At 36.5% G+C, this 230,686-nt stretch carries 195 protein-coding genes, 5 tRNA genes, 1 other RNA gene and 2 pseudogenes (1 of these 203 running past the window's edge); 100 read left to right on the top strand and 103 right to left on the bottom strand.

The window, feature by feature from the left end:
• The 3 genes in view from prmC to R3E91_05825 are tightly spaced (at most 6 nt apart) and all read right to left on the bottom strand, a layout consistent with a single transcriptional unit that may run on beyond the window.
• Positions 1–754, bottom strand: partial view of a peptide chain release factor N(5)-glutamine methyltransferase gene (gene prmC, locus R3E91_05835; protein ID MEZ5315706.1) — the 5' portion only. Its footprint begins 59 nt before the window's first position; the window shows 754 of its 813 coding nt (coding positions 1–754); the start codon lies at positions 752–754; the stop codon falls past the left edge of the window.
• Positions 751–1,815, bottom strand: coding sequence for a peptide chain release factor 1 (gene prfA, locus R3E91_05830; GenBank protein ID MEZ5315705.1), 1,065 nt, complete (start codon positions 1,813–1,815; stop codon positions 751–753). The genes prmC and prfA overlap by 4 nt, the downstream gene beginning before the upstream one ends.
• 6 nt (positions 1,816–1,821) lie before the next feature.
• Positions 1,822–2,154 carry a type B 50S ribosomal protein L31 gene (locus R3E91_05825; GenBank protein MEZ5315704.1) on the bottom strand — a complete coding sequence of 111 codons (333 nt, stop codon included), beginning with the start codon at positions 2,152–2,154 and terminating at the stop codon, positions 1,822–1,824.
• 90 nt (positions 2,155–2,244) lie between these two features.
• Here R3E91_05825 and R3E91_05820 point away from each other — a divergent pair, with 90 nt between their 5' ends.
• Positions 2,245–3,021 (top strand): hypothetical protein, encoded by a 777-nt coding sequence (locus R3E91_05820; GenBank protein ID MEZ5315703.1) that lies wholly within the window; start codon positions 2,245–2,247, stop codon positions 3,019–3,021.
• 309 nt (positions 3,022–3,330) lie between these two features.
• A complete protein-coding gene (gene lepB, locus R3E91_05815; protein ID MEZ5315702.1) occupies positions 3,331–5,247 on the top strand; it encodes a signal peptidase I in 1,917 nt (638 codons plus the stop codon).
• Between the two features lie 47 nt (positions 5,248–5,294).
• Here the strand turns inward: lepB and ileS are convergent, their stop codons facing one another.
• Positions 5,295–8,396, bottom strand: a complete 3,102-nt coding sequence (gene ileS, locus R3E91_05810; GenBank protein MEZ5315701.1) for an isoleucine--tRNA ligase — start codon at positions 8,394–8,396, stop codon at positions 5,295–5,297.
• Positions 8,397–8,635: 239 nt separating this feature from the next.
• Between ileS and R3E91_05805 the strand changes: the two genes are divergently transcribed.
• The 4 genes from R3E91_05805 to R3E91_05790 all read left to right on the top strand — a co-directional run bounded on the left by R3E91_05805 (position 8,636) and on the right by R3E91_05790 (position 10,904).
• Positions 8,636–8,860 (top strand): FliM/FliN family flagellar motor C-terminal domain-containing protein, encoded by a 225-nt coding sequence (locus R3E91_05805; GenBank protein ID MEZ5315700.1) that lies wholly within the window; start codon positions 8,636–8,638, stop codon positions 8,858–8,860.
• Positions 8,841–9,254, top strand: a complete 414-nt coding sequence (locus R3E91_05800) for a FliM/FliN family flagellar motor switch protein (protein ID MEZ5315699.1) — start codon at positions 8,841–8,843, stop codon at positions 9,252–9,254. The genes R3E91_05805 and R3E91_05800 overlap by 20 nt, the downstream gene beginning before the upstream one ends.
• 31 nt (positions 9,255–9,285) lie before the next feature.
• Positions 9,286–9,740: a transfer-messenger RNA gene (gene ssrA, locus R3E91_05795) on the top strand.
• Positions 9,741–10,196: 456 nt separating this feature from the next.
• Positions 10,197–10,904, top strand: coding sequence for an outer membrane beta-barrel protein (locus R3E91_05790; GenBank protein ID MEZ5315698.1), 708 nt, complete (start codon positions 10,197–10,199; stop codon positions 10,902–10,904).
• A gap of 117 nt (positions 10,905–11,021) precedes the next feature.
• Here R3E91_05790 and cyoE read toward each other — a convergent pair whose 3' ends face one another.
• The 7 genes from cyoE to R3E91_05755 all read right to left on the bottom strand — a co-directional run bounded on the left by cyoE (position 11,022) and on the right by R3E91_05755 (position 18,269).
• Positions 11,022–11,876, bottom strand: coding sequence for a heme o synthase (gene cyoE / locus R3E91_05785; GenBank protein MEZ5315697.1), 855 nt, complete (start codon positions 11,874–11,876; stop codon positions 11,022–11,024).
• Position 11,877: 1 nt separating this feature from the next.
• Positions 11,878–12,210 (bottom strand): cytochrome C oxidase subunit IV family protein, encoded by a 333-nt coding sequence (locus tag R3E91_05780; protein ID MEZ5315696.1) that lies wholly within the window; start codon positions 12,208–12,210, stop codon positions 11,878–11,880.
• Positions 12,211–12,807, bottom strand: coding sequence for a cytochrome c oxidase subunit 3 (locus R3E91_05775; GenBank protein MEZ5315695.1), 597 nt, complete (start codon positions 12,805–12,807; stop codon positions 12,211–12,213).
• Positions 12,804–14,762, bottom strand: a complete 1,959-nt coding sequence (locus R3E91_05770) for a cbb3-type cytochrome c oxidase subunit I (protein MEZ5315694.1) — start codon at positions 14,760–14,762, stop codon at positions 12,804–12,806. The genes R3E91_05775 and R3E91_05770 overlap by 4 nt, the downstream gene beginning before the upstream one ends.
• Positions 14,759–15,631: a ubiquinol oxidase subunit II gene (gene cyoA / locus R3E91_05765; protein ID MEZ5315693.1), complete on the bottom strand. Its 873-nt coding sequence runs from the start codon at positions 15,629–15,631 to the stop codon at positions 14,759–14,761. The genes R3E91_05770 and cyoA overlap by 4 nt, the downstream gene beginning before the upstream one ends.
• 231 nt (positions 15,632–15,862) lie before the next feature.
• Positions 15,863–16,789, bottom strand: coding sequence for a hypothetical protein (locus R3E91_05760; GenBank protein ID MEZ5315692.1), 927 nt, complete (start codon positions 16,787–16,789; stop codon positions 15,863–15,865).
• A 160-nt stretch (positions 16,790–16,949) separates the two neighbouring features.
• Positions 16,950–18,269, bottom strand: a complete 1,320-nt coding sequence (locus R3E91_05755) for a PhoH family protein (protein ID MEZ5315691.1) — start codon at positions 18,267–18,269, stop codon at positions 16,950–16,952.
• A 282-nt stretch (positions 18,270–18,551) separates the two neighbouring features.
• Here R3E91_05755 and R3E91_05750 point away from each other — a divergent pair, with 282 nt between their 5' ends.
• Positions 18,552–19,310 (top strand): hypothetical protein, encoded by a 759-nt coding sequence (locus R3E91_05750; protein MEZ5315690.1) that lies wholly within the window; start codon positions 18,552–18,554, stop codon positions 19,308–19,310.
• A gap of 179 nt (positions 19,311–19,489) precedes the next feature.
• Complete coding sequence (locus R3E91_05745) at positions 19,490–20,704, top strand: hypothetical protein (GenBank protein MEZ5315689.1); 1,215 nt, start codon at positions 19,490–19,492, stop codon at positions 20,702–20,704.
• A gap of 47 nt (positions 20,705–20,751) precedes the next feature.
• Here the strand turns inward: R3E91_05745 and cydB are convergent, their stop codons facing one another.
• Together cydB and R3E91_05735 are read right to left on the bottom strand one after the other, a co-directional pair.
• Positions 20,752–21,792 (bottom strand): cytochrome d ubiquinol oxidase subunit II, encoded by a 1,041-nt coding sequence (gene cydB / locus R3E91_05740; GenBank protein ID MEZ5315688.1) that lies wholly within the window; start codon positions 21,790–21,792, stop codon positions 20,752–20,754.
• Complete coding sequence (locus R3E91_05735; GenBank protein MEZ5315687.1) at positions 21,789–23,150, bottom strand: cytochrome ubiquinol oxidase subunit I; 1,362 nt, start codon at positions 23,148–23,150, stop codon at positions 21,789–21,791. Before R3E91_05735 ends, cydB begins: the two co-directional genes overlap by 4 nt.
• Positions 23,151–23,180: 30 nt before the next feature.
• Between R3E91_05735 and folP the strand changes: the two genes are divergently transcribed.
• The 12 genes from folP (at position 23,181) to R3E91_05675 (ending at position 33,145) form a co-directional block, all read left to right on the top strand.
• A complete protein-coding gene (folP, locus tag R3E91_05730) occupies positions 23,181–23,999 on the top strand; it encodes a dihydropteroate synthase (protein MEZ5315686.1) in 819 nt (272 codons plus the stop codon).
• Between the two features lie 10 nt (positions 24,000–24,009).
• Complete coding sequence (locus R3E91_05725) at positions 24,010–24,780, top strand: diadenylate cyclase (protein ID MEZ5315685.1); 771 nt, start codon at positions 24,010–24,012, stop codon at positions 24,778–24,780.
• Entirely contained in the window at positions 24,777–26,024 is a 1,248-nt protein-coding gene (locus R3E91_05720; GenBank protein MEZ5315684.1) for a hypothetical protein, read from the top strand. The genes R3E91_05725 and R3E91_05720 overlap by 4 nt, the downstream gene beginning before the upstream one ends.
• Entirely contained in the window at positions 26,021–27,097 is a 1,077-nt protein-coding gene (locus R3E91_05715) for a glycosyltransferase family 4 protein (GenBank protein ID MEZ5315683.1), read from the top strand. Before R3E91_05720 ends, R3E91_05715 begins: the two co-directional genes overlap by 4 nt.
• A complete protein-coding gene (locus R3E91_05710; protein MEZ5315682.1) occupies positions 27,091–28,302 on the top strand; it encodes a hypothetical protein in 1,212 nt (403 codons plus the stop codon). The genes R3E91_05715 and R3E91_05710 overlap by 7 nt, the downstream gene beginning before the upstream one ends.
• Positions 28,278–28,967 carry an RsmE family RNA methyltransferase gene (locus R3E91_05705; GenBank protein ID MEZ5315681.1) on the top strand — a complete coding sequence of 230 codons (690 nt, stop codon included), beginning with the start codon at positions 28,278–28,280 and terminating at the stop codon, positions 28,965–28,967. The genes R3E91_05710 and R3E91_05705 overlap by 25 nt, the downstream gene beginning before the upstream one ends.
• A 106-nt stretch (positions 28,968–29,073) precedes the next feature.
• Positions 29,074–29,556 (top strand): hypothetical protein, encoded by a 483-nt coding sequence (locus tag R3E91_05700; protein ID MEZ5315680.1) that lies wholly within the window; start codon positions 29,074–29,076, stop codon positions 29,554–29,556.
• Between the two features lie 523 nt (positions 29,557–30,079).
• Positions 30,080–30,712 carry a hypothetical protein gene (locus tag R3E91_05695; protein MEZ5315679.1) on the top strand — a complete coding sequence of 211 codons (633 nt, stop codon included), beginning with the start codon at positions 30,080–30,082 and terminating at the stop codon, positions 30,710–30,712.
• A 99-nt stretch (positions 30,713–30,811) separates the two neighbouring features.
• Positions 30,812–31,258 (top strand): hypothetical protein, encoded by a 447-nt coding sequence (locus tag R3E91_05690; protein ID MEZ5315678.1) that lies wholly within the window; start codon positions 30,812–30,814, stop codon positions 31,256–31,258.
• Between the two features lie 235 nt (positions 31,259–31,493).
• The gene (locus R3E91_05685; GenBank protein MEZ5315677.1) at positions 31,494–31,967 is read left to right on the top strand and encodes a hypothetical protein; all 474 of its coding nucleotides are present in this window, start codon (positions 31,494–31,496) and stop codon (positions 31,965–31,967) included.
• Between the two features lie 40 nt (positions 31,968–32,007).
• Positions 32,008–32,433, top strand: coding sequence for a hypothetical protein (locus R3E91_05680; protein MEZ5315676.1), 426 nt, complete (start codon positions 32,008–32,010; stop codon positions 32,431–32,433).
• Between the two features lie 268 nt (positions 32,434–32,701).
• On the top strand, positions 32,702–33,145 hold the full coding sequence (locus tag R3E91_05675; protein MEZ5315675.1) for a hypothetical protein: 444 nt from the start codon (positions 32,702–32,704) through the stop codon (positions 33,143–33,145).
• Between the two features lie 157 nt (positions 33,146–33,302).
• On the opposite strand, the gene pyk is transcribed toward R3E91_05675, so the two are convergent.
• Positions 33,303–35,054, bottom strand: coding sequence for a pyruvate kinase (gene pyk / locus R3E91_05670; GenBank protein ID MEZ5315674.1), 1,752 nt, complete (start codon positions 35,052–35,054; stop codon positions 33,303–33,305).
• A gap of 101 nt (positions 35,055–35,155) precedes the next feature.
• On the opposite strand from pyk, the gene uvrA reads away from it, so the two are divergent.
• The 3 genes from uvrA (at position 35,156) to R3E91_05655 (ending at position 46,720) form a co-directional block, all read left to right on the top strand.
• The gene (gene uvrA / locus R3E91_05665; protein ID MEZ5315673.1) at positions 35,156–40,723 is read left to right on the top strand and encodes an excinuclease ABC subunit UvrA; all 5,568 of its coding nucleotides are present in this window, start codon (positions 35,156–35,158) and stop codon (positions 40,721–40,723) included.
• 227 nt (positions 40,724–40,950) lie between these two features.
• Complete coding sequence (pknD, locus tag R3E91_05660) at positions 40,951–43,797, top strand: serine/threonine-protein kinase PknD (GenBank protein MEZ5315672.1); 2,847 nt, start codon at positions 40,951–40,953, stop codon at positions 43,795–43,797.
• 121 nt (positions 43,798–43,918) lie between these two features.
• Positions 43,919–46,720 carry a valine--tRNA ligase gene (locus R3E91_05655; protein ID MEZ5315671.1) on the top strand — a complete coding sequence of 934 codons (2,802 nt, stop codon included), beginning with the start codon at positions 43,919–43,921 and terminating at the stop codon, positions 46,718–46,720.
• Between the two features lie 37 nt (positions 46,721–46,757).
• On the opposite strand, the gene R3E91_05650 is transcribed toward R3E91_05655, so the two are convergent.
• Positions 46,758–48,116, bottom strand: coding sequence for a sodium:alanine symporter family protein (locus R3E91_05650; GenBank protein MEZ5315670.1), 1,359 nt, complete (start codon positions 48,114–48,116; stop codon positions 46,758–46,760).
• A gap of 168 nt (positions 48,117–48,284) precedes the next feature.
• Here R3E91_05650 and R3E91_05645 point away from each other — a divergent pair, with 168 nt between their 5' ends.
• Positions 48,285–49,337 carry a 3-deoxy-7-phosphoheptulonate synthase gene (locus R3E91_05645; protein MEZ5315669.1) on the top strand — a complete coding sequence of 351 codons (1,053 nt, stop codon included), beginning with the start codon at positions 48,285–48,287 and terminating at the stop codon, positions 49,335–49,337.
• Between the two features lie 44 nt (positions 49,338–49,381).
• Here R3E91_05645 and R3E91_05640 read toward each other — a convergent pair whose 3' ends face one another.
• The 8 genes from R3E91_05640 to R3E91_05605 all read right to left on the bottom strand — a co-directional run bounded on the left by R3E91_05640 (position 49,382) and on the right by R3E91_05605 (position 57,315).
• A complete protein-coding gene (locus R3E91_05640) occupies positions 49,382–49,792 on the bottom strand; it encodes a hypothetical protein (protein ID MEZ5315668.1) in 411 nt (136 codons plus the stop codon).
• 4 nt (positions 49,793–49,796) lie between these two features.
• Entirely contained in the window at positions 49,797–50,219 is a 423-nt protein-coding gene (locus tag R3E91_05635; protein ID MEZ5315667.1) for an ATP synthase subunit C, read from the bottom strand.
• A gap of 10 nt (positions 50,220–50,229) precedes the next feature.
• Positions 50,230–52,149, bottom strand: coding sequence for a V-type ATP synthase subunit I (locus R3E91_05630; GenBank protein ID MEZ5315666.1), 1,920 nt, complete (start codon positions 52,147–52,149; stop codon positions 50,230–50,232).
• The gene (locus R3E91_05625) at positions 52,139–52,750 is read right to left on the bottom strand and encodes a V-type ATP synthase subunit D (GenBank protein ID MEZ5315665.1); all 612 of its coding nucleotides are present in this window, start codon (positions 52,748–52,750) and stop codon (positions 52,139–52,141) included. The genes R3E91_05630 and R3E91_05625 overlap by 11 nt, the downstream gene beginning before the upstream one ends.
• A 64-nt stretch (positions 52,751–52,814) precedes the next feature.
• Positions 52,815–54,113 (bottom strand): V-type ATP synthase subunit B, encoded by a 1,299-nt coding sequence (locus tag R3E91_05620; protein ID MEZ5315664.1) that lies wholly within the window; start codon positions 54,111–54,113, stop codon positions 52,815–52,817.
• A complete protein-coding gene (locus tag R3E91_05615) occupies positions 54,110–55,888 on the bottom strand; it encodes a V-type ATP synthase subunit A (GenBank protein MEZ5315663.1) in 1,779 nt (592 codons plus the stop codon). Before R3E91_05615 ends, R3E91_05620 begins: the two co-directional genes overlap by 4 nt.
• Positions 55,885–56,679 carry a DUF2764 family protein gene (locus R3E91_05610; protein ID MEZ5315662.1) on the bottom strand — a complete coding sequence of 265 codons (795 nt, stop codon included), beginning with the start codon at positions 56,677–56,679 and terminating at the stop codon, positions 55,885–55,887. Before R3E91_05610 ends, R3E91_05615 begins: the two co-directional genes overlap by 4 nt.
• 9 nt (positions 56,680–56,688) lie before the next feature.
• Positions 56,689–57,315, bottom strand: a complete 627-nt coding sequence (locus R3E91_05605) for a V-type ATP synthase subunit E (protein MEZ5315661.1) — start codon at positions 57,313–57,315, stop codon at positions 56,689–56,691.
• Between the two features lie 231 nt (positions 57,316–57,546).
• Between R3E91_05605 and R3E91_05600 the strand changes: the two genes are divergently transcribed.
• From R3E91_05600 to R3E91_05585, 4 genes are all read left to right on the top strand, one after another.
• The gene (locus R3E91_05600) at positions 57,547–58,023 is read left to right on the top strand and encodes a hypothetical protein (protein MEZ5315660.1); all 477 of its coding nucleotides are present in this window, start codon (positions 57,547–57,549) and stop codon (positions 58,021–58,023) included.
• A gap of 123 nt (positions 58,024–58,146) precedes the next feature.
• Positions 58,147–58,461, top strand: a complete 315-nt coding sequence (locus R3E91_05595) for a hypothetical protein (protein MEZ5315659.1) — start codon at positions 58,147–58,149, stop codon at positions 58,459–58,461.
• A 29-nt stretch (positions 58,462–58,490) separates the two neighbouring features.
• Complete coding sequence (locus R3E91_05590; GenBank protein ID MEZ5315658.1) at positions 58,491–58,937, top strand: hypothetical protein; 447 nt, start codon at positions 58,491–58,493, stop codon at positions 58,935–58,937.
• Entirely contained in the window at positions 58,906–59,376 is a 471-nt protein-coding gene (locus R3E91_05585) for a hypothetical protein (protein ID MEZ5315657.1), read from the top strand. Before R3E91_05590 ends, R3E91_05585 begins: the two co-directional genes overlap by 32 nt.
• Positions 59,377–59,530: 154 nt before the next feature.
• Here the strand turns inward: R3E91_05585 and R3E91_05580 are convergent, their stop codons facing one another.
• The gene (locus tag R3E91_05580; protein ID MEZ5315656.1) at positions 59,531–59,905 is read right to left on the bottom strand and encodes a hypothetical protein; all 375 of its coding nucleotides are present in this window, start codon (positions 59,903–59,905) and stop codon (positions 59,531–59,533) included.
• 133 nt (positions 59,906–60,038) lie between these two features.
• Between R3E91_05580 and R3E91_05575 the strand changes: the two genes are divergently transcribed.
• Positions 60,039–60,524, top strand: coding sequence for a hypothetical protein (locus R3E91_05575; protein ID MEZ5315655.1), 486 nt, complete (start codon positions 60,039–60,041; stop codon positions 60,522–60,524).
• A 237-nt stretch (positions 60,525–60,761) separates the two neighbouring features.
• Positions 60,762–61,733, top strand: a complete 972-nt coding sequence (tal, locus tag R3E91_05570; GenBank protein MEZ5315654.1) for a transaldolase — start codon at positions 60,762–60,764, stop codon at positions 61,731–61,733.
• 35 nt (positions 61,734–61,768) lie between these two features.
• Here tal and rpoC read toward each other — a convergent pair whose 3' ends face one another.
• The 12 genes from rpoC to infA form a co-directional block, all read right to left on the bottom strand.
• A complete protein-coding gene (gene rpoC, locus R3E91_05565; protein MEZ5315653.1) occupies positions 61,769–65,911 on the bottom strand; it encodes a DNA-directed RNA polymerase subunit beta' in 4,143 nt (1,380 codons plus the stop codon).
• A 46-nt stretch (positions 65,912–65,957) separates the two neighbouring features.
• Entirely contained in the window at positions 65,958–69,722 is a 3,765-nt protein-coding gene (gene rpoB, locus R3E91_05560; GenBank protein ID MEZ5315652.1) for a DNA-directed RNA polymerase subunit beta, read from the bottom strand.
• A 252-nt stretch (positions 69,723–69,974) separates the two neighbouring features.
• On the bottom strand, positions 69,975–70,367 hold the full coding sequence (rplL, locus tag R3E91_05555) for a 50S ribosomal protein L7/L12 (protein MEZ5315651.1): 393 nt from the start codon (positions 70,365–70,367) through the stop codon (positions 69,975–69,977).
• Positions 70,368–70,402: 35 nt separating this feature from the next.
• Positions 70,403–70,915 carry a 50S ribosomal protein L10 gene (rplJ, locus tag R3E91_05550; protein MEZ5315650.1) on the bottom strand — a complete coding sequence of 171 codons (513 nt, stop codon included), beginning with the start codon at positions 70,913–70,915 and terminating at the stop codon, positions 70,403–70,405.
• Positions 70,916–70,925: 10 nt separating this feature from the next.
• Positions 70,926–71,624 (bottom strand): 50S ribosomal protein L1, encoded by a 699-nt coding sequence (gene rplA, locus R3E91_05545; protein MEZ5315649.1) that lies wholly within the window; start codon positions 71,622–71,624, stop codon positions 70,926–70,928.
• 8 nt (positions 71,625–71,632) lie between these two features.
• Entirely contained in the window at positions 71,633–72,067 is a 435-nt protein-coding gene (rplK, locus tag R3E91_05540) for a 50S ribosomal protein L11 (protein MEZ5315648.1), read from the bottom strand.
• A gap of 90 nt (positions 72,068–72,157) precedes the next feature.
• Positions 72,158–72,703 (bottom strand): transcription termination/antitermination protein NusG, encoded by a 546-nt coding sequence (gene nusG, locus R3E91_05535; GenBank protein MEZ5315647.1) that lies wholly within the window; start codon positions 72,701–72,703, stop codon positions 72,158–72,160.
• Positions 72,704–72,709: 6 nt separating this feature from the next.
• Entirely contained in the window at positions 72,710–72,958 is a 249-nt protein-coding gene (gene secE / locus R3E91_05530; protein ID MEZ5315646.1) for a preprotein translocase subunit SecE, read from the bottom strand.
• Positions 72,959–73,053: 95 nt separating this feature from the next.
• Positions 73,054–73,127 (bottom strand) — tRNA-Trp (locus R3E91_05525).
• A gap of 41 nt (positions 73,128–73,168) precedes the next feature.
• Entirely contained in the window at positions 73,169–74,353 is a 1,185-nt protein-coding gene (gene tuf, locus R3E91_05520; GenBank protein ID MEZ5315645.1) for an elongation factor Tu, read from the bottom strand.
• Positions 74,354–74,405: 52 nt separating this feature from the next.
• Positions 74,406–74,477, bottom strand: a tRNA-Thr gene (locus R3E91_05515).
• Positions 74,478–74,527: 50 nt separating this feature from the next.
• Positions 74,528–74,767, bottom strand: a complete 240-nt coding sequence (infA, locus tag R3E91_05510; GenBank protein MEZ5315644.1) for a translation initiation factor IF-1 — start codon at positions 74,765–74,767, stop codon at positions 74,528–74,530.
• Positions 74,768–74,841: 74 nt separating this feature from the next.
• On the opposite strand from infA, the gene R3E91_05505 reads away from it, so the two are divergent.
• On the top strand, positions 74,842–75,543 hold the full coding sequence (locus tag R3E91_05505; GenBank protein ID MEZ5315643.1) for a hypothetical protein: 702 nt from the start codon (positions 74,842–74,844) through the stop codon (positions 75,541–75,543).
• A 1-nt stretch (position 75,544) separates the two neighbouring features.
• A complete protein-coding gene (locus R3E91_05500; protein ID MEZ5315642.1) occupies positions 75,545–75,967 on the top strand; it encodes a SufE family protein in 423 nt (140 codons plus the stop codon).
• A gap of 31 nt (positions 75,968–75,998) precedes the next feature.
• Here R3E91_05500 and R3E91_05495 read toward each other — a convergent pair whose 3' ends face one another.
• The 5 genes from R3E91_05495 to R3E91_05475 form a co-directional block, all read right to left on the bottom strand.
• The gene (locus tag R3E91_05495; protein MEZ5315641.1) at positions 75,999–77,219 is read right to left on the bottom strand and encodes an aromatic amino acid transport family protein; all 1,221 of its coding nucleotides are present in this window, start codon (positions 77,217–77,219) and stop codon (positions 75,999–76,001) included.
• A 96-nt stretch (positions 77,220–77,315) separates the two neighbouring features.
• Positions 77,316–78,494, bottom strand: coding sequence for a Xaa-Pro peptidase family protein (locus R3E91_05490; GenBank protein ID MEZ5315640.1), 1,179 nt, complete (start codon positions 78,492–78,494; stop codon positions 77,316–77,318).
• Between the two features lie 55 nt (positions 78,495–78,549).
• Positions 78,550–80,256 (bottom strand): HEAT repeat domain-containing protein, encoded by a 1,707-nt coding sequence (locus R3E91_05485; GenBank protein ID MEZ5315639.1) that lies wholly within the window; start codon positions 80,254–80,256, stop codon positions 78,550–78,552.
• A 192-nt stretch (positions 80,257–80,448) separates the two neighbouring features.
• Positions 80,449–80,787, bottom strand: coding sequence for a histidine triad nucleotide-binding protein (locus tag R3E91_05480; protein ID MEZ5315638.1), 339 nt, complete (start codon positions 80,785–80,787; stop codon positions 80,449–80,451).
• Positions 80,771–81,664, bottom strand: a complete 894-nt coding sequence (locus R3E91_05475) for an MYG1 family protein (GenBank protein ID MEZ5315637.1) — start codon at positions 81,662–81,664, stop codon at positions 80,771–80,773. Before R3E91_05475 ends, R3E91_05480 begins: the two co-directional genes overlap by 17 nt.
• A gap of 236 nt (positions 81,665–81,900) precedes the next feature.
• Between R3E91_05475 and R3E91_05470 the strand changes: the two genes are divergently transcribed.
• Positions 81,901–84,000, top strand: a complete 2,100-nt coding sequence (locus R3E91_05470; GenBank protein ID MEZ5315636.1) for an LOG family protein — start codon at positions 81,901–81,903, stop codon at positions 83,998–84,000.
• Between the two features lie 43 nt (positions 84,001–84,043).
• On the opposite strand, the gene R3E91_05465 is transcribed toward R3E91_05470, so the two are convergent.
• Positions 84,044–84,979 carry a DUF1207 domain-containing protein gene (locus tag R3E91_05465; protein MEZ5315635.1) on the bottom strand — a complete coding sequence of 312 codons (936 nt, stop codon included), beginning with the start codon at positions 84,977–84,979 and terminating at the stop codon, positions 84,044–84,046.
• Between the two features lie 73 nt (positions 84,980–85,052).
• The gene (locus tag R3E91_05460) at positions 85,053–85,196 is read right to left on the bottom strand and encodes a hypothetical protein (GenBank protein MEZ5315634.1); all 144 of its coding nucleotides are present in this window, start codon (positions 85,194–85,196) and stop codon (positions 85,053–85,055) included.
• 278 nt (positions 85,197–85,474) lie between these two features.
• On the opposite strand from R3E91_05460, the gene R3E91_05455 reads away from it, so the two are divergent.
• Both R3E91_05455 and R3E91_05450 read left to right on the top strand, forming a co-directional pair.
• Positions 85,475–85,548: transfer RNA gene (locus R3E91_05455), tRNA-Ile, on the top strand.
• A gap of 356 nt (positions 85,549–85,904) precedes the next feature.
• Positions 85,905–86,117 carry a hypothetical protein gene (locus tag R3E91_05450; GenBank protein MEZ5315633.1) on the top strand — a complete coding sequence of 71 codons (213 nt, stop codon included), beginning with the start codon at positions 85,905–85,907 and terminating at the stop codon, positions 86,115–86,117.
• Positions 86,118–86,343: 226 nt separating this feature from the next.
• On the opposite strand, the gene R3E91_05445 is transcribed toward R3E91_05450, so the two are convergent.
• The 3 genes from R3E91_05445 to R3E91_05435 form a co-directional block, all read right to left on the bottom strand.
• Positions 86,344–86,679, bottom strand: coding sequence for an ATP-binding cassette domain-containing protein (locus R3E91_05445; GenBank protein ID MEZ5315632.1), 336 nt, complete (start codon positions 86,677–86,679; stop codon positions 86,344–86,346).
• On the bottom strand, positions 86,655–86,870 hold the full coding sequence (locus R3E91_05440) for an ATP-binding cassette domain-containing protein (protein ID MEZ5315631.1): 216 nt from the start codon (positions 86,868–86,870) through the stop codon (positions 86,655–86,657). The genes R3E91_05445 and R3E91_05440 overlap by 25 nt, the downstream gene beginning before the upstream one ends.
• Positions 86,871–87,010: 140 nt before the next feature.
• Entirely contained in the window at positions 87,011–87,175 is a 165-nt protein-coding gene (locus R3E91_05435) for a hypothetical protein (GenBank protein MEZ5315630.1), read from the bottom strand.
• Between R3E91_05435 and R3E91_05430 the strand changes: the two genes are divergently transcribed.
• Positions 87,174–87,566: a hypothetical protein gene (locus R3E91_05430; protein MEZ5315629.1), complete on the top strand. Its 393-nt coding sequence runs from the start codon at positions 87,174–87,176 to the stop codon at positions 87,564–87,566. The genes R3E91_05435 and R3E91_05430 overlap by 2 nt on opposite strands.
• Positions 87,567–87,572: 6 nt before the next feature.
• Here R3E91_05430 and R3E91_05425 read toward each other — a convergent pair whose 3' ends face one another.
• Positions 87,573–88,973: a hypothetical protein gene (locus tag R3E91_05425; protein MEZ5315628.1), complete on the bottom strand. Its 1,401-nt coding sequence runs from the start codon at positions 88,971–88,973 to the stop codon at positions 87,573–87,575.
• 434 nt (positions 88,974–89,407) lie between these two features.
• Between R3E91_05425 and R3E91_05420 the strand changes: the two genes are divergently transcribed.
• The 4 genes from R3E91_05420 to R3E91_05405 all read left to right on the top strand — a co-directional run bounded on the left by R3E91_05420 (position 89,408) and on the right by R3E91_05405 (position 91,873).
• Positions 89,408–89,605, top strand: a complete 198-nt coding sequence (locus R3E91_05420) for a hypothetical protein (GenBank protein MEZ5315627.1) — start codon at positions 89,408–89,410, stop codon at positions 89,603–89,605.
• Between the two features lie 666 nt (positions 89,606–90,271).
• A complete protein-coding gene (locus R3E91_05415) occupies positions 90,272–90,976 on the top strand; it encodes a hypothetical protein (GenBank protein MEZ5315626.1) in 705 nt (234 codons plus the stop codon).
• A gap of 97 nt (positions 90,977–91,073) precedes the next feature.
• Positions 91,074–91,559 (top strand): type II toxin-antitoxin system RelE/ParE family toxin, encoded by a 486-nt coding sequence (locus R3E91_05410; GenBank protein MEZ5315625.1) that lies wholly within the window; start codon positions 91,074–91,076, stop codon positions 91,557–91,559.
• A gap of 2 nt (positions 91,560–91,561) precedes the next feature.
• Positions 91,562–91,873 carry a putative addiction module antidote protein gene (locus tag R3E91_05405; GenBank protein ID MEZ5315624.1) on the top strand — a complete coding sequence of 104 codons (312 nt, stop codon included), beginning with the start codon at positions 91,562–91,564 and terminating at the stop codon, positions 91,871–91,873.
• An 868-nt stretch (positions 91,874–92,741) separates the two neighbouring features.
• Here the strand turns inward: R3E91_05405 and R3E91_05400 are convergent.
• On the bottom strand, positions 92,742–94,076 hold the full coding sequence (locus tag R3E91_05400; GenBank protein MEZ5315623.1) for a hypothetical protein: 1,335 nt from the start codon (positions 94,074–94,076) through the stop codon (positions 92,742–92,744).
• A gap of 383 nt (positions 94,077–94,459) precedes the next feature.
• Between R3E91_05400 and R3E91_05395 the strand changes: the two genes are divergently transcribed.
• The 3 genes from R3E91_05395 (at position 94,460) to R3E91_05385 (ending at position 97,410) form a co-directional block, all read left to right on the top strand.
• Positions 94,460–95,374, top strand: a complete 915-nt coding sequence (locus tag R3E91_05395) for an aminoglycoside phosphotransferase family protein (GenBank protein ID MEZ5315622.1) — start codon at positions 94,460–94,462, stop codon at positions 95,372–95,374.
• A gap of 89 nt (positions 95,375–95,463) precedes the next feature.
• Complete coding sequence (locus R3E91_05390; protein ID MEZ5315621.1) at positions 95,464–95,799, top strand: GNAT family N-acetyltransferase; 336 nt, start codon at positions 95,464–95,466, stop codon at positions 95,797–95,799.
• Between the two features lie 75 nt (positions 95,800–95,874).
• A complete protein-coding gene (locus R3E91_05385) occupies positions 95,875–97,410 on the top strand; it encodes a GNAT family N-acetyltransferase (protein MEZ5315620.1) in 1,536 nt (511 codons plus the stop codon).
• 182 nt (positions 97,411–97,592) lie between these two features.
• On the opposite strand, the gene R3E91_05380 is transcribed toward R3E91_05385, so the two are convergent.
• Positions 97,593–98,489, bottom strand: a complete 897-nt coding sequence (locus tag R3E91_05380) for a hypothetical protein (GenBank protein ID MEZ5315619.1) — start codon at positions 98,487–98,489, stop codon at positions 97,593–97,595.
• A 379-nt stretch (positions 98,490–98,868) separates the two neighbouring features.
• On the opposite strand from R3E91_05380, the gene R3E91_05375 reads away from it, so the two are divergent.
• The 9 genes from R3E91_05375 to R3E91_05335 all read left to right on the top strand — a co-directional run bounded on the left by R3E91_05375 (position 98,869) and on the right by R3E91_05335 (position 110,615).
• Positions 98,869–100,527 (top strand): hypothetical protein, encoded by a 1,659-nt coding sequence (locus tag R3E91_05375; protein ID MEZ5315618.1) that lies wholly within the window; start codon positions 98,869–98,871, stop codon positions 100,525–100,527.
• Positions 100,528–100,847: 320 nt separating this feature from the next.
• The gene (locus R3E91_05370; protein ID MEZ5315617.1) at positions 100,848–101,768 is read left to right on the top strand and encodes an ABC transporter ATP-binding protein; all 921 of its coding nucleotides are present in this window, start codon (positions 100,848–100,850) and stop codon (positions 101,766–101,768) included.
• Positions 101,768–102,553 carry an ABC transporter permease gene (locus tag R3E91_05365; GenBank protein ID MEZ5315616.1) on the top strand — a complete coding sequence of 262 codons (786 nt, stop codon included), beginning with the start codon at positions 101,768–101,770 and terminating at the stop codon, positions 102,551–102,553. The genes R3E91_05370 and R3E91_05365 overlap by 1 nt, the downstream gene beginning before the upstream one ends.
• A gap of 457 nt (positions 102,554–103,010) precedes the next feature.
• Positions 103,011–103,742, top strand: coding sequence for a hypothetical protein (locus R3E91_05360; GenBank protein MEZ5315615.1), 732 nt, complete (start codon positions 103,011–103,013; stop codon positions 103,740–103,742).
• Between the two features lie 122 nt (positions 103,743–103,864).
• On the top strand, positions 103,865–104,389 hold the full coding sequence (locus R3E91_05355) for a hypothetical protein (GenBank protein ID MEZ5315614.1): 525 nt from the start codon (positions 103,865–103,867) through the stop codon (positions 104,387–104,389).
• Between the two features lie 42 nt (positions 104,390–104,431).
• Positions 104,432–104,608: a hypothetical protein gene (locus R3E91_05350; protein MEZ5315613.1), complete on the top strand. Its 177-nt coding sequence runs from the start codon at positions 104,432–104,434 to the stop codon at positions 104,606–104,608.
• A 21-nt stretch (positions 104,609–104,629) separates the two neighbouring features.
• Positions 104,630–105,061, top strand: coding sequence for a DUF1539 domain-containing protein (locus R3E91_05345; protein ID MEZ5315612.1), 432 nt, complete (start codon positions 104,630–104,632; stop codon positions 105,059–105,061).
• 69 nt (positions 105,062–105,130) lie between these two features.
• Positions 105,131–108,925, top strand: coding sequence for a hypothetical protein (locus R3E91_05340; protein ID MEZ5315611.1), 3,795 nt, complete (start codon positions 105,131–105,133; stop codon positions 108,923–108,925).
• Positions 108,926–109,133: 208 nt separating this feature from the next.
• Positions 109,134–110,615, top strand: a complete 1,482-nt coding sequence (locus R3E91_05335; GenBank protein ID MEZ5315610.1) for a hypothetical protein — start codon at positions 109,134–109,136, stop codon at positions 110,613–110,615.
• 52 nt (positions 110,616–110,667) lie between these two features.
• Here the strand turns inward: R3E91_05335 and R3E91_05330 are convergent, their stop codons facing one another.
• Positions 110,668–111,768: a GNAT family N-acetyltransferase gene (locus tag R3E91_05330; protein MEZ5315609.1), complete on the bottom strand. Its 1,101-nt coding sequence runs from the start codon at positions 111,766–111,768 to the stop codon at positions 110,668–110,670.
• A 264-nt stretch (positions 111,769–112,032) separates the two neighbouring features.
• Between R3E91_05330 and R3E91_05325 the strand changes: the two genes are divergently transcribed.
• The 4 genes from R3E91_05325 (at position 112,033) to R3E91_05310 (ending at position 114,458) form a co-directional block, all read left to right on the top strand.
• Positions 112,033–112,545, top strand: a complete 513-nt coding sequence (locus R3E91_05325) for a hypothetical protein (GenBank protein MEZ5315608.1) — start codon at positions 112,033–112,035, stop codon at positions 112,543–112,545.
• A gap of 385 nt (positions 112,546–112,930) precedes the next feature.
• The gene (locus tag R3E91_05320; protein MEZ5315607.1) at positions 112,931–113,497 is read left to right on the top strand and encodes a hypothetical protein; all 567 of its coding nucleotides are present in this window, start codon (positions 112,931–112,933) and stop codon (positions 113,495–113,497) included.
• Positions 113,498–113,596: 99 nt separating this feature from the next.
• Positions 113,597–114,061 (top strand): hypothetical protein, encoded by a 465-nt coding sequence (locus R3E91_05315; GenBank protein ID MEZ5315606.1) that lies wholly within the window; start codon positions 113,597–113,599, stop codon positions 114,059–114,061.
• A 205-nt stretch (positions 114,062–114,266) separates the two neighbouring features.
• Positions 114,267–114,458: a hypothetical protein gene (locus R3E91_05310; protein ID MEZ5315605.1), complete on the top strand. Its 192-nt coding sequence runs from the start codon at positions 114,267–114,269 to the stop codon at positions 114,456–114,458.
• 111 nt (positions 114,459–114,569) lie between these two features.
• Here R3E91_05310 and R3E91_05305 read toward each other — a convergent pair whose 3' ends face one another.
• From R3E91_05305 to R3E91_05290, 4 genes are all read right to left on the bottom strand, one after another.
• Positions 114,570–114,755 carry a hypothetical protein gene (locus R3E91_05305; protein MEZ5315604.1) on the bottom strand — a complete coding sequence of 62 codons (186 nt, stop codon included), beginning with the start codon at positions 114,753–114,755 and terminating at the stop codon, positions 114,570–114,572.
• A 340-nt stretch (positions 114,756–115,095) separates the two neighbouring features.
• The gene (locus tag R3E91_05300; GenBank protein ID MEZ5315603.1) at positions 115,096–116,502 is read right to left on the bottom strand and encodes an efflux transporter outer membrane subunit; all 1,407 of its coding nucleotides are present in this window, start codon (positions 116,500–116,502) and stop codon (positions 115,096–115,098) included.
• The gene (locus R3E91_05295; protein MEZ5315602.1) at positions 116,495–119,599 is read right to left on the bottom strand and encodes an efflux RND transporter permease subunit; all 3,105 of its coding nucleotides are present in this window, start codon (positions 119,597–119,599) and stop codon (positions 116,495–116,497) included. Before R3E91_05295 ends, R3E91_05300 begins: the two co-directional genes overlap by 8 nt.
• Positions 119,600–119,618: 19 nt before the next feature.
• The gene (locus R3E91_05290) at positions 119,619–120,812 is read right to left on the bottom strand and encodes an efflux RND transporter periplasmic adaptor subunit (GenBank protein ID MEZ5315601.1); all 1,194 of its coding nucleotides are present in this window, start codon (positions 120,810–120,812) and stop codon (positions 119,619–119,621) included.
• On the opposite strand from R3E91_05290, the gene R3E91_05285 reads away from it, so the two are divergent.
• Entirely contained in the window at positions 120,802–122,841 is a 2,040-nt protein-coding gene (locus R3E91_05285; GenBank protein MEZ5315600.1) for an adenylate/guanylate cyclase domain-containing protein, read from the top strand. The two genes, R3E91_05290 and R3E91_05285, sit on opposite strands and share 11 nt — an antisense overlap.
• A gap of 225 nt (positions 122,842–123,066) precedes the next feature.
• Entirely contained in the window at positions 123,067–123,339 is a 273-nt protein-coding gene (locus R3E91_05280; protein MEZ5315599.1) for an RNA-binding protein, read from the top strand.
• A gap of 143 nt (positions 123,340–123,482) precedes the next feature.
• Here R3E91_05280 and R3E91_05275 read toward each other — a convergent pair whose 3' ends face one another.
• Positions 123,483–124,244, bottom strand: coding sequence for a DUF6314 family protein (locus tag R3E91_05275; GenBank protein ID MEZ5315598.1), 762 nt, complete (start codon positions 124,242–124,244; stop codon positions 123,483–123,485).
• Between the two features lie 129 nt (positions 124,245–124,373).
• On the opposite strand from R3E91_05275, the gene R3E91_05270 reads away from it, so the two are divergent.
• On the top strand, positions 124,374–124,589 hold the full coding sequence (locus R3E91_05270) for a hypothetical protein (GenBank protein MEZ5315597.1): 216 nt from the start codon (positions 124,374–124,376) through the stop codon (positions 124,587–124,589).
• 136 nt (positions 124,590–124,725) lie between these two features.
• Here R3E91_05270 and R3E91_05265 read toward each other — a convergent pair whose 3' ends face one another.
• The 13 genes from R3E91_05265 to R3E91_05205 form a co-directional block, all read right to left on the bottom strand.
• A complete protein-coding gene (locus R3E91_05265; protein MEZ5315596.1) occupies positions 124,726–125,607 on the bottom strand; it encodes an alpha/beta hydrolase in 882 nt (293 codons plus the stop codon).
• 145 nt (positions 125,608–125,752) lie between these two features.
• Positions 125,753–127,057 carry a putative Na+/H+ antiporter gene (locus tag R3E91_05260; protein ID MEZ5315595.1) on the bottom strand — a complete coding sequence of 435 codons (1,305 nt, stop codon included), beginning with the start codon at positions 127,055–127,057 and terminating at the stop codon, positions 125,753–125,755.
• A gap of 355 nt (positions 127,058–127,412) precedes the next feature.
• On the bottom strand, positions 127,413–129,827 hold the full coding sequence (locus tag R3E91_05255; protein MEZ5315594.1) for a hypothetical protein: 2,415 nt from the start codon (positions 129,825–129,827) through the stop codon (positions 127,413–127,415).
• Between the two features lie 167 nt (positions 129,828–129,994).
• Positions 129,995–130,954: a PfkB family carbohydrate kinase gene (locus tag R3E91_05250; protein ID MEZ5315593.1), complete on the bottom strand. Its 960-nt coding sequence runs from the start codon at positions 130,952–130,954 to the stop codon at positions 129,995–129,997.
• A complete protein-coding gene (gene rfaD / locus R3E91_05245) occupies positions 130,948–131,931 on the bottom strand; it encodes an ADP-glyceromanno-heptose 6-epimerase (GenBank protein ID MEZ5315592.1) in 984 nt (327 codons plus the stop codon). Before rfaD ends, R3E91_05250 begins: the two co-directional genes overlap by 7 nt.
• A complete protein-coding gene (ispE, locus tag R3E91_05240) occupies positions 131,928–132,674 on the bottom strand; it encodes a 4-(cytidine 5'-diphospho)-2-C-methyl-D-erythritol kinase (protein ID MEZ5315591.1) in 747 nt (248 codons plus the stop codon). Before ispE ends, rfaD begins: the two co-directional genes overlap by 4 nt.
• 24 nt (positions 132,675–132,698) lie before the next feature.
• On the bottom strand, positions 132,699–133,190 hold the full coding sequence (gene rplI / locus R3E91_05235; protein ID MEZ5315590.1) for a 50S ribosomal protein L9: 492 nt from the start codon (positions 133,188–133,190) through the stop codon (positions 132,699–132,701).
• Positions 133,187–133,441: a 30S ribosomal protein S18 gene (gene rpsR, locus R3E91_05230; protein MEZ5315589.1), complete on the bottom strand. Its 255-nt coding sequence runs from the start codon at positions 133,439–133,441 to the stop codon at positions 133,187–133,189. Before rpsR ends, rplI begins: the two co-directional genes overlap by 4 nt.
• Before the next feature lie 22 nt (positions 133,442–133,463).
• Positions 133,464–133,799 carry a 30S ribosomal protein S6 gene (rpsF, locus tag R3E91_05225; GenBank protein ID MEZ5315588.1) on the bottom strand — a complete coding sequence of 112 codons (336 nt, stop codon included), beginning with the start codon at positions 133,797–133,799 and terminating at the stop codon, positions 133,464–133,466.
• 69 nt (positions 133,800–133,868) lie between these two features.
• Positions 133,869–134,453: an aminoacyl-tRNA hydrolase gene (pth, locus tag R3E91_05220; GenBank protein ID MEZ5315587.1), complete on the bottom strand. Its 585-nt coding sequence runs from the start codon at positions 134,451–134,453 to the stop codon at positions 133,869–133,871.
• A complete protein-coding gene (locus R3E91_05215; GenBank protein ID MEZ5315586.1) occupies positions 134,450–135,007 on the bottom strand; it encodes a 50S ribosomal protein L25 in 558 nt (185 codons plus the stop codon). The genes pth and R3E91_05215 overlap by 4 nt, the downstream gene beginning before the upstream one ends.
• Before the next feature lie 143 nt (positions 135,008–135,150).
• The gene (locus R3E91_05210) at positions 135,151–136,092 is read right to left on the bottom strand and encodes a ribose-phosphate pyrophosphokinase (protein ID MEZ5315585.1); all 942 of its coding nucleotides are present in this window, start codon (positions 136,090–136,092) and stop codon (positions 135,151–135,153) included.
• A gap of 52 nt (positions 136,093–136,144) precedes the next feature.
• Positions 136,145–136,216 (bottom strand) — tRNA-Gln (locus tag R3E91_05205).
• A 59-nt stretch (positions 136,217–136,275) separates the two neighbouring features.
• On the opposite strand from R3E91_05205, the gene R3E91_05200 reads away from it, so the two are divergent.
• Positions 136,276–137,643: a glycogen synthase gene (locus R3E91_05200; GenBank protein MEZ5315584.1), complete on the top strand. Its 1,368-nt coding sequence runs from the start codon at positions 136,276–136,278 to the stop codon at positions 137,641–137,643.
• 31 nt (positions 137,644–137,674) lie between these two features.
• Here the strand turns inward: R3E91_05200 and pgsA are convergent, their stop codons facing one another.
• Together pgsA and R3E91_05190 are read right to left on the bottom strand one after the other, a co-directional pair.
• Positions 137,675–138,280 carry a CDP-diacylglycerol--glycerol-3-phosphate 3-phosphatidyltransferase gene (gene pgsA / locus R3E91_05195; GenBank protein ID MEZ5315583.1) on the bottom strand — a complete coding sequence of 202 codons (606 nt, stop codon included), beginning with the start codon at positions 138,278–138,280 and terminating at the stop codon, positions 137,675–137,677.
• Positions 138,281–138,386: 106 nt separating this feature from the next.
• Entirely contained in the window at positions 138,387–139,658 is a 1,272-nt protein-coding gene (locus R3E91_05190) for a hypothetical protein (protein ID MEZ5315582.1), read from the bottom strand.
• A 207-nt stretch (positions 139,659–139,865) separates the two neighbouring features.
• Between R3E91_05190 and glyS the strand changes: the two genes are divergently transcribed.
• Entirely contained in the window at positions 139,866–142,952 is a 3,087-nt protein-coding gene (glyS, locus tag R3E91_05185) for a glycine--tRNA ligase subunit beta (protein ID MEZ5315581.1), read from the top strand.
• A 56-nt stretch (positions 142,953–143,008) separates the two neighbouring features.
• Here the strand turns inward: glyS and R3E91_05180 are convergent, their stop codons facing one another.
• The 6 genes from R3E91_05180 to dnaG all read right to left on the bottom strand — a co-directional run bounded on the left by R3E91_05180 (position 143,009) and on the right by dnaG (position 157,623).
• Entirely contained in the window at positions 143,009–145,795 is a 2,787-nt protein-coding gene (locus tag R3E91_05180) for an ankyrin repeat domain-containing protein (GenBank protein MEZ5315580.1), read from the bottom strand.
• A 20-nt stretch (positions 145,796–145,815) separates the two neighbouring features.
• Entirely contained in the window at positions 145,816–146,250 is a 435-nt protein-coding gene (locus tag R3E91_05175) for a hypothetical protein (GenBank protein MEZ5315579.1), read from the bottom strand.
• A 273-nt stretch (positions 146,251–146,523) separates the two neighbouring features.
• Positions 146,524–150,651, bottom strand: a complete 4,128-nt coding sequence (locus R3E91_05170; GenBank protein ID MEZ5315578.1) for an ankyrin repeat domain-containing protein — start codon at positions 150,649–150,651, stop codon at positions 146,524–146,526.
• 156 nt (positions 150,652–150,807) lie between these two features.
• A complete protein-coding gene (locus R3E91_05165) occupies positions 150,808–154,668 on the bottom strand; it encodes an ankyrin repeat domain-containing protein (GenBank protein MEZ5315577.1) in 3,861 nt (1,286 codons plus the stop codon).
• Between the two features lie 30 nt (positions 154,669–154,698).
• On the bottom strand, positions 154,699–155,889 hold the full coding sequence (locus R3E91_05160) for an MFS transporter (protein ID MEZ5315576.1): 1,191 nt from the start codon (positions 155,887–155,889) through the stop codon (positions 154,699–154,701).
• Between the two features lie 18 nt (positions 155,890–155,907).
• Positions 155,908–157,623, bottom strand: a complete 1,716-nt coding sequence (gene dnaG / locus R3E91_05155; protein ID MEZ5315575.1) for a DNA primase — start codon at positions 157,621–157,623, stop codon at positions 155,908–155,910.
• A 49-nt stretch (positions 157,624–157,672) separates the two neighbouring features.
• Between dnaG and mutS the strand changes: the two genes are divergently transcribed.
• Together mutS and uvrC are read left to right on the top strand one after the other, a co-directional pair.
• Positions 157,673–160,054, top strand: a complete 2,382-nt coding sequence (gene mutS, locus R3E91_05150; GenBank protein ID MEZ5315574.1) for a DNA mismatch repair protein MutS — start codon at positions 157,673–157,675, stop codon at positions 160,052–160,054.
• 45 nt (positions 160,055–160,099) lie between these two features.
• The gene (gene uvrC / locus R3E91_05145) at positions 160,100–161,902 is read left to right on the top strand and encodes an excinuclease ABC subunit UvrC (GenBank protein MEZ5315573.1); all 1,803 of its coding nucleotides are present in this window, start codon (positions 160,100–160,102) and stop codon (positions 161,900–161,902) included.
• Here uvrC and R3E91_05140 read toward each other — a convergent pair.
• From R3E91_05140 to R3E91_05125, 4 genes are all read right to left on the bottom strand, one after another.
• On the bottom strand, positions 161,876–162,361 hold the full coding sequence (locus R3E91_05140; protein ID MEZ5315572.1) for a disulfide bond formation protein B: 486 nt from the start codon (positions 162,359–162,361) through the stop codon (positions 161,876–161,878). The genes uvrC and R3E91_05140 overlap by 27 nt on opposite strands.
• A gap of 222 nt (positions 162,362–162,583) precedes the next feature.
• The gene (locus tag R3E91_05135) at positions 162,584–163,894 is read right to left on the bottom strand and encodes an NCS2 family permease (GenBank protein MEZ5315571.1); all 1,311 of its coding nucleotides are present in this window, start codon (positions 163,892–163,894) and stop codon (positions 162,584–162,586) included.
• 51 nt (positions 163,895–163,945) lie between these two features.
• Entirely contained in the window at positions 163,946–164,416 is a 471-nt protein-coding gene (locus R3E91_05130) for a hypothetical protein (protein ID MEZ5315570.1), read from the bottom strand.
• Entirely contained in the window at positions 164,406–164,864 is a 459-nt protein-coding gene (locus R3E91_05125; GenBank protein ID MEZ5315569.1) for an Asp23/Gls24 family envelope stress response protein, read from the bottom strand. Before R3E91_05125 ends, R3E91_05130 begins: the two co-directional genes overlap by 11 nt.
• 53 nt (positions 164,865–164,917) lie before the next feature.
• Here R3E91_05125 and R3E91_05120 point away from each other — a divergent pair, with 53 nt between their 5' ends.
• Positions 164,918–165,322 carry a DUF4339 domain-containing protein gene (locus tag R3E91_05120; GenBank protein MEZ5315568.1) on the top strand — a complete coding sequence of 135 codons (405 nt, stop codon included), beginning with the start codon at positions 164,918–164,920 and terminating at the stop codon, positions 165,320–165,322.
• 63 nt (positions 165,323–165,385) lie between these two features.
• Here the strand turns inward: R3E91_05120 and R3E91_05115 are convergent, their stop codons facing one another.
• The 3 genes from R3E91_05115 to rpmJ all read right to left on the bottom strand — a co-directional run bounded on the left by R3E91_05115 (position 165,386) and on the right by rpmJ (position 166,554).
• Positions 165,386–165,778 (bottom strand): hypothetical protein, encoded by a 393-nt coding sequence (locus R3E91_05115; protein ID MEZ5315567.1) that lies wholly within the window; start codon positions 165,776–165,778, stop codon positions 165,386–165,388.
• 319 nt (positions 165,779–166,097) lie between these two features.
• Positions 166,098–166,403: a 30S ribosomal protein S14 gene (gene rpsN / locus R3E91_05110; protein ID MEZ5315566.1), complete on the bottom strand. Its 306-nt coding sequence runs from the start codon at positions 166,401–166,403 to the stop codon at positions 166,098–166,100.
• 13 nt (positions 166,404–166,416) lie between these two features.
• A complete protein-coding gene (gene rpmJ / locus R3E91_05105; GenBank protein MEZ5315565.1) occupies positions 166,417–166,554 on the bottom strand; it encodes a 50S ribosomal protein L36 in 138 nt (45 codons plus the stop codon).
• A 114-nt stretch (positions 166,555–166,668) separates the two neighbouring features.
• Between rpmJ and rpmH the strand changes: the two genes are divergently transcribed.
• Positions 166,669–166,806 carry a 50S ribosomal protein L34 gene (gene rpmH, locus R3E91_05100; GenBank protein ID MEZ5315564.1) on the top strand — a complete coding sequence of 46 codons (138 nt, stop codon included), beginning with the start codon at positions 166,669–166,671 and terminating at the stop codon, positions 166,804–166,806.
• Entirely contained in the window at positions 166,800–167,162 is a 363-nt protein-coding gene (rnpA, locus tag R3E91_05095) for a ribonuclease P protein component (protein ID MEZ5315563.1), read from the top strand. Before rpmH ends, rnpA begins: the two co-directional genes overlap by 7 nt.
• Before the next feature lie 37 nt (positions 167,163–167,199).
• Here the strand turns inward: rnpA and R3E91_05090 are convergent, their stop codons facing one another.
• Together R3E91_05090 and R3E91_05085 are read right to left on the bottom strand one after the other, a co-directional pair.
• Entirely contained in the window at positions 167,200–168,135 is a 936-nt protein-coding gene (locus R3E91_05090; GenBank protein MEZ5315562.1) for a thioredoxin family protein, read from the bottom strand.
• Between the two features lie 34 nt (positions 168,136–168,169).
• Positions 168,170–168,658: a thioredoxin family protein gene (locus tag R3E91_05085; GenBank protein ID MEZ5315561.1), complete on the bottom strand. Its 489-nt coding sequence runs from the start codon at positions 168,656–168,658 to the stop codon at positions 168,170–168,172.
• Positions 168,659–168,757: 99 nt separating this feature from the next.
• On the opposite strand from R3E91_05085, the gene R3E91_05080 reads away from it, so the two are divergent.
• The 3 genes from R3E91_05080 to priA are packed head-to-tail and all read left to right on the top strand — an operon-like array spanning position 168,758 to position 172,069.
• Positions 168,758–169,225 carry a DUF367 domain-containing protein gene (locus R3E91_05080; protein MEZ5315560.1) on the top strand — a complete coding sequence of 156 codons (468 nt, stop codon included), beginning with the start codon at positions 168,758–168,760 and terminating at the stop codon, positions 169,223–169,225.
• A gap of 28 nt (positions 169,226–169,253) precedes the next feature.
• Entirely contained in the window at positions 169,254–169,883 is a 630-nt protein-coding gene (locus R3E91_05075) for a hypothetical protein (GenBank protein ID MEZ5315559.1), read from the top strand.
• Positions 169,838–172,069, top strand: a complete 2,232-nt coding sequence (priA, locus tag R3E91_05070; GenBank protein MEZ5315558.1) for a primosomal protein N' — start codon at positions 169,838–169,840, stop codon at positions 172,067–172,069. Before R3E91_05075 ends, priA begins: the two co-directional genes overlap by 46 nt.
• 342 nt (positions 172,070–172,411) lie before the next feature.
• On the opposite strand, the gene R3E91_05065 is transcribed toward priA, so the two are convergent.
• On the bottom strand, positions 172,412–177,544 hold the full coding sequence (locus R3E91_05065; protein ID MEZ5315557.1) for an ankyrin repeat domain-containing protein: 5,133 nt from the start codon (positions 177,542–177,544) through the stop codon (positions 172,412–172,414).
• 202 nt (positions 177,545–177,746) lie between these two features.
• Between R3E91_05065 and R3E91_05060 the strand changes: the two genes are divergently transcribed.
• A complete protein-coding gene (locus R3E91_05060) occupies positions 177,747–177,956 on the top strand; it encodes a hypothetical protein (GenBank protein ID MEZ5315556.1) in 210 nt (69 codons plus the stop codon).
• Between the two features lie 25 nt (positions 177,957–177,981).
• On the top strand, positions 177,982–178,164 hold the full coding sequence (locus tag R3E91_05055; GenBank protein MEZ5315555.1) for a hypothetical protein: 183 nt from the start codon (positions 177,982–177,984) through the stop codon (positions 178,162–178,164).
• 560 nt (positions 178,165–178,724) lie between these two features.
• Here the strand turns inward: R3E91_05055 and R3E91_05050 are convergent.
• Positions 178,725–179,090, bottom strand: coding sequence for a hypothetical protein (locus R3E91_05050; protein MEZ5315554.1), 366 nt, complete (start codon positions 179,088–179,090; stop codon positions 178,725–178,727).
• Positions 179,091–179,514: 424 nt separating this feature from the next.
• On the opposite strand from R3E91_05050, the gene lysS reads away from it, so the two are divergent.
• Positions 179,515–181,086 (top strand): lysine--tRNA ligase, encoded by a 1,572-nt coding sequence (lysS, locus tag R3E91_05045; GenBank protein ID MEZ5315553.1) that lies wholly within the window; start codon positions 179,515–179,517, stop codon positions 181,084–181,086.
• 47 nt (positions 181,087–181,133) lie between these two features.
• Here lysS and cysS read toward each other — a convergent pair whose 3' ends face one another.
• From cysS to R3E91_05030, 3 genes are all read right to left on the bottom strand, one after another.
• Positions 181,134–182,573, bottom strand: coding sequence for a cysteine--tRNA ligase (cysS, locus tag R3E91_05040; GenBank protein ID MEZ5315552.1), 1,440 nt, complete (start codon positions 182,571–182,573; stop codon positions 181,134–181,136).
• 108 nt (positions 182,574–182,681) lie between these two features.
• On the bottom strand, positions 182,682–185,357 hold the full coding sequence (locus tag R3E91_05035; GenBank protein MEZ5315551.1) for an AMP-binding protein: 2,676 nt from the start codon (positions 185,355–185,357) through the stop codon (positions 182,682–182,684).
• A 151-nt stretch (positions 185,358–185,508) separates the two neighbouring features.
• On the bottom strand, positions 185,509–186,603 hold the full coding sequence (locus R3E91_05030) for a Glu/Leu/Phe/Val dehydrogenase dimerization domain-containing protein (protein MEZ5315550.1): 1,095 nt from the start codon (positions 186,601–186,603) through the stop codon (positions 185,509–185,511).
• A 123-nt stretch (positions 186,604–186,726) separates the two neighbouring features.
• Between R3E91_05030 and R3E91_05025 the strand changes: the two genes are divergently transcribed.
• Positions 186,727–187,401, top strand: a complete 675-nt coding sequence (locus R3E91_05025) for an inorganic pyrophosphatase (GenBank protein MEZ5315549.1) — start codon at positions 186,727–186,729, stop codon at positions 187,399–187,401.
• A gap of 67 nt (positions 187,402–187,468) precedes the next feature.
• On the opposite strand, the gene R3E91_05020 is transcribed toward R3E91_05025, so the two are convergent.
• The 5 genes from R3E91_05020 to R3E91_05000 form a co-directional block, all read right to left on the bottom strand.
• Positions 187,469–187,891, bottom strand: coding sequence for an NUDIX domain-containing protein (locus tag R3E91_05020; protein ID MEZ5315548.1), 423 nt, complete (start codon positions 187,889–187,891; stop codon positions 187,469–187,471).
• Positions 187,892–187,899: 8 nt separating this feature from the next.
• Entirely contained in the window at positions 187,900–189,153 is a 1,254-nt protein-coding gene (fabF, locus tag R3E91_05015) for a beta-ketoacyl-ACP synthase II (GenBank protein ID MEZ5315547.1), read from the bottom strand.
• A 10-nt stretch (positions 189,154–189,163) separates the two neighbouring features.
• The gene (rsfS, locus tag R3E91_05010; protein ID MEZ5315546.1) at positions 189,164–189,541 is read right to left on the bottom strand and encodes a ribosome silencing factor; all 378 of its coding nucleotides are present in this window, start codon (positions 189,539–189,541) and stop codon (positions 189,164–189,166) included.
• 140 nt (positions 189,542–189,681) lie between these two features.
• Positions 189,682–190,305: an HAD-IB family phosphatase gene (locus tag R3E91_05005; GenBank protein ID MEZ5315545.1), complete on the bottom strand. Its 624-nt coding sequence runs from the start codon at positions 190,303–190,305 to the stop codon at positions 189,682–189,684.
• Positions 190,302–191,906, bottom strand: coding sequence for a hypothetical protein (locus tag R3E91_05000; protein ID MEZ5315544.1), 1,605 nt, complete (start codon positions 191,904–191,906; stop codon positions 190,302–190,304). Before R3E91_05000 ends, R3E91_05005 begins: the two co-directional genes overlap by 4 nt.
• A gap of 110 nt (positions 191,907–192,016) precedes the next feature.
• On the opposite strand from R3E91_05000, the pseudogene mqnC reads away from it, so the two are divergent.
• Positions 192,017–193,042 (top strand): annotated as a pseudogene (gene mqnC, locus R3E91_04995) (cyclic dehypoxanthinyl futalosine synthase).
• A gap of 97 nt (positions 193,043–193,139) precedes the next feature.
• On the opposite strand, the gene R3E91_04990 reads toward mqnC, so the two are convergent.
• Positions 193,140–193,820, bottom strand: a complete 681-nt coding sequence (locus R3E91_04990; protein ID MEZ5315543.1) for a hypothetical protein — start codon at positions 193,818–193,820, stop codon at positions 193,140–193,142.
• Between the two features lie 175 nt (positions 193,821–193,995).
• Between R3E91_04990 and mraY the strand changes: the two genes are divergently transcribed.
• The 11 genes and pseudogenes from mraY to miaA all read left to right on the top strand — a co-directional run bounded on the left by mraY (position 193,996) and on the right by miaA (position 204,443).
• On the top strand, positions 193,996–195,243 hold the full coding sequence (gene mraY / locus R3E91_04985; protein MEZ5315542.1) for a phospho-N-acetylmuramoyl-pentapeptide-transferase: 1,248 nt from the start codon (positions 193,996–193,998) through the stop codon (positions 195,241–195,243).
• A 10-nt stretch (positions 195,244–195,253) separates the two neighbouring features.
• The gene (locus tag R3E91_04980) at positions 195,254–196,441 is read left to right on the top strand and encodes a Mur ligase family protein (GenBank protein MEZ5315541.1); all 1,188 of its coding nucleotides are present in this window, start codon (positions 195,254–195,256) and stop codon (positions 196,439–196,441) included.
• Positions 196,438–197,091: a LysM peptidoglycan-binding domain-containing protein gene (locus tag R3E91_04975; protein MEZ5315540.1), complete on the top strand. Its 654-nt coding sequence runs from the start codon at positions 196,438–196,440 to the stop codon at positions 197,089–197,091. Before R3E91_04980 ends, R3E91_04975 begins: the two co-directional genes overlap by 4 nt.
• Positions 197,088–198,242, top strand: a complete 1,155-nt coding sequence (gene ftsW, locus R3E91_04970) for a putative lipid II flippase FtsW (protein MEZ5315539.1) — start codon at positions 197,088–197,090, stop codon at positions 198,240–198,242. Before R3E91_04975 ends, ftsW begins: the two co-directional genes overlap by 4 nt.
• A complete protein-coding gene (locus R3E91_04965; protein MEZ5315538.1) occupies positions 198,157–199,179 on the top strand; it encodes a UDP-N-acetylglucosamine--N-acetylmuramyl-(pentapeptide) pyrophosphoryl-undecaprenol N-acetylglucosamine transferase in 1,023 nt (340 codons plus the stop codon). Before ftsW ends, R3E91_04965 begins: the two co-directional genes overlap by 86 nt.
• Positions 199,172–201,550, top strand: a complete 2,379-nt coding sequence (gene murC / locus R3E91_04960) for a UDP-N-acetylmuramate--L-alanine ligase (GenBank protein MEZ5315537.1) — start codon at positions 199,172–199,174, stop codon at positions 201,548–201,550. Before R3E91_04965 ends, murC begins: the two co-directional genes overlap by 8 nt.
• A complete protein-coding gene (locus R3E91_04955) occupies positions 201,532–202,323 on the top strand; it encodes a hypothetical protein (GenBank protein ID MEZ5315536.1) in 792 nt (263 codons plus the stop codon). Before murC ends, R3E91_04955 begins: the two co-directional genes overlap by 19 nt.
• A complete protein-coding gene (gene cutA / locus R3E91_04950; protein MEZ5315535.1) occupies positions 202,313–202,642 on the top strand; it encodes a divalent-cation tolerance protein CutA in 330 nt (109 codons plus the stop codon). The genes R3E91_04955 and cutA overlap by 11 nt, the downstream gene beginning before the upstream one ends.
• Positions 202,643–202,688: 46 nt before the next feature.
• Positions 202,689–202,916, top strand: a pseudogene (locus R3E91_04945) (KH domain-containing protein).
• Positions 202,917–203,060: 144 nt separating this feature from the next.
• Positions 203,061–203,393: an STAS domain-containing protein gene (locus R3E91_04940; protein ID MEZ5315534.1), complete on the top strand. Its 333-nt coding sequence runs from the start codon at positions 203,061–203,063 to the stop codon at positions 203,391–203,393.
• Between the two features lie 9 nt (positions 203,394–203,402).
• Entirely contained in the window at positions 203,403–204,443 is a 1,041-nt protein-coding gene (miaA, locus tag R3E91_04935) for a tRNA (adenosine(37)-N6)-dimethylallyltransferase MiaA (GenBank protein ID MEZ5315533.1), read from the top strand.
• A gap of 67 nt (positions 204,444–204,510) precedes the next feature.
• Here the strand turns inward: miaA and murF are convergent, their stop codons facing one another.
• On the bottom strand, positions 204,511–205,863 hold the full coding sequence (gene murF, locus R3E91_04930; GenBank protein ID MEZ5315532.1) for a UDP-N-acetylmuramoyl-tripeptide--D-alanyl-D-alanine ligase: 1,353 nt from the start codon (positions 205,861–205,863) through the stop codon (positions 204,511–204,513).
• Between the two features lie 289 nt (positions 205,864–206,152).
• Between murF and R3E91_04925 the strand changes: the two genes are divergently transcribed.
• From R3E91_04925 to R3E91_04910, 4 genes are all read left to right on the top strand, one after another.
• Positions 206,153–206,224: transfer RNA gene (locus tag R3E91_04925), tRNA-Cys, on the top strand.
• 27 nt (positions 206,225–206,251) lie between these two features.
• Positions 206,252–206,911, top strand: coding sequence for a 16S rRNA (cytidine(1402)-2'-O)-methyltransferase (rsmI, locus tag R3E91_04920; GenBank protein ID MEZ5315531.1), 660 nt, complete (start codon positions 206,252–206,254; stop codon positions 206,909–206,911).
• 54 nt (positions 206,912–206,965) lie between these two features.
• Positions 206,966–208,558: a chaperonin GroEL gene (gene groL, locus R3E91_04915; protein MEZ5315530.1), complete on the top strand. Its 1,593-nt coding sequence runs from the start codon at positions 206,966–206,968 to the stop codon at positions 208,556–208,558.
• Between the two features lie 73 nt (positions 208,559–208,631).
• Complete coding sequence (locus R3E91_04910) at positions 208,632–209,486, top strand: metallophosphoesterase (GenBank protein MEZ5315529.1); 855 nt, start codon at positions 208,632–208,634, stop codon at positions 209,484–209,486.
• Positions 209,487–209,523: 37 nt separating this feature from the next.
• On the opposite strand, the gene R3E91_04905 is transcribed toward R3E91_04910, so the two are convergent.
• Positions 209,524–209,766 (bottom strand): hypothetical protein, encoded by a 243-nt coding sequence (locus R3E91_04905; GenBank protein ID MEZ5315528.1) that lies wholly within the window; start codon positions 209,764–209,766, stop codon positions 209,524–209,526.
• A 208-nt stretch (positions 209,767–209,974) separates the two neighbouring features.
• Here R3E91_04905 and R3E91_04900 point away from each other — a divergent pair, with 208 nt between their 5' ends.
• The 3 genes from R3E91_04900 (at position 209,975) to R3E91_04890 (ending at position 212,326) form a co-directional block, all read left to right on the top strand.
• Positions 209,975–210,430, top strand: a complete 456-nt coding sequence (locus R3E91_04900) for a hypothetical protein (protein ID MEZ5315527.1) — start codon at positions 209,975–209,977, stop codon at positions 210,428–210,430.
• A gap of 323 nt (positions 210,431–210,753) precedes the next feature.
• Complete coding sequence (locus tag R3E91_04895; protein ID MEZ5315526.1) at positions 210,754–211,206, top strand: hypothetical protein; 453 nt, start codon at positions 210,754–210,756, stop codon at positions 211,204–211,206.
• A 637-nt stretch (positions 211,207–211,843) separates the two neighbouring features.
• Positions 211,844–212,326 (top strand): hypothetical protein, encoded by a 483-nt coding sequence (locus tag R3E91_04890; GenBank protein MEZ5315525.1) that lies wholly within the window; start codon positions 211,844–211,846, stop codon positions 212,324–212,326.
• A gap of 221 nt (positions 212,327–212,547) precedes the next feature.
• On the opposite strand, the gene R3E91_04885 is transcribed toward R3E91_04890, so the two are convergent.
• Genes R3E91_04885 through efp form a run of 3 tightly spaced genes read right to left on the bottom strand, consistent with a single transcriptional unit; the run spans position 212,548 to position 214,617 of the window.
• Complete coding sequence (locus R3E91_04885; protein MEZ5315524.1) at positions 212,548–213,210, bottom strand: HAD family phosphatase; 663 nt, start codon at positions 213,208–213,210, stop codon at positions 212,548–212,550.
• Positions 213,207–214,067 (bottom strand): amino acid--tRNA ligase-related protein, encoded by an 861-nt coding sequence (locus R3E91_04880; GenBank protein MEZ5315523.1) that lies wholly within the window; start codon positions 214,065–214,067, stop codon positions 213,207–213,209. The genes R3E91_04885 and R3E91_04880 overlap by 4 nt, the downstream gene beginning before the upstream one ends.
• On the bottom strand, positions 214,045–214,617 hold the full coding sequence (efp, locus tag R3E91_04875; protein ID MEZ5315522.1) for an elongation factor P: 573 nt from the start codon (positions 214,615–214,617) through the stop codon (positions 214,045–214,047). Before efp ends, R3E91_04880 begins: the two co-directional genes overlap by 23 nt.
• A 313-nt stretch (positions 214,618–214,930) precedes the next feature.
• On the opposite strand from efp, the gene R3E91_04870 reads away from it, so the two are divergent.
• Together R3E91_04870 and R3E91_04865 are read left to right on the top strand one after the other, a co-directional pair.
• Complete coding sequence (locus R3E91_04870; protein MEZ5315521.1) at positions 214,931–215,752, top strand: AMP nucleosidase; 822 nt, start codon at positions 214,931–214,933, stop codon at positions 215,750–215,752.
• A gap of 47 nt (positions 215,753–215,799) precedes the next feature.
• Positions 215,800–216,600 carry a hypothetical protein gene (locus tag R3E91_04865; GenBank protein ID MEZ5315520.1) on the top strand — a complete coding sequence of 267 codons (801 nt, stop codon included), beginning with the start codon at positions 215,800–215,802 and terminating at the stop codon, positions 216,598–216,600.
• A gap of 126 nt (positions 216,601–216,726) precedes the next feature.
• Here the strand turns inward: R3E91_04865 and tkt are convergent, their stop codons facing one another.
• Positions 216,727–218,730, bottom strand: a complete 2,004-nt coding sequence (gene tkt, locus R3E91_04860) for a transketolase (protein ID MEZ5315519.1) — start codon at positions 218,728–218,730, stop codon at positions 216,727–216,729.
• Positions 218,731–218,954: 224 nt separating this feature from the next.
• On the opposite strand from tkt, the gene alaS reads away from it, so the two are divergent.
• The 6 genes from alaS (at position 218,955) to R3E91_04830 (ending at position 229,350) form a co-directional block, all read left to right on the top strand.
• A complete protein-coding gene (gene alaS / locus R3E91_04855; GenBank protein MEZ5315518.1) occupies positions 218,955–221,582 on the top strand; it encodes an alanine--tRNA ligase in 2,628 nt (875 codons plus the stop codon).
• Positions 221,558–224,752 carry a transcription-repair coupling factor gene (mfd, locus tag R3E91_04850; protein MEZ5315517.1) on the top strand — a complete coding sequence of 1,065 codons (3,195 nt, stop codon included), beginning with the start codon at positions 221,558–221,560 and terminating at the stop codon, positions 224,750–224,752. The genes alaS and mfd overlap by 25 nt, the downstream gene beginning before the upstream one ends.
• 78 nt (positions 224,753–224,830) lie before the next feature.
• On the top strand, positions 224,831–225,817 hold the full coding sequence (gene hemE, locus R3E91_04845) for a uroporphyrinogen decarboxylase (GenBank protein ID MEZ5315516.1): 987 nt from the start codon (positions 224,831–224,833) through the stop codon (positions 225,815–225,817).
• Complete coding sequence (gene hemN, locus R3E91_04840) at positions 225,795–227,141, top strand: oxygen-independent coproporphyrinogen III oxidase (protein MEZ5315515.1); 1,347 nt, start codon at positions 225,795–225,797, stop codon at positions 227,139–227,141. The genes hemE and hemN overlap by 23 nt, the downstream gene beginning before the upstream one ends.
• Positions 227,138–228,328: a protoporphyrinogen oxidase gene (gene hemG / locus R3E91_04835; protein MEZ5315514.1), complete on the top strand. Its 1,191-nt coding sequence runs from the start codon at positions 227,138–227,140 to the stop codon at positions 228,326–228,328. Before hemN ends, hemG begins: the two co-directional genes overlap by 4 nt.
• Positions 228,310–229,350, top strand: a complete 1,041-nt coding sequence (locus R3E91_04830) for an aminoacetone oxidase family FAD-binding enzyme (GenBank protein MEZ5315513.1) — start codon at positions 228,310–228,312, stop codon at positions 229,348–229,350. The genes hemG and R3E91_04830 overlap by 19 nt, the downstream gene beginning before the upstream one ends.
• Here the strand turns inward: R3E91_04830 and R3E91_04825 are convergent.
• On the bottom strand, positions 229,319–230,677 hold the full coding sequence (locus R3E91_04825) for an MFS transporter (GenBank protein ID MEZ5315512.1): 1,359 nt from the start codon (positions 230,675–230,677) through the stop codon (positions 229,319–229,321). The two genes, R3E91_04830 and R3E91_04825, sit on opposite strands and share 32 nt — an antisense overlap.
• Between the last annotated feature and the right edge of the window lie 9 nt (positions 230,678–230,686).

Below are 230,686 nucleotides of genomic sequence, written 5' to 3'. Positions count from 1 at the left end.
CTTGATTATTAAATAGTTTTTTAACGCTATCTCCTTGACCAGTTCCTATTTCTAACCATGCCATTCCACCTGGCTTAAGGAAATCAAAAAGAGATCTAGAAATCGCTTTATAAAAAGATAATCCTCCAACAAGAGCCATCTTAGGTTCAGTTTTTACCTCTAGTGATAGCTCTTCATATTCATGTTCATCAACATATGGAGGATTACATACAAAAAAATCACACACCTCTCCTCTAAAGGGATCAAATAAGTTTCCCTGTCTAAAGGAGACATCCCCTCCGTTTTGACGTGCAACATCAAGAGCCTTTTCAGATAGATCGGATAAAACAACATTTAAAAGAGGAAACTTCTTTTTTAAAGCGTGGCCAATACAACCCGATCCGCAGCACATATCCCATAAAGTCTTCCCTGTAAGATCGTATTTTTTAAGTTTTTCAATAATTTTATTTACTAAAATTTCCGTTTCCTGACGTGGAATAAGTACATTAGAATTGACTTTAATCGTAATGTCACAAAAAGAGACCTTACCAAGGATATAAGCAGATGGTTCATGATTCCCTCGGCGAATAACAGCACTCAAGATTTTTTTGATTTCAATTTCCCGAATAGGATTTTCAAATTCTAAATAAAGATCAATCAGTGGTAATCCTAAAAGATCTGCCAGAAGATATTCAGCTTCTCGACGAGAATTATCTATTCCTCTATGTCTTAAAAAAAACTCTGCATATTGAATGACCTCAAGAAGCGTCTTCAAGATAAAAGCCTTTGATGATAATAGTACTTGATAAGCGGTATAGTCAGCATATCCAGTTCTCCTTCCATGACTCTATCTAGATTATAGAGTGTAAGATTGATACGATGATCAGTGACACGATTTTGAGGAAAATTATAAGTACGAATTCTCTCAGAACGATCCCCACTTCCTACTTGGGATGCACGCAAAGAACTCTCTTCATCGAGACGTTGTTGTTTTTTTGCATCAGCTAGTTTTGCAATGAGTAAACGAAGAGCTTTGTCTTTATTTTTGTGCTGACTGCGCTCATCTTGGCAATAGGCAACCATCCCTGTTGGAAGATGAGTAATTCGCACAGCAGAATCAGTTGTATTCACATGTTGTCCACCACTCCCAGATGCACGATAAGTATCAATACGAAGATCTTTCTCTTCTATTTTAAACTCTTCTTCTTTCGTTGGTTCTAGCATAACAGCAATAGTAATTGCAGAAGTATGAACACGTCCTTGGGATTCTGTATCAGGAACACGCTGCACTCGATGAGTACCAGCTTCATATTGGAGACATCGTTTTGTTTTAGTACCCGATATCACCATAATATATTCCTTATACCCTCCTAATTCTGATGGAGCACATCCTAAGGATTCATAATGCCATCCTTTATCTTCAGCATACAAGTGATACATTCTCACACAGTTTCCTACAAAAAGCGCTGCCTCATCGCCTCCCGTTCCTGCACGTAACTCTAGTATTATACTACGATCATCGTCAGGATCAGGAGGAACTAAAAGATTTTCAAGCTTAATATTCAGAGAATTGATGCGAATTTCAAATTGCTGAATCTCCTCTTTTAAAAGAGTGCGCATCTCTTCGTCTTGTTCAAGATCATAGAACTCTCTATTTTCCTCTAGAGTTTTCGTTAATGTAGCAATCTCATCAACAGTATTTTTAATATTTAAGAGATAGGAATACTCTTGAGTGAGTTCACGATAAATTTTAGAATTGTTAAAAACTTCAGGATCCGACAGCTTATCTTCTATCTTAGATAAACGTTCTAAACTTTCAGAAATTTTTTTCTCCAAGGAAAACTACTTCTTTTTTTTCTTTTTAACAGGTTTTTTTTCAGAGGCTTTTTTCTTTTTCTCCTCTTGTTCTGCTGCTTGTTTTTGTCCTAACTCTTGTTTTTTTGAATAACGCTTCAAAAACTTATCCACACGCCCTTCTGTATCAATAAATTGTTTGCTACCAGTAAAGAATGGATGAGAAGCAGAAGAAACCGTAATGTGATAAAGCGGATATTCTTTTCCTTCAAAGATCTCTCTTTCTTTAGGTTGAAGAGTAGAACCACAAATGAACTTAGTTCCTGTTGAGGTATCAATAAAAAGGATATCTTGATAATCTGGATGGATGTCTTTTTTCATGCATGAGCTCCAAAAATAGTCATTGAAGGAGCTAAACTTACTCTGTAAATTGAAAAAAGACAAGCGAAATCGTAGATTTGTGAGGGTAAAATGAGAAAATGGTTATTGATTCTTTATTTTTTAGGGGGCAATTTCCTCTCAGGTGAAATTTTTTTAAAAAACAAACTTGTTGAAGCTGATATAGGTAGTTATATAGTCACTGAACAAAATAAAAATTTCACTCTTTTTTACATCCGTGAGAAATTTGATCGAACGATTTTAATTGAAGAAGTTACAATTCCTGCCAGACGTGATATCTATAAATTTAACTGGAAAGTATGGTTTGAAAATGGCGCTCCAGGACATACTTCTTGGACAATTTCTTATGTTAATCTCGATAATGGGCAATTTGAAGGCATTTTTTCTTTTAATCATAATAGCTGGATACAAATTTCGGATTCTAACTCCTTTCTAACTACACTTTTGAATCTACCTTTTAATTTAATTCCTGAGGAAAATCGTCGCCGAATTGGCTCTTCTTCATCTCATAATAAGTCCAATTATAGTTCAATTTGGCATCCCTTTTTAACCATTGAAGGTCAGCGCATTTGTATTCCATTCACTGCTTGGCATGCCTATTGGCCTTCTGACGGTACTCACCTTGCCAATAAATGTATTGAAATTTATTTACCAGAGGATATTGATACAAATACTGTTCCTGATTATCCTACTTATTTCCCCTATTGGATAGGAATCGAGGGAAAGGTTGGTTCTATGAGATTACGTGTAGTTGATTCTGGTAAATCAGCAAAATCCCCTAAAAATATACCTTCTGAAGCTCATATCTTCTCATTTCTCAACATAGAGAAGAACTATTCTCTCTCTTAGAATTTTTCAAAAATCACTTGTGAACAAATTTGTCTACATTCTATTTTTTTTAACTTTTAATATTTTAAACACTTATAATAAGAAAATATAGAAAAAATACTTTTGTTAACAAGATATCAACAGTTTTTCCACATTCTCATTCACAGAAAAAAAAAGAAATTTACATTGATTTTTGATATTGTTTCCAATCGAATGATAGATTAGAATTTATTTTTGTTTGATTTTGTAAAGCGAGCTCGAATCAAGCTATCCTAGTAAAAATTTAGGATATGAAATCACTTCACAGCTCACACTATCAATTATCATTTTATGTTTTTACGAAAATGTCGTCGAATTTTATGTAATGGATTTTGTCTTTTTAAAAAAAAAGGCCATTCTCTTACTACACAGGAATACTCTGCATTTGAAAAGGATCTACGTGCTCTAGATTCGGCTATCTTAAATAAGAAAAGAAAAGAAGCAAATAAACTTGCATTACAAATAACAAAGTTCATTAAAATCCATTTTCCTAAATCTTTATTCGAAAAAATCAAAGAAATCGTAGCTGCTCTTGGCTTTGCAATTATCGTCGCTTTTTTAATTCGTCAATTTTGGTTTGAGTTGTATGAAGTCCCTACTGGATCGATGCGTCCAACTATTGAAGAACTAGATCGGATGATTGTTTCAAAAACTACATTTGGATTGAAAATTCCATTCTTACAACGCTCACTTTTTTACTCTAATGATCTCATCAAAAGAGCTGGAATCATCGTTTTTACTGTTGCTGGTATGAATCTTCCTGATAGCAACATGCGCTATTTTTACCTCTTTCCGGGGAAAAAAAGATATGTGAAGCGCGCTATGAGCAAACCTGGGGATACAGTATATTTTTATGGAGGATATCTTTATGGAATTGATAAAAATGGTGAGCCAATTACTGAATTATCAGATCCTCTATTTTTAAAGAGATATGGCATCGATTTGATCGATCATCTCCCCTATATTACTTTTGATGGAAAAATGTCTGTGAGTCAACCAATTTATCCTAATATCTATGAATCTGTTGAAATTAAACAAATGAATCAATCTATTGGAAAAATGTCACTCAAACCAACAGGGAAAATTGAAGGGTATTTTTATGATGGAAAAAAATGGGTTTTAGATAGACCCGAAGCATTAACTTCTCCTCATGATACACCTGTCAGCTATAGTGAAATGTGGGGCATTCGTAATTATGCCATGGCTCGTCTTTTGACTAAAGAACAAGCAAAAGCATTTTATGAACAATTTTCCCATGATCCGGAAACAATCCTTTATTTAGAGCTTAAGCATACACCTAACTTCGCCTACCCTAAACCTGAAATGAGACAAGATGAATTGGGACGCATCCATCCAATGGTTACTCCTATGACAGCTTTAATTCCTTTATACCAAACTCATCTTGATGCTATTCAAAAAGCTTTGTTCACAGCACGTTTTTATGTTAAAAGCGGTCATGCTTATCGTTACCATGAACAAAAAAACATTCGACAACCTCTTGAATTTGATCCTAAATTTCCGAATGTGCCAGACGGTCTTTACGAATTTTATTATGGATTAGGCTACAAAATTCATAAAGGAGGAATTCGAACAGCTCTTCCTTCTAACCACCCTTTATATAATCAAGATCCTGATACTATACGAAAGCTTTTTAACCTAGGCATTGGATTTAATATGATTTTTGAACCAGTAGCTTCACAACAACCTTATAATCCACAAAGATTTGCTTTTTATCGAGATGGTGATCTCTATTTAATGGGGATGCCCGTCTTTAAAAAACATGATCCTGTCTTGATGCGTTTTGTAACCAGCGAACAAGAAAAAGAAGAAGCCTCACTATGTGAATCTCCTTACATTGCATTCATTGATCGTGGTCCGCCAATAAAAGATGGAGTGATTGACAGAAAATTTATTGAAACATTTGGTTTAAAAATACCTGATCATCATTTACTAGCACTAGGAGATAACTATGCAATGAGCGCAGATAGCCGTGATTTTGGATTTGTTCCTACTGAAAAATTAAGAGGAGCTCCACTATTTACATTTTGGCCACCTGGAAAACGTATTGGTTTACTTCCACAACCTTATTACGATTTATTTACTATCCCCAAAATGGTTATCTTATTTTTTATTATTATTGGTTCTTTCTACTACATCTTTTACATAAGAAAAACAAATAAAAGATCTTTGTTTGATAAAAAAGATTGAATTTTTAATTATTATAAATTATCGATCAAAATATAGAAATCTCATTTTCAAGAGCTTGATGCTCTTTTGATAGAAATTTCAGTAGATTCTCCATTAATGTCCCAATGAGTGCCGTCGAGACAACTATCACAAGTCATTTCAATAGCCAATACTTCACTACAAATATGATTTTTGTGAATAACAAGAGCTTGTTGGATTTTTTCTGAAGACTTCATTCGAACACAAATACGATCGGTTACAGCAAAATTTGCCTCGCGTCGCATTGTATTGATTTTATTAATCAATTCACGAGCGATTCCTTCGAGGATTAATTCTTGGGTAAGCCCAATATCAAGTACTATCGTGACATTCCCCGAATTCATGGCGACCCATCCTTGACGCACCTCTTGAACAATTTCCACATCTTCAGCTGTAATTAAAAAAGATTCATCACCAAATGTAAAGTTGATAGCTTCCCCATTTAAAAGAGCATGGATTTTTTCTTGTTCAAGTTTTTGAATTAAAAGCTGAGCTGCTTTCATATGTTTTCCAATTTTTTTTCCAAGAACACGGAAATTTGGTTTAACAGAAAGTCTGATGAAATCTTGATTTTCCCTATAGAAATAAACTTTTTTTACATTAAGCTCTTCAGTAATCAAATACTCCTCTCTTTGAAGAAATTGCAGTAGTTTCTCTTGATTACATACAACATGAGCAGATAGAAGAGGTTGACGTACTTTCAATTTATGTTCTTTCCTTAAAGAATGTCCTAAACTTACTACTGTCTGAAGAATATCCATTCCGGCTTCTAACTCAGGTTTTCTAGCCTCACAATCATAATTGGGATAGTCACATAAGTGGACTGAATCTGGCATACTATCAGTACGAATATTTCTATATATAGCTTCACTCAAAAAAGGAATAAAAGGTGCTGCAATTTTACATAATTCAACTAAAACACAATACAAAGTATGGAACGCTTGATTTTGATCAGATTTTTTTTCATCAGACCAAAAACGACGGCGACTACGACGAATATACCAATTGGTTAAAAGATGAATAAAATGAACAAAAGGCTCAACAGCTAAACTCAAATCATAAAGATCCATTCCATACTGCACATCAAAAATGAGTTTGTTAAGCTGTGCAATAATCCACTGATCAATGATCATTTCTGGTTTAAAACCACTAATATTAGGAGACCATGCATAAATCTTAGCATAGGTGATAAAAAAAGCATGTGCATGCCACAGAGGAATCAGCACTTGTCTTAAAACAACCTCAACTCCTCTTTCAGAAAAACGTAAATCATCTGCTTTCACTGCAGGACTATTAAGTAAATAGAGACGAACCGCATCAGCTCCATATTTATGAATAACTAAATCGGGTTCAGGATAATTTTTAAGACGTTTAGACATTTTATTGCCATCTTCAGCAAGCAAAATACCATTTGCAATGACATTCTTGTAAGGTGAGGTATCAAAAAGAGCGACTCCGATAACAAGTAGAGTATAAAACCAGGCACGTGTTTGATCCACTCCTTCAGCAATAAAATCTGCAGGAAATGCTGTTTCTGTCTCTCTCTTATTATCAAATGGATAATGATTCTGAGCATAAGGCATTGACCCTGATTCAAACCAACAATCAAATACTTCAAAAATTCGCTTAAAAATTTTACCATTTTTCTCAAAAGTCAATCCATCAATATAGTGACGATGAAGATCATGAACTTTTTCCCCAGTCAATTTTTCAAGTTCAGAAATACTACCAATTACATGAATCTCTCCATCTTCACTTCTCCAAATTGGAATTGGAGTTCCCCAGTAGCGATTGCGACTAATAGCCCAGTCACGTGCTCCTTCAAGCCAATGTTGAAATCTTCCTTCTTGGAGGTGATTTGGTACCCAATGGGTGCTTTTATTTGCAGTAAGTAATTGATTTTTAATTTTCTCAACATTAAGAAACCAAGTAGTAATCGCTTTATAGATAAGCGGAGTATCAGATCGCCAACAAAAAGGATAACGGTGACGAATTGTACCACGATAAAAAAGACGTCCAGATGCTTTCAAAGCATGAATGATTTTATGATCTGCTGCTTTAACAAACAAGCCCTGATAAGGAGGAATTTCATCAGTAAAACAGCCATTATTGTCAACTGGACAAACAAAGGGAATATTTGCTTTCTTACAAGCATAGAAATCAACTTCTCCAAAAGCAGGAGCTGTATGGACAATCCCTGTTCCTTCTTCCATAGAAACAAAATCATCCGCAATCACATGAAATGCTGTTTTTAAATGAGAAAAATAGGGAAAAAGGGGTTGATAACGCTGATTGACTAATTCTTTTCCCTTAAAAGAGGCAATAATTTTGATATTCTTAAACCATCTATCGACAGCTTTTTTAGCAACGATATAGAATTTTTCTTCATGAACGACTTTTACATATTCACTATCTTCAGATACAGTAGCAGCCATGTTTGAGATTAGTGTCCATGGAGTTGTTGTCCATACCAGAAGAGCAGTTTTAGGATCATCAATCAGTGGCAAAGTAACAACAATAGAAGGGTCATCTACTTCTTTATAGTTATCAGTTGCTTCAAAATTTGATATAGGTGTACCAAGCTTAGCTGAAAAAGGCATGACCTTAAAACCTTCATAAATCAAACCTTTTTGGTAAGCTTCTTTAAATACCCACCAAACACTCTCCATGAATGGAGGATCCATTGTCTTCCATGTTTTAGAAAAATCTACCCAACGCCCAAATCGCTCAACTTTTGATTCCCAGTCTGCAGTATAACGTAAAACAATCTTACGACACTCTTCATTGAATCTATTAATTCCAAATTTTTCAATCGAAGGAGCTCCTGATAGACAGAACATTTTTTCAATTTCATTTTCTACAGGCAATCCATGACAATCCCACCCAAAACGACGAGGGACATAATAGCCCTTCATGGTTTTATAACGAGGAATCACATCTTTAATGGTTCCTGCAAGAATATGGCCATAGTGAGGTAACCCTGTAGCAAATGGTGGACCGTCATAAAATGAAAAAAAAGGCCCTTTTTTAGATTTTTCAAGAGACTTTTCAAAGATAGCTCCTTTTTTCCAAAATTCTAGAATACGCTCTTCTCTTGAAGCAAATGTTTCATTTGCGATCTCTTTAAACATAATTACAGATATTGATTGGGGGCTTTAAAACTTTAGAATCATGCTGTTTTTTGATCTTTAAGTCTAGAGACCATTTTTCTAAATAACCATTCTATCCTTTTTAACCTCTTCTTGCTACCTAACTCTATTCCTAGTAAAAAGTAAAGACTCAATTCATACCCATAAAATCTGAGTAAGATATTTATAAAAATTTTTAATCACAATAGACTTTTTAGATCAGCTAAAATATAGTAAATTTTATGAAGATTGAAGAGCTGTTGATCGATCTGCTTGTGATCATTGGAAAATGTGAAATGCCTATTGAAAATTATCTCGCTTTGCGAAAAGGAGATATCTTGCTTATAGATCAAAGAGTTGAAGACTCTCTAATAGTTAAAGTTAGCGATGAGTCTTTCTTTAAAGGGCGACCAGGCTTAAGTGAAACACAAAAAGCGGTAAGAATTAATGAACGAATTCACACCTGATGAGATTGAAGGAATTGTCAAAGCCATCTCTGAAAAACCTCCGAAAGAGGGAGATAAAATTCCCCTACTCTCTCCAGGGAACTACGGTGCTATATCTAAAGTTATCTTTAATCCAATTGATGGAGAAAAGATAGCTCCTCTTTCTTTCTTATCAGACCGGGAAAAGGCGCATTTTGATAAACTCAAGGTTAATATTGAGGTAGTATTTGGTAGAAAAAAAATCTCTCTTAAAGAGCTAGCAGCTATCGAAGAAGGCTCTCTACTTCCTTTGGATGACTTATGCGATGATCTTGTTGAAATTCACATCAATGGGATCCAAATTGGACGAGGAGAAGTCGTAGCTGTAGATGGACAATTTGGAGTAAAAATTGTGAATTTTATTGGACAATTGTAATTTGAAAAGGCAAAATGAAAATGTATCTATAGGGGGTGTAAAGGTTTCGACTTAGAAGCAAAATATTAGATGCATGCGGAGGATATCGGTTGGCCTCCTAAAAAAACCGGTAAAAACGTTAAATGCCAAATCTAAGGCTAATAGCAAAGTTGAGTCTATCAGTAGTCATCCGCTTTTTCTTTGTACAAAAGAAGTGGTGGAATTTGCTGCTGCAGCTTAAATTTGCTTAGTTGTTGTCGAAACTTAACCGTTTAGATAACCCGGTTGTTTGAAGTTAAATCGAGGGTTTCAAAACAACTGTCATATTACTCGATATGAGATTTTTTATCGAAGGCTTCTAGGTAAGAATTCTCGAGATGAAATGAGGCCGATTAGTTCTATGAATGTGTTCAAATTAGGAGCTAATCTATGAATTGAGCACTAAGCATGTAGGATCTAATACGGAGTTTGCTAAGGACGAGAGTTCGATTCTCTCCACCTCCATTTTAAAAGCTGAGATTTATCTCAGCTTTTTTATCTCTTGAATGATCCAATAAAAGGCCAACGATCTTTTCTCTTTTATTTTACACATTGTCATCTCAACATCTTGATGGCGATAAAAATAATTCCCGCTCAAAAAATATCAAATCTAGCTCAGCTGTTATGGATAATAAATTTTATCCATGCGATCACCTTTTTAAATAATATTTCGACCATGTTCTTAAACTTATTTAGTAAATTAATCTCACAGTGTTTATGAGTTAGATCAAAAAATCAGTTTCATTGATCAAAAATATTTAGGCTAAAATTTTCTATAGGATTTAGCAGCAGTGGTTAGAAATACATTTTTCATTTTCTTAAAATATCTTAAATTTCCTATCTTGAAAAATTAAGTGGTTGACAGCGAAATGATTTTTTAGCGATAACGAGTGTAAACCTTTTTAACCTTTTTCTGGAGAACATATGAAAAAACTGATTTTTGGACTTGGAATCATGATTGCTGGGTTAACATGTTCTGTTGCCTCAGCAGATTATTATTATGGAGGTAATGATTGTTGCCCTCCTTCAAACAATTCCTCACCTGGCTCGGATTTTGATGGATTCTACATTGGAGGTAATCTTGGAGTTTTAACCAATACTTCTTTTATAGATGATCTCAATGGAAATGCAACCGGAGGATCTCGTAGTTTTTCTGAAACTGATTTCACAATAGGAGCTCAGTTAGGATACGACTGGAACTATGGATGCGGGCTATTTGGTCTTATTGTAGACTGGGATTGGGTGAATGGTAAAGAACATAGCCGTTATGCGGAAGATACTTTAAATTGGTTCTTAACAATCCGTGGCCGAACAGGAATCACTGTTTGTGATTGCTTATTTTACCTCACAGCTGGTGCAGCTGTTATCGATCTTGATAGTAAAATAACAGACTCAACTGCTTCTTATACATACAATCGTAGCCATTGGGGTTGGGTTGGTGGTATTGGAGCTGAGTATCTTCTTGGCTGCAACTGGTCTATAGGTATTGATTTGTTGTCTATGCAATTCTCCGAAAAAGTTGCTAATATTGAAGGAGCAGCACCATTGGAAATTGGAAATAGCAACTCTATCTATATGGGACGTGTGTTATTGAACTATCGCTTTGGAGATCTTTTTTGCGGATGCTTCTAATATAAAAGCGATCATTACTCATTAATGTAAAAAGGTTAGACCCCGTTTTTCGGGGTCTTTTTTTTTGATAAAATAATTACGCATTTTTAAATACTCAAATCATAAGTTTAGATAGTTTTAAAGATAGAAAAAAGGAACTGTTAGGGAGATTCCTATAATCACAGCTAGTGAACAAAAAAACATTAAGCGTGCCCACTTCTTATCGTTTAATCTATTAAACCCAATCAAAGCAATCAGTAGCCAAATCCCACCTAAAGAAACAACTATCCCAACATAGAATAGACTCACAGATTCAAAAAACAAAAGAAGAAGCGAAATACCTAGAAAACCCATTAGATAAAACAATATCTGTTTTTTAGTTGCTTCCATTCCTTTGATAACCGGTAAAACGGGAATAGAAGCTAAAGCATATTCTTCGAATCGATAGATAGAAATTGCATAAAAGTGAGGCATTTGCCAAAAAGAGATCATCAAAAAGAAAATTGAGATAGTTCCATTAATTTCAGGAATCACAGATAAATACCCTACTATAGGAGGAATACCCCCTGCAATGCTACCAACTAGAGTTGCATGAAAAGTATGATACTTTAAAAAAGTATAGAACATTAAATAGATCACCCAACCAGCCCATGCTAAACATACAGTCAATAAATTTGATCCTATAAGCAAAATACCACTGCCGATTAACCAAAGAAATCCTGCAAATATCAGCGCTTTTTCAACTGAAATATCTCCTTTTACAAGAGGACGATTTTTCGTACGCGCCATTTTAGCATCATGATGGCGATCGAAATAATTGTTAAGTACACAACCAGATCCTACAATTAAATTTAGTCCTGTTAAAACTAAAAAAAATACATTCCAGATGATATCTCCCTGCGCAGCTAACATAAATCCCCCAGCACATGTAATCGCATTCCCCATCACAATCCCTGGCTTGGTGAGTTTGAAATAGGAGATGAAATTGCTCATGCTATACCCTCACTAAATGTGGAACTAAGTGATAACTAAGATTATCCATAATCCATATAGTTCCGGTAAGAATAATTACCATTAAAAAGCACATGAAACAAAACAACATCAAGTTCCAACGAGGCTTTAATTCAATACCCAAATGGAGATAGCATATTAACTGTGAGATTCCTTGTGTAATTGTGAATCCCATTAAAATAGTGATCAATTTCCATCCTAAGATGAGATTTTCCACAACAATAAAGTAAGTAACTAATGTAAAAACAATCGAAAGAATGAATCCCCAAATGACAGGCTTAAAGCTAGTATTCCAATTATGACTAGGTTCAATCATTTATATTACTCCTAGTAAATAAACCACAGTAAAAATAAAGATCCAAATTATTCCTAAAAATTGCCAAAATATCCGTAAACATGTAAGACGTCTAATACTTACATCTGTTAAACCATATTTAATTACAGGTATCATAAAGACAATAAGCCAAAGTAAGGCAAATAGAAGATGTAAATTATATGTCCCAATAATTGTAAAATATATCGATAAAAAGGCACTCTGTTGCCAATTATATCCATGAATTACAAGATAAGAAAGTCCTTGGATTCCCATCCAAAAAAAAATAGTGCCTAATAAAAACACGCTTATAAAAAGAAATACTGTCCATTTTTTATCTCTTCGGTGGGCCATTACACTACCGAAACCCATCAGACAACTACTAATTAAAAAAACGAGTGTCTGCAAAAGAATATCTCGTAAATTGAATAGATCTCGACCTGAAGGCCCCTCAAAAACATTATGATGAAGCACAGCATACGTTGCGAAAAGAGTGGTAAAAAGCATGAAATCTGTCATAAGGTAGATCCAAAAACCAAAAATAGTCCTTGAATAAATTTGATAAGAATCTGCTTTTATCCTCTGATTCGAGGCTTTCATACGTGCCCTCTCCTTTTTTCAATCTTTCTGACTTCTTCAGCTGTCAGGGTATATTCGGTTTCTGATTGATAAAGTCGTCTAATAAGACAAGTAAGAATTCCAATAAAACAAATGCTGGCAAGCCAATAGAGATAAAATACCATTGCAAACCCTAAAAAAAAGCTGAAACACCCGATCAGTAGCCCAATTGAAGAATTTTTAGGCATATGAATATCATGATAGGAAGGAATTCTCTCTATTTTCAATTTTTTAGATTCCATAAACGCATCACGACTATCTACTTTTGGAATAGATGCATAATTATAAAAAGGTGGAGGCGAGCTAGTTGACCATTCGAGATTATACCCATTCCAAGGATCTGTCATATCTTCTCCTTTTTTTCGCTGTTTAATACTGACGTACAACTGAATCAATTGACAGATGAAACCAATAAATATTAATAGAAATCCTAAAAAAGCAATCATAAGTAGTGGTTGCCAATTAGGATTATTATAATGATTTAATCGCCTTGTCATTCCATCTAAACCAAGTAGATAGAGAGGTAAAAATGCAATAATAAATCCAAAAAACCAAAACCAAAATGCCCATTTCCCCCACGTTTCATTTAACCGAAACCCTGAAAACTTTGGAAACCAAAAAGTATAAGCAGAAAAAATCGCAAATAACACACCTCCAATGATGACTGAATGAAAATGGGCCACTAAAAATAAACTATTATGCAACTGAAAATCTACTGCTGGAATAGATAAGATGACACCTGCCATCCCCCCAAATGTAAAAATCACCACAAACCCAATAAACCAGTACATAGGTGTTGTAAACAAAACTCTTCCACGTGCCATTGTAAAAAGCCAATTAAAAATTTTTACTCCTGTTGGCACAGAAATTATTACAGTCATCATTCCAAAAAAAGCATTGACATATGGACCAGCTCCCATAGTGTAGAAATGGTGGAGCCAAACAATAAAAGAAAGAAAGGCAATTGCGATGGTTGCCCATACCATCGATGTATAACCAAAAAGACGTTTTTGTGAAAAAACAGGCACAATTTCAGAAAAAAATCCAAAAGCAGGTAGAATAAGGATGTAAACTTCTGGGTGTCCCCAAGCCCAAAATAAATTGATATACATCATTGGATTTCCCCCATAATCGGAGGTAAAAATATGCGTACCTAAAAGACGATCTGTTAAGAGCATGCCTGTTGTTGCTGTTAAAATAGGAAAAGCAAAAATTACAAGAACCATTGTCACAAGCACAGTCCACACAAAGATAGGCATCCGCATCAATGTCATACCTGGACAGCGCATTTTTAAAATAGTCACTAAAAAATTTACCCCAGAAAGAGTAGTACCTAACCCTGATATCTGAATCATCCATATCCAATAGTCCACTCCAACTCCAGGATTATATTTTAGCCCAGCAAGAGGAGGGTATGCACTCCATCCTGTACCAGCAAAAAAACCTAAGATAAGAGAAACAAGGATATAAAGAGATCCGGCGCTAAAAAGCCAAAAACTTATTGAATTAAGCAAGGGAAACGCCACATCACGTGCTCCAATTTGTAGCGGAATAATTAAGTTAATAATTCCAAAAATCACTCCCATTGCCACAAAAAAAATCATGGTTGCTCCATGAGCAGTAAAAATCTGTTGAAAATGATCAGCCCCCAAATATCCTAATGAATCGCCAAAAGCTATTGCTTGTTGTGCACGCATCATTCCTGCATCAATTAACCCTTTAAAAAGCATCATCGCGGAAACAATGAGATACATAATTCCAATTTTCTTATGATCTACAGTAGTTAACCACTCTCGCCAAAGCCATTTCCATTTTTTGAAATAGGTAATAGCTATAATGACAGTTAGGAGACCTAAAACCATTGAGGCTCCTGCCATATACTCAATCCAATCATGTTTAAATACTTCTGTAGTGAACCTACCTTGCCAAAAATTCATATATCCTCATTGTTTCTTAATGGCTTATATTGATTCAAAATCTTATCAAAAAGATCTTTCTGCTTAAGGTGGTAGGTAGCTATGGGGTGATTCGTAGTGGGTTGAACAAGCTCTTGATACACGGAATAATCCATTGAATCCGAAGACTCTTGGACTGTACTCACCCAATTATCAAAGCTCTCTTTTGATGTTGCATGTGTTTGAAATGTCATTTCAGCAAATCCTTTTCCACTAATATTCGCAGAATATCCTGTAAAATCCCCTTCTTGATTTGCAATTAAATATAGAATCGACCGCATAGCTGGCATCGCATAAATCTGTCCTCCAAGGTCAGGAATCCAAAAAGAATTCATCGGTGCCTCAGCTGAAATTTCAAAACGAATTGGCGTTTCAATTGGAATTTGAAGATAATTTACTGTTGCAATCCCTTCTTCCGGATAGAGAAATACCCACTTCCACTGAAGAGCAACCACCTGAATTGTAAGCTCTTTTTTATCTGTCTCAATTGGACGAAATGGATTAAGCTCAATACTTGTTTTCCAAGTCATCACACTGATAATAATGACAATAATAAAAGGAATACACCACCATATTACCTCTGCCAAGGTACTTTCTGCCCATTTAGGAGTGTATTTAGCTTTTTTATTACTTGCCCGATAAATCCAAGCAAATGCTAAACAAAGAACAATTGTCGGAATGACAATGAGAAGCATAATCAAAGAAGAATCAATTAAAAGATTTCTCTCTTTTATCCCAATTAAACCATCTGGTTTAAGGAGGGTAACGTCATGAATCATGAAATAGAAGATAGTGAAAATAACAATCGCAAGAAAAATTAAAGCAAGAAAAATGATGCGTATTTTTTTCATTATCAAAATGATATAGTTAATTTAATAGAAATTTTTTCAAGTCCATCTAACCTGATTCTTTAAAAATTTCTATTTAAACGAATCTTTGCTTTATTCAAAAAGAAATTATTTTTTATCGATAAAAAAAATATTGGACCAAGACGACTAAATGATTTTTTAAACCAATAGATAAATTTTAAAAATGGATCAAAAGAAGATGAAAAATCATAAGTGAAATCCTTTTCAATCTATTTAAAATTCGTAAGTGAATCCAAATAGCATGGTTTGAAAAGAAAAGTCATTTCTTCCCACTAAGGTGCACCATGACCCAAAAATCATATTCATTTTTTCATTAAAATTATATTCAATTGAAGGAGCCAAACTTAAAGTATAAGAAGAAGGTAGATGAGAAATGGGATCTTCTGGAAAAAAACTATGAAAAGCGGAACTATTTTGTTGTTCAAAAAAGATATCCATTCCACACCCCCATGATGCATTAAATTTATACTCAAAAGCAAGATCTGTAGTCAACTGTGCTCCGGGTTTGACTTCGCCCGGAAAATCAGTATAGACGTTTTTTCCCATGAGATTTGCTTTTGTATAGAGTGCATAATACACATTCAATGTCCATCTTAACGGATGAGATTGAAAATATGTCTGACTTGCAATGAACATCAAAAAAGTTGAAAAAGCACCAATACCTGATCCATCTCCTCCTCCAAACCATTCATCTAAAAAATCATATTTTCCCGAAGGAAATATCTCTCCCACTAAAAATCGAATCGTAGGAGCATAGCGAATTTTTCCTTCTTGTATCAGCTGAAAACCAAAATACGCTCTTATATCCCCAAAACTAAAACTACTTCTTCCCCGATTATGAATCTGATATCCAGGTATATCGAGAGTAAAATCGACATTCTTGATTAATCCATATGTCATCTGTAATTCAAATCCATATTTATTCATATTTACATCTGAAACTAACTGGCTCTGATTGTCATAAAATCCATTTAAATGGGTAAAAGATAAAAATATTTGGTGATCAAACAACCCTGTTTCTGTATTTAAAGCTGATGAAGCAATAACATTTCCTGCAAATACTGAAGCTTCTTGCTTCTCCAAAGCATCTAAAGAAAAAATTGTAGAAAAAAGGATAAAAAAAATACAAAGAGTCTTCATAAAAAAATTAATTAGAGAGATTTTTATCATTAATTAAAATATTAAAAAAACAAATACTATATGATCATAAAAAGATTGTTATTTTTTAACTCTTATTAATCTCAGCTAAATCATCTCTTATAGATCGATCTAAATTGAAGTTAAACCTAAGACATTTGCTTTACATAATCTCTGCTGCTAAAGCAGCCAGTTCAGAACGTTCTGTCTTGTCCATAAAAATATGACCATAGATCTTTTCTTTTTTAAAACACTCTACAAGATAAGTTAATCCATTTGAATGCTTATCTAAATAGGGATTATCAATCTGTGTTGGATCCCCAGTTAATACGACTTTCGTATCTTGACCAGCTCGTGAAATAATAGTTTTTACTTCATGAGGTGTAAGATTTTGTGCCTCATCAATAATCATATAAATCTTTGGTAATGTCCGACCACGGATATAGGTCACTGCCTCCATTTCCAATTTTTTACCTTCCATGACCCAACGTAATGTTTCATTAGGTGCATTATCATGTGACTGGCATAAGTATTCGAGATTATCGTAAATTGGCTGCATCCAGTGAGAAAGTTTTTCATCTTTCATGCCTGGTAAATACCCAATATCTCGACCTAAAGGAATAATCGGACGACTGACTAAAATCCGTTTATATATTCTCTCATCAAATACCTTCCTTAATCCTGCTGCTAAAGCAAGCATCGTCTTACCAGTTCCAGCAGGACCAATCATCGTAATAAGTTTAATCTCATCTCTTAGAAGAAGATCTATTGCACATCTTTGCTTAATATTTAACGGTTGAATCCCCCAAATACTCTCTGGACTCTCAATTAGAGAAACAATTTTTTGCCTATTTAAATCATATTTTCCCACAGCAAAAGAATCCTCAACCGCTGTCATCAGACAATATTCATTTGGGAAAAAAGAGTTTTCAGAAGATGAAGGCACTACCTCTCCATCTTTAAAAAACAGATCAATCTCATGTTTGGGAAGAAGGATTTTCCGATAACCCTTGTAGAGACCTTCATAAGAAAATTTTTGTTTTCCATAGTCTTGGGCTTTAAGACCCATAGCTTCAGCCTTAACTCTCATGGCTAAATCTTTTGTAACTACTACTACTCTTTCTCCACTTTCAAAAAGAAAATAAGCAGTCATCAAAATAGTGTGAGTAGTAGAGCTTAAAGAAATAGAAAAGTGTGAACTATGGGACTTTTTATTCACTTCTAGCTGAATCCGAATGCGAGTGCCGTTGGGCAAGATAATCCCTTGATAAAAATCTCCCTTACCCATCTTTTTAAGAGATTCAAAAGCCTGTAAAATCTCTCTGCTATTTTTAGGAAGTTCGCCACGAAAAGATTTTCTATCTCCAATTTCTTCAAGAACAGCTAAAGGAATCACTACATCGTTATTCCCAAAAGCAGTCAGTGCATCCGGATCGTGCAAGAGGACACTCGTATCAAGAACAAATGTTTGCCTATCAATCAAATTTTACCTCAAATTATTGAAAAAAATGTCATAATCTTATTACAAGAGTTTCAAGAAATTTATCAAAAGATCTCTCGAGAAATTCTCATCGTCTCATTTCTACGATCATCTAAAAATTAAAATATTTCTAATAATTTAAATTATCTAAATTGATATAAATATTCATATGCTTTTTTCAAAAGCATCTTTAAATTTAGCACTCTTTACATAAGACCGCTAAAAATACTTGCTTGAAATCTTTAGCTCGTTTAAACTAAAGTTAAATCAATAATTGAGGGCTCTATGAAAGTAAAAATCAACGAAAAACTCATCTGCATCCCTCCACATATTTCAACGACATGGGAACACGTCAAACTTCTTCAAGCAGAAGAGAATTCTACAACTAAAAAATATAAGTTAATTCTACGTCTTGCTGAGAATAAAATTGTGGAAATTCCAGAAATTGAAGCGGCTCTAATAGATATTGCTTTCTCTTCTCATATGAAATATTTGGAAGGAAAAAGCCGATCAGATAAACCTGAGGGAGGAAACAAGACATTTGGAAGTTTAATCCAACAATTAATGGGTCTATCTCCCGAGCAGCTTTCAAATATTCCTATTCGTTTTGGAATTTCTGGAGGCATTCCTGGAATTGAAAACCTAGAGTCTGCTTTTCAACATAACCAAGAGCAAGCAGATACTCCAGATATGCCATTAGAAGTCTTAGAAAAAGCAGTTGGAATGGCCAAATTGTTTATGGGGGGAGATTTGGAAGCATTTCCAAAACCTGAACCTCATTGTAACTGTACACATTGCCAGCTTGCACGTGCAATTCATCATATTCCTAAAAATGACATGCAAGAAGATAGTCTCGTGACCGAAGAAGATCTCAAGTTTCGTACTTGGAATATTAAAGAAAGTAGTGAAAGTGATAAAATTTATATTGTCACAAATCCTCTTGATTCTAAAGAACACTATACAGTTTATCTAGGGACTCCATTAGGATGTACCTGTGGGCAAGCAAATTGCGAACATATTAAAGCAGTATTATTACACAGTTAAGGATGTGAATGGCTCCAAGTGTTAAAAAGAACATGGAGACTTACTTGTCTTAATCCTATCTAAAATTATCAATCTAATTGATCTTATTTTTATAATTCATCCAATCTCTTTCTTCTTTTTTCCCTTGATATATTAAGATTGAATACGTACAAATTTAGATGAAATAAAATGAGGTGATCATGTTAAAAAAACTCTTTGTTATCTGCTTTTTCGCATCTTTTTCAATCGTTTTGAATGCAAACCAAGAGAAAACAAATTCATTATTTAAATCCTTTACAGGGAAAATAGTTGGTTCAAAAGTGCGTATGCGTACCCAACCCTCTGCAGACGCGCATGTGGTCTGTGAAACACGAAAGGGCCAGCTATTTGCTATCTTAGGTGAAGAAGGTGATTATTACATGATAGAGCCAAAAAAAGAGATGAAAGGATATGTATTTCGTACCTTTGTCTTTGATGGGTATGTAGAGGGTGATCGTGTCAATGTTCGCCTTTATCCAGATATTGATGCGCCTATTGTTGCAAAAATCAATACAGGAGACCGTGTTGAAGGTACTGTCAGTGATGTGAATAATAAATGGTTAGAGATTGATCTCCCTGCTTCAAGCCACTTCTATATTGCTAAAGAGTATATTGAAGATGTAGGTCCCGTCGAATTAATTGCCACTATGGAAAAACGCCACCGTGAAGCAACCCATCTTCTTAGTGCTGCATTTCTTTTTGCTCAAGGACAAATTCAGAAATCTTTTGAACAAATTGATTTCGATACAATTAATATGAATTTTGAAAAACTCACTAACAATTACTCAGATCTTCCTGATATTTTAGAAAGAGTCCAAGAAGCACATTCTGTGATTCAAGATATTTATGCTCATAAAAAAATGGCTTTTCTTGATAACAAAAATCAAAATCATCCTATCCAATTAACTCCTACTCATATTGATCGACTTGCTAAACTAGGGATTGCCATCGACCCTATTTACGAAGAGAACAAGTTTAAGTTTTCAGAAATTGGGGAAACTGCAGCTAATACAATGGGTGTAGCAAGCTTAAGTGATCAAGAAATCACTGATAAGATGCTGGCATGGAAACCTCTTGAAGATTCTTTTTTTCATCTCTGGCTAGCTCGTAATGAAGAGCAAGATATAGAAAGTTTTTATAATCTTGAAGAAGCTAATGCAACTATTCTTGCAGGCATTATTGAGCCGTACGACCGTCCAGTTAAAAATCGTCCTGGTGATTATCTCTTAAGAAATGAAACTCTTCCAATTGCTTTTCTTTATAGCACAAAAATTAACCTCGATCGACTGGTAGGGAAAAGAGTCACTTTGATGGCCTCTCCACGTCCTAACAATAATTTTGCCTTTCCAGCTTATCATGTCCTTTCGATAGAATAAGACGATAAATCAATAGGTCTCCTTCCTTAGGAGATCTATGAGATTGATCAATAGCTCATATGGTCTAACTTAACTTTTCCACGAAAAAGACGGTAGATAAAAAAGCCATAGCCAAAAACTAATGGCAAACCAATGAAGACAATCAATGAAAGAATGCTCAATGTCTTAGTAGAAGAAGCTGCATTAATTAAAGTAATACTGTTTAATTCAGGATTGATACTGGAACGAATTAAGTTAGGAAAAGAACCTAAGGCATAAAGGATTAAAAGCAAAGCAATATTGATGCAAGAACAAATAAATGCCCATCCATAACGATGCTTGTCAAATTCGCGAGGAATATTAGCTACTACGAAAATGTTAGCAAGTGCAATAAAAAAAAGATAAGAGCGCTCACGAATCGTCTCTACCATATGCTCTTGGTAGATTAAGGTGACTACGGTAGTAATCGCATAGGAGATAATGAAAAAAATTAATGTAGGACGAAGCCATCTTATCAATTGACTCTGCAGGCTTTTTTCTGTTTTCATCACAAGGTAAATTGTCCCGTGTAATGTGAAAAGAGAAAGAGTCAGAATCCCTACAAGAATAGGATAAGGACGTAGAAAAGTTAAAATCATCTCCCCAATATATTCATGATCTTCATTTAGTGGAATGCCTTGAATAAGATTACCCAAAGCGACCCCGAGCCCAAATGCGATCACGACACTCGCAAGAAAGAAAAGAACATCCCAAGAGGATCTCCACCATCTTGTCGGAAGCTTACTACGAAATTCAATAGCAACTGCACGAAAAATTAATGCAAATATTAAAAAGTAGATAGGGATATAGAAAGCGGAAAAAAAAGTCGCATAAGCAGAAGGAAATCCTGCAAACATACCTCCAACAACAATCACAAGCCAAACTTCATTTCCATCCCAAACAGGGCCGATTGCATTAAGAAAAATGCGTCTTTCTTCATCTTTTTTGACAAATAGATGTAAAGATCCCACACCTAAATCAAAACCATCAAGCATACCGTAACATGCTACTGATACTACAAAGACAATATACCAAAAAATCATCAAACCATATTCCCATGCCTCGATCATGATTTGCCCTCGTAAAATAAATGATCACATTTTTGAGATTCCACTTCTTCTGGTCCTTGTTGAATTTTACGATTGATTAGATAAATAAATAAAGTGAAGATTAAAGAATAAATAACTACAAATAAAATTAAAGAAAAAATCACCTGTCCTTTTTGGATGTTTTTTGAAACTCCATCCACTGTTTTTAATACATTATATACTACCCATGGTTGTCTTCCAATTTCAGATGAGTACCAGCCTAATTGGTTACCAATTTCAGGAAATAGAATTGAAATAACCAATAATCGGAGGGTATTTTTACTTTCTAAAAGTTTATTTCTTATCCAGGCAACTAATCCACAAAAAGCAGCCATAGCCATCATAATCCACATGAAAATCATTCCATGATATGTTTGAAATACAATGCTTACCGGAGGCCATAAATCTGCAGGAAATTGGTCTAAACCCATCACAGGTTCTTTCAAGTTACGATAAATCAATAAAGACAGCATACCTGGGATTGGAATCCCAATGACTTTTTTTTCTTTTGGTTTGACCATTCCTACTGCCCACATGGTTGTAGGTGCAGTGGTAGTGTAAACTCCCTCAAAAGCTGCAAGTTTAATAGGTTGGTTTTTGACTAATCCTCTTCCAGAAGAATCACCTGAAATTAACTGTAAAATCACACAAATGAATATAAAAACGAGAGAAATTTTAAATGATTTAGTTGCCATATCAAGGTAACGGCGTTTCAGAAGATAATAAGAACTCACACTAATAACAAGAAACCCTCCTGTCAACCAAGCTCCTATTAATACATGACATAATCGATCAATAGATGAGGGATTATTCAATACCTGCCAAAAATTCTCCATCACTGCATGTTGTGCTGATCCCTCACCGATAATTTTATATCCGTTAGGAGTCTGCATCCAAGAATTTGCAATTACAATCCATATAGCACTAAAATGGGCGCCTAAAGTCACCATAATTGTCGAAAAAAAATGGACTTTATGACTCACAAGACGCCAACCAAAAAGAAGCACTGCTAAAAACCCTGATTCTAGAAAAAAGGCAAAAATTCCTTCAGCACCTAAAATACTTCCAAAGACATCACCAACGAAACGAGAAAAGTGCGCCCAATTGGTGCCAAATGCAAACACCTGTACGAGGCCGGTTGCTACTCCAATAGCAAAGACAATTGCAAATATTTTTACCCAAAAACGAGTCATCCTCTCATAGACAGAATTTTTTGTTTTCAGATATGCTCCTTCCATAATGATGAGCATGAATCCCAAACCAATACTGATTGGAGGAAAGAGGTAATGAAAAGACACATTCAACGCAAATTGAATACGAGATAAAAAGGTAATATCCATCTTTTATCCTAAAATAAATTCATTTTTACTATGACGGATCTGATAAAAAAAACTCAACTAATTGGCATTTTGAATTGCACCCCTGATTCTTATTTTGATAAAGGACGTTTTACAACTACAAATGATGCGATTACTTATGGACTAAACCTCTTTAATGAGGGAGCTGATATTGTGGATATTGGTGGTGAATCGACCCAACCTCACTCTCATCCTGTTTCTGTAAAAGAAGAGCTATCTAGAATTATTCCTGTCATTGCAGGAATTCGAGAAAAAACTCATTTACCCATATCTGTGGATACATTCAAACCACCAGTAGCTGAGTTAGCTCTAAAAGCAGGGGCAAATATTCTTAATGATATCACAGGAGGGCAGGATCCTCAAATGGGCATGCTTGCTGCAAAAACAGGAGCTTTGATTATTCTCATGCATATAAAGGGCCCTCCTCATACTCAACCAGTCCCAAACTATCCTAAAGGAGTTTTAGGAGAAATCTGCACGTTTTTTAAAAAACGCATTCGCATGCTGCAACAAGCGGGAGTTAAAGATTCTCAAATCATTCTTGATCCGGGAATTGGAGGAGGTAGCTTTGGTAAAACTCCTGAGCAAAATCTGCTGATTCTTAAAAATCTTAAAACTTTTAAAGCTCTTGGCTATCCTATTCTTATTAGTCTTTCTCGAAAATCCTTTCTCCAAAAAATTCTTAAAAAAGAAGCATCTGAGTTGTTGTCAACAACTCTTGCCCTTAATACAATGGCGGCACTGGAAAGTGTAGATTATATCAGAGTTCATGATGTCTTACCTCATCGCTACATCTTGACTCTTCTTGAATATATGAAAAGTATTAAATGAAATGTTTGTAATGAATTTTATGATCTCTTTTTTAGAGGTTGTCATCATTTGGGTGATCCTTAACTACTTCCTAAAGTTTTTTTGGGGCACACGTGCTATGGATGTTGTTTTTGGTTTCCTTGCTTTTCTTGTCATTTTTTTTCTAGCTAGTTGGTCAGGTTTACCTGTGTTGGAAAAGCTCATGCTAAATGTTATGAATGTAGCTGTACTAGCAGTTTTTATCATTTTTCAACCCGAACTCCGTTTAGCTCTTTCAAAGGTTCGTTTAAAAGGACGTAAATACCGAGAAATTCATGAATTTGATCGTTTTCTTGATAACTTAACAAAGTCAGTCTATCACTTCTCAGATAAACAAATTGGGGCTCTAATCGTTCTTGAAAATCAAGATACCTATGAGGATTACTCTAGCTCTGCTGTTCAAATGAATGCTATCTTTTCTTCAGAATTATTAGAGTCAATTTTTATGACAACTACTCCTCTACATGATGGAGCAGTTGTGATCCGTGGTCTTCAAATTGTGGCAGCTGGTACAATTTTACCACTGGCTCATGAAACAGCACAGCTTACAAAATCAATGGGTACGCGACACCGAGCTGCTTTAGGTGCTAGTCAAAAAACTGATAGTCTGATTGTTGTTGTGTCTGAGCAAACTGGCAAAGTTTCTATAGCTCGTGATAGTATCTTAACTCGTGGAGTGAAAATAGACCGTTTCCGTGGCATTATTCGTAGTGTCTTTAATCCACCCGAAATGACAAAAAAACTTAAGCAGTGGTGGAAATGAAAGAATTATTCAACCGTTTATTCTTGAATTGGCCTCGTAAATTAGTCGCTCTTATTGCGGCTATTGTGATTTGGTTTTTGGTTAATCAAACAATTACAACAACTCGTACAATGGCTGATATTGCTGTGCGTATCATTAATCTGCCTCCTGACAAAGCCATTGTTGGACTTCTGCCAAATGGACTCTTAAACAAACGAATTTCTATTATGGTCACCGGATCTAAACCTACGATTCGTGACCTGTCTTCTTCTGATTTAGAAATTGTCATCAATGCTGATGGTCAAAAAGAGAGTTGGATTGCCAAAATTGATAAGCGTAATTTATTTAGTCTTAATCAGAATATTGATTTGCGTAAATCTATTACTGATGTCTTAGCTAACGATATTTACATCAAAATGAGTCGACTCATTACCGAAGATATTCCGATTACTATTACTAAACCGATTGGAGACCCTCCAAAAGGTTTCCAATTTCTTGATATCTGGCCAAAACAGCTTTTGCAAAAAATCAGTGGACCTGAAGAACAAATACGCGCACTCAAGGAACGGGAACTAGAAGTCACTTTTAATCTCAATAGAATTACCGAATCAGAACTAGAAACTCTTTATAATCGCCAAGGCAAGAAAGAAGAAGTCACCTATAAAATTCCAGATTCTTGGAAGAAAGTGGCCATTCCTTTCAAAGAAAATTCTCTTGAAGCAATGAATAACCCTCGTGCTGATTTACTTCGCATTGATTTTCTTAAACAAGAATTGATTCCAATTGGAAGTGATCTACCTATTATCATTTTTTTTCCTTTAAAATATAGTGGCACGATCAATCCAGAAACCTATTCTTTAGCTACAAATGATATTATTGTGAAAAAAAATGGATTAAAAAGACTCACTATCCCCCTCTATGTTCGTGATGTTAGCCATCTTTTTCTTGATGTAGTGCGTAATAATTGTATCCTGATTGTATTAGCTTCTCCTACGGCTAATATGGAAGAAGATCTTCAGTGGACGGTAGAGTGTGTAAATGAAAAAGTACTTGAAGATACCTTTGTTGAGGCCTCTTTTAAACAAGTAGAGGATGAGGAAGAGAATTTGACAAAATATAGTGAACAAATGATTCGCTACCGTTTTCGTGAATATCTAGACAATTTTGTTTTATATACTGAAGATGGATCTCTTCTCAATCTCCAAGCAAAATTAAATGCAAATACCATTACAATTAAGCAAGTCCATTCACATAAAGGATCATGAAATCGGTTGTTATTCTTAAAAGCCGACTTGAAGCGCGAGGAGGCCTTGAAAAATATACCCGTTATCTTGCTGCAGCCTTTGCAGAAAGAGGGTACACAGTGAAAATTCTTACCACTGGAAATTATCTATCTTGGGGGAAAATAGAAGTGATTTCTCTTGGTAAAACCTCAAAATTCTCTCTTTATCATCTTTGGAAATTTAATGTTCGATGCCAAAAATGGCTTCAAAAATATCCAGCTGATATCGTATTTGGAATGGAACGTAATACGTTTCAAACTCATTATCGAGCAGGAAGTGGAGTACATGCAATTTATTTAAAAAGGCGTATGATGATAGATTCCTGGTTTAAATCTTTTTCATGTTTCTTCAATCCCCTTCACCGCTATCTATTAAAAGTGGAAAAAATGATTTTTAACGATCCAAAATTAAAAATTTTGTTCACCAATTCTAATATGGTAAAAAAAGAAATCTTAGCTACTTATAAGATCCAATCTAAAAAAATCCAGGTGATCCATAATGGTGTAGAATGGGTGGAGAAAGAGCGACCATTCCAAGAAACTTTCTTAAAACCACGTAGAAAAGTTTTTCATTTCCTATTTGTTGGCAATGGCTTCAAACGGAAAGGTCTTGCTTTTTTACTGCGTGGACTTAAAACGATTAAAGACTCCTTTTTTCTTACTGTAGTTGGGAAAGATAAAAATCTCTCTTTCTATCAGAAGCTTGCTAAAAATCTTTGTGTTCGATTTGTTGGTGAACAAAAAGATGTGACTCCATTCTACCAAGAAGCCGATGCTTTAGTCATTCCTTCTATCTACGACCCCTTCTCCAACGTGACCTTAGAAGGTTTAGCAATGGGACTCTTTGTTGTCTCCTCAAAATATAATGGAGGACATGAGATTCTAACTCGGGAGACAGGAGTAGTAATTGAAAATTTAATGAATCCAAAAGCTGCTTTAGAACGTGCTTTTTTGTTTCCAAAAACTTTAGAACGAGCCACACTCATTCGTCAAAGTATTAAAGATTTAGATTTTTCTAACCAGTTAGATAAGCTCGTCTCTTTATCTCTATGTTAAATTATGTTTTTTTTCGGCTTTTTGGCTTTATAATCTCTATGCTTCCTTATTCCGCGATTCATGCTCTCGGGAGATTTTCTGGAAAATGGGCATATTACTTACACCGTCCCTTTAGAAAAAAAGCTCTTGCTAATCTTGCCATGGCTTATGGTAGCACGAAAACAGAGACAGAACGAAAAAATATAGCAATTGCCTCTTTTCAAAATGTAATGATTAGCCTTCTAGAATTTTATCGATTGAAAAGAAGCAAGGGAAGATTGACAGAAATTGTCACTCTTATCAAAAACAAAGAAATTTTTGATCTTTTGTCAAGAAAACAAGGTGTGATCTTTTTCACAGGTCACCAAGCAAACTGGGAAATCCCCTTTTTAGCTATGAATGACTATTTTCCAGGGATTGCTATTGGTAGACCGATTAAAAATCAATATCTATACAAATTCATCCTTTCTGTACGAGAGATGAATGGAGGAAAAATTATCATACCTAAACAGGCAATACGCGCAGGAATACGAGCGCTAAAAGAAGGAAAGTTCCTCGGGATTGTAGGTGACCAAGCATTTCCAAATAGCTCCTATTCTTATCCTCTTTTTGGAAAACGTGCATGGACTGCCTCTACACCTGCCCTTTTAGCTTACCGGACGAATTGTCCAATAGTCATTGGTATTACTAAAAGAGTGGGATCACATTACATAGTTAGTGGTTCTGATCCTATCTGGCCCAATCAAAGTATTCCGATAAAAATGGATGTGGAAAGAATGATGAATGAAGTCATGAGATATTTTGAAAAAAGTCTAAAAGAAACTCCAGAAGAGTGGATGTGGATTCATAATCGATGGAAACAAAAAGGGATTGATCATGTAAAGCGTATCTATCGGTATGAATCTATTCTTGTGATTCTTCCTAAGCATCCTGACCTCACTCTTGTCTCAACATTAAGAAAAATCTACCCTCATAGCTTCCTAACTTTTTATCTTCCGAAAGGTTTTATGATTCCCAATGAAGAGATTCGCTTATATCAAAATGAACAAGATCTTTTGCAAAGGGATTGGCGTTTTCAACTTGTACTTGATTTCTATCACTCATCTAAGGTCCGTAGACACTTTCGTAAACTTGGTGCTTTTCAAACATTAGCTCTGCCTCAAGAAAAAGAAACTGTAATTCATACTTTGGTAAAATTAGAATGCCCCATAACCGCTTTTTTATAGACCAATCTTTTGTAAAAGGAAAATCCCTCTATCTTCATAGCGAGACCCGCCATCTCCAAGTCATGCGTATTAGACTAGGCCAAGAAATTGAGCTGGTGAATGGAAAACATCAACTTGCAAAAGCTCGTCTGATCCATTCCCATATCGCTGAAATTCTTTCCGTAGAAGAAAAAGCTCCTCCCCCTCCTATTATTCTTTGCCAGGGGATTCCACAGGCTAATCGTCTAGATACAATCGTAGAGAAAGGCACAGAAATAGGCATGACAGAACTATGGCTTTTCCCAGGTCAATTAAGCAAAAAAACAACCGTCTCTCTTGATCGTTTAAAAAAAATTACCATCTCAGCTATGAAACAATGTGGTCGTCTTGATCTTCCAAAGATTGAGTTGAAACCTCCTTTGAATGAATGGTGTACAACTCCACTACCTGCTTATTTTGGAGATCTGTCAGAAAACACCCCTTTTGTTCTTTTAGCAAAAGCAAAAAAAAACATCTGTCTATTTATTGGCCCAGAGGCTGGTTTCACTTCAGAAGAAAAAAAATCTCTTCAATCACTTGGTGTGATAGGAGTAAGATTTCATCCATGGATATTGCGTACAGATACGGCTGCTCTTGTTGCCCTCTCCTTAATTACAGCTTCGCATTCAGAAAGAAATCTTGCTTAATATCTCTCATAAAAATTTTCCTCTCTTCTCTATTAAAAAATATTCTTATATTGATTTAAATTTACTGTACTTTAGTATGTTTTTATTTAAATAAGAACAAAAACAAATGAGCCACTCATCTCAAAGCGATCTAAGAGAGCTAGAAGCTATGACCAAAAACTACTTAGAATGCTTACTCGAAATAGATGGTATTCCGAGTAACCAAAGAGCTGAACAACTAGGAAAGATTCGAATGATTGTCAATTCAACATTATTGTTTATTGGCATAGCTGCAGCTTATGGATATTTTGCAGGTCTCCCCTTAGGGATTAGTACAATCGCTCTATCTGGATTGTCTTTTGTATTTACCTTAGCTATGGGTGAATTTAAAAAACGTAAAATTTATCTAATTTTTCAAACATTGCTTATGATAAGCTTCATCGTACTTGGTAGTATGCATATTTCAGGGTTCATCACAGTCACTCAATTAGGAAAATCTCTTATTGGAAGCCCTTTTTTTTGTTTATGCATTTCTGAGATATTTAGAAAATGTTGCAAAGAACATACAAGAGAAAAAATAGATATTAACCAATCATTTAACTCTAATTAAAACGAATTGTTCCACACTGACTCATCATAAGAGAAATAAAAAGCGTATCCTTTTTCTGAAGTTGATATACAAACTTATAAAATGCGATTTTCTTGTAAGACCATCGTCTATCAATCTAACAGCCTAACTCAAATATTTGTTACAATCTAAAAATGTATTCTCTTAGAACGCTATTTAAAAATAAAAGCTATTGAAATGGTCACCTCGATCCTTCGATATACCTACAAACACCATGAACGTATTTTATCTGTCTCATAAAAAGAAAAATAGATAGAATGTATCTCCTCTTAAGCCTAAAACTTAGATAGAATCTGCAAAATAATCTGTAGGTTTGAAATCTGTGATTCCATAACTACAGATTTACCCTTCGAATCATTGGGACACTTGGGAAGAAAAAGACAATTGACAACTATTCTAGTATGAGGAAAAATACACTAGCTTCTTTAAAGAAGATGTTTTGTTTTTTCAGTCAAAAAATGACCCTTGAATTTATCTTAGTAGGAGAAAAAAAATTTCTAACTCAATGGTTTTATATTCCGAAAAAGATGTCGAATCTGCTTTTCTATGTTATTACGCAAAGGAAAATGGACTTAAGTATTCAACAATGAGCGCGGCAAGTCAGAAAATATCAAAAGTGGTTGGATTAGTATTTCTCGCAATTGTAATCTCCGCTGCCTTTGGAAAACTTTCGACATCTACGTTTGGTGCAATTTTAATCGGTGTATCTGTTGCCAATCTCTCTTTTGCTCTTCTTACTAGCGACGGAATCTTCAAAAAAAATAAAATTTTTTTTATCTTTAATCTCTTTTCCATATTCCTTCCGGCCATCCTTGGCATCGTCCAACTCACAGGGGTTTTACCAGTTACTGCAGTAGCCACGCTTTGGTTTCAGATAGCATTACCTATAAATATTCTTTTTATGATTATTATAACCCGCCAAGGCCTCAAATCCCGTAGACATTTTAAAGAAAAAAATTTCGATTCAGCACCTAATAATGACCGAGGCTTTATTTTACCTATGCCTTTCAATATACCAAGTCTACAGGAAAGATTTGTAATGAATAATGATCTCTCAATCGAAGACAAGAAAGAATTGAATCGTATCTTCTTAAAAGCGGGCCTTCGAGTAACACCATTAGAAACAAATCCCCAATAGGTTTTCCCTATAACCCAGATTACATCTGATTAATATTTTTTATTCCTATTAAATCGATAATGATTTAAAATTATTTCCTATTTATAAAGGAGGGTTATCTTGACAATACTCGAAAATACAAATTCTTCACTACCTAATCAAGTAAACAGTAGTTTTAAAACTAAAAACACAAATCGAGATTTTATAAAAAAAATGCAAGTGATTATGCTCTTAGCCTTAGCAGGTATTGGTATTGCTGCGTCTTATGAAGCCTTTTCTAATACTAGTATGGTTTTGGGTGTGAGTATAGCTGGTTTAGCTACCATTTTTGGGGTAAGTCATTTTTTTCAGGGTAAATTGGGTAAACGTAAATTCTCTCTCATAACAATGACCCTATTGTCCCTTGGTTTTATCGCCATAGCTAGTTGTTTTCTTGCAAAAGGAGGGTTATTAACAGCAGTTTCGGCAGGTGATAAGGTGTTGGCATTATCAATATTAACTGGAATAGTGTATGGTTGTTTTCGTTGTTGTAGTTGTCAAAGATTTCGTGAGATGATATGCTCATAGGGAATTTGATCGCGATTTTATCAAAAGAGAGATGTATGAAATGTCTCTTGGTGTTCCCTCTTAAGATTAACTCATAGCACTTCAAATTAAAAACAAACATCGCATAGGTTTTCCCATACTCAGGCTAAATATTTTTATTGTTTTTTTGAAATCCTCTAGAATTTCTTTTCTTATTAATTAGACATTATGTTAAACTTTTTCTAGAATTTTTCGTTTTATAAAGGAGGAAAAGAGGATGTCGATAGGACCCACAACAAATTATCCGATTGATAGAAGATCTACTATAAAAGACACTGTTAGTAAAAACGGAAGTCAAGATTTTATAAAAAGAATCCAATTTATTGTATTGTTAGCCCTAGTAGGCATTGGTATTGCTGCAACTGTTGGAGCCTTTCCTGATACTAGTATCGCTCTGGGTGCAAGCGTAGCTGGTTTAGCTACTATTTTTGGTGCAGGTCATTTTTTTCGGGGTAATTTCGGTAATCGTAAATTCTCTTTCATAACAATGACTCTATTGTCTCTTGGCTCTATTGCCGTAGCTAGTTGTTTTCTTGCCGGAGGGTTATTAACAGCGGTTTCGGCGGGTTATATTGTCTTGGGATTATCAGGAGCAACTGGAATTATTTATCTTATTTCTTGTTGTGTTTCTTCTCAATCGCATCCTAAGAAAGTGATTCACCATGGATCGTCGCCCTCTGGCCCATTCTAAAAAGACATGGATATGGGTTTTTTAATTTTTTGGGAGTAAAATGAGCGTAGGAACAAATGATCAGCCACCTCTGGTAACAACAAATAATTCCTTTTCTTCCTCTCTAAAAAGCCCAGCCATCCAGAAGGATATCAACATAATACGAGGGATTGCAATCTTAGCCTTAGTAGGTATTGGTATTGCTGCAACTGCTGGAGCCTTTTCTAATACTAGTGTTGCTCTAGGTAGTAGTGTATCAGTTTTATCCGGCGCCCTTCTTCTAATTCATTTGTTATCAGACAGTAGTAAAAATGCCTTACATATTATAGTTTTAATTGCCTTTATTGTCTTAGCTAGTTTGTTTCTTTCAGGAGGGTTAGTGACTGCTACTGAATTAGGGATATCTATATTAGTCGGACCAGTTGTAGCGATAGTTCCTATTTGTTGTTGTGGTGGTCTGCAGAGATTACTTGCTAATGCTCTATAAACCATCTTCTTGAACGTCCTATTCTCTGATAAGCTCTGCGCCATCTTATTGCGATTTTACAAAAAGAGGGATTCACGCGAAACCCTTCTCCCCTCTCCCCCTATAACTACCTCATAAATTCTTTATTAATTATCCATAAAGCCTCCCATAGATTTTCTCTATATTTACTCTTAATAGGAATGAATATTGTCTTCTTTAATTATTTTTATATTTATTAATATGATATTATGTTAAAATAATGTATTATTATTTTTCATAAAGTAAAAAAATGGAATTAAGAATAAATCCGGTAGTCAATTTTGCAGAAAGAAATAATTGTTTTTTCCCTTGTCTAAAAGGTCCAAAAACCCAGATCTTTATAAAGGGATTACAAGGAATTGTAGGTCTAGCCTTAGTGGGTATCGCTATTGCTGCAACTACTGGAGCCTTTTCTAATGCTAGTCTTGCTCTAGGTAGCAGTGTGGTAAGTTTATCCGCAATCTTTTGTCTAACTCATTTTTTTCGAGATGATTTACGTGATAATAAGCCCTCTGTCGTGATAATAAGTCTATTGTCAATTGGCTGTATTGCTATAGCTGGTGGTTTCCTTACCGGAGGGTTATTAACAACGGTTTCGGTAGGTCGAAGAATGTTAGCAATCATCTTTATTGGGGTTGGTTATTTTCTCTTTATGAGGAAATGGACTAATGCGATTGAACTCTTTGTTGATTAAAAGAGAAAAACTGGACAAATTTTTCAAAAAAAATACTAAAACCTTTCTGTAAAAAATCAGATTCTTAGATGGAAGAGACAAACGATTGCATTAACCATGCCTTATTTGATAAAAAACTTGATTTCTATCAAGCTTTTTTAAAACTTTAAAATACTACCTAAATTTTTTGATAAACAAGGGATTTAGGTGGATCTAGCACAACCAATTGGTTTTTATTCAGGGAAATTTTTTCTTTTTTATTGTACAAAATGTAGGGAAAATTCAGCTCTTTTGCAATCTTTTTTAGATAATTTTCTCCCTGAAGATCTCCCTTTTCCATGATCACCCCTTTTGCTTTCTTAAGCAAAGGAAGATCCCTTTCACTGCAATGGTGAATAAGAAGGATTTTTTCCTCAATACAACACTCATCTATATCGCTATCAGATAACCCAAAGATCACCCGACCACTGACCTGATGGCCAGCTCCTTCATATCCTTCTAATACTATCTCTCCGATTCTATCTACAATCATCATATTTGTACTTCCTGGCTTTCCAAAAAGCGTTCCAGCACTAATAACAACTAAATCACCATAATCAACTAATCGATGATTAAGAGCGAATAAGCTAATGCGTTTTTTTGCCTCTTCAATATCTTCAATATCGGGAGATAAAATTGGAATAACACCCCATAGTATTGAAAGTTGATGATAGACTTTTAGACTAGGAGTCATAGCAATAATTGGCATTTTTGGACGAAGAGAAGACAGAAGACGCGCTGTAGCGCCACTTTTTGTAAAAGCAAAAATGGCTTTAGCATTCGAACTATATGCTGTATGAATACTTGCTTGAGCTACAGAAGAAGGTACATCAAAAAAGATACGATATGTCCCCTTCTTAAAAAATTCGTAATAACTAAAATCCTCTTCGGTTTCTTGAATAATTGCCTGCATGACTTTAACTGCCTCAATTGGATAGTCTCCAATCGCAGTTTCACCCGATAGCATGACTGCTGAGGTGCTATCATAAATCGCATTTGCTATGTCGGAAACCTCAGCTCGTGTTGGCTGAAAATTTTTGATCATAGATTCAAGCATTTGGGTCGCAGTCACTGAAGGTTTTGCCATAAGATAGCATTTGCCTATCATCATTTTTTGAAGACGAGGCACATGAGTAAGGGAGATTTCAACTCCTAAATCTCCACGTGCTACCATAATTCCATCTGCAACTTCGGCAATACTTTCAAAATTCTCTATTCCTTGACTATTTTCAATTTTTGCAATCACAGAAATTTCAGGCTTACCTGCTTCCTTAAGTAAAGATTTAATTGCACAAACATGTTCAGAAGAACGGATAAAAGAAGCAGCAATCAAATCTATATCTTCAGCGCAACCAAAATGAATATCTTCGATATCTTTTTTTGTCATTAAAGGGAAATCTATCTCAACTCCAGGAATATTGACACCACGAGTTGAGCGAATTTCTCCTCCATGATCGACTTCTACTAATACCTCGTCATCTTGAATTTCAATTACATGAGTAATTAGCGAGCCATCATTTAGAAGAATAAACATCTCTTTTTTCAGTTCTTTGAAGACTGATGGTGGGCTTAGGGTCACATGGTTTTCATCCCCTAAAACTTCCTGTTTTACAAAACGAATACGCGACCCTGCTTTAAGCATAAGAGGTTCTTTTGCAACATGCCCTAAACGAATCTCAGGGCCTTTGGTATCAAGCATAATGGCAAGAGGAATCTTTTTTTTCTCACGAATCTCTTTAAGAAGACGAATCATGCATTGATGTGTCTGATGGTTTCCATGACTCAAGTTAATCCGTGCAACATTCATGCCTGCTTCAACCAGCTCTTCTACTTTATCAAAAGTTGCAACAGCAGGACCAATTGTACAAATAATTTTCGTTCGGTTAACCATGTGTTAGTTTCATACCAATTTTACCCAATATTTTCTAGTTAATCACTCTTTTGATAGAATATCTTTATTTTACATACATTAGAGGCATAAAATCCAATCCAATGAAGCGGGAAGTTATTTTAAAAAATATTAATGTTCATAATTTAAAGGGAATAAATCTTAATTTCAATACTAATGAATTCATTGTCTTTACAGGAGTATCAGGTTCTGGTAAGTCTTCTCTTGCTTTTGATACTCTTTTCGTTGAAGGACAACGTCGTTATGTTGAATCCTTATCTGCTTTTGCGCGTCAATATATTGGACATTTGAGTAAACCTAATTTTGAATCTATCTCTGGTCTTTCTCCTACGATTGCAATTGATCAGAAAACTATTCATAAAAACCCACGTTCTACTATAGGCACAATTACAGAAATCTACGACTATTTGCGTCTTCTATATGCTCGCATTGGCTTAGCTCATTGCCCACTTAGTGGGGAGTTAGTCGCTCCACAAAGCAAAGAAAGAATTATTCACATCCTTCAAGCTCTTCCTAAAAATACAAAACTCATTTTTCTTGCTCCTATTGCTAAAAATAAAAAAGGAGAATTTAAAGAAGAGTTTCAATTTTTCTTGAGCAAAGGATATACACGAGCACGTGTCAATGGAAGATTGGTTGATCTGAGTGAAACTATTCACCTTGATAAACATCATTCTCATGATATTGAAATCGTTATTGACCGTCTTATTGTTTCACCTGATAGCCATTCTCGGATCGCTGCAGGAGTCATTGCTGGTCTAGAATTAGGCAATGGAATCTTATTAACTTATGATATTGAAAAAAAGCAAGAACACCTCTACTCAACACATGCCTACTCTTCTAAATCTGGTTACTATTATTCCTCGCTTGAACCTCATAATTTCTCTTTTAATCACCCTGAAGGCATGTGTCTTCGTTGTAAAGGACTTGGCTTCACTCAAGATTTTGACTTTGAAAAAATTATAGATCAAAAAAAGAGCATTGCTGAAGACTGTTGTTTAATCGCCAGCTCATATAAAACGATCCGATTTAAAAATATTTATGATAATCTAGCTGCGATTTATCAATTTAGCGTCACCACCCCTTGGGAAGATCTTTCTCATCAAGCAAAACAGATTTTTCTTTATGGAACTGAAAAAAAATGGACTCAAATGCACTTTACTCATCCCAATCATGTAAAATCTTGGAGTGAGTATGTCTGTTGGAAAGGGGTGATCCCAGCTATGCATGAACGGTTGCACACAGCAAAAAGCACAAGCTATCAAAAAACAATCTCTCGATTGATGGATAAACAGATTTGTTGTGAATGTAAGGGAGCACGTATTCAACCTTATCCAGCAGCCACTGAAATAGGAGGAGAACGCATTCAGGCGATTTGTTCAAAACAGATTAGAGAGAACCTCTCTTTTTTCTCTAACCTACACCTTAACCCCTATGAATATGCTATTGCTGAAGAGATCATAAAAACGATCATCCGAAGATTACAATTTCTTAAAGATGTAGGTCTAGACTATCTCAGTCTATCGCGCCCTGTTTCTACCCTTTCCGGAGGAGAAGCTCAGCGTGTGCGTCTTGCTTCACAAGTCGGTGGCGGACTAGTAGGAGTGACTTATATTCTTGATGAACCATCAATTGGCCTCCATCCTAGAGACACTCAAAAGTTGATTGCAATCCTAAAACGCTTGCGTGATGCAGGAAACACTGTCATCGTAGTTGAGCATGATGAAGAAACAATACGAGCAGCAGATCGATTAATTGATTTTGGACCAGGACCAGGAATTCTAGGGGGTAATATCCTCTTTAATGGCTCTTTAAAAGAGATATTAGAAAATTCTCATTCATTAACAGGAAAATACTTAAGTGGGAAAGCCAAGATTGATATTCCAGTGATGCGAAAATATCCATGTAAGAAAGCTATTCAAATCATCGAAGCAACTCATAATAACTTAAAAAAAATCACTGTGACTTTCCCTCTTGAATTAATGATTGCAATCACGGGTGTATCGGGTTCTGGTAAATCTTCTCTCATATCCGATACTCTCTTTCCAGCTCTTGCAAATAGACTACACGATACCAAATATTCCGCAGGAAACATAAAAACCATCACAGGATATAATAATATCGATAGAGTAATCGCAATTGATCAAACACCTATTGGACGTACACCTCGTTCAAATCCAGCAACTTATATTAATATTTTTGATGAAATTCGCAAGCTGTTTAGTCAACTGCCTGACAGCATTGCCCGTGGTTATGCTCCAGGACGTTTTAGTTTCAACGTCTCTGAGGGCTCTTGTCTAGAATGTCAAGGGATTGGCATGGTGTGTATCAATATGGATTTTTTAGAAGATCAATGGGTGACGTGTGAGAGTTGTCAATCAAAAAGATTTGATCATGATACCTTATCAATTCAATACAAAGGAAATAGTATCCACGATATCCTTGAAATGACTGTTGGCGAAGCACAAAAATTATTTGCTGACATCCCTGTTCTCAAAAGCAAACTCGACCTGGTCGCACGCGTTGGATTAGATTATATTAAACTTGGACAATCTTCTACAACTCTTTCAGGTGGTGAGGCACAACGGATCAAATTAGCCAAAGAGTTAGCTCGACCTAAAAAAGGCAAAACTTTCTATATTTTAGATGAACCCACAACTGGACTACATTTTCATGATATAAAAGCCTTACTCAATGTATTCCAGGAGCTCATTGCTTCTGGTCATACTATTTTAGTCATTGAGCATAACATGGATGTTGTCAAAACAGCTGATTGGATGATTGAACTAGGTCCTGAAGGTGGCGATCAAGGAGGCAAGGTAATCGCTGAAGGTTCTCCTGAGCAATGTGCTCAAATAGATACGCCTACAGGAAGGGTACTTAAAAACATTCTCTCACAAAAAAAATACTCAGTTAAAAAACAAGATTTAACTCCTTGCAGAGCGACGAATCAAATAATCATAAAAGGAGCAAAACAGAATAATCTAAAAGGAATAGATGTAGAGATTCCACAAAATAAGCTGACTATTTGCACTGGTCCTTCAGGAGCAGGCAAGAGTTCTCTTGTATTCGATACAGTCTATGCTGAAGGACAAAGACGCTACATTGAATCTCTTTCTCCTTATGCACGTCAATTTATTAAGCAGATGGATAAACCAAAAGTTTCCCAAATTGAAGGACTCTCACCTGCCATTGCCATTGAACAAAAAGCTACTCCCGGCACTTCTCGTAGTACAGTAGGAACAAAAACCGAAATTTATGATTATCTACGTCTTTTATTTGCACATTTGGGAGTTCCCTATTGTCCAGACACGGGGGAAATTATTAAAGCCATTACCAAAAATGATGTGGTTAAGGAGATATTAAAATATCCCGAAGGAGAAAAAATCACCCTTTTAGCCCCAATTAATATCGATAAAAACGAAGATTTTGAAAATCTTTTAAACTATTATAGTAAAAAGGGATATGTAAGAATTTATCTTGAAAAGAAAATATACGAACTCGACTCCCCAATCCCTTTTGATAAAAGAAGAAAACAAAACATTGCCTTAGTCATCGATAGAATCACAATCCATCCACAAGCTGAACACCGGCTGCTTCATGCGATTGAAAACGCGGTTGATCTTTCAAAAGATAAGATTCTTGTGATACGAGGAGAAAAAGAAATTTTATTTAATCTATCATTTGCTGTCCAGAGTACTGGAAAATCCTACCCAGAGATTACTCCGCAAACCTTTTCTTTTAACGGACTCAAGGGGATGTGTCCTGATTGTAAAGGTTTAGGATATCAATATGGGGTGAATTTAACTCGACACCCGAAAATTATGAGTCTATCTACTGGTGATTTACTCCGAGTATTTTGGGGTCCCTTTCCTCTATCGAGGCTTCAAAGATTCCTGCAAAAGGAAAGTATTGATTTAGATCTCCCATTACATGACCTAAACCAAAGACAATTGCAGCTCATTTTAAATGGGACACCAGAAAAAAGTTGGATTGCCACTGAACAAAATTTTTCTTTCCGTTGGCGTGGGATTCAACCCACTTTAACAAAACTCGCAAAAAATGGTCATCATCATATTCGTTCTTCTCTTATTTCTTTATTAGATGAAATTGAATGTCTCTCCTGTCTTGGTACTAGACTCAATCCTCTTGCCCGTAATGTGCGTATTTTAGAACAATCCATTTCCTCTATTTGTAATCTTCCCATTACTCAAATCCGGGATTTTATCAAAAAACTGCCTTTTAATCAGAATATGCAAGAAGTGGTTAAGCAGCTAGAAACTCGCTTGAGTTTTCTGATTGAAATTGGATTAGACTATTTGCATCTCAACCGTCGCCTCTCAACATTAAGTAACGGAGAAGTGCAAAGAATCCACCTTGCACGCCAACTTGGCAGTAGTTTAACAGGTGTTCTTTATATTCTCGATGAACCAACAATTGGCCTCCATCCCCACGATAATCATCTACTGAATCAAATGCTTTTAAAATTAAAAACACTTGGGAATACTTTACTGATCGTTGAACACGATCCACAAGTTATTTCAACAGCAGACTATATTCTTGATTTTGGACCTGGGAGTGGGAGTGATGGAGGTCAGATTACTGCTAAAGGGACCTACGAAGAGATTTTAAACAATCCCTCCTCTCTTACAGGATCATATCTATCAGGGAAGAACTGTATCCCTCAGAGAAAAAAAAATCGAAAGGTGATGGATTCATTATTCATCGAAAATGCAACTAAGCACAATCTCAAGAATTTATCATTTAAAATTCCAATTGGACTCATGACTGGATTAACAGGCCCTTCTGGTTCTGGAAAATCTACTCTAATGTACGATATACTCAAGCCATTTGCTGAGACCTTAATTGCAAAAAATGAAGTATTTAATAAGCTTGTGATAATTACTCAAAACCCAATTGGTTATACCATCCGTTCAGATATTGGAACTTACCTAGATCTCTTCCCCCTATTACGTACTTTTTATGCTTCTCTTTCTACTGCTCTTGTTCAAGGACTGACACCCTCACATTTCAGCTATAACCATAGAAAAGGGATGTGTACTGCTTGTTCTGGTATTGGTTATAAAAAACTTGAAATGCTTTTTCTGCCGCCTGTAAAAGTGATCTGTAGAGAATGTCAAGGACTGAGATTAAACCCTCTGAGTCTTAAAGTAAAATATCAAGGGAAAAGCTTTGGAGAATTACTTGATATGACTGTTAAAGAAGCACGTGTCCAATTTGAGATTCTCCCTAAAATTTGCCATATCTTAGATATATTGATTTCAGTTGGACTTGACTATATTCAGCTTGGGCAAAGAATCACCTCCTTATCTGGAGGAGAAGCTCAAAGAATAAAACTAAGTCGTGAACTAGGAAAAAATAAAAAAGGAAATACTCTTTATCTTTTTGATGAACCGACAGCTGGTCTCCACTTTGACGATATCAGAAAACTACTTCCAATCTTTCATCATCTTGTGGATGAAGGCAATACAATAGTGATTATTGAGCATAACATGGAGATCATCAAAAACTGTGATTATCTCATTGATCTTGGGCCCAGTGGAGGAATCAATGGAGGTCAAATTGTTGCAATCGGTACACCTAAGATGATTGCAAAAAACCCCTATTCTTTAACTGGAAAATATCTATAGTTAGCTGATTCAAATATTTTTAAATTAGAGAAATTATCCCAACACATTTTAAAAACTTAGAAAAACAGTTTCAAAATACTCATCAATCTCGAATATTTTTTATTCGAAATAGGCTAGACGATCACACTCAATGAATATTCGAGCATATCCAGTTGTAAAAGTTCAATCAATCCGTTACGTTGGAATTATGAGTGTTTACTTAGCTTTTCTAATTCAAGGAATGTTTAATGCATAAACTTGGCAGATATGAATGTCTTGAAGTAGTTGGAACTGGAGGAATGGGGGAAATTTTACTTGCTTATGATCCTCTATGTGGAAGACACATTGCAATTAAAAGGATTCGTCGTGATTTACAACAACATGCTGTCATAAGAAATAGATTTTTACGAGAAGCTAGAATTACAGCTCAACTGACTCATCCAGGGATTATTTCAATCTATTCAATTCATCAAGATGAAAATGAAATTTACTACACCATGCCCTATGTGAAAAGAGAAACACTAAAGCAAATTTTTAAACATGCTTATCAAAATATGGAGAATCAAAAAGAGGGAATTCATTCCATTCCTGCACTCTTACAAATTTTTAAAAGCATCTGCCAGACAGTTGCTTATGCTCATTCAAAAGGAATTTTACACCGTGATCTTAAACCAGAAAACATCTTGATTGGAAAATTTGGTGAGGTGATTATTCTCGATTGGGGGCTAGCTCAATTCATGAATGAACCCTCTGAGGAAATTGAGGAAAAGATCATTGAATCAAATCCTGGATTGACGAATCCTGGCAAATTAGTTGGAACAGTTGCTTATATGGCACCTGAAAGAGCGCTTGGCTCCCATGCAACAGTACAAACTGATTTGTATGCTCTTGGTGTAATCCTCTATCAAATTCTTACCCTCCAAATCCCTTTCAAACGGGTCTCACTCAAAGAATTTTCTAAAACTCATGTCTACGAAAAATTGATTGATCCAGAAGAGATAGCCCCTTATCGTGAAGTGCCTCCTCATCTTTCACGAATAGTGAAAAAGTGTCTTGAGGCAAACCCAGTCGATCGCTATCAAACAATGGATGAACTCATTTATGATTTAATCAATCATATGGAAGGACGTTCAGATTGGTTTGAGATGGCTCATTTGGATCCTAAGATAAAAAAACATTGGGAATTCCAGGAAAATGTGCTTATTTCAAAATATATCGCTATTACAAGGACAACTGAAACAACTGATTGGGTCAGCATCATGGTCTCAAAAGGGGTATTTGCAGAAACTCTACGCCTTAAAACAAAAATTCAGATTGATGAACATGGAGAAGGAATTGGATTTTTACTGAGTATTCCTGAAGCAGCTGATAGAGAAACTCTTTTTGAAGGATATTGTTTATGGATTGCTTCTGATTTAGATTCTTCATCTCAATCTGGATTACAACTTTTTCGTAATATGGTTGAGGTATTGCATCGACCAGATCTTTGTTTGAAAAGAAATGAGTTATATTCAATTACGATCGAAAAAATTGCTCACAATATCCATTTTTTTATCAATGAAGAATTGAAATTTACTTATTTAAGCTATCTCCCACTTTTTGGCACTCGTGTAGGTCTGATTTCAAGAGATCATAATTTTAAGATGGAATCTCTCGTTGTTTTAAGTGGAAGTCAAAATTTACAAGTCAGTTGTCTTTCGATCCCTGATGCTTTTTTAGCAAGCAAAGATTACAAACGTGCTTTAACTGAGTACCGAAGAATTGGATATTCATTTCCTGGATATGCTGAAGGACGAGAAGCACTTTTTCGAGCTGGAATTACCCTACTTGAACAAGCGCGTGCTATGCGAACTCAAAAAAAAGCAGAAGAAAACTACACTTTAGCTCTTGAAGAATTTGCAAAGCTTCATAAAACTACTGGAGCACCTTTAGAATACCTTGGGAAAGCCCTTGTTTATCAATCTCTTAGAGACTATCCCGAAGAAATTAAATGTCTTGAATTAGGGCTACGTCGTTATAAAAAACATCCTTTAATCAATGCAATTCGTGAACAAATTATCTATCGAATGCATGAAGCATCACAAACAAATCGCCGTTCAGCTTATCAGCTCATCCTCATTGTCTTACGCTTATTACCTAAAGTCGTTCAAAGTGGTGATTCAAATCGTCTTTTTAAACATTTAGTCTCTCACTGGGAACAACTTCCTTTTTTTGAAAGCCCAATTGATCTTAACTTAATGGGAAAAGAAAAAAGCAGTGAAATTCGTTTTGCTATTCCACTGGCATTTTGGTTAGGTGCTCCCTATACCTTATTAGAAATCTATCAAGAATTAATCAAAATCAGACCACTTGACATTATAGCGATTGGAGATCTTCTATATGCTCTTTTTGAACTCGGTTCTTATCGACTCGCTTATCGACTCATTGAAGAGGCAGAAGAATTAAAATCAGGACTCGAAATAGAGGAAGGGACAGAATTTAAACAAATTCTAGATTGGTTAAAACCAATTTGGATATGCCATACAAGGACATTAACAGAAGCTTTTACCATACCCTATGAAGATATTGGAGTGCGTAAGTTTCGTACTATAAGTTACCTACTTCAATATGCCCTCCGGACTGATCAACTAGGAATTGTACATGAAGTTGTGAGTAAAGTCAGACCTCTTCCTCTTGCTTGGGAGGATTCTATTATGCTTGATGCCTATGAGATTTGGGCTTATCTTAAAGAAAAAAATTGGGAAGCAGCAGGAAAACTTTTTGAATCCTATCCACTCGAAATGCTCAACCAAGAAGGAACTTTGCTCTATTCTCTTTACGGATGTTATCTCTATGTTACAGAGGGAGAAGAAATTTCAAAAATTTATTTCTCTGGAGTGATTGATACTCCTTTCCCACGTTCATGGGCATTGCTTGGTCATGAACTAACCAATAAAATTACTGAATCAGTGGCTTGGTATAGCACTTCTTTTCTATGGGAAAGACGTCGACTCTACCAGCATATGACTCTTTATTATCAATGTCGAGAGAACCCAGACTTAGAAGCATATTACCGCCATCTCGAACGTGAAGAATATGTCTATATCCCTGAGTAGATCTACTCCTTTCAAGAGGCTTCTTCATTCTCTCATTTTTTCAAGGATTCGAAAAGTTTAATTTACTTATGAGACTTCCTTTCTTTTCTTTGAATGTCTGATTTAGTATACTTACTTGCTTATGGATAAAGCTTATAATCCAAAAAATGTAGAAGCTAAATGGTCTCGATTTTGGAAAGAAAAAAAATTTTTTCAAGCTGATGCTTCTTCTATTAAACCTCCCTATACTATTGTTATTCCTCCCCCAAATGTCACTGGAATATTGCATATGGGTCATGCTCTTGTAAATACATTGCAAGATGTTTTAATTCGTTGGAAACGTATGAGTGGTTTTGAAGCACTCTGGATACCTGGTACAGACCATGCAGGGATTGCAACACAAACTGTAGTAGAACGCCATCTGATAGCAACAGAAAACAAACGACGAAAAGACTATAGTCGCGAAGAATTTCTCAAAATTATCTGGAAGTGGAAAGAAAAAAGTGAATTGACCATCTTTCAACAACTAGAAAGACTAGGGGCTTCTTGTGACTGGTCTCGTTTAAATTTTACAATGCAAAAAGAATATAATCTTGCTGTAAAAATAATGTTTAAGAAGCTGTTCGATGCAGGGTTAATTTATCGAGGAGATTACCTTGTTAACTGGGATCCTGTGACTCAAACTGCCCTTGCTGATGATGAAGTTGAATATGAAGAGCGAGATTCTTATCTTTGGTATTTCAAATATTATCTATCAGATGGATCTGATTATATCCGTATTGCTACAACCCGTCCTGAAACAATGCTAGGTGACACAGCAGTGGCCGTCTCTCCTCATGATTCCCGTTATAAAAAATTTATTGGGAAAAAAATACGTCTTCCTATTCTCAATCGAGAAATCCCGATTATTGCTGACCATCATGTTGATCCTGAATTTGGCACAGGAGCTGTAAAAATCACTCCTGCCCATGACCCAAACGACTATCGGATAGGAATTGAACATAAACTTGATGTCATTAATATTCTTCATTCCGAAGGATTGATCAATGAAAATGGAGGTCCTTTCTGTGGTATGAGCTTCCAGGAAGGACGTCAAGCAATTGTCAATCAAATGCAAAATCTAGGACTTTTAGAAAAGATTGAACCCTATAAATTACGTGTTGGTCTTTCCTATCGCTCAAAAGCCATCATCGAACCCTATCTTTCTAAACAGTGGTTTGTCAAGATGGAGGCGCTCATCAAACCTCTTCAAGAGGTGATTAAAAATGGAGAAGTCAAAATTCTTCCAAAATCTTGGGAAAGTACTTATTTTCATTGGGTGAACAACTTACGAGATTGGTGTATCAGCCGTCAACTCTGGTGGGGACATCGTATCCCAGTGTGGTACCGCAAAGATCATCCTGAATTGATGGTATGTTATGATGGAGAGAGTTTGCCAGAAGAAGTTATCAAAGATCCCGAACTTTGGGAGCAGGATCCTGATGTTCTTGATACATGGTTTTCATCTGCTTTATGGCCATTAGTCACTCTTGGATGGCCACAACAAACTCCTGATATAAAAAAATTTTATCCTATAAATGTCTTAGTGACAGGACATGATATTCTCTTTTTTTGGGTAGCACGGATGATTATTATGGGCAAAATAGCTTTAGGAAGAGCTCCATTTCCTGAAGTTTTTTTACACGGTTTAATCTATGGAAAATCTTACTGGTCTCAAAATAAGCAAGGAGAAATCTCTTATATCACAGGAAAAGAGAAACGAGATTATGATCTTGGAAAACCAATTCCTCAAAACATCTTCCATAAATGGGAAAAACTCTCGAAGTCAAAAGGTAACGTAATTGATCCAATTGAGATGATTGAGGAATATGGGACAGATGCTGTACGGATGTCCTTATGTGCATCTGCTAATCAATCTCCACAAATTGATCTTGACCGTCGTCGTTTTGAAGAATTTAGAAATTTTGCAAACAAAATTTGGAATGGAGCACGTTTTGTTTTTATGAACCTTGAAGATCTTTCTTCAAAAGAACTCTCTAAAGGGTTAAATCAATCGATGCTTTCTCTTGAAGATCAATGGATTTTATCCGTATTGAATCGAATCAATCGTGAAATCAATCAATATTTAGAGACTTATCAGTTTGACCAAGCTGCTAACTTAGCTTACAATTTTTTCTGGAAAGAATTTTGTTCCTATTATCTTGAGATCATCAAACCGACTTTACTTAATCCTCTAGGGGAAATAGCCACAAGAAAGAATAAACAAAAGCTACTTGTGATTATTCTTTTAAATGCCATCCGTTTACTCCATCCGATGGCTCCCTTCATTACAGAAGAATTATTTCAAAAACTAAAATCCTATTTTCCTGATCTCGATAGAAGCCAATCTGATCCCTATATTAAAACTACAATTGAAGCTCTCCTCTCTCCTGCTTGTGCTATCGCTTCCTATCCACAGGTGATTGTCTATGAAGATATTCGAGCTGATGTGGAAACCTCTTTTTCAACTCTAGAAAAAATTGTCTATACGATTCGTAAAATTCGTGGTGAAATGAATATTCCTCCTCAAATGGCAACTGACGTCTATCTTATTGGATCAGGACTTGAAAAAGAAATACATATTATCTCTTCCTTAGTGAAAATCGATAAATTGGAAATAGCTTCTCAAGCTCCTGATTTAAATTTCCATGCAACAGCGATTGTAGAAAACTACAAAGTCGTGATTCCTCTTCCTCATACACTTGTCAAAAAAGAAAACGAAAGGCTTAAAAAAGAATTAGCAAAAATTGTTGAGAATATTTCCTGTTTAGAAAGACAGCTTTCAAACTCCGATTTTTTACAACACGCAAAACCCGAGCTCATCCAAAAGAAAAAAGAAGCACTTGCACAAAACAATCAAACAAAAAAAGAGCTTGAAGGTAAACTCAATTCATTGCAGCAATAGGTTTACCATAATTTCATAGATCTCAAGCCATTGAATATTAGAACATTTTTTCTTTCTTCACTTGTTTTAAAAAAATTTGAGTCTGTAAAACAACCACATTAGATAGAGCGACAATGCCAATTAAATTGGGTAAAGCCATAAAAGCATTCGCAATATCAGCTATAGACCAAACCACTTCGATGGGAATTCCAACTCCAAGGAAAACAAATATGGAGAAGAGCACACGATAGCTAAAAATCGATCGAATCCCAAAAAGATATTCACAGCACTTCTCTCCATAGTAAGCCCAACCAAAAATTGTTGAATACCCAAAAAGAATACTCCCGATAACCACAATCCATCGCCCAAAAGGAATCGTGCAATCAAAAGCCGCCATGGTAAGAGGAATGCCATTCAGCATAATTCCATCAGAACTTGTCTTCCCTAATACTCCTGTGACTGCGATTGCAAGCCCTGTAAACGTGCACACAATAGTAGAAAGAAAAGCACCTGTCATCGATATTAATGCCTGTCTACCAGGTAGATCTGTTTTTGCAGCTGCAGCTGCAATAGGGGCACTTCCCAAACCTGATTCATTAGAAAATACTCCTCTTGCGACTCCCATTTGAATCGCCATCATTACTGTTGAACCAGCAAATCCTCCAGAAAGAGCTTGACCAGTAAAAGCAGTAGAAAAAATTAATTTCATTGCTCCACCCATATCAGCAAAACGCACCACCAGAATCCAGATGCTACCAAAAATATACAAAAGAGCCATTGTAGGAACAAGTAATGCAGTTAACCTTCCAATGGTACGAATCCCCCCAATTAAGACTAAACCAGTAGCAATAGCAAGAATTGCTCCTGTAATCCAAACATTAATGTCTAAAGTTGTTAAAACTGCTGAAGCAATCGAATGGGACTGTACAAAATTTCCAGTTAACAAAGCAGCAATACTGCCAAAAAAAGCAAAAAAAATAGCTAACCATTTCCACCCAAGACCATCCCTAATATAATACATCGGTCCACCAGCCATTTCACCACGAGCATCGACAATTCTGTATTTAATTGCTAAAATTGCTTCACTGTACTTAGTTGCCATTCCAATTAATGCAGTCATCCAAAGCCAAAAAAGTGAACCTAGCCCACCCATTGCAATAGCTGTAGCTATCCCGGCAATATTTCCAATTCCAATGGTGGCTGCTAAAGCCGTCATTAAAGCCTGAAAATGAGAAATATCCCCTTCTCCTTGATGATCACGATAGGTAAAAACAAGTTTAAGAGCGTAGATAAGATGGCGAAATTGCAATCCACGTAAACGATAGGTTAAGAAAAGACCTGTGGCTAAAAGAATGATAAATAAAGATTGCCATATCCACGAATCAATAGCTTCAAGCCAAAAAATAACCGCTTTCATATTAAAAGGAAGCTTTATATGTGTAGAAAAAATTGATGTCAAATGATTCATCTATATCTTACTAAACTAAGTGGAATAAAGACTATGCTGGAAATACTAAAATATGTATACCTGGAGCCTTATTCATGAAGAAAGAGCAAAAAACATCGATTGTTTTCCTCACAAAATATGACTTTAATTTCCCTCACTGAAGATTTTGATAGCAATGTGCCAACACCCATAGAACTTCAAAAGACAATTCCTCTTAAAGAAAAAAGTGCAGCTTTCATCAAAAAAACACGCCTTTCAATTCGAAATATCTTAAATGGTTTAGACAAAAGAAAAATCCTAATTGTTGGTCCATGTTCTATTCATGATCTTCCATCTGCGCTTGAGTATGCAAGGTATTTTAAAGAGTTAGCTGAAGAAGTCTCAAATGAATTTTTGATGATCATGCGAGCATATTTTGAAAAGCCTCGAACAATTCATGGATGGAAGGGATTGATCTATGACCCGAATTTAGATGGCTCATATAACCTTTCAAAAGGGATTCAATTAACACGTGCTTTTCTTGCAAAATTAGCTGACATGGGTGTGCCCGCAGGTAGTGAGTTTCTAGAAATTACTACAACACAATATTATGTTGATTTGCTTTCATGGGGTTGTATTGGAGCAAGAACAGTCACTTCGCCACCTCATAGACAACTTGCAGCTAGTCTTGAATTACCAATTGGGTTTAAAAATCCTATTGATGGTTGTATCGATCATGCAATTCATGGGATGATTGCTTCAGGAACCCCGCATGTCTTTCTAGGATTATCCTTAAGTGGAAGGATCACACGTATTCAATCAAATGGCAATAAATTATGCCATTTAATCGTCCGAGGAGGATACAATGGCCCCAATTATGCTCGAGAAATTTTGATAAAAGCCTCTGAACAATGCAAAAAGGCAGGGGTTTGTAATAAAATTCTGGTCGACTGCTCTCATGATAATTGTGAAAAGCAAACTTTTAACCAGCTTTTAGTCTTTCAAAAAATCATTAATCAAATTTTACAAGGAAATGAAAACATTATAGGACTCATGGTTGAAAGCTATCTGCACGCGGGTTCTCAACCAATTTCATCCAATTTAGACTATGGGATTTCTATTACCGACCCTTGCCTAGATTGGGAAAATACTCGAAAAATCATTCTTGAAGCATATCATCAAATAAGATCTCATTCGTTTACCTCAGTCTAAAACTAAAGATTTGGGAAAAAATTATCTTTTTAAAAAACAGATCATTAGATCTCAATAATTTCTGTCCAAAGATGATGTTCCCAATCAGCAATTTTCCTATCCTCTTTGTACATTTCAGCTTTATAAGAAATGATTCCTTCATGATCCCAATATGCTTCATTAATCAAACGATAAATTTGATAACCTGATGACTTTGTGAGAGAGTAACTAAAAGTTGTGTATTCTCGTGTTCCATAACGAACATGAAGGAGTAATCTCAGAGGAGGATCTTCTTTTTTTATATTCCATCGAATAACAATTTGCTGGCCAAAAAAACAATGATCATATGGATCTGGAGTCAGAATATGTTGACTCGCTAAATATTCAGGATAAAGAGATTCTGAACGACAATCTAAAGGACAATGGTAGCATCCATAAAGAAATAGAGAGCCCATAAGTCCAATGATCAGGCGCATAGTTCTAAATCAAAAGTAACGCGAATACAAAGGAAAAAAGAGAAAAAGATTCGACAATCCCAATCGCAGCATAACACTTTCCATAAATGGATGGCTGTTTTGCTGAAGCTTGAATCCCAGTTGCACAACATTTTCCTTGCATCACAGATGAGAAGAGCAAAGCAAAACCTACTGAAATTCCAATCGCAATACCTCCTAAGGGAGAAAGAGACTGCTCTTTAATGGCTCCATTCATAAGAAGCATCAGAATAAATCCATAAATTGCTTGCGATGATGGCATCGCAGACATGCCGATCATCTTGCCATGTCCCTCATCAATACGAGCCATTATAGCATGGGAAGCCATTCCAGCAATTCCGCATCCAAATGAACTGCCAATCATTGCGAGTCCAAGGACAAGAGCTGGCCCAACAACATCATAATTCATATTTATTCTCCTAATCTAATTTAATCATTTTTAAAGGACAAAATTCTTTCCCTCCACCATCAAAACTATAGTGATACCATTCAATAAAATTCAGACGTAACCCATGGATCACTCCTCCCATAATTGCTAAAGTAATATTAATCGCATGGCCAGCGATCATAACAAAAATCCCGATATAGATGGGCATAGAGGTTCCAATTTGATTAAAAGTAGCTCCCATAATCATACCTGCAAGTGAAAGCGCATAAATCCGCAGATAAGACATCACGTCTGCGAATACTTCAATGACATGCATAATTTCGCCAAGACCTTGCAATCTTTTTTGAATTAAAGCCAAAATTACAGTGAGACCCAAACCAATAAAAAGAATATATTTTCCAACTTCTCCCCCTACCTCATAGGGAATATGAAAGATATAATGAATCATTGATAAAGCACCTAAAACAATTGGAAAATAAAGATAAGCTCCTATCATAAAAAGAATCCAACCTAAACCCGCCCAATTTCGATCTAAATAACGTACAAATGAGAGGATAATATGAATAGTACCGACAAAAATTGCTAATTCAATTAAAACATTTTTATTAAAAGTATCATAAATTAAATATCTTCCCATCCCTTCTTGATCTCGTTTAACACCAATCAAAAACTGCTCAGGTGTCTTTGCTGTCTTCAAATTAGGGTATTCATCAATAAGATCCATATAAGCTTTTGGATGATGGCTAAGTAGATAATCTGCTTTTTGTTCAACCATCCAATTGATAAGAGAGAGATGGCGTAATTTGTTATCAAACTCAAGTTCAATCCCAAAAAATGAAGTTAACATGACTCCCCAGAGGATACTTCCAATCGATAAACTCATCATTAATAAGGTGATTCGCTTAGTCAAACCTGCGGTTTTTTTCCCAAATTTAAAATAGCAAAAGAGCGACAATCCAAATAAGAGTAGTCCATATCCAGCATCAGCAAGAATCATAGAAAAAAATACCCCAAAAGCAATAAACACCCAAAGCGAGGGGTCTTTATCTGTACTTGAAGGAGTATCATAGATGCTGATTAAATCTTGACCAAGACGCGCAGATCCCTTATTTTCTAAATAGGTAGGGACTTTATCCTCTACTTCAATCTGAATTGGCTCAATATAAATATTAAATTCGTTAGCAAATTTTTTTAAAATTGCAATTTTGTTCTTTGGAATCCATCCTTCAATTGCAAACATCTCTCCCTCTAAAAGAGATTTGAGATCTGCTTTTGCTTCTTCAAGATGATAGTGATTTAAAGCAGTAACGAGTCCTCGTTTCAATACTTTTTTGTTGTGAGCAAGCATGGCTAATTCAGTCTCATACTCATCAATGTATCGCTTCGCTTGAGCAATCTCATCCTTAAGATCCCCAACAGAATGCTCGATAATAATTTCGACAAAACCGTGATAACTCGTAGGTTGTTTATTTATTGCAATGAAATAATCAAGTCCATGAGCATGATCAATAAAAATGACTCTAGAATCTTTAGGAGCCTCTAATGATTGACTTGTTTTAGCGAAAAAAAACTGAAAAATCCATCCAGTTTGTTGTGTAATATCTGCAAGATCAGAGAGTAAAAAATTCCCAAAAATTTCAATCCGACTCATCTCTTTTTCTAAAACACGAACTTTTTCTTGAAGTGCTTCTAACTCACGGTTTCTTTCAATCACATGATGGGCTAAAACAGGAGCTGAGCGATCATCATGAACAGATTCTTGCTTCACAGGCACCATACGATGTAAGATATGAAGCGCATCTATGAAATTCTGAATTTCCGGTGAAGTCTGTAATCGAGATGATTTGTCAGCAATAAAATCCATGATTCCTAATTTTTGAATCTCTTGAAAACACTGGTCTCGCATGCTCATAGGGCCCATCAAAAGATATTTATTAATATCAATGCGCATTTTTCCTCTGCTCTAGCTTAGCTTTAGCCACTTTAGCCTGTCCAATTGCTGTCAGTTCCTGGTCTCCCAAGAAAACCTTGATTCTTTTAATATTTTTTTTAGCTTTAGGAATCAGACTTTTTTCAAAAAGATTGACACGAATAGAAACTTCTTGCAATTCCTTTTCAAGAGCTCTCTTCTTTTCCTCAGCAATCAATACTTTAATTCGCGCAATAACCATCATTCTCAACTCATTAACTACTCCATCTATCCATGCTGGTGTACCAAAAAGAGAATACTCAAATGGCTCAAATTCAATATCTTTGTAAACAGGTATCTCAACTCCGGCTATATTTTCATACACCTTTTCAACTTGTTTCACTTTGCCTGCTAACTTAAAATTCAAGCCCAACCGCTCATTTAACAACCCAGCGGATTGGGTCGCAATTAAACGAGACTCATGAAAATGATTCTGTAATAATAAAATCTCTGTACGCACCTCCTGCACTACTGTCTGTAACATCGCTTTCTTTAGTTGAAGAGTAGGAAGGTACTTTTCGAGCTGAGATAGCTGAATTTGTTCAAGTCGTAACTGATTTTTTGTTAATTTTACTACTGCCATTTAAATACAAATCATTTTTTCGTAAATCCCAAAATATAAGTTAGTTTCATGTTTATGCTAGAGATTAACCTGCCCAATATTTATCGACTAAACTCTGCTTAATGCCAACTTCATGCCTTTGAAAACAATCTGATAAAATTTTCCATCCTAAATCCAACGCTTCTTCAAGAGTAATATTGACTTCAAGATTCATCATTTTCTTTTCAAAATCACTCGCAAAATTCAGCAGCTTTTCATCCCAACGCAAAATTTTAAACCCCATGGCTTGACGTTCTTTTGCTTTTTTAGAATCCGCGTATAAACGAATCAATGCATTAGCAATGTCTCCATGATCTTCTCGAGTTACCTTTCCAATCACTTGCTGTTTCAAACGAGAGAGTGAGCCAAATGGGTCAATATGTCCACCACGGAGATAGAATTGCCCTTCTGTAATATAGCCTGTATTATCAGGAACCGGATGTGTCACATCATCTCCAGGCATAGTAGTCACACTCATCAAGGTAATCGACCCACTATCTGCAATATCTACCGCTTTTTCATAACGAGAAGCAAGATCAGAATAGAGAGAACCAGGATAACCACGATTTGCAGGAATCTGGTCCATCGTAATTGAAATCTCCTTAATTGCATCAGCAAAAGCCGTCATATCTGTCAGCAATACCAACACATCCTTGCCTTGAATGGCGAATTGTTCAGCAGTGGTTAAAGCAATATCAGGAGCAAGTAAGCATTCTACAGGAGGATCAACTGCTCTATGGATAAACATGACCGTTTTCTCCGCTGAACCTGAATTTTCCACATGATCAACAAACATCTGATAATCAGCAAAAGTCAGACCCATGCCTCCAATTACTACAACATCAGCATCGGTTTGATTTGCAATCCGCATCAGTAACTGATTGTAGGGTTCACCTGCGACAGAAAAAATGGGAATTTTTTGTGACTTAACAAGACAATTAAAAACATCAATCATCGGAATATTAGTACGTACCATCTCATGAGGAACGGTACGACACACTGGATTAAAAGAAGACTGGCCAATGGCTATTTTTTTTCCTTGAATTTTAGGACCTTTGTCAATGGGCTGACCAGTACCGTTCAGACGTCGTCCTAAAAGATGATCTCCAAATGTGGCTTCCATGCGTCGCTTACAAAAAACCACTTTATCCCCTGTTGAGATCCCTCGAGTTCCTCCAAATACCTGTAGAGTCACTCGATCTCCTTCAATTTGCAAAACAGAAGCATAGATAGGACTTCTATCTTTTCTTTCAATTTGAGCCAATTCCCCTAAAAAAGCTCCTACTGCTGTTACAGTCACTAAGTTACCACGGATATTATTAATTCTATCATGCACAGTTTTCATATTTTCCTTACTGTTTCAATCAATTCTTGGATTTCAGAAAGGGATTGTTTGTATCGATCTGTTTCAAAAATAATCGAATTCATAGATTTGATTTTACTCTGTAGTTGAAGAAAAAATGTTCGAGCTCTATCCCGACTATTAAACTCAAATGGCATCTCAAAAATATGATTCATTAACTTAAAAAGGGAAATTTGACGATTCAAAGGGCAATAAGCATCTACTCGATCAAAAGCATTTTGTTGTAAATAACAGAAATCATAAAGCTCAGCTTTTAAATGAATTGTCATATCTTCAATTGAAACGCCTTCCTCACCTACAACTTCCATACGTTTTCCAATTTCACTTCCCTCAATTAAAATCTCATCAGCTTGTTTAACCATAGCTCCCCATCCCTCAGTCTCTTCTTCAATTTGTTTTGACACATCATTGACATATTTAGACCAAGAAATCAAACTATCAATGGAAGGATATCGACGTGCATCCGAACGAGCCTTAGACAAACCACAAAACGCCCCAACAACGGCAAGTGTTGATTGAGTCACTGGTTCTTCAAAACTTCCACCTGCAGGGGAAACTGCCCCACAAATTGTTACTGAACCATATTTACCACTCTTTAATGCCACAACACCGCTTCTTTCATAGAAAGCTGAAATCCTAGAAGATAAATAAGCAGGGAAAGCTTCTTCTCCAGGAATTTCCTCTAAACGACCAGACATCTCTCTAAGTGCCTGAGCCCAACGTGAAGTTGAGTCTGTAAGTAAGAGAATATCTAACCCCATTTGTCGATAATATTCAGCAATGGTAATGCCCATATAAATCGAAGATTCACGAGCTGATACAGGCATAGAAGAGGTATTACAAATAATACAAGTCCGATTAATGAGCGGTTGATTTGTGTGTGGATCGGTTAACTTAGGAAACTCTTGTAAAACTTCTACAACTTCTCCAGCACGCTCTCCACATGCACATAAAACTACAATGTCCACAGCTGCATATTTTGAAAGATGATGTTGTAAAACTGTTTTCCCTGCACCAAATGGACCAGGAGTACAAAAAGTGCCTCCTTTCATAATAGGAATTTGCGTATCTATAATCCGCAATCCAGTGTTCATCATTTTTTTAGGTTTGATTTTTTCACCCTCAAAAAGCTCCATCTTGATTGGCCACTTTTGAATCATACTAAAGAGATGTTCTTCCCCTCTCTCTCCTTTTCCACGAGCAACAGTTGTGTCAACAGGGTAACGACCTGGGGCAATCACCCAAGTTAGCGTGACTTTACCAAAAAAAGAAAAAGGAATCATAATATGATGCTCAAAACGCTCTTCCATGGTAATTCCAAGAGTATCTCCACGCTTAAGAACAGCCCCAACTTTTGCAATAGGTTGATATTCCCAGTCTTTTTCACGATCGATTGCAGGAGCATAAAGACCACGTGGAAGAAAATAGCCAGACTTCTCAGCAACCACTTCAAGAGGATTTTGTAAACCATCAAATATTGACTTCAATAAACCAGGTCCTAATTCAGCTTCCAAAAGCTCTCCTGTAAATCTAACTGGAGTGTTTAACTCTATTCCCCATGTATCTTCATAAACCTGAATTTTAACCTCATCACCTAAAATTTCAATAACTTCAGCTTTAAGTTGAGCCTCTCCAACTTCAACAAAAGCTACTTCACCTTGTCGCACATGACCTTTGAATTTTACTTTTAGCAAGTTCCCAAAAGCACGTACAACATGACCAGTCGCTTTTGAAACGATTTTTTCTTCATTGATCATTCTATTTCCCTCTCAATGGTGTCTATTATCTCTATCCCGTTTTGAACATCAAGTTCAAGCCATCTTTCTACTAAAATCAAACGGGCCATGTAGTTTAGAATACGATCCAGATTAAATACTGCTCCTCCCCAGAACTCAATAATCTTATTACATTGATATTCCATCAGCATTTTATGCAAACTTTCAGGAGAGTTCTTATTGTTATCAAAAATGGATTTTAATTCTTTATAATCGAAAGGAGGTTCATATGTTTTTGCATCCTTTTGTGCCAAAATTTCACTAACAATCGGATTTGATATATCCTCATACTGAAGTTCAAATGCTAAATTCCGTCCTAATATTTTAGCTCGAAATCCAACGATTACTAGGCTAAGATCTTTGAGAAAAAGATAGTATTCTTTTAGAAATCCAACTTCGTTTTTTATATTTAATTCAAAAAATTGACTGAGAAGAAAAGAAAAATAGCGAAGCTTCTCCTCATTGGTATGGTATTTAGTTAAATAATCCTGTAAGAAATAAGGAAAATCTTCCTCAAAAGACCATTGCATATTGACTAAAGCCCTTTCTATCTCTTCTTGATTGAGGTTTCCCCTCGGGTCTAAAGTCTCTCCTGCCCAATAAGAACGAAAATTTTCAATATCAATTAATCGAAGAAACCGATGCACTTGCCCTTGATCTTCTTGAGTCAAATTCATTGATAATAGCTCTTTTAAATCAGAAAATCCTAGTTCTGGACGATGACCTATTTCTAAAGGAGGTAAAAGGCTTGCTAAAAAATAATACTCTGTCATTTTATTCCGTTAGGACCCAAAGAGAATGTCGCGGAAATCTTTTCGAATATACCCTCCAATCAATTCTTTTAGAGCTTCATCACTTAAATCAAGTGTCAAATTCCGATCATGAAGCTTAATTTGAACCCCACCAATAAAATCCCCAACTACCACACTATTCTCTCTCAATTTTTCCAAAATACTTCTACCTAAAATCGCATTAATCTTCTCTGCAGGAATTTTTGTGGGTACGATGGCTGAAAAATCGACACTCATTCCTTCTTGCTCAATTGCTTTGATTAAGACATTGATTAATTTGGCCCCCAATTCTGGATCAACTATATTTTTTTGTAGCCAATCATCTAATTCATGATTAAAAAAATTATTAGAAATTTCTTCTCTTAATGTTTCTAAACTTTGCTGATGAGCTTGAAGAAGAGAATGGTGAAAAAGGGCATTTTTTCTTTCAATTTTAGCTTTTGCTTCACTGAGGATCTGTTCAGATTTAATCTCCGCATCCCGAATGATCTGATGAGCTTCTTTTTCTGCAGCTTCTATAATCTGCTGAGCTTCTTTTTTAGCAGGTTCCAAAGTTTCATGCTTAAGAATGTCGCAAATCTTTTTAATTTTGTCTTTGCCAGTTTCTAATCTCTCCATTATCTTAAACCTTTAGTCGATTTATTCGATTTTTCTTTAGAATATCCACTAAATTATTTTTTGAACAAATAGTTTGTTTTTCTGAAAGAAAGAGAAGAGTTTTTACAAAAAATAGGATTATATTCAAGTCTATTCTATGTTTCAAATACTTATGCTCACAAAAAAAATGATGAGGTCGCTCAATTAGATATGAAATATTTATGATTTCGAAATACAATGGAGGATATAAAGATGCGATTTTTTTTCTTTTTAATTTTGTTTTGTTTAAAATGCCTGCTTTTAGCAGAACATCTTTCTATCATTCCACCAAAAGGTTGGGATTGTGTGAGTGATCCTGAACAACTTCCTCAAAAAGTCTCCTTAATCTATATTGGAAAAGGAAAAACCCCATTTACTCCCTCTCTGAACATTGCTTCTGAAGAAACTTCTCTTGAGCTTGAGAAATATTTAGCACTCGCAAAATCCTATCATGAGGCACAAGGAGATAGCCAATGCAAACAATTAGGAACGATTGAGACGAAAGCAGGAAATGCTCAATTACTCCAGATCGACAAAACGACTCAATGGGGTCATATCCGTTTTATTCAAGCAGTCATATTGAAGGATAGTAAAGCTTATGTTGTTACTGCAACATCACTACAAGAAGAATTTGCTTCCCTTTCACCTTGTATCTTTAAATCGATTCAATCTTTTTCTATCACTAAATAATCAAACAACACATTGTTGTGGGTTGCATGCAAATTTCAAAACTGCTATAAGCCGCTACTTAGTTTTGGAGTGATTTCTCATTCCGATGTTTAAGATAAAAAATTTAGAAATGGAGACCGCACTATGAAAACCATGGTCTTGCTCTTGTCTGTGTTTATTATCGGATCTGTAATGCCCGTAAAAGGAGCTGATGCTCCTCATTCTCATGACCAACATTATCCTCATGAACATTCTTCTGAATGTAATAGCTCTTCTTGTTCATCCAATTGCTCCCATCCATCTCGGAAAATTTCATGTGATCCGTGTGCTCCAATTTGTGGAACTAAATGTGGTATCTCTATTTGTGCGATCGGTGTAGCCATAGTAGCGATTGCTGGAGCAGCAGCTATTATTTTAGTCTCTGGAAATGGATCTAGTACCACACATCAACATATCTAAATAAGCCTAATTATGGTTAGATGAAATTCATGCGTATTTTTTTTTCAAAACTAATTATCTTCTTAATGTGTTCTCATTCACTGCTTCATGCCGATAGTAATACCTTTTTAGACTACCAAAACTATAATCACGGATACTGTCCTAGTTGCAACTGCCATCCTTGTAGTTGTGTTGATGAGAGTTGTGTTGATGAGGACCCTCAACCAAAATCTAATCCCGCATGTACTGAAAGTAGTAATACCTTTTTAGACTACCAAAACTATAATCACGGATATTGCCCTAGTTGCAACTGCTATCCTTGTAGTTGTGATGAACACCCTCAACCAAATCCTTGCACCCCACCAGCTACTTCTACCTCTACCCAGTGTGGTTTAAATATTGTCTATGTGGGATTAGGCATTGCAGTCATCGTTACTGCAGCAACCCTCATCATCGGATCAAACAATGGAGTCGTTCATAGCCACACTGCACCATAAGTCGAATTATATATGGTTACTTTTACTCCTTCCAGCCTGTATTGCACATAAAGAATGGTCATATAGTCAGACTTCTTCAACACATCGACAATGGAACTCACATCGTATCCTCCATCGAACCAAAGATCCAATCAATGGCATCAATGTAGAATTATTAAAAGGAGCATTTGGAACAGTAGTATATCTTACTATTTCTGCTCACCCAATTCCCCTCTCTCTAGATGGATCTAACCAAGTTCCTGTTGTATTTTTGATTGAACAAAAGATATTTTCTTACAAAGCCACACGTATGAGAGGAGGACAAAAATTTCTGTTATCTGAAGAAGCCACTGAAAAACTCATCTCTTCGTTAGAAAACCATCAAAATATCCATATTTATCTAGATAGATACCAGACCGATCTTCTATCTTCAAATTTTTTTAAACTCTACAAAAAATGATTCTAATGGAGAGACAGTCAAACTTAATATTATTAAAAATTTTTAATATGATGATTAAAGAAATGGTTCCTATGCAAACCAGAAAGATCTATTGTTCATAATGAACAATAGATCTTTCTTCTTTTTTAATCACAATAGTTCTACAGACTATTTTTTAATTGAATGCATCAGGTACATCTTTAAGAGGCTCAATACGAAAAGCAACAGAGATTTTTTTTCCTTTCACTTCTAAATCAATTACAGAGCTGAGCCTAGTTAAAAGAATGTTAAAAGGGACTTTCACATGATGGGAACCTACATCTATTGCAATCGATGCTTCTCCTAAAATGTCTTGCGATGCATGAATTTGATGACAAAGAGATTCAAATTGGTGGAGGTGTTTAAGTAGAGTGGTATCCTCAAATGCGTATTTTTGACCACATTGATTACAGAGGAGGATTTTAGTAAAATGGTCTTGATCAAGGACAGAAAAAAAAATAGGAGCCTCACATTCTTGGCAATGAATCTGAAGTTTATGTCCTACTTGCATCGTCAATCAAACTCAATTAAAAATCACATTCAATTTATCAAACTCTTTGATAAATTTCAAAGTTAAATTTTTTATTTTCTTTATTAAAAGAATAAAAAAATATATACTTGGTGTTTTATCATATTTTCATACCATGAGAAGATTTATTTTATTCATTCTGTTTGTTTTCATCTCTCATCTTGAAGCAAGCTATACTTTCGATGAAACGTTTTTAATCCCATTTGAAGAAAAAAATATTTGGAAAAAAGTGAAAGAATCTGCAGATGACAATGGATCCTCTATTTCTCATTTTATTGGAGAAGAAGAGAATGGTGCAAATTGGCCAGAACTTTTAACAATTCAATTTAAAGATTCTCATCTCATTGAGGGGTCAACAGCTGAAGAAGCAATGATTAGTGAACAGAAGAAAAGTCCTCTTGTCAAGTGGCAAATCATTAGAAATGACCCAAATGACGTTATCTATGAACGTTTTTTTCCAAAGGGAGAACATGAATTAGTACGGATGATCATGACTAAAAAAGGTCTACATCGAGCTGCCTATTTAAAGCAAAAAGCTTTTAATGAAAATGAAAAAACAGCTCATATTCATTGCTTGATCAAAGGAACTATTCATCATTAGAATTGATATAAACAGAGATTGTTTAACAAATACAAGGTAAAATTAGATAAAATTTTTTATTGCTCATCATGAATAGAAAAATTGAAAATTTCATCTAATTTATATTCAAATCTTTAAAAAGATTTTATTTTTCTATTTAAGAAATTTTAAATAATGATATTTTTTAATGATTTTATTATACAATGTAAGAATATATGTATTTTTATTGCCATAATAAGCCAATAAATAGGGTGTGCTATGCTGTCTAAACTAGATCAATTAAAGCAGATAACGACAGTCGTTTGTGACACAGGTGATATCAAAAGCATTAAAAAATATGCACCAACTGATGCAACGACTAATCCTTCATTAATCTTTCAAGCTGCTTCTGAGGAAGCTTATCAATACTTGATTCATGATGCCATCCATTGGGGAATGAGTAAAAAATGCAATCAAAATGAAAGACTCCATCTTATTATGGATAAGCTCTTTGTTAACTTTGGTCTTGAAATTTTAAAAATTATCCCAGGACGGGTATCCACAGAAGTCGATGCTCGTCTTTCTTTTGATGCACAAAAAAGTATAAAAAAGGCAATCCATTTAATCGAGTTATATGAAGCAGAAGGTATTGATCGTGCACGTATTTTAATCAAACTTGCTTCAACTTGGGAAGGCTTTCAAGCTGCACAAATTCTTGAAAAAGAGGGGATTCATTGTAATATGACTCTCATGTTTAGCCTAGTGCAAGCAGTTGCAGCAGCAGAAGTTGGTGCAACACTCATTTCTCCTTTTGTCGGACGTATTCTCGATTGGTATCAAGCACATCAAGATGTCATAAATTATTTACCAGAAAAAGATCCAGGTGTCCTCTCAGTCACAGAAATTTATAATTATTATAAAAAATTTGGGTATAAAACCCAAATTATGGGAGCTTCATTTCGCAATGTCGATGAGATTTTGGAACTAGCTGGTTGTGACTTATTGACCATTTCACCAAAGCTATTGGACATTTTAAAGAATAGTCAAGGAATGATTAAACCTAAACTTTCTCAAGAGATATCTAAGAAAATGTCTATCCAAGAATTAAAAATTGACGAGTCTGTCTTTCGCTTCGAATTAAATAACAACGCAATGGCAACTGAAAAACTCTCTGAAGGAATTCGGAATTTTGTTAAAGACACTCTTAAGCTTGAAAAACACATTCTCAAACACATGGCTTCGGCTGTATAAAAATACCTTTCCCTAGTAGATTTGATATTACCGAATTAACCAAAATCAAAAGCAAGTTCTTCTTGTTCTTCAGAGTCAAGATATTGTTTCACTCGATAATGATTGTCAAAGCCTGTTCCACCAGGAATCATATGGCCCATAATCACATTTTCCTTAAATCCCATAAGATAATCCGTATTTCCTGCACAAGCCGCGCCTGTTAGAACACGTGTTGTGTCTTGAAATGAAGCTGCGGAAATGAAGGACTGAGTTCCAAGTGAAGCTTTTGTAATTCCAAGCAATAGAGGAGCAGCTTGAGCTGGCTTTCCACCTTCTTCAATCGTACGTCGATTTTCTTCGTAAAACTGCTTCTTATGTACCTCTTCTCCAAAAAGAAGAGTGGTATCACCTGGATCAATGACCCTAACTTTTTGTAACATTTGTCGTACAATGATCTCAATATGTTTATCATTAATATCTACACCTTGAAGTTGATAAACTTCTTGTACTTCGTTAACAAGATATTTTTGTAGTTCACGTACACCACAAATTTCAAGAATTTCGTGTGGAACAACAAGTCCGTCCGTCAATTGTTGTCCTTTTAATACATTATCTCCTCTCTGTACAATTAAATGCTTAGTGAGTGGAATAAGATGCTCTTCTTCCATTCCTGTTGTCTCATCACGTACAATCACAATGCGTCTATTTTTCTGAACACCACGAAAGTCAACTAAACCATCAATTTTTGCAATCTCAGCTGCTTCCTTAGGTTTACGTGCTTCAACTAATTCTGCAACTCGTGGTAACCCACCCGTAATATCTTTCGTCTTAATCGCACCACGTGGAAGACGTGCAAGAAGCATACCAGGTTTAATGTGTTGCTTTTCATCTACAGATAAAACAGCTCCAGCTGGAATAGCATAAGTACCCACTAAATCTTTAAAATCAGGATCATTATAAATTGCAATTTGAGGATGTAGCTCACCTCGATGTTGTTTTACGATTAATTCTATAAGTCCAGTTTGTTTATTAATTTCTTTTTCAGTTGAAATACCTTCCACAAGATCTTCGTATTTAATATATCCGGAACGATCGCAAATAATAGGAATGTTATGAAGCTCAATTTCTACAATTTTTTGTCCAGGATGGACAGATGCTCCATCTTTAACAAGAATTTTAGCTCCAAGCTCAAGCGGAATTATTTGAAGAGATTCTATAGATTTTGTGCTAAGAAGTTTCTTATAGTCTTGGAGTTTACGTCCCTCATCACGCACAACATGTAATGCTCCATTTTTATTTAAAACCAAAGAATTTCCATGCGAATCCTCAACTGTTCTTAAATCCATATAGACAGCAATTCCCTCATTTTCCACAACAATCTCAGGACTAAAAGTAGCTGCAGCAATCCCTCCTAAATGAAATGTTCTCATTGTCAACTGAGTCCCCGGTTCTCCAATGGACTGCGCGGCAATAATTCCAACAGCTTCTCCTAATCCAATCTGACGTCCATTAGCTAAATTCATTCCATAACAATTTGCACAAACTCCTCGTCGACTTTCACATGTTAATGGAGAACGAATTCTTACACTCTCAATTCCTGCATCATCAATCAATTCAGCTTGTTGAGCTGTTAGAATATCGCCAGCTTTTGCAAGCAGTTTACTCTTATCACCAGGTTGATAAATATTATCAGCAATTGTTCGACCGTAAATACGATCTTTAAGTGGTAATAATTCTTCTTGTCCCTGTTTAATTCCTGAAACTTCAATTGCATTCAACGTGCCACAATCAAACTCAGTCACAATGACATCTTGAGCCACATCAACGAGTCGACGAGTCAAATAACCTGAATCTGCTGTTTTCAAAGCAGTATCCGCAAGACCTTTACGCGCGCCATGAGAGGAAATTGAATATTCAATCACTGTTAAACCTTCTCTAAAATTAGAGGTAATTGGAGATTCAATAATCTCTCCTGTTGGCTTAGCCATCAGACCACGTAAACCACCAAGTTGTTTCAACTGAGACTTATTTCCCCTTGCTCCAGAATCAATCATTAAAAAGAGAGGATTATGGCGAGAATCTTCGACTTTACTTACTTCTTCAAACAGAGTTTCAGAAAGATAATCTGAGACTTCAGTCCAAATGCTAATTGTTTTTGACTCTCGCTCACCATCAGTGATAATTCCATCTTCATATTGTTTACGCACAACTTCTACTTTCTGATACGCATCCTTAATGACTTTATGCTTAATTTTAGGAATACGTACGTCAGTAATCCCCATGGAAATCGCTGCTTTTGTAGCCTGAGAGAAACCTAGATCTTTAAGATCATCTAAAAATTTAACTGTTGCTTCTAATCCAACCTTTCTATAACAATCAAGAATCAACTGACTCATGCGTTTGCTTGGCATGTTGTAATTCTGAAATCCAAGTTCTTTTGGTACAATTTTATTAAAAAGTACTCGACCTGGTGTCGTAACAATAATGGATCCTTCAATCCTTACTTGAATTTTTTCATGAATATGTAAACCCCGACCTGTGGTGTCATATCTGTTGCTTTTTTTACCTCTTTCATTAAATAAAGTCATACTATCAGCAGCTGATAGAGCTAATAGCACTTCATTTTGATCCGAAAACACTTTGGTCTTTTTAGGAAAATAAATAGGATCTGCCATTAAATAATAGAGTCCTAAAGTCATATCTTTAGAAGGAATCGCAACAGGCTTACCAGAAGAAGGCAGGAAAATATTATCAGGAGCCATCATTAAAATTTTTGTTTCTAGCTGAGCTTCAATCGATAAGGGAACGTGAACAGCCATTTGATCACCATCAAAGTCCGCATTAAAGGCGGAACAAACGAGAGGGTGTATCCGAATGGCCTTTCCTTCAATAAGCACAGGTTCAAAAGCTTGAATCCCAAGTCTATGAAGAGTAGGAGCTCGGTTCAGCATGACTGGATGGCCTTTTATAATCTCTTCAAGGACATCCCATACTTCAGGTGCTCCCCGTTGGATCATTTTTTTAGCTGAACGAATCGTATAGACATATCCTAATTCTTTTAATCGTTTCACAATAAAAGGTTCAAAAAGCTCAAGAGCCATGTCTTTAGGAATTCCACACTGATTAAACTTCAACTCAGGTCCTACAATAATCACAGAGCGACCTGAATAATCTACTCTTTTACCAAGAAGGTTTTGACGAAAGCGTCCTCCCTTTCCTTTAAGCATTTCAGAGAGGGATTTTAATGGACGATTTCCTGCTCCCATGACTGGATGACCATGACGACCATTATCAAAAAGAGCATCTACTGCCTCTTGTAGCATCCTTTTTTCATTTCGGACAATTACGTCAGGTGTTTTAAGACGTAAAATAGCTTTTAAGCGATTATTGCGATTAATCACTCGACGATAAAGATCATTTAGATCTGAAGTAGCAAAACGTCCCCCGTCAAGAGGAACTAGTGGCCTTAAATCAGGTGGAATGACAGGAATGGATCGCATCACCATCCATTCAGGCTTATTAGAAGAGGTGACAAATCCTTCTACAATCTTAAGGCGCTTAGCCAATTTCATGCGAGCTTGTTGAGATTTTGTTCTTCTGAGTTTTTCTTTGAGATCTATTAATAACCCATCGAGATCTTCATTACGTAATAAATCAGCAACCGCTTCTCCACCCATTTTTGCGTCAAAAGCTCCATGGCCCCACTTCTCAATTGCATCTCGATACTCTGCATCATTTAGTAGTTGTTTACGTTCAAGATCAGTTTGACCAGACTCAATAACCACATACTCTTCGTAATAAATAATCCGTTCAAGATCACTCGAAGACATGCCTAAAACATTACCAATACGCGAAGGCATTGACTTAAAAAACCAGATGTGGACAACAGGAACAGAAAGCTCAATATGTGCCATCCTCTCTCGACGAACTTTTGAAAGAGTCACCTCTACACCACATCGATCACAGACAATTCCTTTGTGTTTGATTTTTTTATACTTACCACAAGCACACTCCCAATCTTTTGTGGGACCAAAAATCTTTTCACAAAAAAGTCCTCCCTTTTCAGGCTTAAATGTACGGTAGTTAATAGTTTCAGGTTTTTTTATCTCTCCAAGGGACCACTTATCTCGAATAACAGCATCCGATGCGATTCCGATTTTTAACTTATCAAAACGATTTTTTTGAGACTCTTCAAACATTCACGGCTCTCCACAATAGATTATTTAGACAGATCACTACTCAAATTTATCCTTCATGAACTGTTAAAGGACGAGCATCTAAAGCCAATCCTTGCATCTCTTTTATTAACACATTAAAGGACTCTGGAGTTCCTGGATAAAGTAAATTTTCTCCTTTTACAATCGATTCATAAATACGAGTCCTTCCTAATACATCATCAGATTTCACAGTCATAATTTCCTGCAACACATTAGCTGCTCCATAAGCTTCTAGAGCCCATACTTCCATTTCTCCAAAACGCTGACCACCCATCTGAGCTTTACCACCTAAAGGCTGTTGAGTGACTAAAGAATAAGGCCCAATTGAACGGGCATGAATTTTATCAGCAACAAGATGGCTTAATTTCAACATGTAAATATAGCCAATGACTACACGACTATCAAAACGTTCTCCTGTTTTTCCATCGTAAAGAAATGATTTTCCATCATCGGGAAGCCCTTGTTCGCGCATCATTTCCCAAATACGATCTTCAGGAAAACCCTCAAAAACAGGACTCTTAACGTAAATCCCCGCCTTTTTAGCCGCAAATCCAAGATGCGTCTCTAGTACTTGTCCCATATTCATACGAGAAGGGACCCCAAGAGGATTTAAAATAATTTCTATTGTATCTCCGGTTGGCAAATAAGGCATATCTCCTTCTGGAACGATCTTTGAGACCACTCCCTTGTTTCCGTGTCGACCTGCCATTTTATCCCCAACCTGAAGCTTTCTTTTTGAAGCTATATAGACTTTGACTTGACGAATCACCCCTGGATCTAAATCAGCATCTCCTTTACGCAATTGCTCTAATTCTGTTTTATGCTGCATCTCAAGTTTCTGTAACTCAGTTTCATAATCACGCAAAATCACTCTTAGTAAGTCATAGATTTCATTACTAGGCATGATCAAATCAATTGGATCTTCTTCTTCCAGTTTTTCAATTAGATCCTGCTTAAACACAATTCCTTTTGGAATAATTTCTTCTGCAGTCCTGCGATGAATAATTGCAGCAGGAGATGGTTCATTTAATAGAAGTGCCCCTAATTTTTCATGCCTTTCTATGACTAAATGCATCATCTTTTGCTTATAGTCTTTTTGGAGATCTTTCAGATGAGTCGCTTCTTCAACAAGCTCATCGTCTGTTTTAGAAAGACGATCGCGACGGCTAAACACCTTTACATCCATTACCACTCCCTCTGTACCCGGAGGAACAGTCAGAGAAGCGTCTTTAACATCCGCAGCTTTCTCACCAAAAATCGCCCGAAGTAACCGCTCCTCAGGAGCAAGTTCTGTTTCAGATTTTGGTGTAATCTTCCCAACAAGGATATCCCCTGGCTTAACTTCAGCCCCAATCCGAATAATCCCATCTTCTCCAAGATGAAGAAGTGCTTCTTCAGATACATTTGGAATATCACGTGTAATTTCTTCCTTACCGAGTTTAGTATCTCGTGCAGTCAGTTCAAACTCTTCAATATAGATTGATGTGTAGGCATCTTGACGTAATAATTTTTCAGAAATAATAATTGCGTCTTCGAAGTTGTATCCAAACCAAGGCATAAATGCTACAAGGACATTCTTGCCTAAAGCCACTTCTCCTTGCTCTGTTGCGGGTCCATCTGCAATGACATCTCCTGCTTGAATTTCATCACCAATTCCGCAAAGAGGTTGTTGATTGACCGAGGTACCAGCATTTGATCTCATAAATTTTTTTAGCTGATAGGCTTTCTTTTCCAAAGGATTAGCTTTTGAGGCAATCACAATTTTCAATCCATCAACATAATCAACCACGCCCTCTTCTTCCGCAATAAGCACAGCACCTGAATCACGTGCTGCACGTGCTTCTAAACCTGTTCCTACAATTGGTGCTTCTGTTTTTAACAGAGGAACCGCTTGACGCTGCATGTTTGACCCCATTAAAGCTCGATTCGCATCATCATGCTCAAGAAAAGGAATTAAGCCTGTGACAATTGAAACGAGTTGTTTCGGAGAAACATCCATATGAGTGACGCGCTCAGTTTCAATTTCTAAAGACTCTCCCCTATAACGAGCCCAACAAATGGATTCTACAAACATGTTGTATTTATCTAAGGGCGCAGAAGCTTGAGCAATGACACATCTTTCTTCTATATCGGCAGTCATATACTCAATTTCATCAGTTACAACTCCATCTTTTACAATACGATAGGGCGTTTCGATAAAACCAAATTCATTAATTTTAGCAAAAGAAGAGAGAGAAGTAATTAAACCAATATTTGGCCCCTCAGGAGTTTCAATCGGACAGATTCTTCCATAGTGGCTTGCATGAACATCGCGAACTTCAAAGCCAGCTCGTTCTCGATTTAATCCTCCCGGCCCTAAAGCAGAAAGTCTTCTTTTATGAGTTAATTCAGCTACTGGATTCGTCTGATCCATAAACTGAGATAGCTGTGAACGACCAAAAAAGTCTTTTAAAACCCCTGCTAATCCTTTTGCTGAAACAATCTTACCTGGGGTTAATGTGTCAGAAGAAAAATCAAATAAATTCATCCGTTCTTTAATGATTTTCTCCATTCTAGCTAAACCCACTCGACACTGATTTTGAATGAGTTCACCGACAGAACGCACACGCCTATTAGCAAGATGATCAATATCATCAAGTTGCATGTTTTCTTCACCATCTCTCAAACGAATCAAATACTTCAATGCACCAACAACATCTTCTTTTCTAAGAGTAATAATTGACAGAGCATCATCATTGATTTCAAAACCTAATTTTCGGTTGAGTTTATAGCGACCAACTCGTCCTAAATTATAACGCTTAGGATCAAAAAATAGACGCATGATCACAGAGCGAGCATTTGAAAGGGTTGCAGGTTCACCAGGGCGGATCTTACGATAAAAATCTTTCAAAGCTGATTCATAAGAATCCGTTGGATCTTTAGCCAGCATCTTAATAATCGGATGATTCTCATCAACATCTTCAGCTAGTTTGAATGTTTTAATACCCGCATCAAAAATGCGTTTAAGCATAGCTGTACTTAATTTCTCACCTGCTTTACCGTAAACAAGACCACTTTCACTATCAATCAGATCATGAGCAAGTATTCGACCAACAAATTTTGCAAAATCATTCTCACTTTTCAAATTCACTTCAACAACGCTAAAAAACTCTTCAATAATATCGGCATCAGTAGAATATCCAAGAGCGCGGATAAAGGTTGTTGCCAGAATTTTACGACGGCGTTTCTTACGATCCACATAGATATGAATAAAGTCATTAATATCAAATGCAGCCTCAAGCCAGCTTCCGCGGTAGGGAATAATTCTAAAAGCGGACAAAATCATCCCTTTTGAATGGCGTTCTTGCTCAAAATTAATACCAGGAGATCGATGAAGTTGAGAGACTACAACACGCTCAGCACCATTAATAATAAAAGTCCCTTTTTCAGTCATCACAGGGACTGTGCCCATATAGACTTCTTCTTCTTTAATTCCTGTTTCGTCAGTCAAACGAAAATGCACTTTTAAGGTCACATTATAGGTAATTCCACGACGAATACACTCTTCAGGTGAGTACTTAGGAACTCCAAGATTATAAGTAAGGTACTCTAAAATTGTTTTTTCATCATAAGATTTAATAGGAAAAATTTCCCTAAAAACCTCTTCTAAACCAATATTTTCTCTATCCTCTGCAAATTTATCAGCTTGTAAAAACTGGTTATACGATTTAAGTTGAATTTCAATTAGATTAGGAAGATCAATAATTTCTTCCTTCTTAACAAAGCTGATCCGATCTGGCCGTCTCTTTAGCATGTGCTTGCTCCCTAGCTTTTTTTGTAGAACTATGTAACATCTCTTCTTAGAATGAAAAAAGGCATTGATAACAGCTTATTATCAATCCCCATACAGAAAAAAAAGATTTTCGAAGAATATTCCTTAAAAAACCTCTAGCCACAAATAAATATAATTAGGAATTAAAATTAAATTTTTAAAAACAAGAAACTCCAATATATAAAGCCTCAAGCTATGAAAACAATTTGTAACTTACAGAGATAAAAATAATGGTCATGAAACCCCTTGCATTATAGCCTTAGCACCAGTAGCTTCGATCTTTTTAAGAATCTCTTCTGCTTCTGCTTTAGGAACTCGTTCTTTCAAAACTTTAGGAGCACTCTCAGCAATTTCTTTTGCTTCCTTTAAACCAAGACCCGTAATTTCTCGAACTACTTTAATGACACTAATTTTTTTATCTGCAGGCACCTCTTTTAAAGTAACTTGAAAATCTGTGGCTTCTTCAACTTTCTCTTCAACAACACTCGCTGGAGCAACAGCAATACTGGTTGGAGCGGCTGCTGTGACATCCCATGATTCTTCTAACATTTTTTTTAACTTAGCAAGATCTTTTACTTTCAAATTACTAAGAGTTTCAACAATCCCTTCTAAATTTTCCGTAGTCACTTTATTTACCTCTAATTAAAAAAATTTAAACGATTTTAGTCTTTCTTTCCTTTCTCTTCTAAACAATAAGGAAGAGCAGTAAGGAGAGCCTGGATTGCTCCTACAGAATGAGACAATGGAGCCTCAAAAAGACCAAGAATTTGTGCACGCATTTCATCCAGACTTGGAAGAGTGGCAATCGTTGTAACTTCTTCAGCAGTACAAAATTCTCCTTCAATATGCCCACCTAAGACTTTGATAGATTGATCATGATCATCCCCATATTTTACAGTGGTTTTAATCAGTTGAGTAAGATCATTTAAGGAAAACACTACTCCAATATGCCCCTCAAGATAAGTAGGATTAATTTCAATTCCTTGGTCAAAAGCTGCTTTAATAAAAACACGTTTAGGAACAACTTCGAATTCCCCTCCTATTTGAGCAATTTGATCACGAAATTGACGAGCTCGTGCTGCTGAAAAATCTTTATAACAAGTAATTACAAACCCATTAGAGTTTTCGATTTTATCTTTAATTGCACCAAGAAGAAATTTTTTCTCTGTTCTCACTTTTACCTTATTATATGTATGGGATCTCACGGAGATCAATTTTTAGACCAGGACCCATAGTTGAAGAAAGAGTACATGAAACAAAATACTGTCCTTTAGCAGAGGCAGGTTTGGCACGGCCAATTGCTGAAAGAAACGCATGAACATTTTCCAAAAGCTTCTCTTTGTTGAAAGAAAGCTTTCCTATTCCATTATTACACAACCCATGACGATCAACTTTAAATTCGATCTTTCCTTGCTTTATTTCATTCACTGCTTGTGCAACGTTAGTTGTTACAGTACCACCTTTCGGCGTTGGCATTAAACCTCTAGGACCTAATACTTTACCTAACTTTCCAACTTCTCGCATCATATCAGGAGTAGCAACTACAACATCAAAATCAGTCCAACCTTCTTTCACTTTTTCAAATAACTCCTCACTACCTGCATACTCAGCGCCAGCATCTAAGGCTTCTTTCTTTTTTTCACCAGCAGCAAATACAAGTACACGAAGTGATTTTCCTGTTCCATTTGGCAAAGAAACCGTCCCTCTAACATTCTGATCAGATTTCTTTGGATCCACACCTAATCTAACAGACAGATCAAGAGTTTGATCAAATTTAACGGGTGGACATTTTTGTAAAATCTCCACGGCTTCATCAAAAGAATGAAGAGCAGATTTATCAATCAATGATGTAATTTTTCGAATGCGTTTGCTTTTATACCCCATCTATTTTCCTAATTCTGAAGGTCTATATCTATTCCCATACTCTTCGCTGTTCCTTCAACCATTCGCATGGCAGAAGCCATAGAACGAACCCCCATGTCCTCATATTTTTTTTCAGCGATTTCTTGCACTTGCTTATTTGTTAACTTCCCTATTTTATCGCGATTTGGAGTGCTAGATCCTTTTTCAACAGAAATCTTTTTTTTAATCATTTCAGCAACAGGAGGCTGTTTTGTCTGAAAAGTAAAACTCTTATCTTGATAGACAATAATTTCAACTGGAAGAATATCGCCAATTTTATCTTGTGTTTTTGCATTAAACTCCTTGCAAAATGCCATAATATTTAGGCCTGCTGCTCCTAATGCTGGCCCAATAGGAGGTGCTGGGTTTGCTTTCCCAGCAGAGATTTGTAGTTTAATGACTTTGATAACTTTTTTAGCCATAATGCTTACTTTATCTTTTTCTAGTGGCGAATCATTATAATTAGACAGGTTTTTTCAAGGTAGTGTTTTTAAAGAGTAAATGGAAATTTTTTCTCATCCATCTGTTTCTGGCCCCACTTCTTCAACTTGCCAAAACTCAAGATCATCTACACGTGTGTCTCGTCCAAAAATAGAAACCATGACACTCAAACGTCCTTTTTCCTGAAAAACTTCGACTACGTTACCAATAAAGTTTACAAAGACTCCATCATTAATCTTCACTCGACTGCCCAACTCAAATTTATGCTTTTGAGTGACTCCTTTCTTCTTCGATTCCAAATCTGCTAAAATTTCTTTCACTTCATTATCTGTCAATGCTGTAGGCTTGTCTCCACCTAAAAAATCAATGACTCCTGTTGTCGCCTTAACATACTGCCAAGACTCATCAGTCAAGACCATTTTGATTAAGACATAGCCAGGCCAAATCCGTTTTTCACTAATTTTATGCTCCCCTTTCTTCACCTCCATCACATTTTCTGTAGGAAGTAAAATTTCTTGAATAAAGTCCAATAAACCAGAAGACTCACGAAATTCTTCAAGAGCTTTTTTTACTTTCTTTTCTTGGGCGGTAAAAACTTGGACAACATACCACTTATGCATGAAAAATTATCCTATAAAAAATTTAAAAATTAAATTCACTCCGCCCAAGAATCCTTGAATTAGCAAATCGACAAAATAGACAAACATCCCGAAAATAAAAGTACTTAATAGAACAATCTTTGTATACTTCTTAAGTTCTTCCTTATCTGTCCAATCAACTTTCTTGAGCTCTTGTTTAACTTCTCCACAAAATGTAACCCATTTTCGGCTTTGCAATTTCTTTGAAACATTTAATTGATTTTTTTTACCATTCATCTTTCATATCGCCCCTGTGCATGGTCATCTGAACTTATAAAAAGGCCCTAAGAAGAATTAAAAAATAACTTGCTACCGATGTTCATTACAACATTCGAGTGCGGAGGGACTCGAACCCCCGACCGGCGGCTTTGGAGACCGCTGCTCTACCAAGCTGAGCTACACACCCATTGTAATGCAAAAAGCTCACAAGATAGGTCTTTTACTCTCCTACTCGATAATTTGAGAAATTGTTCCAGCACCGATTGTACGACCGCCTTCTCGGATAGCAAAACGCATTCCTTCTTCCATTGCAACTACTGAAATGAGTTCAGCTGTAATTTCAATATTATCACCAGGCATAACCATTTCTGTACCAGCAGGAAGCTCTACAGTACCAGTCACATCTGTTGTTCGGAGATAGAACTGGGGACGATATCCTGTAAAAAATGGCTTATGCCGGCCTCCCTCATCTTTAGTTAAAATATAAACAGCACCTTTAAACTTCTTATGTGGTGTTACAGAACCAGGAGCACAAAGTACCATTCCGCGTTCGATATCTTTTTTCTCTACACCTCTGAGTAGCACTCCAACATTTTCTCCAGCGTTGGCTTCTTCAAGAATTTTATTAAACATTTCAAGACCAGTAGCCACTGTATCGCGTGTCTTTCCCAATCCAACAATTTGGATTTTATCGTTAAGTTTAACAGAACCTCTTTCAACTCGACCAGTTGCGACTGTTCCACGTCCGGAAATAGAAAAAACATCTTCAATTGGCATAAGAAAAGGCTTATCTATTTCGCGTGTTGGTGTTAAAATGTGTTCATCAACCGTCTGCATCAAATCTTTAATGCTCTGAACATATTTTGGATCTCCCTCCAAAGCTCTAAGCGCAGAACCTTTGATAATTGGGGTGTCTTTGTAGCCCTTCTCTTCAAGAAGTTCTAAAAGTTCCATCTCAACCAGCTCAATCAACTCTTGATCACTTTCACCCACCATATCACACTTGTTGAGAAAAACCACAATGTATGGCACACCCACTTGGCGAGCTAGAAGAATATGTTCTTTTGTTTGAGGCATTGCACCATCTGTTGCCGCAACCACAAGGATTCCACCATCCATCTGAGCAGCCCCTGTAATCATGTTTTTCACATAATCGGCATGGCCTGGACAATCCACGTGTGCGTAATGGCGTTTTGCTGTTTGGTACTCAACATGGCTCGAATTAATCGTAATTCCACGCTGTTTCTCCTCAGGAGTGTTATCAATTGAAAGATAGTCGCGAAAGGTAGCTCCTCCTTCCTCAGCCAGTACTTTAGTAATAGCTGCTGTAAGAGTCGTTTTACCGTGGTCAACATGGCCAATTGTCCCTATATTGATGTGCGGCTTAGTTCTTTGATATTTTGCCTTAGCCATTTATGAATCCTCTTTTTTAAATAGTTTAAAATAAATCTTTTTAAATTTTCTATGCCCAAAATAGGAATTGAACCTACGACCGCTTGCTTACCATGCAAGTGCTCTACCACTGAGCTATCTGGGCACATGACTGATGTAAAAAGAGCACATCCTACGTGATAAATCTAAAATAAATCAACTTTTATCCCTAATATCACGATGTCGATAGATAATACGCGCTTTAGAAAGATCATAAGGAGACATTTCAACAGTGACTTTATCTCCAGTTAAAACACGAATATTACGCATACGCATCTTTCCACAAAGATGAGCAATGACGATCATTTTGTTCTCCAATATAAGGACACGAAAATGCATATTGGGAAGCAGCTCTTCTACAACCCCCTCAACTTTAATCATATCTTCTTTCGCCATTATCCCTTTATACTAGTTCAATAAGAAAAACAAAGATTAAACAATAAGATTGATATTAAGGTCAACTATTCCTTGTGTCGACAAAAAATTACAGTTTGCTAAAATTTTCTGTTTTTCATAAAATCCTCTCTATGAGTGTGAATTGTATCAAAGAAGCATTCACTGGTTTTGGTGAAAGAGTTTCAAGATCCTCATCTGTTCGAGCGGTTGTAAGGTTTATTAAAAAAAACTGGAAGCAGATTATCGGGTATCTTTTAGCTTGGTCTTTTATCATCATATCAACCGGCGCGCTATATGGCTTTCAAGCTGTTGCAAGACCTCTCACAATTGGTTTTTCTATTGGAATTGGAGTGGGGTGTTGTGGAGCTGTTCTTGCAACTCAAGTCTTTTGTCATGACGACCCTCAAAAAAGCTTAAAATACACCCCATGGAATATTCTAAATAACGGCATTAAAAGACTCGATGAAAATGCTACTCGTCAAGTGCTTCTTACAGTAGCTGTCACCGTGTTTCTCGTAGCTTGTGTCACTTTTCCCTATGTTTTAGGAGGATTGATTGGAGTTTTCATAGGAAATCAGGTCCTGACAAAGATAATATGTAAACAAAATTTAGGTCCTGATCCTAAAGAAAGGATCGATTCAAGAAAAAATATTCAACATCTCTTGAAAATAGGAAACGAGCAAATCAGAAAATTCGATAAACAGCGAGAAAAATTAGAAAACTGTTTAGTACAACTAGAAGCTGCTGATTATGAATTAACAACCCAACCTCAATGACATGACGCTTGATATTCGAAGCATTCAAGATAGTTTCTCCTTATGTACAACTTATGAAGAGACTTACAAAAAAATCATCGAATGGGGACATCGTCTTTCTCCATTTAGATCTGATTGGAAAACAACAGAGTCCCTAGTCAAAGGTTGTCAAAGCATTATGTATCTTCATAGTGAATTCAAAGAAGGAGTGATTTTTTTTACTGCGGCTTCTGATGCACTCATTTCTGCTGGACTTGCAGCTATTTTAATTGAAGCTTATACTAATCATTCTCCAGAGTTTGTCCTTACAACTCCTCCAGATTTTCTAGAAGAGCTAGGAATTCCAGCGTCATTAACTCCGGGACGAGCTAATGGTCTTGCAAGTCTTTATCTTAAAATGAAACAAGAAGCTCTGAAATTCTCCCTTTCTCAAAGGATAGAGTAGAAAAAATCTTTAACTATCTTTATTTAAGATCCTATCCTATTGACACCATCCATCCAATTTTCCCAGCTATTTCAATAAGAAAAACAAAAACAGCATAGGACATCACAAACACAAGCATCGGTTTCCCGAGCGGTAAAGAAAAATCCGAAAGATACCCCTTTCGGTAACGGCCTACCCAAACCATAAGGGCAGGGAAAATTCCATTTAAGATGGCATCTCCTATTCCTCCTGAGGTATCAAGAGCAATCAGGAAGACTCTTTCCATAATCAAAACAAAAAACAACGTAGGGATTACGATTAGTAATCCTAATGCAATACTTCCCCAGCGATTTTCATGAATTTTTAAACCATCAGATAGAAAATCAAACAATCCTAATGCAATCCCAAGAAAAGAGGTGACTAGAGCAAAGAAAGCAAAAAAATCTGTCATCATTCCAATCCATGAACTTCCAAAAGAGACTGCAAGATAATCTGTGACTCCTTGACCAACCATGAGGGCATGAGCCAAGCCATATTCTCCCTCTAGCGGGACCGTTCCTAAAACAAGGGCTTGCCAAATCAGGTAAACAAAAAATGTGATCGTTGTTCCGATAATAATTGACATGCGCAAAGCTTTTCCATCCTGTTTTAGATAGAGCGTCAAACTAGGAACAATCGTTTGAAAACTAAAAACTGTTAAAAGCATAGGAAGAGCGACAAGATGATTTTTCCATAGACTACGTGCTAAATAATGCCACTTGATATAGTCTACTCCTCTTCCAATTAAAAGAATGTAAGCTCCAATCAAACCCAACATCAGTATCGTATTGACTCTTCCAACAATCATATTTCCAAAATAGATCACCGCTCCTAAAACTAGAACAAATGAAACAATAGCCCAAGATGGTGAGATGGCTATTCCAAAAAATCTTTCAGTTGCAGAAGTGATTAACCCACCTCCCCCTGCAGCATAAGCAACAAGAGAAGCATATCCGATAAATAGATAAAGCAGCCAGGCTATCGCTTTACCAACTGGACCTAATAAACGAGAAGCCAACGTAATAATATGAACCCCTTCTTCCATCCAGAGATTCGCCTCAGCAAGCAATAAAGCTGTGGTTGTCATAAAAGCCCAGCTAATAAGCAATAAAAAAAAAGAAGGCAAAAAGCCATAAGGACCTGTCACGATAGGAAGAGCCAACATGCCACCCCCAATGCATGTTCCTGCAACAAGAAGCGAAGCTCCTAAAATACTTCCTTTTTTAGATAACATGACTCTTCCTTAGAAAAAAAAGGTAGTTTTTCATAAAACAAGATAAAAAGTAAATAAAAGCCGATGATGTAATGACTAAAAGAAATAGAAGAGCTTTTATAAAAAACAAATTATATTTTCCTCTTTCCCACCTGTAATACGTATTGAATAATCGCTTGCTATCAATAGATTATATTCGATGCGTACACCAAATGTGCCAGATAAATAAATACCTGGCTCAATGGAAAAGCACATTCCTGGTAAAATTTTCCGATGATCAGCCATTTCTAGGTTATCAAAATTCACTCCGGCTCCATGGACGTGTGTATCAATGTTATGTCCAGTTCTATGGATAAAATACTCTCCGTAACCAGCACGTGTGATATATTGTCGACAAAAATCATCCACTTCACAACCAGATAACCCTCTTTTAATATGATGATCTATATAATCAATCGTCTCTATTAATCCTCCCTTAACTATTTTGAAAACCTCTTCCTGATAAGGAGTTGGTTGTGGAGCGGCTATTCCAACACGAGTGAGGTCAGCATAAATGCTTTCGGGGACATTTTTTTTACACCACATATCAATCAAGATAAAATCCCCTTTACGAATGACATGCGCATGATCTTTCCGTGCTCGATAATGAGGAAGTGCTGAGTGCTCATTGACTGAGCAAGTCGGGCTATCTTCAGTAATGCAGTTGTATGCTGTAAACTCGCTCAAAATAAATTTTTGCACATCGTATTCGGTAATATTCTGCTTTTTCCAAATTGCATTAGCAATCAAATCCCATACCTTAGAAAAAATGGTTTCTAAAACTGTAGCTGCCTCGAAATGAGAGGCTATTTGACTCTCATTGAGAACACTAGTGTGGTGTTGAACTAAGTCAGCAGAGCTTTTGATTTCTATCCCAAAGCTGCGAATCACTTCAATCGTGCCAGCATCTACAACTGAAATATTTGGATTTAGATTGCGTGGAGAATACTCCATGATCACTACCTTAACTCTATTTAAAACCTTTTCTAAAACCTTTTCTAAATCTGTCCAAGACAAGTAAAGATATTTCAATCCTGGAAGCATATTTAAACTCTCTGACTCAATAGTATGAAGGATTTTCTTAGGTTCACCTTGCCTAGGAATCCAGTAAAAAAACCGTCTTGTAATTACAAGATGTGGAGGGATTTCTAAAAGTTTGTGAGCAAAACGATTTGAACCATGATTATCATAGATAAGCCAACCATCTATTTGCTTTTCATCTAACCAATGTTGAATCTGTAAAATTTTTTTTTTCATTAAAACTTACTATTGCAAAAAACGAGGCTTTTTTCAAACTGTGAGCTTTCGCGTTTTAACTATTTAGAGTTTGAATTAATACTGAGGCAGCAATCATTCTTAATACCAATGAAGGTTCTTTCAATCTTTCCACTAAAAATGGAAGAGTTTCTCGACTGCCTATTGGTCCTAATGCCTCAAGAATTTTAATTTTTAGCTGTCGATCTCCTTCAGGATAAGCAGAAATTAAATAGGGAACAGCTGTTGGATCATGTCCCCAAGTGGCAAGAACAAGAGCTGCTTCAACTCTAGTATGAGGATCTTGGCTCTCAAGAATTGCTCGTACATGATCTATGGCTGATTCACTTCCTTCGCTAAGTAACAATTCAGCAGCTAATCCTGTTAGGCCCCATTGTCTATCATGAAGAAATAGTTTAATTGCTTCTTCCACACCTGGATATTCTAGAATAGCTAAGATGTTTAATAATTTTAATCTTACTTTTTGATTCACGATTGCTGGAAAATTTGGAATCACTGGATTATGAGCAAGGTTGCTCTTGGCTAAAGCAGGAAATCCTCCCTCTTCCAGGATCATCCATTTCTCTTTCTGATTCCGCAAAAAATGATCCAGAATCTCGCAAGATTCCTCACAAAACTCTCTCTGATTAATAAGAGCAAGTGCCAAATTTGCCTTTACATAAGGATTTTGCACCGTGTTTAAATAGCGATGTGCTAAGTTTATCCCATACTTACCTGCTGCTAATAAAGCTCCAGCTGCTATTGTCTGAACTTTAGGATTCTTATGAAATAGCCATCGACTCAATGCTTCTTCCCCATCATCAGGATCTGCTAAGACCCAAACCCAAGAAGCTGTAATTCCAACAATCGGATGATCAGCATTTTGAGCTAGTTTTTTTACTTGATCTGTTGGTGAAATTCTTAAAAATCCCAATCCTTTTAGAGCAGCTATTTTCACATCAGGGTGTGGATCACTAAGAAGTTGATGCAAAATCTTGATATTTTTTTTCTCTTCATAATGAGCAATTAATTCACAAGCTAATTCACGCAAAGCAGCTCGTTTGCTCGATGCTAAAAGGTGAATTTCTTCATCTTGAATTGAATCACGAAAATTCACAATGGCTTTAATCAAAATAGATTTCTCTTGAGCACCAATTTTTGGATCTTGCACACGTGTGATAAGTTCAGGCATGACCTCTTCTATATGAAGTTGGGAAAGCGCTTTATATAAAGCAAGCCGGACTTCGTATATAGGCTCATTTTGCAATATTCTGATCATTTCTTCTTTTAAAGGTTGATCCCCGTAGAGAGCAGCCAATTCCAAACAAACCGATCGAATTCTAGAATTTGTATGTCTTAATCCTGTAATTAAAAATGGAATAGCATAGATATCTTGAGTTAAGGCAGCTCCAATCATACTGACCAATTGCGAAATAGACCCTGGTGCTTTGAGCCCTTTTCTTAAAATCACCCACGCCATCTCTTCAAGAGAATCCTGACTCATGGCTTTTTCGGGAAAGCGATCATGAAAATCATGCCAAAAATTCACCATTTCCCCTTCCAAGCCAGCTGCTCCTAAACTTTTGAATAAATACTCATAGGAAGAAGAATCCTCTGGGGATAAAGCGAATAGTTTTTTCGACTCACAAAGCGCAGATGTGGTATCACCTATTATGAGAAGAGACTGAATCCGTTGAACGGATTCTACTGAGGCTAACAAAGAAAAAGGGAGTGTACACATCATCAAAAGATTGAGCCATCTCACCTAAAAACCTATATTTGCTTATTCTATAGCGCTAGTGATAAAAAAATATGTTGATTAGATCAACATGAATTCAAAACAGAGGATCTTTGAACACTCTTATTTTGCCTATCGCGCAACTTCGAGATAGCCGATAGCTTGTTTTAAATCACTGAATACGAGAAGAAAAAGAATTTTAAGAGCTGGAGAAACCTCTTATCCAATGGGACCCAAACGTTTCCCACCTATCAAGTGAAAATGCACGTGGGCTATCTCTTGACCTGCATTCCTACCATTATTTACGACTATTCTGTATCCTTCTTGATCCACCTCAAATGCATTAGCTAACTTCTGTCCAATACGAAAAATCTCTCCTACAAGAGAAAAATCTTCTTCACACATAGAGTTGAGATTAGGAATAGGCTTTTTAGGAATCAGCAAAAAATGAATAGGTGCCTGGGGAAATTTATCTTTAATCACGAGAATTTTTTCATCTTCATACACTTTATCAGTTGGCAATTCGCCACTAATGATTTTCTCAAAAAGCGTCTTCATATTTTATGTTATTGTCCTTAAATACTTGTTTCAATGCCTCGATCGCATCCTCTCGAGTTTCCCAGACAGAAATAAAACGCCCCTTGTGACAAAAAATTGCTCCTTCAATGCCACTCTTTTTCTTTAACTCATTCCCTAATAAACCCGCCCAACTTTTAGGAAGAGGAAGTCTCACTTCCATAGAATGATCATAATCAGGAGGGATTGCTCGTAATTTCCAATTTTTTCCTACTGGCATAATGATAAAAAGTGCAGGATGGTGAGCCCCTCCAATTGCAAAAAAACTCTCCAACCAAGGCAAAGAATGATCGAAAATAAGACATTTTTTTGCCTTATTCATCGCTTCTTTTACATCCTGACGACAAGCGATCCTGTAGTTAAAATGTCCAATTGAAGATTGTAAATAGTCAATTGCAAAATCAAGTGCTTTATGAAAAGCACAATCTAATTCTTCTGGTGAGGCATCGTATGTAGTTGGATTATAATTCGCAATCACAGCAGAAAAAGTACAGACACCCACTTCATGCATCAATTGACCATTATCATGAGCATCAATCCCTAAAATTAGAGATTGATTTAAATGAAAAAACATTTCTTGAGAGATGACTTTCATTTCATGACAATATTTTAAAATCATACCCGCACTGCTTAAATGGCCTGTGAAAGAGGCTTGATGGTGGTCAAAACATTTTAAAGATGGGTCATATATCCCGCCTACATCGCATAAAAAATCACAAGCAGCCAATTTTTCAACATCTCGTGATCGAAGAATTTTATCACGATCACCCATATCAAAAACAATCAGAAGAGCACAGGCTGTGACTTCATCGGCATGAAAAGTTCCATCATGAGTCCCTATCGAACGTGGTGTTTTCAAAAATAACCTAAATTTAAATCCATACATTTTAAGCAAAATAAATTTATGAGCAAGATGAGAATCTCATTCAACAGCTCCAACCAGAATTCTTTTGACTATTTCTCAAATTTATTCATCTTAATTTTCTGTTATATCTTTTAATCATTTAGATGAAAAAATCTTCCCCAAAAATTTTTATACAAAATGCAGTTAATATTAAAAGATAAAAAGGATAAAACTAGGGTATGCTACAACTGATGAGCGATCTGTACCTTAATGATTATGATCTTGTTACTCCAGATGGGTATATTGAAAAAATCCATTACCTTAATGAAAACTCCATCATTGCTGAAGTTTTGATCAAAGATATTGCTCCTAATTTTCTCGGTTTCAAAATTCCACAAGATCAAGTCGTTTTCAATTTTAAAAGTGTTTTAGCACAACTTGGTCTAAATGGACTGGGGAAAAATATCATCCTAGATCAAAAAGGCAGAAAAGCCTCTATAGAAGTCTTGATTTCAACAAGAGGCAAGTTAGCAAAAGAGATGGTAAATTATCTCAATCCAGGAGTTTATATTGGTAAATTATTTGCAGCTGATGAACGACGACGTGTTCGTAACCCTGATTATCTTATCCGTTTATTTAGCCGATCGGATAGGAAAGGATTTCCTCTTCTTTCTCTTGGTGAGACAAAGCCCAATCAACAACTCATCATGGAGAAAATTGATGGGAGAGTGATTGCTTTCATTCCTTTAAAAGAGGGACGGATTGAGTATGAACCTTCTATCCAAGGAGTTCTTCCTACGATTGGAAAAGCATTACACCATCAGATCTCTATGCGTTACCTTCTTAGGTTACACCAAAAATTCGCTCCATATCTTTCTCGCACTGTTTCCTCTCATGAGATTCTCTTAGCTTCTTCTTTACCTCTATGTCTCAGAACTGTCTTTGGTCGAGTCGTCAACACCTCTCTACCAGAAGGGTTTGAACACACAACAGCGAATATTTTGCAGCCTGAGAATGAAGCAGGAGATATCTATGAATTATTTGGCCAAAGCTCGCAAGAAATTGACTACATTCCACTCGAATTTTTCACCCTTGAACCCCATCGTGAGCATGTTTGTTTTCGTGATCAATTAAAAGAATGTTTGGAAAACCCTAAAATTATTTTTGAAATCTTTGAAACAGCTCCTGAACCAAAAGATCATCGTACCGCCATTTTTCTTATTAAAAAGCACCAGATATTAAGGTTAACAAGCAAAGAATGGATCCAACGGAATCCTACTTTACAATCTTTTCCCGGGTTAGCTGACCAAACTCGTCAAGCCATGATGGTCGAACGATATATTAAACAACAACCATGCTATCCCTTCTTAAAGGCGATAGAAAATGGTGTAATCACTAGCCAAGGAGTTTTGTTTACACGTTATTTCCCATCACCCCTTATGAAAAGAATGCTTCTCTCTTTTTATGTACAATCATTACTCATGCGTATCTATTTTCAAAGCCCCTCACGTTCAGAAGGAGAATACTTTTCTCAGGAAGATAGGGCGATGTTAATTGATTTAGTGACTTTTGGCATCCCTATCTATTGGGCTGATAAAGTGAGTCATCAGATTTTAGAGTATGTCCAAAGGCCGGGGAAAAGTTCAGGAATGTTTGTTCCTTTAAAACAAGTAGATACATTTAAAAAGGCAACTTTTTTTGGAATCTATGGATCGAATCTTCTTGGAGGCAATTTTGAACAAGAATTAAAAATCCTCCTAGAAGGAGTCTTAACATTACGCATGGAGATTAATCATCCTCTCCTGAATACAAATACTCCATTAGCCCTTGTAACTGGAGGAGGTCCAGGGGCAATGGAAATGGGTAACCGCATGGCAAAAGAATTGGGCATTCTTTCCTGTGCCAATATTGTCAATTTTCAAGTTGAGGCTGATATCCCCACAAATGAACAGCAACAAAACCGTTATGTCGAAGCTAAAATGACCTATCGTCTTGATCATCTTGTTGAGAGGCAGGCAGAGTTTTATCTCGATTTTCCAATTTTTGTCATGGGAGGAATTGGAACGGATTTTGAGTTTGCTTTAGAAGAATTACGCCATAAAGTAGGGTCTCGTAGATTTGCCCCAATTTTATTATTTGGTACCCCTGATTACTGGAAGAAAAAGATCAGTTATCGATATCAGTGTAATCTCTTGTCGAAAACCATCCAAGGATCAGAATGGGTAAGTAATAGTTTTTTTTGCATTCAAACGGCAAAACAAGGTCTTAAAATTTACCGAGACTATTTCACTCAACAACTCAATATTGGACCTAAAGGACCTACATACCCAGATGGGTTTGTGATCGTATAGCGTCAAAAAATCCGACTCGATTCAAACAACTCTATTCTAAAATTTAAAATCCATAATTTATCTTAAGCGCTAGATAATCAGCCCGTTCTTTTACAAATTGACCCTCTTTAGAGAATCCATTATGATATTCCATCCAAACGCGAAATTTTTGTCCGACTCCTTGAAGTTTGCTCCATTCTACGCCCAGAGCATAGGTCTGATCGATATCATAATCATGTTCTTCCCAAGTACGAAAATTCATTGCTAAAAATGGCTGAATATAGAGACGATTAAAACGATCTTTCCCACTGAAAATACGAATTTCTGCACCTCCTTCAAAATACAGAGGTTCTTCAGGAAATTCCTGATCACGTGAGTAAATATACCCCATCCCTCCATATACACGCACTGCGTACCCAAATTGGTAAGAGGCAAAAAAATCGACTCCCTCATCACTTAGATTACATCGATCAAACCCAGGATTGGAAAGAAGGTACTCATCACCTAAATGTGAAGAGATATGCCACCATCGCAATCGAAATGACCAACGATCAAAGGCATAAGTTGCAAGCAAAGAAGCAAAAAAGTCCGTATTCACCATACAAGCTTCAATATGATCGAGATCAAAAACAGAGAAAATCCCTGCCTGAATTCCTAAATCCATATCGCCATGCCAATAGAGAATGTCTTTTAAACGGATAATAATAAAATCTCCTCCAAAAGAGGCAGCTCCTACATGTTTCCCAATCACATTATCATTCAGACGTAAGGCAGCCGCATTCATCACCTGTCTTGGATCAGCAATCAAAGGATGAAAAAGCACGGTATTCTGTGGTAGCCAAATTGCTTTTACCTGAGGTTCAGGGGGAGGGAGGCATATTGAGGTAAAAACAGCCGAATTGCCAATAGTAGAGGCAGAATCTATATCAATCTGAGAGATAAACGCCTCAAGACAACCATTCACTGGAATCACATCATGAACACAAGGAACATCATGAATAAAACAAAGAATGCTACGTGAAAAAGTTCATTATGAGGTAAATTAAACACATAAATCGTGTGATTGTAGGCAATCACTGCACACGAAACTCATAATAATGCATATCAATCAACGCCTGAATATACCCTGTCATATATTCATCACACATATTTACTATGTGAGATTGTGGAATATTATCAGCTCGAGAGCGGTTTTTGTACAGGCTCTGGCCCTGCATAAAGCCATCCCGCACAAATCAACCCTAAAAAAAAGAAAATGCGCATTTTTTAAAAATAAGCAAACTAACGATTTCAATCTACCAATTATGGAACCATCTTAAAAGAAGAGAGATTTTATATATCTCATCACAAACTTGAGATTGATCTTAATCAATCTCTAAATAGTTAATATTTTGTCCCAACGCATTGATTATGAATTTTGAAGGTAGATTAAGAACTTTTATTGCAATCCCTTCCTTTTAAAGGTATCTTGTATGGAGTTTTTAAGGCAGATTCTGGGGCAATAGCTCAGTCGGTTAGAGCAGCGGACTCATAACCCGTAGGTCGCAGGTTCAAGTCCTGCTTGCCCCATTTTTCATATCCTCTTGTAAATTAGGAAATAGTGCGCGAAATACTGAGCTTTTGAAATTAAAATTCACTACGGAAAAATACCCCGTGGCACACATATGGCACAGCTCGGCCCTTCACAAAAATACTTTACAGCACTCCTCATCAGTGGGATAATGCCATCTGCTCACGTTAACCCTAAAAAACGGAGCATGCGCAGATATGGCAACCATTCAAAAACGTAAAAAGAAAAACGGAACCTACAGCTATCGGGTGATGATCCGACAGAGCAACGGTTTTCCTCCTACCTATAAAACATTCCCGACCCGCCAATAGGCTAAAGACTGGGCGCAGCAAGAAGAAGCAAGGCGATTTTTGCGGTGGAAGTCGACCGGATGCATCCTTCATCTAAAGGAATAATTCCAGCAATGACTTTAAGAAGCGTAGTCTTTCCGCATCCATTCGGACCAGTGACGAGGATTCTGTCTCCTTTACTGATGGTTTTGCAGAAATTGGCAAATAAGACCTTATGGCAGCGAGCTTATGCTGGAGCGATTTCTGATGCTTCTCTCCTTTTTTGTCCTAAGCCATGACATTACGGTCCTTCGCCGGGGGTGGCTTACTTTTTGAAAAAGTGATCGCCTTGATTTTTTGCTTCAAGCTTACTCTTTCTTCTTGCTGGGCTTCAAAGGCTTTATCTGCCTTTCAAGCATTCTTTCTTATTCTGCAAGATAGAAATCATAGTTTCCTCCATAGCTGGAAAGCTTTCCGTTTTTGATTTCAATGAAATGGTTGCAGATGACATTTAAAAATTTGCGATCATGAGAGATAATCACACAGGCTCCTTTCCTCTGTTTTTAAAGTCGTTTCTAGCCACTCGAGCATCTCTCGGTCAAGATGATTAGTAGGCTCATCTAAAAGAAGAAGATCCGGATTTTCGATTAGTGTTTTAGCCAAAGCTGACCGTACGCGCTGGCCGCTACTTAAATCGGACATAGGGAGATTCGGAATTTGCCGATATCCACCTAGGTGTTCGTACCTTTCGTGCAACTTGGCCCACTCTGCCAAACGGTTTGGATCTTCAAGACAAACGGCCATTTCTTTTTCAAGATCTGTAAGGGGACTGCCTTCTATGAATTCTCGCACAGAAAGCATCTGCTGTAATCTCCAGAATCCGGCTGCATTATCCCAGCCAAAAGCTGCAGAAGCGTTGTTTTCCCTACGCCATTTTCCCCAATCAAAGCAAAGAACTCTTCTTCATTAATCGAAAGGGAAATATCCTCAAAAAGAGGAAAAACGCCGAAAGATTTAAAAAGATGAGATATTTGTATGAGAAGCTGAGACATAAGTTTGATCCTTGGGTTATTTTTAGTTAACAGATTGGATGCAAACTTAAATTCTCATTGAAAGAAGCTTCTCAAAAGAGAATTTCCGCCATTCTACCATAAATTTTAGACGATTTCAAGAAATTTGATATTTTTAAGGCTCAATCAGTTGAATAGTAAAATTGTGTGCTGAGAGTAGAAAATGCCTGCTTCTCTCCGCTCTCTGCCATCAGATTTATGTAACATAGGTTCCCAATTGCCTTTTTTGCTAAAAAGCCCGTTTTTACTGCAATTGAAGCAAGAAAAGCAGGAATACCATTTCGCATGCTTTCGCATTTTTGCAAAAAAGAGATTATTGAACGTATCAGCCGAGGGGTCATAGGAATCCAAGCCAACATGGATATTGAATTCCAGTGGGAAGACCTAGCTCGAGTCGCGCTGAGCGTGCCAAGAGGAGTTATCTGTTTAATTTCTGCGCTTTGTTATTATGATCTGACTGATCCGATTATGCGTGAATTTTGGATTGCCGTCCCAGATGCATCTAAGAGTCCTCAAAGACCTAAAACACGCATCATTCGCATGTGCAATATTGAGCTCGGGCAAACGGAGATCCAAATAGGGGATTACTCACTGAAAATATTTGATAGAGAACGGACAGTGGTGGATGCCTTTCGCTACCTAAGTCAAGAGATTGCAATCAAGGCACTCCAAATCTGAATAAACTTATGGCCTATGATAAAAGGATTGAAAAGGGATACCCTCTATACGTCTAAAAAATCTTCTGCTTAAAGAAATTATATCTTTCTGATGCTCAACAAATCTATGTTTGAATTCTAACGAATTACTATTTTTTAGGGCTCGATTTTTAGTAAAAAAACCTGAATCCTTTTCTTTTAATTCCTTAGCTTCATTATAAATAGACCGACATTTTACCGCGGAAATAATTAATAAAACAATTGGAACTAAAGGAGTTAATGATCCTAAAGTCATTTGTACTGCTAGTATCTGATGCTGTGTAAGAACTTGATTCAACAGATTGGGATAGACGATTGTTGAGATCAATAGTGCCAAAGGAATCAGACAACTAAGCGCTGTAAGGGCAATTTTTGTAATAGATACAGATTTCAAAGCTGCATAATAATGTTGTTCAGCCTGTTCAGCAACAATGTTCAAAGCGGCGAGTTCTGCAAATTCCTTAAGATTGAACAAACCGATGCGAACATGTTTCTCTAAGCTGGAGCCTTTAGGGTACAATTCATTCCCCCGCTTTGTCAATAAACCCACAGGCTTAGTATCTAAAATAGTAATTTCATTTTTTTGTGTTAATCGAATATTATCAATGCTAATGTCGGTATACCCAGTTTCCTCAATAAGGGCGATTACATTAGAGGCATAGCACTTTTGAAGTTCCTCATTTTTCAAAGCTTTAACTGTCTCTTCAGAACTTAAAACGTCTAATTTTTTACTCAATACAAAATACTGTTTTGTGACATCTGTTCCTGTTGAATCTATTGTTAAATAAGGGATTGCATATTCTTCCGGCATAACCAGATCGATTCCGCGTCGCTGGGCGGCTTGACGTAACCTGTCTCTCATCTCGAAGCGTAATAGAGAATCATGCTGGGTAGATATTGCGAATTCATTGTGATCATATTGAGGAAACAAGTACATTGCATTTATTAAATCTTCTGGAATTCTCGGTACTCCAGATTTAATGATCCAACCATCTAGTCCTTCATGTTCACAGACGCTGTAGTAAGGAACTGGCTCTCCATGTTCACGGACGCTGTAGTCAGGAACTGTTTTGATCCCTGCTCTTGAGAAGGATTCATCGTCAATAATAACATTTGTTGAATAGGGAAATTTAAAACCATGTTCTTTTAAAACTTTTATTCTTTCCTCAATTTCCTGATTTTCCTGAATTTTCTGAACATAATTGCCAAATGGTTGAGATAAAACTTTTTGCACATCCTCGCTCGAAGTAATTCTTTGAGCTGTTTTAATCACATCTTCATAGCAGCATTTATACTTACCTGCCGTTAGGTTCCCTTCAAGGTCAATGGGACTTACAGTTGTATTACTATAAAAAAAAGACCTAAAATAATCCCAAGTCGCAGGAGACATATATCACCCGCCTAGTTTTTTTTAAAAGTTTTAACAGATTTTAATTAACCCACATTATTTAAATAAATTCTTTATATAATAAGTTATATAATAAGGTATATAATAAGGTAAAGGCATAGACCCTAACAGGGATCATTTTTCCGCAATTGACCAGAAAGATTGAGGAAATTTTGGAACTCATCGGAATAGAATCCAAAACTTCTTGCGAGAGAAAATCGATTCTGGTTAACTCTCTTTTGTTCAGAGTATTACTGCGAATGGGACTCATAACCCGTAGGTCGCAGATTTAAGTCCTGCTTGCCCCACTCTTTTTCTCTCTGAAAGTGAGTGAATTAAAAACAATTCTTAGCAATCCTTAGCCTCTTTGGTACACTCTCTGGACCAATTGAGGACCACTAAACCGCAAAATGCCACAAAGGGAGACAACAAACCACATGACTAACTCTTTGAAAAAACAGACACAAGGAGAAGTTATGAATATCCCACCAGGCATTGATCGCCGCGAACATCCAAATGGTACCGTCACCTATCGCGTTTGTATTCGGATTAAAGGGAAAACCCCTATTTCCAAGACATTTAAGACTCTAACACATGCCAAGCAATATCCCAAATTGAAAGAGGTTTATACCTGAATTTTGTCGAAGCTGAGCAACATTTAGAGACCCTATCGCACCTCTTCAGCCTAGCGGTATGATAGCAATGGATCCATGAAAACCCCTACTTAAAAGTAAGAAAGCCCAAACTACCACCTGGACGTGTTCGATTTTTAAGTAAGGAAGAGCTACTAGCCCTCCTCAATGCATGTCGAACAAGTAAAAATAGAGACCTTTACTTAATCGTGCTGATTGCATTGACCACGGTGCAAGACAGGGTGAGATCCTTAACCTTAAATGATCAGAAGTCGATCTGGAAAAAAAGATGTTTTACTTCCTCGACACGAAAAACGGAGAAAATAAAGGACTTCCCATTGCTGCACAAGTCTTAGAGATTCTCAAAACGCGTAAAATAGAGAGAAATGCTCTTCTTTTTCTCTCTCAAAATGACAAAAATACTCCCCGTTGTTTCCGCTCTACGTGGAAATCAGCCTTGAACGATCTGCTGTCACCGATTTTACCTTCCATGACCTACGCGGCATACCGCAGGTTCATATTTGGCTATGGTTGGATATTCATTGCGGGAAATAGCCGAAGTATTGGGGCATAAAACAATGGAACAAAGCTTTACTCGCATTTACACGTCCATTGGTTGAGGAGCTTGCTAGCATAATCGAACTACTAACTGCATCAGAGAGAGCGATCATGACTGAACCACAGGATGAAATCCTCAAGACATCAATAGAAATCGATTTTCTGACGAAGGCACAAGAGGAGTGGCCTCTTTTAAGCGAGCACTGGTGTAAGATGGAATTACTGACTCCCCTTCAAGCACTTTTGTTGTTTTATGACCTTGAACCTCTCTCTGAGGCTATGTCTCCAGAGTGCATCCAACAATTCTATGACTACGGCGATAGCAAAAATATCGCCATGATCCTCAATGCTTCTATCCACAATGAGATCATAACATTGAAGGATGGCTATCTAAAAACAAAAGATTTTTGCCTCTGTTTGCTCAGAAATGAATTTTCTCTGCCTCAAGTATTCGTCAAATTCATGGAAATTCATATGTCCGACTCTAAAAATCGCTCTAAAATGTATTTGAATAGGCTAAAAGATGTGCAATCTGTTGATTTTAATGCTCTCCCTAAACACGTGCTTTTATCACTGATTCTAAACAGTGTTGCACAAATTCGAAGGAGAAAAGATACGAACAATCATACTAAAACCAAGATCACGGATGTGTTAAACTCGCCTATCCTAAAAAAAATCCAAGAGGATTTTTGCACGGAAAACGATGAAACCCAAGCCAACATACCCTCCGAGAATACATCGAAACTCAGTTTCGCCATCGCCAAATACAAAAAATTAGGGACATCTCTATTTTTTCACACTCCCTACCATCCCTAAATTTTCTGTCGATGCCCCTGTAATACCTTTTCAAGGCATTATTCTTAGGGAGCCCTTATACCTAAAAAATCTTTTGATTTCATTGGAAATGAATAGGTTGTGTTTAACACAATTAGGAGCATCAATTCACAACAACGAGGATCAAAACATCGTGGAAAAACGATTAATACCGATTCCCGAGTGGAATAAATATCATCTTTGGCTTAGCGAAAAGGATTTGACTTATTGTAGCTTATTAGCTACAACCATACTTATGGAAGTCGGCTTTCTTGAACTGGACAACGGCAAATGCCCCTATCTTGAATGGGAACAAAAACTCGACAGCACAATCCGCGGAGCCGTTAGGGTCAAGATCAATCGATTGCGCCTGGGGAATTTTGGTGACTGCAAGACTATCAAAGGAGCGCGAGGGCTATATGAACTTCGCATTCACATGGGAGCTGGATATCGCCTCTATTTTGGCAAAGCCCACGATAAACTGGTGGTCATGCTTTGCAATGGATCAAAAAGATCCCAAGAGCGCGATATTGAGAAAGCAAAAGAATATTGGCAGTTTTACAAGGAACTGCAAAAAAGGAGATAACAATGGGAAGGGTTAGAGACTATAAAGAGCATCTTTTAGAGCAGCTACAAGATCGTGATGAGGCCGCAGCCTATTTAAATGCTGCCCTTCAGGATGAAGATCCTCATGTGTTTCTTCTAGCCTTGCGCGACATTGCCGAAGCTCAGGGTGGTATGAGTTGGTTAGCGGAACAGGCCGATCTTAACCGTGAAAGTTTGTATCGCACCCTCTCACTGCGTGGTAACCCTCGATTTTTTAATTTGCTATCGGTACTGGAAGCTGTCGGTTTGGAACTTTCCATTCATCCAAAACCTCGAAAAAGAAGAACAGCTTGAGCTTCAAAACTTGATAATGCATGGAAGACCATTTAGAATACGACGCCTTAACAATTAGGTGGTAAATGCAATTATCTCACTGATTTTGAGGTGTATGATGAGAGAGCTGCTGATTACCAACAAATTCTCGTGAGCTTATTGACTTATAAACTTGAGTGTGAAGCTTTAGCATTTACTTAATGTAATACTATCTCAGCATAGAGGAATCATAATACAGAGAACCATTGTTGTTACTAGCGCATCGAAAGGAAGTCGCAAATATGGTGCAGTGAAGAAAAGTTTAACCGGTGCCATCCAACCAAACTCTTAACCAAAAGGTTGGAATATGACATCTTTCTATAGACGTAAAAACAAAAACGGCATCACCGCCTTGGCGAGCTGTGACTCACAAAAGACTACCCTACAGTCTACAAAACATTTGAGCGCAAGCAAGAAGCTGAGGACTGGGCCAAAGATACAGAAAGGGAAATCAAAAATGGTCGATTCAACTTCGATCATCACAAAAATCAACATACCTTTGACAAACTCGTCGATCGATACATCCAAGATGGTATTTTAGACCACCATCGCTCAGCTGCTGATACAAAGCGTCATCTCATTTACTGGAAATCGCACCTTGGCGCCTAGTCGTGCATATCAAATACTGCTCTTCTCAGTAAGGAGCGACAGTACCTATCAGAAACCCCAGCCTCCAAAGAATCCAAACGGACAAGTGCAACAACTAAACTAATCACTACATCTCATCCCTTTCCTCTCTTCCTCAGCTATGCTGTCTCTCCTCTCAACTGGCTCAAAGAAAAGCCCACATTGAGCCTAAAGAAACTCAAAGAGAGTTGAGGACGTGATCGTGTCCTATGGGAAGACGAAATCACTCGCTATGCACGGATTGAAAAGGGATACCCTCTATACGTCTAAAAAATCTTCTGCTTAAAGAAATTATATCTTTCTGATGCTCAACAAATCTATGTTTGAATTCTAACGAATTACTATTTTTTAGGGCTCGATTTTTAGTAAAAAAACCTGAATCCTTTTCTTTTAATTCCTTAGCTTCATTATAAATAGACCGACATTTTACCGCGGAAATAATTAATAAAACAATTGGAACTAAAGGAGTTAATGATCCTAAAGTCATTTGTACTGCTAGTATCTGATGCTGTGTAAGAACTTGATTCAACAGATTGGGATAGACGATTGTCGAGATCAATAGCGCCAAAGGAATCAGACAACTAAGCGCTGTAAGGGCAATTTTTGTAATAGATACAGATTTCAAAGCTGCATAATAATGTTGTCTAGCCTGTTCAGCAACAATGTCCAAATTGTTGAATTCTGCAAATTTCTTAAGATTGAACAAACCGATGCGAACATGCTTCTCTAAGCTGCCGCCTTTAGGGTACACATTCCCCCGCTTTGTCAATAAACCCACAGGCTTAGTATCTAAAATAGTAATTTCATTTTTTTGTGTTAATCGAATATTATCAATGCTAATGTCGGTATACCCAGTTTCCTCAATAAGGGCGATTACATTAGAGGCATAGCACTTTTGAAGTTCCTCATTTTTCAAAGCTTTAACTGTCTCTTCAGAACTTAAAACGTCTAATTTTTTACTCAATACAAAATACTGTTTTGTGACATCTGTTCCTGTTGAATCTATTGTTAAATAAGGGATTGCATATTCTTCCGGCATAACCAGATCGATTCCGCGTCGCTGGGCGGCTTGACGTAACCTGTCTCTCATCTCGAAGCGTAATAGAGAATCATGCTGGGTAGATATTGCGAATTCATTGTGATCATTTGCAAGCAACGGTGGTATTAAATCTTCTGAAATTCTCCTTGCTCCAGATTTAATGATCCAACCATCTAGTCCTTCATGTTCACAGACGCTGTAGTAAGGAATTATTTCCAGATCTTCTAAGGAGTTATTAAAAAGAAGTTTTGAAGAGAGCAATTTAAAACCATGTTTTTTTAAAACTTCTCCTCTTTTCTTAATTTCTTCAGGCTCATATGTCAATGTTTCAGATAAAACTTTTTGCACATCCTCGTTGTAACAAGTAATTGTTTGAGCTCTTTGAATCACCCAGTCATCGGGGCATTTATACTTACCTATCGTTAGGTTCCCTTCAAGGTCAATGGGACTTACAGTTGTATTACTATAAAAAAAAGACCTAAAATACTCCCAAGTCGAAGGAGTCGATAAAGGAAACATATATCACCCGCCTAGTTTTTTTTAAAAATTTTAACAGATTTTAATTAACCCACATTATTTAAATAAATTCTTTATATAATAAGGTATATAATAAGGTAGAGGCATAGACCCTAATAGGGATCATCTTTCCCCAATTGACTAGAAAGATTGAGGAAATTTTGGAACTCATAGGAATAGAATCCAAAACTTCTTGCGAGAGAAAATCGATTCTGGTTAACTCTCTTTTGTTCAGAGTATTACTACGAATGGGACTCATAACTCGTAGGTCGCAGGTTTAAGTCCTGCTTTCTTCAATCTTTATTCTTAACGACTTAGCTCCTATTTGCACCTCTTGAAACCTTGACACCCCAGCTTACGGAGAAGTAAAATGATTACCAGTTTTTATGAAAGTAGAAACGATGTCTAAAATGCATGCTGATGAGTTCCATATCGATCAGCCCCTTGTACAACAACTCATCCAGCAACAATTTCCTGCATGGGCAGGCCTAGAGCTTAAAATCGTCTTTTCTACAGGTACGGACCATGCCCTTTACAAGCTTGGCAACGAGATGGTCATACGATTGCCAAAGATTGGTTGGGCTGTAGAAAATGTGGATAAGGAATACTTATGGCTGCCCAAAATAGCTCCTTTTCTACCGACTTCGATTCCTATCCCACTTGCTAGAGGTGAACCTACAAACGATTATCCTTACCCATGGTCGATTTATCGTTGGCTTGAGGGAAGCAATCCAAAAGTTGGTGCTCTTCAAAATCCAACAGTACTGGCACATCAACTGGCTGCGTTTATTCAGGCTATGCACGGCATAGTTCTATCCAATGGTCCCCACTCCAATCGGGGTGTGCCTTTAATAGAAAAAGACCTTAAAACTCAGCAGGCTATAGAAAAATTAGAGGGAATGATTGATGTACCGTTAGTGACGCAGATCTGGGAAAAAGCTTTAAAGGCACCTCAGTGGTTAAAACCTCCAGTCTGGATACATGGCGATCTTTCGCCAGGCAACCTTCTACAAGTTAATGGTGATCTTAGTGCAGTGATCGATTTTGGTAGTCTAGGCATCGGTGATCCTGCTTCTGATCTCATCATCGCATGGAACCTTTTACCCTCCTACACACGAGCGATCTTCCGCTCTGCTCTACAAGTCGATGATGAAATGTGGATAAGAGGACAAGGCTGGGCGCTATCAAATGCTCTGATTGCCCTCCCCTACTACAAAGATACAAACCCGACTCTTGCGAACAATGCTCGCTATGTCATTTCAGAAGTAATTGCAGATACCAAAAGAGGAGGAGTACTCTAAGAAGAGGAGTATTCTTTTTCTCTCCCACCAAAGAAAATCAAAAACACATCGTCTATGAATGGTTAGAACAAAAATATATTCGGGAATAGATTTATGGAAAAGGTCTCAATAATACCTTAAATGGTTTAGAAAACTTTTTTCAGGGAACTTCGGATACCACTTATTGGATCGGCTATGATTACAATACTCCCTTTACCTTTCTCATGACTTCTTTTGATAGTCCCAACACGATCCACACTGGATCTCTTTGCGATCCCAACTACATAGGCAAGGGGCGCGCTGCTACTATGATTCGAGATTTTCTTCTCATTCAATTCTCAAATGTAAAAAAAGTGCTTATAGACCCAGAAGCTACCAATACACGAGCTATCCATGTTTATGAGAAAGTAGGTTTTAAAATTATTGGAGAATTTATTGCTAGCTGATACCCTGTGCCCCACTATCAAATATCGCTCGAAATGAAGGTTCTATTGAACTCTCATTAAACAAATTATTTCAATATGTTAACAAAAAAAATTATGATTTTCGGAATACCTGGTAGCGGCAAGTCCACCTTTGCCCTCCATTTGAGCGAAATACTGCAGCTCCCTCTCCATCATTTGGACCGTTATTTTTTTATCGAAGGATGGAAAGAACGTAAATACGAAGACTTTTTGGAAATTCAAACGAATTTAGTGAAACAAGAATCTTGGATCATCGATGGGAATGCAATCAAGTCTTTAGAATTGCGCTATAGTCAAGCCCACATGGTTTTATATTTTCGATTTAATCGTTTATTGTGTTTGTATCGTATTTTTAAACGATTAGTTTTTAAAGATCATCGCATTTCAGATCGTGCAGAAGGATGCTCTGAATGCATTCGATTTCGTTTAATTCGATACCTATGGGGATTTAACGAGCGCGTAAGGATGACGATCGGTGAACTACAAGAAAAATATCCTCATGTTCAGTTTTACGAATTTCATTATCAAAGAGATCTAAGTGCTTTTTTAGACAAAATGAAGCAAGAGATGTCTGGAAACCACAATGTTCATCCCCTCAAGATAAGGGGGCTTTTTGATAAAAAGCTTGAAAGCACTTCAAGTAAACAAACTAAAAAAATCATTGTGGTACCTTATAACCCTGAGTGGGCTAAAATCTTTGAAAGAGAGGCTGTAAAAATTCATGAGGTTCTAGGATCAAATTGTTTGACCATTCATCATATCGGTTCTACTTCTGTGCTGGGTCTTTCTGCTAAACCAGTCATTGATATGATCGGAGTTGTTGGTAATCCTGAAATGGCAATTCAGCCTCTCGAAAGTCTAGGGTTCACGTATAAGGGAGAGTACAATATCCCGATGCGACTTTATTTTAGTCGTTCTGAAGGCATAGATGTTAACCTTCACATATACAAGGAAGAACATCCTGAAATTGAACTCAACCTTCTTTTCAGAGATTATTTGCAGAACCATCCACAAGTACGTAATGAGTATGCAGAGCTAAAAAGTAAACTTCTGCAAGAAAAATCTTCATATGAAAAAAATCATTCCCCTTTCACCGGATATAATCTAGGAAAAGCTGCTTTCATCAGTAAAATCTTAAAGGCTGCAAATTTTAATCATTTACGCATTATGAAATGTACTCACTATGCTGAGTGGGATACAGCCAAAAGACTCAGGCAACAGTACTTCTTTAATCCTTTATCCATCACCGACCCTTATACTTGGACTTTCGATCATAAAGAGCATGCTCATCTCATTTTTTATAAAGGCGTGGATATAGTCGGATACGCTCACATTCAGTTTTGGCCAGGCCAGAGAGCCGCTTTAAGAATTATTGTGATTGATGAAGCCTACCGACATAATGGCTTAGGTAGTCAATTTTTACATATGTGTGAGCAGTGGCTAAAAATTCAGGGCATCCTGTCTTTGCATAATGAAGTGCAACCAAATTCTATGAAATTCTATCAAAAAAATGGATATACGAAGATGCCATTCAATGATCCGAATGGGACGCCTACCTGTCCTCCAGATGCAGCTATGGGGAAAATATTATGAAAGCCAAAACAATTAATACACATGATCAGATAAAGTCTATTATGTCTCATCCAGAAAGCTAAGGCACTTTTAGATGTAACACTCTTGAAAGTTGCACACTATGGCTTTAAATGCATGCGTAACTTTAAATATGCACAAGAGAAAATTTATTTTTGATTCCCTCTTTCATAACTTACGAATAATCAGCTTTCAATATGACTCGCTAGAAATTCTCCCAAAGAGCTTTTATAATGAGTAACTCTCTTTGCAACTTCTTGTCGAGATAGTGGGGTTACAGGAAAAAACATTCTAAAAAACATTGCTACCCTCCCCCATCTTTCTTCATTGCGACTTCTTACTAATATAAGATGGGCATAAAATAAAGGTTGCGTTTGACCTGCAATCTTTCCTGTTTTGTCAAAGAAATGCATGACGACTTCCTCTTTGAACTCACCCTCTGCCCAAAGAGCGACTTTTTGAGCTAATGCTAACACATGAGTATACTGCTCCTTATCTAATTCAAGGAAATTTTTTGCAGGCTTTGCAGGGTTTGGAACAAGTAAAAAATGCATCTGCTCTCCACCTGTACGCAAAGGAGCATAATTATAAAGAAGAAGTATTTCATTATCCTTATCAGGCATACTATTAGGAAATACCATTTGCTTATCAATGACTTCTTGACTGGTAAGTGCTCCTTGACCATTTTTTTGACCCACTGAACTACTTTCTGTTACATGATTTAAATCCCAAAAACTGCTCTCCCTAGCCAGGAATTCCTCGGACATCCTCTTAACAGGGAAAATAGTGCGAAATAATACTTTTGTTTGTTGCCAAATACTGTAGATTTTTCTAGTTACACAATGATCTAGATAATTCGGTAAATTTGCATAAGCGGTGACTTGCCAAACAGGAGACTCATTTGATCGAAGTTTTGCATATAAATTTTCTTCATTAAGCTCAGAAAGAAGGGATGGGCTTTTTGGTTTAATATCAACAGATCTGATTGAGAGAGGATGTTGTGCGATTTCAATTTTTGTTGAATTGTTTTGATATAAAGGAAGTGTAGAGCAGAAAGGAACTGATGCATTTAAAGTTGTCATGTACATCCACAAAAAAAATTTATGATTAATCGTTTTCGTTTCATGGCTTCAAGGCTATTGATAAAATGTTTTAGAGAAAGGAATATATTTTTTCACTCTCTCTACTCTTGCTCAGTCTCTTTAATAATCTTAAACTACCCGATTTTTATGATTTGCTCAAGAATGGACTAGTCAATTGTGATTTCACTTGATGATCCAGGAGATGCGATTCTCGAAAAATTCTATAAATGAGAAGATCCATCGACATGGCGTGATTATAATGCTCAAACTTCTTCGATATCTGAAATTATCTTGTAATCAATGTAGTAAATCACAAATTCATAGAATATTAAATATATATGTTATATAACTATATCAATATTAAGCATACAGATATTTCATGGCTTCAGCTCTTTTTAACACCCCCCAAAATACAGCTCGCTTCTCTGTGCAATCGATGAGTACACCTGGATATCTTCTGATAGCTTTAGGGGTAATTGCTTTAATAGGAAGTGTAGTCGCTACTTGTTGTTTATATTATCAGCTAGGCTCTCTCTCTCTTTCGATTGCAGGAGCCGGCATGATCATCTGTATGTTAAACTCTATATTGAGTAAATACTTTTGTCTAAAAAAGACTGACTTGTTCAACAATCAATATCAACTAAAAGGCAATAATACACAGAAGAAGCATAAAATCACATTCTTCTTTTATGAGAAAAAAAAGGGGGGGAAATCAATAAAGACAGATAAACAACATCTTCGAAATTCTAATAATCAACCTTCCTCTTCACATGCCGACGAGAAATCTCAAGTTGTAGAGCCCTTCATACAAAATAACGAAGAAAGCTTACAACAACTCCCCCCAATCATTGCTCAACACCAGGATGATCAAGAAGAGAGTATCTCTGCTAAAAAGAACGAGCCATCCCTACAAAATTTAAAAAAATTGCATATAAAATCAAAGAAAGATTTAGAGGGACTCAAAGATGATGAGTTAAATACACTAACTGTAGAAATACTAAATAAAATTGATAATCAAGTAGTATGGGATGTTCTTGGTCAACGCCTTAAAACAATTGAGAATAAGAAATCATCATTCAAATTAGATTTCAAGGAACTTGAAAATCTTAGCTTCTTAATCGTAGATCTAAAATACCTAACAGCTAACGATATTAATACTAATCCTAAAAAATTTCCTCCAATTACATTTTTACTTATTGATATTAATGAGTTGAAAAAAATTCAAATTCAAAAACTGACCGATCAACAATTACAGTTGATTTTCTTGGCGACTGATCAATCTGATACGGATTATTTCATACAACGACTGACACACGATCAAATTACTCAGTGCATTAACAAGATAGAAAATTCATCCTTACTCAAGACATCCTTACTCAAGAATCTTAGTGAAGAGCAAGTCTTGAATTTAGATTTTGCAAAAATAGATAAAGATATTTTTAATCTGCTTTTTAGTTTAGATGAGAGTCAACGATTCAATGCTAACGTCCTTCTTCCTAAATTTAAAGTAGACAAAATCTATGACCTCATCCCCTACTTCTCCAAGGAACACTTCGAATACATCAGTGATGAGCAAGTTAAAAATATAGATTTCTCAAAATTCATACAAATACTAAAAAACGACGGGGATCGGTGCAATCGGCAAGGGATCTCAGAGATGATCCGTATTCTCTTCTCCACTGACACTAAAGATAGTCAAGAATCAAAAGCTATGAGACGGATTCCTAAACTCTCTGTTGAAGACATCTATGACCTCATCCTCTACTTCTCGAAAGAACACTTCAAACACATCAGTGATAATCAAATTAAAAATATATTGTTCTCAACATTCATAAAGATACTAGAAGACGAGTTCGATAAGGAAGAGATCTCAGAGATTATCGATATTCTCTTCCCCACCGAAGGTACTGACTCAGTCAAAGAAAATGTCACGCGTTTGTCGGGACTGCCTAATAATGCAATCTCATTCTTAAAGAAATATTTGAGTAGTAAAGCTAATTCTTTGCTCGAAGATCGTATGCCGCCTGAACAAACATAATCTCTAAAGATATGCAAAAAAACTCCATCTGTATTTCTTCTATTACATCGATTTTCTTTTCGATCTATAGAATTTTGAAAAATAAAAACTGAGTCATCCAAAATTCTGTTATCTTTATCATTTTACTATTGCTCACTTTCTCATAAGCAATATCTCTTAGACTGTCGGCTCAAAAATTCGAATGAATTAGGTGATATCGTTAAGCTAAAAAGATATTCATATCATTGACTTAATTTGAAAAATAGAAATTTGCTACATCGAAAATTGACTTATTACCTCACATGATTTAGATTTTTAGTCTTTCTAGGTTTGAAATAGCGATGTCTTCTATTTTAAAAGTTAGTCACTTAAAGAAAAAATATCAAAAAAATCTCCCTGTCTTTGCTGTCGATGATATTTCCTTTGAATTACGAAAGGGAGAGATTTTAGGGTTACTTGGGCCTAACGGCTCAGGAAAAACGACGACCATTCAAATGCTTTTAGGAACCTTAGCAATCACCTCGGGATCGATTTTTTACTTTGGTAAAGATTTTCTAAAACACCGTTCTGAGATCTTACAACATGTTTCCTTCGCAAGTACTTATACCAGCCTACCGTCTATTCTCACCGTAGAAGAAAATTTAAAATGCTTCGGTCGACTATACAACATAAAAAATATACAAAACAAAATCCATCCCCTGTTAACCCGTTTTGGCCTTATAGAAAAAAGAGACAAAAAAGTCTCTTCTCTTTCTGCAGGACAAGTGACACGATTAATGCTTGTAAAAGCCTTTTTTACAAACCCTCAAATTGCTCTCCTTGATGAACCAACTGCCTCTCTTGATCCTGATATTGCTCACGATGTCTGCTCGTTTCTTTTAGAAAAACGGAAAGAAACGGGTTTATCTATCCTGTTTACTTCTCATAAAATGGCAGAAGTCGCTGAAGTGTGCGATCGTGTGATTGTCCTTAAAAAAGGCAAATTAATCGCGAATGATCTTCCTAAGAATTTAGCAAAAAGTGTCTCTTTCTTTCGTTTACATTTAACGATTACTGATGGAATGCAAAGAACGATGGCATTGGCAAAAGATAAAAAGATGTCTTTTGAAATTATTCATCGGACAATTACTTGTAATCTTGAGGAAAAAGAGATTCCTAGTTTTTTGAATGGACTGATGGAAGCAAAAGTATCTTACACAAACATTCGAATTGAAGAACCCACTCTTCAGGATTATTTTCTCACTATTTTTGGATCACAATAATGAATCTTCAACGCATTCTAGGAATATTCTTTCGCTATACTTATGTCATGCAAAAAGGACTTATGCACCTTTCAGATCTTTTTTACTGGCCACTAGTAGATATTCTCCTTTGGGGTCTAGCTTCTATCTGGATCCAATCTCAAGAGATGCATAGAGAAGACCTACCTCTTATTTTGATGACAGCATTGATCTTCTGGCAAATTAGCTGGAGAGGATCTGTAGATATTTCGATTAGCCTATTAGAGGAGTTATGGCAAAGAAATATGGTAAACTTATTCTCTACTCCTCTTAAATTTTCCGAATGGATAACTGGAATGATTCTTGTCTCTCTTTGCAAGTTAACCTTAACTGTCAGTTTTGGGGCATTGATTGTCTACCTTCTCTACACAATAAACGTATTTACAATTGGTTGGGCATTTCTTCCATTTGCTCTTTCTTTGATACTATTCGGTTGGACTATGGGATTTCTTGCTTCCAGTGCGATTGTCTATTGGGGTCACAGTGTACAAATGTTTGCGTGGATGATTGGAGGGTTGTTTGCTCCGTTTAGTGGCGTATTTTATCCTGTAGCAATTTTACCAAAATGGGCACAAATAATTTCTTATTGTTTACCAACAACTTACATTTTTGAAGGCATGAGATCTATTCTCACGACAGGTGTTTTTCCTTTTCACAACTTTCTTATCAGTATTGGGATGAGTATTCTTTTTCTGATGGGTTCTATTTTTCTATTTAAATTTATGTTTGAAAAAAGTCGTAATAAGGGATTTGGAAACCTGAATTGATGATAAAAAAAGAATTTTAAGAAAAGTCTACTACAACCTTTGTTTAAAGAGTTTACCTTCTCACTTTTTTTCTGATAGACGAGCTGTCTCATTTTTCGATATCAAGAAAGATAGGATAAACGTTTCTGTATTCAGGATACTAATCACTCTTTTCTTGAAACAGTCAATGATCAAACTCACCTCCTAAATCTATGGTGTGTGAATAGAAAATATTTAAACATGAGTAAACATTGCAAAAAAAATCGCTGGATTGTTTCTAGAAAATGGATATCGATAGCAAGAGAAAAAAACTCTATCATGTTTTGAAAGAAGAATCCGATAGAGGAAATTAGATCACCTCTTCAAAAATTATTTTTTTATTTTAAAAACAAATAATTGAATGTATAAATTCTTTCACTTTACAAGTATCTAACTACTATTTAAAATAAGAATTAATTTTGTTAAAATAAAAAAGTATATGCATACAGTTCATCAAATCACTTGTCATTTTCCTTGTTGTCAAAATTCACAAAGTGCTCAGACAAATCTTTCTATTGGACTTAGAGTGACTGCAGTTGCTATTGGAACAATTCTCGCTATCGGGGGCAGTCTAATACTATCCAATGTACCGGGAATAGGCAGTTTTGGACATCCCGTTGGATGGGCAGCAATCTCGACAAGCGTGGTACTAGTTCCAATAGGGATATGCATCAAGTGTGTCAAGAATAAAGTCTTGGAGAATCAATCTATCGTGGATAATCAACCTATTGTTGTTACAAAGAAGCAGATAGAATATACCCCTTCGTGTCTCTTGGAACAAAAGGTGAAATATACTTCTTTTTATCTTTCGGAAGAAGAATTGCAATTCATCACAGAAGCTCTTGTCGAAGCTATTAACGGACAAATACATCATAATTCCTCAGAAGACTCAATGAAGAATCAAAATAGCATTTTCATTCGCTACGATGAAGGTAAGATCGTCGAAACAATAGAAAGTCTTATTAAGAAAGCAACTGTCACTAATCAAAAGAAGAGAGATAAAATAAAAAAAAGATATTCATTATTAGATGATTCAAAGAGATCTCCATTATCCCGCAATCAGTTTTGTATAGGAATTGCAGCAACAAAACTTAAAAAATATAATTTTATCTATAGCTATAAGTTGGATACGGCGAATAAAGGTTATTGGATCCAAACAGAATCTCCATAGAGCAAAAAGCGTATTGAAAAAATAATTACTATATAAACTATGTTATTGATTTTTTATACAACTCTATGGCATTATTAATCTTTAACCTTAAAAATTAATAATTTCTGCTTACTATACTCTATATGGAGTTTACCAATCACATTCAATCTGTCAAATTTGAACAATATGATCATTCTTCAAAAGAAGACCACACTGGTCAGTTAAATATTACCTCCTTTGTTCGAATAAATCAACGGATTCATTCGTCAAAGAAGTGGGCTATTGTCGCTATCGTTGTAGGCACATTTTTTCTAACAGCCATTGGTGGTTTTGGAGTTGTTGGTCTTCTCCAATCTCATGGATTGATTGCACTGCCACACTCTCTTCAGTGGCTTGCATCTGCAATAGGCACGATTAGTCAAACAACTCATTTTTGGGGTTTATGGACAGTTGTGGGTAGTGGCCTATTGATAGGAACTAGCCTAATAACATGCGGTATCCTTCGGATAAAAAAATCCCTGCTCTCTCTAGTTCTAGATGATTTTTCTAAATCAAACGAGATAACAGACCTTATGACTTGGGCTTTACAAGCTCCTTTGCATTGGTGTGTTAGAACATTTTTTTCTATATTTTATGCAATTAACCCATACTCATCGGTTGTGGGGTAGATAATCAAAAAAATCTTTAAATTCATTGCTTTCATTATTTTAATGATTCCTGCCTCCTTAATTTATGGCTTAGGAATAATCACTTCTTACCTATTTAATACTCCTCAAATAGATCCCTCTATGTTACACCTTGGTCCCCCAAATTTTCGCCCTCTCGAAGATGATTTGAATCATGATCTAAACACTCTAAAAAAATGGATTAACGAAGAAGATGGGTAAAAATACAAAAACGAGTTTGCATTGATGATTGATAATATTACAAAGAAACATGAGAGCATTATCGTTTCCTGGGATTTACCAAAAACGTTTTTCGATGATATAACCGTTTATCTTCAAAATCTCATTGCGATCTTAAATAAAAAACCAAATAAGAAACGTTCGGTGCTCATTGCATTGGCAGAAGCGTCTAGTGTCTGTCCTCCTACCTGGTATGAAATCGCGCGCCGAGAAGTTTTATCATTACTCAATATTCATAGTCCAGAAGATCAGTTACTTCAATGGATTCAAGAGATGAAAGAAGAGATTATCTTAAATGTCGTCCAAAATAAGATAAGAAGTGATTGGCATGGGATAAATTTTATCAGAATTGCTGAAAACTTCTATGACAATGAGAAGATCAATCGACATGGAGTGATCATGCTTCTCAAAATTCTCCGCTATGTGAAAACATAACCTCTTGTAATCCATATGATAGGTGAAAAATTCATAGATATTTAAACTGTATAAAAGTAAAATTATTTTATGGCTCTATCTGTTCACAATACTTTCACGAATAAACCTCGCTCATCTGTCAAATCGATGAGCAAACCTGGCTATCTTCTGATAGCCTTAGGGGTGATTGCTTTAATAGGCAGCTTAGTCGCTGCTGGCTGTTTATATGCTCAGCTAGGCTCTCTCTCTTTCTCCATTGGAGGAGCGGGCATGATCATCTGTATCTTAAACTCTGTATTGAGTAAATACTGTTGTCTAAAAAAGACTAACAGGCACTCCTCTTTAAATAAGACAAAAGATGCAAAAAAGCGTATCCGAGATAAGCCTCCCATGCAAAACAATGGAAATATCTCACCACCACTTCCCCCAACCATTCCTCAACACCAGGCTCATCAACAAGAGAATATCTCTGCTAAAAAGAACGAGCCATTTGCACTCGATTTAAAAAAATTGTATCCGACCTCAGAGGAAGAGTTAGAGTCATTCACAGATGATGAGTTAAAAAAAATAGTAGCATCATCATTACTATGGTTGAATAATGAGAAAGTATGGAATATTATTGGTCAACGCCTTAAAACAATTGAGAATAATAAACAACTAGTCGGTTTAGACAACACCCTACTCGTAGATCTAAAATACCTAACAGCTAACGATATTAATACTAATCCTAAAAAATTTCCTCCAATTACATTTTTACTTATTGATATTAATGAGTTGAAAAAAATTCAAATTCAAAAACTGGATGATCAACAATTACAGTTGATTTTCTCGGCGACCGATCAATCTAATACGGATTATTTCATACAACGACTGACACACGATCAAATTACTCAGTGCATTAACAAGACCAAATATACATCCTCCCTCAAGAAACTCTTATTCATGAATCTTAGTGAAGAGCAAGTCTTGAATTTAGATTTTTCAAAAATAGATAAAGATATTTTTAATCTGATTTTTAGTTTAGATGAGAGTCAACGATTCAATGCTAACGTCCTTCTTCCTAAATTTAAAGTAGACAAAATCTATGACCTCATCCCCTACTTCTCCAAGGAACACTTCGAACACATCAGTGATGAGCAAGTTAAAAATATGGATTTCTCACATTTAAGAAAGATTCGTAATAAACAAGATTACAGTGCCCTAGCCGATAATAAAGAGAAAATGAAAGCGATTGTAAATATTCTCTTCTCCACTGAAAATGGTCAAAACTCAAAAGCTGCTAAACGCATTCCTACGCTTTCAACTGAGAATATTGACGCACTCATGCCTTATTCCTCGATAGAACAATGGAAATACATCCATGATGATCAAATTGACAAAATAGATCTCTCAAAATGGATGCGCTCACTACTAATAACAGTACTTAAAGATGAGCAAGAAATAAGAGAGATGGTGAACATTCTCTTCTCCACTGAAAATGGTCAAAACTCAAAAGCTGCGAAATGGATGCCTAAAATCTCGAATGCCATCATCGAGAACCTCATCCCCTACTTCTCCAACGAACACTTCGAATACATCAGTGATGAGCAAGTTAAAAATATGAGTTTCTCAAACATCCTAAAGGGACTAACAAAAGCAAAATATGGTGACAAAGAGAGAAAAGAGATGGTGAATACTCTCTTCTCCACCCAAGGTGACACAGAATCAAGAGCTGCCAAACGCATTCCTCAACTCTCATGTTTCAACATCTATAAACTCATCCCCTACTTCTCTAACGAACACTTCGAACACATCAGTGATGAGCAAGTTGAAAATATGAATTTCCCAGAACTTATAGAACAACTAAAAACAGCAGGATATACAGAAGAACAAATACGACCGATTGTAAATATTCTCTTCTCCACTGCAGGTGGTAACGAATCAAAAGCTGCTAAATATATTTCTGGAGCCTCAAGTCGGCACATCATGGTTTTGTTCTCTTACTTATCTAACGAGCAGCTTGAATGTTGTATTCCTACAATCTTAGACGTTGACAAACTCCTTGAGCTTGTCAACAATTACTTCGATAAAACACACTATCAATACATCAGCAATGCTCAAGCTAATATGGTGCTGAATTTCCAAAAAGTCAAAAAGGAAAAACAAAGGGAAGTGTTTGATGAGCTCTTCTCCACTGTAGGTGGTGACGAATCAAAAGCTGCGAAACGGATGTCTAAAATCGTTCACATCAAGACAGTCCTTCCTTACTGTTCTTATGAACACTTGAAACACATTGCAGATTGGCAAGCTATCGATGTGATTAAGCATCTGGATTTCTCAAAAATGAATCCGGATCAACAGGCATTCTTCGATGATTTCTTCTCCACTGCAGGTGATGACAAATCAAAAGCTGCGGAACGCATTTCTATAATCCTAGACAAAAATAAGATGGACTTATTTCTCCCTTACTTCTCTGAAAAACACTTCGAATACATCAAAGACTACCAACTTCGTTATATAGATTTCTCAAAAATCCAGGAGGGAAAACGAAAGGCAGCCTGCAATACGCTCTGGTCCATTGAAGGTGGCAACGACTCAAAAGCTAAAAAACACTATTTTAATTTTAAAGCTAACGTTATTCAAGAGCTCCTTCCTTATTTCTCTGATGAGCAATCGAAATACCTTATTCCTAGGATTGCAACTGAGGAAATCTCAGAGCTTAGCTCTAACTTCTCTACGGAACATTTTAAATACATGACTAATTATCAAGCGTCTCATATAGATTTCTCAAAAATCCAGAAGGACAAACAAAAAGAATGCTTCAATAACCTTTATCCCATTGTAGAGAATGAAGGATTAAACAAGGATACAAAAATACGTATTGCGCAATTCTCAACTGAGAATATTCACCAAATCGTTCTTTGCTTTTCCAACAAGCACTGGGAATACATCACAGATGAGCAAGCTCAAAATATCGAATTCTCAAAAATCCTAAAGGAACTAAAAATAGCAAACTATACAGAACTACAAAAACAACAGATTTTGAGTATTGTGTTCAGCACTCAAGGTGGTGAACAATCAAAAGCTGCAAAACGGATTCCTCACCTCGGAGCTTGTAACATCGGGAAATTTGTTCGTTACTTTTCTAAAGAACAATGGGAATACTGGATTCCTAAACTCCTCAATAATTTTCAAGATATGATCTACTTTCTCGAATACTTGACAGATGAGCAATGGAAATCCCTCCGGCCTAACATTGAGATGAAAGACATTCCGTCACTTCTTTGTTGGTGCACAGAAAAGCAATGGGAATCCCTAGTTCCTATGCTCAAAGACAAAGTTAAAGAAATCATAAGCGACTTGGGCAAGGATCGATGGAAATCCCTGATTCCTGAAATTCCAGCTAAGCACATCCACATATTCATACCTTACTTCTCCTCTAAAGATTGGGACTCTATCACTAATCAACAAGCTTGCACACAGGGTTTCTTTAAAACAGCCATTGAAATAATAAAAGAAAGCGTCCAAGGATCCGATTCGCCCGAACAGCTTAGTCAGATTAAAAAAATTCTTAATACACTCCTCTCCACTAGGTTTAATACTGCATCAAAAGCTGCGCAACGGATTCCTCAACTCTCAATTGAGGATATTTTCGCATTCACGCCTTACTCTATTAAAGAATACTGGGAATATGTCAGTGATGAACAAGTTTGTACAGAGGGTTTCTTAGCAAACGTCATAGGGATACTAAAAGAGGCAGAATACACAGAGGAGGATATTGAACAACTTGTCAGTATTCTCTTCTCCAATAAGAAGGAAGGGGGCAATACGTCAAAATTTGATAGACGCATTAAGCAATTGAAAAATGAAGATTTAAAGAGATTCAAAAATTTCACAAAACAGTAGAAATACTCTAGAGATATCCCGTAATTGCTATCAGATCTCCTAGAATATTAAATTTACCGAGTAAAAATTTCTCTTTTACAATCATAAAACTTCCAAAAAGAATTTTCTTATATTAAAGTTTTTCATCGATTGTGTGATAAAAGATATAGGTGACAATCCTTAAATCGATTGAATAGACATTAAAAATATATTAAGATAATATAGTTCCATGATTTCACATCTTCATAGCATTTCTTCACAAAATACATTACATCAACCGCTCAAGATGAGCCACCGTGGATATCTTCTGATTGCTTTAGGCATTATTGCTTTAATAGGAAGTTTAGTCGCTGCTGGCTGTTTATATGCTCAGCTAGGCTCTCTCTCTTTCTCCATTGGAGGAGCAGGCATGATCATCTGTATCTTAAACTCTGTATTGAGTAAATATTTTTGTGTAAAAACACATTCAAAAGAAGTAGAAGAAAAATCATCTGAAGATTTAGAACTCCCTTCTATTGCAAAAGAAGTAAAAGAAAAATCATCTGAAGATTTAGAATTTCCTTTTATTAAAGATGTAGCAATAAAGAATGATCTTCTTAATCATGAATTACTCAATACTCCTGTCATCAAGATCATAGATCCATGTGAATCAAATCCATCGTCGATGCGTCTTTCTCGATTAAAGGGAAAAAAAACATTAAAGAATATCGAGATCATAGATCAGGGAAAAAAAACATTAAAGAATGAGGAAATAATAAACATCTTTAAAGATTGCATTAAAGATCTAGACAAAGATTTGCAAATTCAAGCAAGATTGTCCCGCTTGAATTTTCGATGGCGTAATCAAATTATACTCAAGGATTTACTATTCCCATGGTCTAATTCTCGTCTTAGGTTCATGTTAATGATGGACAATGAGTTAAATACACTACCTGTAACTATACTAGATCAATTTGATAATCAATTAGTATGGAGTGCCATTGGTCAACGCATTAAACACCTAATCAGCAAGCAAAAACCAGTCAATCTAAATTTTAATAAAAATGGGATTGTAGATCTCTTACTCATAGATCTACCACACCTCACAGCTGACAATATCCATATTGCTCCCAAAAAATTTCCTCCAATTACATTTTTACTTATTAATATTAATGAGTTGAAAAAAATTCAAACTCAAAAACTGACTTCTGAACAATTAGAGCTTATTTTCTCAACAACTGATCGTTGTAATACAGATTATTTCGTACAAAAACTGACACCCAAGCAAATTAATGCATGCGCTCACCTGATTACAAATACAAAATTATTCGCCAATCTTAGTAAAAATCAGATAGTGGATTTTGATTTCTCAAAAATCAACAAGAGGAAAAAACAGGAAGTCTTCGATATTCTCTTCTCTACTGATCCAGGTGATTTTGTGAAAGCCCAACTACTTGCTCGACTTTCAGTTAAAAAAATCTACACCCTTATCCCTTACTTCTCCAACAAACACTGGGAATATATCAGTGATGCGCAAACTATAGATTTTGATTTCTCAAAAATCAACAAGAGGAAAAAACAAGAAGTCTGCAATATTCTCTTCTCTACTGAGAATGACAATGCTTCAAAAGCAGCTAGGCTCTTGCCAAAATTGAAAAAAAAGCAGATTTCTAATATTACAAATGGTAATTATTTATCCAATGCAGCACGTGGCTATCTTGTAAAAAATTAGCTTTCTCCATGTTTTTTAATGAATCAGTAGCCATATACCGTAGAATTATCTCTTAGGTTGAAGAATTCAAAATAGATGGACTATATACCATCGCAAAATGATTCTTTTGAACATACAAATTCGATTGATTAGATAATTCAAAACCTAGTTTTCTATAGATCTCATATGCCGGCTTATTCTCGTTTAAGACTTCACACCAAATCATTTTGAATTTTTCCTGCAGACATTCTTGTTCTAAATACTTTCTAAATTTTTCAGTCATCCCCAACTTTACAGCATAGGGAAGACGAGCCAAGTCATGAAATTTTAATATATTTGTTTGATCTTTTTGGTATCCAAGGCATCCAAGAATTTTTTTATTTTGAGAACGGGCAACATAGAATTTTCCATTGTTCTGAAGGAATAAATTTTTCAATTGATCACCCTCCCCTCGGGGGTATGTCCATAATTTACCAAACGCATCACGACAAATGTCAATTATTTTCTCTTTATCTTCCAAGGGAGAATCATCGAAATTAAACTCTTCGATAGTAAACTCAGGTAACTCCCCTTTTAACCGCAAGAATTCTATCTCACAATTAATCTCTACTTGATGGTAGGAATCATGGCTCTTTATAGTGACTCCTTGAATCAATTCCAAAAATTCCTTCCACATGTTTATTAAACTCTCATTTGATGTAGCTAAAACTTTTTCTGAAATAGTGGCAAGATGATAGTAAAATCCATAGTGATCCAGAAAATTTGTACATCCTTGATTCAAAAAATTTCTAATCGCAAGTTTATGTATTTTATCTATAGAGACTTGTTGAAAAAACTCATTCAAAAATAAGAGGCATTCTAGTTTTCGAGACAATAATTGTTGTGTCACTAATTGCTTTTTATAAATTATAACAAGATAAGTAAGTGAGATTATACCTAATAAAAGCGAAGAAACAGACATAAAACTTAGCCCAATAAGACTGATAGATGCTAATGGACTAAGGATAGAACAATAATGCACCTGAGAAGTAAAACCACAAACTAGGTAACTAGTTGCTGAGACAGAAAGCGCTAGAATAGTGATTGCAACAATTGAAGTTACCCTTTTCTTAATAGGTGAAGATTGAATAGACAAACGAAAAAAATCAGTTTTTGAATAGGTTACACCATCCATAAGTTATTATGATAAATCTCAAAAGAGAAAAAAGATAGAAGGATTTTTGGGTATGTCGATCCAATAAGTTTTTCTAAATTCATACCAATTTTTCCCATTCTAGAAAAATATAGTTAGATTAAAATTTTTATTTCTAATACATTACATGGGAAAAAGACCAGTCAGCCTAATAAAGATGAAGAAATGGTATCCAGGAAAACTTGTCTACCTAGATTTTTTTTATCATTAATTCAGCTTGGGTGACATTTACCTTAAAGGATATTTATGGAATTTATAAAAAATACAACAAAAAAAATGAAATATCTAATTTCTTTCGGAGTCTTATTATTTACTTGTTATGCGACAGTTGATGGTTATACAAAAGATGGACAGTATCCATATATAGGTCTAATCACAAATAAGATTGATTTGGATGGGATTGAAGTCTCTGATTTTAAATTTCAAGAAAATGAAAAAAAAATCATGCATGTTAATCCAAATGAAGAGTTTACCTGTTCGTTTCATTATGAAATTGATGGGCAATTTTTGGATACATTACATCTACATCACCTAGTGATTGGTTTGTATGATAATGGACCTGAAAATTGTGTTCTGCACTCTTTGGGTATCATGAATTCGATCGGAGATATAGAACTGCAACTAAAAGCTCCAAATAAACGAGGTACTTACGAGGTGCGTTTATCTAGAAGTGAAGGCATTTCTTGTCAAGAAGCAGAAAAAGAATGGTGGAAAGAAAGTTCTAGAAAAACTGTTCTCGGAGTAATTATTGTTTTATAAAAGTTGTCGTGTTTTTTTTCTATCCAGCCATTGGTGAAAAATCGCTTTTATACAACTCATCGGATTTTCGATGTCTCTTTTCAACTCAGATCATCTGTTTTAAAAGATATGTTTCTCCATTTTTTCAAACAAAGATTTTATTTTTCTTGTAATAGCTTTTTACCAATGTACACTTTATTGATGCTCCGTAAAACAAGATATAAATCTTGATGAAATTGGGAGATATATTTTTCTTTACAAACAACTCTTTGAAAGATCCTTTCATCAGGAAAAATTTTCTCAAAAAAAACTACTTGATAAAAAATCAACTAATATAGAAAAATTTTTGCTTACAACTTTAAACCGCTTATTTTAATCAAAATCATTACATAAAACAGGGTTTTTTATGGCCTTTTCGCTATCTGTTGGATATCATACAAAAAATACAGTAAAAGAGCATAATGATATGTACACCCATCGTTCACTCAATCTTGATGATCAGAATTCGATCAATCTCGATTATCAGAATGAAGAAAAAATTTATAAAAAGATAGCTTGTCAAAGAAATTTGGGTAATCTATTAGGCTACCTTCCTGGTTTAGGTATTATAGCCGGAGCAGCTCGTATTCATAAAGGCTATACCAACTTAAAGAATGAACGATCTCCTGCTCATAGATGTCAATGTGGTTATTTACCAATAGTACGTGGGACGACAGAAATCGCTGGAATAGGGATCATCTGGCTGATTCCTGATCTCATAGCTTCTATACGGATGCATGCGAGGAAACCTCAGGTGCATGTGAGTGAGCCTAATGATTTCGATGATAACACATGGAACACTGCCCAATCCAAACCTAAGCGATCAACAACAGTGTTTGAGTGTGAAGGATCTTTGGCCGGAAGTCATTTTACCACAAGTTTAATACTCAACCAACAAAAGGCTAGTGCAATTGAAAGGCTAAATAATTCTTAGTATTTTTCTAAAAAATTTAAATTATAGAATAGTTTTTATTTGTTTTTTTTTATAAAAAGCATTACAATAGTTTTTTAAAAAAGACTATCTACTCATAAAATGCCTATTGCCATTGGATTCCATACAGAATCATCCTTATTCCTTGAATGTCAAAAAAATAGACAAGGCGATGATATTTGTATTTACATTAAGAATTCAGCCAAATGGACAAACTTAAGAAATATCGGAGGGTATTTTCCTGGAGTTGGGATCATTACAGGAGCATTCCGTTTGAGAGATGCCTATGCTACTCGGCAGATTCAAAATTCAAGTGATCCAATCAATCTCAAGGAAGAACGTTTATTAATCTTTCGCGGCGTAGTTGAAATCATGGGAGTGGGGATTCTTTTACTTATTCCAGATCTTATTGCTTCTGTAAAACTCCATTTGATCAAAAAAAAGGGTAAACTAATAAAGACTGAAACTATAACAGATGAAAAGTATTCCTCATACTTCCCTGGTTATGAAATAAAGAAAGTTAAACTAATAGAGACTCAACCTATAACAAATGACAAGTCTTCCTGATCTTTCTTATGAAACTTTTATATAGGAACTTTTAAAAATGTCTCTTATCGTTGGGTATCATGCTAAAACTTCCATAGAAAATACTTATCGAAACTTATTAGAAAAGGTAAAAACCTCGAATTAAGGCAAGCTTTATATCAAAGATCAGACAAACAAATATGCCACTCTCTCAGCAAACTTGAGGAATATCGGAGGATATATCCCAGTGATTAGTGTGATTGCAGGAGCATACCGCATCAAACAGGGATGGCAAATTCTTTCATTAAATCGCAAAATAGGATATTTAGCGGTTATCCGTGGTGTCATTGAAATAGTGGGTTTAGGTATTCTCTTCCTTATTCCCGATCTTATTGCCTCTGTAAAAATCCATCTCATCGATAGAATCAAAAACGATTGACCGGCTCTAGCCTTTATTAGGTAACAAGATGATCTTGGACTTTTTAGTTAATGAGATAAAAAAGCATTTAGGATAGCTACCCTAAATGCTTTTTATTCCAAAAACAATTTTCTAAGAACAATGCTTATCTTTTTTTCCTCCGAGAGAAATCAATAGCAAAATCCCAGAGGCCATCCCCACCAATCCAATGAGAACATTTCCCATCATCGGCATCACCATACTAGTCACTTGGAAAAGGCCACTAAAAAAAAGATAGACAGCCAAAAAAATTAACCCTAAATTCTTAACAATACACATAATCTCATACCTCGCTGTTGTTTATTTTTCCTTAAAATGTAAATTTTTTTCTCTTTTTTAGATAAAAAGCCTTTTTTCTGGAGATTGACTGATTGATCTTTTCTAACTATCTTTCTTATAGCAATACATACCGACTCCTTTTGCTCTCGTCAATATCTTCTTTTAAATATGAAAAAATAATTTTAAATATGAAAAACCATCTAGAGGAATTATCCCTATCTTATATGAGCCTTTTGAACGCCTCTTATTCAGACTAAATCGAAAAAGAGTAAGGAAGAGTAAATTTTTTCAACTATCCTATTATTAAAGAAAGCAGTTTGGGGTGATAGCATTAGCATTTTCACTCTTCTGTGACTAGAGTATTGTCTGCTTGCCATACCCATCCTCCTCCAACAGCTTTATAAATTGCCACGAGAGATAGGAAAATCTCACCTTGAGTTTGAGTTAAATCGATTTGTGCAGAAAAAAGTTCTCTTTCTGCATCCAAAACTGTTAAATAATCCGTTTCTCCATTTTCATAACGCAGCCAAGCTAGTTTTAGATATTCATGCAAAGCTTCGACTTTTTTCTCATCTATATGAACCAGTTCTCTAGATTTTTGATGAGCAATTAAGGCATTACTCACCTCTTGAAAGGCAGTTAGAATGGTTTGTTCATATTGGTAAAGTAATTCTCGATAACTTGCAATCGAGACATTAAGCTGTCCAACTAGGCGCCACCCTCTAAAAATAGACTGAATAAACTCTCCTCCTATTGTCCAAGCACGAGAGCGTTGATCAAAAAAATTATGTAACTTAAAACTCTCTGCTCCCAAAATTCCCAGGATTGATATTTTTGGAAAAAATTCGGCACGTGCTACACCAATGCGTGCATTAGCTGCAATTAAATTTTGCTCTGCAGCTATAATATCAGGCCGTCTTTCCAATAAATCTGAAGGTAGCCCAACTAGAATGCGAGGAGGAAGCACAAATTCACTCACTGCTCGCCCACGCAAAATAGAGGTAGGTGGTTCACCCAAAAGTAGACTGAGTAAATTTTCTTCGGTGAGAATTCTTTCTTCTATCTGCACAATTAGTGATCTTGATTCTTCTAAAATGGTCATCGCTTGTTCGACTTCAATTTTGGAAGTCAATCCTCCTTGAAATCTTTTTCGAGCAATTTCTAGATATTTCTCCCTATCTTTTTCAGTTCGATGGGCAATCAAAAGCTCTTGATCAAACTCACGCAGCCTGATGTAACTATTCGCTACTTCAGATACGAGAGTCAGTATCACAGTTCTACGATTTTCAACTTGGGAGAGCAATTCTCTATAAGCTGATTGAGACATATTTCGCACACGTCCCCAAAAATCCAGCTCATAAACAAGGTTAAAGTCATAACTGTAATTCGGTGTAATAGAATCGATTTTAGAAGGAATAAAGCTAGCTGGGGGAAATTTTTCTTTAAAGGCCGATCCATGGAGATCAATTTTTGGAAACATCTTAGAGCTAAACATCTGACACTTTCCATAAAATTCACACACGCGCCAAATCGCGATTTGCAAATTCTTATTGCTCTTGAGAGCTTGTAAAATTAAACCATCGAGAATAGGATCCCCAAGTTCTTCCCACCAACAAATATTGCAACATGTCGACTCTGGATCATAGTCAAAACGCCAATCTGGAGGGATTTCAATAGAAGGACGATCATAATGAGGAGCTAAATTACACCCTGTGATGAGTAGGCATAAAAGAAGATATCTAATCATTTCCATGATCCTGTTTTCGATCTAGCAGAGAATAAAATAGAGGAATAAAGAAGATTCCAAAACAAGTTGCAAATATCATTCCACCCATCACTCCAGTTCCAACTGATTGACGACTAGCTGCACCTGCTCCTTGACTCATGACTAAAGGTAAAACCCCAAAAATAAAAGTGAGGGAGGTCATAAGTATCGCCCGAAATCTTTGACGTGCTCCTTCTAAAGCTGCTTGTTTTCGTGAGATATTTTTTTCTCTACGTGCTTGTATCGCAAATTCAACGATCAAAATGGCATTTTTTGCCACAAGTGCTACCAACGTCACAAGACCAATCTGAAAATAGATATCATTTTCCATTTTGCGCACTAAGATTGCCAAAAGTGCCCCTACAATGCCAAATGGCACCCCTAAAAGAATCGCAAGAGGTAAAGACCATCTTTCGTATAAAGCCGCTAGAATGAGAAACACTAGGATCAGAGCACCAAATAAGATAAGAGATGTCGAACCTCCTGTCGTTTTTGCTTGATAGACAAATCCACTCCATTCAAAATTCATATGAGAAGGAAGAATCCCCTCTGCAACTTCTTCTAATGCTCGAATACCTGCCTCTGAACTATAGCCTTGAGCTGGCCCTCCAATCATTTTAACAGCAGGAAAATTATTAAATCGACTCACTAAGTTTTGCCCTCTAACATAATGAAAGGTTACAAGAGACTTCAGAGGAATAATGTCCCCTGATAATGACTTCACAAAAATATTGCCTATGTCTTCTAGATTTGAACGATACTTAGGATCAGCTTGAATCATCACTTGAAAGACTTGTCCATATTGGTTGAAATCATTTACATATACTGTTCCTAGTAGAGATTGGAGTGTAGAATAAATAGATTGGATAGGAATCTTCAATGCCTCTGCTTTCACCCTATCTACTTGAGCATAAATTTGGAGATTATCTGTCTTCATCAACATCATGATTTGTCCTATTTCATCTCTTTGCTCAGCTTTCTGAATAAATTCTTTTGCGCTCTCTTCAAGTTCTTCATTGCTCCCTACCCCTTGATTGACAATCCAAAATTCGTACCCACCAACAGTTCCTATACCTGGAATGGAGGGGGGATTTGTGGTCATCACTTCAGCCGTGGGAATTAAACTAAAATCTTCATTGAAAGATTCCAGAATATTCTCCACCTTCATCCCTTTTCCTTGACGCTCTTTCCAGTTTTTGAGATTAATAAAATATGTACCAACTTGTGTTTCTGGAATATTATTTAAAAGACTAAACCCTGATAGTCCGATAAAAGTTTCAACTCCTCTATGTCTTAATACAATCTTCCCTACCCTATCTGTGACTGCTTCAGTTCTTTGTAAACTTGCTCCATCGGGAAGATTCGCAAAAGCAAATACATACCCCTGATCCTCTTCTGGGACAAAAGATATAGGGATCATGAGAAATAGAAAAATGAGGATAGCCACCATAAGAAAAAAAAAGGTTAATCCCCAAATATAATGTTTTAATATCCAACCTGCTCCCTTAACATAAATCTTTGTTAGTCTACTCATAAAATGATAGAAATAATGGCTAAAATGGCTTGCTTCTCTCTTTTTTTTGAAAACATAGACACTCAAAACAGGACTTAAAGTTAGTGCGACAAGGGCGGAAACAATCACTGAGATAGAAATTGTAATCGCAAATTGTTTATATAACTCTCCTGTCACTCCTCCAATAAATGCAACTGGCACAAAAACAGCACATAAAACGAAAAGAATAGCGATAATAGGTCCAGAGACTTCACGCATTGCAATTAATGCTGCATCATGTGCTCCCATGTTTCTTGTTCTGATATTCCTTTCAATGTTTTCTACAACAACAATTGCATCATCTACTACAATGCCAATCGACAATACTAATCCAAACAGTGTGAGTGTATTGAGAGAAAATCCTAGAAGATGCATCCCTACAAATGTGCCAATAATAGAAATGATCATCGCAATCACAGGAACTAATGTAGCTCTTAAGCTTTGAAGAAAAATAAAGACTACACCTATCACAAGAATGGCTGCTTCGAATAGTGTTCTTTGCACTTCTTCAATAGACACTTGAATATAGGTCGTCGTATCATAAGGAATCGAATAGGTTAATCCAGGAGGAAAGCGCTTAGAGAGTTGTTTTATGGTTTTTTTTACACTCGTTGCCACATCGAGAGCATTTGATCCATAATCCTGGTAAATTCCTATAATCGCTGCTGAATGTCCATTAACCTCTCCTTTTACCATATAACTTTGTGATCCAAGCTCAACAGTGGCTATATTCCCAATGGTCACAGTTGATCCATCTCCATTTGCTCTTAAAATAATTTGCTCATACTCTTCAGGAGATTTTAAACGTCCAAGAGAGGTCACAGGAATAGTTAAAGAGGTTTTATCTCTCATAGGAGCCATGCCTAGTTGACCAAGAGGATAGTCTTTGTTTTGCTCTTGCAGGGCTTTAATCACATCATCAGTAGAAATTTTTAGTTGAGCCATCCTGTCAGGCTGGAGCCAGATACGCATTGCATAACTTTCAGCATTCATAACCGCTGCATCGCTCACCCCTTCTAATCTCTTGATGGCCTCTACTAAATGAATCTCAGTGTAATTATTGACAAATAGATCGCTATATCTTCCATCTGGAGATTCGACTGCTAAAATTAAGAGAATCGTAGGAGTTTGTTTTCTTACACTGACTCCTTCTTTTTGGACAAGATCAGGTAAACGAGAGATGGCTAGATCGACTCTATCTTGTACATGACTAAGCGCTTTATCAATATCAGACCCCACCTTAAAAAAAATATTCAATACATATTTTCCTGAAGAAGAGCTTTGAGAATACATATAGAGCATCTCTTCTATTCCATTAATTTGCTTTTCTAAAGGAGCAGCAACTGTTTCAGCAATGACTTCACCCGTTGCTCCTGGATAATTCACTGAAACTTGAACTTGAGGAGAGACAATATTAGGATATTGTTCAATTGGAAGATGAATAAGAGCAAGTAAACCGAATAGGACAATGAAAATTGAAAGGACACAAGCAAAGATAGGATGATCTAAAAAAAATTTGCTTATCATTAAAATTTATTCCAATGTTTCAAAATCCTGACAATGAATCAATAGAAGTAATCTGAACCGTAGAATCTTCCTTCACCTTGTTCACACCATCGACAATGACTAAATCTCCAGGTTCAAGCCCCTCTTCGATCATCCAGTAATTCTTATACCATGGCCCTACCTTAACTTCTCTACGAGATACGGTCTGGTTTTGATTAATGATAAATACAAACATGCCTTTTCTTCCCTGGGAAACAGCCACTTGAGGCACGACCATGACTTGATTCCATTTTGCACCAGATACAATGGCATTTACAAACTGTCCAGGAAGGATTGTTCCATTTGGATTATTAAATTGAGAACGTACAAATAAGGAGCCTGTATGTGGATCAAATGTTGGAGATTCAAAATTCACTCTTCCTTCACTAGAAAAAAATGATCCATCTGATAATTGTAAAGTTACTGTATAGTCTTCTTGTTCTGGAAGAAGTAATAAGTTGGATTGACTTTCTCCTCGCATCTCTAAAAGTTGATTATCAGAAATAGAAAAAATCACCCAAATTGGATCAATGACTGAAACAAGAGTCAGAAAACTCTCTCCTGTAGGAATAATCAAAGCCCCTTCCCTATGATAGGCTTGACCCGTTAATCCTTGAATTGGAGAAGTGATGTAGGTATAGCTTAAGTTCAATTCAGCTTGAGCCACATTGGCTCGAGCTGAGATGACCGAAGCTTCAGCTGCAAGCACCTGTGCTAAAGCATTATCACGATCTCTTTGACTCACTGCATTTTGCTCATAGAGTGGTTCAAGACGTGCAAGGCTTCGCTGTGCACGCCATAAGATTGCCTCCTCCTTAGCTAATTTCCCTTTGGCATCTTCAAGATTTGTTTCAAACTCAATTGGATCAATCCGAAAAAGAAGTTGGTCTTTTGCGACCATCTCCCCTTCTTGATAGTTGATGGTGGCTAGGTAGCCTTCCACTCGGGAACGAATTTCTACAGGATGAGAGCTTTTCGCTACACCGACAAACTGAAAGTCCGCAGGCATGGTTTCTTTTGTAATACGAAATGCCGTGACAACTAGAGGGTTTTCTTGTTTTTTCTCTTTTTCACATGAAGAGATCATCAAGGTAATAAACAAAATTAGATACATGGGATGAATCATATTATTCGAATCGCATTCTTTTTCGAAAAAATCAATAAAAGTTTTATATATTGGAATTATGGATACCATACGAGTAAAATTATTCTTAAGTATCAGTATCATTCTTTTGATCATTGGTATTCTAAGTTATTTCATTCCTAAATCCCTTATTCAAAAAGATATCAGCGCAACCTCATCAGATCTTATGGATCGATTTATCGAAAGTGAAGAGAAAATCCAGCTAGCCTTTGCAACTTTAGTGATGTCACAATTTATCGAACAAACTGCTCAGATGGAGGGATTATCTCGTCTTTTAGGGCAAGAAGCTTCTGTCATTCAACAACAATCAAATTTACGCCAACAAGCTGCTCAAATTTTGCAATATGCCCTTAATCTCGCCTATATTCAAATCTCAAATCATGAAGAGATGGTGATCTTAGCTCCTGAAAATGCTCCTCTCTATGATTATGAATGGGCGGAAATGGAAGATCAAACTCTCCTCATTCGCTCTGATCACCATCTTTATACTGCTCGTCTTGTTGAGCAAAATGAAGCATTTTATTTTCTCTATCCGATTCATGAATTCCTTCCTCTTTCTCAACTTACATTTAGAAAAGCTGGTGATCTCAAACCTAAATTTCAACCTGAGAACTTAGATCAACTCTATGAGGAGATGGTCTCCATCCAAAATCAAATAGTTGATAAAGTAGAAATGATTAAAATCCTGTCAGATAAACCTCAAGAGGCTGTTGGGATTCTCAAAGCTGATGGAAACTTTCAGCAAGGATATCTTTTACTTGAAAAAGATCTGTTTTTATCAAAACCTGAAATCGAAACATTTCCTCTTCCTAAAATCCCCTATTTAATTTTACGCCAAAATGGATCTCTCTTTTATCTCGATCTTATCCGTGATTTGACCATTGACAATGCAAAAATTATATTCGGTTTTTCCCTTTCGACAATTGCAGAACAAGTGACATCGATTCTAAAAAGACCAATCTTAATTTCCTCAAAAAATGGAGAAGGTCTTCTCTTTTTTCCTGATGGTTCCAAAATAATTCTTCAACCAAATACATTTAACCTCAACTTTCTTGAATACAAAGGCATCTTTTATCAAGTGGATCCTCATCAGATTGAAGAGCTCACCATCTCTATTTTAACAAATGTCGATCGCTGGCACGCGATCTCTAGAATGATGAATCGATTATACAAAGGGCTCATCCAAAAAATTTCTGGAGAACTTCTCTTAGTGACTCTCATTGTCTTTTTCCTTGGTCTCTTCTTTCTCATGCGTATTGCAAAAAAAATCACTCAACCTATTTCACAACTTGCCAATGCTGCTAAAAAAATTGGGAATGGATATTACGACAATCTGCAACTCCCTATCGTCAAAAAAAGAAAAGATGAAGTCGCCATTTTGACTCATTCTTTTGTGGAAATGGTAAATGCATTGAGAGAAAGAGAAAAAATTCGCGGTGCATTAAATAAAGTTGTTTCAAAAGAAGTAGCTACTGAAATCCTGAGCAGCAATATAGAACTAGGAGGAGAAGAACGTATTGTCACTCTACTATTTAGTGATATCCGAAATTTTACCCAACTCTCTAACCACTACCAACCTAAATTGCTGATTCAAATGCTTAACGAGTACATGACTCGGATGTGTCAAATTATCGATGAAACTCAAGGCGTTGTCGATAAATTTGTAGGAGATGAGATTATGGCTCTTTATGGAGCTCCTCTTTATATGGAAGATCAAGCTGATCAAGCACTTAAATCAGCTTCTCAAATGATTCAAAGCCTCAAAAATTGGAATACAAATCAAGCGATTAAAGGAAAAGAACTCCTCGAAATTGGAATTGGGATTCATACTGGATCGGTTTGTACTGGAAACATGGGAGGAGAAAATCGACTCAACTATACTGCGATTGGATCTAACGTAAATCTTGCCTCAAGAATGTGCAAAGCTGCTCATCCCATGCAGATTCTTGTCAGTCAAGAAACCATTCAAGCCTTAAAAAACCCTAAAAAATTCACATTTCTGCCCTTGCCTCCAATAAAATTAAAAGGGTTTGACCAGCCGATATGTTTATATGAAATGAAAGAATCTTCATTTTTCTAGAGAGAATTGAGAGGATAAGAAGCAATTTTTCTTGCATAAATGAAGGATTTTATGCAAGAATCCTTTAGAAAACTTGATTTTGTTTTTTTCCCCGAATCTCATGGGATGTGATTTGCTTTTTAGCTTCTTGCTTTTGCAAATTGCTTAAATGTAGATTTGCTATGAAGAAAGGGAAATTGATTCAAAACTTGGATGTGGAAAATACCTTTAACTAGGAAGATCAGAATGAAACTTTATGTAGGAAATTTGCCTTTTTCAGTAGATGAGCAAGGATTAAAAAAACTTTTTTCAAAATATCAATCGATAGTAAGTGTTCAATTAATTTCAGATCGTGAAACAGGCAGATCTAAAGGCTTCGGATTTGTTGAGATTAATAATGATGATGAAGCAACCAATGCGATTCAAGAATTAAATGGAAAGGATGTTGAAGGACGTGGAATTGTTGTCAATGAAGCACGCCCTCGTGAAAATCGTTCTTTCGAAAGACGTCGTCGGTAATTTCTTTATCTCTCCACTCCTTATAAAACAGGAGTGGTTGAATTTTTTCTTCATCGTTTATCTCTAAGTTCTTTTGGTTGTTTTTCTTTTTAAAAAAAACTAAAAGTTTGGATGATTTGTACTTGTAGAAAAAAAGAGAGTTTTTATTGATAAGTATACCGAATCTTATCGTTTTTCTTTGGACCTAGGATTCTCCATATCAGCTCAAGATTTGGAGGCAAAAGGGTCATCTTTCCGAAATAGGTATCTTTGCCACAAACGTGAGTGTGTAAAGATTCCAGCGTATTTTCATTGACTGGAGTGAGATGAAAAAGAAAAACAGGATGTTTTTCTCCAAAACGCAAATGTTCAAGAGTGAGCAATCCTTCAAAACGATTCAGTGTCCATCGAAATACATTGCGAAAATTAAATTCCTGATGATTATTGCTTTGCCATGAACCACGTTCATGAAAAATACAATGGATATCTCCATGATATGAAATCGTGACAAGGCCTTTTCCTACCCCTTTTGATTTGCGTGAATAAAACTGAAAAATGACTTCCCTTGTCATTTGTAACTTCTTCCATACCTCTTCAAGTAATCCCCTATTTGGTTGAGGAATATAGCGCACATAATAGTATTTTTTTTTCTCAGAAGGAGAGAGTTTAATATAGACTTTTTTGAGAAGCGCTTCTAATTCATCAAGAAGAAAATATTCAGGATTAAAACTATAGTAGCGAATCTTCCCATCATAACTGCTTTTAAGAATCCCCTCCCTTTCAAGACGATTTAAACCCTTTTGCAAGGGGGTTAAAGGAGTCTGGAGTATTCGATGTAATTGGCTAGCATAAGCTCGTTCATTGTCTAGCAAAAAAAGCAAAATTCTTTCAATACTCTTACTTCCAAACAATCCTCTTAGCAACATTCACCTCTTTTCTAACTAGTTTTCTACCGATTATCCAATAAAATCACCTAAATGATAGGTAGAATACAACTAAAAAATAGATTACTTGTAGAAAAATCCCCTAAGTTTAAAGGAATTTTCGTGATAAAAATGGCTTTTATGCAAAAAATTTACAAAATCTATCACAGACCTCTCATGACTCTGCTTTCAAAAGCACATTGTATCCACCAGAACCACCATCGGGTTCAGCTTTGCCAGCTTATTTCCTATAAAACAGGGAGATATTCTGAAGATTGTGTTTATTGTGCTCAATCATCTCATTATCAAACTCAGACGCAACCACTTCCTTTAATGGAAAAAAAGTAATGAATCAAGCTGAGGCAGCGATTAAATCTGGTGCCATTCGTATCTGTGTTGGAGCTGGTTGGCAGCAAATTAGAGAGGGAAGAATGTTCAATTCCATCTAAAAGAATGGTAAAACTTCAAATGCAGATTAGTGGCTCTAATTGATGCCTTGTAGAAAAGAAATAATTCCTTTGGAAAGAAGTTCTTGAATGGAATAATTAAAAAACATATGACCCATTTTTGGAATCAAAGCCCATTTCGCATGGGGAAGCTTTTCTTTTAGCGCTTTTCCTCCTCGTTCCACCAAAACAAGATAATCCTCTTCACCATGAATGATCAAAGTTGGAAGGGTAATGGAGGAAAAGATTTCCCTACGCTCTTTTAAAGTTTCAGCAATCTTCTGCATCACTTTCACATGATGATGATTCGCACCCAATGGGTATTTAGAACGAGTAAACATCTCTTCAGTGTAGGCTCGCGCGAGCTCCTCATCAAGAGGTGCAGTCCCATTTAGACGCTCCCAGACAGTCCGAAAACCCTCATAACTCTCTTCAAAATTACTTGTTGGACGATTTCTGATCATAGCAAGACAGGTTGTATGTATGACCTCTTGTTCTTCCCTTGTATGCGGTTTGATAATCGTCTCCGTTTCCCCTACCGGACCTGTGGCGATGACAGTCAGACTTTTCATACGATCAGGATATAAAAAAGCCATGAGCTGACCTATGTACCCTCCCATTGAGTGTCCAATCACATGAGCTGAGGAAATATTGTAATGATTCAGAATCCCAATGGCATCTTCTACAAGATCTCGAAGTTCATAGCCATCTTCACTTGGATCAGAAAGTCCTGTATCACGATGGTCATAGCGAATCAGATAGAATCCCGCTTTAAGAAAAAATTCACAGAAAAAATCGCTCCAAAAATGGGCATGTGACCCCGCACCAGTCATGAGAAGAATAGGACAATCAGAGGGATAACCAACGACTTCAGTCCAAATTTTCTGCTTTCCGACCTCAATAAGGTTTTCTGCTACCATGATCTATTTAGAAGTTAAGGAAACTCATTAATTAAAAAGGGATCAGTTTAAAATCCTCTCGAATATTTGCCAATAATTATTTTAGATCAAAATGAAGAAAAAAAAGACAATGAGAAGGGATGTTTTTTTTAATCCCATTTTTTGATTATTGAAATATCCAAAATAAAAACAAATAAATCAGCGCAGGCATCACTCCTCCAAGAAAAAGAAAGAAAAAAGAAATTTTTCCATTAAATGATCCACGAAGCAATGCATGTCCCACAGGATTGGGAGCATTTGCGATCACAGTAAGGGAACCTGCCGACATAGCTCCTACAATCACTAGATAATGTTTGAGATCATCATATTTAGGAAGTTCAAGAGTGATATAACTAATCACTGCATTATCCATAAAAGCAGAAAGGAGAAAACTCACACCCATTGCCCCAAAATAGTTTAGATTTTGCATAAGAGGGATGATCCACCATGATTGCAACTCACCATGGATGATCAGACTTGCAAAGAAAAATCCCACTAGCACTGCTGATTGAAGATGAAGAGGGGTTTGGTAAAATGTGGTTGCTTTCCAAAAACCTAAAAAAAGAAGAAAAATTCCGAGAAAAATTAGAGTGATTTCCCCAGTAATAACAATCAGAACAAGAAAACAAAGATGGATTAGAGTAATCCATAGAGGGGTAGATCTAGTCTCCTTTTTTTTCAATGGCACAAGGATTTTTGGAAATCTTCTGCTTTTAAACTCATGACGAAAAAAAAGATAATACAAACTTGTCGAGATGAAGATGCCTAACATCCCCTTCCACCCAAATCTTGTAAACATATAACTCCAACTCCAATCCCATTTGTTTGCGACAATAAAAAGGGCACGTGAAGAGAAGCTCGTCAACATTCCACCCACTGAAATATTGGCGAATAACAAACCTAGCGTTGCATAGGAAAAATTTCGACTTGGTCCATAAGGATAAAATTTTTTACTCAAAAGAATCGCTGAAAGAGCCATAGCGGCTGGTTCTTTAATAAGCGCACCGATCAATGGACTTATTGTCAAAATACTCCACCACCATGCAGCTGGTGAATCCTTACCAAGGCGGGCAATTGATTCGAGAATATTTTCTGCAAAAGTAATGATAGGACGGGAGCCAATCACAACTAAGATAACAGTAATATAGATGGCATGAGTATACTGACGAGTATTGAGATAGTGCAATGTCTCATCCCACCCTTTCAACCAAGTAAAAGCGATGAGGAGAGGAAATAGCCATAAGCCGAAGACCACCTCAACTTCACTCAAAAGATAGAGAACTTCAGATAAAAAATGATACAGGTTCCATTTTTGAGGATAAATATCTTTCAGTTTGGCAATCTTTCTGGAATAACTCAATAAGGCAGGGGTCAGAAAAGTGTGAAGAATAGCTAGGAAAAAAATCATCGTAGAGATGATCTGAAAAGTCATTGAGTCTCCTTTTAAATACTTAGTTAAAGAGAATCTTTTTCATAAAAAGAGATCGATCAAACTCTCTTCTTCCCATAATAGATCGTCTATAAATTTTAAATTTTCCTCATTTTTGTCTACCTTACCATGGCTAAATCCTAGAGGGAGACAAAATATTCTTCTATCTGAAAATCATAAGGAAAATAGATTTAAGAGGAGTCTTAAACCCATAATTGATAGATTATGAAAGCCTTATCCTACGTATTTTCGACAAAATTCAATCTTAAGAAAAATCGTCTATGGCATCAAAATAGATTTAAAAAATTTTATATTGAAGGTTGATGTAGAAAACTGAATCGTTTTTTAGAATCTCCAGTTATAGATGGATCCTAATCACTTTACTTTTATGACGTGAATTTCCAAGTTGAGTATAACTTAGGATAGCACCTTCATCGCAGAGAAACTTGAGTATGTTTGACAATTCCGAATCTACCAATATAGTTTGAAGTTCGTGATCTTTCCATGGGCTGTATTCTATATTGAAATGATAAGTACGGTGGTTCTTCTTCATATAAAATGAGGGGAAATCAGGTACAGGTAGTGGTGGAGCATCCCTTGTGATCCATTGATTGATACCCTTTACCATTACCTCAATATACTCGATATAATTGCTTATTCCTGGGTAACTATCACAATGCTTTATGTCAATAGTAATTGCCTCTCTACCTGTGATAATCTTGTATTTCTGATAATGTTCTAACAGTCTCTTATCGTGCTTGCATTCCTCCATTTTTGATCTCTCGGCGTCCAATAGGCTGTTAACCCAACGATAAAGCTCTGGGGATTGTAGCTTCGGGAGTTTTCCTTCTCTTTTTCTCTCTAGATATAGATTTTTAACCATGGTCACTTGATCTATAGAAACACAACATCTCATTATACCCAACACACGATCTGATTTGGTTCCAAATAGCCCTAAATCTAACAATTGAGCTTTTTCCATGTCTGCTGGTTCCAGACACTCGAAATCGAGAAGTGCGATTTTTTTATTCCCATTTACATCGCAATCGTTGTTTAAAATAGGGCTGTTCGAGTAATTAACATCAGTATACACCGGATCCTCAAGATTCAAAACGGTTAACTGATACATTGCAAGATCTAATTCAGAACTAGACCTTGCATAATTGTCTTTTTCATAGGCGGGATGGCTAACATCAAGTTTTTCTTCAGCCAAAACGATCAAATTTTTAATCTCTGGATCACCCTCTATCTCCATCGAGAAATGGGTAAATTTAGGAATCTTTAATAACCCTAATTCACACTTTTCCCGTATCTCTTGAGCACGTTTGATATTTGAGATCCGATGTTGTATGGATCGCTTGTCATTCTCATCAACTAATCTTATTTTAAATAGAATCTTTGGATCCTCCTTAAATGAAAAATATCGACCATCAAGTTGCCCTTGGAAAAATTTAATCTCTTCATGCGTCTCTTGATTTTTAATCTGTGAAAAATATTTTTTAATTTTCGATTTAGCTGCCTCTTCATCAATCTCAAGTGGATGTGCATCATCTTCACGAATGAGATAAGCTGTGGCTGCTGATCGTTCCTTCCATGGCTTTAGTTGTTGTTTCAATATATCTATCTGATTGAATTCCTCGATTTTTGATTCCTCGGCGTCTGATAGGCTGTTAACCCAACCATAAACCTCTGAGGATTGTAGCTCCGGGAGTTTTCCTTCTCTTTCTCTCTCTAGATATAGATTTTTAACCATGGTCATTTGATCTATAGAAACACAACATCCCATTACACCCGGCAAACTATATGTATTGGCTCCAAATAGCCCTAAATCTAATAATTGAGCTTTTCCCATGTCTGCTGGTCCCCAACACTCGAAATCGAGAAGTGCGATTTTTTTATTCCCATTTATATCGCAATCGTTGTTTAAAATAGGACTGTTCCAGTAATTAACATTAGTATACACTGGATTCTCAAGAATCAAAATGGTTAACTGATACATTGCAAGATCTAATTTAGAACCAGACCTTGCATAATTGTCTTTTTCATAGGCGGGATGGCCAATATCAAGTTTTTCTTCAGCCAAAACGATCAAATTCTTAATCTCTGGAAAATCTAAATCATTTATCTCCATCGAGAAATGGGTAAATTTAGGAATCTTTAATAACCCTAATCCACACTTTTGCCGTATCTCTTGAGCATGTTCGATATTTGAGATCCGATGTTGTATGGATCGCTTGTCATTCTCATCAACTAATCTTATTCTAAATAGAGTGTTTGGATCCTGCTTAAATGAAAAATATCGACCATAAGATCGCTCTTTAAAAAATTCAATCTCTTCATGTGTCTCTTGATTTTTAATCTGTAAAAAATATTTTTGAATTTTCGATTTAGCTTCCTCTACATCAATCTCAAGTGGACTTGCATCATCTTCATGAATGAGATCAGCTGTGGCTGCTGATTGTCGTTTCAATACCGCTAGTCGCTCAGCCTCTTTATTATCCTTAGTGATGAACGCATTTGGAGAAGGTTTGACAGATTTAACAGAGCCACCGACGAATACCAATAACCCACCTATAGAAAATGCCGTCCAGCTAATCGAATGAGCCCACTTTGGTATCCCAGAAATTCCATATATTATCACGAGAGTCCCCAGGACCATCAATATGCCAATCACAACTGAAGTAATCCTCAGTCTAATCGAAAGATCAGTCTGTGTGCCCTTTAGAGATGGGCAACATGGAAAGGCACAAGTGATTGAAGAAGTTCTATTCATAGGATAGAAAGATTCTAACATAAAAAAATAAATAAAACTAAATATTAATTTAAATTAATTACCTTTATAGAATTTTTAGAAAAATTTTTAATATAAAACGAGTCCATAGGCATGGTATAGCCTATCTCGATTTCCAAATTCATCAAAAAAAGTCTCTTATTGAAAAATTAACTGCGTGGTTGATAAACTGCTTCTAAACGGGCAGAAAGTTCAGCTAAGGAGACACGCACGGATCCCACCTGTTCAATGGCAATACTTGCTGCCACATTGGCAAGTTCAGCTGCCTCTCCAGGAGGCATATCATTTGCAAGCGCAACTGCAATCATGGCCATCACTGTATCACCTGCTCCTGTGATATCCTTGATATCATGAACATATGTTGGAAAATCTTGACGAATTCCTCGTTCAAAAACAGAAATTCCCTCCTTAGAACGAGTAATCATTAATGTTTTTGGATGAACAATATGAAGAATTTTTGCAGCGATGTCATCTAAATTGGCTTTTCTGCCAAGACCCGCAGCTGCAATTGCTTCTGAAAGATTCGGTTTAATCAATGTCACACCTCTATATCGCCTAAAATCTTCTCCCTTAGGATCAACAATAACGGGGATCTTATATGATTCTGCTAAAGTGATTAACTCACGCAAAAGAGGCACGGTTAAAAAGCCTTTCGCATAATCTGAAATTGCCACTAAATCGATCTCTTGTAAAAGAGCAGGAAGCATTTTGCAGATTCTCTCTTCAAACAGAGGATCAAGAGGAGTCAAAGACTCATAGTCCACTCGTACGATTTGTTGTCCTTCAGCAAGGATACGATTTTTTAAAGGGGTACGAAACTGAGGATCACGGACCAAGCCTCTCACATCTACTCCCTCTGCTACAAAAGATTGGATCACATGGTGACCCTCCTCATCATTCCCTACTCGACCCAGTGCAACAACTTCCATTCCCATGGAAATGAGATTAAGAATCGTATTACCTGCCCCTCCTGGATGAGAACTTTCGTTCATCACACGCAAGATTGGAACTGGGGCTTCAGGAGAAATCCTCTCTACATCACCAACTGTGTAGAGATCTAACATAAAATCTCCTGCAACCAAAATCCGTTTTGCCTCAAAATTTACCAAAATTTCTTCCTTAGTAAGTAATTTTGAACATAGTCTTTTAAAGCTTCTTCTAAACTCAATGCTGACTGAAATAGTCCTGCAGATTTTTTCATCGAAGCACAAGTATAGTTTTGGTATTTATCCACTAAATCTTTTGGCATCGGAATATATTCAATCTCAACTGATTTCCCCAAGGCTTGCATTAATCCCTCTGCTATCGCCTTCCATGTTGCAGCTTCTCCTCTTCCAATATTAAAAATTCCTGTGCAATCATTTGTTAAAAATTGAATTGTCATACGTGCAGCATCTTTCACATAGATAAAATCCCGCATTTGTTCTCCATCTCGATATTTATCTGGCTCAGAAGATTTAAACAGCTGTAACCGCCCTTTCTGATTTAGATCGTGAAACATTTTTAAGATTGCTGAGGACATTCTCCCCTTATGGTATTCATTAGGGCCAAAAACATTAAAGTATTTTAAACCCACCACCTTATCCAATAAGTGATGTTGCTTAAGCCAAAGATCAAATAGGTGTTTAGAAAACCCATACATATTCAATGGTTGATAAGATTCTAATGTTTCATGGCAATCAGAAAAGCCTCTCTTGCCATCCCCATAGGTTGCTGCTGAAGAGGCATAGATAAATCGATGTCCATGGCTAAGCGCATAATCTGCAAGCCGTACTGAATAGCGATAGTTATTTTCTAACAAATAATTCGCATCCATTTCGACAGTGGTGGTGCAAGCTCCAAGATGAATAAAACTCTCAATTGCATTTTCTTTTCCTTTTAACCAATTGAAACAATCCTCCTTATGAATCACATCTACAAATTGCTTGCCAACAAGATTTTTCCATTTTTCTCCGGATCCGAGATTATCGACAATAATGAGATTTTTAATACCCGAGTCATTTAACATACGGATGATAGCTGATCCAATAAAACCCGCTCCACCGGTAATGACAATATATTTATATCCAGAAATTTGATGACTCATATCAAAAGATTTGAACCATTAGGTATTTTATAAAAAAACGCTGTACCAGAACCACTCATCGTACCATTTAATTTTTCTTTAATCAAAGCAAGATTAGGTCTCATTTTAAAAGCAGGTTTTTCCAAATCATTAATATAAAGTGGTTGTTGATTTAAAAATCCTTCAAGGAGTTTTTCAGGATCTTCTTGATGACAATCTGAAAGATCTAAAGCTTGATAAACAGCTGGAGTAGACAAACCTCTTTTTGGGATGTAAACCCTAAACTTTTGGTCGATTCTTGGGATATCACGAACAATTTCCCCACGTCCTGTACAATAGGCAGAGCCTGTTCTGGAAAAAAAAAAAGGCACATCCGAACCAATTTCAAGAGACCATCTCTGAAGCTCTTCATGATTTACATAACCATGAAAAAGTTGATTAAGGCCTTTTAAAGTAGTTGCTGCATTGCTACTTCCTCCACCAAGCCCAGATTGAAGAGGAATGTTTTTTTCTAGTTCGATAGAGACTTTGAACTTAAGTCCAGTTTTAAAACGAAAAAGATTGACAGCCTTCCAAACAAGGTTACTAGGAGACATAATTGTTGGATTATTACAATAAAAATGGTCTTGATTCGACAAAGTAATTGTGATTTTATCAGTCAAATCAATCAGATGAAACAACGAAGCAATATTATGATAACCATCTCGACGCTTCTCAAGGACCCTCAAAAAAAGATTGATCTTTGCAGGGGAAGTAAAGGCCATCCTCAAATGATCTCTCCTAGAACTTTAGGGACTCGGTATTTCCTCTGTTTCCATAGTAGATTGACCTTCTTCTGGCTTCACTTCAAGTATAAAAGAAGCAAACACATCTTCTGGGAGTTTGAGTTTAATTGTGTGTTTTCCTACTTCTTTAATTGGAGAAGATAAAAGAATATGCTTGCGATCGACTAGATAACCTTGAGACTCCATCAAACGCACAATATTAAGAATTGTCACTGAGCCATACATTTTTCCATCAGGATCAACTTTGACCTCCGTCGAAATGATCACCCCATCCAAACGAGCAGCTAATGCTTCTGCCTCTTTTTTTTCAATTCTTGCTTTTTTTTCTCGCTCTTCTTTTAAAAACGCTTGCATTTTCAACGTATGTTTATCTGCGACAACTGCTTTCTTTTGTGGAATAAGAAAATTACGAATAAAACCAGGTTTAGCAGAAACAAGGTCTCCACTTCTTCCTAAACCATCTATATCATCTAATAATAAAAGCTGTTGTTTCATGAGTTACTTCCCCCAACAAAAGGCAAAAATCCAATGTAACGAGCCCGCTTAATTGCTGTATTCAAGAATCGCTGAAACTGTGCAGAGACACCTGTAATACGCCGAGGAAGAATTTTACCACGCTCAGTAATAAAACGCTTAAGTGTATCCACATCTTTGTAATCGACCTCCTTCCAACCTGCTGCTATGAAAGGACATCGCTTTGGAGTTAGACGCTTTCTTCGAGAATCTCCCATCAAATCTGACGACATTTTTGACATCTCCATAATTTCTTTATTCAGGTAATTTCTTAAATTCAATTGATTCTTTAATGGCATCCGTTTTCAAGGTTAAAAATCGTAAAAGATCTTCATTAAGATGGTATTCTCTCCATAATTCAGCTAGTTTGGAAGTAGGAGCAGAAAAGTAAAAAAGAAAATAATATCCCTCTTTTGAACCTCGAATTTCATAAGCAAGCTTTTTACGTCCTTGATCATGGACCTGATGCACTTTGCCTCCACGACTGGTAATTTCTAATGTAATTCTCTCTAACGCTTTGGCACGAGCATCTTCACTTAAAGTCGCATTAAGGACATACATCCCCTCATAAAGCTGAGTTTTTTCTTTCATAAATCTATCCTTTCATCAGAAAATTATAATTGAGCCATTTTTACAAGTTGAGCATTTTTTAAATATCTCTTAAGTTAAGTCATTTCCACTAATAAGCTGCTGAGCTATTTTGATTCCTTGAGTGAGCCAAGAAATTGCTACCATAACTCCCTTGTTAATCATAGCGGGTAAACATGCCTCTTGATCAGCTGTAAAATTTTCCAAAACATAACTCTCCAAACTTTTTTCAGAAGCCCCTCCCACTCCGATACGAAGACGTGCATAATCCGAACTAGACAAAGAAGCCTCAATATTCTTTAAACCGTTATGCCCACCAGAGCTGCCTTTTGCTCTCAAACGCATGACTCCCAATTTGAGATAAATATCATCAACAATCACTAACAGGTTGTGAAGAGGAAGCCGATAATAATCCAGCGTGCTACGTACAGCTCGACCACTTAGATTCATATAAGTTAAGGGCATCAAAACATAGAGCTTTTTATCATTCACTAACCCAATCGCAATTTTACCACTTAACCGTTCAATCGTTTTAAAAGCCAAACCTTGTTTTTCAACTAAGGCCTTCACAACCATAAATCCTAAGTTATGGCGGGTTTTTTCATATCTTGATAGTGGATTCCCTAATCCAACAATAAGAAAACCCTCTTGCATCATTTCTTCGCAACAGTCACTACAACTTCATTTAATTTCGTGATGACCTCTACTCCATTTGGAACTTTTAGTGTATTCAGTTTTAGAGACTGCCCCAAAACCAAATCACGCACATCAAAGTTAAATCTATCGGGAATATGACCTGGCAAACAAGACACCTTCACCTGACGCAATAACTGACGGAGTACTCCTCCAAGTTTTACCCCTGCACATTCAACGGTATTAAGAAACTTTACAGGAATATTTAAAGTGATAGGAATGTCATCATACAGTTCTTGAAAATCTAAATGTATAATTGCATATGAAGTGATGGCATAATGGATATCTTTAATAATTGCTTTAATCTTCTTTCCTTCAATCTCTAAGAAAAAAACTTTTGAAGAAAGTGTGCCTTTTTCGATCTGATTAAGAGATTTTAAAAATGCATTTCCATTCACAACAATAGGTTTCCCCTTTTCTCCTTTAGAATAGAGAATTGCTGGGATATCCCCCTGACGTCGAATTTTTTTTACTTCACTCTTGTTGCCAAGCTTACGACTCACTAAAGTGAGTTCCATCTTTTTCTCCTCATCTTCTTTGCTGAATTAAAAGATTATAAATCAAGTGAGATTTTAGAGCTAGTTACAAAAGTAAATTTTTCACGCTCACTACTATTTCTCTTTTTTTTCTTAAAAAAGATAAAAACGATCAACAAGAGCTTTTATTGAAAAATTGAAGAAATCGATTCCGCAGAGATAATCCGACGAATCGCCTCTCCAAACAGATCTGCAATTGAAACAACGACAATTTTCTCATGCCCCTCTTCTTTTACTGGCGGGACTGAGTTACTCATAAATATTTTTTTAATTGAGCTATTTATCAATTTTGTTTTTGCTTCCTCTACGAGTAAGCCATGTGAAAAGACAGCAAAAATTTCCTGCCCTCCTGCCTCTTTACAAGCACAAGCAGCTTGGATAAGTGTCCCACCTGTTGCACACATGTCATCTGTGAGAAGCACATCTTGTCCTTTTAAATTCCCAATAATCGCAGTAATGGCAACTTCTTTAGAGCTGACTCGCCTTTTGTCAATAACACCAAAATCAGCTTTTAAGTGATTCGCATAAGCTCTAGCAATTTTAATTGCCCCTAAGTCAGGTGCCATGACAATTAAATTATTTTTTTTTTCTTTTAGTATTACATCGGCTAATACTGGACGTGCATAAAGATGATCCACTGGAACATTGAAGAAACCTTGAATTTGTCCTGCATGTAAATCCATAGTCAAGACTCGGGTCGCACCAGCAGTAGCTAATAAATCTGCTACGAGTTTCGCGGTGATTGGCACACGTGGTCGATTTTTTCTATCCTGTCTAGCGTACCCAAAATAAGGGATCACAGCGACAATGCTTTTAGCTGAAGCTCTTTTCAAAGCATCGATCATGATGAGCAATTCCATCAAATAGTAGTTAGGCTTACGTGCGATTGACTGGACAACAAAGACATCTCTTCCTCTAACATTATCTTGAATTTGAACATAGATCTCTCCATCTGGGAAAGGCTCAAAAGAAACTCTTCCCATAGGAATAGAAAGATATTTACAAAGCTCTTCCGAGAATTTTGGATGAGAAGTACCGGAAAAAACACTATACTGTTGCTGAGTCATCAAGAAAAAAAACCAATTGAGAACATCGACCAATTCATAGAGATTCTATGAATTGGGGTGGAAGGATTCGAACCTCCGATACACGGTACCAAAAACCGCTGCCTTACCGCTTGGCTACACCCCAAAGGGATGTAATCTACTCAATCTTTGATTTTCTTTCAATGGTTTAGTAGGGTAGAGATTATGGATATTTTACATGTCACAAGCGAACTAGCCCCTATTGCTAAAGTCGGTGGATTAGGAGATATGTTGCAAGGCTTGTCTAAAGCGATTCTTGCTAAAGGACATCAACTTGAGGTGATTCTTCCTAAATATGACCTTCTCAATTGCGATCAGATTGAAAAATTTGTATTGGATATAACATCCAAAGATATGTCCATATGGAAAGGATTTGTCGAGTCGATTCCTGTGAGATTTATCGAACTAAATACTGTAGATAGTTTCAAAAGAGGCAAAATTTATGGATGTCCTGATGATCAATTTCGATTTATCTCTTTTTGCCATGCAGTTGTAGAATATCTAGCACAATCAGGCAGACAACCCGATATCATTCATTTACATGATTGGCATACAGCAGGAATTGCTGGTTTGATCAAAGAGCGATATCCTCAATTGAAAGGAAAAATTGTATTTACTATCCATAATCTAGCCTATCAAGGCCTTTGTACAGAAGAAGTGTTTGAAAGATTAGGTTGGAAAGATACAAAGATCAAAGAAGGAGCTCTTTATAATCTTATGAAAGGAGGAATCGTTTTTGCTGATTATATTACCACTGTTTCACCGAGATATGCTGATGAAATTTTAACGACTAAATTAGGAGGAAACCTACGCCCAGTCTTAAAAAAAAATCAAAAAAAATTTTGTGGCATACTTAATGGAATTGATAACACTTACTGGAATCCGGAGACAGATCCCTTTCTTCCGGTGAAATTTAGTTTACACCATTTAGAAGGGAAAAAAACAGTGAAAAAAATATTGCGCCAAAGACTCTCTCTCATTGAAGAAAACTGTCCACTTGTGGTGGCTATTACTAGGCTAGTTCCACAAAAAGGACTTGAATTGATTAAAACAGCACTTCTAAGAACACTCGAGTGGGGAGGACAGTTTATTTTAATCGGATCTCCTTTTGATGAAAAAATTAATAAAGATTTTTACCACTTAAAACGCAAACTTGCTGGTTCTCCCCATATCCATTTAGAGCTTAATTATCATGAAGAGCTTTCTCATCTTGTTTATGGAGGAGCAGACCTTTTTCTTGTTCCTTCTATTTTTGAACCCTGTGGTTTAACTCAGTTGATCGCGATGCGCTACGGAACAGTTCCTCTGGTGCGTGAAACAGGAGGATTAGCTGATACAGTGAATCAAACAAATGGCTTTACCTTTAAAAATCCTAAAGCAGAAGCTATCCAAGAAGCACTTGATAAAGCTCTTTCTCTATGGAACAGTAATCAATGGGAAGAACTTATGGCTACAGGAATGCGAGAAAACCATAGTTGGGATCAGCCAGCTGAACGTTATCTTGAGATCTATCAATCCATTCAGTCATCTTGAGTCATGAAAAATCTAGAAAGACTAAGAGGGGCTACTCTTTGTTCCCCTCTTGATCAGTCAAAAGACGGAGGACATACTCCCGATTCACCCAAATGTACTCTATTCCAGATAAAAGAGCATAAAAAGCTGCCACTGATATCGCAATAATTGCTGTATAACGTAAAGAGATTTGAGAAATTTTTCCTAAGGAGTAGGGAATCATCATAAAAACGACAAGAAAAGCACTTCCTGCTTGAATCATTGCTTTAATTTTTCCTGTAGCTCGAGCAGCAAGTGTAAATCCTCTAAATGCGCAGATTGTTCTTAACGTACTAATTACTGAATCACGATATAGAAAGAGAAAAACAATCAGCAAGGGAAGGTTCACTGGAGGTTGAGTAAAAGTTAAAAAGACTGAAATACGGTAAATACTATCTGCCATGGGATCAAGAATTTTTCCAAGATCAGTGACTTGATGCAATTTCCTTGCTAAATATCCATCAAAAGCATCTGAAAGTTCAGAAAAAATCAAAAACGTCAATAAGAAATAGGGAAGAATAATTGGATTAATTGCTAATAATTCATGTTCCAAATAAATAAACATGAAGATAGGTGTAATGAAAATACGAAAAAATGTAAGATAATTAGCAATACTCACGTACTCAGCCTATGGATTTTAGATAGGCTAATTTAGACAACATTTTTAATCAAGAGAGACCATTCTTTTAAAGCAACCCATTAAAGAGGGTGAGTCAATTGTTTGATCAAAGTAGATTGTCTGCTCTTTCATTTTTGGCTTTTTTCCAGAATTCCCATTCTATGTGCATGACACGACTTTGCAACCCGGTGCTAGATTGTATAAATTTGACAGCAATATCTAGACAATTTTTGCAAATCTTCTCTGGGTCGATTTCTGAATCTATTCCATTAGGAAACAGCTGCATGTAAAAACTTCGATACTGATTTTCCAGCTCCTTTCTAGATAAATAATGAGGGCAAGATTTTTTGCTCATAGGATCAAAATCATAAGTTTCATCTTCTTCCATAAAAAAAGAGAGCATTTTCAACTTCAATAAATTCAATAAATCTTTAGATGGAATATTAGAATTATTATTAAAAAATTTATTCAAACAATCTTTTATTTCATTAAGCTCCTTACCAAACCTCTGTTCTGAATTCTCATTTTTATAGCCACGAGGTTTTGAACCTTGATTTCTAAATGCATCAGCATACATGAATGCAACACGTTTGAAAAAAGTCTTGTTAAGAGAAGTGTCTTTCAAATGCTCTTCCGAAAGTTTATCTAAGATGACATTCGCAAAATTAAAATTGGTCATACTCACATCACAAGCAATATATTCTATTGAATAATAAGATTTTAGCTCTTTTAAACTCTTCAGAATCGCATCATCGAATTCAGAAACATGTGGATGTCGTGAATGCAAACGTTCGTAGATGCCATTGACCCGATCCGATGATTCTCCAGGAATATAATCTTGCAAGAATGCGACAATTCTCGAATCTAGAGGAAGGCCATGATTGATTTCATCATTTTCTATGACGATCTCTTCTAAATATAATCCTCGAAAAGTTGAGGATGCATGGACTGTCTCTAAGCGTTGAATCCCATCATCAATCAAATAAGCAATCACAGGAAGCACCAACCCTATCACTCCTGAAATTAGTTCAACAGTCGCACCAAAAACTCGAATAAGTGAAATTTGTAGATTTTTAAAAGCTGTTCCTAGTTCCCATTTGATAAAAAGATCTCGAAACAAACAAATAAATAAACGAAAGAACTCCTTTGCAAAAACAGCGATGCGAAAAACAAGCGCTAGGGCATAGCCAACCATACCCATAAGATAAACGAGTGGAAAATGGAAAATTGCTTTGGAAGTCAAAGTTTTTCTACACCAGTATTCACTTAAAGGGTTAAAAGCTTGACGACCTTGGAGAGGCTCTTCTTGATTTCGATTAGAGAATCCCGAAGAATTATTTTGTTGGATTTGAAATGAACGATTTAAATTGATGATCATTGATATTAAAAAAAAAAAATTAACTTCTTAAGTTTAACAAATACTACCCATGTAAGTAAAGTAGAGAATGTATTGAATATCAACTATTCTATGGATTAGTAAAAAATATTATAGAAAAAATTCACCGTAGATTCATGAATGGAGTGATTTTCTGATTGCTCCTGTCTGATCATTGCCATATAGTTAAATGACTACATACCATATATTATGATGAATTTTCAAGAAATGATTTTAAATCTTACCCGATTTTGGGCGAGTAAAGGGTGTTTGATTCATCAAGGATATGACCTTGAAACTGGAGCTGGCACCTTTAACCCAGCCACTTTTCTCCGCTGTTTGGGACCTGAACCCTATTCTGCAGTCTATATTGAGCCTTCACGTCGCCCAAAAGATGGACGTTATGGAGATAATCCAAATCGCATACAATCTTATCATCAAATGCAAGTCATTATCAAACCAGCACCTTCTGAAATCCAAAATCTCTATCTAGATTCTTTAAGAGCAATCGAATTAGATTTGAGAGAGCATGATATTCGTTTTGTGCAAGATGACTGGGAAAATCCCACGATCGGGGCTTGGGGGTTAGGTTGGGAAGTTTGGGCTGATGGAATGGAAATCACTCAGTTCACCTATTTCCAATCAGTTGGAGGGCTTCCAGTAAAACCAGTCAGTGTTGAGTTAACCTATGGTCTTGAACGGCTAGCTCTTTATATTCAAGGAGTAGATTCGTTTTTTGACTTAAAATGGAATGATGAGATCACTTATGGAGAGATCTTTAGACGGAACGAATGGGAATGGAGTCATTATAATTTTACGAGAGCTGACCCCGCAATGTGGTTACGTCATTTTGAAGATTTTGAGGGTGAAGCAACACGTTTAATCCAACACGATTTGCCCATTCCAGCTTATGATTTTGTAATGAAAGCCTCGCATACCTTTAATATTCTTGATGCACGAGGGGTTATCTCAGTAACTGAACGCACAGGTTACATTGGACGCATTCGTTCGCTAGCTAGAGCGATCGCTGAGCTTTATATAAAAAGTCGTGAAAAACAATCTTTCCCTCTCCTAAAAAAGCAGACAGAAGAGATACGACCCCCTCTTTTTCCTTGTACAAAAAAATATGATCTCAGGATCGAACAAGATTTTCTTTTGGAAATCGGATCTGAAGAACTTCCCGCAGGTTTTGTAGAAATAGGTTTACGTAGTCTTAAAAGTAAGATTGCTGAATTTCTGCAGCAAAATGCTCTTGTGTTTCACACTATTGAAACCTATGGCACCCCTCGTCGTCTTGCAGTTGTAGTGAGAAAATTAATCAGCGAAACTTCTCCTAAACCGATTGTACGCAAAGGTCCTTCTGTAAAATTTGCGTTTGACATTCATGGAAAACCTACACAAATTGGTCAAGGCTTTTTCTCTTCTATCCAAATTTCTGTGACCTCGTTGGAACAAATAAAAAATCGAGAAGTTGCGGAAGTCAGTATTCAATCTATCAAGAATGAAGATTATCTCTTTGTAAACATCCAACCTCCCATCCAATCGACTGCTTTACTTTTAGCTCAAGCTCTGCCTTCTTTGATTTTGAAAACCTCCTTTCCGAAGATGATGCGTTGGGATCAATCCAATATTGAGTACCCTCGACCGATTCGATGGATAGTTGCGTTGTATGGTGAAGAAAAGATTTCTTTTTCTATTGGAGAGATTTCCTCAGGAAAACTCTCTTTCGGGCATCGTCAACTTGATCCTGCTCCCTTTACAATTTCCTTCGCTACTACCTATCTTGAGACCCTCAAATCGCACATGGTTATGGTTTCTATTGAAGAGCGTAAACAATCTATCCTCACGCAGATAAAAAACCTAACATCGGAAGGTAAAATCGTAGCACAAGAGGATTTACTCTCTGAGTTAGTTCATCTTGTAGAATGGCCTTTTGTGATCAAATCAAGTTTTGATCACAAATTTCTACAAGCCCCTAAAGAGGTTCTGATCTGTGAACTTGTTGAACATCAAAAATATTTTCCTATTGAAAGCACCGAAGGAAAACTCACTTCTGAATTTCTTATTGTTTGTGATAATAGACCAACAGATCTTATCCAAAAAGGAAATCAAAGAGCTTTATCACCTCGTCTTGCTGACGGGGTTTTTCTCTATGAAGAAGATCTAAAAACTTCTCTTGATCATTTGAATGATAAACTGAGAAAGATGACATTTCAAAAACAACTTGGAAGCGTCTGGGAAAAGGTAGAACGTCTAAAAAAAATCACTACAATCTTACATAACTCTCTTCCTATTTGTAACATTCGTGATTTACACCGTGCCGCTGAATTGTCTAAATCTGATCTTGCTTCACTCTTAGTTGGAGAATTTCCTAGTTTACAAGGACATATAGGAGCCATTTATGCCCTTAAACAAGGGGAAACTGAAATGGTTGCCTCTGCTATTAAAGAACATTGGATGCCAACTGGAGAGAAAAGCATTCTCCCTAAAACACCCTGTGGCGTTTTGTTAAGTTTAGCTGATAAGATGGATAATCTGATGAGCTGTTTTATTATTGGATTGAAGCCCACATCATCTAGTGATCCCTACGCTCTGCGTCGACAAGGGAGTGGATTGCTGAAAATTATGATTCAACAAAAACTTCATTTTCTTCTAAATCAAATATTTGATGAAATTGTAAAGCTTTTCCCAACTACCCAAGAAAATCTTCTTCAAGAGATAGAAATCTTTCTTATCCACCGCTTTCGTACTATTCTTCACGAAGAAGGATATCCTAACGATGCAATAGAAGCGGTGTTGGCCAAAGGGCTTAATGATTGTTATGATATTTATCGGAAAATCCAAGCCTTGCATGATGTGAGAAAAAGCGAAGGTAGCACGTTTTCTTCAATCCTCAAAACCTATATGCGTGTAAAAAAAATTCTTTTTACCCAAAATCCTCAACTTCTACTACCCTCACAAGCAAGAGATAAATCTCTTACCACTCACTTTCCTAAAGTCAATCCAACGCTATTTGAAGATCCAACAGAAAAAGGTCTCTACCAAGTGACTATAGATATAAAAAAAACATTTGAAAAAGAATTATTCCATCCTAGTAGATCAAAAGACAAAGACTATTCAACTGCTTTCTTACTCTTATCTCATTTTGAAAAACCTGTAGAAAATTTATTTGAAAAAATTAAAATTCTTACAGATTCATCTTCTATTCGTGTCAACCGCTTAGCAATTTTACAAGAGATATGGGACTTATACGAAAGCCTTATAGCATTTGATAAGATCCAAGAGAGTGAAAAATGAGACTCACCTCTCTTATTTAGCTGATATCTAAAATATCTCAAAAAACGTTTCTATCATCAGACTGACTCTTGTGCATCCTCTTCTAAATCAAAAAACCTGTCTCTAGGATCAGACTGACTTGCTAGGAAAAAAGGATATTGAATCAAAGAGCTAAAAAAATTTTTAAAACCATCAGTATAGTTGTTGCTATTTTCAACCACGTCTTTCTTGATTTCAACCCAATGTTCTTCAACTAAAGAATTGAAGAATAGAAAACAGTACATCTCATTTTTTTCCCACAACTTTTGGCATAAAATACCGGGAGGCATCTTAATGCTATGGAAATCATGATAATCTAATAGTATCGTGAAACAAACCAGGAATACCGGCCTGTCTATCAGATCATCTAACATAAACAATAATAACTTATGAATATCAGAATTAGACACATCTAGAGTATCTAATAAATATTTGAATAAATAAGGATTAGGAGTACGGGTCCCTAACTTCAAAAATTGAAGGGTATCTCCTAACTTTGTCTTGGGAAGCAATTTTTTCACTACTTCTGTATACCCTGAGGAGAGCGCTAACTCAATAGGAAGATTCCCCTCTCGAGTCAGTAGATTAGCACTTTGAGGAAATTTTTCTACTAATATCTCGCATTCTTCAGCATAGCCATAGTGAGCCGCGTAATGGATGGGGTATACTCCATTTTCATTCGCAAGATGTTGAGCATCTTGCTTGAGTAACAGATCCAAGATCTTGTTCACTTCCAGTTGATTTTTCTTATCATATTGGCGGCAGAAAACAAAATGTAAGGCAGTATTTCCTTCTACCCCCCGACTATTCACATCTACTTCTTCTTGATTTAGCAAAAGCTCCACGCACAAGGGAAATGGTGCTTGAACTGCAAAATGTATCGCTTGACTCCCATTATTATGAGATGCTTTTGCATTACATCCAACAGCCAAAAGCGATTCAATAATCTCACGGACAGAGAAATCGCATTTATGTTTTGTGATGTATGCCCTTGTAGATTCGTCACTCAGTTGTTTCAGGTATGGATATTCTTTATCTTTTTTAAGAGCCCAGATTATCAACTGGTTTTCTAAGCTTTTAAAGTTAGCTTGTCCTAATCGGCCTACTTGGTCAAATAAAAGTTTAAAAATATTTCTATCTCCTATATAAGCCGCATATAATAAAGGAGATTTTTCATCTTCATATGATCGAATTTCTGTAAAATCTATGATAGGGCTACACCCCATATCCATAATCACTTGGAGTTTTAAAAAAATATTTTTCCTATCAGATACTAGTTTCTCACTACAAAGATATGAAAGAATCAAATTGTTTAATCCAAGATTCACATTGGATGTGGGATTTTTAGCTAGCTTTTGTATTAAGGCATAAGTAGCTGATAAATCAACTTTCCCTAACTCATTCTTTACTAAAACATCCCTTTTATTAAATAACGTCTTGCTAAAACAGTCCTGCAGAATCGTTTGACATTCACGGATTATCTCTTCTGTTTGGTATCCCATGGTTTTGTTTATGCAATACTTGTCTACTTTTGGCTTTCCATCTTTATCTAGAAATTGCTCCGTCACTTTGGAAAATGATTCTCCGAAAAATGAGAGAATTTGAGATCCATTAACAACAGAGCATCTCTCTTTCATAGCTTTAGATACTCCTTGCAACCTTTTAAGAGTTGAATAATCGGAATATTCTAATACCATTTCGATAACTTTTTGCAATTTCTCTTTCTCCTTTTCGGATAAGCTCAAGTTCTTATGAGTGACGAAAGATAATTGTTCGTTAATAAAATCTTTAAATAGATTTGTATATTGATCATCAAAACGAAGTATTTGACTCCTTATTCGATAGAGGGTCTCTGAAGTTAAAGAAGATTTCCGGTCAACCAATAACATAAAAAAGAGGTTTTGATTTTTTCTTTTCACGACCTCTAATAAAAAATCCTCAAAAGCAGGATCCTCAAGATCCTCTTTCTTTAATAAGAGGCGAGTTAAAATAGGTAGCATATTTTCATCAATGCCCCGATTTTCTATCACAAGATTCAACCCGAACCTGGCCAAATGATTTTTTTCTTCATCAATGCCCCGATCTTTTATCAAAAGAGTCAAGAATGGATACCCCAACCTGGGCAAATGAATTTTTTCTCCATAATTTATTAAATATTTAACCAAATACGAGTCGCGTCTACGTACTGCTAAAGTCACAAGTCGCTGATGCAAATCTTGAGGCATTTCTGCGATATTACATAACCGTTCTAACGTTGCTATATCTCCTTCACAAATCGCCAACTCAATAGGAAGCTGACCCTCTTCATTCAGTAAACTGGCACTTTCAGGAAATGTTTTTACTAACTGCTCGCATCCATCGGCATGGAAACGTTGAGCCGCCCAATGGATAGGGTATTCTCCCTTTTCATTCGGAAGATGTTTAGCCTTTTTCTCTAATAATAATGTAAGGATCTCCTTCACTTCTTTTTTATTTTTCATATTGTAGACGTCTTGGAAAACAGAATGTAAGGGAGTATTCCCTTTTTCCCCTGGACTATTGACATCTACTCCTTCTTGATTTAGCAAAAACTGCACACAATCGGGAAATTTTGATTGAATGGCCATATGTATCGGTTGATTTCCATGAGAATCACGTACTGTTGGATCACATCCATCCTCCAAAAGCAATTGGAGAATCTCTAAGACAGCAGCATCAGATTTACGATTAATGAATGAGCTGAGTTGACCTGAATTTTTATCTTTCATAAGAGCTAAAAATATTAGGGAGTTTTGTAGTCTCTTATACCCATCCCGGGCTTTTAACTTTACTTCTTCAAATAGCATACGAAAAACCTTACTCTCCCCTATTTGTTTGCTGTTCCAAGGATCGTATCTTCCTCATCAGGATCCTCCTCAAGCAATAATGGTTGTTGCAGCGATGTATTGTAATTTTTTTGATGCCTTGGGACATTGAGGATGCTATCTTCTATATCTTCCAATTTGACAATTAAAGCTTTCCAATCAATAGGGTAATCAACAACATTAACGGATGGAAAATTTTCAAAAAGATTATTAATTCTTGCAGCTACTCTATCCCTATTGAGGGTCGCCCCATGATAGCGCAGTTTGATCCTATTAACGAGGCAACAGGACTGCTTAACCAATCCCCCCTTTTCCCTAAGCTTGCTTGTGATGAGATAACGGTTAGGATTATTAGTAAACTTTTCAACTTGTCTTTGAAATTTTACCATTTCTGCATAATATTTTTGATCAGCATTAAAGCGACTCACACCTTCCATAAACCCTCTAAAATAAATAATTCCAAAAAATTATAATGGCAAATTTTTAGAAAGGATCTTTACTTTTTCTTTATAATTTATCAAGATAAAAGCACCCAGTAAACAAAATAAAGAACCTATCATCATGACAGTAAAAGAATTAAAAAGATAAAAAAGAAAACTCCCAAAAAAGGGAATAAAAACAACCGTGCAAACCTACAGCAAGAATATTCGTTTCTGTAAAAGGTAAACTTCTTTGCTCAGAAGAAAAAATCGCAGGAGAAAGATGCCAACTTAGTTCACTTGCTGGTGATCGTTCCTGCGTTTAAAAATGATCGGTGTGGGCGGGGAATTCTCTTGAAATTCTTTAATAAATTTTTTACTCAGATCACTAAATTCATTAGAACTTAAAGTAAAACGACAATGATCTAATAAAATAAAAAAAAGTAATCCTTTTTTGTTTTCTTTTGCCTTTAACAAAAGGTTCTGATTTATAGGATATGGATAATTATCTAATATTTTTTTTGCATACACAATGTAGTGGTTATTTCCTATATTCTCTTCTGAATGATCCCAGATCTCTGTAATCATGACTAATATCAACTTATTCGCATCAATAGGGATCTTATGCTCTTTCATTTTTTCTAAAAAATATTCGAAAATGAAGAAAGAGTGATTAAGGATTGCTACCTCTAAATATTTATAATACTGATCCTCTTCTAGTGGATCATCACAAAATTCTTGTACCAGCTCTATATGTCCATAAGCAATGGCCAAATCAATAGGATTTCTTTGATCCACGTGATTTATACTATCAGGAAATTTGTCTAATAATTTTTTAAAATTTCGCCTATCTCCCTTTTTAGCTGCGAAATGGATAGGAAGGTGACCATCTGTATTGGAAAGCTGATCATCAACTTTGTCTAAAAGCAAATCAACTATCTCATCAACCCTCTGCTCTTCATTCTCAATCTCATTAACGCTTGCCAAGGCCATATGTAAGGGGGTATTCTCCTTTATTGCCGAAGCACAATTGGCCTCTGCCATATGCTCTAATAGAAGTTTGACACACGTGACAAACTTTGACTCAGCTGCGCAGTAAAGAGGGCGATTCTGCCCAACATTTGGATCAAAATTCTTCTCCAACAGGAATGTTAACATGTTATAGGCAACTTCCTCTGATTTATTCTCAATTATTTCAACAAGCCATTTCTCTCGACAGACATCAACACGAGCACTTAAAAGTTTGCTATTGTTTGTAACAGCAAGACTCATCAAAGAATAGCCTTTTTCATCAAATCTAAGCCAAGCATTCTGTTCCGATGGTGGTAATGTTTCAAATTTCGCAAATAGCAAGTGCATAATCTCTATATCTCCTAAAATCAATGCATAGGCTAGAGACGACCGATCATCTAAAATACATCCCATGTCAAGAATTACTCGGATTTTTAAAAGCTGGTATTCCCTAAGAATAGAAGTTCGACTGTAACTCAAAATACATTTTTCAAGTACTTTCCTTAATGCTCGATTGGCATTAGGAGTACTCTTAAACTGGGTTTGTAGGTATAATAAATAGTCTGATATACTATCGGATTCATCAGCCACGTTTACGTTTAAAAACCGCGCAAAATTAATATCCTCGAGAATTTCTCTAATAATTATAGGATACTCCTGTAAATTCTTGTTGAAAGTCTGACCTATAGGTTTTGGAATTGGAATAAAATTATCCTTTACTTGCTTTGCTGTTATCATTATTTGGCTTACTAGTTTTTGTACTTTTTTTAGGGTTCTTAGGCTCTGTTTTTCTCCTATTTTCTGATAAACTTGTTTCCTAGAGATGTCTTTAATCTGTTTTTTTCCTATTTTCTGATAAACTCGTTTCTTAGAGATTTCTTTAAATCGATCAGGGTTTTTTTCGAATTGATTAAAGAGCTTTTGTCCTTGAACAGTGAGTTTTTTTAAGGATGCTTTTCCTTCAACAGTGAGTACTTCTATTTTTTCTGGCATTCTAATAATCAAATCTTCTTTCTCTAATTCTTTATAGTGAAATTCATGTCCTAAATGAAACCAAGCAAGATGTTTCCCTATTCGACTTCCAATAGCTTCTTGTATGATAGATCTTTTAGATAAAATGCGCAGATTTCGCATCTTCTTCAATTCTAAATAAGAGAAGATGGTATTCCAAGCTATTACTGGTAATTCTACTTGAGACCTTGACGACCTTAAGGATGAATTTTGCTTTTCAAGTTGGACTACTTCTTCTTCTTTCAGAAGGAAGTGTTTTTCAATATACTTTCTACACAAAGCATCATATTTCTGAAGATTTTGATTTATTCTCTCCTTAGTATTAGCTTTGATCTGTCCCTTAGAATCATATAAATAACTTAACAGATAAAAAGAGACTCTCCAAAAATTCTTCTCAAGCATATCCAGTAAAAGATCCTCTACCTTCTGAAAGATATCCGATTGATCTTCTGGATCCTGACTAGAAAGAGAAAGATCCTCTACCTTCTGAAAGATATCCGATTGATCTTCTGGATCCTGACTAGAAAGAGACTGCTCTAAGCTCCCTAATATCATCATACAAAAGACTATGGCTTGCTCTTCAAGTACTGCTTTCGCTGCGGCTCTGAATTGCTCTTGTTGACTCTCGATTGTTTTCGTCAACAAAGCTGGCAAAGAAGCAAGTATCTTCTTCTGGAACAAAATCTTATCTACCTGTTTTACCTTTGGTGTTTGTAGGAAATATTTGTAGAGAGAGAAACCGTTAGCTTCGATCTCTGATTCAGGCCGAGAAAAGGCAAATGTGATCGCTAAGTGACACCAAGAAAAATAGTTATCATATATCATCTTATCGATATCCAATTTGGATTGTATATTCTCTATCCTTCCTCTTATATCGGACCAGTTATTGCTACTGCTAGATGCACGCAAGTCATCTAGGAATGTAAAAAATGTGCTCACCGCCCTTGTATGCCCGAGAAGCACAGCTAGATCGATAGGATATCGACCAGCATGATTCTTCGCATTTGCATTCCGCGGAAATCTTTCCAATAACATCTTGTATTCATATCCACGTTGAAGCGCTAAATGGAGAGGGTAGTTTCCCTGATCATCGCAATGATTCTCAAGATCATCTCTATTTAACAACATTGTAACAATCTCATTCACCTGTCGTTCATCTTTCTCTGCATAAAAGTTGAAAACATGATGTAGGGGGGTCTTACCCTCTGCTGTAACACCATTAACCTTTACCCCTGGTTGCTCTAATAACAATTTCACGCAAAGGGGAAAATGTAAATGAGCCGCAAAGTGGAGAGGCGTAGCACCAAGGTAGCGAGGCGTATTACTTTTTGCGTTTACATCGAATCCCTTTTCCAAAAGAAACTTTAAAACTTCGAAGACAGCTTCATCCGATTTACGCTGTCTCATCATTGCTACCCTTTGGCTGGACGACCCGAATAAAGAAGATTCAGGAGAATTCTTTAGAAAAACGTAATGTATCAGATCGGAATGGAGATAATTTCTCCTTCCCCAATTATACCATTCTTGCTGCTTATCCGTTGGCCATTTGTCAAATTGTGTGAATAAAATTCTCACAAGCTCTATATCTGCTATAGAAACTGCAGAGAATATGACAGAATCCGATGATGGAGAGAAAATGCATCCCATGTCTACCATAGCTTGTAGATATGAAAGATATTGCTTTCGATCAGACTGAAATTTGTCAAATTTTTTGTATAAGAAGCGCTCAATGGCTTTATTTAATCCAGTATTTAAACCTCCTGTTGCTCCCTCCTTAGCGATCTGCTCTCGTATCAAGGCAAAAGTCTTTTCTGGAATAATTTGATCCTTATCATCCCGTTCTACATGTGACTCATTAATAATTGTATGTAACGCGCGCGGAGCTTTTAAACGAAGTAGATCTTGAATGACCCGAATACGGAGTTGCTCAAGACTACTTAAGTCAATCTTATGAACCTTTATAGAATTTGAATCGCTCTTTTGTGATTGTATACTCTCCTGCACTTCTGCCAAGCTGACATTCTTGTTTGTATTCTTTTTTTGAGGAACAATTTTTTCTCTTATCTTTTCTAATTTTTCACTTAAATGCTCAGAATCTTGGAGATCCATAGATAAAAAACTCGACAAAAAGCTATCAATTCTCTCATCCACCTTCTCTTGATTAAGACTAGCTCCATAATACCAAAGTTTGATATTCTCGATTGGACGCCATGAACGCTTGATGATCCCCCCTCTCTCTCCTAGCTTACTGGTGATGAAATAGCCTCTCTCATTCCGAAAAAATTCATTAACTTGGTTTTTAAGCCTTACTAATTTATGATTGAATGGCTCTGAAGCTATCTCTGAATTACCTCTAAAGAGCTTATAACTGTCACTGGGCGACCCGATATTATCCATAAACTTGATAATTTTATTGATTGATTAATAAAATTATAAACCTTTAAGGGGTTTGTAGTCTATTTTTAATTTTTTTTTTAAAAAAAACTAAAAAAAATAAGCTATTTTAGACAAAAATCTTCATTTTCCTTAAAAAGGGATAGAAATCTTTTGAATTCACTGAATATGTTTTTTAACTTTACAATCATATCTGCTGAAATATGGACTCTTGATCTTCTCCATTATACTCAAGTTATGGGTATTTAAATTAGATTGCAAATAATCTATCAATATAAAACAGAACTCTTCATTTTGCTTTTTGACTGCCTCTAATACGGCCTTCTCGATGGACGCCTCTTTATAAATTTCTAATAACATTTTTGCATAAAGGACTAATCGCACATTTTGTAGTTGTGATGGCCTATTACCTACTACTTGTGGTTGCGATAGCCTATTATCCGCCATATTCTTGTAGCATCCAATCATTACCAATAATAACGCATCCACATCAACCGGATAGTCTTTTCTTTGTTTTAGCAAATATTTGAATAAATCCAGATCACCATTCATAATAGTCGATTTTAAACATACAAAATACTTATCCTTATTCATAAAAGTGACCTGAAAAAGGTTTTTTAACCCTGCTTTATTTCTACAAGAAATAGCTAGCTCAAGAAGCTTACCATCTTTATCGTGAATATCCGCAACCCCACATAATCTTAATAAATCCTCAAGACTAGAACTATATCCACGTTCAATAGCCAAATGTATAGGGAGTTTACCTTCTTCATTTGGATGCTGTTTAACATTAAAATTCATTTTTAAAAACATCTGCAAGATTTCGCTAACTTTTCTTTCATTTTTACTTCGATTCGGTAGGAAAAGGCAATGCATGAGAGTGTTTGTTCCTATCTTCACCGTCTCAATAACAGTCTTGATATCTACCCCTTGTGATTCTAATAGCAGCTTCATGCAGAGGGAAAATTGTGATTGAGCTGTTAAGCAAAACATTAGACCGGCATTACTCAATACTGTTTGATTAGGATTGTTGTTCGAATTCGAAAGCGATTTCAACATCTGCGAGGCAATCTCACCTCCACTCAATACATCTAGAGTAAATCCTTTGCTGAAAAGCAATTTTAATATTTCACAGGCAGATTCATCCGATTTCATGGAAAGACGTCTAGAAATTATTTTATCTAAATCCTGATTTTCGGATGGTAGTGATGTCGCTTTTGTAACGACCAACATGATCAGAGAATAACCGTTTATTTTGAATCCATACCATTGCTCTAAGTTTATCCTAGAGAATAAGATCTTAAATAACTCCACATCCCCTAAATAGGCTGCATATATTAAAGGAGACTCGTGGTGAGGAGTGACAATACATCCCATATCCAAAATCCACTCTACCCATGAAACATATTTCTTTCTTTCATAAACAGTTTGATCCATATCAAAATATCTAGATGGATGAGATGGACACATTTTAAAATATGTTTTTTCATTAAGTAATTGATTTAATACATAGTTAAGATGATCCTCTGTCGGAGACCGTTGTATGTGTCTCTTTATTGATAATTTTGTAGCAAAAAAATCGATCTTACCTAAAGAATCTTTTTTCAGATATAGTGTAAGCAAGTGAGCATGACGCTTTAAAAATTTTTTCATCCAATAGGTATTTTGCGTGAAAACGTCCATAGCGTGCTGGTCACTATATTTTTTAAAAAAATCTTCGCTTATTTTTAATTCTGCATCCGCAAATTGCCTCATTCCTTGAGGATAGGATTTGCATATATTTTTCATTGCTATCGAATTGATAGATTTCAAGTAGTTCTTACGCATTTGTGTAGATAGTATTGGAAATTTCACCACATCTGGTATCTCTAAGTACTCCACAATCTTAGGAAAAATATCTTTGTGATCCACAAACTTAAGACCAGTATCTTTTGACCTGAATAGGACCTTTTCTTCTCTAATTAGAAAAATCGTATCTTTGAAAGTGTTTACGATTAATTTAAAAGATATTACTTTTTTGATAAAATCTTTAAATTCATTACTATAGTTATCTAGATAATTTCCATCTTTGTCTATCTTATCTTTCAAACTCTCTAATGGTAAATTAAAAGATATTCCTTTGTTAATAAAGTCTTTAAATCCAACATCATAAGTAGGGCTCGCATTGATTATCTTTTTCATCTCAATCCAGCTTTCTTCGATCAAAGAAAAGCCCTGATCATCTAAATAAGCTAACAAGAGAAAGAAAAGGGTTTCACGTTTTGTTTTTAATGCTCTTAATAAAAGTCCTTCTAGAGTCCTCTCCTGAAAATTCTCATTTTCTAATAACAGTTTGAGAAAAATAGATGCTGCAGATTCAGTGATGTTGCTACATTCCATGAGAAATTCTATGATGCTATTCATCTTCAAATCTGCTTTCTTATTATTTAATAAAAATTTGAATACATGAAAATGACCATAACGTATGGCGATCTGCAAATACTTAAAATAGATTTCAGAATCTATATCACTTTGATCAAATAATTCTCTGACTACACCCACATTTCCATGCGAAATAGCTAACTCAATAGGTTTTTGATTCTTTATATTCTCAATATTGACACTTTCAATGGATGCTGCTAATAACATCCTCACGCTATCTACGCAGCCTGTTTTTGCTCCCAAATGCAGGGGGGTATTCTTGTCTGCATTTGGTAACTGTTTTGCACCTTTCTCTAGAAGTAGCCCCACCATCTTACTAATTATCTCCGAACTTTCTACCTTATTAGTCTCCATCACGAATACAAGATGCAAGGGGGTATTCTGCGCATTCGTAAGAGAATTGACATTCACTCCTCTATCAAGCAAAAGTTTTAGAGAATCTGGAAAACCTCTTAGGACAACGTCGTGTATCAGTGAATCACCTTTTCTTATGGTGATGTTTGGATCAAATCCCTTCTCTAGAAGCAATTTTAAAACTTCCAAGACGGTCTCCTCCGATTTTTGCTGCTGTTTTTGAAGGAAGTGAAGTTTTACCTCATTTTCTTGATAAAAAAACTTCCATGATTCCCTAGATTGTTTATCAGATTGTGAACTAGATTTTTTATCAGATTGTGAATTGGAACTCAGCTCAACCAAGGGCATGCGCATAAAGAGGTAAGCCAAAAGAGTATTTCCTTTTCTTTTAAAGTCTTGCCATGCCTTTAAATCTATCTTGTCCAATAAGAATCTACACCAATCTATATCCCCTAAATAGACTGCATACAATAAAGGAGAGTAGTCATAAGGAATAGGAATACATCCCATATCCATGATCACCTTTGTCTGTACAAAGAGATCTTTTCTTGTTTTCTCTTCTGTCGTAGGCCGAGCTGATAAAAAAACTAAGTCTGTGAGTGCCCGATTTAATTTCGCATTTAAAAGACTCCTTGGGTTATTCACAATCGTCTTCCTGGTCGAGATAAACGTCTTCTCTAGATCTATTTCATTAGAATTATTTTTTATGACCACATCATCTGATTGAAGATACCCACCTGTTAGAAGATGGTGAGTAAAAATTTGTTGGGATTTAGTAATCATTTCAGGAGAAATATCTCGAACGATCCTTTGATAGCTCTCAATGACTTTTGCCTTTTGCTCACAGTGTAATGCTATAATCCTTTCAGCTTTTTCAATACTATTCCCCCCTTCTGCCTCCTGAATAAAGTAGTTCTGTTTCATCTTTTGGAATTCCTCAGATAAACTCTGCCAATCAATCCTAGAATTGAGAATAGGGAGAGATTCTGATTCAAACGTTTCAAAAAGAGTATCAATCCTCTTAGCAATGTCTGCTATTTTATCACTCGCACGATACTTCTTAAGCTTATCCCCCACTGATCTGATTCCGAAAAATCCCCTCTTAACCACTCCTCCTTTTTCGCCAAGACGATCAGTTAGTACATAACCCGGCTTTTCATTAAACTTTCTAATTTGTTCGTGAAATTTTATGATCCTTTGATACATGGCTTGATCATCATTCAAGACTCGACTCAACCGCTCCATAAACCCTCTAAAATAAATAATTCCAAAAAATTATAATGGCAAACTTTTAGAAAGGATCTTTACTTTTTCTTTATAATTTATCAAGATAAAAGCACCCAGTAAACAAAATAAAGAACCTATCATCATGACAGTAAAAGAATTAAAAAGATAAAAAAGAAAACTCCCCAAAAAGGGAATAAAACAACCGCGCAAACCTACAGCAAGAATATTCGTTTCTGTAAAAGGTAAACTTCTTTGCTCAGAAGAAAAAATCGCAGGAGAAAGATGCCAACTTAGTTCACTCCCTGACTGCATAAAGCCATAACCAATATATGCAATATAACAGAGCCAAAATCTCCACTTTGCTCCAATGAGAATGAGTGGAAAACAAAATGCAAATAGAATCACAAGAAAACTGAATTGAAAGAGAGAAAATCGTTTAAAAAGTCTGACCCAAAAAGGAGAAGAGATCACATACCCTACTCCTTTACAGACTGAAATTGCCATCATCATGGCTGTGTAAGAGAATTTTAGTTCATCAACAAAAAAAATCGGTAAAACTGGCTGAATCACCATTAAACCACTACCTCCAAGCATAAAAGCAAAGAGATAGATACGAAAGTCTCTATGAGATTTGATAATGGTAAAAGCATTTTTCCAAGGAAGGAAAACGGTCTTTTGCATAGGTGATCTTTTAGTGAGACTATTTGGAAGACGCACCATCAGCAGAGTTGAGGTTAATCCAATACAGGCTGTAAGAGGAAATAGAAGACGCCAAAGATTGGCATTATAATCCAGAACCATTCCAATCATAATCGGAAAAATTGTCATCCCTAAATACTCAAAAGTATTCCCAAAAGCAAAAAGACGGTGTTGTTGATCTTTAGGTAAATGATTTTTAAATAACTCTGTCCAAACTGGAACGCTCCCTCGGCTCAGCACCATGTAAAGAAAAAAACATCCAATGATCATCCAAGCCGAGTTCACAGCAAAGAAAAAAAGAAAGGGGGTAAAACGGAGAATATTCGTGAGAATAAAATACTTATTCTTTCCTGAAAAAAAACAACTCCAATGGGAAGCAAAAAGAGCCGTAGTGGGTTTGAGTACTATCAGTAAAGTGACAAGCAAAGGTGAGACATGAAATTCCTTATATAGAAGCACAGAGAGAGTGTTTAGCATCACCCAAAAAGGGACTCCTAGTAGTCTAGACCAAATAAACGCTTGTGAAATCATTCTCGACATGGAATTATTATAAGAGAATTAGATGAATTCTATACAGACTTCCCGCTTCAACCCATCAAATCTTTTTGCTAATTCAAGAATTTCTTCCTCGGAATATTTTCCATTGTGCATCTTTCTTTTAATTTCTTCGCGTGTTTGCATCCAATTTCTATCAAGTATTTTTTGAATGGTTTCTAGAAAATGGACTTCAGCACGCTCTTTATTGACTTTCTTTTTTAAAATCTCATCAATCACTAATGGATCTTCTAGTTGAGTAGCTAAAATAAGGAGATCAACTTTCTCATTCTCAATAATTTTTTCAAAAATAAGACGACAGACCGGAACAAAAAAATACGATGGTTTTAAGTAATGGCGGGCTGTTTGATAAAATTTTTCTCCCATTAATATCAGCCAACGGAGCAAATCCATTTCAAGAATCCGGTCAGGATCGAATGGTTGTAATGGATGGATGCCCTTGTGTTTTATGAAAAAATTCGAAGAAAAATTTTGTTTAATCCCCACCATTTCCTCAGGGAGTTCAAGCATAGAGGCAAGTTTACGCAGAGTTTCATGCACCATGATAGGATCTTCCCAAGTTTCTATTTGTAATTTAAGATTTTTAACAATTTCAGCTTTACCAGATGGAGAATGAAGATCGATCTGTTGGGATAAAAAAGTTAATTGAAAAGAAAGATAATTCTCTGCCTGATCTAAGAGAGGAAAAAGAGGTTCAACTCCAAATGTAGTTAGAAAGGTGTCTGGATCATACCCAGTTGGAAAGTGGACTATCAAGGCTTCAATTCCCCTCTTTTGAAAAAGATCCCCTACTTTTGAAGCAGCTGAGATGCCTGCATGATCAGAGTCAAAGAGAATGTAGGCTTTTCTTATGCCTAATTGTCTTAAAAAATTTAGATGTCCCTCACCAAATGCTGTTCCTAGCGCCGCGACTGTCAGATCTAGTCCAGATTCAATCAATCTAAGGCAATCAATTTGTCCTTCTACAAGAAGCACTCGTCTTTCTTTAGCAATCCTCCGACGTGAGTAATTAAGGCCAAAAAGATGCCGAGACTTCTTGAATAGAGAGGTTTCAGGGGTATTGATATATTTCCCTCCAAAGGTAGTTTCATCAATTTTACGTGCTGAAAAACCAATCACATCTCCAAGATGGTCTCGGATAGGAAAGGTGATTCTTTGACGAAAAAAAAGATGGCCAGATTCTTGCAGTAAACCAGTGTCCATTAGAATTTCTTTTTCTTTAATGACCTGAAATAATAAAGATGAGACAGGAGCATACCCAATTTCAAAAGTTCGAATAAAATCGAGAGTTATCCCCCTAGAAAAGAGATATTGGAGTGCTTTTCTACCTTCTGCAGAAAAAAGCAGGTATTCGTGAAAAAAACGCGATGCCGTGGTTAAACACTCTTTGAGTAGGGTTTTATTGACACCTTTTTCATGCTTTTTATCTTCGCGCTCAAGTGGAAGATGAAAACGTTCACTCAGAGATTCTACTGCTTCTACGAAAGAAAGATTAAGGTAGCTCATTAAAAACTGGACAGCATCTCCATGCACACCACATCCAAAACAATGGTAATAAGACTGCCCTTTCTGTACGACAAAAGAGGGGGTTTTTTCTTGATGAAAGGGACAAAGCGCCTTATAGACACTCCCTATGCGTTTAAATTCAACATGAGGATTGAGCACTTCGATAAGATCGACTTCCTCACGAAGTTTGCTCAGGCTATCTTTAGTAAACATGGCTTAAACTGTACAAGAATCGGGAATTATTGGTAATCTCCAAGACCTTATGACAACACCAATGATGGAGCAGTGGCAAAAGTGTAAAAAGAAGGCGAAAAAAGCCATTCTCTTATTTAGGATGGGAGATTTCTATGAAGCATTTCATGAAGATGCTGAGCTTCTATCTGCAGTACTTGATTTGACTCTTACAAAACGCCAAGGGATTCCAATGGCAGGAGTGCCTTGGCAGACTTGTGAAACTTACATTGATCGTCTTGTTTCACAAGGGTATAAAGTTGCAATCGCTGAGCAAATTGAAGATCCAAAAGCGACAAAAGGACTAGTCAAACGTGAAATTGTCCGTTTTATTACTCCTGGAACCGTGGTTCATTGTTCTAATACAGCCAATAATTTCATCGCTTCCATCACGCAAGTGGGTTCTATTTTCGGACTCGCATTTCTAGATTTAACCACTTCGGCATTTCAAATCATTGAATTTGAAAATACAAGGGAGCTCATTAATGAGCTTTCTAGTCTTAAACCATCTGAAATTCTGACGACTGAAATCTTTAAAAAAAAACATGCGACTTTATTTAGAGAAATCGATCATGCGGTTATTTCGATTGGAATGGCATGGCAATTCGAACATAAATCTGCTTATGCTTATTTGACGGACCATTTTGGTGTCTATCATCTTGATGGATTTGGACTCAAAGGCATGGTAGCAGCAATCAATGCAGCGGGTGGTTTACTGACCTATCTCCATGAAGAACTTTCCCTTCCTATTCATCATATCAGATCTATCAAAACCTTATCAGCTAAAGATTCAATGGCAATTGATCGGATGACTCAAAGAAATTTAGAGCTCACTGAGTCATTGGACGGATCCTCACAGTCTACGCTTATAGGAGTCCTTGACCAAACCTATACACCCATGGGAAAAAGGCTACTTAGAGATTGGATTACTCATCCTCTTTTAGATATTGATACGATCAATTCTCGTTTAGATCGTGTTGAAACGTATTTTCAATCTCCCAATCACATCACTGAGTTACGTCAACATCTCAAAGGTATACGCGATCTTGAACGACTGATTACAAGAATTGTTGCGGGCTATGGAACACCTCGCGATTTACTTGCTTTAAGTCTTTCACTAAAAAATTGTGATCCAATCGATCCACTTTCACCAAACTTACGAGAATTAGTCTCTAAAATTCAAAGAGCTTTGATTAACGAACCTCCAACAAGAATCCATGGAGGAGATATTTTCCGAGATAATTATCACCAAGAGCTTGATGAGCTGCGTGATTTGATCAGAGGAGGGAAGAATTGGCTTGCTTCTTACCAAACAAAAATTAAAGCAGAGACTGGAATTAAAAATCTCAAAGTGAAATTCAATAAAATTTTTGGATATTATATTGAGGTGAGCAAAGGACAAGCTTCGTTAATGCCAAATACTTTTGAAAAACGCCAAACACTTGTCCATGCAGAACGTTTTATTTCTCCAAGTCTTAAAGATCATGAGCACAAAGTTTTGTTAGCAGAAGAACAGATTCATCTTCTTGAAGAAAAACTTTTCAATGGCTTATGTGAAGAGATTGCCGAATTCAAAAATACGATTCTTGAAATGGCTCAAAAAATTGCTCAAATTGATGTCCTAGTCTCGTTTGCGATTGTGGCTCAACGTCATCATTATACGCGTCCGATTGTGGATATGAGTCAACTACTCGAGCTTCAAGAAGGTCGTCATCCAGTTGTTGAGATCAAAGATAGAGAAAAATTTATTCCTAACAAGACAGAATTAAACCATGAAAATCGTATTATGTTGATTACTGGACCTAATATGGCGGGAAAATCTACCTATATTCGACAAGTTGCCTTAATTGTGATCATGGCTCAAATTGGCTCTTTTGTTCCCTGCCTGCATGCGCATATTGGGATTGCTGACAAAATTTTCACTCGTATTGGAGCAAATGACAATCTTTCTAAAGGACAGTCGACATTTATGGTCGAAATGAGTGAAACAGCCAGTATTTTGCATAATCTCTCTTCCCGATCTTTGGTCATCATCGATGAAATTGGACGTGGAACTAGTACCTACGATGGAGTCTCTATTGCTTGGTCAGTTATCGAATATCTACTGAAAAGAGAAGTGAGAGTTCTGTGTGCTACGCATTATTGGGAACTCACTGATTTGGAAAGCGTATTTGAGGGAATCCTCAATTATCATGCCTCAGTAGTTGAAGAAAATGACAAGATTATCTTTACACATAAAATGTCTCGTGGTGGAATGAACAGGAGCTATGGCATCCACGTTGCTCAGCTAGCCGGTCTGCCATTATCAGTCATTCAAAGAGCCCATCAAATTTTAAAAAAATTTGAATCCCATCAAGGACATGAAAAGCAAATAAAAACACAGCCTAAAGAAAACCAGCTCACGTTTTTTTAGTTTTATATTATACCATCCGGTCTAGTGCATCTCATTAGGTAAATAATGATGACTTTTGACATCCAACAGTTAAAACATTTTCCTGAATCCCCTGGTGTCTATTTAATGAAAAGCGTGACGGGCACGATTCTTTATATAGGAAAAGCAAAAAATCTACGTAGCCGCACAATGCAATATTTTACCACAGGTCACGACCGAAGAAAGATGGTTCCTTACCTGATTGCACAAATTGCGACAATTGATATCATTGTGGTTTCCTCTGAAAAAGAGGCCCTCATTCTAGAAAATAACCTCATTAAAAAGCACCTACCCAAATACAATGCCCTCTTAAAAGATGACAAAACCTATTTTAGCTTAATGATTAATCATAAGCATCAATGGCCAATGATCCGTATGATCCGCTTCAAGGGAGAAGCCTCACCGGATCATCTTTATTTTGGCCCTTACACAAATGGACATGCCGCACGTCAAACACTCGAGCTCTTGCGCTCTCTTTTTCCCTTACGTCAATGTTCTGATAAAGAACTAGCAAGCCGTTCTCGTCCTTGTATTCTATATGAGATGAAAAAATGTAGCGCTCCCTGTGTGCAAAAATGCCATCCACAGGATTATCATTTGTTAGTCAAAAAAGTGATCAATTTTTTACAAGGCAAAGAAGCGACCATTCGTAAAAAATTAAAAACCGATATGCAACAAGCGATTAAAAATCTAGAATTTGAAAAAGCTGATCAGATTTATCAAACATTAAAATATATTGAGCAAACTTTAGAAAAACAAGAAGTAGAGAAGATCCAAACCCATGATCTTGATGTCATTGGAATGTTTCGTCAAATCGATCAAGTTGTTGTTGTACAGTTATTTTTTCGTCAAGGCAAGCTCATGGGGTCTCATAATCACCTCTTTATTCATAATGCCCAAGAAGATATAGATTTACTAACCTCTTTTCTTTTACAGCATTATGGAGATCAAAAACGGATTCCTCATGAAATTCTTCTCCCTTTTCCATTGAGCAAAGTGGTAGCCTTGCTAGTTGGGGCTACACTGACCCATCCGAAGCAAGGACGGAAACGCCATTTATTAGACATGGCAGAGAAAAATGCTAAAGCGCAATTTCAATATAAGATGAACTTCCAGGAAGCCCCTCTCCTCGACATTGAAGAAATCTGTGGTTTAACACACTATCCTGATTGGATTGAATGTTTTGACAATTCAAATATGTCTGGAAGTGAGGCTGTAAGTGCTATGGTAGTCTTTAAAGCGGGTAAAAAAGATACTAAAAGCTATCGAAAATATACCATCCAAACTGCGGCTCCTTCTGATGATTATGGAATGCTCAAAGAAGCTCTCATACGTCGTTATCAACGGAGCAAAGAGAAAGATACTCTTCCTGACCTTTTACTTATTGATGGTGGTAAAGGTCACCTTAATCTAGCTATCGAAATTTTAACTTCTCTCAATATTAGCACAATCGATGTCATTAGTATTGCTAAAGACCATGGACGTCATGATCGTGGAATTGCCCATGAACAAATCTTTTTAAAAGGCCAACACTCCCCCCTAATTTTAAAACCAGACTCTCCCACTTTACTCCTACTCCAAAGAATTCGTGATGAAGCACATCGATTTGCGATTCATTTTCAAAGAATAAGAAATAGAAAAAAAAGTTTAGCTAGTGAATTAGATCATCTACCCGGAATTGGACCAATCAAAAAACAAAGATTATTAAATCATTTTGGCAGTTTAAAACGCATCTTAGAAGCTTCTGAAGAGGAGTGGAAATCTATACAGGGAATCACAAAAAAAGATATAGAAACATTACGATTAGCACGTCCCCCATCCACAGACTGAGAATGAAAAAATAATATTCGCTACAGTCACACCAAAAGCTGCAAAAAATGCATAACGACACCAAAGATTCATTCTAGATTTTTTTGATTGATCAAAGCTAATCAAAAGCAGTGCAATATAGATAATCGAGGAAGAGAAGATCAGAAATGACCAAGTATAGAGGTTTAAACCCCAAAATGACTTTCCAAAAACAGGAAACCCAGGACAAATGTGCAAAGCAATCTGTCTTAAAGCCACAGCCCCTCCAAATAGAGCAGAAAGTATAGATAAACCATAATGGAGTTTATGGGGACCTAATCGACAATTCATCAAAGCTCCTATGGCTACTCCGATCATCCCAAGACGTTCTAAAAAACACAAAACACACGGTCTTTCATCTGCAAAAATTTCAATGAGAAATGCTCCTATTAAAATCGCTGTAAGAATATAGACAAGCAGTGCGTTTAAATTACGTTCCATATCATAATTTTATAGGAATGGTATCTGTCACATGAAACCAAAAAATTAAGGCTCCAAGTAATAAAGTGATCACCAATAAAATTCCTCCATATTTTCTTTTTTGAAAAAAAATAAAAAGAATAGAGAAAGATGCAAATACATATAATAATGACATCATAATTTAATTTTAAACTAACTAAGATAAAACAAAAAGTCTTTAATTTTTTCAGTCTCTACAAGGTATTAGATTCCAGAAAAATAGAACCATTTTAGGATAAAAAGAAGAGCCATACCCCATGATAACCAATGGACTTCTCTTAAACGACCTGACAAAAGTTTGAGTAAGCAATAAGAAAGGTAACCTACAGTAATTCCATTTAAAATACTGAAAGTAAGAAAAATAAAAATCGATGTGATTATAGCAGGCAACCATTCAGTTAGATCATCCCATTTTAATTGAGAAAAGGTACGCAGCATCATCCAACCTAGGAGAAGAAGCACAGGGGTAATTGGCACAAAAGTGATCGAGCTGAGTAAGGGAGTAAAAAAGGGAGTGATCAAGAATAAACAAGAGGCTGTCACTGCGGTTAAACCGCTAGATCCTCCGAGACGCATTCCAATCAGGGACTCTGGATAAAAAGTGAGAGAAGAAAGACCCAAGATAGGAGCCAGGATCGTTCCGGTAGTATCTGGAATTAATGCACGAGATAAACGTGGAAATAGACATCCTTCTAAATCTCCTTTTTTTTCTTGTAAAAATCCTCCTTCCTGAGCTAACCCCACCAAAATATTATTGGATTCAAACAAACTCATCAAAAGTAATGAAAGAATAGCATCAAAATGTTTCATTTCAAAAAAAGGCAATATCTCTAATTTGAATAAATTAGGAGTCAGTGAAGAGGGAAGAGAGAGAATCCCTTGATATTCCACCCAACCAAAGACCAAGCTAAAAATCCACATGATTAAGATGCCAAAAAGCCAAGCATAGCGAATATGGCATGCCAACATCATACTGATTATCAAAATACCACAACCAATGATCATATAATCCATGGGTGGACAAGAGGCGAATACAATCAAATGACCAGGATCAGAATGGATTATGCCTGCACTTTTTAATCCTATGAGTCCTAAAAAACACCCTAAACCAGCCGTTACTCCCAAACGTAGAGATCGTGGAATCATACGAATCATAAATTGACGGATATGCAATAGATTGAGGAATAAAAGAATGACCCCAGTCAAAAAAATGCACCCAAGTGCATGCTCCCAACTATACCCCTCTTTTAAGACAAGGGAATAGGTAAAGTAACCACTCATCGCTAAACTAGGTCCAAGAACAAAGGGATAGTTTGCCAATCGTCCCATCATAAAAGAGCCGTAAGCTCCCATAAGAGCAGTCGCAACAAGGGCTCCTCCGAAATCTATTCCCCCTTGGGATAAAATCGTAGGTACAAGAAATACAAGATGAGACAAAATCAAGAAAATTGAAATTCCAGCAAGAATCTCTTCCTTGATTCTAGGATCTTTTCCCCCTTTAAACTGCTTAAACAAGATACATCACTCGAAAAAAACTAGATGATACAGCCTGAAATAGCTGACCATTCATCTGAACATTGCTTCCAGATTTAAATTAAAAATAAAGGCATAATTTAATCCAAAATGTTTCAGGAGTTCAGCTGAAAGCCTTGTTTCTATCTCTTCTAACTGGGGCTCACAGCTCTCTTCGGAAAGATAAGGGATATTAGCTAAAATTTCCATCTTCTGATGTTTATGAAGAATCACATCACAATCTACTTTAGATTTTGGAAATAACTCTTTTAAAACTTCTTTAACAAAATGGACAACCAACCTCTCATCAATAGAAACTCCTCCCATCTTTAATAAAAGATAGCGGCGGCGCATCAAAAAAAGGAAAAGCAAGAGCAAAAGGAAACCTAAAGATAAAAAGAAAACTCCTACACTCTCTAGATCGATCAATATCTCCGGGAAAGCCCAGAGAAGAAACCCAAAGACAATCAGAAAACAACTCAAAAAAAGTGCAGTGAGCGAAATCAGGATGCGCTCAATACGCATCTACTTCCTCTTCTTCAATTTCATGATTCAAAAGAGAAGCAGGATAGCTTTCTTCTTTTTTCTCTTTATTTTCTGGAACTAAACCTTTGATGACCACATGAACTGTTGCCACATGAAGCCCTGTCAAATGGGTGATTTCCTCTACAACTTTTGTTTGGACTTCTTCTGCTTTTTTAGGAATAGAAATCCCATACTTCACTAAAATCTCCACTTTGACTTTCACCTGATGATTTTTACTATCTTGCTCAACAAAAATTCCTTTTAAACGATCTGTATCGGTACGTCCAAGAAGAGTATCAATCAAATTCCCTTCTATCAAACCTACCCCTTGGATTTTACTGAGACATTGCAAAATAATCACTTGAATGACACGTGTTTCAATATCCCGACTAAATACGGTTTTTGGGAGTTCAAATTCTTTCGTATCAACGATAGGAGCCTCTTTCATAGAAACCTCATGATTGAAATATAGAGAGCAATTAGCTAAAATATATTCCACTTATGGGAATAATGCAACTGCTCAATCTAACGCTTTTTTGGTTTTTCTTTGGTTGTACTGCTGCCTACCTTGCAAAAAAACGTGGCCGCCATCCACTGACATGGTTTTGGTTGGGATTAGGGTTTGGGCTTCCAGGAATTTTGATTTTAATGATTTTGCCCCCAAAGATCCAAACCCCACCTCCTACTACAAAGAAACAAGAGAACGAAGTGTGGTTAAAAATGTGGTATTACCTAGATCCTTCTCATCTTCAACAAGGGCCAATGCCCCTATCTAATCTTGCAAAAGATTTACAGGAAAAACGTCTCTTTCACACTTCGTATGTTTGGGGAGAAGGGATGAAAGAATGGAAACAACTGATAGAAATGCCTGATCTCATCTCTGAAATAGAAAAAATCATAACCTAAAGCTACCAAACCTTCTTTAAGAAGGCCTGGTAGCTTTAGGTACCTGGGTTGCAATTTTTAGTATTATTCTTGGCCGCTGGTGTGCTCTATCGACATTTGTTGACCGAGCGTTTGTTGTTCTTGACCATCACTCTTTTTAGCGCAACAATGATACAGTCCTTTAAAAGCAGCTATGAGAATACGACCAAGCGTTATAATAATCCCAAGGGCCGCCAGTAACACCCCTCCTACTATTGTACACTTTACCGCTCCAATTACACGTTGTATTTTTGGGTTATCTTTATGTAGATCTATCGCACCACTCAAGATATTCCCAATGACAGGTATCATGTTAATGGCATTGGAAATATTTATATATTTTCCCTCAATATGCATACTTGTACTTTTATCTTCTAATCTATAATTGTTACGATGAAAACCTACTAATCCGAAAAAGTTTCCTACTGCACTTGACATTTTTCCTCCTACATTACTAGTTATATAAACATACCAAAAATGTTAACAAAAATTTGCATTAAAATGAATACTAAATCTTTTTTTTATTTTAGTTTAGATAAGTTTTTATAAATAAAAACCCTATTAAAGAATCTAGTTTGTTTTAAATTAAAAAATGTTTTAATATAAAATATGTTTTGAAAACTAAAATTTATTTAATTAGTTAGCATTTTATTTAATATTCAAATTATTTTTATTTCTTTTAACTAGTTGAAGGAAAAATGATGAAAAGGAAAATGGATTAGAGCCTCTAACTCCCTGTTAGGGAAATATCAACCATTTACCAACTCGCTTTAGTCACTCCTGGGATCATTCCCATGCCAGCAAGTTCACGAAAGCAGATACGAGACATTTGAAACTTACGAAGATAACCATGAGGACGGCCTGTTAAACGACATCGATTTTTTAGACGACTAGGAGAGGTGTCTCTGCGCATTTTATTCAAAGCAAAACGCGCCTCTTCACGTGCTTCTTCACTTAAACTCAAGTCTTTAGCCCTTTTACGCATCTCACACCGTCGTTCAAAATTTAAACGGACAAGATGTTCACGTTTTTTTTGTCTTGCAATAGAAGATTTTTTTGTCATTTTCTACTCATAATTATCTTTTTCTGGCTGGGCCTTTTTGACGTTGTTTTCGATTGGGATCTTTTTTATTTGTGACATAGAGACGCCCTCTTCGACGTACAGACTTATCGCCTTTCGTAGGATCCGCTTTTACTGAACTCTTTACTTTCATCTTCAAGACCTATTGCTATAATCAAAAAGGGAGTTTATTCAAAATCTCTATTCTTTGCAATTGTCAATTTTTCTTATTTTTGGTAAATTTATCGGAAAAAGTGAAGAGTGATCCATGAAAAGAACTTATCAACCAAGTAAAAGACGTCGAAAACGTGAAACAGGATTCCGAAAACGGATGAGTACTCACCATGGAAGAAAGATTCTTAATCGCCGTCGTCAATCTAAACGTCACCATCTTACACCTTGTTAAACAGGTATCTTTTCCCTAAAACTTCTCGTCTTCTTTATTCCCATGAGTTTCGTCTATGCAAAAAATATGGGGTCTACCAGTCGGGGCAGTTTTTATCTATTCATACACGTCAAACGACTTCTGCTTTGACAAAGATTGGGCTCACTGTCTCTCGCCGTTATGGGAAAGCGATTCAACGCAACCATTTTAAACGGCTCCTTCGTGAGGCTTTTCGTCTTTCCCAACACAAGCTTCCTTCAAACCTCCATATTAGTGTCCATCCGCTTGCTGCTTCTCAAAGGGCCACATTTTTAGAGATTCAAGAAGAATTGATAACTTTAGTATTTAAATCCTCTTCTATTTTTTCTCATCTTTGAAAAACCCTTATCTAAACAAAGAACTCTTTAGGGATTTTTAACGAATTTGACTCCGAATATACTCCATTGAGCTAGCAATTTCTTGACGAAATTGCGCAGGCGCATCCTCATAAGCCATTTGAGCATATTTGAGTGCATTTTTCCACTCATCAGCATCGAGATAGAATTGAGCAATTGTCATCTCAATTCGCCAGACATTGTGTTGGTCTTGTTGACCGAATTGATCTAGATAAGATTGTAGAGGTTTAATCGCTTCATTAGGATTCATAGTTAAAGCTCTTTCTTGAAAGTCAATCATTGCCACAGTAAAATGGACTTGGTAATCCTCTAACTGTAATAATTTATCTCTCATTAAAAGAGCCGCTTCTTTTTTTCCCTCTTCAATCAAACAACGATAATTTTCTAATAGAAAAAAAGGGATCTCCATTTGGATACCAGCGGATAAAATCGTCTTACGTGCTTCCTCTTGCATCAACACTTGAGAGAGCTGATAGAGAACGCGTAATTCTTCTTTATCACTTGGTAGCGCTTGTAATCCAAGAAAGAGTTGATGATCTTGTTTCATTACATTTAAAAGCTCATCAGCTAATCTCTTTCCATTTTCTGGAAAATCGTTAATTCGACTAATCATTCTTTCATTAGCATCAAGAATCAGCAGAGTGGGGTAATCTTTGACTGCAAAGCGATTTTTCAACTCTTCATTCTGTTGTTGTAAGGGAAGAAAGAGAGATTGATGGATAGGGAAGTCAATCTCAACACAACGAAAGATCTGTCGAATTTTTTGTTGAAAGCCTTCAGAGTTAAGAATCTCATTCCTGATTTTCATCGAGGGCACTGACCAATCAGAACCGGTAAAAAAAAGCAGAAGAGGCTTTTTGTCTTCTCGACTTTTTTCTAAAGCTTGTGAATAATCGGATTCCCATCCATACACAAGACAAAAGTGGAAAAGAAAACATAAAAAGAAAATGCGCATACTTACGACTCCATGAAGATCATTTAAGAAGATCCTAATTTAGTAATTGTTTTAGATAATCCGCATAAGCTTTTGGACCACCTGGCTGGTAGCTTGTTTCGGCAATAAAATTTCCATTAGGATCAAGAATGATCATAGTTGGATACCCTGTGACACCATATTTCTGTTTTAGATCATTATTCTGTTTTTGCTGATTGGCAGTCAGTGTTTTTTGCATAGGAAAATCTACTTCAACAAATATAAAATCCTCTCCTACTGCTTGAGAAAAATATGATGAAGTGAAGACTTCTTGATCCATTTTCTTACACCAGCCACACCAATCAGAACCAGTAAAAAATAAAAAAAGAGGCTTGTTTGCTTGTTTAGCTACCGCTTGTGCTTCATCATAATCTACATACCATTTGATGGGTTTAACCTCTTCAGCCTTGGTCATAACTCCTCGACTCTTTCCATTCTGCTGAGCAGCAGATATCGGAATCATACTCAATGCAAATATACATCCCGTGAGAAAATATTTTTTCATTTTTTCCTCCTCATAAGGTTCTAAAAACTTCTCTCTAATTTACAAAAACTCACAAAAATTGGTAGACTTTCTTTTGAAAATACATACAACTTACTAAATATGAAAAATATATGCCCAACAATTATCATTCAACATCAAAAAGAAAGAGTGAAAAAGTGTTCTTTGTCTCCTTTAAAAGGAGACAAAGATTTTCTTTTTTATTCCTATCCTCTCAAAGTCCTTCCTCCAATAGACGGATATGTGCTTTTATCTGCTGATGCTCCTCAAATTTTATCTAGGGAGAATCGCAACCAAGGTCTATTGCTTTTAGATGGGACTTGGAAACTTGTAAAAAAAATGGAGAGTCAGCTGGAAATACCTGAAACAGTGATCTACCGGTCTTTACCTTCTGGAATTCAAACTGCCTATTTACGTCGCCAAGAGGTAGAAAACGGGCTAGCTTCAATTGAAGCACTCTTCATGGCGTTCATAATTACAGGACGACAATCTCAAGGTTTATTGGATCACTATTATTGGAAAAAGAATTTTTTGGAAAAAAATCAATCCTTGATTAACTTAAACATTTAGTTTAAATTTTTTTAGATATAATTCAAAGATGAGTGATGATCGCCAAGAATTTATCCTTCTCGTTCATGAAACAATCGAGTATTTAAAAGAAGAATGGGGTCATCTCTTTTTGGATTGTAAAGTTCCACCTCAATCTCCTCTTCCCTCAAATTCCCTACCCATTCCATTAGATAAGGAAGATCAAACAACTCCTAAAGAAAAAAAAATCCCTCCTCCCTCTACTGGTCAAGTGAAACATTCTCCATCCTCTCCACCTCCTCAGTGGTCCCTTACCCCCCTTCCTGTTCCAGAAGAAGAAGTTTCAAAATTTTCTGCTTTCTTTCCTCAACTTCCTCTTTATATTCCCATTCGCCTGATAATGACTAATCAAAAAGAGATTTTGTTTCTACAAAATGTGGCACGAGCGATTACAAGATTGATTGCTCCTGCAACTCTTTATAAAGGAGAACTAGCAACACTTCTTAAAGATCACAATGTGCTTCTCATTCTTGCTCCATTATCTCTCTTAAAACAAAAATTTCCTCGGGCAGAATTGCATCAGTTGTTAAAATTGGATCATCTTAGCTTGCTTCCTCTTGCTGATTATTATAATCCCGATTTAAAACGCCATTTATGGAACACTCTCAAATCTTTTCAAAATACGCTTCAGTTGTCCTAGACATAGCTATCGGAAAAACTCTCGATTATGGAATTCCAGATTCTTTAACATTGAAGCGAGGGATGCAGATAAAAGTTCCAGTTCGTGGAAAGTTACAACTGGGTTATGTAATTGAAATCAAAGAAAATACTACATTACCTAAAATTCTACCGATCCATTCAGTGATATCCGATGAGCCACTGATCCCAAATGATCTATTCGATTTAGGATTATGGATGAGTAGATATTATTGCACTAGCTTAGCACAAGTCATGAGACGTATTTTACCTAAGAGTGTGAGACGAGATATGGCTCACAAAGAACAGTATTTTGTCAAACGGCTTGAGTCAAAAGAAAAACTCAGAAAACTTTGCTCTGATTTACGTAATTCTCACCCCCATCAATCTAAAGTACTAGAAATTATGCTTCTAGAAGATAAGGGAATATTCCTTACCGATCTTTTAGAAAAAACCAAGGGATCACGAAGTTCAATTGATACCTTGGCTAAAAAAAAGATTCTTCATCTCGAGAAAATACGGGTTGACCGCTCTCCTTTGTTAGGGCAAGAGTATTTCAAAACTCAAGCGAAACAACTACATGATGCACAAGCTGATGCTCTGAAAAAAATTACTCATACTATTGAAAATAAGTATTTTGAAACTCATCTTCTCTTTGGAATTACTGGCAGTGGCAAAACAGAAGTCTATCTCCAAGCGATTGATAAATCTTTAAAAATGGGGAGAGGTGTCATTATGCTGATTCCAGAAATTTCCCTTACTTCTCAAACTATTGAACGATTTCGCTCTCGTTTTGATGATTCAATTGCAGTGTTACATCATCAATTATCTGAGGGAGAACGATATGACGAATGGCATCGTATCCGACGTGGAGAAGCAAAAATTGTCATTGGGGCCCGTTCTGCTCTTTTTAGTCCTATCTCAAATTTGGGTTTGATTATTGTGGATGAAGAACATGATAAAGCTTATAAAGAGAGCGAAACCCTCCCTTGTTATCATGGACGAGATGTCGCTGTAGTAAGAGGAAAATTGAGTCATGCTGCAGTAGTTTTAGGGACAGCGACCCCAAGTTTAGAGAGTTATTATAACACACAAAATGGCAAATACACACTCTCTAAACTTCCTTCACGTGCCACTCTATCTTCTCTTCCTGAAGTTCGAATTGTTGATATGCGTGAGGAATTTAAGAAAGCAGGAGGATATACAAATTTCTCAGAACGACTGATTGATGGAATAAAGAAGCGGTTGGAAAAAGGAGAGCAAGCTCTCCTTTTTTTAAATCGCCGTGGCTATCATACCTCACTCTTTTGCCAAAAATGTGGATATATCTTCAAATGTCCTTCCTGTGATCTACCTCTTATCTTCCATCGTCAACAAACACGTCTTTCTTGCCATTTATGTAATTACCAACGCTCTGATCTTCCAAATACCTGTCCTTCTTGCTCTTCAACAGATACACTTAAATACCGAGGTGTTGGAACGGAGCAAATAGAGCGCTCTCTACACGCTCTCTTTCCTGAGATACGCACTCTACGTATTGATAGCGATACCACGCGACATAAAGGCAGTCATGAATCCCTTTTTCGTACATTTAAGACTGGAAAAGCTGATATCTTAATTGGTACCCAAACTATCACTAAGGGACTCCATTTTCCCACTGTAACCCTTGTCACTGTCTTAAATGGAGATGAAGGATTATTGATTCCTGATTTTCGTGCTTCAGAAAATGTTTTCCAGTTAATTACACAAGTAGCTGGAAGGGCTGGAAGAGGTGAATTACCTGGTGAGGTGATCATTCAAACACGCATGCCTGAAAATTTAACCATACAACAAGCATCTCAACAAGATTATGAGGCTTTCTATGCAAGCGAAACAGTGACCCGTAAATTACTTGGGTTTCCTCCTTTCTCGCGATTAGTGAAACTTACATTTAGTGGAACTGACTCTCATCTTACAACCCAAGTGGCTAACCGAGTACGTGAAAAACTTGTCAAAATCTTAAATCAATATTACCTCATCCACCCTATTGTTCCCTGTGGATATCCTAAGATTAAACATCTTTACCGATTTCAATGTCTGATCCGTGGGCCTCAAACTTTTCTTCCAAAGAGCCTCATTGACCAAGTTCAGGGGTTACCTCGAGAGATCAAAGTCCATATAGACATTGACCCTCTTTCTACCTTTTTTTAATCTAAAACTGGCTAGAGCCATGAAAAACTCACTCAAGATCTTCTAGCCATAGAATTCAATGAAATGAAAATGGTAGTTAGGAACTAAAGAGTAATCAGATCTAATATTTAAAAAGGAGGACACATGAATGACTTACCCAGAAGAAAACACAAGATAGAGCGATGACAACTCACATCACTCCCCCCAATCTAACACTAATCACAAAGAAAGCACCAGATTTCTATCCCTTCTTTTTTAAAGCTGCATATTCTTAAAAAATCTTAGGAAATTTTCTCGAGCTTAAAATAGCTATCTATGATTTCTGCAAGAGGATTTTTTTAGTTATATTCCATCTTATTTTTATCATACCTTTAATTGGTAGGCGTTGGGCACATTCTCATGGGAATTTTTTAGAACTTTCTCCCAAATAGCACTTTCTCTAATAACATCAATTAAGAGGTGATTAAAGCCGTTCTTCGTTGCTCTGTCCACTATAGCCTCCATAATAGAGGGTTCCATGACCTTTTGAGTATCTAATACCATCTTGACAAATACCCATATCTTATTTTCTCCACCATTTTCCATGATCTGGATAAGCAATTGCTCTACATCAATCTCAAAACAATCTATAAACCCAAGCAAATATTTAAATATATGAAGATTTGCGATCGACCTTTTTTGAGTAACAGATAAAATTAATAAGCCCAAGTACCTATCATCATCAATAGTCATCAAGTCGAATAACTCCTTCACTACGGCAATCTTGCTGTTACTTATCGCATACTCAATCGGAAGTGTCCCCTCTTCGCTTTCCTGATTTTTACTCTCTGGAAATTTTTCCAATAGCAAACGACAGGAATTTTCATAGCCATGCTTAGCCGCAAGATGGATCGGCCACATGCCCTCTTGATTGGGCAAATGATGAGCATCTTTATCGAGTAATAGTTTCACAATCTTGTCTGTATTCTCTCTATCGTCTACATTATAAAAAGGACTGTTTGGTTTCAAGATCTGTAAAGCAAAATGCAAGGCGGTGTTACCTTCTGCTCCCATACTTTTGCTATTGATATCTATACCTGGTTGTTGCAGCAAAAGCTCGACACAACTCGGGTATTTTAATTGAGCGGCAAAGTGTAGCGCTTGACTGCCCTGATCATTAGCTGCTAAGGGATCAAATCCATGCTCTATAAGCTTAACTAAAATCCTATAACTCGATTCTTCAGATTTCTTTGCCATGTCAGAAAGGACATTTTCATACAGATATAAATTGCCCCCTACATAATCAGATAAGAAATTTTCGTCTTTAGCAAGTGCTAACACTGTTAAAGGGTTAACTAGTTTTTTCTCTATAACTTGCAATCCCCTCTTTTTGATTTCTTTAAGTAAAACCTCAAAAGCTCCTACATTCCCCATAAAAATTGTCAGAACGAATGGAGAGGTTTCAATAGGAGATACAACATTCCCGATGTCCATCATCGCCTTGATGTATAAAGAATATTCATCTTGGCTACGCAGAGAAAAATTACCCGTGGTTCTCTTTAAAAAAGATCTATTCATGTTTTTTTCTATATAGTTTTTTGTGTCCCCGTCAAGAGTATTCTTAGATATCAGATTGGCAGTCAAGAAAAAAGTCTTCTCAAGTAGAGTTTTTTCGTTCTTATCTCTTTCGAGATAAGATGCATGCAAGAAATCCATAAGATCTCGAATAAATAAAGAATACACTGTGATAATTCTTAATGCTTTTTCTAATCTTGAGGGCTCATTTAACTTATTTTTTAGCCATCGAGCCGTCGTTTCTAAGTCAATCTTGCCATTCTTATCTCTTGGAACCTCCTGCGCATTGATCAATTTCTGATCGATACAGACTTGAATGAGCTGGTCAAAAGGATGTTTGCCTGCTTGATCTACATGATCACCAATCAAGGGATGATCTAAAATCGCTTGAACAAGTTGATTCCCAATTGTTCTTGCTTTGATACTAGATGACTCTAATTCTATCTTTTGATTTCCTAAAAGTTCCCCTGCGATAGGAAAAAACTCTTTCACATTTCGAATGATAACCATTCCAATCACATTGTCATAATCTGCCTCTGGATCTCTAGATAAGATTTCCATACAATCGTCAATGTATTTATCGGGAGAAATGTAAGCAGGAAGGATATTTGTAATCTTTTCTTCCAATGTTTTCCTAATTTTCTTTCGGCTGATTGCAATTGGGTCTTGTTTGTATTTAACCGCTCGAGGCATTTGGGATAAACTTTCAATCAAATCCTTTTTGTTTTGATTGCTTAATTGCTCGAATATGGTCTTATGGCCTTCAATAAAAGCATACTCAATCGGTAATTTTCCTTCTCTACTTCGCTGATTTTTACTCTCTGGAAATTTTTCCAATAGCAAACGACAGGAATTTTCATAGCCATGCTTAGCCGCAAAATGGATCGGCCACATGCCCTCTTGATTGGACAGATGATGAGCACCTTTATCGAGTAATAGTTTCACAATCTTGTCTGTATTTTTTGCATCATCTAGATTATAGAAAAGGTGATCAATCTCAACGAAATCTAAAGCAAAATGCAAAGCTGTATTACCTTTTACTCCTGCTGTACTTCTATTGATATCTATATCTCGTTGGCCCAGCAAAAGCTCGACACAACTCGGGTATTTTAATTGAGCAGCAAAGTGTAGAGCTTGACTGCCCTGATCATTAGCTGCTAAGGGATCAAATCCATGCTTTATAAGCTTAGCTAAAATCCTATAACTCGACTCTTCAGATTTCTGCTCCAGTTGAGAATAAATATTTGGAAATGAAATAGAATGTTTAACTAAGATCTTCGTGCTTTTAGAAAGTGCTAGGACTGTCAAAGGGTTACCTTTGCTTCTCAATTCATGCCATTCATTACATCGATCTTTTATTTGTTTAAACAACACTTTAAAAGCGCTCACATTCCCAATAAGAATCGCTTCGACTAAAGGAGAGTCTTCAGTAGGAAAAAGGTACGGCCTCACATTTCTCCTATCGATCATTCCCTGGATGTGTAAAAGATACTCATCTTGGCGATCTTTAAAACTCACACCTATTCCGGGCGTTAAAATATCATCTTTAGAATTTGAGTTTAAAGTACATGGATTAAACTGATTAAATATATCTTGTATAAAAGGTACGCTTAAGTACTGATCTTTCATACAGATAATGCTGTCTTCAATTAGATTTATTGGATTCTGCTCTTTTTCTAAGTTACTATTCTGCTCTTCTCTAAAGAATTTATCTCTATGTTTTTTAATGAGTTTATCTCTATGTGCTTTAGCATTTAGCAAAACGTCACAAAAGGCATAGCGATTATTCTTTGCAAGAATTTTAATCACCAAGAAATGCGTTTTTAGAATTCTCAATGCTTTTTGTGTCATTGAGGGCTCATTTAGCTTATTTTTTAGCTGTTGAATCGCCTCTAGGTTAGTCTTGTCACTTGCATTTCTTGAAATCTCCTGCTTATTGATCAATTTATGATCTTCACATGCTGTAATAAACCTCTCAAACAAAGAGCATGGCTTTAGTTGCTGTTGAACCTGCAGGGAATTGTTCAACATGACTTCAATCACTTGATTCGCAACTGTTTTTTTTTCAATACTAGATAACTCTATGTTTAACTCTCCATTGCCTAAACTTAACCCCCCTATAGGAAAAAACTTTTTCACATATTCAATCGTAACCACTCCAATCATACCGCCATAATCCTTGTTGGTATTTTTAGATAAACATAGAAATTTTATTCGATCTTGAAAATTTAAATATGAAGACAGAACAGAGCCAACAATATTTCTAAGTTTTGGTTCAAATGTATTCCTATTTCTATCTATCAAACTGTCATATCTCATTATCCTTCGGTCTTGTTGAACCTGAATAGGAGATCGATATTCAATAGGATAATGCATCTGCAGAAAATTCTTATCTTCTAATAGAATAAAAAGGAAATCATCAAAACCTTTTTGCTTCGCCTGACCGATTACAGCCTTTATAGATTTCTCCGTGACCTTTTGAGTCTCTAATACCATCTTGACAAGTACCCATACCTCAATCTCTTCATCTTTCTCCATAATCCGCATGAGCAATCGCTCTATATCAATCTCAAAATTACCTATAAACTTAAGTAAATATTTAAATATGTGAGGATTTCGGATCAGCCCCTGATGAGTAGTGGCTAATATCAAAAATCTCGAATACTCATCATCACTAATCTTGGTCAGCTTAAATAATTGCTCGACTATGATAGAACTGTTGCAATGTATCGCATACTCAATCGGTAATTTTCCTTCTCTACTTCGCTGATTGCTAAACTCTGGAAATTTTTCCAATAGCAAACGACAGGAATTTTCATAGCCATGCTTAGCCGCAAGATGGATCGGCCACATGCCCTCTTGATTGGACAGATGATGAGCACCTTTATCGAGTAATAGTTTCACAATCTTGTCTGTATTTTTTGCATCATCTAGATTATAGAAAAGGTGATCAATCTCAACGAAATCTAAAGCAAAATGCAAGGCGGTGTTACCTAAGGCGGTGTTACCTTCTGCTCCCATACTTTTGCTATTGATATCTATACCTGGTTGTTGCAGCAAAAGCTCGACACAACTCGGGTATTTTAATTGAGCGGCAAAGTGTAGAGCTTGACTGCCCTTATTATTAGCTGCTAAGGGATCAAATCCATGCTCTATAAGCTTAACTAAAATCCTATAACTCGACTCTTCAGATTTCTGCTCCAGTTGAGAATAAATCTTGGGATATAAAATAGAATTTTTAACTATATAGTTAGGTAAGATCTCCGTGCTTTTAGAAAGTGCTAGGACTGTCAAAGGGTTACCTTTGCTTCTCAATCCATGCCATTCATTACATCGATCTTTTATTTGTTTAAACAACACTTTAAAAGCGCTCACATTCCCAATAAGAATCGCTTCGACTAAAGGAGAGTCTTCAGTAGGATGTAGAATACATCCCATCTCCATGATCTCCTTGATGGCTGAAAGACACTCGTTTGGGCAGTCTTCAAAATCAGCACCTAATCCATATCTTAAAACATATTGACTCACTGCACAGTTGAAACCATGATTCTTTGGATCTTTAACTAGATCTACATCATGCTCTGAAATTGGTAAAACCCATTGAAATCTTAATTGTTTAATTAAATGATCCAATTTGTATTGATGTCCTAGGACTCGCAATGTGGAGATAGTCGAATTTACCCACCTTCCATCCCTAAGAAGCTCATTGGTCGGACAGAAATTTTGAAAAATCGTATTAATTCTCTCAGCAACTTTATCTCTATCTAAACTCGCCCCATAGTATTTCAGTTTAATCCAAGTAATCAAACGCCAAGAACGCTTAATCACTCCACCCGCTTCTCCGAGCTTATTAGTCAACAAGTAGGCGCTGGGATTTTGATGAAACTGACCAATTTGGTCTTGATATCTCCAAAATCTATAAGTATTTTCAATATTGGACATGATAATTTGAATGTTAAAAATGATACTTTTTTATTCAAATATTTTAATTTATATCACTATTGTTTTCTATCTATTTTTGATAGTTAGATTTTTTTTAAAAAAAATGATGTGAGAGGTAGCAAATCTGCCTTTCCTTAGTTTGCATTAGATGTAGACTTTTTTATCTTTTCTTCTAGAAAGCCTTTATAGCGCTTATCTTCATATGGCAGTTGAGAGGGGAGATTTAGAGATTGTTCGTATGATATTGGATGCCTGTCCAGAGAGTAGAAATCATCTAAGTACAGAAGGAAAATTTCCGATCGAGTATGCGATAAGCCACAATGATATGGCCATAGTCGAGGAATTATTCGACCCAGCAACTATTAATAATGATCAGTATTTGAAATTTTTGATGTTAGCTACTCAAGATTGATATAAAGCGATTGCTTGTCCAGATCATGGAAAATGGTCAAGAAAATAAGATATGGGTATTTGTCAAGATGGTATTAGATACTCAAAAGGTCACGGAGAAATCTATTATGGAGACTGTGTTATTAAGAGCGATGGAAAAAGGGTTTAATGACCTTTTTTTAATTCTACTAGATCATGCAGGAGGTTATGAGATTATTACTCGATATTGATCGGCCATTTTCCCTCTCCATTAAGCACCTACATCTAGTAATAATTCCACAATCTTTTTTGTCTTCTCCCTATCATTTACAAGATCCAAGGTGTGATATGTAGGGAGCGGTAAAGCAAAATGCAAGGCGGTGTCCCCTCCTAATCCTAGACTATTGACGTTTATGCCGGGTTAATTAATCACAACCTCGACACACCTATCGTATTTGAATTGAGCCGCTATATTGCTTGAATCCCCTGATCACTAGCCGCCAAGGGATCAAATCCATGCGCTAAAAGCGTAGCCAAAATTTTATAACTCAACTCTTCAGACTTGTTAATCGGAATCATCGCTAACACTTAAGGGTTGCCATTCACTTTCAATCCATATCATGGTTGAATATTATCTTTTATTTGCTGAAATAAAAACTGAAAAACGGCTACATTCCCCCTGACAATTGCTATAGCAAATGGAGAATTTTCATTAGGATTTGGGATATACCCAATATCTGTGATCTCCTTGGCGGATAAACCTTGGCAATTGTAAAAAGCAGAATCTGATCGATGTTTTAAAATATATTCATTAATTATAAATCTGACCTATGATGCAATGAGGCATATAGAAGTTGAATATATTGCATCCTTTCAGCATCCATCTTTTCAGAAGTTCGGCATTGGTTGAATGGTCAATTTTTATCTGAGTTTTTATCTTTAATAACTTCTCATCCGTAAAATCCTCATCCTCACCTGAAGATAGAGGAAGTCGATAGGGGATAAGTTTAAATATCTCAATTTGGATATCCCAAATCTTAACTAGATCTGAATGTTGAGACTTTATTTGATCATCTTCTGAAGCTTGTAAGAGCCACGATTCCTGCAGGATGGAATAATCTAAAGATCTAGGATGATTTTCAATAAATTCAATCTCTTTAAAAAAGATTTCAATCAAATGTTTCGTAAACTTCCAAAGCAGTTAGTGATTGTAAATAGAGTCTCTCTACTATCCCAAATATCTACGGATCACCTTACCTGAATTTAAATAAAATGATGACTGGACTAAAAGAAAGCGATTGTTTAAATGCAGAGGGGCTAAAGCTTAGCTCTAGGCAAAATCGTTCAAAATAAATTTCAATTTAAAAAAAATTTTATTAAATTGCCATCAGATTGATCTATGCTTCATGCATCTTGTAGACAAACTCTCTCACCATTCATTGACTATCAATCTTATAAAAAACAATTTTTGAGAGATTTTTATTTTCATTTCTATTAGATTGAGTAAAAAATCACAAGAAGATTGACACCTTTTGTAATTTGATCGAACTAAAAAATCCTCTTCTTTTAGTTATTGATCTCGTAAAAACATGACAGGGAAAATGGCTGAAAAACCTTATTATTATCAATACGAAGAATTTAAAAACCGTTTAAAAAAATTAGAATCAATTCGACAAGTCTCCATTGAACCCTATCCTCATTGTTTTTCTCCTAGCCATACTATAGAACAAATTCTAGAAGAGTATTTTGATCAGCCGATTGGGGATAGTGAAAAAGCGGCAAAAGGAGAGACAGAAGAGGTCTGTATTGGAGGACGATTAATTCTCTTTAGAGCGATGGGGAAAAATGCTTTTGCTCATATACAAGGAGCTCATCGTACGATCCAGCTCATGTTGAATCGAGAATTGACTACTCTTCAGGGATTAGAAGACAACGAACTCACTGGATTAAAATTTATCGAAAAAAGGATTGATCTTGGAGATTGGGTAGGGGTTCAAGGTCATCTGTTTCGTACAGGAAAAAGAGAACTCACCATTTTTGTTAAACAATTCACCCTCTTATGTAAAACACTTCTTCCTCTTCCTGAAAAGCATAGTGGACTGGCTGATAAAGAAATGCGCTATCGCAAACGATGGCTGGATTTAATCGCTCATGAAGAGGTTAGGTCTACCTTTATTACTCGTAGTAGAATGATCCGTATCATTCGGGATTTTTTAGATGAAGCAAGATTTTTGGAAGTAGAAACACCAGTCTTACAAAATCTCTATGGTGGAGCAGAAGCACGCCCATTTTGTTCCTATGTTCATGCTATGAATCAAAATGTCTTTTTACGTACCTCTCTTGAAATTCCTTTAAAAAAAATTCTAGTTGGAGGGTTTGAGCGTATCTATGAAATTGGAAAAGTCTTTCGCAATGAAGGAATAGACAGAACCCACAATCCAGAATTTACGATGCTCGAAGCTTATGCTGCTTATTGGGACTACAACAAGATGATGAACTTTGTGGAAAAATTGATTGAGCAAATTGCGATAAAATTGTTCCAAACAACGAAAATCCCTTATCATCTGAATGGAGAAGAGGTGGTAATTGATGTTGGGCTTCCTTGGAAAAGAATGACAATGAAGGAGAGTATAAAAAATTATGCAAATTTTGATGTCAACTATCTTCTTGATACAGATATTCACCGTTTGCTTCAAGATCAAACTGATATCGAACCCACAATCATTGCCTCATCTTCACGAGGAGGATTAATTGCCATGCTATTTGACGAATTTGTCGTTTCAAAGCTAATTCAACCCCATCACATCACTGATCACCCGATTGAAACCACTCCTTTATGTAAACCTCACCGTAAGCCGGAGGAAAAAAAAGAGGGAATAGTTGAAAGATTTGAAAGTTTTTTTCTCGGGAAAGAGATATGTAATGCCTATTCTGAGCTCAACGATCCCCTTCTTCAGCGAGAACTCTTAGAGATCCAGGCTTTAAAATATGAAGCAGGGAATCAGGAAGCCCATCCTTTAGATGAAGAATTTCTTGAGGCAATCTACCAAGGCATGCCTCCTGCTGGAGGTCTTGGAATTGGATTAGATCGTCTAGCCATGCTTTTTACCGATGCAAGTTCGATTCGCGATGTACTTTATTTTCCGATGATGAAAATCTCCAATACTTCGTAGAGCTTTCATCCAATCATTTGATTCTTGGAATCGTGTGTTTTGAGATTTTAACTATGTTTTTTGAGTCTAGATCCAAGAGGCGTATCTTCAATGAGGTAGCCATTCTGATGAATCTCATCTCTCAGACGATCTGCGAGTATCCAATCTTTTACAGCCCTTGCTTCGTTACGCGCTTTAAGCATCTCTTGAAGATGGTTAGGAATATTTTCTAATTGATTCAGAGATAAAACACCGAGCAGAGAATTGAATTTTTTTAACACAATCAGGACTTGATAGGCATCTCCACCATTCATCATCCCCTCATCATATAGATGATTGACTCCACGCATCATCTCAAAAACTGCACCTAAAGCTACTGAGATATTCAAATCATCAGCCATGGCTTGACTAAAAAAATTAATCGCCTCTTGAAGAGGCTGATCACAAGATCCTGTTGGATGACTAGATTCGGATAGTTCTTCCATTCTATAGACAAAATCATTCAGACGTTGTAAAGCGACTTTAGCTCCCTCCATTCCCTTAAAAGTAAAGTTAAGACAAGTACGATAATGGGTATGCATTAACATATAACGTACTTGCATTCCTTGATACCCTCTATCTAACAAATCACGTAAAGTATAAAAATTTTTAAGACTTTTAGACATTTTCTTATGATTCACAACAAGATGTTCAGCATGAAGCCAATACGAAACAAATTTTTTCCCAGAAAGCGCTTCAGATTGCGCCTTTTCATTCTCATGATGAGGAAAAATGTTGTCCACACCACCGACATGAAGATCTAGTGTTTCTCCTAAAAAATGGCGTGCCATCGTTGAGCATTCGATATGCCAACCAGGCCGACCAGGGCCAAATGGACTCTCCCAAAAGATATTTCCATCTCGTTCTAGATTATGTGCCTTCCAGAGGACAAAATCTCCTAGATTCTCTTTTTCATACTCATCAGATACAATCTGTTTATGACCTAATCCTATTTTACTCACATCTAAATGGGAAAGCTGTCCATAATGAGGAAATTTATCAATAGCATAGTAAATGCTTTTATCTTTACTTTGATAAGCCATCCCCTGATCAAGAAGGTGTTGAATAAAAGTGATCATATGAGGAATATGGTCAGTAGCAGAGGGATAGTTTTCAGCCCTTTCTAAACCAAGAGTGTCAATATCTGCAAAAAATGCATTTTTATAAGGTTCAGTAAACTCTTTAAGGGTTTGTGAGTGTGTTATTGAACCACGAATCGTTTTATCATCAATATCCGTCAAATTCATCACCTGATGTACTTGATAACCAAAAAATTTTAGAGTACGACGAAGAAGATCTTCAAAGACATAGGTACGAAAATTTCCGATATGAGCATAATCATAGATAGTTGGACCACATGTATACATCCGAACATGGGTATTTTGAGGACGAAATATCTCTTTTTTTCGTGTTGCAGTATTATAAAGATAGATAGGAAGTTTTGGAAATATAAATCTTTTCTCATCCATATAGAGCTCCTTATCGAACAACCCCTTTCAATGTATCTCGTCACCATCCATAGTGTTGATCAGTATGTTAAATGTTTCATGCCTTTATGCAAATGTCAGAGATCAATTCTATTGTTTTCGTAAATTTTCTAGTTGGTTGCGTAAAGATTTGTAATCGATTTTGCCTGTTCCTAAAATAGGAATCGTAGTGACTTTAATCGTACTAGAGATCTTAATCAGATTACTCATTCCCTGTTCACGTAGAATATGGTTTACTTGATCGACTGATAGATCAAATATTGTAAAAAGATGGATTTCACTTTTTTTACCTACCTCTTCTACAGGACAAAGAGCGAATAAGTGACCAGAATGTGCCCTCCATCCTCTTTGCTTAGCAGCCCCAATGAGAACCTCCTCAATTGCACCTAGGCTGACCATCTCTCCTGCAATTTTAATAAACCGCTTTAATCTACCTGATAGGGTCAAATACCCCTGTTTATCCATCGCACCCAAATCCCCTGTTTGATACCATAATTTGTTTCTGATCTTAATAAAGGGAGAGGAAAGATAAGGATTTAAGTAACCACGAAAAATATTCGCTCCACGTGCTAAAATTAATCCCTGTTGTCCAGTATCCATCAAACTAAAAGTCTCTGGATCGACGATAAGAAGCTCAACTCCAGGAAGTGGAACTCCAACCCCGCGAATAGGGGCATTAGGTGGATTAAGTGTCAGGATTGGACTACACTCAGTAATCCCATATCCTTCAATGAGCATTGTATTAGGATTCAAATTTTTTAACTCTTCATACATTTCTTTCGAAGTTTTTTCAGCCCCTGTCACAACCAAACGCAATGAGTGAAAATGATGTCTCGTTCCTACTCTAAGCAAGTTTTTCAAAAAAGTGGGTGCGATGCAAAAAATCGTGATCGACCAATTAGCCATGGTGTTAACAATCCGACGACTTTCTGTTGGATTAGGACTATAGACAACAGGTAAGCCGGTAAGAATAGGAAAAAGTCCCGTCACTGAAAAACCAAAGGAGTGGAAAGGAGGAAGGACACCTAACATAATATCCTCATTTTTTACATCCACGTAGGCATAAGCTCCCCTTTGATTGGCTAAAATATTTTCATGACTCAGAGGCACTCCTTTCGGTTTGCTTTCCGTGCCACTTGTAAAAAGAATCACAGCGGTATCTTCTTTTTTGATCCGATCGGCATCCAGAATTTTAACCAATGCATCTGGTTTTTTATATGCGTGTAAAAAAGCCTTACATTTCTCCAAAAATGTATACTTAATCTTTTCAAGAAGAACAATCTGATCTTCAATTCCATCGAAATCAATATGATCTAGATGATCTATGAAATCCCAAGAACTCAAAATTACTTTAGTGTTGGACTGTTCAATGATTGAACGTAAATTCGATCTACCCAATGTCCAATTAATCATGACAGGAATTTTTCCTGCTAACATTGTTGCAATAGATAACATATTGACAGCGACTGAAGCGGGTAACATGATTCCTATGTTTTTTTCTGGAATCTTTTTCATCTTTTCAGTCAGAAGAAGCACACCCATTTTAAGTTTTTTATATGAAACCTTTCCTTGGGATTGATCAACACAGGCCATATAATTTTGCATCCGATCGCATGTTTTAAAAAAGACCTCAAAAATTGTCTCTCCTTCAGGATAAAATGGAGATGGACGTCCTTTTTCTTTCACCCGATCATGATCCGAACTTTCCTTCTCTGCTTTTTTTATTGATAATCCAGCAGCAAAAGTCATCAACTTTCCTACACTCGTTAAATCTGACTTATGTATCTCAGAAATCCCGTAATACTCTCTAATCACAAAGATCAATTCTGCCATATCCAGCGAATCAAGTCCAAGATCCGTAGATAAATCGTCTGAAAGACGAATCTTATCCATTGGTCTTTTTGTTAATCTACTCACCTCCTGCAATACCTTTTGTTTAATCTCTTCTGGAATATCTATTAGAGAGATCTCTTCATCATCTACTTCAATAGAACATTGAGGTAGATCTTCTTTCCAGAAACTAAAAGAGACGAGTTTTATAGGTTCAGAATCGGGAGAATTATACCAATTTTCTAAATACCGATTCAGTGTAAGTCTATCCCAATCTTTCGAAAAATTCGGAGGGGCAACTGCACATTCTACAATCACCTCTCGTCGAGGTGTAAAAAAAATTCCATTTTTTAATACCACCCATATTCCTTGTTTCAATGTCTTCATCAAATCAGGAGTTTTTCCTGTTAATGCACGAGAAAAACTACTCCCCCATAACCCTCTCGTCCGAATCAGTACAACATTAGTCTCAGGAGCTCTTTGTAAAATCGCATGAACTCCAGAAGCCCCACCAATCTTCTCTTTTGCTTGATGCTTCAAACTACCAGAAGGATAAATCAGAAGATTTTCATTGCGATTAAGAAGGCCAAAGATCTCCTCATAGGTTTTATCAAATTGACGTTTTTTATAACTATTCGCTGAAAGATCAAAGTTTGGAATTGAAAGCGCTCTAATAAACTTCAAGAGATACCCCACAAGAGGTTGCCAAAAAAGAGAATCAATAGCAACTGGATGTGGACGATATCTTAGCCATAAAATACGCAGTAAAATACAGGGATCAATTTTAGCAGGGTGATTAGCCAAAAAAAGAATCCCTCCTTGATGAGGAAATTTGACTTTTTTAAGCTCCTTAAATCCTTTCAATTTTATTCGATAACGCAAAGAAAGAAGCAACCTAACGAGAATATAGTAAAAATATTCTAATATCATCTTCATAAAAACATCCTAATGGAGACCTAAGTAAATTGTTTACATTAGCTATCCATTACGGGGAAGACAAGAAGGATTTCTCAATAAATCAGAAAATAGAAAGAGTACTTGATTAGATTGAAGGAAAAAAAGGAGAATTCTAATGAATTATCAACACTTAATGGTGAAAAATGACCGGTTCTTTCCTTTTCCCAACCCCTTTTTGCAGATTATAGTGAGCTAATTCATTAGCAATGAGATTGGTTGGAAGCCCCTTTTTTTCAGAAAGGTCATAAATCCTCAACAGACGATCATAAATCCTTTCTAATCGTTGACGAGCAATAAGAGGGTTATAACCCACCTTCTCAATTTCCATACATACGTTTAATAACCCACCAGAGTTCACAACATAATCAGGAGAGTAGAGAATACCACGATTCATTAAAGCTTGTCCATCAGCCTCTGTATGCAGTTGGTTATTCGCTAAGCCAGCAATGCCTTTACAAAGAAGCAGAGGAATCGTTTCATGATTCAGTATCCCTCCCAGAGCACATGGGGCAAAAATATCGCATGGAAATCTATAGATCTCACTAGGTTTAACAGCAATGGCTCCATAATCACGTACAATTTGTTGAACAATATCCTCTTTAAGATCTGTCACAACTAGCTGAGCTCCTTCCCAAAAAAGGTATTCAGCGAGTCGACGTCCTACAGCACCTAAACCTTGAATTGCGACTGTACGCCCCTTAAGAGAATCGACACCCCATAATTGTCTTGCTAAAGCTTTGAGACCTAAAAACCCACCATAAGCCGTAAAAGGAGAAGGGTCTCCACTCGATTTTGGATGTGGTAGACCTACCGCAAAATGCGTCCCTTGACGAATCACTGCAAGATCATCCATACGGACTCCAACATCTTCTGCACAAATATATGTTCCTTCGAGAGTATTTACCGCTTCAGCAAAAGCTAAAAGAAGCTCTTTTGATTTTGGCTTTTTCGGATCAGAGATGATTACACTCTTCCCTCCTCCTGTCCCTGTTTCAGCAATTGCAGCCTTATAGGTCATCGCTTTTGCCAAACGCAGGGCATCTTGGAGTGCCTCTTTAAAACTGGGATAGGGATAAGCACGAATGCCTCCTAGAGTAGGCCCAAGGGATGTATTATGCAAAGCAATAATTGCATGCAGTCCTGTGGGTTCATCGATGACCTCTATGACAGATTCATATCCCTCGACTTTGATTTCATTGAATATTAGCCCTGCAACTTTTCCCATTTTATACCTCAAAAATTTGAGCAGCTTATTATCCTATAAAAAAAGCTTAAAGTCAATGAAGCTTGACTCTTGAAAATGTGTAGATTAAAATGCATTCCTTGATAGGTAAAAAAAGGATTTGATATGAAAACTGAGGAAATACGGGATTTGATCAATAGCTTTTGCCGTGCTCACCCTTGGCATGGGGTGGATATTGGGGAGAATGCACCTGATGAACTCCACTGCTACATCGAGATTGTCCCCACTGATACAGTAAAATTTGAACTTGATAAAAAAACAGGTTTATTAAAAGCAGATCGTCCTCAAAAATATTCTAACCACTGTCCAACACTATACGGTCTGATTCCCCAGACTTATGCAGGTAAATTAGTGGGTACCTTTTGTAGTGAAAAAATAGGCCGTCAGAATATTGAAGGTGATCATGATCCTCTCGATATCTGCATCCTCACTGAAAAACCGATCTTACGAGGCGATATCTTGGTGACTGCAAAACCCATAGGTGGCATTCGAGCGATTGACGGCAATCAAGCAGATGATAAAATTATAGCCGTCTTAAAAGAAGATCTAGTCTACAAAGACATTCAAGATATTAAAGATTGTCCGTTTAATTTGATTGAGCGCCTGATGCATTATTTCCTTACTTACAAAGAATCTCCTGAAGATCTCATGCAAAAAAATTCTCAACGAATGGAAATCCTCAATCTTTATGGTAGAGAAGAAGCAAAAGAGATCATTCGTCTCTCTCAACAAGATTATCAAGAAGAATTCTCTAAAATCTGTCAATCTTCTCATAGATAAACTTAGTAAGAGTCTATTTAGTAAATTTAACCGAAGCTTAGATCCTCTTAAAATTACATTTCATTGACTAAGGCCTCTTATGTCGTGAGAAAAGATATTTTTCTGCCTCCCAGCTAATAGCTCTGGTCTCAGGAAAAGTTGCGATTGTTTGCACTTCTTCAAAAGCCAGCCACTTAAAATCCTCAATCTCCTCAACCTGAATAGAAACCTCTTCTTTAACCTCTGCTAAGAAATAAGTCACTCTCTTTTGAATCTTTCTTCCTTCTTTTTGAATCACATAAGATTCACTAAGAGGTTTAAAAGGAAGGAAGCGGACAATACGCAGAGAGGTCTCTTCATAGAGTTCACGAGAGGCTGTTTCTTGAAAATTTTCCCCTTCTTTAGGATGGCCCTTAGGAAAAGCCCAATGGCCTGCTATGTGTTTGACTAATAATGTTTCCCATCTCTTATTTTTCCATCTAAGAGGAATAATGCCAAAAGAATGCTCCATAGAGAATATTATGGAAAAGGGCCAAATATAGTTGCTCCATTATGACCTCCAAATCCAAAGGATTCAGAAAGTCCTGCTGTCACCTCTAGATTCTGAGAAATATTAGCAACAGGATCAAGATCACCAAGACAAGGTTCAGGATGATAAAGATTAATTGTCGGATGAATCTTGCTTCTTCTAATTGCTTGAATTGTTGCAATGGCCTCAACTCCTCCAGCTGCTCCTAAGCAATGTCCAATCATCGACTTGGTCGCATTGATCTTAACATGACGAGAGTGAGAACCAAAGACTGTATGGATCCCTTCAATCTCAGCTATATCTCCTAAAGGAGTCGATGTAGCATGCGCATTGATATAATTAATCATCTCTTTAGGGAGATCACCATCTTTCAAGGCTTTTTCAATACATAAAGCCACTCCAGATCCATCTTCACGTGGTGCTGTCATGTGATAAGCATCACAACTCACTGCTCCTCCCAAGTATTCAGCTAAAATGGGAGCACCTCGACTAATAGCATGTTCTAACGATTCTAGAACTAGGATGCCGGCTCCTTCTCCCATGACAAAACCATCTCTGTCTTTATCCCAGGGACGAGAAGCACCTTCTGGGGATTCGTTACGCTCAGAAAGCGCTTTATTTGCAATAAATCCCACTAAACCAAGAGGGGTAATCGCAGCTTCGGATCCACCACAAATCATTAAATCTGCATCCCCTTGACGAATGTGATTAGCGGCTGCAACAATGCTATAGTTTGCTGTTGCACAAGCAGTGGATATAGAATAATTAGGCCCCATAAAGCCAAGATCAATAGCTAGAAGTGCCCCAGCCATGTTAGTAATGATAAATGGAATAAAGAAAGGAGTAATTCGACGATAACCTTTTGTTATCAACGTTTTAGTTCCATCATAAAAGGTATTTAATCCTCCCATACCAGAGCCAATAATAATCCCAGAGCGTGTTTTATTGATTTTCCCCAGGGCATCACGATTAATCTGTGCCATTTCTAAGGCTTTTTTCCCAGCTACAGTTGCAAAACGAATAAATGGATCAATTCTGCGTTCTTGTTTACGATCAATGTAATCACTTGCATCAAAATCAGGAACTTGAGCAGCAAAGCGCGTGGGATAGTCTTCGCAAGAAAAACTGCTAATCGGTTTGACACCACTTTTCCCTGCAAGTAAAGCGTCATAAAAAATCTCAACATCGTTCCCAAAGCAAGAAACTACCCCCATCCCTGTGACTACAATCCGTTTTTTACTCATAAAAATTTCCTCAAATTCCTTTTTGTTGTTTACAAACTGATAGTTCTAAATCAACAATTTTTCCTTCATGCCATAACCTCTCGAGGGAATACTTTTTTCGCATATCCGGTTTAAATAAGTGAATAATGACTTTTCCATAGTCGATCACGACCCAATCTCCTTGATCAAGTCCTTCTACATGGATGGGCATAATGCTTTTTTGCTTTAAGAGATGAATTAATTCATTTGCAAGCCCAATGACGTGTTTATCAACCTTTCCCTCAGCAATCAAAAAAACATCTGTTAATGTTGAAATCTGTTCAACATCAAGCGCTAGGATATTAAACCCTTTTTTATCAAATAGAATCTGAGCGATCTGGTTAAGAAAAACTAAAAGACTTTTCTTCATTATCGACCCACGAACTTTAATTGATTGAATATATAAAGTCCAAAACTTTTCAAGAGACCAAATTCTCTAATCATAAAGGAAAATTTGAGAACAATGGCCAATCCTTGAATTAAGGAATTATCGTCTTTCATTCTCGATATCTATAGAATTTCCCAATCACGTGCACGAGCAATTTTTGCAAGATGACGATTAGGATTGACAGCAACTGCTTCTTGAGCTGATTCTAAAAAGGGTAAGTCGTGATGGCTGTCCGAAAAGGCAATGGTATCTTTAGCAAGGTTTTTAAGAAGAGAACGCTTTTTTTCTCCATCTATTAACAAAGCAATCCCCGAAAGAGATCCTTCTGTGTCAATGGTATAACTAGTTGCTTGTACCTTTAGAATCCCAATTTTTTCTCCAATAGGTTGCGTAAGAAAAATTGGACTACTAGAAAATAGATAAATCTCCAATTTCTCCATACGCAATTCTTCTAAACGAGCAAGAGCAGGCTCATACCATGTGAGAGTCTCAATAAAGGGAGCAACATATTTTTCTAAAAAGGCAATGGATTGACCTTGAAACAGGCGATTAAAAATCAATACATGTAGTTTTGCAAGGGAAAGATGAAAAAGAAGATAACAAGAGTACAAAGAGGCGCAATAGAAAAAATCTGTATAGGAAATGACTCCTTTGCGACATAAAAATCGGCAAAAAGAAAAACTACTATTTTCACGTAAAAGAGTGCCATCAAGATCAAAAACTGCTGCCTCTCTAACTTGTTTCAATAGCTTCCTGTAAATTGACGAATTTTTTTCTCAATTTCGCTGATACTTTGGTCTAATTCAGAAAGAGAGGCTTTTTCACCATTCATTAATTCCTGAATATGCATAGCTTTTTCAAAATCTAAATTAGAACCACTACTTATCTTACGGTATTCCTCAATCTGATGTTTAATCATTTTACGTCTTTCTTTACGTTGAGAAAGGATATTTTTTAAATTATCCAAAGTTTCTCGGTCATTACTTGATAACAGCAGAAGTGCCTCCTCCTGTTTTTTCATCAACTGCTCTCGTATAGTTTTCAATTGACCTTCCATACGTTGGCGCTCAGCTTTCATCATAGGGATGGTAGATAACTTTTTACGATAAGTTTCAAAAGAAGATATTAGATTTGTGGATAATGTTTCTGGTTTCTCAATCTCGATCTGTTCTGCTAAACTCTCAATTTCTTCTTGAAATTTCTTGATTTTTTCACGATTTGCTTCTTTCAATTGCTCTTGTTGCTCACGCAGGTGCTCCTCAATCTTGTTTTCTTCATTCTCTATCTGATTTCTTGCTTTAACTAAATTTTCTTTAAGAAAAAGAACATCGTTCCGATTTAATTCGACTTCTCGCATCCAGCGATGAATAGCCTCAAGTTCTTTTTTTCCCTCCTCTAAGGTATACTTTGCTTGGGCATAATCAGAGATAAATTTTTCTATTCTTTCTTGCACCTGATCTCTATTGCTTCGAGATTTTTGTTTCCGATTAATTAATTCTTTTTTCCACTCTTTCTCCATGCCTTTTAATTTATCCCAAAAACCACTGAGCTGCTCACGAGTAAGAGAAAAGGCATGAGTATTTAAAGTCAGTACCTTTGCCATCGCTTGAAAACTTTTGATCTCTTCACGCAAAAAAAATAAAGAATTCAAGATTTTTTCATAGGAAGAGGCTTCATCAGAAAGATAGACTTCAACAAAAGATGAAACATCTTTAACAAATGCCTCACTAATCTGACAAATCAAATCCTTACGCAAAGGAAAAACTAGATCTCCCATAGAAGAAAGACGATTAAAAAATTCATTTTTTTGTCTGACTCTCATATCTGTTATTATCAATTCTTTACGAAGACTATTAATACGAGAGGCATGCACATGTAAAGTATTGAGTTGATTTTGAAGAGCACAATAAAAACTCGATCTCTCTTTTAAGCTTTGGGGTTCTTTAGAAAAATGAAAATCTCTTGGTTCATCCTTGAAATCTGATTTATCCTGGGCATGAAAACCATTGACTTCATCTTCAAGAGAAAGAATAGCAATATCAATTTGCTTAACAGCAAATGCACTTTCTATACTAAGCAAATTTTTAAGACGACGTCCTTCACGTGTTAATTCGATATAGTCAGTCCATAATTTAGATCGGATAGATCCAGAAAGCGGTTCTTTAAATAAAGGTAGACAAAGCCTTCTAGCTTCCCAAAATCCCTTTAAATTTGGATTTTCTTTATGCACGAGAGCTTGAGACATAAAAGAAAGACTTGCCCGCAATTTCTCTTCAGGATTAGAAATTGTTTGGATATTTTTAAGAAATGTCACCATTTCTTTTTTAAAAGGATCTTGTTCTTCCATGATAATGATTTGCTCTATAAAGAGAAAAGATAGCGCGAATTGACAAAAAAACTCAAATTAGAAATGTTAATCTTTTTCATAACTTTTAGTCAATTGATTGGAGTCAAAATATGAGTGAAAGAATTTCCTATCAGGAGGGAGTTGACTTATTCCAAAACGCATCTTTAACTGATTTACAAAAATGGGCACAAGATATTCGAAATATTAAAAACCCTCCTAATAGAGTCACGTTTGTCCTTGACTCTAATCCAAATTATACAAACGTCTGTCACATTGACTGTAAATTCTGCGCTTTTTATCGCCATCAAAATGCAAAAGATGCTTACACAAAATCTGTGGATGAAGTTTTAAAACACATAGAACGAGCAGAAAAGGCGGGATTAACCACTGTCTTACTTCAAGGAGGAGTAAATGATGCACTCAAAATTGACTATTATGTTGATTTAGTCAAAAAAACTCGAAAATACTTTCCTAAAATTCACCCTCATTTCTTTAGCGCAGTTGAACTTTGGAATTGTGCTCGGGTTTCAAATATGCCACTTAGGGAGGTCCTTGAGACACTTTGGAGAGCAGGTTTGAGAACCATTCCTGGCGGAGGTGCTGAAATTTTATCTGAAAAGATTCGACAAGAAATTTCTCCCAAAAAGATGGAGCCGCAGGGATGGATCTCCTTTCATCATCTTGCACATACAATCGGATATAAAACGACAGCGACCATGATGTATGGACATCTCGAAACACCCAAAGAGGTCGTAGAACATCTTGAGACTCTGCGCACTACTCAAGATAAGGTTCCTGGTTTTACCTCTTTCATTCCTTGGAGTTATAAACGAAATCGCACAGCTTTACGTCATAAAGTCAAAAACTGGGCAGGTGAGGAAGCCTATTTTAGAATCCTTGCGTTTTCTCGGATCTATCTCGATAACTTTGACCATATTAGTGCCTCTTGGTTTGGTGAAGGTAAAGAAATTGGGATCAAGTCTCTTAAATATGGAGCAGATGATTTTGGGGGGACTATCCTTGAGGAAAATGTCCACCGTGCGACTAATTGGATCAATGAAGCGGATCATGAGGAGATGCTCCGCATGATTCGTCAAGCTGGATTTGAACCTGCTCAACGAGATACATTCTACAATATCTTACGCACCTACGAAAAGATAGAATCTCTAGAACCTCAGAAACAAAAGTCAATCAAAAGCTCAAAGCTCTCTTTATTCATATCTTAAAATTCAATTACAACTTATCCCGAGGGTTGGGTAAGGGCTTAGGTAAAGACTTTTTTACCTTTGCAGGTATAGGGGAAATTTCAAAAAATTTATAGTAGGCAATGTTATCTTTCTTTACCCCTTTACCTTCGCTATGCTCCTCTCTTTTCTCATTATCTAATTGAATTAGCTTTTCCATTTCTTTGCTTAGATCTTCAAGCAAGATTCCCATCGCTGCCATTTGTATGGTATTACTATTCTTTGTTTCACCTAATCTTTCATGAGCTAAAAAGATACTGTAACCTTCATCTGGAGATTCATGACGAATAAAAGTATAGTGCTTTGCAGGTAAGAGTTCTGCGATTTTACCAGTGAAGTCATCTTGCTCAAAAAAAATTTCCTTTGATGGACTATGCACAAGTGTTTTTTCTTTTGAAACATATTTTCTGACTAGATTCCTTATTCTAGAAAAGAGGCTTAGCTGGTTTCTTTTGGGATGACTCACTTGATGATTTAACAATCTACTACTCTTACTTTTTTCTCTTTGAGCTCTATCCTTTCTGATCAGTCTAATCTTTCTCAATACAATAGAAATAGGGTTTCCCGATTTACGAATCTTTCTGCCTTTTAGTCTTCCTTCCTCTGATTTATTGTTTTTTTCAGGTTCAGAAATGAATGAATGAGAATCTGTTCCCTCTATTTTTTTCATAAAAAACACCTATCAATTTAAACATATAATAGAATATTTATAGTATTTAATTCAAAAAATTTGATTTTTTAATCAAAATATTAATGTATGATAAAAAAATATAAATTTAATTAACTAATAATCAAAATTTTGTAAACAAGATAAGGCCATATCGTGATGAAATTTTTCTTCTCGCTTGCAAAAGCCTCTGGTAATTATTTCTATCTCTCCTTTTAATGCATCTATGCTTCTATTGCTTTTGTCATTCTTAAAAAATTCTCTCCATCTAAAAATCCCCGCTGTTTTTGAATATTGTTCCACACGGATGGCTCTAGCTGCTATTGTTTCTCTCTTATTTACGATCTTTTTTGGAAAATATTTTATTAAAAAACTCTACGAATGGAAAATTGGAGATCGTGTAAGAAGTGAAGAGTGTCCTTTACTAGGAGAGTTACACCGCAATAAAAATAATACCCCGACTATGGGGGGAATTTTAATTTTATCCTCAATGTTAACCTCCCTTTTCCTTTGGATGGATCTCAAAAATCCCTTCACCCTTATCTTATTTACCACCACAATTGTGATTGGGACACTTGGTGGAGTGGATGATTATTTAAAGCTCCGGTATAAAAATAAACAGGGTGTGCCTGGCAGGAGAAAGTTAGCCGTACAAGTCGCTTTTTCCTGCTGCATCGCTCTCTATTTACTATGGACTCCACTGACTCAAGCTCTTCATATCTATGATTGGTTTCCTCCTCCCTATGCTAAAGAAGAGGCTCAGACTGAATTGCTTACTTTAACGACCCAGAAGTATGCGGCTCGTCTATACCTTCCTTTTTTTAAAATCCCGATCTTTGAGCTATCTGGCTTAGGGTTATTCTTCATGGGGATTTTTTTCATATTTGTGATTACAGGAACTTCAAATGCTGTCAATCTTACCGACGGTCTTGATGGCTTAGCCACTGGGATTCTCATGCTTGTAGCTAGTGCATTTGCTCTTATTGCTTTTGTATCTAATCACCTTGATCTTTCGCGTTACTTACATATTCTCTATATTGATGGAAGTGGAGAAATTGCGATCTATCTTTCCGCTCTTGCAGGAGCCGCACTAGGTTTCCTTTGGTATAATGGATACCCAGCTCAGGTCTTTATGGGAGATACTGGATCGCTTACTCTTGGAGCAGTCATTGGAGTATCAGCTGTTTTGCTCAAAAGAGAGCTTCTTTTAATGATTATTGGAGGGATTTTTGTGATTGAAGCGATTTCAGTGATTCTTCAAGTAGGCAGCTATAAATTACGTCAAAAAAAACGTCTTTTTTTATGTGCTCCTCTTCATCATCACTTTGAATACAAAGGATGGGCAGAAACAAAAGTCGTCTTGCGTTTCTGGATTATTGGTCTACTACTTGCTATGGTTGGGATTGCAACATTGAAATTTCAATAAATCTTACCTCATGCATATCTTAATTATAGGTCTTGGGATCAGTGGTCAGGCTGTCAAGAATTTCTGTGAAGAAAGAGGGGATACGATTTCTATCTATGATGATGCACTCCCCCCTCAACCTCTTGCTTTTGAGAAAATTGATCTTGCAATAAAATCTCCGGGTATCCCTTCTACCCATCCTCTGGTTAAGTCTCTACAGAAATATCCTATTCCTGTGATAGGAGAAATTGATTTAGCCTTGCAAGAAATACAAGATCAAACAATCTATGCGATCACTGGATCAAATGGCAAGACAACCACAACCTTACTCGCTACCCATCTTTTGAATCTCTCTGGAAAAAAAGCTATGGCTGTAGGCAACATAGGGATTCCTCTGATTTCTCAAGTTAAATCAGATGTAGAGATTTTTGTCCTCGAGCTGAGCTCATTTCAACTTGAATCGATCTTAATTGGTCACCATTTTAATAGAGCTGTGTTACTCAATATCACTCCTAACCATCTTGACTGGCATTTGACCTTTGAAGCCTATACAAAAGCAAAATTGCGTTTGCAGGCTTGTCTTAAAAAAGGAGCACCTTTTTTTACAACCCATTCTATTGCTAAACAGTTTTGTCCAGGAGCGACGATTTTACCTATTGAAACAATTGCCTCTCTGAGTTATAGAAATAGACAGTTTTACCCACATGATTTAGAAAACATTGCAGCGGCTTATGCACTTACCTCTGTGGATCAAAATAGACTAAAGCAAGGATTAGACACATTTACAAAACCTCCTCATCGTATTGAATTTGTCCGTGAATATAGAGGAATCCATTTTGTTAATGATAGTAAAGCTACAAGTATTGATGCGGTTATAAAAGCTATACATACAATTAAAACTTCTATTGTCTTAATTGCTGGTGGGGTGGATAAAGGGGGATGCTATGCAAATTGGCTTTCAGTCTTTCATCAGAAAGTACGAAAAGTTTTTGCTATGGGAGAAGCGGCAAAAAAAATGGAAAATGCACTTGCTTTTGAAATCCAATTAGAAAAAGTGGGGAGCTTGGAAGAAGGAATCAAACAAGCGACGCTGTTTGCAAAAAAAGGGGAAACGGTTTTGCTTTCCCCAGGCTGTTCGAGTTATGATCAGTTTAAAAATTATGAAGAGCGTGGAGATAGATTTAAGGAAATTGTTTATGCACTTGAGGAGATCGTATGAGTCGTAGGGATACAATAATAGTCGCTGTTTTAGTCAATGCTGCGTTATTAATGGTTTTATTTGCCACGGCTGTAAGATCAGATAAAAGTGAATCTCCACCAAACAAATCTACCAAGCTTGCTCAGGCACCTTTGACTGAATATCCACTAGAGGAGGATTTTTTTAAAGAATATACTCCTTCTGTGCCTACCCTTGTGCAACATAACAATGAGTCGATTTCCCCTACCGAAGAGATTCAACTTTCTTATCTACCTGCACAGGTGATTGAAGAGAAGAAACATCTTGAAAAAGAGCTCTCAAATCCTCTACAAAACACTCGTTACATCGATGTCACTGTGAAGAAAGGAGATTTTTTAGAAAAAATTGCTCATGCGAACAATACTACGGTAGCTGCAATCATGAAAGCGAATAATATCTCTTCGACTCAACTAAAGATCGGACAGGTGTTAAAAATCCCACTCAGTGAATTACAAGTAAAAGAAGTCACTGATCAACCAAAAGGCGAATATTATATTGTGAAAGAGGGAGATAATCCTTGGTTAATTGCATCGCGGAATAATCTCCGTCTTGAAGACTTACTCCGTCTTAATGATCTAGATGAACAAAAAGCACGCCGTTTACGTCCAGGAGATCGTTTGCGAATTAGATGAAACTCCTTGTCATTATTTGTGTTGTTGTCATTTTTGCTGTTGGGTTGATGATGATCTTCAATACCTCTTCAGCAGAAATTTTAGACCGTGCTCTCAATAAGAATATTCATCAAGCGCTTTTACGTCAGATTATCTATGGAATGATTGGGCTCCTAGCTGCAATTTTCATCTGGAAGATTGGTTATATACATCTTCTCCATCTAAGCCCTTATTTACTTTTTCTTTTTCTTTTTTTGTTGACCTTAGTTTTTGTTCCTGAAATAGGAAAAATGCGTAACGGGGCTCACAGATGGATAGGTATCGGAAACTTTACTATTCAACCTTCAGAATTTGTGAAATATCTCGTTCCCATGGTCTATATCGAATGGATTGTACATCATTATAAACATCAAATTTCATTCTTGAGATTTTGTAAAATTGTTTCCATACTTGCCATTCCTATGTCTCTCATCATGATTGAGCCTGACAACGGCACAACTGCTGTAATTGCTATTTCCCTTCTTCCTCTCTTCTTCATTAGCGGAATTCGTATCAAATACTGGGTCCTTCCTGTGGGCATCCTTTTTATCACTGGCACTTTTATTGCTCTTCAGCTTCCTTATGTAAGAAGTCGAGTCGAGGTGTATCTCCATCCAGAGCTTGATCTTAAAGGAAAGGGACATCAACCTCATCAGGCAAAAATTGCTGCTGGATCGGGACAACTCTTTGGGCGAGGACCTGGAGCTAGTCTACAAAAGCTCACCTATCTACCTGAAGCACAAAATGATTATATTGCTGCTATCTATGCTGAAGAATTTGGATTTCTTGGGATTCTTTTGCTCATTATTCTCTATATGTTATTCTCCCTTGGAGGATTTTCGATTGCTTTAAAAACTCCTACGGTTATTGGGTGTTACTTAGCAACAGCTATTACCTCTCTTATATCCTTGCAAGCATTTCTTAATCTTGGTGTTGTATCTGGTTTGTTGCCAAGTAAAGGGGTAAATTTACCTTTTTTTAGCCAAGGTGGCACTTCATTGATTGCAAATATCATCGGACTCGCTATTCTCCTTAACATAGGACGTGATGAAGAAAAAGAAAATCATTCTAACCACTGGAGGAACAGGAGGGCATGTGTTTCCAGCGCAAGTAGTCGCGGAGGCTCTATCTAATCACCACATTTTATTTGTTGGAGGGGGATTAAAAGAGAATCGTTTTTTTGATCATTCTCATTTTGCATCTCAAGAAATCTCAACAGCGACTTTTCGATTTTCAAATCCAATAAAAATGGCATCTGGTGGATGCTCCATCATCAAGGGAATATGGCAAAGCCGAAAGATCTTGTTGGATTTTATGCCCGATCTTGTTGTTGGTTTTGGGAGTTTTCATACCCTACCGCTATTATTAGCAGCAACACATCTTAAAATTCCCCTTATTCTTTATGAACAAAATGCTATTTTAGGCAAGGTCAACCGTCTCTTCTCTCGCTTTGCTAAAATCACGACTCTGAATTTTCCTATCAAAATCGCAGGGAATTCTCAGCTTGTACATTTTCCTTTACGTCACCGTAAAAAAATTGAAGATCCCTGGAGGTATTTTGGATTGAAAAAGGGACGACCTACTCTACTTATATTTGGAGGCTCTCAAGGAGCTGCTCGTTTGAATGAGATTTTTTTAGATGCGATTCCCTTTCTCTCTGCTTTTCAATTCCTCCATTTTACAGGTTCTAAGTGGAAAGCTGATAAAGAACTATATAAAAATACTATTCACTACCTTAAACCTTTTGAACCCAATCTTATGGAAGCGATGTCTATTGCAGATTTAGCCATCTGCCGCGCAGGAGCCGCCACCCTTTCTGAGTTAATTGCAAGTGAAACACCCGCAGTGCTTATTCCTTTTCCTCATGCCACAGATAATCATCAAGAAATCAATGCACGTTACTTTCCTGGAGGAGAGGTTTTATTAGAAAAAGATCTGAATGGAAAAAAATTATCTGAGGTCATTCATCGTTTTCCTATTGAAGCAAAAAGAAAAGAGATTCAAACATTCAAAAAAAAACAAAATAGCTTGCATCTTGCTGATGTCATTGAAGGAGTTCTTTATGGATAAGAGCAAACAATACCATTTTATTGGGATTGGTGGAATAGGCATGAGTGCACTTGCTAGAATTCTTCTTGAGAAAAAATATTTAATCTCTGGAAGTGATATCTCCTTTTCGCAAAATATCTCTGAGCTGATTAAACAAGGAGCTATATTTCAGCAAGGACATTCAGCTAAATATATTTCTCCTCAGCATACCGTAATCTTCAGTTCGGGAATTAAAGAAGGTAATCCCGAATTACTCGCAGCTAGAGCACTCAATTGTCGCATTATGCATCGTTCCCAGCTTTTAGCTGAGCTTATGCAAGGTCATCGAAGCTTTGCCTGTGCAGGTACTCATGGCAAAACTACAACTGCCTCTCTTCTGAATGCAGTTTTAACTGAAGGAGGATTGGATCCAACCTTTGCAATTGGAGGCATGGTCCAAGGAGTGAATGGAAGAATTGGTCAAGGAAATTTTTTCGTGATGGAAGCAGATGAAAGCGATGGATCCTTTCTAAACTATCGCCCAGAAGGAGGGATTATTACAAACATTGAATCTGAGCATATTCATTATTATAAAACGATTGAATCCTTGTATCGGGCTTTTGAGGATTTCATCAATCGATTTCAAAATACTGAACACCTTTTCTATTATGGAGATGATTTAGAATTAAAAAAATTAATGGGAAATAAGGGGATTTCCTATGGATTTTCTCCTGATTGCCTCTTACAGATCTATAACTTTAAACAGGAAGGATGGAAGATCTATTTCGATTTCAATTTTCAAGAACATGTCTATAAACAAGTAGAAGTCTCACTTATAGGAGAACATAATGCGTTAAATGCAGCAGGGATTTTTGGTCTTGCGCTACGTCTTGGTGTGCAGGAAGAGAAGATACGCATCGCCCTAGCAAAATTCTCTGGTATCGAAAGAAGGTGTCAAAAACGCACGGAAAACAACTCCGTACTCTATCTTGATGACTATGCTCATCATCCAACAGAAATTGCTAAAACGTTAAAATCGATAAAAATGGCAATCGAAGAACGCCGTCTTGTTGTTCTCTTTCAACCCCATCGCTATACCCGTACACGCGATCAAATGCAAAAATTGGGAAAAGCTTTTGACATGGCTGACTTAGTGTATATAGATGAGATTGATCCAGCAAATGAAGAGAAAATTGAAGGAATCAATTCTGATAAGTTAATTCAAGAAATCCGTGCTGTCTCTAACGTTCCTTGTTTTCCATCGAAAGATTTCACCCCTCTAATGCCACATGATGTGTTTATCACAATGGGAGCTGGTAAAGTGAACCATATTCATGATAGATCTTCTCCTTCTAGGAAATTGACTCTAGGATTGGTATTCGGAGGAGTATCTTGTGAACATGAAATTTCTTTGCTATCTGCGCGTTTTGTCGCTGCCTCCCTTGATCGTGATTTATATGACATTCAATATTTTGGAATCGACAAAAAAGGAGATTGGATTACAGGGAATCAAGCCAAAACAATTCTCGAAACAGAGACAATTGTTGCATCACCTGAGTGTCGGCCGATTTTTCAAATTTTCAAAGAATTTGCATTATGCGATCTATTCTTACCGATTCTTCATGGAACTTACGGTGAAGACGGAAAGATCCAGGGATTTTTTGAGATGCTAGGTAAGCCCTACATTGGTCCCGATCAGTGTGCTTCATCTCTTTCAATGAACAAAGTCCTGACAAAGCAAATTGTTGCCTCTAGTGGCATCCCTGTTTTGAAGGATCTTTCTTTTAGCTATGTGGAATGGCAGCAAGAGAAGACCTCTATTCTCAATAAAATTCAACAATTTCCTGTCTATGTGAAGCCAATACACCTAGGATCAAGCATTGGCATTAGCTTTGTAAAGGAACAAAAAGAGCTAGAAAATGCCATAGACTTAGCATTTCAATTTGATTATGAAATCATGATTGAAGAGGGAAAATCAGGTTGCCGCGAGCTTGAATTCCCAGTGATAGGCAATACACAAGGATTTCGCATTATTGTGGCTAATCCCGGAGAAAAACTAGGACAGGGAGAGTTTATAGATTATGATAAAAAATATCTTCATCCCATTCCTACCACACTTCATCCTAATCTTGACCCAATACTGCTTGAAAAAGGAAAAGCTCTGACTGAAGCAGCCTATAGAGCTGTCCGGTGCAGTGGAATGACTCGGATTGATTTTCTTCTCGATAAAGCAGGAAACTATTGGTTTTTTGAAATGAATCCCATTCCTGGCTTACAGAAATTTAGCCTCTTTCCTAAGCTTTGGAATGAAACTCAATTCACACCAAAGAAACTATTCAACCATCTCATTATTTTAGCTTTAGCAAGAAAAAGACAACAAGATAGACATTTTAAGTGTTTAGAAAATTTTTAGAGCCAGGTCCAAAATATCATTGGAAAAAAGTTCTACTATTTCTTACGATTTTTACCTCTGTGATTTCCGGCGGAACTACTGGAGTCTACTTAGTGTATCAACGTATCTCCCATATGCATACGATGGATCTAAAAATTGAAGCCATTGTACAAACAGGGACCCATTATGCTCCTTTACAAACAGCCTACCTATCTGAAGTTTTAGAATTATCTTGTGACCAATTATCAAATTTTAATCAGTTTGATTTGCAAGAAGGATATGAACGTTTGATGGCAACACATCTGATCCGTAAATTATCGATAAAAAAAATCCAACCTAATATCCTTTATATCGACTATGAAGTACGTCAGCCAATTGCTTATCTAGAAGACTATACCAATACAGCAATCGATGAAGAGGGGAAGCTTTTTCCTTACCTCCCCTTTTATCTTCCCTATAGGTATCCAAAAATTTATCTAGGAGCTCAAGCCCCTCCTAACCCTTGGGGTAAACAACTAGACCATCAAACTGTAGCTTTCATATCTGGAATTTTTAATAGATTACATCCTCTTTCTATGACACGTATTGATCTTTCACAAGTCAATGCTTTAAGTGCAGGGAATCAGCAAATCATTATTGTCTTAAAAAATGGCTCCATTCTACGCCTTACACCAAAAAATTATGCAGAAGAATTGCGCTACTACGATATCATGATCAAAGAAATCCAGATCGATAAAAAATGTGTTATCGATTTTAGAAACCCTGAGGTAGCTTATATTTCTTATGAAAAATGATTTCGTACAAATTTTTTGGACCTCTGAGAGTCTGAATGAAGCGCGTGAAATAGGAAGAGCTCTTGTGAAAAAAAAACTTGTTGCCTGCGTAAATATTATTCCTAAGATTGAGTCAATTTTTTTTTGGAATCAACAAATAGAGGTCACAGAAGAGACCAAAGTCATTTTTAAAACCCGTGCTCTTCATTTTCATGCAATTAAGGAGACAATCTTAGCCCAGTCTAAGTATCAGATCCCTGAGATTTTAATGGTTTCTATAACCGATGGCAATCAGGATTATCTTGATTGGGTTGCACAAAACACAGTTGCTGTGAGATAATCATTCTTATTTTCTATACTATTTCAACTTATAGGTAAACGTTCTTATGGATGAATTTGTGGCATATATCATTAAAAATCTTGTTTCTAAACCAGAAGAAATTTCAGTGTCTTCTTTTCTCAATGAAGAGACAATTCGTATCGAAATTCATGTGGCAAAAGAAGATATAGGTAAGGTAATCGGTCGTCGTGGGAATACGATTAATGCTTTGCGTTCTATTGTACGTACTGTAGCCACTCGACTTGGGAAAAAAATTCAGCTTGATTTAGTCCAATCAAATGAGGAGCTAGATCATGAAGCTGTAGAGATTGAGAACGATTCTCATACTCAAAATGCAAATGAATTGATTGAAGAAGAAGCTAGTCTATTGAATTAATTGTTTAAATAGTAATAATTCCTTCAAAAGGACAAAAACTTTATGGAAATGCATGTTGAAGAAAAAGGTGATGTGATTGTTGTGCGTGTAAATGGTCGATTGGATGCGGCCTCTTCACCGCAACTAGAAAAAAAATTGAATTCAATTATTGACTCAGGACATTTTAAAATTATTCTGAATTTTTCTGGTGTTGAATATTTGAGTAGTGCTGGGATGCGTTTAATGCTTTCTATTTCTAAGAAACTCAAGCATTTAGAGGGAAAGTTTATGGCTTGTTCTATCAACCAGGAAGTTATGGAAGTGATCAAAATGGCAGGTTTTCATCAAATTCTCAGTCTTTATCCTAATGAAGAAGAGAGCTTTAGCCATTTATGAGATTAAATAGTGTATTCTTCTGCTCCAAAATGTGAAGAAAATCCCGCGCTCTTTTCTCCTTCAACTCCAACTCTTTCTCTTGAAAAGAAAAGTAAGGATCTAACCAAATGTCCATCTCCAAAAGTGATTTTGCTTGCTGGACCAACTGGATCTGGTAAAACTGAACTCTCTTTGATTTTAGCAGAGATGTTAAAGGGAGAAATCGTCTCTGCTGATTCGATACAAGTTTACAGAGGGATGGATATTGGAACAGCAAAAGTCTCCGAAAAAGATCGATTGCGTATTCCTCATCATCTCATTGATATTCGTCATATCCAAGAAAGTTTCAACGTAGTAGATTTCTATTTTGAAGCAAAGCAATCTATTAATTCTATTTTAGCTCGTAACCGTATTCCTATTGTTGTAGGGGGGTCGGGTTTTTATTTTCGTGTACTAATTAATGGTCCTCCACAAGGTCCCCCTTCTTTTTCTGATCTACGCGATGCTCTCAAAAAAGAGATGGACACTTTGGGACATGAAGCAATGTATCAAAGACTCAAAAAGGCTGATCCTAAATATGCAGCATCCATTACTGCAAATGATCGTCAAAAAGTCATTCGCGCTCTTGAAATTCTCATTTTGACTGGAGATAAAGTCAGTAAAATTCAATGGACCCGTCAATCTGCTTATCGAGATTATACCTATCACAGTTGGTTTATTTATCATCCTCGTGAGATACTCTATCCAAACCTCGATATTCGTTGTGAACAAATGATAGAAGCTGGACTCATTGAAGAGGTAGAAGAACTGGAAACACAAGGCTTAAGGATGAATGTATCAGCTTCTCAGGCCATTGGCTATCGGCAATGCCTTACATTTCTTGAGAGTTCAAAAAGTCCACAGGAATACAAAAATTTTTTGCAAAAATTTAAGATCGCATCACGCCACTATGCAAAAAGGCAATTTACATGGTTTCGAAAAGAACCGATTTTTCAATGGCTTGATATCAATGTTCATGATCTTGAAATTATAGCTGAAATCATTGCGGATGAATTTAATTCTGCAATTTAAAAAATATCTAGCTTATGTTCTAGACTTCTTGGTAGAAAAAAATCCAACCACTTCTTCTGAAAATCATTTAATTTTGATGAAATGCTGGATGGTTAAGAATCTTTTCTAACTCGTAAACACGTGCTCCTTTTAAAAGAACGATATCTCCTGGTTTCACTTGTTGAACTAAAGAGAACTCAAGTGCCTCACGGGTTTCAAAAAACTCAACATGTTTTTTCTTTTCTAACCAAATTTTATGCATTATTTTACAATAGTCGCCAAGGCACATCAGATGATCGATATATTTTAAAGCTACTTTGCCAATCAAGGCATGGGCCTCCTCTGTATAGGTTCCTAACGCATTCATTTCACTCAAAACTCCAATCACTTTATTCCCTATTTGAGCTTTAGGGAGATTTTCTAATGCTGCTTTCATTGAATCGGGATTGGCATTATAGGCATCATTAATAAATGTTACCCCTTGTCTGACAATTTTTTCAAACCTCATGGGTGGCAATTGAATGAAAGCAGCTCTTTTTCGAATCAATGACCAAGAAATGTTTAATGCTCTTGCAATAGCTACAGCAGCAAGAAAATTTTGATAATGTGCTTTCATTGGAAGAGAGAGAGGAATCTCAACACAATGGTTTTCCTTAGGGTATATTCGTACCCCATTCGTCACTACTTCTAAATAATAATCTGCTTGCTTAGAGGTGATAGAAAATGTGTTTTTTCGACAGCTACCCGTACTATAAACCTCTTTAAAATACTCAATATCTTGATGCAAAAAACCTAACTCTGTCTTTGGATGAGAAAAAATGGAGGCTTTTTCTCGACTAATGCCTGCAAGGCCATCAGAAAAATTGACTGCATGTTGAATAGCTACTGTAGTAATGATGGCAATATCTGGAGGGGCAATTGAGATCAGATTTTTCAGATCTCCTTTATTTGACATGCCCATCTCAAGAATCAGGTAATCCTCTGTTCCATCAGCTAACAAAATACTTAAAGGAAGTGTGACTTGTGAATTGTAACTAAGAGGGCTAGAGAAAATTTTGAAACTAGACTGCATTAATGTAGTGATAAAACCTTTCACAGTTGTTTTACCTACAGAACCAGTAACTGCAATCACTTTAGAAGCTCTTTTTTCTAAAATCTTTCGAGCTAAATTCTGGAGAAATACAAGAACATTTGGTACATAAAGTAACGGAATACCGTAAGATGGACCACGATAATCTTCTCTTACTATAGCACCCGCTGCTCCTTGGTTTGCAATGACTTCAATGAAATTATGGCCATCACATCTGCTTCCAGTTAAAGCAAAGAAAAGATCTCCTGGTTGTAATCTACGACTATCAATGGCAAATCCTGTGATCATTACCTCACTTGGTTGGGATAGATCAAGATATTTTGCTAAATCCTTAAATGAAATTGGCTTCATTGCATCACTTTTCTATTGAATTGACCCAACACATAGATCAAATTTCATTTGTTTTTATATGTCATGATTGCTACGATTTTGATTCTATTAAGAATATAAAGACAAATGAAAGCCTGTCAATAGTAGTGGAAATTTCGCTATATAAATCTAGTCATTTCTTATTTTGAAAGAGAGTCTTTTGCATGGCTTATAACCTAGAAATTTTTAATATTCTAAATTTTTCATCGCTTTTCAAAATATGTGTCAAATTTGTCAAGCGGTCTCTATTTCGATATTTTGCAAAACAAATGGTGGTATAGCCAAGCGGTAAGGCAGAGGCCTGCAAAGCCTCCATTCCCCAGTTCGAATCTGGGTGCCACCTTTTTCTAATCTAAAAAGGTTTCCTGTTTTGTTGTATTTAATAGCGACTCCTATTGGGAATCTAGCTGATTTTTCTTTTCGAGCAATAAAAACAATTCAAACACTCGATTATTTACTATGCGAAGATACAAGAAAAACACGTATCCTCTTAAATCACTATGAATTAAGCATTCCTCTTAAGAGTTTTCATAGCTATAATGAAAAGAAAAATCTTCCAAAGATTTTAGAAGATATTCGTACAGGGAAGCAAATCGGATTAGTTTCGGATGCAGGGACACCAGCTATTTCTGATCCTGGAATCAGACTAGTCGCTGAATGTCGAAAAGAAGGGATCACTGTTGTTCCTATCCCTGGAGCCTGTGCTGCAATTGCTGGCTTAGTAGCTTCAGGATTAGATACAACTCGCTTTCAATTTCTAGGTTTTCTTCCTCGAAAGAAAGGGAAATTAATTCGAATATTTCAAGAAATTCTTAACTACCCAGGCTCTACAATCTGCTATGAATCCCCTTTTCGTCTTGTAGCTTCATTAAAAATTTTAGCTGAAATTGATCCAATGCGCTGTTGTGCAGTCGCACGTGAGTTAACAAAAAAATTCGAAGAAGTGACAAATGGAACAGCCGCAGATCTTGTTGAACACTTTTCTAAAAAACCCCCTAAAGGTGAAATTATATTGCTGGTCTCTAGCTGACATGGTATACTTCTTTTCTCTAGAATTAAATCATTTTTTATAAGGTAGGTGTCTATGTCAGAAGCAAAGGAAATTATTTTTGAGCAAGAAGCAAGAGATAAACTAGCTAGAGGGATCGAGCAACTGGCAAATATTGTAGGTCCTACCTTGGGTCCTAAGGGAAGAAATGTTGGATTAGAAAAGAGCTGGGGAGCTCCTACTATTACAAATGATGGGAATAGTATTGTCAAAGATGTTGAACTCCCTGATCAGTATGAAAATATGGGAGTCTCTATGGCACAAGAAGTCGCTGCCAAGTTAAAAGATAAATGTGGAGATGGAACCACAACAGGAACGCTTCTTCTTAATTACCTCGTCAAAAAAGGCAATAAATCCATTGCTACTGGGATTAGTCCTATTGAAATTAAACGAGGCATTGATAAAGGGGTAGCAGCAATTGTTGAAGAACTCGAAAAAATGGCGATCCCTTTAAATGGACATCAAGATACACAGAATATTGCTACTGTTTCTGCATCTGGGAATGAAGAAATTGGTCATTATATCGCAAATGCAATTGAAAAAGTTGGTAAAGAAGGTGTTGTGACTATTGAAGAGGCAAAAGGAACTGAAACAAAGATTGAAATGGTCGAGGGAATGCAATTTGATCGTGGTTATGTCAGTCCCTATTTCGTCACCAACCAAGAGAAGATGACGATTGAGATAGAAAATCCTTATCTTCTACTAGTCGATAAAAAGATCTCTTCCATTCAAGAGATGATGCCTATCCTTCAAGCGGTAGCAGCATCTGGACGTGATCTTTTAATCATCAGTGAAGATCTTGAAAATGATGTGTTAGCCACCTTAGTGGTTAACAAAATCCGTGGGATATTAAAAGTCACAGCTGTTAAATCCCCAGGATTTGGTGATCGACGTAAAGCGATGTTAGAAGATATTGCAACTCTTACTGGAGCTACCGTAATCTCTGAAGAAGCTGGTGTTTATTTAAAGGATGCAAATCTTGAGCTTCTTGGATCTTGCAATCGCGCACTTATTACAAAAGAAACCACCACCCTTGTAGGTGGAAGGGGCACCACAAAATCCATTGAAGCACGAATTGCCCAAATTGAAGCAGAGCATGATCAAGTCACAAGCTCTTACGATAAGGAAAAATTGATGGAGCGTAAAGCAAAACTCAAAGGAGGTGTTGCTGTCATTTATGTTGGAGCAGCGACCGAACCTGAACTTAAACAAAAAAAACAAATGTTTGAAGATAGCCTTAGCTCGACAAAAGCAGCATTAGCTGAAGGAATTGTTCCCGGGGGAGGGGTTGCGCTATTACGTGCAAGTCGTGTGATTCAATCCCTAAAAATCGAAAACGATGAAATTCATGGAGCCAATTTAGTTGCAGCAGCATGTGAAACACCGGTTTATCAAATTGTAGCGAATACTGGACAAGATGGTGCGGTCATAGTTTCTCAGTTAAAAAAAGAAAAAGATGCTATGGGTTTTAATGCACGTAACGAAAAAATTGAAGATCTCATCAAAGCAGGTGTGATCGATCCTGTCAAAGTAACGAAGAATTGTCTACTGCATGCAGCTTCTGTAGCAGGGATGGTTCTTATTTCAGAAGCTTTGATCGGAGATGCTCCTGAGGATGAAGAGAAATAAGACTCGGTGGGATTTTCCCACCGTATTTTATTATCCACTAACATGATCTCCTCTTATCTAAAAAAATATAGAAATGCTGAAAGTTGCCCATCTCTCTGATCTTCATTTTTCCCATCCGACCTTCAATCCTAGTCAATTTATCAATAAAAGATGGATCGGTAATCTGAATTTGCTCTTTTTTAGAAAATATCTCTACGACACCAAACATCTTCTTCATCTACCTCAATTCTTTGACTCTCTGAATGTCGATCATGTGTGTATTACAGGAGACTTTTCTTCACTTTCTCTAGACTCAGAATTCAGAGAAAGTAAAGCTTTTGTGGATTCCTTCTCCCAACCAGTCTACTTTCTTCCTGGGAACCATGATTGCTATACTAAGGCAGTGGAAAAAACAAGGCGGTTTTATCATTTTTTCCCTTCTGAAGATCTTAAAAATCAACGTATAGAAAAAAAATATCTTGGGAAAGGTTGGTGGTGGATTGGCCTCGACTGTGCAGTTGCTACTCCCCCTTTTTACTCTTTAGGACTTTTTTCAAGTACTATGAAAAAAGCACTAAAACAAATTTTAGATTGTATTCCTCTCCACGAACATGTCATCATAGGAAATCATTTCCCTCTCTATCCGACTCATCGACCCATGCATGATTTACAAGGTGCTCATCTACTACAACAAATTTTAAAAAACTATCCACAAGTTAAACTCTATCTTCATGGTCATGATCATAAATACTATATTCAAGAAGAAAGGAAAGAAGGACTCCCCCTAGTTTTTAACAGTGGCTCTGTAGCACACCGATCTAATGGAACATTCTATCTTTTTCAACTCAATGAAAAAGAATGCTTAGTTGACCATTTCATTCTAGATAACAACAGAAAAACATGTTCCTGGGTGGTTAACTGGCAAAAACGCTTTACTTACAATGCCTAATCTAACTGGATGTAAGAGAAAATTTTCTAAATAATGCTCAATACTGATGGTCTAAGATTCTTTTCGCTAATTCATAATCTGAAGGAGGAGTTTTTGAAGCTATTTTCACTTTTTCAGGACGAATCTCAGCCATCGCCTTCAGTTTTTCAACCCAAATTCTTTTTTTTTCTGAATCAGATGAAATGGAAAGCAAGTCAACAGAACGAGAAACAGCGATCTCTTCTTTTTTTTGGATCTTGCGAATAAATATAGCCTTACGAATCTCTGAAATCTTTTCCATAAGCATTTGTATAACAAAATGTAAATCACCTGTCAATTTTCAAATAAAAATATTCTAACTCTACTTTAGAAAAAGTTATTAAATATGAGATTTAAATGAAAAAAAATATAAAAAATATTTTTCATTAATTTTTCAAAAAAAAAAAATAGATTAAAATACATACAATATCATAAAATTATTATTACAAATTTTCAATAAAGGTGGAATTATGGCTAGTATCAATTCCAGTTTACGAACATACGATACATTTCAAAATACAAGGACAACTCCAAAACAGAAAAATACTAGATCTCTAGTCGTAAAACTCCGAAACACTATGTTGGCTATATATGGTATAGCTATTTTTATCATTGGATCTCTTGGAATTGCAGGAATTTTGCCCAGATTAACTGTCGGATATTCTTTCATTGGAGGAGCAGTTGTTGACCGCTTAGTCCAGCTAGTGACTAGTCATTTCAGTCGTAAAGCTGCAGATGTGCGTATGTACATATTAGAAATAGTATATCCTGCCCTTCTCGTGGTTGCAGGAAGCTTAGGAATTGCAGGTTTGATTAATGGAGTACAGTTGGGTTGGGTCCCGGTAGGATTAAGCATTGGATTCATGGGATTATGGATTGTAGGCATAATTGTGCTCAACGTTCTAGGGTGTTGTGGTTGTGTTTAGCGTCACTGATAGAATTAGCCATGAGTTCGTCAGCTGTAAAATTCAATATCATAAAGATTGCAATCATTTCATCTTTTGGAGTCGCAGGACTGTTTTCTGACTCAACGATTATATGATCTTATATTGAGCAGGTATTGCTAATATCTTACTAGTCCTAACTAGGTATTGATAAAAATTACCCATGTGACTGTTATCAGTACTTGCTCCTATTATTGTAAAACCATAGGATCAATAGGTTCAATGGCCTTAAAAGCCACAGTATGCTAAAATAGATTTTAGAAGTTTTCACTAGAGATTGGATTATGGAGAATACCAGTTCAATAATGCAAAATCAGCAAAATGGATTATTCCCAGATGGATTATTCCCAGATGGATTATTCTCAGATGGATTATTCTCAGAACAAAAAAATCCTTTAGTTGTAGTCTTGAGAATCGTACACGGTATAGCTCTTTTGATCCTTGCATCTCTTGGAGCTGCAAGACTACTTGTATCTTTTGGTCCAATCGGACCCGGACCAATTATCGGATCCTGTGTAATTTTGTATGGTATTAGTGACTTCGTAGCCGAACTAGCGAATGATAAAAGACGTAATACACGCCTATTAATGACAGTTCTTGCTTATGCGGTGATAGGAGGCTTAGGAATTGCAGGTGTGATTAATGCAGTACAGCTTAGTTGGGTAATCTTAGGATTAGCGATTGGAGCAACAGGTGTGTTGTGCCTAGTTTTGCCCGTGATGTATGTAAAAAAAAGGAACCGGATATTACGATCGTAAAAATCACGATTTTCTGACTCCATGATCGGATGGTCTTATATTGGGTAGGTATTGTTAATACCTTTATTCGTCCTACTAGGTATTTTACCTATGGTCATTGTGGGTGCTGTTGCATTGTGGTGCCTTGTAAACATAATAAGAATCTATAATTGACTTCTTAATTTTGGAATTCAGTCTTATTATGAAATTTTAATTTATAAAATAGAATTGAAAGATTAACTAGATATAGTTTTTATTTTAAAATTTTTATAAGCTAAATAAGCAATATCTCATTATATCGATAGTAAATCTAAGAAATGTAGATGCATCGATGCCAGAAATAACGCAACCAAACTCCAAACGCTTGGTCGTTTTAAGTCATATGGTATACTACACACCATAACCTTCAAACTACTATTATCATTGCATCTCTTGGCATGGAATATTGATTCGCTTAACCATCGGATGCGCTTTCATAGGGTTATCTTTGGTTGGTTATGGCTAGTTGATGGTTTCTAATCTCATGATGCTGTTTCTAAAAAAAATTTAAATAAAAGATTTTGATTGATGAATTAAAGTATATTTATGTAATTAAAAATTAATAAAAATGTAATTAAATTATTGTTTAAAATATATAATCCTGTAAGGAGGTTAAGGTATGTCTAATATCCAGCCAACTACGAGAGCACAAAATGCAGATTTGACAAGAACCCAAAAATATAAAATAGCTTTATGTATTTCTCTACTCGTTATGAGTATACTCACTATTATTGCGATTGGATGGGCTGGAATTGCGGGTGTGATTCCTGGCTCAACTCTTGGGTACTCTTTGTTTGGGATAGGTATTGTTAGCAGCTTAACCATGCTTTGCTGGGTTGGTAGAACGGCAAATATAAAGAAATTATCACTAGTATTGGCCCCTCTTCTTATTTGTGGGGTGATAGGAGGCTTAGGAATTGCAGGTGTGATTCCTGGACCACAGCTTGGTGGGACAATGGCAGGATCAATTCTTATAGCAATTTTAATAGCGAAGGCTGTGGTAGAATTTTTCTATCGTAGGATGATGCGTGATCTGGATTTGTATGGGAGGACGTTAAATAATCGCATGAATTCTTACACCGTTATAGCTGCCGCTGGATAATTAACTGCCCTTCTGTCTACCATCTTTTGTACTTTTTAGATTTTTGCCATCTGTCTTATTCTTCATAGAGAGGTAGTGGATATAACAAACCATCTTTTCAAAGAAATAAGATTGATTTACTTTCAAAAATACGTGTCTTCCTTTTATCAAGACTTTCCCTGAGGTGTGGGCTCAAAGGGATCTCTAACCTAAATTCATTGTAGGTCTGACAAATCCGAATGTTACTTCTGTTTTTTGATAAAAGCATCTAAAATTTCTTCTAAATCCAATTTTTCCGTAGAAGAATAAATTAGATCATAGCCAAACAATGCTTCTCTCTTATGAGTCGTTTCAAGGGCTACAACAAAAGCCCCTGCTGTGCGTCCTGCTGTAATGCCGGCTGGTGCATCTTCAAATACGACACAATCACAAGGGCTATACCCTAGCTGTTTGGCTGCAGCAATAAATATATCAGGAGCGGGTTTACCATGTTCTACCTCTTCTCCAGATAGATAACTATCAAAATAACGACCTAGTGGTGTTGAATTTAGACACATCTCTAAATTTTCCCTTGGCGCTGAAGAAGCAATCGTATGAGGAATAGCCGCCGTAATGACTTTCTGTAAAAAAGCTTCCATACCAGGTAAGAGAGAGAGGTTGTTAAAGGCAAATGTGCGAAAAAATTTTTCTTTTTGCTTTGCCCACTCTATATGCTGTATTTTAGACACATGAGGGAAAGAAGTCTGTAAAATAAGATCATTACATTTTCCAAAACTTTCAATAAACTCCTTGCGGGTGATTTTAAATGTTGGATCTTCTTCCATCAAACGCATCCAAGATTCCCAATGCAATTCACGACTATCGATCAACACACCATCATTATCGAATAAGAACCCAATCTTCATTCACTCTTCTCCCATTCAAAAGGAAGAATCTGATCAATTGTATCGATATCATGACGCAACATCATTAATCGATCGAAACCCACCGCTACTCCACAGCATTGAGGTAATCCTCTACCTAAAGCCTCCAAAAATAAAGGATCAATAGGATAGATCTTTTTCCCCAAGGAAAGACGCTCTTGGTTATTATGTTCTAATCGTTTCCTTTGTTCTTCTTGATCACGCAGTTCATAATACCCGTTTGCTAACTCTAATCCTTTGTAAAAAACTTCAAAACGCAAGGCAATTCCGTTTTGAATCTCAGAAAGGGCAGCTTCTTCAGGAGGGAAATCAGTGATGACTGTTGCATCAAGATGGGGTTCAATCTCAAAAGCCAAAAGACGATCTCTATCTTTTTGAGATTCTGGATAATATCCAAGATAATGCAAAAACAGTTCTCGATAACTAAAATATGTGAAGATAGGTTTTTTAGAAAAAAAAAGATGAATAAATGCGAGCGTCTCTTCCACCATTTGCTCAAACAAGAAGCCACAGCGATACCATTCAATCATTGTGAATTCTGGCGTATGGTATGCACCCTTTTCTTCATTACGAAAAACATGTGAAATTTGATAGATATCGCCAATTCCTTCTGATAAAAGACGCTTCATTCCATATTCTGGTGAACTATGCAAAAAGACTCTTTCTCCTAAACAGATGGCCTCAATCAATTCAATGTGAGGATCAACAGAACCATATCTACTTAAAATAGGCACATCTACTTCTATGACCTCTCTCTCAGCAAAAAATGTACGTGTATGGCTAAGCATCACCGAGCGATCACGTAAAAGAGCCACTCTATTTGTTAACTCGAGAGACATATTCCCCATTACGTGTATCAATTTTTATAATTTCTCCCTGTTCAATAAAAATCGGGACTTGGATCAGAGCACCTGTTGAGATAGTAGCTGGTTTTAGGACACGGCCAGCACTTGTATCTCCACGGATCCCAGGATGAGTCTCTATAATTTCTAATTCCATAAAGGTAGGAGGTTCTACAGTGACGGGTTCATTTTTATAAAAAACAATTTTATATATCACATCCTCTACTAGCCATTTTTTCATATCTTCAATTTTTTCAAGAGAAATCGTCATTTGATCATAAGTTTCATCATCCATAAAAGTCGCCTCTCCTGTATCAATATATAAGAGACGCATCTCAGATTCACGCACATCAGCTTCTTCGAATGTTTCACCTGACTTAAATGTTTTTTCTATCACACGCCCTGTTAATAAATGTTTCATCCGAACACGATTAAATGCTTGCCCTTTCCCTGGTTTGACAAATTCATTCTTCACAATCATGTAGGGTTGTCCTTCTATTTCAATTTTCAAACCACTACGAAATTCACTTGTATTGACTTGAGCCATGATTTTCTCCTTATTAACAAACCTGAATTATGGGAAAGCCCATATCAAGTGAGCGATAAGCTCCCTATTAGCATCGTTACATCTATTTTGGAAGAAAAATATCTTACCAAGAATCCTTTATAAAAATTAGGAGTGTATATAGCATAGGAGATTGAATCAATATCAGATGATATTTTAAGAAATATTTTTCTGTTTGATCCTATTTCAAGATAGATCAATAGTCAGTTTATGCATGAATTCTTCTAGAGAAACCAAATAAGGATTCTATTTGAAGGGATTGCTTGAAAAGTTTTGAAGGTTTAAAAGATAAACCATGAGTTTTTACGAAATTGATCCGCATGAAGCAGAAATTGCACGTGATACATTAGAACGGTATTCAGGGTCAGAAATTGACCGATTTGGCTCCTATCTTTTAATTACAAATTTTCATCGCTATATTCGTACCTTTGCGGAAACTTACCAAGTTCCTTTGATGGAAGGATCTATGTTTACTGCTGCTCATGCTCCAGAACATAATATTAGTATTATCGATTTTAAACTTGGTTCAGCAGCTGCAGCACTGATTGTTGATTTATGTTCCTTTCTTCCTAGAGTAAAATCTGCATTGATGTTGGGCATGTGCGGTGGACTACGACGCCATTATCATGTGGGTGACTATTTTATTCCTTTAGCTGCTATCCGTGGAGATGGAACTTCAGATTTTTACTTTCCTCCTGAGGTCCCTGCTTTGGGAAATTTTCTTATGCAAAAAGCAGCTACAGATATTCTTGATGAAGATCGTGCGCCTTACCATATTGGGATCACCCATACGACAAATATCCGTTTTTGGGAATTTAATGAAGCCTTTAAAGCACAACTTATTCAAACAAAAGCCCAAGCAATTGAAATGGAATGTGCCACTCTTTTTGCAGCTGGTTATCGACGTAAACTTCCTTTAGGAGCTCTTCTTCTGATTTCGGATCTCCCTCTCATCCGAGATGGTATCAAAACGAAACAGAGTGCTAAGCATATTTTTGACACCTATACAAGCGATCATTTAGAAAAAGGAGTTCGTACAATTTATCTGATGAAAAAAATGCTCAAACACAAAGCTAAAGGAGCATTTCGTGGAAAATCAGCTAAAACTGATATTTAATTTGAGTCTCTGCTATTGTTTATCATTTGATGTCTTATGAGAGGGCCATGAAAAAAATTGTTGCCCTATTAACAAGCTTAACCTTTGCTATAAATGTACAGGCGCTGCCAATTGGGAATCCTTTAGAAGCTAGTTTGATCACAGAAGGGCTCTTTAGAGAAAGTCATCAATCTTCTTCTCGTCTTTCTTGGTTGGATACCTGGAGTCTTAGGATGGGATTCTATGGAGACTATATCTATAACCACTACATGGTGATTATAGATGCGCATCAACAGCCTCATAGTGTACATAAGACTCAAATCTTAACGAATGCTGCTTATTTTGCTTTAAACCTAAAAAACTACTTTGATCTCTTTGCCACTCTTGGGACTTCTAATATCGAAATTCTTGGTGGATATGCTTCTCTTACAATTTTATCTAATACCAGCTTTTCATGGAGTTTAGGATTAAGAAAAACTCTTTGGGAAAATCGTGATTTTGGATTAGGAATAGAAGCGCAATACGCCTCTACGAAACCTCAAAGTCACCAACCCATTGGATCAACTACACTTCTATATGCAGATAATAACTATTTAGATTATAAAGAATGGCAAATTGGAATCGGTGGAGCTTATCGAATTGACATGACCTTTGGAACAGCTCTAATTCCTTATTTAGGATTAAAATCTGGACAAACATGGATTTTTCCTCATTATATTGGCTATCATCTAAAAAATTTATCGACTGGATGGAATTTTGGTTATGCAGTTGGAATCACTCTTCTTGGCAGTCATAGAGGCACTTTGACAGCTGAAGTGGCTTTTTTAAATGAAAAAGCCCTTTACCTTAATGGACAATGTCGCTTCTAAACCCTGTGAATCAATCTCAAAAATAACTAAAAATTTCTTGCTTTTAGCACTCAATCCAATCTCTTATGCATTCATTACAAGAAGACAAGAGGAAAAAATCCTGCTACTATCTCATATTAAGGACGATTAACTAAGAATACGCTCAAGAATCATATCTACAGAAAAACCAAACTCTTCACTTAATGTTGCAGCTGGAGCTGATGTTCCATAACTCTCCATACAAATTGCAATCCCCTCTAGACCAATAAATTTTTGCCATCCTAAATCTACTCCCGCTTCAATACTCACACGCATCCCAAGATTTCCTCCAATAATTGAATCTATGTAAACAGAATCTTGTAGATCAAACAACTCCCAACAAGGCATGGAAACTACCCTCACATCTTTTCCACGCTTGACCAACTCTTCAGAGACCTCTAATGCAATATGCAATTCAGAACCAGTCGCAAATAGCGTATAATCTGGTTGAAGATTTTCTTTCCTAACGATATAGGCTCCGCGCCCTAAACCTTGATCATATGGAATTTTCGTTTCTTCAAGTGTCGGTAAGGATTGACGAGAAAGAAGAATGGCTGTAGGTAACTTCAATCTTAAAGCAGCTAACCAAGCCATTTTGACTTCATTAGCATCTCCTGGCCGAATGACATAAAGGTGAGGAATCGCTCGTAAAGCGGCATAATGTTCAATCGGTTGATGGGTCGGTCCGTCTTCACCCAAGAAAATCGAGTCATGAGTGAATTGATAAATGACGTGCAATTTTGACATAGCTGCAAGACGGATTGAATTGCGTAAATAGTCAGAAAAAGCCAAAAAAGTTCCAATAAAAGGAGTAATCATGGCGGTATAAGCCAAGCCATTTGCAATGGTCCCCATCCCAAATTCTCTAACTCCATATTTAATATTACGTCCTGTAAAATTTCCTGCATCGATAGTAGAAAAATCTTTCAGCAGAGTTAAATCAGAACATGAAAGATCAGCTGACCCTCCATAGAGATGAGGCAAATAGTTAGCAAGCTCATTCACTACGAGATTGGATGCTTTGCGACCAGAGATGGAGAGATCAACTTTAATATTCCATAAGATATCCTCTAGGTTCTTAGGAAGTTTTTTCTCGACCATCTCTTGCCACACTTTGTAGAGATCAGGGTTTGCTTTAGCCCAAAGACGAAAAGTTTCATTCCAATCGGCTTCTAGCTTTTTCTGAATATTCAGTCTATCTTCAAAATAGGTTTCAATAGATTTAGGTATGTAGAAGAGTTCATTAGGAAGTCCTAGATTTTTTTTCGTTGCTTCTACCTCTTCAAGGCCAAGGGGAGCACCATGAACACTGCTTGTGCCCTCTTTCTTGGGAGAGCCCTTCCCGATCACAGTAGAAGCTAAAATAAACACAGGTCTGTCTTGAGATTTTCGGATAGTTGAAATGACTTTATTTAATTCATCAAAACTATGTCCATCTAGCTGATAAACATCCCATTTGTAAGCTCGAAAGCGACTAAGCACATCTTCAGACATGCAATCAGAAAGAGGGCCATCAAGAGTGATGTTATTCGCATCATATATGAAAATTAGATTGTTTAATTTTAGGTGTCCTGCAAGTGTACATACTTCATGACTAACCCCTTCCATCATATCCCCATCACTACATAAACAAAATATTTTAGAATCAAACAAGGTATGCTCTGCAGTATTAAATTTAGCAGCAAAAATCTTTTGAGCTAATGCCATACCTACGGCATTTCCCGTCCCTTGTCCCAAAGGACCTGTCGTTGCTTCTACTCCATCTGTTTGATGAAATTCCGGATGTCCAGGAGTTTTTGAATGTAATTGACGAAAATTTTTAATTTCTTCTAAAGAAAGGTCAAAACCTGCTAAGTGGAGACAGGAGTATAACCACATTGAACCATGACCAGGAGAAAGCACAACCCTATCACGATTCAGCCATTTCGAATTTTTTGGATTATGTTGAAGTGCAAATCCATAAAGATAGGCCCCAATTTCCGCACATCCAAGTGGAAGTCCTGGATGTCCTGAATTGGCTTTTTGTACGCCATCTATTGAAAGATCCCTAATGGCATTTGCTATCTTACCTAAAATTTTTTTTTGTTCTAAGTCTAATCCTCTATCATCCATTTTTTCCACCATACATGTATCAAAAAGAAAAGAGTCTAACGTGAGAATAGAAAAAATCTCAAGTGCATGCTACTCTACTTCCTTTATTCTTATCTCCAGATTTTTTGTCTCGATTCAAAATGTGTGTAAAGAGAAAACTTTTTTAAAGAGATCAGAGTCTTTAAAGTTAAGAAACCAACAAAATCTACAAAATGCAGAATAAAAGCTTAGAATGGTAGAGAATTATGATTAGCCAAGAACTCCGTAATCGTTTTCTTCAATACTTTAAAAATAAAGGACATACTCTTTTCCCTTCTTCATCTGTTGTTCCCTATAATGATCCTACTCTCCTCTTTACCAATGCAGGAATGAATCAGTTTAAGGAGATTTTTTTAGACAAAGGGGTGCATGATGATAAAACAGCGACTTCTTCGCAAAAATGTATTCGAGTGGGAGGCAAGCATAACGATTTAGAAAATGTTGGTCATACAAATCGCCATCTCACTTTTTTTGAGATGTTAGGGAATTTCTCATTCGGAGAATATTTTAAAAAAGAAGCAATTGCCTATGCTTGGGAAGTTTCCCTTGGTATCTTCGACTATAATCCAAAAAATCTATGGGCAACAGTTTTCAATGAAGACGTAGAATCCTTTGAACTTTGGAAGAGCTATCTCCCCGAACTACGCATTATCCCTATGGGAACTAAAGAGAATTTTTGGTCGATGGGAGATAGTGGACCTTGTGGTCCCTGTTCCGAACTCTATTTCGATCGTGGACCTCGTTTTGGAGCGGCACGTAACCCAGCCGAAGATCCCGAGGGGAATCGTTTTATAGAATTTTGGAATCTCGTCTTTATGGAATTCAATCGGAATAGTTCTGGAAAGATGGAGCCTCTGCCAAAAAAATCTATTGATACTGGAGCTGGATTAGAGAGGGTTGTTTCTCTAAAAATAGAAAAGGAGTCTCTTTTTGAAACCGATATTCTCCGCTCCTTAATCGCAGAGATAGAAAATATCTCAGGCCAAACATATGACTTTTGCTCTAATTTAGCCTCAGCATTTCGAGTGATTGCTGACCATATTCGATCTCTTGCATTTGCCATCGCTGATGGCGCTCAACCAAGTAATACTGAGCGAGGCTACGTTCTACGTAAGATTCTGCGTCGCGCTGTACGTTATGGCCGACAAATAGGACTAAATAAGCCTTTTCTTAGTCATTTGGTGCCACGTTTAATCAAAATGATGGGTCAGGATTTCCCTGAACTGAAAGCAGCTGAAGTTAAAATTCAAGAAAATTTAAACTTAGAAGAAGAGAAATTTTTAGATACACTAAAAAGAGGAGGTAACCTCTTCTATCAAGTGATTGATCAATCAAAAAAATTGGGAAACATTTCAGGAGATGATGCTTTCAAACTGAAAGATACCTATGGCTTTCCCTTAGAGGAATTAATCTTATTAGCAAAAGATATGCATCTTCCTGTCGATATTCAACGATTTAAGGAACTAGAAGAAGAAGCAAGAATACGATCTCGGACCGTTCAAAAAACGAGAGAGCAGGAATCTGAAGAACCCATCTTTAAAGAGTACCTTAAAAAACACCCTCCCTGTGAATTCTTTGGCTACTCAGCACTAACCTTACAGAGTGTTATTAGTGGAATTCTCCGTGAGGGAAGCGAAACTGCTTCTCTTAATGTTGGTGATACAGGATGCATTTTGCTAAATCAAACGCCTTTTTATCCAGAAAAAGGAGGACAAGTTGGAGATCATGGATTGATCGTCAATGGCCATAGCCACTTCATTGTCAATGATTGTCAAACTCCCTATCCCGGAATTATTGCCCATTATGGATATGTAAAAGAGGGAATTATACAAGTCGGAGACCCTGTAGAAGCTATCATCGATTCTGAAAGACGACAAAAAATTGCGAATAACCATACAGCCACTCACCTTCTTCATTGGGCCTTACAAGAGTTTCTTGGCCCCCATGTTCAACAGGCAGGCTCAGTTGTTGAACCAGAGCGATTGCGTTTTGATTATCATCATCACACACCACTTTCAAAAAAAGAGATCTCTCTTATTGAAGATCTGATAAATCAGAAAATTCGAGAAAATCTTCCTGTAACGTGTTACGAAGTGCCCTACAGCGAAATAGAAAACAAGAAAGAATTTAAACAGATTTTTAGTGAAAAATATGGATCTACTGTCCGTGTAGTAGATATCGATTTTTCCAAAGAGTTATGCGGAGGAACACATACTTCTCGATTGGGGAATATTGGGTATTTTCGCATTGTAAAAGAAAGCAGTATCTCTGCAGGAGTGAGGCGGATTGAAGCTGCCACTGGTCTAGAAGCTCAAGCCTTATCTCGACAATATGAGGAATGGATTCACGAAATTAGTGGCATACTTCATGTACAATCTAAACAGCTTGGATTACGTATTCATCAGATTCTTACTGAGAATCAGAACTTACATCAGAATTTCATCCAACTTAAACTCAAACTATTTACAATGGAAGCCGAAACCTTGATGAAAGAGATGAAAAAATTGGATCATGCCTTTTTCTTAGCTCATGCAAATGAGTTCAACACTGAAGAACTAAACCAATACGCTGATATCTTAATGAAAAAACAACCTTCACTACTCTTAGTCCTTATTGGCAAACAAAAAGAGAAATGCTCTCTTTTAATTCGAGTTTCTAAGGAACTAATTCTAAGAAAAATACATGCTAATGAGTTAATAAAAGAAATCCTCCCTTTACTCAATGGAAAAGGAGGAGGAAAAGCTGAAAAAGCACAAGGCAGTGGGACAAAAATAGAAAACATCTCTGAAGTATTCAAAATAGCATATCAATGGCTCGAACGGAAAATTACTTAACAAACCCTAAACTGCAAACATTTTGCCAACAGATTCAAGCAGCAGAGAGTGTGATTATTGAACAAATCTGGGAAGGGCCCAAAGCTCTCCTTATTGCCTTAGCACAGCAACACTCTAATAAACACCTTGTCATTCTTACACATAATGATCATCTTTTTGATAACATTTCCTATTTCTCTGACCAAACTCCACTTGAATTTCCTGCCTGGGAATCCCTACCTTCAGAGGAGGCTCCTCCGAGTCCTGATATTGTTGGAGAGCGTTATCGTATCTTGCGTCTCATTCAAGAAAGCAAATCTCCCCAAATCATCCTCACGAATTTCCATGCTATTCTTCAGAAACTCATTCCTCCCTATCGTCTTGATAGACTGCATCTAATCTTAAAAAAGGGAAACAAAGTTCCTTTTGATCTCCTCCCCGAACATCTTGTAGAAATGGGATATCATCAATCTTCTATTGCGGCTGATAAGGGAGAATTTGCTGTACGTGGGGGAATTGTTGATCTCTTTCCAGTCAACTCCCCTGATCCTTTTCGGATTGAATTTTGGGATGATGAAATTGTCTCAATTCGCAAATATAATCCAATCAGCCAAACCTCTATCAGTAAAGTTGATGAAATCCTAGTCACACCAGGTGAAGAACTCCAATTATTATCACAAGAAAAAGAGCTTGCAACACTGTTTGATTACTTAGGACCCAATGTAATTCTCATCTTTGATAAGGTCGAAGAACTGGAAGATAAGTATATCTCTTTGCAAAGCCTCAGCAAAAAGACATTAGGGATGCAAAGAAAGCTATTTGCTTCATTAGAGGATTTTCCCTTACAACCTAGAATATATTTCACAGCAAATCCCATCGAGAAAATCACCCATATCACACATTTAGCATCAAATCAATGCCAATTTGAATTTTTTAATCAACAGTTAACTGCTCAAAGATGGGTCCACCCTTTTTCTCCTCTTAATCAAGAAGATCCTCTCCTATATCTCACCGATTTTACACATATTCTTTGTCTTTACCAAACTGTATCAGAAAAACAATCCCTTATGAATAAAATGCAAGCTGCTGGCCTCAGTGGGGAGTATATGCAAGGGTATCTTTCCTCTGGTTTTACTCTAAATGAACCTTTATTGGCTCTTGTGCCAATGGCAGAATTGACTCATCGCTACAAACTGCGTCGTCAAAAACAACGTACCCATTACCATACGGATCCCATTGAAACCTCTATTTTAAATCCAGGAGAAGCGGTTGTCCATATGAATAATGGGATTGGCCGTTATTTAGGAATTGAAAAACGGCCAAATCATTTGGGCATTGAGACTGAATATATGCTCATTGAATATGCTCAAGGAGGAAAACTGTATGTTCCAATGGAAAATGCCAACCTTATCTCTCATTATATTGGCCCTACTGATGCTCCTCCTGAACTACATACGCTTGGAAATAGTCGATGGCAACGCGTCCGCGAGCGTACCCAACAAGCCATTATCGGATATGCGGAAGATTTATTAAAACTCCAGGCTGAACGAGTCATCAAAGGAGGATTTGTCTATCCTGCTGATAGCGAACTTGTCATACAATTTGGGGAGGATTTCCCCTATCAAGAAACACCAGATCAATTACTGACTATTCAACAGATCTCCCACGACATGCAAGCCAACCAATCAATTGATCGTCTCATCTGTGGGGATGTAGGGTATGGAAAAACGGAAATTGCCATGCGGATCGCATTTAAAGTGGTAGTCGATGGAGGGCGACAAGTGGCTATTTTAGTTCCTACGACTATGCTTGCTCTTCAGCATTTTGAAACTTTTTCTGAGAGAATGGCAAATTTTCCAATTAAAATTGGGATGCTCTCTCGTTTCCAGAAACCTAAAGAGATCAAAGAGACATTGAATGCGGTACAAAAAGGGATGATTGACATCCTAATTGGCACTCATCGCATTGCAAGTAGTGATGTAAATTTTAAAAATTTAGGTCTATTGATCATTGATGAAGAGCAGCGATTTGGTGTTCGTATAAAAGAACATCTAAAGAAAATGCGTAAAGAAGTAGATTGTCTTGCTCTTTCAGCTACTCCTATTCCACGCACACTCTATATGTCTTTAGTTGGTGCACGTGATCTTTCAGTGATCAACACCCCACCTGAAGATCGTCTACCAATTCAATCGATGATTTGTACCCATTCCGATGAATTAATTAAGCATGCCCTAATGAGAGAGATTGCACGCAATGGACAAGCCTATGTTATTCATAACCGTATCGATTCCATCTACAAAATAGCTGACCGAATTCGTCAGCTTGTTCCTAATGCAAAAATTATTGTTGGTCATGGAAAGATGAGTGCTCAGCAGCTTGACACTGTATTTCATCACTTTAAGTCTGGCAATGCTGATATTCTAGTCGCGACCTCAATTATTGAAAATGGGATCGATATTCCTAAAGCCAACACAATTTTGATAGATCGAGCAGATAGATTTGGCTTAGCTGATCTTTATCAAATGCGTGGCCGAGTTGGGCGATGGAATCGCAAGGCATATTGTTACTTTATGGTACCTGATCAAAAGGAATTAAGTGAGATCTCTCTTAAACGTCTTTCTGCCCTGACAGAAGGAGGGAATGGAATGAAAGTTGCTATGCATGACCTAGAAATTCGTGGAGCAGGAAACATCCTTGGCACGGAGCAATCAGGACATGTCGCAGCTATCGGCTTTCAGCTTTACTGTAAGTTATTAAAAAAAACCATTGCTTCTTTAGAAAAAAAGACCTCACCGCTCTTTTACCATGAAGTCAAAATTGAATTTCCTTTCAATGCACGCTTACCAGAAAATTATGTTAATGAAATTTCACTACGTATGGAAATCTATCAACGTTTAGGGGATGTAGAAGATGAGGAAGAAGTTGACTTAATCATTGAAGAGCTTCATGACCGTTTTGGATCTCCTCCAATAGAAGTCAGTTGGCTTCGGTGTTTAAGTCGGATACGCATCTTTGCGGCTCAAAATCATTTTACTTTTATTAAACTTACCAAATCTCTTCTTGTTGCTGAACAAATTCATGGTAAACAGAAAAAAATTACAAAAAAACTCATCTTTCACTATCCACATCAACCTCAGGAGGTCGAAAATATGCTCTTAGCAAAACTTAAAGAAAACTTTCCCTACAACTAGTCGTATGATGGAAGAAATAGATAAACTATGCTATGAAGTTTTCAGTTTCATCAAATTCTCCTGTTAGGATGTGAATCTATGTCATTCATGCGCGCTTTGCAATGTCAAAATTTTGGAAGACCACCCATCTGGCTCATGCGTCAAGCAGGACGTTATTTACCTAAATATCGTGCTATGCGACGAGGGCGCTCTCTTTTAGAGATGTTTCACTCTCCTAAAACAATTGTTGAAGTGACTGAACTCCCTATCGATGTTTTGAATGTTGATGCTGCTATTTTGTTCAATGATATTCTGACTGTTTTTGATGGAATGAGCATTCGTTACGACTTCCAAGAGAATATTGGGCCTGTTGTCTTTGATTCACCCAATGCAATTAATATGCGTGATCCTTATGATGCCTATTGCTATGTAATACAGGCGATTCAAACACTAAAAAAACAACTTTCCATTCCTCTGATTGGTTTTGCAGGTGGGCCTTTTACGATAGCAAGTTATTTAATCGAAAAAAAATCTAGTCAGCACTTAAAAAAAACTAAACAACTTCTTTACCGCGAACCCGAAATTTTTCTCTCTCTTATTGAAAAAATCACGGAAGCCACTATTGCCTATTTAAACTGTCAGGTTGAAGCTGGCGTTGACGCCATTCAAATTTTTGATTCATGGGCACATGTCTTGGCTTTTTCAGAATTCAACCATTATTGCCTTAAGCCAATGAGAGATATCCTTAATGCAATCGATATCCCTACGATTCTATTTTGCCGAGGTTCTTCTCTTTTTGCTCCAGAACTTGCTACTTTACATCCAGCTGCGATTAGCATTGATTGGAATGGCAGTCTTCCACTCATCCGAAAACTTATTCCACAAACAGTCGCTCTACAAGGAAATCTTGATCCAATGGTGTTATATGGATCTCAGAAAGAAATTGCGTCAGCAATTGATCGCTTGTTAGAGGGAATGAAAGAAGATCCAGGTTATATTTTTAATTTAGGACATGGCTTATTGCCTGATATTCCTTTAGAGAATGTAAAATTTATGGTGGATTATGTCCGACTTCGATCTTGCTAAGTTCCACATCCCTGCACCTCGCTATACCTCGTATCCTACAATTCCAGAATGGGAAAATTTGTCATTTGAAACCTATCAGGATAAGCTTCAAAAGCTCCCAGCAGAGGCTCCTCTCTCTCTTTATTTCCATATCCCCTTCTGTAAGACAATGTGTCTTTACTGTGGCTGTGCAGTCGTTTTGAACCGAAAACCTGAAAATGAAGAACTCTATGTTAATTACCTCATCCGAGAAATCGATCTTCTTACAAAAATCACTGGTAGACGAAAAGTGTTTCAACTGCATTTTGGTGGAGGGACACCGACAAAATTGTCTATTTCACTTTTTTCTTATCTCTTTGATAAAATTACTTCTGCTTTTGATATTGATTTTTCTAAAGAGATCGCCATTGAAATCGATCCTCGAACTGTAGATGATCAAAAACTTCGCTTTCTAAGAAATCTTGGTTTCAATAGGGTAAGTTTCGGAGTGCAAGATACCAACCCAAAAGTCCAAGAAGCTATCAAGCGCAGACAAAGTCTTGAAATGACCCTAGAAACTTATAAAACAGCGAGAATGCTTGGGTTTAAAGGGATTAATATCGATCTAATTTATGGACTGCCTTACCAAACATTAGAGACATTTCAAAAAACGATTTCTGATGTGATCACGATGCGCCCCGATAGAATCTCTCTTTTCTCCTATGCAAAAGTTCCTTGGTTAAAAAAACATCAACGTGCCATCAAACCAGAGACACTCCCTTCCTTCAAAGAGAAGTTTGCAATTTACGATACAGCTAAAAAGCGGTTGATAGAAAATGGTTATCTTGCAATTGGTATGGATCATTTTGCACTTGAAGAAGATGAAATTGCCCAATCTTTCCATCAAAAACGATTGGGACGCAATTTTCAAGGATATACGACTCACCTTGCTGATGACATGGTGGGGTTTGGAGTCACTGCCATTGGATGTGTATGTGATACTTATGTTCAAAATGTTAAAGATCTGCCTTCCTACTATGCAGCGATTGATAAAGGCATACTCCCTACTCATCGAGGTAAGGTGCTAACTGAAGAGGATAGGCTAAGAAAATGGGTGATTCATACTCTCATGTCGACATTTCAACTAGAAAAAAAAACCTTTGAATCTCAATATGGTCGGCCATTTGATCTTTATTTTGCTGATGAAATGACAAAGCTGAAAGAGCTGGAAGCAGAAGGGCTCCTCTTTAACACTTCAGAAAAAATTCTCATCACAGAATTAGGAATATTGTTGATTCGAGTGATTGCAATGACTTTTGATAGTTATCTTAAAAACGGACAAAATCAGTTTTCCCAATCAATATGAAAAAAATTGTGATTATTGGAGGAGGAATAGCTGGTTTATCTGCTGGGTGGTACCATAAGAAAAAAGGAGATCATGTCACGATTTTAGAAAAATCTCACCGTCCAGGAGGATGGATTCAATCCATTCAAGAGGATGGCTTTCTTTTAGAACAAGGGCCAAGAGGATTTCGTCCAACTGGAACAGGAAAACGCACACTTGCTCTTATCAAAGAACTTGGGTTAGAGAAAACACTGATTGCTGCGGATAAAAAAGCTAGAAAAAGATATCTCGTAATCAATGGAAAGCTATCTGTTGTTTCACCCTATTTCCTTCTCCGTCAAGGAATCATTCCTGCTCTATTACGTGATGCTTGCAAACCTGTGAATCCACTTGATGATGAAACCATTGCAGATTTCTGCTACCGTCGTTTTACAAAAAAGATCACTCAAAGAGTTGTTGATCCATTAGTAAAAGGGATTTTTGGAGGAGATATTCACACTCTCTCAATGCGCAACTGTTTCCCTGCTCTTTGGCATCGTGAAAAAAATGGTTCTATCATTAGAAATCTTCTTAAAAGTAGAAACCAGTCTTCTCCTAGCCTGTATTCTTTTCGTGATGGCATGGAAACACTTCCAAAAGCATTGGCTGAAAGACTGCAAGAAAATCTTCTATTCAATGTATCTTTGATCCGCATTGAAAAAGGAGGGGTTATCCTTGCAGATCAAACACTAGAGGCTGACACAATCATCGCAGCTGTCCCAGCTTATGCTTTAACTGACAAACATCCTTTTATCTATCAATCCATGACCATAGTAAATATGGGATGGAAGAGAGATCTCTTGTCAAAAAAAGGTTACGGATGTCTAGTACCTTCTTTAGAAAAAGAAGCGATCTTAGGGATGACATGGGATTCAGAAATTTTTCCACAACAAAACCAAGGTGAACAAACTCGAATCTGTGTCATGATACAAGGAGAAGCAGAAGCAGAAGTAGCAATTAAAGGGGTGCAAAAATATTTGGGTATCGATTCTTTGCCCGATAAGCTGAGGGTAACTAAGGCAAAAGATGCGATCCCTCAATATCTCATCGGTCATCATAAACATCTTGCTTACTTCCAAAAATGTTTTCATGTTGAACTGATTGGTCATAACTATACTGGAATCGGAATCAATAATTGCATTGAGGCAGGATGGAAGAGTGCGCAGTGATAGGAGCAGGAGCAGCTGGTTGCTTTGCGGCAATTACATGTGCAGAGACCTATCCAGCTGCAAAAATTAGAATTTTTGAAAAAAGTCCGCAACCATTAAACAAAGTCCGCATTTCAGGAGGAGGCAGATGCAATGTCACCCATGCTTGCTTTAACCCCAATATCCTCTGTCATTACTATCCTAGAGGTTATAAAGAACTATTAGGTCCTTTTCATCGTTTTGGTCCTATAAATACACTAGAATGGTTTAAAAGACGAGGAGTAGAACTCAAAACGGAAAGAGATGGACGGATGTTTCCTGTGACAGATCGTTCGGAAACAATTATTTCCTGTTTGTTGGGCCAAATCCAAGAAAAAGGTATCGAGTTGCATCTCGGGGTCAACATTGATGACTTCCCTAAAGCTGATGCTGTCATTCTTGCAACTGGAAGTAGTCGCTGGGGATATCAGATAGCAAAAAAATTAGGACATACAATTGTCCCTCCTATTCCCTCTCTTTTTAGCTTTAATATCCCAAATTTTCCTCTGATTCATTTAGCAGGTGTAGTGGCTCCTCATGCAACTGTTTGGCTTGAAGGGCGAAAAAGTCAAGAACAAGGCCCTCTTTTGATTACCCATTGGGGATTGAGTGGACCTCCTATTCTCAAACTTTCTGCCCGTGAAGCGCTTTTTTTATCTGAAAATCACTATCGTGCTATGGTAATGGTAGAATGGGGCGAAGGACTCCCAAAAAGGTTAAAAAAAGAAAATCCCCACGATAGATTTGAGATGCAGGGGAAAACGAGCTATAAAAAAGAATTTGTCACATGTGGTGGCATCGAATTAAAAGAAGTCAATTTTAAGACGATGGAAAGTCGAATTCATCCTCGCCTCTTTTTTGCTGGAGAAATCCTCAATATCGATGGATTTACTGGTGGATTTAACTTTCAAAATGCCTGGACAACAGGATGGATCGCGGGTCTCTCTGCATTAAAAGATATCTCTACAGAAACTACATTCTCTTCAACTCATGATGAATCGTAAAATAGGCAATGATTAATCCACTCAAAGATAGGAGCATGGCCACCAATGAAATCGTAGAAAAAGCACAAACAGAAGACCCTGTTTTCGTGGCTGTGATCTGATAAATAGCTGTCAAAAAAGCAATCCCCATCGTCCCTGCTAATTGACGAGTTTCACTTGTGATCCCTGCAGCTATGCCCAATTTATCCCCATTAACCTGAGAAAGTGCCATAGCAATAGCGGGAGAAAGAGTCATAGGAATCCCCCCACCAAACGCAAGAAGACCAGGAAGCATGAACAGTATCGACCCCATATTGACTGTCAATAGCAACCAAAAAAGTGCAAAACTTAGTAGACTATACCCAATTAAAAGTGGATAACGAGAGCCAAATCGATCAGCAAGATAGCCTCCAAAAGGGGCCATAAAAAAGACAGGAAGAATCGCAATAAAAATCATTAATCCTGTATGTGCAGGAGTAAAATGTAATTCCTGCTGAAAGTAAATCGCCCATAAGATGGTAATCATTACGATAATCTGAGTCAGAAAGATAAAGAGATTGGCAAGAGAAAAAAGAGAATTTTTAAAAAGGTTGAAATCAATTAGAGGATGGGGGGTATGGAGAGAGATCCACCAAAAGAAAAATACAAAAAGAGGGCTAATGGCTAACAGTCCTAGGACAATGGGAGCAGTCCACCCCCATTCATTGCCTTGCATTAGAGCTAAAATAAACGCCGTAATCCCACAAAACATCATTAATGCACCCATACAATGAAAGGGCTCTTTTTTTCCCCTACCACGAGGGAGTATAAACAAAGCAGCTATCATTCCCAAACCTACTAGGGGAAGATTGAGATAAAAAATCCCCCTCCAACTCAAATATTGGGTAAAAAACCCTCCAATAGCTGGACCGAGAATAAGAAAAATAGAGCTAATGCCTGTATTAATCCCAATCGCTTTTGCTCGCTGGCCAATAGGAAAATTTGTAATCAAAAGGGCGCTTGTAGCTGGAATAATCAGCGCCCCTCCAGCTCCTTGAATAACACGCCCAGTAATCATCCATGAAAGATTGAGACTCATTCCACTTATAGCAGATCCAAATCCAAAAAGGAGAAGACCTATGAGAAAAAGTGCACGCTGACCAAATAAGTCAGACAATCTTCCTCCAATGAGTAAAAGAGAGGTTAAACTCAATAGATAAGAGTTGATAATCCAAATAAGAGAGAGGTGGGTCAAAAGCCATTCTCTTTGTATCGTTGGCAACGCGACTGGCATGACTGTATTATCTAAAAAAACAACAGATGTGCCACTTGTAGTAACCAAAAAAATCCACCATCGATTTTTTTTCATATCTCTCCT

Source organism: Chlamydiales bacterium, from assembly GCA_041395025.1.
Taxonomy (GTDB): domain Bacteria; phylum Chlamydiota; class Chlamydiia; order Chlamydiales; family JAAKFR01; genus JAJACP01.
This window is presented reverse-complemented; position numbering and strand designations above follow the sequence as displayed.

Excerpts from the sequence above, each read along its gene's own strand:
- R3E91_05825 (MEZ5315704.1), bottom strand. The coding sequence starts at position 2,154 with ATGAAAAAAGACATCCATCCAGATTATCAAGATATCCTTTTTATTGAT.
- R3E91_05820 (MEZ5315703.1), top strand. The coding sequence starts at position 2,245 with ATGAGAAAATGGTTATTGATTCTTTATTTTTTAGGGGGCAATTTCCTC.
- lepB (MEZ5315702.1), top strand. The coding sequence starts at position 3,331 with ATGTTTTTACGAAAATGTCGTCGAATTTTATGTAATGGATTTTGTCTT.
- ileS (MEZ5315701.1), bottom strand. The coding sequence starts at position 8,396 with ATGTTTAAAGAGATCGCAAATGAAACATTTGCTTCAAGAGAAGAGCGT.
- R3E91_05805 (MEZ5315700.1), top strand. The coding sequence starts at position 8,636 with ATGAAGATTGAAGAGCTGTTGATCGATCTGCTTGTGATCATTGGAAAA.
- R3E91_05800 (MEZ5315699.1), top strand. The coding sequence starts at position 8,841 with ATGAACGAATTCACACCTGATGAGATTGAAGGAATTGTCAAAGCCATC.
- R3E91_05790 (MEZ5315698.1), top strand. The coding sequence starts at position 10,197 with ATGAAAAAACTGATTTTTGGACTTGGAATCATGATTGCTGGGTTAACA.
- cyoE (MEZ5315697.1), bottom strand. The coding sequence starts at position 11,876 with ATGAGCAATTTCATCTCCTATTTCAAACTCACCAAGCCAGGGATTGTG.
- R3E91_05780 (MEZ5315696.1), bottom strand. The coding sequence starts at position 12,210 with ATGATTGAACCTAGTCATAATTGGAATACTAGCTTTAAGCCTGTCATT.
- R3E91_05775 (MEZ5315695.1), bottom strand. The coding sequence starts at position 12,807 with ATGAAAGCCTCGAATCAGAGGATAAAAGCAGATTCTTATCAAATTTAT.
- R3E91_05770 (MEZ5315694.1), bottom strand. The coding sequence starts at position 14,762 with ATGAATTTTTGGCAAGGTAGGTTCACTACAGAAGTATTTAAACATGAT.
- cyoA (MEZ5315693.1), bottom strand. The coding sequence starts at position 15,631 with ATGAAAAAAATACGCATCATTTTTCTTGCTTTAATTTTTCTTGCGATT.
- R3E91_05760 (MEZ5315692.1), bottom strand. The coding sequence starts at position 16,789 with ATGAAGACTCTTTGTATTTTTTTTATCCTTTTTTCTACAATTTTTTCT.
- R3E91_05750 (MEZ5315690.1), top strand. The coding sequence starts at position 18,552 with ATGAAAGTAAAAATCAACGAAAAACTCATCTGCATCCCTCCACATATT.
- R3E91_05745 (MEZ5315689.1), top strand. The coding sequence starts at position 19,490 with ATGTTAAAAAAACTCTTTGTTATCTGCTTTTTCGCATCTTTTTCAATC.
- cydB (MEZ5315688.1), bottom strand. The coding sequence starts at position 21,792 with ATGATCGAGGCATGGGAATATGGTTTGATGATTTTTTGGTATATTGTC.
- R3E91_05735 (MEZ5315687.1), bottom strand. The coding sequence starts at position 23,150 with ATGGATATTACCTTTTTATCTCGTATTCAATTTGCGTTGAATGTGTCT.
- folP (MEZ5315686.1), top strand. The coding sequence starts at position 23,181 with ATGACGGATCTGATAAAAAAAACTCAACTAATTGGCATTTTGAATTGC.
- R3E91_05725 (MEZ5315685.1), top strand. The coding sequence starts at position 24,010 with ATGAATTTTATGATCTCTTTTTTAGAGGTTGTCATCATTTGGGTGATC.
- R3E91_05720 (MEZ5315684.1), top strand. The coding sequence starts at position 24,777 with ATGAAAGAATTATTCAACCGTTTATTCTTGAATTGGCCTCGTAAATTA.
- R3E91_05715 (MEZ5315683.1), top strand. The coding sequence starts at position 26,021 with ATGAAATCGGTTGTTATTCTTAAAAGCCGACTTGAAGCGCGAGGAGGC.
- R3E91_05710 (MEZ5315682.1), top strand. The coding sequence starts at position 27,091 with ATGTTAAATTATGTTTTTTTTCGGCTTTTTGGCTTTATAATCTCTATG.
- R3E91_05705 (MEZ5315681.1), top strand. The coding sequence starts at position 28,278 with ATGCCCCATAACCGCTTTTTTATAGACCAATCTTTTGTAAAAGGAAAA.
- R3E91_05700 (MEZ5315680.1), top strand. The coding sequence starts at position 29,074 with ATGAGCCACTCATCTCAAAGCGATCTAAGAGAGCTAGAAGCTATGACC.
- R3E91_05695 (MEZ5315679.1), top strand. The coding sequence starts at position 30,080 with ATGGTTTTATATTCCGAAAAAGATGTCGAATCTGCTTTTCTATGTTAT.
- R3E91_05685 (MEZ5315677.1), top strand. The coding sequence starts at position 31,494 with ATGTCGATAGGACCCACAACAAATTATCCGATTGATAGAAGATCTACT.
- R3E91_05680 (MEZ5315676.1), top strand. The coding sequence starts at position 32,008 with ATGAGCGTAGGAACAAATGATCAGCCACCTCTGGTAACAACAAATAAT.
- R3E91_05675 (MEZ5315675.1), top strand. The coding sequence starts at position 32,702 with ATGGAATTAAGAATAAATCCGGTAGTCAATTTTGCAGAAAGAAATAAT.
- pyk (MEZ5315674.1), bottom strand. The coding sequence starts at position 35,054 with ATGGTTAACCGAACGAAAATTATTTGTACAATTGGTCCTGCTGTTGCA.
- uvrA (MEZ5315673.1), top strand. The coding sequence starts at position 35,156 with ATGAAGCGGGAAGTTATTTTAAAAAATATTAATGTTCATAATTTAAAG.
- pknD (MEZ5315672.1), top strand. The coding sequence starts at position 40,951 with ATGCATAAACTTGGCAGATATGAATGTCTTGAAGTAGTTGGAACTGGA.
- R3E91_05655 (MEZ5315671.1), top strand. The coding sequence starts at position 43,919 with ATGGATAAAGCTTATAATCCAAAAAATGTAGAAGCTAAATGGTCTCGA.
- R3E91_05650 (MEZ5315670.1), bottom strand. The coding sequence starts at position 48,116 with ATGAAAGCGGTTATTTTTTGGCTTGAAGCTATTGATTCGTGGATATGG.
- R3E91_05645 (MEZ5315669.1), top strand. The coding sequence starts at position 48,285 with ATGACTTTAATTTCCCTCACTGAAGATTTTGATAGCAATGTGCCAACA.
- R3E91_05640 (MEZ5315668.1), bottom strand. The coding sequence starts at position 49,792 with ATGCGCCTGATCATTGGACTTATGGGCTCTCTATTTCTTTATGGATGC.
- R3E91_05635 (MEZ5315667.1), bottom strand. The coding sequence starts at position 50,219 with ATGAATTATGATGTTGTTGGGCCAGCTCTTGTCCTTGGACTCGCAATG.
- R3E91_05630 (MEZ5315666.1), bottom strand. The coding sequence starts at position 52,149 with ATGCGCATTGATATTAATAAATATCTTTTGATGGGCCCTATGAGCATG.
- R3E91_05625 (MEZ5315665.1), bottom strand. The coding sequence starts at position 52,750 with ATGGCAGTAGTAAAATTAACAAAAAATCAGTTACGACTTGAACAAATT.
- R3E91_05620 (MEZ5315664.1), bottom strand. The coding sequence starts at position 54,113 with ATGAAAACTGTGCATGATAGAATTAATAATATCCGTGGTAACTTAGTG.
- R3E91_05615 (MEZ5315663.1), bottom strand. The coding sequence starts at position 55,888 with ATGATCAATGAAGAAAAAATCGTTTCAAAAGCGACTGGTCATGTTGTA.
- R3E91_05610 (MEZ5315662.1), bottom strand. The coding sequence starts at position 56,679 with ATGACAGAGTATTATTTTTTAGCAAGCCTTTTACCTCCTTTAGAAATA.
- R3E91_05605 (MEZ5315661.1), bottom strand. The coding sequence starts at position 57,315 with ATGGAGAGATTAGAAACTGGCAAAGACAAAATTAAAAAGATTTGCGAC.
- R3E91_05600 (MEZ5315660.1), top strand. The coding sequence starts at position 57,547 with ATGCGATTTTTTTTCTTTTTAATTTTGTTTTGTTTAAAATGCCTGCTT.
- R3E91_05595 (MEZ5315659.1), top strand. The coding sequence starts at position 58,147 with ATGAAAACCATGGTCTTGCTCTTGTCTGTGTTTATTATCGGATCTGTA.
- R3E91_05590 (MEZ5315658.1), top strand. The coding sequence starts at position 58,491 with ATGCGTATTTTTTTTTCAAAACTAATTATCTTCTTAATGTGTTCTCAT.
- R3E91_05585 (MEZ5315657.1), top strand. The coding sequence starts at position 58,906 with ATGGAGTCGTTCATAGCCACACTGCACCATAAGTCGAATTATATATGG.
- R3E91_05580 (MEZ5315656.1), bottom strand. The coding sequence starts at position 59,905 with ATGCAAGTAGGACATAAACTTCAGATTCATTGCCAAGAATGTGAGGCT.
- R3E91_05575 (MEZ5315655.1), top strand. The coding sequence starts at position 60,039 with ATGAGAAGATTTATTTTATTCATTCTGTTTGTTTTCATCTCTCATCTT.
- tal (MEZ5315654.1), top strand. The coding sequence starts at position 60,762 with ATGCTGTCTAAACTAGATCAATTAAAGCAGATAACGACAGTCGTTTGT.
- rpoC (MEZ5315653.1), bottom strand. The coding sequence starts at position 65,911 with ATGTTTGAAGAGTCTCAAAAAAATCGTTTTGATAAGTTAAAAATCGGA.
- rpoB (MEZ5315652.1), bottom strand. The coding sequence starts at position 69,722 with ATGCTAAAGAGACGGCCAGATCGGATCAGCTTTGTTAAGAAGGAAGAA.
- rplA (MEZ5315649.1), bottom strand. The coding sequence starts at position 71,624 with ATGGGGTATAAAAGCAAACGCATTCGAAAAATTACATCATTGATTGAT.
- nusG (MEZ5315647.1), bottom strand. The coding sequence starts at position 72,703 with ATGCATAAGTGGTATGTTGTCCAAGTTTTTACCGCCCAAGAAAAGAAA.
- secE (MEZ5315646.1), bottom strand. The coding sequence starts at position 72,958 with ATGAATGGTAAAAAAAATCAATTAAATGTTTCAAAGAAATTGCAAAGC.
- tuf (MEZ5315645.1), bottom strand. The coding sequence starts at position 74,353 with ATGGCTAAGGCAAAATATCAAAGAACTAAGCCGCACATCAATATAGGG.
- infA (MEZ5315644.1), bottom strand. The coding sequence starts at position 74,767 with ATGGCGAAAGAAGATATGATTAAAGTTGAGGGGGTTGTAGAAGAGCTG.
- R3E91_05500 (MEZ5315642.1), top strand. The coding sequence starts at position 75,545 with ATGACGCTTGATATTCGAAGCATTCAAGATAGTTTCTCCTTATGTACA.
- R3E91_05495 (MEZ5315641.1), bottom strand. The coding sequence starts at position 77,219 with ATGTTATCTAAAAAAGGAAGTATTTTAGGAGCTTCGCTTCTTGTTGCA.
- R3E91_05490 (MEZ5315640.1), bottom strand. The coding sequence starts at position 78,494 with ATGAAAAAAAAAATTTTACAGATTCAACATTGGTTAGATGAAAAGCAA.
- R3E91_05480 (MEZ5315638.1), bottom strand. The coding sequence starts at position 80,787 with ATGAAGACGCTTTTTGAGAAAATCATTAGTGGCGAATTGCCAACTGAT.
- R3E91_05470 (MEZ5315636.1), top strand. The coding sequence starts at position 81,901 with ATGAGCGATCTGTACCTTAATGATTATGATCTTGTTACTCCAGATGGG.
- R3E91_05460 (MEZ5315634.1), bottom strand. The coding sequence starts at position 85,196 with ATGCAGGGCCAGAGCCTGTACAAAAACCGCTCTCGAGCTGATAATATT.
- R3E91_05445 (MEZ5315632.1), bottom strand. The coding sequence starts at position 86,679 with ATGCTTTCTGTGCGAGAATTCATAGAAGGCAGTCCCCTTACAGATCTT.
- R3E91_05440 (MEZ5315631.1), bottom strand. The coding sequence starts at position 86,870 with ATGTCTCAGCTTCTCATACAAATATCTCATCTTTTTAAATCTTTCGGC.
- R3E91_05430 (MEZ5315629.1), top strand. The coding sequence starts at position 87,174 with ATGCTTTCGCATTTTTGCAAAAAAGAGATTATTGAACGTATCAGCCGA.
- R3E91_05435 (MEZ5315630.1), bottom strand. The coding sequence starts at position 87,175 with ATGCGAAATGGTATTCCTGCTTTTCTTGCTTCAATTGCAGTAAAAACG.
- R3E91_05425 (MEZ5315628.1), bottom strand. The coding sequence starts at position 88,973 with ATGTCTCCTGCGACTTGGGATTATTTTAGGTCTTTTTTTTATAGTAAT.
- R3E91_05420 (MEZ5315627.1), top strand. The coding sequence starts at position 89,408 with ATGACTAACTCTTTGAAAAAACAGACACAAGGAGAAGTTATGAATATC.
- R3E91_05415 (MEZ5315626.1), top strand. The coding sequence starts at position 90,272 with ATGACTGAACCACAGGATGAAATCCTCAAGACATCAATAGAAATCGAT.
- R3E91_05405 (MEZ5315624.1), top strand. The coding sequence starts at position 91,562 with ATGGGAAGGGTTAGAGACTATAAAGAGCATCTTTTAGAGCAGCTACAA.
- R3E91_05400 (MEZ5315623.1), bottom strand. The coding sequence starts at position 94,076 with ATGTTTCCTTTATCGACTCCTTCGACTTGGGAGTATTTTAGGTCTTTT.
- R3E91_05395 (MEZ5315622.1), top strand. The coding sequence starts at position 94,460 with ATGAAAGTAGAAACGATGTCTAAAATGCATGCTGATGAGTTCCATATC.
- R3E91_05385 (MEZ5315620.1), top strand. The coding sequence starts at position 95,875 with ATGTTAACAAAAAAAATTATGATTTTCGGAATACCTGGTAGCGGCAAG.
- R3E91_05380 (MEZ5315619.1), bottom strand. The coding sequence starts at position 98,489 with ATGACAACTTTAAATGCATCAGTTCCTTTCTGCTCTACACTTCCTTTA.
- R3E91_05375 (MEZ5315618.1), top strand. The coding sequence starts at position 98,869 with ATGGCTTCAGCTCTTTTTAACACCCCCCAAAATACAGCTCGCTTCTCT.
- R3E91_05370 (MEZ5315617.1), top strand. The coding sequence starts at position 100,848 with ATGTCTTCTATTTTAAAAGTTAGTCACTTAAAGAAAAAATATCAAAAA.
- R3E91_05365 (MEZ5315616.1), top strand. The coding sequence starts at position 101,768 with ATGAATCTTCAACGCATTCTAGGAATATTCTTTCGCTATACTTATGTC.
- R3E91_05360 (MEZ5315615.1), top strand. The coding sequence starts at position 103,011 with ATGCATACAGTTCATCAAATCACTTGTCATTTTCCTTGTTGTCAAAAT.
- R3E91_05355 (MEZ5315614.1), top strand. The coding sequence starts at position 103,865 with ATGGAGTTTACCAATCACATTCAATCTGTCAAATTTGAACAATATGAT.
- R3E91_05350 (MEZ5315613.1), top strand. The coding sequence starts at position 104,432 with ATGATTCCTGCCTCCTTAATTTATGGCTTAGGAATAATCACTTCTTAC.
- R3E91_05340 (MEZ5315611.1), top strand. The coding sequence starts at position 105,131 with ATGGCTCTATCTGTTCACAATACTTTCACGAATAAACCTCGCTCATCT.
- R3E91_05335 (MEZ5315610.1), top strand. The coding sequence starts at position 109,134 with ATGATTTCACATCTTCATAGCATTTCTTCACAAAATACATTACATCAA.
- R3E91_05330 (MEZ5315609.1), bottom strand. The coding sequence starts at position 111,768 with ATGGATGGTGTAACCTATTCAAAAACTGATTTTTTTCGTTTGTCTATT.
- R3E91_05325 (MEZ5315608.1), top strand. The coding sequence starts at position 112,033 with ATGGAATTTATAAAAAATACAACAAAAAAAATGAAATATCTAATTTCT.
- R3E91_05320 (MEZ5315607.1), top strand. The coding sequence starts at position 112,931 with ATGGCCTTTTCGCTATCTGTTGGATATCATACAAAAAATACAGTAAAA.
- R3E91_05315 (MEZ5315606.1), top strand. The coding sequence starts at position 113,597 with ATGCCTATTGCCATTGGATTCCATACAGAATCATCCTTATTCCTTGAA.
- R3E91_05305 (MEZ5315604.1), bottom strand. The coding sequence starts at position 114,755 with ATGTGTATTGTTAAGAATTTAGGGTTAATTTTTTTGGCTGTCTATCTT.
- R3E91_05300 (MEZ5315603.1), bottom strand. The coding sequence starts at position 116,502 with ATGATTAGATATCTTCTTTTATGCCTACTCATCACAGGGTGTAATTTA.
- R3E91_05295 (MEZ5315602.1), bottom strand. The coding sequence starts at position 119,599 with ATGATAAGCAAATTTTTTTTAGATCATCCTATCTTTGCTTGTGTCCTT.
- R3E91_05285 (MEZ5315600.1), top strand. The coding sequence starts at position 120,802 with ATGGATACCATACGAGTAAAATTATTCTTAAGTATCAGTATCATTCTT.
- R3E91_05290 (MEZ5315601.1), bottom strand. The coding sequence starts at position 120,812 with ATGGTATCCATAATTCCAATATATAAAACTTTTATTGATTTTTTCGAA.
- R3E91_05280 (MEZ5315599.1), top strand. The coding sequence starts at position 123,067 with ATGAAACTTTATGTAGGAAATTTGCCTTTTTCAGTAGATGAGCAAGGA.
- R3E91_05275 (MEZ5315598.1), bottom strand. The coding sequence starts at position 124,244 with ATGTTGCTAAGAGGATTGTTTGGAAGTAAGAGTATTGAAAGAATTTTG.
- R3E91_05270 (MEZ5315597.1), top strand. The coding sequence starts at position 124,374 with ATGGCTTTTATGCAAAAAATTTACAAAATCTATCACAGACCTCTCATG.
- R3E91_05265 (MEZ5315596.1), bottom strand. The coding sequence starts at position 125,607 with ATGGTAGCAGAAAACCTTATTGAGGTCGGAAAGCAGAAAATTTGGACT.
- R3E91_05260 (MEZ5315595.1), bottom strand. The coding sequence starts at position 127,057 with ATGACTTTTCAGATCATCTCTACGATGATTTTTTTCCTAGCTATTCTT.
- R3E91_05255 (MEZ5315594.1), bottom strand. The coding sequence starts at position 129,827 with ATGAATAGAACTTCTTCAATCACTTGTGCCTTTCCATGTTGCCCATCT.
- rfaD (MEZ5315592.1), bottom strand. The coding sequence starts at position 131,931 with ATGAGTCATCAAATTTCTGGATATAAATATATTGTCATTACCGGTGGA.
- ispE (MEZ5315591.1), bottom strand. The coding sequence starts at position 132,674 with ATGGCCTTTACTTCCCCTGCAAAGATCAATCTTTTTTTGAGGGTCCTT.
- rplI (MEZ5315590.1), bottom strand. The coding sequence starts at position 133,190 with ATGAAACAACAGCTTTTATTATTAGATGATATAGATGGTTTAGGAAGA.
- rpsR (MEZ5315589.1), bottom strand. The coding sequence starts at position 133,441 with ATGTCGTCAGATTTGATGGGAGATTCTCGAAGAAAGCGTCTAACTCCA.
- rpsF (MEZ5315588.1), bottom strand. The coding sequence starts at position 133,799 with ATGAAAGAAAAAACTCAGCTTTATGAGGGGATGTATGTCCTTAATGCG.
- pth (MEZ5315587.1), bottom strand. The coding sequence starts at position 134,453 with ATGATGCAAGAGGGTTTTCTTATTGTTGGATTAGGGAATCCACTATCA.
- R3E91_05215 (MEZ5315586.1), bottom strand. The coding sequence starts at position 135,007 with ATGGAACTCACTTTAGTGAGTCGTAAGCTTGGCAACAAGAGTGAAGTA.
- R3E91_05210 (MEZ5315585.1), bottom strand. The coding sequence starts at position 136,092 with ATGACTCAGCAACAGTATAGTGTTTTTTCCGGTACTTCTCATCCAAAA.
- R3E91_05200 (MEZ5315584.1), top strand. The coding sequence starts at position 136,276 with ATGGATATTTTACATGTCACAAGCGAACTAGCCCCTATTGCTAAAGTC.
- R3E91_05190 (MEZ5315582.1), bottom strand. The coding sequence starts at position 139,658 with ATGATCATCAATTTAAATCGTTCATTTCAAATCCAACAAAATAATTCT.
- glyS (MEZ5315581.1), top strand. The coding sequence starts at position 139,866 with ATGATGAATTTTCAAGAAATGATTTTAAATCTTACCCGATTTTGGGCG.
- R3E91_05180 (MEZ5315580.1), bottom strand. The coding sequence starts at position 145,795 with ATGCTATTTGAAGAAGTAAAGTTAAAAGCCCGGGATGGGTATAAGAGA.
- R3E91_05175 (MEZ5315579.1), bottom strand. The coding sequence starts at position 146,250 with ATGGAAGGTGTGAGTCGCTTTAATGCTGATCAAAAATATTATGCAGAA.
- R3E91_05170 (MEZ5315578.1), bottom strand. The coding sequence starts at position 150,651 with ATGGATAATATCGGGTCGCCCAGTGACAGTTATAAGCTCTTTAGAGGT.
- R3E91_05165 (MEZ5315577.1), bottom strand. The coding sequence starts at position 154,668 with ATGGAGCGGTTGAGTCGAGTCTTGAATGATGATCAAGCCATGTATCAA.
- R3E91_05160 (MEZ5315576.1), bottom strand. The coding sequence starts at position 155,889 with ATGTCGAGAATGATTTCACAAGCGTTTATTTGGTCTAGACTACTAGGA.
- dnaG (MEZ5315575.1), bottom strand. The coding sequence starts at position 157,623 with ATGTTTACTAAAGATAGCCTGAGCAAACTTCGTGAGGAAGTCGATCTT.
- mutS (MEZ5315574.1), top strand. The coding sequence starts at position 157,673 with ATGACAACACCAATGATGGAGCAGTGGCAAAAGTGTAAAAAGAAGGCG.
- uvrC (MEZ5315573.1), top strand. The coding sequence starts at position 160,100 with ATGATGACTTTTGACATCCAACAGTTAAAACATTTTCCTGAATCCCCT.
- R3E91_05140 (MEZ5315572.1), bottom strand. The coding sequence starts at position 162,361 with ATGGAACGTAATTTAAACGCACTGCTTGTCTATATTCTTACAGCGATT.
- R3E91_05130 (MEZ5315570.1), bottom strand. The coding sequence starts at position 164,416 with ATGCGTATTGAGCGCATCCTGATTTCGCTCACTGCACTTTTTTTGAGT.
- R3E91_05125 (MEZ5315569.1), bottom strand. The coding sequence starts at position 164,864 with ATGAAAGAGGCTCCTATCGTTGATACGAAAGAATTTGAACTCCCAAAA.
- R3E91_05120 (MEZ5315568.1), top strand. The coding sequence starts at position 164,918 with ATGGGAATAATGCAACTGCTCAATCTAACGCTTTTTTGGTTTTTCTTT.
- R3E91_05115 (MEZ5315567.1), bottom strand. The coding sequence starts at position 165,778 with ATGTCAAGTGCAGTAGGAAACTTTTTCGGATTAGTAGGTTTTCATCGT.
- rpsN (MEZ5315566.1), bottom strand. The coding sequence starts at position 166,403 with ATGACAAAAAAATCTTCTATTGCAAGACAAAAAAAACGTGAACATCTT.
- rpmJ (MEZ5315565.1), bottom strand. The coding sequence starts at position 166,554 with ATGAAAGTAAAGAGTTCAGTAAAAGCGGATCCTACGAAAGGCGATAAG.
- rpmH (MEZ5315564.1), top strand. The coding sequence starts at position 166,669 with ATGAAAAGAACTTATCAACCAAGTAAAAGACGTCGAAAACGTGAAACA.
- R3E91_05090 (MEZ5315562.1), bottom strand. The coding sequence starts at position 168,135 with ATGCGCATTTTCTTTTTATGTTTTCTTTTCCACTTTTGTCTTGTGTAT.
- R3E91_05085 (MEZ5315561.1), bottom strand. The coding sequence starts at position 168,658 with ATGAAAAAATATTTTCTCACGGGATGTATATTTGCATTGAGTATGATT.
- R3E91_05080 (MEZ5315560.1), top strand. The coding sequence starts at position 168,758 with ATGAAAAATATATGCCCAACAATTATCATTCAACATCAAAAAGAAAGA.
- R3E91_05075 (MEZ5315559.1), top strand. The coding sequence starts at position 169,254 with ATGAGTGATGATCGCCAAGAATTTATCCTTCTCGTTCATGAAACAATC.
- priA (MEZ5315558.1), top strand. The coding sequence starts at position 169,838 with ATGGAACACTCTCAAATCTTTTCAAAATACGCTTCAGTTGTCCTAGAC.
- R3E91_05065 (MEZ5315557.1), bottom strand. The coding sequence starts at position 177,544 with ATGTCCAATATTGAAAATACTTATAGATTTTGGAGATATCAAGACCAA.
- R3E91_05060 (MEZ5315556.1), top strand. The coding sequence starts at position 177,747 with ATGGCAGTTGAGAGGGGAGATTTAGAGATTGTTCGTATGATATTGGAT.
- R3E91_05055 (MEZ5315555.1), top strand. The coding sequence starts at position 177,982 with ATGGAAAATGGTCAAGAAAATAAGATATGGGTATTTGTCAAGATGGTA.
- lysS (MEZ5315553.1), top strand. The coding sequence starts at position 179,515 with ATGGCTGAAAAACCTTATTATTATCAATACGAAGAATTTAAAAACCGT.
- cysS (MEZ5315552.1), bottom strand. The coding sequence starts at position 182,573 with ATGGATGAGAAAAGATTTATATTTCCAAAACTTCCTATCTATCTTTAT.
- R3E91_05035 (MEZ5315551.1), bottom strand. The coding sequence starts at position 185,357 with ATGAAGATGATATTAGAATATTTTTACTATATTCTCGTTAGGTTGCTT.
- R3E91_05030 (MEZ5315550.1), bottom strand. The coding sequence starts at position 186,603 with ATGGGAAAAGTTGCAGGGCTAATATTCAATGAAATCAAAGTCGAGGGA.
- R3E91_05025 (MEZ5315549.1), top strand. The coding sequence starts at position 186,727 with ATGAAAACTGAGGAAATACGGGATTTGATCAATAGCTTTTGCCGTGCT.
- R3E91_05020 (MEZ5315548.1), bottom strand. The coding sequence starts at position 187,891 with ATGGAGCATTCTTTTGGCATTATTCCTCTTAGATGGAAAAATAAGAGA.
- fabF (MEZ5315547.1), bottom strand. The coding sequence starts at position 189,153 with ATGAGTAAAAAACGGATTGTAGTCACAGGGATGGGGGTAGTTTCTTGC.
- rsfS (MEZ5315546.1), bottom strand. The coding sequence starts at position 189,541 with ATGAAGAAAAGTCTTTTAGTTTTTCTTAACCAGATCGCTCAGATTCTA.
- R3E91_05000 (MEZ5315544.1), bottom strand. The coding sequence starts at position 191,906 with ATGGAAGAACAAGATCCTTTTAAAAAAGAAATGGTGACATTTCTTAAA.
- R3E91_04990 (MEZ5315543.1), bottom strand. The coding sequence starts at position 193,820 with ATGAAAAAAATAGAGGGAACAGATTCTCATTCATTCATTTCTGAACCT.
- R3E91_04980 (MEZ5315541.1), top strand. The coding sequence starts at position 195,254 with ATGCATATCTTAATTATAGGTCTTGGGATCAGTGGTCAGGCTGTCAAG.
- R3E91_04975 (MEZ5315540.1), top strand. The coding sequence starts at position 196,438 with ATGAGTCGTAGGGATACAATAATAGTCGCTGTTTTAGTCAATGCTGCG.
- ftsW (MEZ5315539.1), top strand. The coding sequence starts at position 197,088 with ATGAAACTCCTTGTCATTATTTGTGTTGTTGTCATTTTTGCTGTTGGG.
- R3E91_04965 (MEZ5315538.1), top strand. The coding sequence starts at position 198,157 with ATGAAGAAAAAGAAAATCATTCTAACCACTGGAGGAACAGGAGGGCAT.
- murC (MEZ5315537.1), top strand. The coding sequence starts at position 199,172 with ATGGATAAGAGCAAACAATACCATTTTATTGGGATTGGTGGAATAGGC.
- cutA (MEZ5315535.1), top strand. The coding sequence starts at position 202,313 with ATGAAAAATGATTTCGTACAAATTTTTTGGACCTCTGAGAGTCTGAAT.
- R3E91_04940 (MEZ5315534.1), top strand. The coding sequence starts at position 203,061 with ATGGAAATGCATGTTGAAGAAAAAGGTGATGTGATTGTTGTGCGTGTA.
- murF (MEZ5315532.1), bottom strand. The coding sequence starts at position 205,863 with ATGAAGCCAATTTCATTTAAGGATTTAGCAAAATATCTTGATCTATCC.
- groL (MEZ5315530.1), top strand. The coding sequence starts at position 206,966 with ATGTCAGAAGCAAAGGAAATTATTTTTGAGCAAGAAGCAAGAGATAAA.
- R3E91_04910 (MEZ5315529.1), top strand. The coding sequence starts at position 208,632 with ATGCTGAAAGTTGCCCATCTCTCTGATCTTCATTTTTCCCATCCGACC.
- R3E91_04905 (MEZ5315528.1), bottom strand. The coding sequence starts at position 209,766 with ATGGAAAAGATTTCAGAGATTCGTAAGGCTATATTTATTCGCAAGATC.
- R3E91_04900 (MEZ5315527.1), top strand. The coding sequence starts at position 209,975 with ATGGCTAGTATCAATTCCAGTTTACGAACATACGATACATTTCAAAAT.
- R3E91_04895 (MEZ5315526.1), top strand. The coding sequence starts at position 210,754 with ATGCAAAATCAGCAAAATGGATTATTCCCAGATGGATTATTCCCAGAT.
- R3E91_04890 (MEZ5315525.1), top strand. The coding sequence starts at position 211,844 with ATGTCTAATATCCAGCCAACTACGAGAGCACAAAATGCAGATTTGACA.
- R3E91_04885 (MEZ5315524.1), bottom strand. The coding sequence starts at position 213,210 with ATGAAGATTGGGTTCTTATTCGATAATGATGGTGTGTTGATCGATAGT.
- R3E91_04880 (MEZ5315523.1), bottom strand. The coding sequence starts at position 214,067 with ATGTCTCTCGAGTTAACAAATAGAGTGGCTCTTTTACGTGATCGCTCG.
- efp (MEZ5315522.1), bottom strand. The coding sequence starts at position 214,617 with ATGGCTCAAGTCAATACAAGTGAATTTCGTAGTGGTTTGAAAATTGAA.
- R3E91_04870 (MEZ5315521.1), top strand. The coding sequence starts at position 214,931 with ATGAGTTTTTACGAAATTGATCCGCATGAAGCAGAAATTGCACGTGAT.
- R3E91_04865 (MEZ5315520.1), top strand. The coding sequence starts at position 215,800 with ATGAAAAAAATTGTTGCCCTATTAACAAGCTTAACCTTTGCTATAAAT.
- tkt (MEZ5315519.1), bottom strand. The coding sequence starts at position 218,730 with ATGGATGATAGAGGATTAGACTTAGAACAAAAAAAAATTTTAGGTAAG.
- alaS (MEZ5315518.1), top strand. The coding sequence starts at position 218,955 with ATGATTAGCCAAGAACTCCGTAATCGTTTTCTTCAATACTTTAAAAAT.
- mfd (MEZ5315517.1), top strand. The coding sequence starts at position 221,558 with ATGGCTCGAACGGAAAATTACTTAACAAACCCTAAACTGCAAACATTT.
- hemE (MEZ5315516.1), top strand. The coding sequence starts at position 224,831 with ATGTCATTCATGCGCGCTTTGCAATGTCAAAATTTTGGAAGACCACCC.
- hemN (MEZ5315515.1), top strand. The coding sequence starts at position 225,795 with ATGTCCGACTTCGATCTTGCTAAGTTCCACATCCCTGCACCTCGCTAT.
- hemG (MEZ5315514.1), top strand. The coding sequence starts at position 227,138 with ATGAAAAAAATTGTGATTATTGGAGGAGGAATAGCTGGTTTATCTGCT.
- R3E91_04830 (MEZ5315513.1), top strand. The coding sequence starts at position 228,310 with ATGGAAGAGTGCGCAGTGATAGGAGCAGGAGCAGCTGGTTGCTTTGCG.
- R3E91_04825 (MEZ5315512.1), bottom strand. The coding sequence starts at position 230,677 with ATGAAAAAAAATCGATGGTGGATTTTTTTGGTTACTACAAGTGGCACA.